This window comes from Tenacibaculum sp. SG-28 (genome assembly GCF_002954385.1).
Classification (GTDB): domain Bacteria; phylum Bacteroidota; class Bacteroidia; order Flavobacteriales; family Flavobacteriaceae; genus Polaribacter.
The window spans coordinates 340,703-571,388 of record NZ_MQVY01000002.1; the positions used below are offsets into that span (position 1 = coordinate 340,703).

The following is a 230,686-nucleotide window of genomic DNA, read 5'->3' on the forward strand; positions in this document are numbered from 1 at the left end:
TTGGAGGTTCTGCAATGCTTTCAAATATCCTAAAGCTATTCTTTTAATTTCTAAAGAATCTTTTTTGGAGGCTTTAGTAGCTAGAGTAATATTAGTATTGGTAGCTATTTCTCTTACGCGAATTCTAGTTTTATGAATATCAAATTGTTCTAAACCAATGTAGTTCCCTATACTGTCGTACTTTTTTTTACCATAAGCAAATCCCCAAGGATTGGTAACTAGATTATCCTTTGCATCGTGATAACTGTATACAATATGATTTTGATTTTCATCGTAAGTATCTTTATATGCTGCAATCCCTTTCGCATTGGGAACAACATTTAAATTCTGGTCAAGATTATAATGTGCCATTGGAGCCCCATTTTTATCCAAAAGAATACCGGTGGTTTCAAATTGGAAATAAGGAGACAAGGAAACCGCAACTCCTTTGCGATTAAACCGTTTTTCGACGATCATTTTTTTATCCTTCGTCCAACGGTATTCTGATATGCCCCAATTAGACTCCATTGGTTTATTGGCCATATCGAAAAACGTAAGCCCCGTTTTAAAACCGTTTTTTTGAAAGGTGTATACTTCTTTAAAAACTTCTCTATCATTACTTATACGTTTTCCATTTTTATCGTAAAATACTCTAGTCTCTTTGGCATCAGTATAGGTTATCACAACTTTATATACACCTAAAGAGGCCAATGGATGTCTTCTCTCAGTATGGTAATGGTTATTTATAATCTCTACAATTCGATTGGCACTATCGTAGGTAAACCGATAATGCGAGGTATGTTTTGCTGTTTCTTTGTCTATAGGATAGATTCCTGCTAAATCGATATGTGGCGAAACGTGGTTAAATCGTAAATGTCGGTAGTACGAAATGGTATTTTTGTTAGCAAATGAGGTTGTGTTACTTAAAAATAAACATAGTAGTAGTGTTACAATTTTCATAGGTGTTTTATTTATATTTTTATAATTCTTTTAAAACCTTTAGAGCGTTTGCTTTGTAAAAATCGCCGAAAGGAATTTCAATAGATCCAATTTCAACATCTTGTCTTGTATAAGCAGAAACTTTGGTAGTATTTACAATATAGGATCGGTGCACTCTCAAAAAGCGCTCATCTAACTTTTCTTCAAAAGCAGTAATACCGTGTTTTACCATAATGGAAGAGCTCGGTAAGTGTATTCTAATGTAGTCTTTAATACTTTCGATGTAAGTGACATCGTCGAAGTTTATTTTAATATTCTTCTTGTTGCTTTGAACGAAGATATACGATTCTTGTGTCGGTATATTTTCATTGAACTTAGGAGGCGATTTCTGAGAATCGACAAATTTTTCAATAGCCTGAAAAAAACGAACAAAAGTAATTGGTTTTAAAAGATAATCTACCGCATTTAATTCAAAGCCTTCAATGGCATATTCTCGGTAGGCAGTTGTAAATATTACTCTCGGTTTTTGCTTCAATGTTTTGAAAAAGTCAGTTCCTTTTAAAACAGGCATCTCAATATCTAAAAATAATAAATCTACGTTTTCTGTTTGTAATATTTTGTGGGCCTCTATAGCAGAGGAGCAAGAGGCTATTACCTTAAAATTTTCAAGTTGTGACAAATGTGTTTCTAGCAGCTCTCTTGCCAAACTTTCATCGTCAACGATTAGACATTTATACACCATTTGTTTTAACTTTTAAGTGAACCCTATACAATTCTTTGGTATTCGTAACATCCAACTGATAAGCTCCAGGATATAACAAATTTAGTTGATTAATAGTATTATTGAGCCCTATGGGCTCTCGTTCGGTGCGGTTGTCATTTTTAGTAAAAGTGGGCTTTGAATTTTCTATTTTAAATTCGATTTCTTTCGAATTTCCTGTGACGAAAATATCTATTTTTGCGATATGTAATTCTTCTACAACACCGTGCTTGTAGGCATTTTCTAAAAAAGTAAGTAATAGTAACGGAGCTATTTTAGCGTCTTCCGAAATTTTTTTGGTAAATCTAACTTTCACTCTATCTCCATAACGAACCTCCTCAAGATCTATGTAATTATGCAACAAAATTACTTCATTTTTGAGAGGCACAAAGGTATCTTTACACTGGTATAAGATATAATCTAATATTTCGGAAAGCTTTGCTATTACCTCTGAAGTTTTATCGGATTTTTTTAGAGAAAGTGCGTAGAGGTTATTCAGTGTATTGAATAGAAAATGCGGATTTAACTGGTTTTTCAAGGCGTTTAATTCTGTAGTCTTTTTTTGCTCTAGCAAAACAGCAGTTTCTTGCTGTTTTTTATAGTAGTCAAAAATCACTAAAATAACCGTTGGAAATAAGTAGCCTGGTATACTTCCGATATAAGCAGAAAAATTAGTAAACCTATCTCTTAAAATAAAAGGCGGCCTGTAGGAAAATTCTTCAGGATAAGAAGGAATCATCACGAAGTATTTATAGGTTGAATACACGATATATAAAACATAAATTAACCCCATAGAACTCGAGAAAAAAAGCCTCTCTTACCAGTATTAAGAAAACGTGGTATGAAAACTTTTAAAATGGTGTACGCCAAAATAATTTGCAAGACCAGCTTCAAAAAAACACTTTCAAATAAAAGTATTTTATTTTTTCATAAGGCCACGGAACACTCATGAAATAAATAAGCATAATTATCCAAAATAAAACATGTCTTAGCTCTTTTGTGCGTAAAAATGATGGCATAGGATAACTTGCAATTAAATATATTTTGGTTAAAACTACATAATTACTACTAAAATTAGTTTTAAAATAGATAGAAACTGTTTAAAAGCCATCAAAAAGACGGTATCTACAAACAAAACGGTTTTTCAATGTTGTATTTCTCTCTGTTTGCTTTTGCCGCGATTTTGTCTCTTGTAAAATTTTGTGGGTAGAATCTTTATATTTTTCCCCCTACAAAAACAAATGTATTCGCAATGAAGATTATCGTATTTCTTTTAACAATTAAACTTTTACTCATAACAGATGCTAATTATGCACAACAACAAAACTATACCGATTTAATAAGAAATGGATGGGGATTTTGTTTGAAAAAAGAATATACCAAGGCAATAAAGTTGTATGAGGCGGCATTTAAACTAGAAAAACCTATCCCGATAGCAGACCGTTATAACCTATCTTGTATCTATGCCTTATCGGGAAATTCAGACAAAGCCTTTTACCAATTATTCAATATCTCTTCCGACTCGCATTGGGATGACTATACCCATCTCATTAACGATACAGACTTGCATAGTTTGCACGGAGATTCACGCTGGGAAGACTTAAAGTTATTAGTTTTAGAAAATAAAAAAAATACAGAAAAACATTTTGACAAAGCGCTGGTAAGCATTTTAGATACCATTTATTACGATGATCAAAGTACGAGAAGTAAAATTCGGTCTATGGAAAAAAAATTCGGAAGAAATTCTAAAGAAATGGACCAGTTTTGGCAAACGATCCTTCAAAAAGACTCTATAAATCTTACAAAGGTGCGTGCTATTTTAGAGGAAAGAGGGTGGCCAAGTAAAAAAACAATAGGAAAAAGAGGAACTTCTGCCATATTTCTAGTTTTACAGCATGCCAATCTTGAAGTACAAGAAAAATATTTAGTTTTTATAAAAGAGGCTGTAGCGAATAATGATCTCCCTAAAAGACAATATGCCATGTTTTATGATAGGCTTCTTTTGAGAAGAGGGCAACGACAAATTTACGGCACGCAATTAGCAAGGAGTAGTAAAAGTAACAAACCATATGTTTTACCTTTAGAAGACCCACTAAATGTCGACAAACGAAGACTCGAAATGGGGCTTAATTCCATGCAGGAAAACCTGAACAGATGGAATCTGATATGGGAGGCAAAAACCTACCTAAAAGAGCTACCACAAATAGAGGCCAGAGAGAGAGAATTACGGAGGCAAAAATCATAAAGAAATTTTAATCAAACACCTAAAAGTTAAGATTTCAACAAAAAAGGTTCCTTTAAAAAGAAGGTTTTCAAAAGAGACGTAATTGCTTGGGTTAAAACTTTTATAATCCTGAAATAACCGTAAATTTGCATCCGTAAACAAGATAGTAAAGATGCAATACAATCATCAAGACATAGAGAAAAAATGGCAAGAGTTTTGGGCTAAAAACGAAACTTTTAAAACAGAGAACACCTCTGAAAAACCAAAATATTACGTACTAGATATGTTTCCTTATCCTTCGGGTGCAGGATTACACGTTGGTCATCCGTTAGGATATATAGCGAGTGACATATATGCTAGGTACAAGCGTCATAAAGGTTTTAATGTATTGCACCCACAAGGATATGACAGCTTTGGTTTACCTGCGGAACAATATGCTATCCAAACAGGGCAGCATCCCGCAGTAACTACAGAAACAAACATCAAAACTTACCGTAAACAACTAGATAAAATAGGGTTTTCCTTTGACTGGTCTCGAGAAGTTAGAACTTCAAATCCGGAGTACTACAAATGGACCCAATGGATATTTATCCAGTTATTTAATTCTTGGTATAACAAAGACAAAGATAGCGCGGAAGATATTTCTTCCTTAGTGGCCATATTTGAAAGTCGTGGAAATGAGGCTGTACATGCCGTATGTGACGAAGATTGTACTAGTTTCTCTGCAGAGGAATGGAAAAACTTTTCGGAGGAAAAACAACAAGGAATTCTTTTGCAATACCGTTTAACCTACCTGTCAGATACGGAAGTGAATTGGTGTCCTGAACTAGGAACAGTATTAGCAAACGATGAGATTGTTAATGGGGTATCGGAACGAGGTGGACACCCGGTAGTACGAAAAAAATGAGGCAATGGTCGATGCGAATCACCGCCTATGCGCAGCGTTTACTTGATGGTTTACAAAACATAGACTGGCCACAACCTTTAAAAGATAGCCAAACCAATTGGATTGGTCGCTCCCAAGGTGCTATGGTAAGTTTTAAGGTAGACGGACACGATGCAACTATTGACGTATTTACGACCCGACCTGATACTATTTATGGCGTTAGTTTTATGACACTAGCACCCGAACATGAATTGGTTGCAAAAATAACTTCAGAAGCACAAAAAGACGCAGTAGATGCCTATGTTACTGCCACTGCCAAGAGATCAGAAAGAGATAGAATGGCGGATGTGAAAACTATCTCTGGAGTAAATACAGGAGCCTTTGCTATCCATCCTTTTTCTGGGGCAAAAGTTCCTATTTGGATTGGTGATTATGTATTAGCAAGTTACGGAACAGGTGCGGTAATGGCAGTTCCTTGCGGAGACCAAAGGGATTATGATTTTGCAAAACATTTTGATATTGGCATCCCGAATATATTTGAGGGCGTGGATATTTCAGAAACAGCATTTGCCGATAAAGAAAAGACCGTTCTGGCCAATTCGGACTTTTTAAATGGTTTGTCTTATAAAAAAGCGATGAAAACCGTTATTTATGAAATGGAACAACGCGGTTTTGGTTACGGTAAAATAAATTATCGTTTACGAGATGCAGTATTTAGTCGCCAACGCTATTGGGGAGAACCATTTCCGGTGTATTATAAAAACGGAATGCCCCAAATGATTGCTTCCGAACATTTACCAATTGTTTTACCGGAAGTAGAAAAATATTTACCGACAGAAGACGGCAAACCTCCTTTAGGAAATGCCGATATGTGGGCATGGGATACCGCTACTAATACTGTAGTCGCAAACGAAGGTATAAACAATAATACTGTTTTCCCTCTAGAACTCAACACCATGCCAGGATGGGCAGGAAGTTCTTGGTATTTCAATCGTTATATGGATGCCACAAACAATGGAGAATTTGTGAGCAAAGAAGCAGTTGGATATTGGAAAGAAGTAGATTTATATATTGGTGGCTCAGAACATGCAACAGGACATTTACTATATGCACGTTTTGGCAAAAATTTTTATTCGATAGAGGATTGCTTCCCGTTGAGGAGTTTGCCAAAAAACTAATCAATCAAGGAATGATTCTTGGAACTTCAGCAATAGTATATCGCATAGCCGGAACCAACAAATATGTTTCTGCAGGTTTACGAGAGGCATATGAAACCGAAGAACTTCGTGTAGATGTAAAATTGATAAATGCTTCCGATGAACTAGATATCGCAGCCCTTAAACAATGGCAACCACAATTTTCTAATGCTACCTTTGTACTAGAAGATGGTAAATACATTGTGGGAAGAGAGGTAGAAAAAATGTCGAAAAGATGGTTTAATGTGGTTAATCCGGATGATATTTGTGAGACATATGGTGCGGATAGTTTGCGATTATTCGAAATGTTTTTAGGTCCATTAGAACAATTCAAACCTTGGAAAACCTCAGGTATTTCAGGAGTTTATTCATTTTTAAAGAAACTTTGGAAGTTATATGTTGGTGAGGATGGTAGTAAAGCATCGGAAGATGCACCAAGTAAAGATAGTTTAAAAACCTTACATAAAACCATCAAAAAAGTAGAAGAAGATATCGAGAATTTCTCGTTTAATACCTCGGTTTCTACCTTTATGATTGCAGTAAACGAATTAACAGCGCAGCGATGTACCAGCAAGGCTATTTTAGAACCCTTATTAATATTGATATCACCGTATGCACCCCATATAGCGGAGGAACTGTGGAGTCAACTAGGACATGGAAATTCTATTGCTACGGAAAAATTTCCGGTCTTTGAGGAAAAATACTTAGTAGAGTCTGAGAAAGAGTATCCTGTTTCCTTTAATGGAAAAATGCGATTCAAGCTTAAACTTTCGTTAGATTTGAGTAAAGATGAAATCGAAAAAACTGTAATGTCGCATGAAAAGACAGTACAACAGTTACAAGGAAGAACTCCAAAGAAAGTAATTATAGTTCCTGGAAAAATTATCAATATCGTAGGATAAAAAACTATTGTAAAAAATAGTACAAGAGTCGTCAGAAATCATACTTTTTGACGACTCTTTTATTGTATAATGTTCAATATTAAAAGAGTCGCTATATTTTTGCTATTGAATTTCCAAATGTAAACGCTTGTGAACTTACTATCTAGAAATAAAAATACCTTTACTGTTCGATTTTTCGATAGTGTAGAAGACATTTCTCCGTCTATTTTTGAGGATCTACAATGCACTGCGAATCTATATTTTAATCCGTTATACTTAAAGGCGATAGAAAAACACAATACAAAAATCCATTTTGCGTACCTGGTACTTTTTGATAGTTTGCATAAACCTATTGGTCTTTGCAGTATTCAGGTATTTGATTTCCAAACAAAACATCTTACAAACAGCATACACTCTGTGCGTTCTTGGCTAGAATATATTGGGCAGAAGTGGAATGTACTAAACAGTAAAAAAGCAGTTACAATAGCTACCTGCGGGAATTCTTTTGTTTCTGGCGAACACGGAATTTACCTGCATCCAGAGTACGACAAGAAAACGCTACTAAAACAAGTAGCTGATGGACTAGTTCACTATTCTTTAGAGAAAAAAAAGTTGCACAAGACCATAGATGCTTTCGTAGTTAAAGACTTTGTTAAAGAGTCTATCAAAGCATCGAATTCCCTTTTGAATATGGGATATACTTCTTTTCAAGCCGAACCAAATATGGTACTTCAATTACCAGATAGTTGGCAAAACTTTGACCAGTACCTCGATGCTATGAAAACGAAATTTAGAGTAAAAGCCAAACGAGCGCTACAGAAAAGTTCCGCTCTTTCAGTAATCGATTTTTCTATGGAAAAGATCGAACAGTTTTTACCCGAAATGACCACGATGTATCAAAACATATCTAAAAATGCTACTTTCAACTTGGTAAATTTCAATCTAGAAACCTATGTATCACTTAAAGAGAATTTAGGCGATAGATATTTTTTAAACGGGTATTTCTTGGAAGGGAAACTTGTTGGTTTTGCTTCTGGTTTAGTTAATGGAAAAACTTTAGATGCCCATTTTGTGGGTATTAATTATTCACTAAACAAAGAATATTCTATCTACCAACGCATGTTGTACGACTATGTTTCCATTGGTATTTCGAAAAAAGTAAAAAGTATTAATTTTGGGAGAACTGCAAGTGAAATAAAAAGCTCTGTAGGTGCTATCCCGGAGAAAATGACAATTTATCTGCGACATCGAAAGAGCATTCCGAATAAAATAGTAAGTTTGTTGGTAAAGAACATAAAACCAACTGATTTTAGCCAAAAATCACCTTTTAAAACGAATGCACTGAAAAAGTAAGAACACTATGAAAAACACGAAAGATTTATTAGACATCTTAATTTTAGAAGATACTGGAAGTAATAATTTTTTAGGTAAAAGCAACGATATCGGGAGTCCTAATGTTTTTGGAGGACAAGTATTGGCCCAATCGTTAAATGCAGCCTATAGAACTGTTGCTAAAGAGCGCGTACTCCACTCGCTGCACTCCTACTTTTTAGAAGCAGGTAATTTAGATATTCCTATTACCTACAACGTGCAAATCATAAGAGATGGCGGTAGTTTTTCTACGCGAAGAGTAACCGCTTATCAAAATGAAAAAACCATATTTATTCTAGCGTGTTCCTTTCATAAAATTGAAAAAGGTCACGAGCATCAAATACCCATAAAAAAAGACATTAAACAACCTGAAGAACTATTAAGCTGGACCGATATGTTAACACAATTTGGAGAATTTATTCCCAAAAAACTAAAAGCTTTTTTAAGTATCGATCGCCCAATTGCATTTAAACCAGTACAAGCTGTAAACCCTTTTGAAAACAAAGATTTACCACCAATAATAGATGTTTGGTTTAAACTAAAAGGAAATGGAGAAAATTTATCGCTTGCCATTAAACAGCAAATCTTAACGTATATCTCAGACTATAATATTCTAACCGCATGTTTGCATCCAAACGCCAGTAAGGCTAACTTTTCGAATACACAAATGGCAAGTTTAGACCATTCGATGTGGTTTTACAGAGATTTTGACTTTACAGATTGGATGTTGTTTTCTATCGAAAGCCCAAACTCTTTTGGCGCTAGAGGTTTTTCACGAGGAAATATTTTTACAAGAGATGGAAAACTCATTGCCTCTGTTGCCCAAGAAGGACTACTGAGACCGTTACAAAAGTAAAACATCCATAAAGTGATTCAAGGAAAACAATGAAAAGAATCGCCTACAAATGAGAGCCTAAAATACTATTGTTAGGCACTTATTTGGGTAATAAATAAATTTAATCACTACCAATGGTTATATATAACTTTCCATACTTTTTCGAACTGCTTTCTGTTTCTGCTCCAAAAAGGCTTTATCCTTTACAAGAAAGTCATAAAGTTTGGTATCTGTTGTTTTTGTAGCTGTAGCAATATTTTGCGTGCGATGCATGTTCATTTCTGTTTGCATTTGTACTTGGTATAAATTAGCTGCTACCTTAAAGTCATATTCACTTTTTGAAGCGATAAGCTTGGTAACTATTGGTGCAGTCTCCACCATGAGAAATAATAGAAAAATAAACAACGATGGAAGATACGGCAATGTACCTAAAGCCTCTATCCTAGCCATCAAACCATCGAAATTCGATACAATTGGGGCAGTTTGTATTTCTTGCTGCTCTTGTTGCTCTTGTAATTTTTTTATGGCGCTCTCTTTTTCTAGTATTTTTTGTTCATTACGGCTTTGTAATTGTTCCAGTGCGAGAAGCGCAGCATCGTGTTTCTCCCTTTTTTCTTTGTATACAGGTCCTTTGCCTAATAATTTGGTTCCTGCCTTTCCCTCTGCCTCAGCAATATAAGTTGCATAAAGAGAATTCACCTCGTTTTCTTTTTGTAAAATTTCATTTTTCAATTCGGTAATTTCCTTTTGTTTGGCATTTATTTGCGGTGTAAATTGCAGTGCAATCTGTTCTTTATTGGCAAGAAATAAAGTATTTTTCTTTTCGAGTAAAACTTGATTTATTTCTTTTTCAAAAATTTTTAACTCTAGGGGCTTTGCAATTACAACAGCAATGATAATTGCCATAAATAACCTTGGTGTTGCTTGCCAAAAAGCTTGCCAAAACGAATCTCTTTTATGCATAGTAGCAACAATAAAGCGATCTAAATTAAATACTAACAAACCCCAAAGTAAGCCAAAACATATCGCAATATAGACCGTATCAAAAACCGTAAAAAGGGCATAACTTGCCGTAAGGAAAGCCATTACTGCGGTAAAAAAAATGGTAGCTCCTATACCAACAAATTTATTTTGTTCTCCTGCAGAACATTGTTGTAAAACAGGGATATCAGCACCCGAACATAATAGAAAGAAGTTTTTCAGCATATATGTATAACGAATTACCAATAAAATTGTTACACGATTAGTACTACTAATGGCTAACGATCTTAAAAATTTCTGAGATAATTATCGCAAATAGCACAAAAAAGCTAAAAAAATGTTTAGTATTTTTGATTAAACTGTTTGTAATGAAAAATATTTGGATCTCCTTTCTACTTCTTTGTTGTGGTATACAAGCACAAACTAAGTTTGAAAAGGAAAATCGAATCAAAGAAAATCAAGTACCTCAAAAGGCAGTTCTATTCTTTAAAGATTTAGATCTTGCCTCAAAAGTTAAATGGTACCAAGAAAAAAGTCAGGACGGAATAAGCTTCGAAGCAAAAGTTATTCATAACCATCGTAAAAACAGTATTGAATTTACCAAAGCAGGAACTATTATAGATCTCGAAATTCAAGTGGATTTCAAAAAACTACCAAAACCAATTCAAAACACTATAAAAAATACGCTCCGTCAAAGATTTGAAAAATTTCGCATCGAAAAAGTACAAATGCAATATACTGGAGATGCCGAAACTTTAAAAAATATTGCATTTGAAAAAAAATCAAGCCATAAAAAAATTCCTACCTATGAAGTGATATGTAAGGGGAAACACAAAAAAGAATGGGAATATTACGAGCTTCTTATAGACAAAAACGGTACAATTTTAAAAGACTTGAAGTTTTCTTATTTCCCTCTAGATAACCTAGAATTCTAATGACAAAGAGAACATATTTATACCTCTTATTTAGTTTTTATTTTGCCGTTGGTGTAGGGCAAAACGAATGGGCCGGTGGGTGGTTGCCAAAATTTAATATTTCAAAAAAAATTGCGCCTACTTATAAATGGGTTGCTGGTATAGAGACAAGAGAGGAGATAACTACGGAACCTCTTATGGCTTCCCATCAATTGTTGGATATCTCCAATTATTTTTCGGTGCAAATCGGTGCAAACAGTCGTTTAAATATTGGTTATATTATTCGATTTAAAGGAGAAGATGTAATTCATCGCAGCACCCAACAATTTAACTGTACTTCTATATACGCAAATTACAAACTAGCCCATCGATTTGCTGTGGAACAATTCTTTCAAAAAAATAAAAATCCGCAATATCGAGGACGCTATCGATTAACTTTTGAAAAAGCTTTAAATGGTGACAAAATAGACGTTAAAGAATGGTATTTTAAAGGTGCTAACGAATATTTATACCAATTTAATGCAAGAGATTTTGAAATACGAATCGTGCCCAGTATGGGCTATTTATGGAATAAAAATAATAAAATAGAATTCGGACTAGACTACCGGCTTGCCAAAGTAGGTAAAGAAAACACATCCCAAAACATATGGTTTCGCACTACTTGGTATTTCACCATACAATAAACCATAATATCCCAATAAAAAGACTACCTAAAAGTTGTCTTTTATTGGAGTTCACCGAAGAAATTATTTCGATAGTTCTGTAAAGTATTGGTAGAAATACGGAATAGTTTCAATTCCTTTTAAATAATTCCAAACGCCAAAGTGTTCGTTGGGCGAATGAATTGCATCGGAATTAAGACCGAATCCCATTAAAATAGTTTTACTTTCTAACTCTTTCTCAAATAAAGAAACAATAGGAATACTTCCTCCACTGCGTTGCGGAATTGGACGCACACCAAAAGTTTCTTGATAGGCTTTACTCGCTGCCATATAGCCAATGTTATCGATTGGAGTTACATATCCTTGGCCACCGTGGTGCGGTGTTACTTTTACGGTAACTCCTGCGGGTGCGATACTTTCAAAATGCTTTTTAAACAAGGTTGTAATCTCCTGCCATTCTTGATTTGGCACCAATCGCATGGAAATTTTTGCGTATGCCTTGCTCGCAATTACAGTTTTAGCTCCCTCCCCGGTATACCCACCCCATATTCCGTTTACATCTAATGTAGGACGTATAGAGTTTCGTTCGTTGGTGGTATATCCTTTTTCACCGTATACCGCATCAATAGCCAACGCGTTTTTATATGCCTCTAGAGAAAAAGGGGCTTTTGCCATTTCTGCGCGCTCTTCCTTGCTTAACTCTTCTACTTTGTCATAAAATCCAGGGATAGTGATATGATTATTTTCATCGTGTAAAGAAGCAATCATCTTGGTTAAAATATTGATAGGATTTGCTACTGCTCCTCCGTATAACCCAGAATGTAAATCTCTATTAGGACCCGTAACCTCCACTTCTACATAACTCAATCCTCTTAAACCAGTAGTGATAGACGGAATGTCATTTGCAATCATGCCCGTATCCGAAATAAGAATTACATCATTGGCCAATTTCTCTTTATTTCTTGGTACAAACCATGCCAAACTCTCCGACCCAACTTCTTCTTCTCCCTCGATCATAAACTTAACATTACAAGGAAGGTTTCCCGTATTTGTCATGTACTCTAAAGCTTTCACATGCATGTACATTTGCCCCTTATCATCACAAGAACCTCTTGCAAAAATAGCACCTTCCGGATGAATTTCTGTTTTCTTAATTATTGGTTCAAAAGGTGGAGAATCCCATAAATCGATGGGATCGGCAGGCTGCACATCGTAATGCCCATACACCAATACCGTTGGTAAATTAGGGTCTATGATTTTTTCTCCGTATACAATTGGATAGCCTGGTGTTTCACAGATCTCTACCGTATCACAACCTGCTTTTAAAAGACTTTCTCGAATGCTGTCGGCTGTATTGATAACATCTTGGTTATAGGCAGGATCTGCACTAACCGAAGGCATTTTTAACAAATTAATAAGTTCCTCTAAAAATCGTTGCTTATTCTGTTGAATATATTCTTGAATGGTTTGCATTGTATAGTTATTATTTAGGCTAATTTACTCAATTTTTTAAACATAAGAGCATTGTTCCATACCACAGTTCAAAACGAAATAATAGAAAATTAAAATTCTAATTTTTATCCTACTCTAAAACAAAATTTAAAGCATCCAAGTATATTTTAAATGGTGAATACATAATATTTTCGTAAATTTGTAACTTATTAGTTTCTATTTAAAATTTTTAGAAGGGTTTTGAAATAGAGTAAACAAGAAGCTCTCCTCGGAGAGCTTTATTGTTTTAAATAAATGGCTGGATTAATTCTTAGCATTTAAAAGAAATAAATCTTTATTATAGCATTGTATTTTGAATTGTTTGTGTATATTTGCACGCACAATTTTAAAACACGCGGGTGTGGTGGAATTGGTAGACACGCTAGACTTAGGATCTAGTGCCGCAAGGCGTGGGGGTTCGACTCCCTTCACCCGTACAAAGGCTTAAAAAGCCAGCATTAACAAGGTCTTAGAGAATGTAAAATCTCTAAGATCTTTTTTTATGCACTTACGCCCTCAAAAAAAGTACATGTAAAAGTACATGTAAATAGCACTACACCGATGCCAGAAAAAAATTGTAAAACAAGCGGCAAAAGTGTAAAAAAGTCTAAAATCGCAGATTTTATGCCTAACTATTCAAAAGTAAAAATTTTAATACCGAAAAAAACTGTAAGTAGGAAGAAGGTAGCCGCGCTAGATATACATAATTAAATTTATTAAAAAATAACTCCCAGACTTAATCCTACACCATTTGACTTAATAATATCATCCGATGTACCAATTCCTTCATTAGTAAAGCTAACTGTTTTATGAGAATAAAAGATATCAAAGATAAGATGTAGGCGATTTCCAGCGTTAAATTTATAGCCAAAACCAAAGTTAAAAAGTACTCCTTTCCTTAATGTAGAATTATCTCCTCCAAGTTTTAACGTTGGCCCAATGTCAAGAAAAGAATAAAGAGAATTCTCTTCTTCAGAATGATATAAACGAGCATCTAAAAAAACAGGTAGAGTATTATAATTAGGAGTGTGATGTCCATCAAGGCCTACACCTATACCTAACGAAAAGTGGGGTGAAATAAAATAACCATTAATTGTTTGGATACTCCAAGCGTGAGCACCATTAGTATCTAAATCGGTAAATATGGTACCTTCACCTTTAATGAAGCGTTCTTGCCTCAAGCTACTCATTGAAATAAAGCTAACCTTTGTAATATTGAAGTATCCAATATTTTTACTGATATCAATTTGTTTGTTTTTTTGATTGTGGCTTTCTTGCCCCCATGAACTTATAGAAATAAAAACCAATAAGTATAAAATTTTTTTCATGTTAATTTTTATTAAATTATCTATTCAATTCATTTGCTTTGTTTTTGTCAAACTAAAACACAACGGTTTGTCTAATGTTAGTTGCGTGGTTAAGCAACTTAATTAGTAAACAAATACGAACCTGAAAAAATTCCCAAGGAATTTTCCAAATAAGCACTTACCAAAGCAATAAATTATACACGGTGTTGTGCAAGGTTTTTATAGTTCAATGAGTAACGTAATTCCGACTGAATTTAAGTTTTTCATTTTCTGTTCGTCATTTATTCCAACATTATTATTTGACTCAAATTTGCTTAAGTCAGATTGTCCGGTATAATTTATTCCAGCATAATAATTATTAAATATCTCATATAAAAAGCCAAGTCCAATTTGTGCTCCAAAATTCCAACTATCATAAACGTCTTTTTGAGTATTATTTAGAAAACGATATTCGTCTTTAATTATGTTCTGTCCGTAAAATCCTAAATTAGCAAATACCCTAAAATTTTCATACAATTTAGAACCCACAGTAAATAATAATGGGACTTTTAACAATGTTCTTTCGTGGTAAAAGTTTCCAACAGAATTGAATCCATTACCTGATAATTTGTTCATTCCAATTCCAGCTGCAATTCCGAACTTTTGATTTATGTTATAGTTCAAAAGAATTTCTCCGCTGTTGCTATTCAAATTATAATTCGGTTCGTTGTTGTTTTCCACAATTCCGTATCCGATTCCACCGTATCCAATTATATTGAATTTAGATTTTTTCACTTCGTCTTGAGCTTGAATTAGATTAAAAGTCACAAAGAAGATAAATAGTAAGATGCAATTCGATTTTTTCATTGATTTTTGTTTTTTGTTAAATGTTGCACAACGGTATCGGCTACGAGAAGTTGCGTGGTTTAGCACGTAACTTTGGAAGTAAACACTTGGCTGAAATTCTGAAAGAATTTCAGAGGTAAGCGAGAGGTAGCAATTACTTATAGCCATTTTTAGCTACAGGTTTTATTTCTAAATTTATTCTGCAAATCGTATAATTCCATCACTTTCAAACCAGAGTTGTTTATATTTTATTGGAATTATTTCCTCTCCTTTTTTGTTTATATATCCAACTTTACCATCAATTTCAACATATGCTAATTCGTTAACGAAAGGAAGTGCCTTATCATAAATTGCTGGTATTTTTATTCTTCCTTTTTTGTTTATAAATCCATATTTTCCACTCTCTTCAAATAAAGCTAAATCATTGGTAAAGAAAGGATATTTAGTTTTTTTCAAATCGAATTTGACTTTAATCTTATTCTTTGTGTTAATACATCCATAGTTTTCTCTTTTTTTACAAAAGCCAAACCATTTAAAAATGCAGTGGCATCATCATATTCAAATGGTATTTTAGTTTCGTTTTCTCTGTTAATAAAACCCCATTTCCCATCTTTTAATGCAGGTATTAAGTTATCATTTATGTTAAACCCAACTTTATCATAGATTAATGGAATAACTACCCTACCTGCCTTGTCAATAAATCCAAACTTTTTGTTATTTTCTACAGCATAAAGTTCACTGTCATTGATGAAATAAATATTTTCAAATTTAGGTTGAATAATAACTTTCTCATCAATAATTACAAGGCCATTTAGTTTTTTTCGGTCTATTATTTCACGAAAAACTATAATAGAATCCTTATCAAAATAATGGCTTTGTATGTCAAATTTTAGACTTCGATTAAAAATAACGTTACCATTTGAATCCAATATGTGCTTTTTTTATTTTCAGTTTGGCATTTAAAATGGTTGAAACCAAAGTTACTCACCATCGTATATTTGAATTCAGTTAAAGAATCACCCTTACGATTTATTAAACCGTATTTCCCATTCTTTTTTGCAATACCAGTATTACCATAATAAAAGAAAACATCTGTGTAATTTTCCAGATAAGTTTCTTTACCATCTTTATTTACATAACCGTATAAAGAGTCTTTAATTACATTAGCATAATCATCATAAAACTCTGAAGCCATATTAAATTTAGGCTCAATTATTATTTGTCCTTTATTATTTAAATACCCTATTTTCGGATATTCTTTTGGTTGGATTCTATAGTATAATATTCTTAATAAATTATCAGATAACGAATTGCTTTCTGTTTTTTGAGGAACTCTACTAAGAAAATTAATTATATCAATATCGGCTTTTATTTTTTCTTGAGAGAAAGTCCAATTTACTGAAATTAATAAAAGAATGATTGTGATTTTGTTTTTCATATGAGTTTTTTTTTCTTATGACTAATCATTGAATATGCATTATTGTATTTATTTATCTTATATTTTTTGTGTTATAACGGCAAATATATGTTAATAAAAAAAAATCCTTTAGACTATATGAATTAGTTATTATTTACTTTTAGTGGCACAAATTAAAGGATTATATTTTTCAAAAAATATCAGTACTAACCCTAGAATTTGACTAAGGGTTAACCCTTAGTTTGCTTGTTCGCATTGCATTTTAAAAGTTAATATTTTTACACCGAAAAAAACTGTAAACGGAAAGAAGGTAGCCACGCTAGATTAACAATGGTTTGTTTTTTTCTATTTTTGAAACCACTGTACCAAAATATACAAAAGTTTATTTTTACATATGGTATAAGTAAGTCATATACTTATCGAGAAAGGAAACAGGCAGCTACAAATCTTCAAAGCGCAATAAGAAGATATTTAGAAGATGGATACAATCCGTTTGAGATGATAAATTTCGATGAAAGTATAGAAAAAGATTACAATTCTGTTGATGCTCTTAACTTGGCATTTAATCACAAAAAAACTCATGGAAGGATAGAATACTGAATGTTACTAATTTTTACCTAAAAACGATTTATTATCTGGTTAATTGATAAAAAATCAATTACAAAAATTTCAAGAAAACATATATCAAATACCCAAACTTGATTTAGCTTTATCTCCTTCATTTATTTTATAATAGCATTGTAATTATAAAATCGATGGCAAGATTTTATGGTTCTTCTTCAGGTTTTCTATCTAATTGATAGTATTTGTTGCTTGCTAAGAATAGTAAATAAAGTATTCCTACTTATTTTAATATTGGCTTTGTTAAAATCTATTCCTAAAGATTTTGTAAGCTTCCGAAAACCTTCTCAGGGAAGAGGTTTGCGTCTTTTTTTATACTACCACAAAAATGCTTTAGATTCTAATTTGGCAAACCTAAAATTATTTAAATTAGTGGATATAATATATGATTGAGGTTTTTTTGATTTAATGTAGCCATTATTAGAGGTTCCTATAGTTATAGGACTATAGACAATCTTGATATGTTAATTTTAAGAGTGCCTGAACATTTGGTTGTCATTGAGCTTATCTAATAATAATAACTTGGCAATTGAGTCATGGGTAATAAATTTTTTAATAATCCAGTTAATGAATTCAATATCTTTTTTAAGTCTGTTTAATGCTAGGACTGTTGAAAGACTCTATTTTTGATTAGAGCCATTACTACATAAAAGATTCCCCTTCCTTAATTCTTTTAAAAAAATCGAATTGATTACCACATTTGAGCAGTATTAACTTAGAACACTGTCATAACATGTTTCATACGTTAATATGACATGTATTTATATAAAAAACCGGCTATATAGCCAGTTTTTAAAATACTTTGTGAATTTATCTTAATTAAAGAAGTATCCAATTGAAAATTGAAATACTGAATTTTTAACTTCAGCATCAGAATTAGAATCATCAGAAATATTAGACAAACCTAAATTGTAACGAGCTGAAAAATTTAATCCTGAATCTAATTTATATCCAAATCCAAAGTTTAATCCAAAATCAATAGTTGATAAATCTCCTAATAAGTCCTCAGCATCTACTGTTTCTCCAGCAGCTTTAACTTTAGAATCAACTAAAAATCCAATTTGTGGCCCAGCTTCTAAACTTAATGCTTCAGTTACATAGTATTTAGCCATAACTGGTAAGTTTATATATGAAAAGTTGTATTTAAGATTTTCTGTTTGGTCTCCAGCACCGTTATCGAAAGTAATATCTTCTTGAGCACCCTGTGCAGAAAATAATAATTCTGGTTGTACAGAAAATTTTTCGTTTATTGATATTTCAGCCATACCACCAATATGAAAACCAGCTTTCATATCAGCTTCAGCATCACCAGTTAACGTTGCTAAGTTTAAACCTGCTTTGGCTCCAAAGTTAATATTCCCCTGTGCATAAGAAAATGAAAATACACATATTGCAAATACGGATAGTAATGCTCTAGTCATAATTTGTTAGTTTTAAAATTAAATTTTGCCCAATATAAACATTATAATTAATATTCAAAATTTATTTCTATTCTCAATTCTTCCTTCATACCATATGGCCCAAGAAAAAATAGGGAATAAAATCTAAAATTATGGTGATCTTTACCATACAAAAGAAGGTACTATACTAATATCATTTGAAGAAGCTGAAGCCAATTCAATACGCATAACTCTTGACTGTTTTTTTGGCCTTGCTTAAGTCTTTATACTTAGCTTTTTTAGTAAATAAACTGTCTTACAACTAAGGTCTTCTGCAGCAACTTCTAGGTATGAATCTTGAATCATAGCATCCAGATCTTTTTTTAACAAGAGTTTTTTTAGTTGTTCAATCTCTTTTTGAAGTTCCTTAATTCTGGTTATTTCATCCTTAGTTTTCACGGTTATTCTTGTGTTCATAAGGTCTTTAAGGTTATACTTTTTAATCCATTCATTAATGGTAGTTGGAGTAATACCATATGCCTTACCTAATTGATACTTGTTTAATTTTCCGGTTGTAAGTTCGTCTAAAATTTTCAATTTAAAAGGTTCTGAATAACGTCTGATGACTTTGTCGTTTTTATACATAATGTTTAAAATTATGTAGCCTTTATTCAGGACGGGGCAAACTAAAACATAACGGTCTCGTATAACTGTCAGTTACGGGTTTTAAGTTACTGTTTTTGATTAAGCACTGACGGTCTTAATTCCAAGTGGATTCGGACTTAGTGAAATCGACCGTAATTTCGGTTATACATTTTAAATTAGCATTTTAATATATTGGTTAGTTAATCATAAAGAACCAAAGAGTGGAATAAGCTAAATAACGCTTAAACTCCAAATAAATAGTAAAAAAGTAATAGCCAGAACTATAAAAATTGTAAGGCGTTTAATAGTAAATTTTACAATTTGCATTGTGTCTTATAGTGTTGGTTTTAAATTTGTTGTAAAATTATTACTGTGTATCTCATAAAGAATACAATAGATTTTTCGGCCTAGAGTTTTAATTTTATGAAGAGGAATTATTGCAAAACTATAGTTTTACTAACTGGTTAATTCCTAAAATAATTGCTGAAAAAAAATTAAAATTTTAAGTGCACTAAAATTGATTAAGGATAGAAGACAAACCCTAAAGATCTATTTTAATTTAAATGAATGTAATTCTTCATTTAATTCGATATCGAATTTCCTCATTAATTGATTCGTTTTTTCGTTAATTTTTCTATTTAAAGCCAAACAATCATTTAATGATTTATCAATAACTGTTCTAGCTGCACCTTCCGTTAATGAATGAACTTTATTTTTTATTTCATAAATTTCACTTTTACTAGGGATGGCATTATTTTGAATTTTAAATAGTAATTCATCTGCCTTTACAGAAAAAGCTTGAAGTTCATTTTTAAATGTCATATCCTCATATAACGTAATACCAGCCTTGTTAATTTTCCTTAATAGATTAAATTTAATTGCTTCTTCTATAACACCATCACTTAATTTGAATAATAATTTTTTATCCAAAACTAATTGATCTACTATAGGAGGCATTCTTTTTAAATAAGTAGTTACCCTAGCTAATTTTTCCAATGTAATCGTCTCTTCTGGGCTATCCACAAAATTTTTTATCTCTTGAATACTTTCTGCTATTTTCTTTTTCGACTTATAACTCTCCTTTTCAAACTCCTCTAATCTTTTTTGAATAAAATTATAGGTGTTTTCAGACCTTAATAATTTGTTAGACTTTACCTGTTCTCTAAAAGATATATAAACTAATATTGCTGCCAATAAATTTATAAAAGGAGCTGTTATACCACCAATGGTATCTCCAATTTTAGCACTTTCATCGCTAAAATAAATATTTGTAAATGTTCCGGTACTAAAAACATACGGCATCCACATAATGATAAAAAATGCAACTGAAATAAAAATAATCCATCTATATTTGATCCATATATTTCTAAAGGACTTTGAAAATTTTAAAGGCATGAAAGTTTATGTATTAAGATTACTGTTCTATGACTTACAAAGTAAATAAGACTTAATCCAATCGTATTCCCTTGTTTTTTAAATCGAAATTGTTATTACTAACTTTTATTTTCTCCTTTTTTTGAATTTTAAATATCAATCTTATAACGCTAATTTAATTTTATAATTCTTCATTTTACTTTTTTACTGCATAAATAAAAGTAAGGCCTTTACAAAGTTGCTAGTCTATTTCTCTTTTTCAGCTTAAAAAGGACTGTAAAGAATTTATATGCAATACATTAATATCGAAGAAACCAAATATACTAATAAAATCGCACCAAATAATACGGTGAAGTAAAACCCGACCTCGAATAGAATGTCATGTGAAGAAAAAAGTAGCAACATATGCACCTATCCATGCACTAGATTTGGATTCTTTTTCCGTATCAATTGCAACAGGGTAAAAAATATTGGAAAGAAATAAATAAGATAGCGTAGAACAAATAAGTACAAAAGCCAGCATTCATAAGATCTTAGATAATGTAAAATCTCTAAGACTTTTTTATGAACTTACGCCAAAGGAAAAACCACCTGAAACAGCACCTATAACCCAGAGCAAACAAATAATAAAAAAAAGAGGTTTTTGACAAAAAAAAATCAATATCCCTATGGATGAAATCGCCTATGTTCTTTATTTTTTAAAATATCTAGAGAAGAACTACATCGATTAGACTGCATTTCAAGCACATAATAATTGCTACAATGCCACTCATCATAGACGTGACCTTCTTCTTTTTCTTGACCGTAGAAGTCACCGATATATAAAATTAAAATGGCCGTTAGTAGTATCCTTTTTAATATTCTTTTCATTTTGCTCAATTTTATACCTTAATACTACACAAATATATCATCCACATTAATAACTTACATCTAGTTTTATAAAACACCACGTATTATGTGCAGCAAATGATTGTACTTTTAAAAGTTACTTTTACCCTCATTTTTTTTAAAACTAACTAATAAACTTTTTTTAAAACGGAGGGTCTAAAAGGAAAACACCTTTAAACATGACACTACGTACATTAAATTGTTGGATCCTTTTTGTGGCAGTATGTAGTACTGCTTGTACTAACGAAGAAGCCATCTCGGTAATAGAAGAAACGCCTGTTGTTCAAAAAGAAGCGACGTATAACACCTCGAAAATTCAAGACATTACCTATGCCGAAGGACTAAGTCACAATGCATCAAGCACTACTCCTTTTTCCATACCCCTAAAACTAGATGTGTATTACCCCGATACCAACACTACAAGCAAACCGGTATTTATGTTTATTCATGGTGGTGGATTTAAGGGCGGCATAAAGCATAAACCAGAAATTGTGGAAATGGCGGAATACTATGCCTCGAGAGGATGGGTTTTTGTTTCCATAGACTACCGAACTACAGAGGAGTTGGGAAGTATACAAGGTAAAACCAAAGAGGAAGTGCTAGAATACTACCGTGGCATTGCACCCAAAGAATGGGTAACTAATGCTTTGGAGGGAGCAGAAAACCCAGAACAAGTACAACAGGCTATTGCCATGTATACCGCACAAAGAGATGCAAAAGCTGCCCTTCGCTGGATAGTAGCCAATAAAAACACCTACGGCGTAAATACCGACTACATTTCCGTAGGAGGGGCATCGGCAGGCGCAATTACCTGCATCGCTTTGGGAATTTCAAATCTAGAAGACTTTAAAGGTGAAATGGGCTGGGAAGAAGATCCTTCTTTAGCAACCACCAATGAAAACGAAACCTATGCGGTACGCAGTATGATTTATTTTTGGGGATCTACCATTAAATTAGATGTTTTTGAAAGTGTATACCAAAAAAACAGGTACGACAGTAATGACCCAGAATTATTTATGGCGCACGGAACGGCGCAAGACCTTGTAACCCCGTATTCAGAGGCATTAGAATTACAAGAAATATACAAATCTCTGGGAATTCACCACGAGTTGGCAACTATCGAAACACCTAATGGTACACCTGCCGGACATGGAGCTTGGAATGGCGTTTTTAATGGCAAAGGATTATTTGAACTAACATTTGATTTTATTAGCAAACGGCAAGCGTTACTAGTAGAATAATACACTAGTAAACAAAAAACTGTAACGATGCAAAAACCTTTTTACTAGGGCACAGCTATAAAAAAATAAAAAGTATTTTTTTTCGTATATTTAAGAAAGATCGCAAATACAGGATTTCATTGTTTAAAAAATCCTTGCTTTTTAAAATTTACTTATGAAAAATTTTGTTTTATTATTCACGCTATTTTATGGTTTTACCCTACTACAAATACAGGCCCAAGAAACTACTATTATAGAGACGGAAGGAAATTTAGAGTCGCCAAACCCTTGTAATTGCGTTCCGATATCCGAAATAAATCAGCAACACAATCCTGCAGATATATATATAGGTATGAGAAAATGTATCGAACAAAAAGACTACGCAAAAGCAGCAAGATTATTTGCTATTGCAGGCGTTTTTGGGCGATTTGACACGTTTCGAGTACAAGATAAAACAGCACACCAAGCACTTGCAGTATTGCAACAAAACACCATCAGTACCATATCGGAAGAAGATAGAAAAATAATGGTAGAGCAACTTAAAAAAGTTCTCGAAAAAAACTCTCGTGAATTGTATGCTGTATGCCAAGAAATTCAAAAAGTTGGTACCCCTACCTACCATCCAAAATATATGATTCAACACGGTATGCAAGCGTTTTTAAATCCGGAAGGAGATGGATTAGTTCCAAATTTTAATTCAAAAGAATCTTGGAAATTAGCATTAAATAGTTATTTAAATTGTGAATAACACCAATATTTTAGAGCACGCCTACTACTAATTACGCTGTAAAAAATTTAAAAAATACGACATTCTTTCGATTGCCGTACCTTATTTTTGGTAAGAGTAACATCGTTTGTAATGGATTCACTAACACAAATTGTATTAGGAGCAGCAACGGCAGAGGCTGTGGTAGGAAATAAAATAGGAAATAAAGCACTTTTACTAGGCGCAATTGTAGGGACCATTCCTGATTTAGATGTATTGGCCAGTCCTTTGTTAAGTGTTGCTGCAGCGTTAGAGTTTCATCGCAGTTTTAGTCATTCTATCCTATTCGCAATTTTTGGGGGAGGTATATTTGCCTATCTTTTCTGGAAAATTTTCAACTGGAAAACTATAGGCTATAAAGCGTTATATTGGGTTTTCTTTCTTTGTTTTCTAACACATATTCTCCTAGATACCTGTACCACGTGGGGAACACAGCTACTTTGGCCCTTTACTAGCTATGGGTATGCGCTTTACAGCGTTTTTGTAGTGGATCCTTTTTATACCATACCATTTCTGCTGTGTGTACTTAGTATACTTTTTATACAAAAGACAAATCCATGGCGAAGACGAATAAATTGGCTTGGCATAATCTGGAGTACTTCCTATTTAATCTTGGGCTTAGTATTGCAGCACCGAGCTGCCGATATTTTTACAAAAAATGCAGCCGAGCAAGGCATACAAACAGAGGATATAATTACGAAAACAACACCAGGTAACATTATTCTTTGGAGTTGTTCTATAAAAACTAAAACCGGATTTTACAACGGATTTTATTCTTTTTTCGATAAAGAAGACACCATTGCTTTCGAATTTGAACCAGCCAATACTCATTTGCTAGATCCTTTTCGTTACCATCGAGAAGTTCAAACTCTCATCAAGGTTTCAAAAGGATTTTACAGCGTTGAAAAAACAAATAGTGGTGTTCTAATGAATGATGTACGTTTTGGCAAATTTAATGGTTGGCAGGGAGAAGATAAAGGTACCTATGTTTTTAAATACAATATAGATACTTTAAAAGGTGGCTCCCTGCAAATAAAGGAAAACACCTACAGAGAAGCGCCAGATAAAGCATATACCAAAGCATTTTTTAGTCGTGTTCTAGGAAAAAAATAAGCTGTTATTTTTACAAATAGGTATAGGATTTCGAGCATCAAATAAGTATATACCATCATAAAAAATGTAGTATCACATTAAAATAGTATTTTATCTTCTTTGGATAAAAATTTCATTATTGGTAATTAAAACATATGAATGTTATTTAAAATTCAATAAATGATTTAATATAGTTGCATATTTTCAGTATCTTCAACCCCTTAAACTTTAACCCGTCTATCTTAATTTCGATTAGTTTAGATTTTCAATAACAACAAAATGAATACAATATCCAAACTACAGAAGAGCGCTATTGCATTATGCGTCTCTTTTATTTTTTTCTGTTGTATCCCATCTAGTTTTGGGCAAAACACCAAGAAAACAAATAATGTAAAAAAAGTTAATAACAGTGCCATTTTCAATGGTTTAAAATTTCGAAGTATTGGTCCTGCCTTAATGTCAGGAAGAATTGCAGATATTGTTATACACCCTAAAAACGAAAATATATGGTATGTAGCAGTGGCGTCTGGTGGTGTATGGAAAACAGAAAACTCAGGAACCACATGGAATTCTATTTTTGATGGTCAGGTTAGTTACTCGATAGGATGCATCACTCTAGATCCTCAAAACCCTGATATTGTATGGGTTGGTACTGGAGAAAATGTAGGAGGTCGTCATATAGGATATGGCGATGGTATATATAAAAGTGAAAATGGTGGAAAGTCATGGAAAAATATGGGACTTCAAAAGTCGGAACACCTGTCGAAAATTATCATACATCCAACAGACTCCAATATCATGTGGGTTGCCTCACAAGGACCATTATGGAGTAGTGGTGGAGAACGCGGTGTTTACAAATCTACAGACGGTGGAAAAACCTGGGAACGTAAAATAGGCGATGCAGAATGGGTTGGTGCTACCGACTTGTTAATAGACCCTAGAAACCCAGATCTTTTGTATGCTGCAACCTGGCAACGCCATAGAACTGTAGCGGGGTATCTTGGTGGAGGACCAGGATCGGGAATTCACAAATCTACAGACGGTGGAGAAACCTGGACAAAATTATCAAATGGATTACCAGGAGGAAATATGGGAAAAATTGGTTTGGCTATATCGCCACAAAAACCAGATGTTGTATATGCCGCAATTGAATTAGACAGAAGAAAAGGAGGCGTGTATAAAAGTGAAAATAAAGGAGGTTCTTGGAAGAAAATGAGTGATGCAGTATCTGGTGGAACAGGACCACACTACTACCAAGAATTATATGCTTCTCCGCATCGATTTGATCATTTATTTTTGGCCAACAACTACATGTTAGAATCTTTTGATGGCGGAAAAACATTTAGCAGAATGAACGAATCTGAAAAACACGTAGACAACCATGCCGTTGCTTTTAAAAACGAAGATCCTAATTATATTTTAGTGGGGTGTGACGGTGGTCTGTACGAGAGTTTTGACAATACCAAAAACTGGAAATTTATCGACAACTTACCAGTTACACAATTTTATAAAATTGCTGTAGACGACGCAGAGCCATTTTATTATGTGTACGGTGGGACACAAGATAACAACACACAGGCAGCCCCTTCGAGAACAGACAATATCCACGGCATACGAAATTCCGATTGGTTTATAGTTTTAGGTGGTGACGGACACCAACCAGCAACAGAACCAGGCAATCCTAATGTGGTATATGCGCAATGGCAACAAGGAAACCTAAATCGTCACGATCGAGCTTCGGGAGAAAATGTAAGCATTAAACCTCAACCCGAATTGGGGGAAAAAACAGAGCGTTATAATTGGGATGCCCCTATATTAGTAAGTCCACACAATCCTAAAAGAATTTACCACGCTTCACAACGGGTATGGAAATCGGAAGACAGAGGGGACTCTTGGCAAGTAATCTCTAAAGATTTAACAAAGAATATAGAGCGTATTCAAACACCATTTTATGGAAAAAAACAAAAATGGGACAATGCCTGGGATATTTATGCGATGTCTAATTACAGTACGATTACCTCTTTATCGGAATCGCCTAAACAAGAGGGCTTGTTGTATGCAGGAACCGATGACGGCATCATTCAAGTTACAGAGGATGGCGGAGCAAACTGGAGGAAAATCAATTTTTCTAAAATTAAAGGATTACCAGAGACAGCATTTGTAAACGATATCAAGGCAGATTTATACGATGCAAATGTGGTGTATGCGGTATTTGATAACCATAAATACGGAGACTACCAACCGTATTTATTTAAAAGTACCAACAAAGGAAAAACTTGGGAAAATATGGCTAACAATCTTCCCGACCGAACGCTATTATGGCGCATTGTACAAGACCATGTAAATAGTAATTTACTATTTTTAGGTACAGAATATGGCGTATATTTTAGCACAAACAAAGGAAAAACCTGGACAAAATTAAAAGGCGGACTTCCTAATATAGCAGTGCGAGATTTGGCAATTCAAAAAAGAGAAAATGATTTAATTGCCGGAACCTTTGGTAGAGGTATTTACATTCTTGATGACTATTCGGCACTCCGAAATATAGACAGCAACAAAGAAGCGCAACTATTTGCCCCTAGAGATGGAAAATGGTATAAGCAACGTCGCGTATTAGGTGGTGGTAAAAAAGCTTCCCAAGGAGATAATTTTTATGTAGCAGAAAACCCATCTTATGGTGTAGAATTCACGTATTACATAAAAGATGAATACCAATCAAAAGTAGCAAAACGTTTGGCGCAAGAAAAAGAAATTGAGAAAAACAATGGCGTAGTAGCGACGCCTGAATGGTCTGTATTAGAAGCAGAACAAAAAGAAATAAAGCCAGAATTATGGTTGTTTATCTATGATACCAGTGGCAATATTCTCCGAAGAATTCAAGCAAAAAATGCGCAAGGAATACACCGAACCAGTTGGGATCTTTCTACCGAACCAACCTATACTATTTCTGCCAATACGATAAACAATAGAGGTAGAGGTTATATGGTAGCCCCAGGAACCTATGCAGCTTCCCTTTTAAAGCAAATAGATGGAAAATATACCGCTATCACAGACAAAGTTACCTTTAGTGTTGTTCCTTTTGGAAAAAGTATCGAAAACGGCAGCGCGCCAGAGGTAGTTGTAGCACACTGGAAAACCATAGGGGATTTGTCTTCTAAAGTTAGAGATCTTCAAATGGATGTAAGTACTACAAATAATAAAATCAAAATGATGCTTAAAGCCTACGATAGAGCTCCAAGAAGTAACGAAAATCTTCATGCAGAACTCTTAAAATTACGAGGAGAAATGCAAACCATAGACCAACAGTTCAATGGAAGCAAAGCTCGTGGTGAAGTTGGGGAGAAAAATGAATATCCATCTATCAGAGACTACATGTGGGCAGCAAGTGCAAATAGTACCTATGGCCCTACTGCAGCTCACTTGAAGTATTTAGAAAATGCTAAAAGTCTCTTTAGAGAAACATCTTCCAAACTAAAACAAGTGAAAAATGGTCTAACGCCTTTAGAAAAACAACTAGAGCTAACCGGAGCTCCAAAGATTATACAAGAAAATATAGCAACTCCGACACTAGACTAAGCAGCTTCAAAAAAGGTATCTCGCCTTTAGGGTAGCTAACAACTCCTCTCTTTTTCTTTAATTCTTAGAAAAAAGAGAGGAGTTGTTGTTTTAAAATTTTTGTCGCAAAAATCTAATGTTAACTCTTGTAAAAATTACCACAACTAAATTTTAAGTAATTTTGTGTTTTATTTTTGTAGCCTTTTGATAGGCCATTTGAGGCAATGCCAAAAAAACAGAATCTTTAGAAAAACAATCTATGCAAAAACAAAAAGGAATTCCACTCGTAATACTAAACGGATTTCTAGGATCTGGGAAAACCACCTTATTTAGAAGTCTTTTAGCGCAATCTAAAAGGAAAGGTCTACACGTTTGTGCCATTGTAAACGACATGAGTGAATTAGACGTTGATGGGGAATTAATCGGAAACACCGATGCTGTGGAGGAAGATAACAGTATCCTAGAATCCATTTCTTCTTGTGTGCTTAGCAGTGCGAAAGGGCTCGAAAAACTAGATCTTGCTATCGATAAATTGTGCAAAAATCAAAAACCTGAATTGTTAATTATTGAAACATCAGGAAGTTGTCATCCAATGCCACTTATTGCATATTTCAAAGAACATACAAAAGTTACACTAACGGGAGTATTTGCCCTTGTAGACAGTTTAATGTTATCGCATGATTTTAATTACGGGGAAACTTTAATACCTCGTATGCAACAAAATATAAGCGCAGGAAAACGCGATACGGTAAATTTACTGGTAGAACAAATTATGTTTTGTAGTCATATCTTTCTCACAAAATCCGATCGTATTGCAAAGGATAAATTGCCACATATTGCTTCTTTTATTCAAGATATAAATCCATACGCATCGACACATTCAGTAGTTTTTGGAAAGCTTAATATAAATTCACTTTTTGAACTAGAGGAATACAACTACGACAACGTTACCCAACTAATAAAAGAATTACAACCTATTCTAGCTGCAGAGGCAACCGAAGAGCAACCTTATGATCTTGTGTATCGAGTTATCAAAGACGATCGTCCATTTCATCCGAAACGCCTTTGGGATATATGTCATCAGTACCTAGATCATAGAATTTACAGAAGTAAAGGGTTTTTCTGGTTAGCGAGTAGGAATAAACATTCTATGCTTTGGAACCAAGCAGCTGGCGGAATAAACCTAGAAATCATTGGATCTTGGCGTTCGGGAATTGTAGAAAGTGAAAATCATGGACTTTCTGAGATGGAAATAGTAGAGCTACAAGAAATGCTTAAAAAAGAAAAAGGCAGATTTGGTGACCGTCACTGCGACCTAACCGTTATTGGAGATGTATCGCAGATAGATCGATTTACCAAAGCACTAGAATCGTGCTTTCTTACCGAGGAAGAAATAACGCTTTGGTACGAAGGCTACAATTTCGAAGACCCATGGCCTACAAATATTGTTAGAATGACGAATTAAAAGATAGAAATTTATACTTCTCCTTTATTTTTTTAACACACTAGCCCAACCGTTACTACTAAAGTCTAAAACTATCAGAATATTAGAACTTTACCCTCACCCACCCTAAAATCATCGTAATTAGAAATGTAACAATACAACAATAATGCTATTCTTTTTTTCATTTACTTGGTAACAAATGCAGTAGTGAATCGTCTCCATAAAATAATGTAACCTAGTAGCTACTTTTTATAATTTTATGTGTCATTTATTCTAGATACATTAATATATACATAAAATTATAAGACAGAGCAAGGACAATTTAACTGGGTTGCTTCTGTAAGAGTAGCTAGAGATTAACTTTTACAGGAAATTTTAATAATCACTCAAATATCCATAAAAAATGACAAAAAAATTATTTATTACCAGTATGCTATTGTTCTTTGTAAACGTTCTTATTGGGCAAGAATTAGACAAGGAAACACTTCGAAACATTTATGAAGGGAATACAGCCGGTTTAGCAGCGTTAACCCAAAAGGAAGCAATTAATAAGTGTTATTCTGTAAAGGGTAATTCGTATTCTATTTTAGCGATAAGTATAAAAATGAAACAAATGAAATCGCTTCAGTATTTCACAGAAAAAGGTGCGGATATTAATAAGGTATGTATGGAAAAAACTCCGATAATGTATGCGGTAAAATACGGGCAACTAGAAATGGTGAAGTACCTAACAGAACAAGGTGCAACTTTAAACACGCAAACCTCTAGAGGAAGAACAGCTTTAGACTATGCAAAAAAGTATGAGCAAAGTGAAATTGAAGCGTATCTTAAAGAAAAATGGCAATAAACCTATGTAGGAACTCTTCATATGCGTTAAGGGATGCACAATTTTAAAATTTGGTAGTGGTCTCATTAAAAAGATACAGAAAACTGGTCGATTAAAACGACATTCAAAAATAAGTGCATATTTGAAAAAAAGTACACAAGGATTTTTCATTTAAAATGTATAATTTTATACAAAAGTTAAACCCTAATCAAAATGAGAACAAAAATTTTAGGAATTTTAGGAATCGCTCTGTTACTTTCCTGTAAAAAAAATAACGAAACTACGCCAAAAGAAATACAACAGTATACTATTGCGCAATTTATGAACAATGAAGCTGTTGGGGGGGGAAGTTTTTCACCAGACAATAGTAATCTTCTTGTATCGAGTAATCGCTCTGGAATTTATAATGTATATACTGTTCCTGTAAAAGGTGGGGAAATGCTTCCGATTACCAAGTCGGATTCTACATCCATATCAGCCGTATCGTATTTTCCTAATGACAATAGAATGCTGTTGAGCGCCGATGGAAATGGAGATGAAATAGATCATTTGTTTGTAAGAGAACTTGATGGAACCATCAAAGACATTACACCAGATAAAGGTGCCAAAGCAAGCTTTTATGGGTGGTCTGAAGATGATAAGTATTTGTATTTCGGATCGAACAAAAGAAATCCTAAGTATTTTGACACTTATAAAATGGCGGTAGACGACTATAGCTATGAAATGATATATCAAGACGATACCGGTATGAGTTTTTCTGGTATGTCTGACGACGAAAATTACTTTACTTTAAGTAAATCTATAAATACTAACGATGACGACTTGTACCTATTCAATGTAACTACCAAAGAGACGACAAAAATAAATGATAGGCAAAGCGGAAATTCTTCACAAGCCTTTTCAAAAGACAATAGTACATTGTATTATACAACAGACGACGGCTCGGAGTTTTCTTATTTAATGTCATATAACCTAAAGACCAAAGAAAAGAAAAAAATACTTGAAAAATCGTGGGATATTTCCGGTGCAGGATTTACACCAACCGGATCGCATATGGTTGTATATGTAAACGAAGATGGTAAAAATGCTATCGAGGTTTTAGATGCAAAAACATTACAACCAATGCCCCTTCCTGATTTTGGAGATAAAAGTATTACTAGTGTGCGATTTAATGAAGACGAATCATGGATGCGCATGTATGTTGGTGGTTCTGATGCTCCATCTGATTTGTATACCTACGAGTTAGGAACTAAAGAAAAACACAAACTTACCAATGTACTCAATAAAGAGATCAATCCAAACGATTTGGTAAAAGCAGAAGTGATTCGTTTTAAATCGTTTGACGGTACTGTTATTCCTGCGATATACTACGTTCCTAAGCAAGCTTCAAAAAGTAATAAAGTTCCTGCAATGGTATGGGTTCACGGTGGGCCAGGAGGACAAACGCGTCAGGGGTTTAGCTCTTTAATGCAATACATGGTAAACCAAGGATATGCTATTTTAGCAGTAAATAATCGCGGAAGTAGTGGTTATGGGAAAACGTTTTACCAAATGGACGATTTAAACCACGGAGAAAAAGATTTACAAGATTGTGTAGAAGGGAAAAACTGGTTGGCAAAACAAGATGTAATCGACGGTGAAAAAATAGGAATAATTGGAGGTTCTTACGGTGGTTATATGACCATGGCAGCGTTAACCTATACTCCGGAAGAATTTAAAGTTGGAGTTAACCTTTTTGGAGTTACCAATTGGTTGCGAACCTTAAAAAGTATCCCTCCATATTGGGAGTCTTTTAGAAAAGCACTTTATCTAGAGCTTGGCGATCCATTTACGGCAGATTCTGTTCGATTAAAACAAATTTCTCCCTTATTTCATACCGATAAAGTAACCAAACCATTACTAGTATTACAAGGAGCACAAGATCCAAGAGTTTTACAAATTGAGTCTGATGAAATTGTAGCTGGAGTAAAAAAGAACGGTGTTCCGGTAGAATATGTTTTATTTGAAGATGAAGGGCACGGCTTTGTGAAGAAAGAAAACCAAATAAAAGCCTACAGTGAAATTGTTTCATTTTTAGATAGGTATTTACAACAGGAAAACATAGCAAGTGCTGCCTCCGCAGAATAACTAAAACGACATATTTTACTAAGCACTATTTTTAGTATTCTTAGAAACAAATAAGTAAAAAACCCAATCTCACAGTGAGATTGGGTTTTTTATTATTGTATAATTTATTCTTAATCCTTTACGTCTAATTGTATACTTAACTCCTCCAATTGCTCGTTAGCAATGGTAGCAGGTGCATCAATCATTACATCTCTTCCCGAATTATTCTTGGGAAAAGCAATGAAATCTCTAATCGTCTCTTGTCCTCCCAAAATAGCGACTAAACGATCCAATCCGAAAGCCAAACCACCGTGTGGTGGAGCACCATACTCGAATGCATCCATCAAAAAGCCAAACTGACTTTTAGCTTCTTCTTCCGAAAATCCTAAATGTTGGAACATCACTGCCTGGGTTTCTTTATCGTGAATACGGATTGAGCCTCCTCCAATTTCATTTCCGTTTAATACTAAATCATAAGCATTGGCTTTCACTGCCCCCGGATTAGACGCTAACAAGTCGAGTTGCCCTGGTTTTGGAGAGGTAAATGGGTGGTGCATCGCATGGTAATGCCCGGTCTCTTCATCTAGCTCTAATAAAGGGAAATCTATAACCCATAACGGTGCAAACTCATTTCCTTTGCGCAACCCTAGTCTCTCAGCCATTTCCATTCGCAAAGCACTTAATTGCGCTCTCACTTTTGAGGTAGCACCCGATAATACACAGATTAAATCTCCTGCTTTTGCAGCGGTAACTTTTGCCCATTTTGCCAAATCATCTTGGTCGTAAAACTTATCTACCGAAGACTTAAACGAACCATCTTCGTTACACTTTACATATACCATACCTAAAGCGCCAACCTGTGGTCGTTTAACCCAATCGATAAGCTTATCGATTTCTTTTCGTGTATAAGAAGCACCTCCTGGCACTGCTATTCCAACCACTAATTCCGCCGTATTGAAAACTTTAAAATCTTTGTGCTGCGCAACTTCGTTTAGCTCTCCAAACTCCATTCCAAAACGAATGTCTGGTTTGTCATTACCATATTTTCGCATCGCCTCGTCAAAAGTAATCCTTGGGAAATCGGAGACTTCTACACCATTAATTTCCTTTAATAAATGACGGGTCATGCCTTCAAAAACTCCTAGAATATCTTCTTGGTCTACAAATGACATTTCACAGTCTATCTGAGTAAATTCCGGCTGACGATCGGCACGAAGGTCTTCGTCTCTAAAACACTTTACGATTTGGAAGTACTTGTCAATACCTCCAACCATTAGCAATTGTTTAAAGGTTTGCGGACTCTGTGGCAATGCATAAAACTGTCCTGCATTCATTCGAGAAGGAACTAAAAAATCACGTGCTCCTTCGGGTGTAGACTTTATCAAATATGGAGTCTCTACATCAATAAATCCTTTATCCGATAGATATTTACGAACTTCCATAGAAACCTTATGACGAAAAACTAAACTGTTTTTAACCGGGTTTCGACGAATGTCTAAATAGCGGTATTTCATTCGTAAATCTTCTCCTCCGTCTGTTTCATCTTCTATGGTAAACGGGGGTAATTTTGCCGCATTCAATATGGTTAACTCAGAAACCAACACCTCCACATCGCCTGTTGGTATGTTAGAGTTCTTTGAGGCACGCTCAATAACCAAACCTGTAACTTGTACCACGAACTCGCGACCTAATTCTTTTGCTTTTTGCATTAAATCTTGTGGCGTTCGCTCTTCGTCAAAAATTAATTGGGTAATTCCGTAACGATCTCTTAAATCTACCCAAATCATGAAGCCTTTATCGCGTGATTTTTGAACCCAGCCAGAAAGGGTAACTTCTGTATTTATATGCGATGCTCTTAGTTCACCACAAGTATGCGTTCTGTACATTTCTTGAATTTTAGATGCGCAAATTTAACCAATAATGTCAGTATGTAAAAATTAAGTGTTGGAAGTTTTACGTTATATCTTTAGTACTTCAAAAACAAAAAAGCCTCTCTTTGATAAAGAGAGGCTTTCACACTTTTTCTAATTCCTTTTATTTATAGTGTTATCCTTACATTACAACGTAATTTTCTAACGAGTATCAATAATTTAAGAAAACCAAAACTTAAAAAAAATGGATAACTATTTTTTAAAACCTTAAAAATTTTACTGTTAGAGAGTTAACAAACCCTATAAATAATATCTTTCCCTACTCAAATATCTTAAAAATTCTTTCCAGAAATAATACAAATACCCTTGTCGTATATATTTAGTGCCCAAGCGTCATGAATAAGGAATGGAATGGTGTTATTGGTCACCTCCGTTAGGTATAAACCATCCAATAACATCTATTCGAAAGCGTTGGCTTTTAATTTTTGAAAATAAATTGTGGCCGCTTTTTTTACTTTGGGCGCTAATATTAGAGTAGAAATAAGTGTTGGTATTGCCATAAGCGCATAAGCACTATCGATAAGATTAATAACAAAATCTAATTTTACAGTAGAAGCAATAACAATGGTAACTATGTAAATGTAATTATAGTATTTTCCAACTTTAGAATTGGTTAAATAACTCAAGCAACTATACCCGTAAAAAGAATAGGTAAATAGTGTAGAAAATGCAAAGATTAAAACGCAAATTGTTATAATTATACTTCCCAGATTATCGGGTAAAACCCGATCAAAAGAAACTAGAGTTAATGAAATTCCACTACCCTCAAAATCTTTCCAAACTCCCGAGGCTAAAATAGCCAACGCTGTTAAAGTACACACTAAGAGGGTATCTATGGCAGGCCCTAACATGGCAACTAAGCCTTCTCTTATCGGTTCTTTAGTCTTGGCAGTTCCATGCATAATTGGAGCGGTTCCCAAGCCCGCTTCATTTGAGAATGCAGCCCTTCTAACGCCAGTTATAATTAAGGTTCCTAAAGCCCCTCCTAAAACAGCATTGCCAGAAAAGGCATCGGAAAAAATAAGTCTAAAAATAGCAGGAACTTCCTTAATTTTTAACAAGAGTATCGCCAACACAGTTAGCAAATAAACAACTACCATTATCGGCACTAATTTCCCTGCAACTTTTCCAATCCTTTGGATACCGCCAAAAATTACTAAAGCAGTAACCACGGCAATAAATAAGCCTAGTAATAATTTTGCTGTTGCGGTGTTTGCAGCATTCACTTGAAATACATCAATAAGAGTTTGTGTTAATTGGTTTGCTTGAAAAGCTGGTAAGGTTCCGAATAAACCTGCAAATGCAAAAAACACAGCCAACGGTTTCCATTTCTTACCCAATCCTTCGGTAATTACATACATTGGTCCGCCCTTAACATTGCCTTCCTCGTCTTTTCCGCGATACATTACTGATAAACTACAAGTAAAAAACTTGGTTGCCATTCCAACAAAGGCACTAACCCACATCCAAAAAACAGCGCCAGGTCCTCCCATAGAAATAGCAATAGCAACACCACTTATATTTCCCATTCCCACTGTTGCTGCAATAGCAGAGGAAAGTGCTTCATAATGTGATAAGTCTCCGGGAGAATCTTTTTTATCGTATTTTCCCTGCAGTACGCGAATTGCATGTTGCATGTAGCGAAATGGGACAAGCCCCGAGTATACAAATAAAAATAATCCACCGCCTATCAAAAGAATTAGCAAAGGAATACCCCATATCCATTGGGAAAAGTCGGCGATATAATTTTGTATAGATAGAAACATACATGCAAGGAGATGTAAAATCGATAATTTATGAATTCATTAATGCCTCAATTTCATCCGCTTCTATAGGAATATTCTTCATTAAATTTTTTGGTGCACCGTTTTGTTGAATTACCACATCGTCTTCCAGTCGTATTCCAAATCCTTCTTTTGGGATATAAATACCTGGTTCTACGGTAAAAACCATATTTGCTTGCATTGGTTCATGCAATAAACCATAATCATGTGTATCTAAGCCCATATGGTGGGAAGTTCCATGCATGAAATACTTTTTATACGCTGGCCAATTCTTATCTTCATTTTGTACGTCTGCTTTATCCAACAATCCTAAACCTAGTAACTCTGAGGTCATAAGTTTTCCAACCTCTACGTGATAATCAGCCCAAATAGTCCCTGGAACAAGTAATTTAGTAGCTTCCTTTTTTACAGTATTTACAGCGTTGTAAACTTGTTTTTGACGCTCTGAAAATCGTCCAGATACTGGAATAGTTCTGGTCATATCTGAGGAGTAATTAGCATATTCTGCACCCACATCCATCAATAACAAATCCCCTGCTTTACATTGCTGGTTATTCTCGATATAGTGCAATACATTGGCATTATTTCCAGAGGCAATAATTGGTGTGTATGCAAATTTTTTCGAGCGATTCCTCAAAAATTCGTGTATGTACTCTGCTTCAATTTCATATTCCCAAACCCCAGGAGCTACAAACCCTAAAATACGTCTAAAACCTTTTTCTGTAATATCACATGCCTTCTGAATAAGATCCAATTCAATAGCATCTTTCACCGAGCGTAATCGTTGTAGAATTGGATTGCTTTTTGCTACAGAATGTGCAGGATATTTCGATTGCAACCACTTTGAAAATCGATCTTCTCTGGTTTCAGTTTCTACATTTGCTCGATAGTGCTCGTTGGTATTTAAATACAAAACTTCTGCATACGACATTACTTCAAATACGATTCTTTCCAAATCTTGTAACCAAAAAACAGTTGCGATACCACTAACTTCAGTCGCTCTTTCTTTGGTTAATTTTTCGCCTTCCCAAACTGCTATGTGTTCATTGGTTTCGCGTAAAAATAACAGCTCTCTATATTCTGGCTTTGGACAATCTGGAAATAGAACTAAAATACTTTCCTCTTGGTCTACCCCGCTCAGGTAGAATATGTCTCTGTGCTGTTCAAAAGGTAATGTACTATCAGCACTTACCGGATAAATATCATTAGAATTGAAAAATGCCACACTATTTGGCTTCATTTTGGAAGAAAAATTCTTTCTGTTTTTTACAAAAAGACCATTGTTTATCGCTTGATATTTCATAGGTATAGAAGTTTTTCAAATAAATTCCTTCAAAAATATGCAATTGATGGTATTTAATTGCAGTGGGTCACATTTATTTTAGAATATTTAAAATTTTAGACAAAAAATAAATAGTTGTTACAAGCAAATAATTCACATAAAAAAGGTGCCAATTGGGCACCTTTTGTATTATTTTATATGAGGTTATTATTTTACCGCACCTTTTATTAGGCCAACAAGTACCATTAACACACCACCACCAACTCCTCCTCCTAGAACACTTCCCAGAATACCGCTAAGATCTAACCCTAACATTCCGAGTAATTGCGCACCAAGTCCGCCGCCTAAAATACCTACAACCGAATTCCATAAAGTTCCTAATGAAAATTTCTTTAACAAAGCTCCTGCGAGGTTTCCTCCAGCAGCACCGGTTAACAAGCTAATAATTAATTCCATAGTTTATAGTTTAATTTAGTTAATTTTACTAAAGAACGTAAAATTATAGCAATACCACAAGAATATTTTCTTTTTACAGTTCCCCAACGTGAAAAATAGCATCCCCCATATTGATAATTGGAAAGTTATTTTTGGCCAAGATATAGCCATGGATAGGAGATTTTACTTTGATATTGGTCTCTCCGTAGGTATCCATAATATTACCGATAACTTCTCCTTTTTTGACATAAGATCCATTCGCCACTTTAGACGTTAAGAGCCCAGCCTCTTTGGCTCTTATCCATCGTCTCTTCTTTATAAAAACACACTCCTTTTGCTCGGGTATTTGTATGGTTGTATCAATCATCTGAAACGATTTCAAGATTCGCAAAGTTCCGTGTATTCCTTCCTCAATGGCATGTTCGTCTATTCGCAAGGATTCTCCTCCCTCATAAACCAATACAGGAATACCATTTTTAAAACATTCATTTCTAAATGACTTTGGTATTAATTTAGAAGCGAACATGATTGGTGCATTAAAAACCTTAGCCAATTCATACGCCACAGTATCTTGCGCTGTAAATCGTATTTGTGGAAAATTATTTCGTTGGGCTCCTCCGGTATGAAAATCGATTGCAAAATCTACATTAATTATCAATTCTCTCATTAAGAACTTAGCAATTCTACTTGCTAAAGAACCTGTTTTAGAACCGGGAAAACACCTGTTAACATCCTTTCCGTGCATGTCGCGAGATAAGTTTAGAAAGCCAAACACATTCAGCAAGGGTACAACGATAACACAGCCTTTATGAATTTTATACCGTTTATCAATTAACATTCTGCGAACTAACTCAATACTGTTAATTTCATCTCCGTGCAAACCGCCCTGAAGCAGTATGGTTGGTCCTGCTTCTTTTCCGTTAAAAACATACACTGGAATCTCTATAATAGTTCCTGTTGGTAATCGATCTACCGGTACCTTAATCAGTTTTGAAACACCAAGTCCTACCGAGTGTCCGTTTACATTTACTTCCTTATTTTGAAACCCCTTTTCGAACATTTTCTCTCTATATATTTAACCATTCCCTTCGCCACATTAATAGCTGTGTATGCTTCAATACCCTGCAAACCTGGTGTTGAGTTTACCTCTATGAGAAGTGGACCTCGCTTTGATCGAATAAGATCTACTCCAGCGATAGGTAGACCCAAATAACCTGCTGCGTCTATTGCAATTTGCTGTTCTGCTTTGGTTAGCAAAACTTTAGAACCACTGCCCCCTCTGTGGATGTTAGACCTGAAATCATCTATTGTACCTTTCCGTTTCATGGCACTAATAACCTTATCTCCAACTACTAAAACGCGAATATCTTCACTATTGCTCTCTTGAATAAATTCTTGAAGAATAAAACTACTTTGCATGGTAAATAGGGTATCCATCATTGATTTTGCAGACTTTTCCGTCTCTGCTAAAATAACACCTGAACCATGGGTGCCTTCTTGTAATTTTATAATAATAGGAACTCCTCCTAGTAGTTGTATTTGTTCCTCAATATTTTCTGTGTTTACCGAAAAAACGGTATCGGGAATAGGAATATTATTTTGGTTCATCACTTGCAATGTCCGAAGCTTGTTTTGTGCACTCAGTATTCCTTGAGAGCTTGCCGAGGTTTGTACACCATTCATTTCAAACTCCCTCACAACAGCAGCGCCATTTGCTGTTACGGAAGCACCAATACGAGGAATAATAACATCTGGTTCATTAATTATATTTCTACCTTCATAAATTACCTCTCTAACTCCGGAACGCAATTTTAGGGTACATTTTGTATGGTTAATTATGCGCACGTCATGACCACGAGCAGTAGCTTCTTGGTATATTCTATTGGTAGAATAGATACTTTCACTTACCGATAATATAAAAATTTTCATGAACCTATTAGTATGGTTTGAATTTTGGGAACTGCGCATAAAGGCAATTACAGATTCTTGGAAATAGCATTCCTTTTATTACAAATCTAATATTTTTTTAGCGTGAAAAGGCGTATTTCTTTTACATATAATCATAAAAACTGTTAATTTTTTTGATAAACTTAGTAGTTGTAGTAATTTTCAAGTCTCAAATTATTTTTTCATGAAAACCAAACTCGTAACCATTTTACTGCTGCTATCCGCAGTAGTAAAGGCGCAAAAAGCCACATCTGCAGGTAGCATACAAAAAGCACTTTCTGAAAAAGAAAAGCAACAGAGTTCTTCCATTGTACAGAATATTGCATTCGAAAATATAGGGCCAACAATCATGAGTGGTCGTGTGGTGGATATTGATGTTAATCCAGATAATACGGCTGAATTTTATGTTGGATATGCATCTGGTGGGGTATGGTATACAAAAAATAACGGTACTAGTTTTATTCCTATTTTAGACAACGCCCCTACACAAAATGTTGGGGATATTGCCGTAGACTGGAAAAACAATACCATTTGGGTTGGTACTGGTGAGAACAATTCATCGCGTTCGTCGTATGCAGGAATCGGTGTCTTAAAGTCGATGGATGGTGGAAAGACATGGAAAAACATGGGGCTTTACGATAGCCATCATATCGGAAGAATCCTTATAAACCCTAACAATCCGGAGGAGGTAATTGTTGGTGCTTTGGGCCATTTATACTCTCCCAACGAAGAAAGGGGTATTTACCGAACATCTAATGGAGGAAAAACATGGGAGAAAACCTTATTTATCGACACTAATACGGGAATAATTGACCTACAACCAAGCCCTGATAATTTTAACATCATATACGCTGCTTCTTGGGAACGTGAGCGTAAAGCATGGAATTTTGATGGAGATGGAGCCAATTCTGCCATTTATAAAAGTATGGATGCTGGAAAATCTTGGGTCAAAATTTCCAAAGATAATGGTTTTCCAGAAGGAAATGGCGTTGGAAGAATTGGGCTAGCCGTTTTTAACGATACTACCGTATATGCGTTTCATGACAATCAGTTTAGACGCGATGACAAAGACCTTCAAAAGAAAGAATCTAATGCTTTAACCAAAGAAGACTTTAAAAGCATGTCTGTTAGTAGTTTTTTAGCGTTGGATAATAAAAAACTAAACACCTACCTTAAAACCAATGGTTTTCAAGAAAAGTACAGGGCAGAAAATGTAAAACAAATGGTTCGATCTGGTGCTGTTAAGCCTATCGACTTGGCTAAATATTTAGAAAACGCAAACTCGCTATTGTTTGACACTCCGGTAATAGGTGCTGAAGTTTATAAATCGGAAAACGGTGGAAAGACTTGGAAAAAAACACACGAGGGGTATTTGGATGATTTGTACTATTCGTATGGATACTATTTTGGTGAAATTCGCGTAGATGTTCAAGATCAAAACGCAATTTATGTTTTAGGGGTTCCTATTTTGAAATCTAAAGATGGAGGAAAAACTTTCCGATCTATAAGTAAAGAAAATGTGCATGCCGATCACCAAGCATTATGGGTAAATCCAAAAAAATCAGGGCACTTAATTGATGGAAACGACGGCGGACTAAACATCTCTTATGACGATGGCGAAAACTGGATAAAATTGAACAATCCTCCCGTAGGACAATTCTATGCCATATACGCAGATAATCAAAAAAACTATAAAGTATATGGAGGGCTTCAAGATAACGGCGTTTGGGTTGCCAATCACAATGCCACAGTAGATAAAGCGTGGCAGCAAACCGGAAAAAATCCTTACGAAAACCTCATGGGAGGTGATGGAATGCAAGTCACAGTTGACGATAGAAACCCCAACATTTTGTACACTGGGTATCAGTTTGGAAATTATTATAGAATACACCGAGATACAGGAAAGAGAACCTATATACAGCCAAAACACAGCTTGGGCGAAACCCCTTATCGATTTAATTGGCAAACCCCAATTCTATTATCCAAACACAACCAAGATATTTTATATTTAGGAGGAAATAAATTACATCGCTCCATGAATCAGGGAAACGACTGGCAAACCATATCTGAAGACCTAACCCAAGGTGGTAAGAAAGGAAATGTAGCCTATGGTACTATTACTACCATTTCTGAAAGTCCTTTTCAGTTCGGACTGCTTTATGTTGGTACGGATGATGGTGTAATTCAGGTTTCAAAAAATGGTGGAGGAAACTGGGAAAATATTACAAATTCCCTACCTAAAAATTTATGGGTAAGTAGAGTTATTGCTTCCCAACACAAAAAAGAAAGAGTATACGTTACTTTGAACGGGTATCGCTATGATGATTTCAAAACCTACATATTTCAATCCGACAATTATGGCGAAACCTGGACAGATATTAGCACGAATATTCCTATTTCTCCGGTAAACGTAATAAAAGAGGATCCTAAAAAAGAGAATATCTTGTACGTTGGAACCGATAATGGTGCCTATGTAACCATAGACCATGGAAAAAAATGGTCTCCTTTTGTAAGAGTTCCTAATGTTGCTGTACACGATTTGGTTATTCAACCTAAAGCAAATGCTTTAATTTTAGGGACGCACGGAAGAAGTTTGTACGTTGCAAATATTTCGCCACTACAAGAATTAAACGATGCAAGTAAAGATGCTCTTTTTAGCATTAATGACGTGAGAAAAAGAAACTCTTGGGGTAATTCGTGGAGTAAATGGTTAACACCAGATACGCCAAACCAAAACATAGGGTTTTATGTAAACTCCGCTAAAAATGTTACGATTAATATTTTTGAAGAAGATGTTTTGGTAAATAGCATAAATAAAAAGGCATCCAAAGGATTTAATGAAATCGACTTTGATGTCTCTTTTTCTACAAGTGGGAAAAAGTCTTATCTTAAAAAACATAAAGACGCAGTTCTTAAGAAAGCAAAAAATGGGACCTATTATTTGCCAAAAGGAAAATATACGGCAGAAATGAATGGAATAACACAAAATTTTGAAATACTATAGTTTTTAAATCATCACAAAACTAATAAACATTGGTATCTTTGTACTATGGGAATAATACGAGTAAACAACATTCGAATATACACTAACCACGGATGTTTGGAAGAAGAAGCCAAAATTGGTTCGGAATACAGAGTAGATATCGAAGTACAAGCAGATTTACAAAAATCAGCAGAAAGTGACGCATTAGCCGATACTGTAGATTACGTACATTTAAATAAAATCGCAAAAGAAGAAATGGCAATTCGTTCAAAGCTTTTAGAACACGTTGCCAAAAGAATTTTAGACAGAATATTTAACGAAATTCCATTAGTAGAGGAAGGAACTATTAGTGTTTCTAAAATAAATCCGCCAATAGGAGGTAATGTGGAAGAAGTTGTCATCGTTTTAAAAGATGTTCGTAAAAGCTAAAAAACATTTGGTATAAAAAATAAAAGATGTAAATTTGCTCTCCCATAACGACAGGGTGTCGTGGCCGAGTGGCTAGGCAGTGGTCTGCAACACCATCTACAGCGGTTCGAATCCGCTCGACACCTCAAAAAAAGCGCAATAAACAAGTTGTTTATTGCGCTTTTTAATTGCAATTGTCTTTTTACCCCATATTTATTTTTTAAGGTAGCTTTGTAAATAACTCTTTAGACGTTCATTTGAAGGACGAATTTCATCTGCACTAATAACCTTTCCCTCCTTGTCTAAAAACAGAAAACGCGGTAACGCACCAATATCGTAAAATGTAACGAAAGGATTTTCAAGACCACAATGCAATTGTGTTCCCTCGAGCAGTGCACTTGTTAAATAATTATACCAAGTAGAAAAATCTTTATCAATACTTACAGACAAGATTGCAATAGCCTCAGTATCGGAAAAATACGCTTCTAAATCTTTCAAATGCACATACTCCTCTTTACAAGGCTTACACCAGGTGGCCCAAACGTCAATATACACGTATTTACCCTTGTAATCTTGTAAGGATACTGGTTTTTTATTGGCGTCTTGAAAAACAAAATTATTTCCAACAGTTCCTATTAAAGATCGTTTGTATAGGTATTTTGAATTTTTCTTAACTAAAATAGAAGAAAACTTTTCAAATTTATTTTTGGTGTAATCAACCAATGAATCTGAAATTTGTTCGCTTTTCCCCTTTTGCAAAACCATCTCCTTTTTTTCTGCTAATTCTACTTGTAAATCTTCTTGAGAAATTCCATTTTTCACTTGTTCCGACAATATATTCTCTATATTCCTGGCATAGGCAAAATAATTATTAATAGCAGCATACGTGCCTTGAAAATTGATAGAGGCATACGGATCATTTTTATCCATTTGAAAAGCATTCCTTGAATTCGGACCAAGATAAATCTCTCCTAGTTCTTGTTGCATGCCATCAGTAAAGAAATACATTTTATAAATTTTATTTTGCGTCACCTGTAGTGTGTCTGAAATCATGTTTGCATCCGCAAAACGATAACAACCCATGATATCCCATGAATTCTCTTTATCGTACACAATTAAACTGTCTATAACATTCTCATTATTAATAGTGATGTCTAACTTGGCACCCTTAATTGGCTTTTCATTAGTAGTACAGTGCACAAAAACTAATAAGCACACCAAAGAACTTAAAATAATATTTTTCATAAAATTCATATTTCCATTCGTATTCGCCATTTACATTATGCAATGGCAAAGCACTTATACAAGTGCTACAGCCATAAAGATAAGATGTTTTTTATAATATATTCTACTAGAAATTAAAAGAATACTCGCAACTTAGTAGCTTTTCGTGAAATTTTCATGTGTCAATCTACTCGATAAAAGGCAAGAACAAATGCATAGCAAAATAAAAAGGTATGGTTATATTTGTTAGACAAATCACAAATCTAAACTAACGTTATTATGCAAATATATCCAATAGAAACCGGTAATTTTAAACTAGATGGGGGTGCTATGTTTGGCGTAGTTCCAAAATCTATTTGGAATAAAACGAATCCGGCTGATAGTAATAATATGATAGAGATGAGTATGCGATGCCTTCTAATAGAAGATGAAAACCGACTAATCCTAATTGATACAGGACTTGGCAACAAACAATCGGATAAATTTTTTGGATATTACTATTTGTTTGGAAACTATTCCTTAGATGCATCCTTATCGCAATATGGTTTCCACAGAGATGACATTACAGACATTTTCCTGACGCATTTACACTTTGATCATTGCGGTGGGGTAATTCAGTGGAATAGTGATAGAACCGGATACGTCCCTGCTTTTAAAAACGCTAAGGTTTGGAGTAACGATAAACATTGGAAATGGGCAATAGAGCCAAATGCCCGAGAAAAAGCCTCATTTTTAAAAGAAAATATCGTACCCATTAAAGAAAATGGGCAATTAAATTTTATCCACAGAAACGCAAAAGACCAAATTGGTTTTGATGTTATTTTTGTAGATGGTCATACCGAAAAACAAATGTTACCAAAAATATCCTACAAAGGAAAAACTATTGTTTTTATGGCCGATCTTTTACCAACTACCGGGCATATTCCATTGCCTTATGTTATGGGCTATGACACAAGACCATTACTTACCATAAAAGAAAAACAAGTCTTTTTAAACGAGGCAGCAGATAGAAATTATTACCTATTCCTAGAACACGATGCACATACAGAATTATGTACTGTACAACATACGGAAAGAGGCGTTAGACTTAAAGAGACTTTTAAATTCCAAGATATCTTTTAAAGTCTGGTTCAAGCTAGAATTAAAATAGTTAAAAAAATGAAAAATCCTCAGTTTTGGTTATATTTTTCGGTTAAATAATAATAAATTTACAGTTATTATAATTAATAAAGATATTATGAGAATTTTGAAACCTGTTTTTTACTCTGCATTAGCAGCTACAACTTTAGTTGGTTGTTCTTCAGTAAGTAAAATACCTGTACCTAACGGAAGCAACTCTGTCGTAAATATTACTGCAAAGAAAGCAGCACTAACTGATTACGAAAAAAATAACTGGCAACACCTAGATTTAGCTACCGATTCTATTCCTGGAATGAGTGTTCTAAAAGCACACGAGTTTTTAAAAGGAAAAAAAGCAACAGAAGTAATTGTAGGTGTGGTAGATAGTGGTACCGACTTAAATCATGAAGATTTAAAAGAAGTTGCTTGGGTAAACACAAAAGAAATTGCCGGAAACGGAATAGACGATGACAAAAACGGATATGTTGATGACATCCATGGATGGAACTTCTTAGGAGATTCTTATAAAGAACACCTCGAATACGAGCGTATTCTAATGAATCCAGAAATTGCCGATGCAGAAACTGTAGCAGAGGTTAAATCATATCAAGAGAAAAAGGTAAAAGAAGCACAAGATAACAAAGCACGTTACGGTCAAATGTTAGACGGTTCTAAAAAATCGCACGAAGCCTTAAGCAAGCATTTTGGTAAAGAGGATTACACTGTTGCGGAAGTAGAAGCTATTCAAACAGAAGACGAAGATTTAAAGAAAAGCATATCTCGTGCAAAATACATGTACCAATTTGTTCCATCGCTTCCTGAGGTAATAAAGGAGCTTTCCTCTCTAGTAGATAAAGCAGATAAAACCATCAATGGAGACAATTTAAAAACAGATTACAGAACTGTAGTAGGAGACAATGCCTATGACATAAATGACAAACCAGGATACGGGAATGGAAATACTGGGCATTCAGTAAAAGACGAATTACACGGATCACATGTAGCTGGAATTATCGGGGCAACAAGAAACAACAATACCGGAATGGATGGTGTAGCAGATGTAAAATTAATGGCAGTGCGTTCTGTTTCTGATGGTGATGAATACGATAAAGATGTTGCTCTAGGGATTCGCTATGCTGTAGACAACGGTGCCAAAGTTATCAATACAAGTTTTGGTAAAGGCTTCTCTCCAAATAAAGAATGGGTTTACGATGCCATTAAATACGCTGCTAAAAAGGATGTTTTAATCGTTAATGCTGCAGGTAATGATGGAAAAAATATTGATGTTGAAAAAACATTTCCAAACGATGCTCCAGATTTAGTAAATGAAATTGCAGACAACGTATTAACACTTGGTGCAATGAGTTCTAATTATAACGAAAAAATGCCTGCATCTTTCTCAAATTATGGGAAACTAAACGTAGATGTCTTTGCACCTGGGGTAAATGTGTATTCTACTACTCCGGAGAACGAATACAGACCGTTAAGTGGTACCTCAATGGCTGCTCCTTCTGCTGCCGGTGTTGCTGCTTTGGTGCGTTCTTACTACCCAGAATTGAGTGCAAGTCAAGTGAAACACATTTTGATGAATTCAGGTACTAAAATAGACTTACAAGTTATGAAACCAGGTTCTAGATCTGCTGCAAATCCAAATGGTGAAATGGTTCCATTTTCAGATTTATCTGTTTCAGGACGTGTGGTAAATGCATACAATGCTGTTAGAATGGCAGATAGAATGGTAAATGGAAGAAAATAGTTATTAAAATAAATTAGTACATTTGAAAAGAGCATTTTAAAAATGCTCTTTTTTTATAAAACCAAATAAGATGAAAAAAATACTTTTAGGTGCTTCTTTTCTTTTTTTAGTGGGTTGTGCTTCCGCAAAACAACAAGAAAAAGCGATACCAATCGACACCGAAAAAAAATCCAATTCAGGGTATTGGCAGCAACACGCAGATTATACTATGGATATCGATATGGATGTAAAATCACACCAATACAAAGGTGTTCAAAAGCTTGTATATACCAATAATTCACCAGATGTTTTAGAAAATGTCTATTACCACTTATACTTTAATGCCTTTCAACCAAATTCGCAAATGGATGTTAGGTCGAGAAATATTAAAGATCCGGATGGAAGAGTAAGGGATAGAATTAGTAAATTAAAACCAAATGAAATTGGCTTTATTAAGGTTAATTCTTTACAGCAAAATGGCCAAGCTGTACGATATGAAACCGTTGGAACTATTTTAGAGGTACAATTAAATTCTCCAATACAACCTGGAGAGCGAGTTACCTTTACGATGAACTTTGACGCACAAGTTCCGAAACAAATAAGACGTTCTGGAAGAGATAACAAAGAGGGTGTGGCACTTTCTATGACCCAGTGGTATCCGAAAATGGCAGAATACGATTTTGAAGGATGGCATACACCACCTTATTTAGGAAGAGAATTCCATGGTGTATGGGGAAATTTTGACGTAACCTTACACATTGATAAAACTATACAGTTGGTGGAACTGGTACTTTGCAAAATCCACAAGAAATAGGGCATGGATATGAAAACAGCAGTGAAAAACTAACACTTCCTTCGGGAGAAAAATTACATTGGCATTTTAAAGCAGACAACGTTCACGACTTCACCTGGGCCGCAGACCCAGAGTATAAACACGATATTTTAAATATGGAAAATGGTATTGCATTACATTTTCTTTACAAAAAAAATCTAGATCCACAATATCTAGAAAATTGGCAAAAATTACAAGGTAAAACAGCCGAACTTATACAGTATTTCAGCAAGCATATTGGGCCATACCCATACCCACAATACTCAGTTATTCAGGGAGGTGATGGTGGAATGGAATACGCTATGTGTACGCTTATTACAGGAAAACGTAAATGGGGTAGTCTTTTCGGTGTAACTGCACATGAGTTAGCCCACACTTGGTTCCAATTTTTATTGGCTACCAATGAAACAAAACACCCTTGGATGGATGAAGGATTTACTACCTATATCTCCAATAAAGCAGAAAATGAGATTTTAAAAGAAAACAAAGTAAATCCTCAGGATGGATCCTACAGGCACTATTATTATGTGGTGGGAAGTGGTGTAGAAGAGCCCTTAACTACCCATGCCGATAGGTACCATACAAATATGGCGTATTCGATGGCTAGTTACTCAAAGGGAAATCTTTTTCTAAGCCAATTGGAATACATCATTGGAAAAGAAAACGTCGCAAAAACACTATTAAAATATTACGAAGATTTTGCATTTAAACATCCAACACCAAATGATATCAAAAGAACTGCAGAAAAAGTTTCAGGAGTTCATTTAGACTGGTATTTAAACGAATGGACACAAACAACGCATACCATTGACTATGGAATCAAATCGGTGGATGGCACTAAAATTACTTTAGAACGAATTGGAAAAATGCCAATGCCGATAGATCTAAGCGTTACCTATGAAGATGGTACCGAAGAAATGTTTGTTATTCCTTTACGAATGATGCGAGGAAACAAACCAACAAATGCAACACTTCTAGAAGATTGGACGTTTGCCCACCCGACTTATACGTTTAATACCGACAAAAAAGTTTCATCTGTTACGATAGACCCATCTAAACTTATGGCTGATATCGAACTTAAAAACAACACCTATACAACTTTGAAATAAAAGTAAAAGTTGGCATACCAAAAAATGGATAGAGAACAATTATTCTCTATCCATTTTTTTACCTACTAATTATTAAAATCACAGAAATAAAATTTCTATTAGAAGTGATTCTAATAAAGCTTTAATTATTTTCTTATTCGGTTGGTATTCTTTCGTCAATCATCTTTAACGGCATTCCTTCCATTAAATCAATTAAGTCTAGTATATCTCTTACTTTTTCCTCTTCTTCTGCCTGTTCGGTTACAAACCATTGTAAAAACATTTCCGACGTAAAATCACCAACTTGACGAGATTTTTTGAATGCGTGATGAATCGCATTAGTAACCTCAATTTCACCATCTAAAGAGGCCTCGAATAAACCTCGCATACTTTCAAATTCGTGAGACACTGCAGGAACTTCAGGAGACATAGCACTTCCACCATTATCATTGATGAATTTAAAAATTTTCATCATGTGTGTACGCTCTTCCTCCGCCTGATCGTAAAAGTACTTTTTACAGTTTACAAGCTCTCTTTGGTCGCACCAAGATGCCATCGCCAAGTACTTAGAGGAAGCTTTTTGTTCTAACATGATTTGTTTGTTTAATAAATCTACAACCTCCACGTGTAGAATCATATCTCTTCTAATTGCTGTTTTCATTTTACGTTGTTTTTTACTATAAGTAAAGATACCTAAAATTCAGCGCTTTCATAAGGGATATTACAGTTTAAAGACAATCTAAGTAAGCACTAGACAACTGTAGTATGCTCAAAAACAGATAGTAAAACTTTTCTTAATCGAAGTAATTGTGGCACGTCTAAATACAGCAAATGTTTATTATCAGCAGCAAAAACTAGGACAAAATTATCATGGTGAAGAAGATATTCAATATTGCTATTCGAAGAATGTGTTAAAATTTTTTTTCTAAAAGAAAGTAATTGACCAAAATTTAACTCAATTATCTTGTAGCCAAGGTTTAGTTCATAATAACTTCTCCTTGTATTCGTAATGGTTATTTCGTTTTTATCTATACTTACCTCCATGTGGCAAAAATAGCTATTTTTAATTAATCTAAACAAAAAACAAGTGTTAAAATTGAGATTTATCAAAAAAAAAGACTTGCTAAGGCAAGTCTTTTCTCATATATGTTTTAGATATTTAGATATCTAAGGAAGATAATAATTCTACTAATTTAGGATCGGATGGTCTTGGAGCATTAGAATCTACTATATTGCCTGCAGCATCTAATAAGATAAAGCGAGGGATCCCTGAAACTCTATAAGATGCAGTAAAGCTCTGGTCTTCTTTAGCATACAATTGGATTCCTGTAAGCTCCTTTTCCACAACCATTTCTCTCCATGTCTTGTAGTCTTTATTCCTATCAATTGAAATACTTACAAATTCGATATTTTTGTCGTGAAATTGCTTTTCTACTTTTTTCAAATACGGTATTTCATTTTTACAAGGTTGGCACCATGTAGCCCACATGTCTATGTAAACATACTTCCCTTTTAAATCGTCTAAAGAGGTAGAACCTCCTTTGTGATTTTCATAACCAACAAACTTCGGAGAGGCCATGCCTTTTGCTAAATTCTTAGCAATATAAGCTTGCTCTTCATAATTTCTATTGAGATACTGTTTCATCCCCTCTAGAGTTTCTCGCTCTGTTACGACAAAAGCAGAATCTAATTCTTGTGCAGTAATTCTTGTCTCAAAATCATTGGTATAGCTTGTGACTTTGGCATCAAACTCTTCCTTAGAAAGTTGGAACAAATCTTTATCCATAAGAAATTCCTCTTGTAGCAACGCTGTTTTCGCTAAAAAATTACTTTCATCCACTCCTTTTCCAGTGTATACTATAGATTCGTCAAATTCCTTGGCGTCTAACGTTAAATTCACCTCATCACCATTTCTAAAAAATGCTCTAGTACTCTCTTTTCCATCATAAATACTATACAAACCGTCTACTATTTTCATGGTATCTTTGAAAGCTCCATTCTCATCTACTTGCAGCACTCTCTTAAACCCAATCATAGGATTCCAAACCAGTAACGAGTCTGAATTCTTATTGGTAATCTTACCGGAAAAAGTTAGATAATCTTTTGATTCTTGCTTACAAGAAAGTATGGCAAGCGACGCTATCGCTAAAAGAAATATTTTTTTCATTATTATTCATTAAATGATTAGTACCTGACGAAGGTAGTAAATTTCCAATAAAAATGTATTTAATCAAGAAACACAAAGAGAAAAATAAGTGTAAATTATAATAACTTTATGATTTAATTGAAAACACGTAGTTTATAATACGCATATTTGCAATGCTAGAATATCACCCTAACCAACCTTCTCTATCCAAACTTCTATATTGAATGGCTTCTGCTAAATGATGGGGTGCAATATTCGTGTCTTTAGACAAATCTGCAATAGTTCGCGATACTTTTAAGATACGATCGTAAGCTCTTGCAGATAAATTTAATTTTTCCATAGCTTTTTTAAGTAATGCTTTACTTTCGGCTGATAATTGGCAAAATTCCTTGATCCTTTTCACATTCATCTGGGCGTTATAGTGTATATGTTTAATGTTTTTAAAGCGTTCCAACTGAACTTCTCTAGCCATAGAAACACGCTTTCTAATTGCTGTGCTAGATTCGGACGGTCTTGAATCGGACAATTTATCAAAAGGAACAGGAGTCACCTCAATATGAAGGTCTATTCTATCTAATAAAGGCCCGGATATTTTACTTAAATACCGTTGCATTTCGGTTGATGAAACAGCAATAGGAGCGTTTGGATCATTAAAATATCCTGAAGGACTCGGATTCATACTTGCTACTAGCATAAAACTACTAGGGTAATTTACCGTAAACTTGGCTCTAGATATGGTTACCTCTCTATCTTCCAATGGCTGCCGCATAACCTCTAAGACACTTCTCTTGAACTCAGGAAGTTCGTCTAGAAATAAAACTCCGTTATGTGCCATTGAAATCTCCCCCGGTTGCGGGTATTGTCCACCTCCAACTAATGCTACATCTGAAATGGTATGGTGCGGGGAACGAAAAGGACGTCGGTACAACAAACCACCATTTTTGATATTACCAACAACAGAATGAATTTTAGTAGTTTCAAGTGCTTCTTGCAGTGTCATAGGAGGAAGTATAGACGGTAACCGTTTTGCAATCATGGTTTTTCCAGAACCTGGTGGACCAATTAAAATAATATTATGCCCGCCTGCTGCTGCGATTTCCATACCTCTTTTTATACTTTCTTGTCCTTTAACATCGGCAAAATCAAATTCGGGAGTGTCGTAATGTTTATCAAATTCTGTCTTGGCATCAACCTCGGTAGAGACTAATAATTCTTCGTGTGTAAGATGCTTAATAACCTCTGTAATGGTGGATACTCCAAAAACTGTAATTCCGTTCACTATTGCAGCCTCTTTTGCGTTATCTACAGGGACAATTAAAGAACTAAAGCCTTCCTCTTTAGCTTTTATAGCAATTGGTAATGCTCCTTTTATGGGTTGCAAGCTTCCATCAAGAGATAGCTCTCCCATCATTAAGACCTTCTGTAAACTTCTACAGTGTATTTGTTTAGAGGCAGCCAATATTCCTACAGCTAAGGGCAGGTCAAAAGCAGCACCTTCCTTACGGATGTCGCAGGAGCCATATTAATAATAATTTTTTTCCCGGGTAATTTATAGCCAATATTGGCTAATGCAGCTGAAATACGGTAGGAACTTTCACTAACTGCTTTGTCTGGTAAACCAACCAAATGGTAGCCAATTCCCTTATCAATATTAACTTCAATAATGATTGTAGTAGCCTCTATTCCGAATACGGAAGAGCCATAAACTTTTTTTAGCATAGCGAATTTTTGTTTTAAAAATAACGCTTCTTTGAATAAGAAAAAAATAATGTTAAAATAAGTCAATGGAAGAAAAATTGACTCTGGTACTATTCCTACCGTTTAATTAGTGACCGTAATAGAAAAAGCTCTGGTTCTGCTATCAAGAAAATCAGCAGCAGTATATCGATAGGTAAGAAAACGAAAAAAGCCTCTTTGTATTTAAAGAGGCTTTTGTATTTGTATAGCATAGAAGACTATTCTTTTGTCTGATTAAAACGCTCTAAACTTTTGTTTAACCACTTGTAATACGTATCCTTATCGGTATACTGCTCTGGAGTATTTAAAACTTCTAATTCAGGACTCATAGTGACATAATATGGTTGTGATGCAGTTTTAAAATTTGCTATCTGTAAGGTAGCCCATTTATCACCATAGGTACGAATTCGTTTAATTTTACCGTTAGGCTTTATGAAATCGAATTGCTCTTCCTCTGGAAGCTTTTTTTGGTGGTCATCTACGTATAAAGAAATTAAAACGTACTCTTCATTAAGAACTTTGTATACATCTGGCTGGCTCCAAATATTCTCTTCCATCTTTCTACAGTTCACACAGGCCCAACCAGTAAAATCTAGTAATACGGGTTTATTAACCTCTTTTGCATAAGCCATTCCTTCGTCAAAGTCTTTAAAACAATTTAAACCAAGAGGACATTCGTTATCGGTTGTATAAATACTGTGAAATTGTGGTGGTGCAAAACCACTTAATAATTTCCCTTGGTCCCAAGCTGGTTTTTGCATTACTCCTGGTGCTAAATAAACAACAGCTGCTAAGGAGGCTATTCCTAATAAAATTCTCACAAAAGATACCTTACCGTACTTTTTCCCGATAAAACCAAATAAATACAAGGCCATTAAGAAAGACAACAATGCCCATATTCCAATAAATATTTCGCGTTTAAGGATATTCCAATGTCCAACTAAATCGGCGTTAGATAAGAATTTAAAAGCGAATGCTAATTCTAGAAAACCTAAGATTACCTTGATGGTATTCAACCAACTCCCTGATTTTGGTAGCGAATTTAACCACCCTGGGAACAATGCAAATAATGCGAAAGGTAGTGCCAAAGCTGCACCAAAACCAGTCATTCCAGCAGATAATTGCATTGCACCACCACTAGAGGTTAACGAACCTGCTAATAGAGATCCTAGTATCGGACCAGTACATGAAAAAGAAACAATAGCTAAGGTTAATGCCATAAAAAATATTCCAATAACACCACCTATACCTGAGGCTTTATCTGCCTTGTTACTCCATGAACTTGGTAAAGACAATTCGTAAAGACCAAAGAAAGATCCGGCAAAAAATACCAAAACCACAAAAAAGAAAACATTTAACCAAACATTGGTGGAAATGTTATTTAAAATCTCTGGATCTAAGGTATCTAAATAATGAAAAGGAACACTCAAAAGTGCATAAATAAGTATGATAAAGAATCCGTATAACAGGGCACTTCCTAATCCTTTACTTTTTTGTTTTTTCTCCGATCTTTTGGTAAAGTACGAAACAGTTAACGGAACCATTGGAAACACACACGGTGTTAAAAATGCCAATAATCCACCGACAAAACCTAGAATGAAGATATTGAATAAACTATTATTTTCTTCAGAGGTTTCCTCGATGGTTGTACCCTCTAAAGCAGTGGTATTTTTTAAATCTAACTTGATAGCTTCTGACATCATTTTATCCTTTTCACTTAATTCCGTAACTACCTCTTCCGCAGGACCACCGTTTAATGAAAAAGAAAAAGAAAAATCTTCGTCAAATGGCATACAATATTCCTTACAAACTTGCGCATCTAGGTTTAGTACCACTCGAGTAATGGAAGGATCTGTAATAGTTATGCGTTGTAATATTAGGGCCTCATCTACAAAGAAGATCTCGTCTTTCCCCCAGATTTCACTAAATTCAGTCTCTGTTTCACTTTCTGTTGCTTTTCCATTTAATGTATAACCACTCTGTCCTTCTGCAGGTGAAATAGTCATAGGAAGAGAAGCTCCTTCTGGATTGTACTGAGAATATAAATGCCAATCCTCAGCAATTTGTATCTCAAAAATTAAATCATATTCCGTATCCGAAACTTTTTCAACAGAAGGGGTAACCAATAGGGGGTTATCATCCGTTTGGGAAAAAGAAACAATACCTACAAAAAACAAAATTAGGGTAAAGAGTTTTTTCATTATATACTTATTTACAGGGGTTGATATTTACTAATTTGTACTATTTCGGTTGTGTTATCCTTTGGCAAAAATCTTCTATCTTGTCGCTTTCCAACGACCCATATAATCTCATTTTTTGCAGAACAAAGCAACCATGTATTTTGCTTTTCTAAAAACGATAATTTTTCATCTTTTAAATACTTATTGATCTTTTTTTTCCTAACATACCCTTTGGGAAAAAGTAATCTCCATCACTCCATTTTCGAATTGAAAGGGGGTAATTTAATAAATTTTTATCAACATAAATAGTATTTTTGCTTAAAGATGCCAATTTTTGAACGTTTTTTACCATTAATCTTATAGGCTCCTCAACAACTACATCAGACTCTGTAATTTTAAACACCTGACTATCATTACTATATAATTTATGGGTGGGTAAAAGTAACAAAAAATCTCTGTCTTTCAGTAAAGTATGTGATTTTGTTTTTAAAAATTTACCAGTCGTAGCGTTCATCAAATTATAGACATCGTTCCACTCTTTAAATCCGTAACCTTTTAGGAATTGGTATAAGTAAGCACTTGGATCAGAGAGTTTTTTCAATGCAGAAATCTTGAAGCTAATACTATCGGCATTCCGAGAAATTATACTGGGTTCCACTTCCTCAATTCGGTCTTTAATAATTTGTTTACTTTGTTCTATAAAATATAAAGATTTAGTGAAAGATTGCAGCATGCTTGGATTCATCTCTTGCAAAATAGGAATTATGGTATGACGTATTTTATTTCTGAGATATTTCGTGTCGGTATTACTTGCATCCTCTCGCCAAGATAAGTCATATGACAGAGCATAGTTTTTAATTTGCTCCCTTGAAAAAAACAATAATGGCCGAACAATATTACCATTTAAAGCAGGAATTCCGGAAAGCCCGTCCAAACCAGTACCACGAGTCAGATTTATTAAAAAGGTCTCCAAATTATCATTGGCGTGATGTGCTGTGACCACATAATCTAAACCATGTAAAGCGAGCAACTCGCTAAACCAAGTATACCGAAGTTCTCTGGCGCCAATTTGCGTGGATACTTTATTCTTTTTACAGTATTTAACCGTATCAAATTGTATCGTGTATTTAGGAATTTGCAACTTCTCTCCAAGAGACACCACAAATTTTTCATCCAAATCACTAGCTTGATCCCGCAATTGAAAGTTACAATGGGCTAAAGAAATTGCATAACCCAATCCGTGTAATAGATGTGTCAAAACAACACTATCCATCCCTCCTGAAATTGCGACAAGCAATTTTTTGTCTTTCAAAAAGGGAAAATTTGATACTAAATGGCTTGCAAATTGTTCTTTCATAGGGTATTAATTCTCTATTTGATTTTCTAGCCAATCGGTAATGTCTTGCAGTACTTCTTCTTTACATAGGTCGTTATGTAGTTCATGATACCCCCCTTGATAGAGCTTTAACGTTACCAAATCGGTATTTTTTGCAAAAGCCTCTGAGCAAGTAGGGTCAGTTATTTGATCTGCTGTTCCGTGCAATAGTAGCATCGGGCAAGAAAGTAACGATGCATTTTCAATAGCCCAATGACCTGCATCTATAAAGGAAATAGAGTAATTAGGGCTTACTTTATCATGTACATTGGATCTTGGCAATATTTCTCCACCTCTTTTTTATCACGAGAAATTAAAGCAGTATCTAATTCATTTCCCATCGTAATGGAAGGAGCTAGCTTTTGCAAAAACCTTCCCATAGTAAGTTTCCATTTTGGTGGTTCGAATGCCAATCCTAAAAACGGACTGGTAACAATGGCTCCTTTAATAGGGTATTTCTTTTTCCTAAGTAAGTAATTAACCACTGCATTACCGCCCATAGAATGTCCGTAAAGAAAAATTGGGAGCTCACCAAAAACAGTTACAGCCTCCTCTATTAGCTTGGAAATACTTTCCAATACCAAATCATAACCGGGGTTATGCCCTTTTTTACCTTCTGTTTTTCCGTGTCCAAAATGATCAAAAGCAATTACTGCAAAATCGTGTGCCACCATTTTTTTAGCGACGTGTACATATCTTCCAGAATGCTCTCCCATTCCATGAACTAGAACAACCATTCCCTTAATTTTATCGGGTGCCCAATATTGTCCAAAAAACTTAGTTTGGTGAAAATTAAAATGGAATTCTTTGTGTTGCATGCTAAAGGTATTTAGATAATTTTATGCTTTCGTAAGGTTTAGAATAATGTTTTGCAAACACAAAAAACCTTTTGAAGCATATCAAATAGCTAATATAAAAAAATCTACTAGGAATTGGATAAAACAATCCGCATCGCTTTTGCTTTTAGCAAACACTCTTCATATTCTTTCTCGGGGATGGATTTGGAAGTAATGGCACTTCCTACAGAAAAAGAAACATACTCTGTTTCTTCATTGTATAGTATACTTCGAATTACTACATTGAAATCAAAATCTCCATCTGGTGTAAAATAACCAACTGTCCCCGAATATAGCCCGCGTTTTGAGTTTTCTAATTCTTCTATAATTTGCATAGCAGATATCTTTGGAGCTCCTGTCATACTTCCCATTGGAAAAGTGTTTCTTATAACATCTACTGGATGCGTTTCCGCACTAATTTCAGCGGTAATTGTAGAAATTAATTGGTGTACTTGTTCGAATGAATAGACTTTACAAAGCTCTTCTACTCGCACACTTCCCTTAGTCGCTGTACGAGAAAGATCGTTTCTTACCAAGTCTACAATCATTATATTCTCTGCTCGTTCTTTTTCATCTCTTGACAAATCAAAAGCAATTTTAGCGTCATCCGTTGCGTTTACCAAACGCTTGGCAGTTCCCTTTATAGGCTGGGATATGATTTTAGTTCCGTCTTTCTTTATGTATCGCTCGGGAGTAGCAGAGAGTAAATACAAATTCTCATGCCTAAAAAACGTAGCAAAAGGAGGACGTGATACAGCATTTAGCTCCGTATAAATGGTATATGGATCAATCGTGGTATTTTCTGCATAAAACTCTTGGCAGAAATTAGCTTCATATATATCACCAAGTCGAATATGTTCTATTACCTGGGATACTTTTTGATGATATTCATCCTTAGACATTCTGAGCTTAATTTTTACCGCTGAGGAAACTTCATTATCCTTTAAAATGCTTTGGGCTTCGCTTTGATTAGCCTGGTTTTCTTGAATAGCTATAAAATCCTTATCCATCTCATCACCTATCATGTGCAAATAGTGAAATTCAACTATATTCCCTTTTAAAAAAATTAGTTTTTGCGGTTGAAAGAAATAAATATCCGGAAAATATAACCCGTCAAAATTTTTAGAAGTTAAATCTTCCACATCATTTTTTACATCGTAAGAGATGTAGCCAAAAATATAATCTTTAGTATGAGATTGGTATTCTTTTAAAGTATCAAAGGCCCCGTTAAAATCAGTCTTGATAGCGGTGAATTCATCTACGGCAAGAGCACAATCAAAATTGCCATAATTCTGGGCATATTCATTGGTATCGAACCAAACAGCTGTTTCGTATTGGGCAGCCCAGGAAAATAGATTTTTCTTGAACGACTCAGAATCGGTAATTGTAACTATTCGCGTTGCTCTTAACATCCGGCAAAAATAAGAAATGGATCACAAAATAATAGCAATTGAACGCTATAATTCATAACGCATAGAGACAAGAAAAAAAGCCCTGTACGACCGCAGGGCTTTATTTAATTTTATAGACAAGGGATTACTTCTTTTTAATTTCCTTTAAAACATCTGCTTCTCCTTCTTTGGCTTTTCCTTTTGCTTCTTTGACCAATTCTTTTACCTCTTCTTCCGACACAACTTTTTCTCTAATAACTTCTGGGTCAATAACCGTATCTGTAGCCTCTTTATTTACACCAACAGGTTGGGTTTTTACTTCCGGAGTCTCTTCGATTACCTCGATAACTACTACCTCTTCTTCAATAAAATATTTATCCGAATGTCCTCCTAGTATAGGAGCTATAACTAAACCAACAAGACAAGTAAGTTTAATTAAAATATTCATGGATGGACCGGAAGTATCTTTAAATGGATCTCCTACAGTATCTCCAGTTACCGCAGCTTTATGTGCATCAGAACCTTTATAGGTCATTTCTCCGTCAATTTCAACACCTGCCTCAAAAGATTTTTTAGCATTATCCCATGCGCCACCTGCATTGTTTTGGAAAATAGCCCACATTACACCAGAAACACAAACTCCTGCCATATATCCACCTAATGGTTCTGCTCCAAAAATCAAACCGATTAGAATTGGTGTAATAATAGTAATTAAACCGGGCAGAATCATTTCTTTCAACGCTGCTTTAGTACTAATAGCAACACATTTTGCATATTCAGGGGTACCAGTACTCCATGATTCCGGGAATTTCTCTAAATTGTCTGCGAACCTCCTGTACCATTTCCATTGCTGCTTTACCGACAGACTGCATCGCAAGAGCAGAAAAAACTACAGGAATCATTCCACCAACAAAAAGCGCTGCCAATACATCTGCCTTAAATATATTAATTCCATCAATGCCTGTAAAAGTTACATATGCTGCAAACAAAGCCAAAGCGGTTAATGCTGCGGATGCTATGGCAAAACCTTTACCAACAGCTGCAGTAGTATTTCCTACAGAATCTAATATATCGGTACGTTCGCGAACGTGTTCTTCTAGCTCACTCATTTCTGCTACACCTCCTGCGTTATCTGCTATAGGGCCAAAAGCATCAATTGCCAATTGCATAGCAGTAGTTGCCATCATAGCAGAAGCTGCTAGTGCAACGCCATAGAAGCCTGCAAAGAAATAAGAACCGTATATCGCTGCTGCAAACAATAACACCGACAAGAAAGTAGACTTCATACCTACCGCCAAACCGGCAATGATATTTGTTCCTGCACCCGTTGCACTATTCTGTACGATTTCTAAAACTGGTTTTTTACCCAAACTAGTGTAATATGCCGTTACTACAGATATTAAAGCGCCTACGGCAAGACCAATACAAGAAGCCCAAAATACATTCATAGAAGACACCTCTTTTAAGCCTTCTCCAAAGAAACTCATGGTTAACGTTTCCGGCAGCATGGCGTCGATTAAGAAAAAACTGGCAATCAACGTTAAAATTATAGCCACCCAGTTTCCAGTATCTAAGGCTTTTTGCACCTGACTCTCTTTAGCGGTATTGTCTTTTATATTTACTAAAAAGGTTCCAATTATAGAGGCTACAATACCCACACCTGCAATTACAAGTGGTAAAAGTATCGGTCCCATTCCGTTAAATTGGTCGGTAAACTGTGTGGTCACCGACATATCTCTAATTACATAATTTCCAAGGACCATTGCTGCTAAAACTGTTGCTACATACGATCCAAATAAATCGGCGCCCATTCCGGCAACATCCCCTACATTATCTCCTACATTATCTGCAATAGTTGCAGGGTTTCTCGGATCATCTTCCGGAATTCCTGCTTCTACCTTACCAACTAAATCTGCTCCTACATCGGCCGCTTTGGTGTAGATTCCTCCACCTACACGAGCAAATAAAGCTATAGACTCAGCACCTAAAGAAAATCCTGCAAGTGCCTCTAAAACCATGGTCATTTCGTTGTAAAAGTTACCTCCTTCTGAAATAAATTGGTTCACAAATAGAAGAAAGAAAGAGGTTAAACCAAGAACTGCTAAACCTGCTACTCCAAGCCCCATTACAGTACCACCTCCAAAAGATACTTTTAGTGCCTGCGGTAAACTAGTTTTTGCTGCTTGTGCTGTTCTGGCATTTGCATCGGTAGCAATACGCATTCCGATATTACCTGCAAGTGCAGAAAAAATTGCTCCTATGACAAAAGCAGGAACTATCATGAAACTGGTGGTTTCAACAATCTGCGAAATCCCAAATAAAGCTATCGAAGCGATAACAACAAATACTAATAATAAACGATATTCTGCAGCCAAAAAAGCCAAAGCACCCTCTTTGATACTTTTGGAGATAGATTGCATTTTATCATTTCCTGGATCTTGCTTTTTAACCCAAACCATTTTTACATACATAAAAATAAGCCCTAATAATGCCAATACAATTGGCACATACATCATATTTTGTTTCATGTTTTTTCTAATTGATTAGTTATATAGATTTCGTAAATATAACCAAATCAAGCAATAAAAAAAACAATACACCTTCATTACCAAGCTTACGTGAACGAATAAAAAAATATTTTAAGTAATCTTTTCTTTGGTTCGTTTACATGACCAAGAAATTCTAAAAGACTATTTTTTTGGATCAAAACGGATAGTGAAAGCAAAAAATGAGTTCGTGGAGGGTGGATTTGTTGGGTGTCATTTTTTGTGTAATGTTGTTGCTTTATTACCCTGTATTCTATTCGTACAAAACTAAAATAAGCTCAACTTTTTTATGTAATTTTGCTATTCAATTTAAGAGAAAAATGTCAGAAGAAAAGAGATCGTTAAACTTTATTGAACAAATAATTGAAGAGGATTTAACCAATGGAATGCCAAGAGAAAATTTGCGTTTTCGATTTCCACCAGAACCAAATGGTTACCTACATATAGGACATACCAAAGCTATAGGGATTAGTTTTGGTTTAGGAGAACATTATCAGGCTCCTGTTAACCTAAGGTTCGATGATACCAATCCCGCAAAAGAAGAACAAGAATATGTAGATGCTATTAAAAGAGATATCGATTGGTTGGGATATCGTTGGGAAAACGAATGCTATTCTTCCGATTATTTTCAACAACTCTACGATTGGGCCGTACTATTGATAAAAAATGGTAAGGCATACGTAGATTCACAGACCTCTGAAGCCATGGCAGAACAAAAAGGTACTCCAACAAAACCTGGTTTTCCTGGACCATATCGAGATCGATCGGTAGAAGAAAATCTCGACCTGTTTAACCGAATGAAAGCGGGTGAATTTGAGGAAGGTTCGCATGTACTTCGGGCTAAAATAGATATGACCTCTCCTAACATGCTACTCAGAGATCCTATCATGTATCGCATACTAAAAAAGGAACACCATAGAACAGGGAATGATTGGGTTATTTATCCCATGTACGATTGGACCCATGGAGAGAGTGATTACATAGAACAAGTATCGCATTCTTTGTGTTCTTTAGAATTCAAACCACACCGTGAATTGTACAATTGGTTCCGAGATAATGTGTACCAATACAGTAAGGAACAATTTCCATTACTTCCCAAACAAAGGGAATTCTCAAGACTAAATCTTAGCTATACAATTATGAGTAAGCGAAAGTTATTAAAATTAGTTGAGGAAGGGATTGTTTCTGGTTGGGATGATCCGAGAATGCCAACCATCTCTGGTCTTCGTAGAAGAGGATATACGCCAAATTCCATTAGAAACTTTATCGAAACAGTTGGTGTTTCCAAGCGTGAAAATATAATTGATGTGGCATTATTAGAGTTTAAAATTCGAGAGGATTTAAACAAAACTGCCAATAGAGTTATGGGAGTTTTAAACCCAGTTAAACTAGTTATAACCAACTACCCTGAAGGTAGAGAGGAAACGTTAATAGCAGAAAATAACCCAGAAGACGAAAACTCTGGAACGAGAGAAATTCCATTTTCAAAAAATCTATTTATCGAAAGAGAAGATTTTAAAGAAGAAGCGAATCGAAAATTTTTTAGGTTAACAATCGGAAAAGAAGTTCGTCTAAAAAATGCATACATCATAAAAGGTGAAAGTTGTGTTAAAGATGCCTCAGGAAATATTACAGAAATTCATTGTACTTACGATCCATTAAGTAAGTCTGGAAGTGGCACCGAAGAAAGTCAAAGAAAAGTAAAAGGAACCTTACATTGGGTATCTGCTAAACACGCAGTGCAGGCTGAAGTAAGGGTTTATGATCGTTTGTTCAATAACGAATCTCCTGATGCGCATAAGGAAAAAGATTTTATGGAGTTCTTAAATCCAGATTCTCTACAAATAATCGACGCGTATGTAGAGCCAAGTTTGAAAGATGCCAGAATTGCAGATCGTTTTCAATTCCAACGCTTAGGATATTTCAACATCGATATCGAATCCTCTAAAGATGCTTTGATATTCAATAAAATCGTTGGGCTTCGAGACAATTGGTCTAAAAAAAATAAATAAAAATCCGCTAGAAATAGCGGATTTTTTTACTCAATGGTAAACACTTCTGTTTGAATCCAATTTGCTCGTAATTTAAATTCATTTGGAAAATAGAGCACTCTTTCTGGCTGGACTTTCTCCAAAAAGTTACCAGTGTCCCATCGCTTATTGTTGTTATCATCTACAATTACGCGTATGTTGTAAGTTTGTGGTTCTAACAAATCAAAAGTTATGATTTTAGAGGTATTTGTAAATTCGCGTCGCAATACCTTATCTTTTATACCCAATAACTCCACAATAAGCGATGTATTCCTTGTATTCTTTAGATCTAAATTATACTGCCATAATCTTCTTCTTCTCTGGTGTTAAATGTATAGTAAATCGTATCATTTTTGCATTCATACACATCGGATAATGCCTCTGGAAAAAGTGTTAATTTGTATTTTTCTTTAGGCTTTTTTGCAAATAACAAGGCAACCTTTCGAAGAGATACCTTCTGAAGATCGTATGAAACCGCAACCGTATCCTTATCTACAAATCGCACCTTGGATGTATCTAGTTTTACAATCGGGTTATTGGTCTCGATAAATAGAGTATCACTCAAATGAAGTATATTACTAACAGAGGAGGTAACTGCTAGTGAATCTAATTTCTTTTTTCGAAGTCGAACGGTAATCGTATCGGAAAACTCCTGGTGGAGTATCTCAAAATTTAAGGAGTCTCTTGCGATAGGCGAATGCCATAAAAACAAGGTGTCTTTATCCTCTTCAAATTGGTAAAAGGTTTTAAAATCTTTAGGAACATTCGATAAAAGAGATACTTTTAAGTCTCTTCTATCGCCTTGAAAACCGAACTGAATTTTTCCTTTGTACAATTCTTTTGCTCGCTTAAACTTGAAAGGTTTAATTTCGCTAAAAACGCGAATGTTATCTGCTAAAACGCTATCTCTTGGTAAGCGAATAGTATCCTTTACAAATCCTATTTGATCGGTTATGGGGTTATAAATATAATCTTTGGAAGACTCTTTTAATACCACTAAACGATAATTACCTTCTTTTACATTAGTAAATTTAAAGTCGGTAGAGTCTAGCGTACTAGAAACATATTGGGGCTTACTTTTATAAATTAATGAATCGGTATAGGTACTATCTAATTTGTACAGTAAAGCACTTGCAGACTTAAGTTGTTTTTTTGATAAGCATTCGCAACATCTCCTCGTATCATAAGCGAATCTAGAATATTACCAGTAGCAAAAATATACTTAAAATTTTCTAACTTATTGCCCTCATTATTATCCTGAATAGCATTACCGAAGTTTAAAGTATAGGTTGTGTTCGGTTGTAAAGTGTCTAAAATTTTAATGGTGATATTCTTACTCGCAGTTCCTTGTGGCGATACGGATAATGGATTTTTTAATGGAGGAGACACCACTAACTGTTTGCCTAAATCTTTCAGTACTACATACTCATCAAAATAAATTCGTATTTCTTTCTCTTCAAAATTTAATGTTTCATATGGCGGATTTGCAACCATCATTATTGGTGCAGTCTCATCTTTTGGTCCTCCTACAGGACTACCCCTTCTGGCACAACCAGAGAGGATGAGAACAATAAAAAAAGAAATCCGTAAAACAGTTTTTATACTCACAAAATAAATTTTAATAGATATCAAAAGTAGTAAAATTAGCGTAACCAAACCTCATACTTTCTCTGTATATGCCATACAACAAATACTTATGGAAATATTAGAAGCTGTTCGTAATGCATTGCAACAATCTATCAAGGTTCCTCCTGTTGTGATAACATCATCTATAAGCAGAATATGTTTATTCTCATAAAATGCCGGATCTTCGAGCAAAAATTTCGTGGCTTTATTAGAAAAACGTTCAAAACGCTGTTTTACCGTTTGGGTTGTACTACTGGAAACTCGGACTAATTTTCCGCTTTCCAATGGCAATTCTAATTTTTCACTTATGCGTTTTGCAAAACTGTATACTTGATTGTACCCTCGCTGTCGCAACTTTTTTTTATGCAATGGAACTATGGTAATACAATCTACCTGCCTAAATAGAACATACTTTTGTATTTGTAAAAGCATACAATCTGCCAAAAAAACACCAATTTCTTCTTGATTTTTATATTTTAGTGCATGGATTAACTGTTTAGCAATCCCTTTGTTCCTGTAGTACAGCAAAGAATATATAGAAGTGATTGGCACAATACCATAAAAAATTTCGTGTAACATTTTCTTCGTAGCCTCGTTATATGTAATAACTGGTAAATGATGGGTACATCGAACACATAAAGTCACCTCTTGTTTTAGTAAAGGAGTGTAGCAATTGACACATAACCTAGGAAAAAAGAGGTCTAATAGGTCACGAAATAATGCCATATCAAAACAATTTTTTTCGTAATATACTAAAAAACAGCTATATACACTTTGAGTAACAATTTTAATTTTTTCAAGGCCGCCTTAAAAAACTACAAAACTTCAGGTACTCTAGTGCCGAGTTCGAAGTTTCTTGCCAATAGAATGCTAGCACAAGTAGATTTATCAAAAGCTAAAGTAATTGTTGAGCTAGGTCCTGGAAATGGTGCTATAACTAAAAAAATACTGGAAAAAATCACACCGTCAACTACGCTTATTTGTTTTGAAATCAATACCGTATTTTTGAAAGAACTTGAAAAAAATACAGCACAATCAGCTAATTCTGAAAAATGCTTCAGCTGAGGATATAGATGCAGAACTAAGTGATTTGGGTATACACGATGTTTGTTATATTATTTCAAGCCTACCTTTAACCATACTTCCAAAAAAAACAACACACACTATTTTACAAAAATGTTATTCTTTATTGCAGTCTAGAGGTAAATTTATTCAATACCAATATAATTTAACCCATTATAAACTTCTAAAACGCGTTTTCGGGAATAATATCGCAGTAAGTTTTGAAACCTTAAACTTCCCACCTGCCTTCGTTTATCAATGTGAAAAATGATTGCTCTATTTTATCTTCTTAGTCCCGAGGCAAATTGTGATTGAAAAGATACTACAAGACCACTAAGCAAAACATAGAAGTATTTATGTTTTTAAAAAATTATCTTATCGTTAGTATTTATAGCTTATATTTATTGCGAATTATCACGCTATGGAATTTTTAGAAAATAAGATTATACATTCGCACAAATGAGTTTACTATTTTAACACTAATAAATAATTTATAACAAACCCCCTAAATTATGAATCCAAAATCTATCAAAACACTAGCAATTGTAGTTCTTCTTGCAGTAGTTATTTTCTTACTATTTTTCGGCTACAAAAAATCTAATGAAGTACTCTTACTAGAAAATAGTTTTCAACAAGAAAAAATTGATCTTCAAAATTCTTTAGATGAAATGATTAAGGATTACACTGATGTCGTTATTAGAAAGCAAAGTTTATCGAAAAGGCTGCGTAAAGAAATTCAAAAGATGAAAGATTTGAGAGATTCAGTGGCGGTACTTGAAGGTAAAAACTACAGCCTGATTCGAAAATATAGAAGTAAAATTTCAAGTCTAGAAAGAGAAAACAGAAGGTTGTTTATTAAAATTGACTCCCTAAGCACAGCGAACCAAGCACTTGCTGAAAAAAATACTATTACCAACGAAATTTTAAATGAAAAGGTGATCATCAATGATGAGTTAAATCAAAAATACAAAGCACTGGAGGAGAAAGTGGAGATTGCCTCTAAAATAGAAATTAGCCCTGTACGAGCCATAGCCATGAAGGAGAGAAGTAGCGGTAAGCTAACCTCAACTTCTCGCTCTAGTAGAACAGATGCTTTTAAAGTAAATTTTGATCTTCTCAAAAATGAAGTGAGTACTCCAGGTAAAAAAATGGTGTATATTCAAATTATAGATCAAAAGAAAAATGTAATTACCCCCAAAGGAAAAACAGCCTTAAAAAATGGTGCTCAAATTCTATATAGTGATTCTATCGCAGTTAATTATTTAAACGATAAACTAGCACTAACATCTCTCATATTGGTAAATCGAGATGATATTAACAAAGGACAATATACCGTAAGTGCCTTTGTGGATGGAACTTATTCAGGCAACTCTGTGGTAAGCCTCAAATAAGGGTATCTAAACACTTAAAATCGAAGACCGTATTATTATACGGTCTTCGATTTTTTGTACAAAACGTAAATTTAAACAGCATACACAGCGTATAATACTCTAGCTTTTATAATACACTTGTAATGTTAAAATATTTAGACGTTACACGCGACCGTAATTATTTTAATATCGGTAAGTCAATTAAGAAACAATATTATATTTTTGCACTATGGCAAAACAAGAAGATCAATTTAAAAAGGTAATATCTCACGCAAAAGAATATGGATACATATTCCAATCCTCTGAAATTTACGACGGACTTAGTGCGGTATATGATTACGCCAAAACGGGGTAGAATTAAAGAAAAATATTCGAGAATATTGGTGGAAGGCCATGGTACAGATGCATGAAAACATAGTAGGTATTGATGCTTCTATACTAATGCACCCAACCACCTGGAAAGCCTCCGGACATGTAGATGCCTTTAATGATCCTTTAATTGATAATAAAGACAGCAAAAAAAGATATAGAGCAGATGTTTTAATTGAAGACTATTGTGCCAAAATTGAAACTAAAATTGAGAAGGAAGTAAAAAAGGCTGCTAAACGTTTTGGCGAAGCTTTTAATAAAGAGGAGTTTTTAACGACAAATGCACGAGTTTTAGGTTACCAAGAAAAAATCAACACTATTCTAAATAGACTCGGAAAATCTTTGGAAAATGAAGATTTAGCAGATGTTAAAAAACTTATCGAAGAGCTTGAAATTGCTGACCCATTAACAGGAAGCAAAAACTGGACAGACGTTAAACAATTTAATTTAATGTTTGGAACGCAACTTGGGGCATCTGCAGATAGTGCAATGAAAGTATACCTAAGACCAGAAACAGCGCAAGGTATCTTTGTGAACTTTCTAAACGTTCAAAAAACAGGACGAATGAAAATTCCTTTTGGAATTGCACAAACTGGTAAGGCATTTCGAAACGAAATCGTTGCGAGACAGTTTATATTTAGAATGCGTGAATTTGAGCAAATGGAAATGCAATTTTTTGTGAAGCCTGGTACACAACAAGAATGGTATCAAAAATGGAAAGAAACAAGGCTAAAATGGCATTTGTCTTTAGGAATGGGGGCAGATAATTACCGCTTTCACGACCATGAAAAATTAGCCCACTATGCAGACGCTGCTGCAGATATTGAATTTAAATTTCCTTTCGGATTTAAGGAGTTAGAAGGAATTCACTCAAGAACTGATTTTGACCTCAAAGCCCACGAAGAGTTCTCTGGTAAAAAACTCCAATATTTCGACCACGAAGAAAATAAAAACTACGTGCCCTATGTAGTAGAGACTTCGATAGGATTGGACCGAATGTTTTTGGCTGTATTTTCGAACTCCTTGCAAGAAGAAGAATTAGAAAACGGCACTACGAGAACCGTCCTTAAAATTCCTTCTGTTCTAGCACCAACTAAGGCAGCAATATTACCACTTGTTAAAAAAGATGGCCTTCCGGATGTCGCACGTAAAATTGTGGAAGATTTAAAATGGGATTTTAATGTTTCTTACGATGAAAAGGATGCTGTTGGTAGGCGATATCGAAGGCAAGATGCTGCTGGTACGCCGTTCTGTATTACTGTAGATCACGATACGTTACAAGACAATACGGTAACCATAAGACATCGCGACACCATGGAACAAAAACGAGTAAACGTACAAGATTTAAAAAAAATCATCTTTGAGGAAGTAGCGGTAAAGTCTTGGCTTATGAAAATGTAAATTTTAAACACCCTACATACGGGTGTTTTTTTTTAGATATAATTAGTAATGTAAATGTGTAGTAAAATGAGAATACCCCAACTTCTATTAGTGTTTTTCATTGTAACATCTTGTAGAACCGAAAAACAAGTTCATAAAATAACAGCCAAGACTATTAACATAGATAGTACGATTGTACCAGCTACTGATATCGATAGTATTATTGCTCCCTACAAACGTAAATTGAGTCTTGCAATGGGAGAAATATTAAGTTATACCCCAAAAGATCTAATCAAAAAAGATGGTACTATGCAGAGTTCTTTAGGGAATTTAATGGCGGATATGTGCTACACCATGGCAAATCCGAACTTTAAAAACAAATACCACAAAGAAATTGATTTTGTATTGTTAAATTATGGAGGCATTAGAGCTACACTTCCCAAGGGAAATATTACTACAGAAAATGCCTTTAAACTTATGCCTTTTGAAAACGAGCTTATTGTAGTAGAACTAGCAGGTAATAAAGTAGAGGAATTAGTAGCCTATATCATTGCGAACAAAACGGCACACCCTGTGTGTAAAAATGTAGAGCTCAAAATTTCCGAAAATAAATATGATCTAAAAATTAAAGGAAAAAAGTTCGATACGTTAACAACGTATAAGGTATTAACCAATGACTACTTACTAGGAGGCGGTGATCGAATGGATTTCTTTAAAAAACCATTGCATAGTTACCCTTTAGACTACAAAATGAGAGATGCAATTATCGATTATTTCAAAAATACCGACACCATTAACGCAAGTATTGACCATAGAATTACTGTTATACGATGAAAAGAAGAAGTTTTGTTAAACAACTAGGCAGCGCCTCTGCCTTAACTGTCGTTGGAGGATTAACAACATCCTTTACCACCAAAAAGCAACGTCATATTACCATTTTACATACCAACGATACGCATAGCCACATAGAACCTTTCCAACCGACTCACAATAAGTATGCAAACCAAGGAGGGGTTTCTAAAAGAGCTACTCTTATAGCACAAATACGAAAAGAAAATAGCAATACATTGTTACTCGATGCTGGAGACATATTTCAAGGCACTCCCTATTTTAATTATTATAAAGGTGCTCTAGAATTCAGGTTAATGAGTATGCTACAATACGATGTTGCCACCATTGGTAACCATGATTTTGACAATTCTATTGAAGGTCTTTACGAACAATTACCAAATGCAAAATTTGATTTTGTTTCTGCTAATTATGATTTTTCAAACACCATTTTAGATAGCCATGTAAAACCGTATAGAATTATTAAAAAAGATGGCGTAAAAATTGGCATTTTTGGCTTGGGTGTTGGTTTAGATGGGCTCGTAGATAAGAAGCTTTACAAAGAAACAAAATATTTAGACCCAATAGAGATAACCCAAGATATAACCAGAGAATTAAAAGAAATTCATTGTTGTGACCTTATAATATGTCTATCGCACTTAGGGTACTACTATAAAAATAATCCTAAAAAAATATCCGATTTAAACCTGGCCAAAGCAACTACAAACATTGATTTAATTATAGGAGGACACACCCACACATTTTACCAAAACCAACCATTGTAAAAAATGCAGATGGTAAAAACATGCTGGTAAACCAAGTAGGTGCTTACGGTATAAATTTGGGGAGAATTGACTTCTACATTGACGAATTAAATCAAAAATCGGCAAAAGGGACCACCATAATAGTATAGCTATAAAAATCCACTACCTAAAATCCTACTTTTGTAAATCGAAGTTATAATAGCGTTACAATTGCAGATATTTCAAACTAAAATAATAATACTGTATTTTTGTACGGAAATCCTGTAGAAGAATTTACTATAATGCTCATAAACAAAAAATAGTATGAAAACTCTCGTTAAAATTCTGTTCGTTATTTTTTTATTCTGGATGGCCCTAGGCGTGTACTTACGAAACACACAACATCCGAAAGCAGAAGTCGTGATGGGACTCGGTGTATTTTTTATGGCATTTGTTCTAATGCCCGTTTTTATTTACTATCGTTACCGAGACGGAAAATATAAAAAGTATATTATGAATTCAAAGGATACTAAAAAAAAGACTAAGTTAGAAACTTAGTCTTTTATTGTGAAGTATATTTCTATCTCAAAGAAGGAGAATAGTTTGTAGGATAGTCATCCGCTTTCGCTAAACCATCGGTTGCTGTTGCAAAATTAGATCCGTATTTTAGATCAATAGCCTCTAATAGTTTATTTGCCATTAATGCGTACCCTCTTGAAGTAAGGTGAATTCCATCCAAACTTACAAGGCCACCAAAAACCAAATCAGTACTCATAATATAATCATCAAAAACTAATGCAGAATTTGCTGCCTGCTCTAAAACAACATTCAAATCCACAAAAGCCAAACCTTTTTCGTCTGCTACTGCTTTTATGGTTGTATTGTAAGCATCTGTTGCTTCTCTAACTTCCTGAACCTCATCTGCAGTTAAAACCCAATTATCTGCTAATGGCACAGAGACACCATTAACTAACGCTGGGTTACCTCCAACTGTAGTTCCAATGAAAGAAGAACTAGTTAACACTAATAAATCATCAGAGGTTGCTTGTCGCATAGAAACCAATTGCGCATTAATACCGGTCAAATCGGTTAAAGCTTCGTCTAAGATTACCACTGCATTCTGTCCTGGAGCAAATGATATCGTACGTTTTGCGATCTCCGCATCTGCGGCATCTTGTGATATTGCACCTGCAGCTACTAGAGCAGCAAAGGCTTGTTGAATACCTCCATTATAGGCTGCAAAACCTTGATTTGATACTGCTGCCGTAGCAGCATCCATTGGAACAGCATTATAAGGAACCGTTGTGAAATATGGCAAATAGGTAATATAAGGTACATTAGCTAAAACTCCCTTTGCTCCTTGTGCTGTTAAGGCATCAGCAATCTGTCGGAATACTGCATTGAAAGTTCCAATAGGTGTAATTGCATCTCTACTTTGATCTCCCCCACTGGTTGCATAGCCTAAAACGTCGTTTCCTCCAATTTCTGATAAAGAAAAGAAAGTCGGTTGCTTGGATACAATCTCCTCAAGTAATGTAGCTTGTGTCGGAGTCATTCTTCCGTAGTAAGCATTTGCTTGCTCATACCCTGGTGCTACAAGATGAAAACTTCTTGCTCCTGGAATACCATAATTGTTAAAAGAAGTAGCATTGTCTGCTGGTGCTCCTAAAATAGTGGTAGGAATCGCAGGCAATACAGCAGGACCGGCACCATTAAAATAAAGTCTCGGCGGGCTCAAAACTGTATCTTGACGCGAGTTGGTAAATCCACCGATATTATCTTTCATCATAGGTTGGTTAAATTCCCCTCCATTACCCATTGCAAATTTAGAGGCCATGATATTTGGAAAAGAATTGTTTTGTGCTTCAATAAACAAGGCATTGTCCGTATAACCAGAAGAAAAAGAGGCTCCTACAGCTATATAATTGGAAAAATCAACAGTTCCAACATTTAACTCAACAACTGGTAATTCCTCAGGTAAAATTTCATCCAACTCATTATTTACATCACACGATGTTAACGCCACTGTTAAGCCTAACATCCATATAAATTTATTTTTCATCATTTCAGTTACGTTTTTAGTTATTAATTGTCCAAGCAAAGAAATACTGTGAACCAATAGCACCTACTCCTGGAGCACTTAAATATTCTTGACCGGTTAAGTTAGCACCTCCCAGTTTGAAGTTTGATTTCCATTTCGGCACGCTGTAGTTAATTTGTGCATCTAACACAGTTCTAGCGTCAATCTGTGCATCCATAAAGGTAGATTCCCAATAGAACTCATCTTGCCATCTCAAGTTAACATTAAAACCAAGGTTTTTATATACATTTTGTTTTCCGAACTGGAACTTCACTTTGTGTTCTGGTGTATTAAATCCGGCTTCAAAATCAGGGTCAGAAGCTTGATCAAAATCAAATTTTGCATAGGTATAATTAACACCTACATTGAATCCATTAAAAATCTTGGTGTTTAACCCTATGGAAGCACCATAAGAACTAATGTCTGCAGCAGAATTTGTATACGTTGAAAATGTAACTCTATCTCCTCTATCAAGTGCAACTAAGGCTTTAGGAACCTCACCTTGCCCTGGTACAGGAACTGTGTCAGATAAATCAACATTTCCATAAAGAGGAACAATTACGTTTTCGTTAGCGATAAAATCTTTGTAACGATTATAGTAGGTACTAAAATCAACAGTTATCTTATTACTTTCACCAGTTGGGATTACTCCACGATATCCAGCTTCAAAAGCAGTTACTTTCTCTGGTTTCACCAAACCAACATTAGCAGCTTGAGGATTTCCATTTAAAACTGATGATAAAGAAAAAGCATTTTCATATGCTTGCCTACCAGAGGCTGCGATAGCGGATTTTCCAGTTATAATTTGCCCAAATTCACTTAAATTAATTTCTGGTGTAGTATATCGATCTAAATTATCTGGAGCAGAACCCATTAGGTATGCTCTACCAGCATTTAAACCAATGTATTGGTCTTGGGTAGTTGGGTTTCTAAAACCAGTTTGGAAAGAAAGTCTAAAGTTATGATCTTTGGTTTTTCCGGCGGCGTATGCTAACGAAATTCTTGGAGAAAAATTACCGTCAAAATTTTCGGCCTTATCGTAACGGATAGACCCTGTAATCTTTAAACGATCGTCTATCATTTTCTTTTGGATTTGAGTATAAACTCCCATTTCATTATATTCTAAAGGGCCATCATAATCGGTGTAAATACTCCCTCCCGAATTTAAAGAATATTTTCTTGCAGATCCTCCAACTTGGATTTCTGCCCAATCAATATAATCTCTTAAATTTAAGTTAGCGTCTGCATGATAGATTTTAGATTGATCGGTAAATTTAGCACCAGTAGTTAAATCTGGATTTGCAATAATTTCATTGTAAGCACGATTAAATTCAGGGCTTCCTGGAACAAATCTTCCATCATCAGCCTGACTTCTTCCTAGAGCATGTGCTTCTGTAGTAGAGGCACCAGACAAAATTGCTCCTAAATATCCACCAACATAAGTACCAAACCATGTATTGTCGTCTCTCCATGCTCTATTTATATTAATTGCTGCAAAACGGGTATCGTAAGAATCTCCTGCATCCTCTGCAGTAATATACCCTCTTACGAAAAAGTTTTTCCCTCTAAACTCCAATTTATGCTGTTGCATAAAGAAGTTCTTAATGTAATAGCGATTGGTTCCTTGATATATTGTGTTACCAACACCAATTTTTGCATTGTAGATAATTTCCAAACGGTCGTTACCCCAAGGGCGATAGTGTAAAGACCCTCCAAACTTTACGCTTCTTGCGTCATAGTCCATTAAATCTCTTTCATCATAACCAGTTCTACTTACATTTACACTAGGTATTAAATTAGATGAACCTGCTGGAATAGTACCCATTTTCTCTAATATTTTGGCAACTTCATTTATATTAGTAAAAACTTCATCTCCATAAACATTTAACCCGTCATAATTAACATCTGAATCTCTATCTCCAGGAATATATGTTCCTAAATTAGCATTTGTATTTCTGTAATCTGTAGCAAACCATTCTGTACCCTTTAAGAAAGAAAAGGTAGCTTTTGCAGCAAATTTATCATCAAAGGCATATGCCATGCGAATACTTGCATCATAGTACTCATTGTCTCCTGCTGCTTCCTGACTGGTTAAACCAGCTTTAAAACTAGTACTGATACCTTGGTAATCAAAAGGATTTTTACTCGTCATGAACATGATTCCGTTAAATGCATTTGCCCCGTATAAAGCAGAAGATGCTCCAGGAAGTAATTCTACACTTTGTACGTCTAATTCCGACAACCCTAATAAATTACCTAAAGCAAAGTTTAATGCTGGAGAAGAATTATCCATACCATCTACTAATTGCATGAATCTGGTATTAGCAAAAGTTGCAAAACCACGCGTGTTTACCGACTTGAAGGTTAACGAGTTTGTGTTAACGTCTACGCCTTTTAAATTTTCTAAACCATCATAGAAAGATGGAGAAGATGTATTTTTAATAGCTCTAGAATCCATGCGCTCTACGGTTACAGGAGACTCCATAATACGTTCTGGAGTTCGCGATGCAGATACGACAACTTCATCTAAAGAGGTTGCTAGTTCCGTTAAGCTAAGTTCAACCACTTGGTTATTTTCCGTTATTTCTACTGATTTTGTTCCATATCCTAAAAGAGATACCTCAATCGTAAAAGGAGGTTTATCAGTAACTTGTAAAGTAAATTTTCCATCAAAGTCTGTGGAAGTACCAACCGCTTTACGCGAAACTTTGATGTTAGCCCCTGGAAGAGGACCTCCATACGTTGCATCATTTACGGTTCCTGTAATGGTCGTTTGTGCCACCATTATACTACTACAGAGCGCAAATGCAACAAGTAATAATCTTTTCATCATAATGTTATAATAATTTGTTAACTAATCGCAAAATACGATTTTTTTTCATTTACAAAATAATTGTGTTGAATTTTATTCAAAAATATGTGGTACAAATTGTACATTTGTTAAAAATTAAAGGACTTGGACGTTACACACTCTATTTTTGATTTTAAGCCTTCCCAAGAGACATTTGTTACTATCGGAACCTTTGATGGCGTTCATGTAGGACATCAAAAAATCATTAAAAAGTTAGTAAAAAATGCCAAAGCTTCTGGAAAGAAATCTGTCTTGTTAACCTTTTTTCCACACCCGAGAATGGTACTCCAAAAAGACGTTCATATTCAACTTATTAACACTATAAGAGAAAAGACTGATTTACTAGAGGCCTTAGGTCTTGATTACCTAATTATTCATCCTTTCTCCAAAGAGTTTTCTAGAATGACTGCTTTGAAGTTCGTTAGAGATATTTTAGTGGAAAAATTACACACTGCAAAATTAATAATTGGTTACGATCATCATTTCGGGAAAAATAGAGAAGGAAACATTGAACAACTCACCGAATATTCGCATTTATACGACTTTGAGGTAGAAGAAATCCCTGTACAAGACATTGATGATGTGTCGGTTAGCTCTACAAAAATCCGAAAAGCCTTACTAGATGGCGCCTTAAAAACTGCCAACAAGTATTTGGGATACACATTTAGTATTACAGGTAAGGTAGTAACGGGGAAGCAACTTGGTAGCACCATTGGATTCCCTACTGCAAATATTCATATTTACGAGAACTACAAATTAATCCCGAAAACAGGGGTATACGTGGTACAATCAGAACTAAATGGCAGCACCTATTACGGTATGATGAATATCGGAAACAGACCAACGGTAAGTGGCACGTATCAAACCATTGAAGTGCACTATTTCAACTGTGATCAAAATCTTTATGATGCTGAAGTTTGCGTTTACTTATTGTATTACCTACGAGAAGAAAAAAAATTTAAATCTATAGAAAACCTTAAGGAGCAACTACGAAAAGATAAAACTGCCTCGCTAAAATTTTTAGAGGAACAAATAAATCTACAGTAAAGCCAATAATTACTTGTTTTTTCAGCCAATTAAATACTACTAAAATCTGATTGTTTTAATGTTATTGTTGCGCTATCTTTGCTTTTTTTAAAAATTAAAAAGATGTTACAGGTACAGTTTATTAGAGAAAATAAGCAACGTGTTTTAGATGGCCTTGCCAAAAGAAATTTTGCAAATGCTGAAACTATTGTAGAGGAAGTAATCCAAACAGATGAAAACAGAAGAGCTGCACAAGCAAAGCTAGACGCAGTTTTAGCAGAATCCAATAAACTGTCTAAAGAAATTGGTAATTTATTTAAATCTGGCGAAGTTCAGAAAGCAACCATATTAAAAGAGAAAACGGCTAAGCTCAAAGAAGACTCTAAAGTATTTAGCGAAACTCTTAATTCGGAAGCGAATAAGTTACAGCATTTGTTATATCAAATTCCAAATGTTCCTCATGTGTCTGTGGTGAGCGGAAAAAATGAAAAAGACAATGAAGAACTATTCAAGGAAGGAAGTATCCCAGAGTTAGGAGAATACGCCCTACCACATTGGGAATTGGCAAAAAAGTATAACCTTATTGACTTTGAATTAGGAGCTAAAGTAACTGGTGCAGGCTTTCCAATATACAAAGGAAAAGGTGCCCGATTACAACGAGCGCTAATCGCATACTTTTTAGATAAAAATACGGCAGCTGGTTATACAGAAGTTCAAGTACCGCTGCTGATTAACGAAGCCTCTGGTTTAGGAACCGGGCAGTTACCGGATAAAGAAGGGCAAATGTATCACGTCACTGAAGATGCTTTGTATTTAATTCCAACTTCAGAGGTTCCTATTACCAACATGCATCGCGGAGACTTGTTACAAGAAGCCGATTTACCAAAAGCATATACCGGATACACCCCTTGTTTTAGAAGAGAGGCGGGCAGCTACGGAGCGCATGTGAGAGGTTTAAATCGTTTGCACCAATTTGATAAAGTTGAAATTGTTCGTGTAGAGCACCCAGATAATTCTTACCGAGCTTTACAAGATATGGTAGAACATATAAAGGAAATTCTCAGAGAACTAAAATTACCATACAGAATCTTACGATTATGCGGCGGAGATACTGGTTTTACAGCGGCTCTAACTTTTGATTTTGAGGTCTACTCTACTGCCCAAAATAGATGGTTGGAAATAAGTTCTGCTTCCAATATGGAAACCTTTCAAGCCAACCGTTTAAAATTACGTTTTAAAAATAAGGAAGGTAAGAGCCAGTTAGCACATACCTTAAACGCTAGCTCCCTTGCTTTGCCGAGAGTATTGGCTGGTATATTAGAGAATTACCAAACAAAAGATGGAATTAAAATTCCAGAGGTTCTTATCCCGTACTGTGGTTTTGATACTATTGATTAAAACTGGACCAGACCAAATAATTCCAAAAGTAAGTTTTTGAAACAAAAACTTACTTTTTTAGTTTGCTACAACGGCAAGCATTAATCTTTTACATCTATTCATTTCTAACAAGGCTGTAAAATATTTAGATATTTGACCATTTTTCATATACGTATTGGCCTTGTGTTTTGCAGATTCGTATTCGGAATTTAAATTTTTCATAATAGTAGTTGATTTGATTTATTACTTTTAAGACAAACTTCGTGCCAAAATGTTACAAAATTAAAATTCTAAATTTTATTTTTAGTAAAAAATTAACAAATCCAACAGTAAAAAAACCGATAATAAGAGAGTTAAAACTTTGATTATATGGGTTTTTTTAAGAAGTTTGTATAAATAGGTACACTAAATTTAGATACTTAGATTTTTTATATTCCTTTTTCCATGAAAAAAATATTCTGCTATTTTTTACTTTATTTATTAGCTGGTTTCACTATTCGCAAGAGAATAGCTATGTCATTGCTGAAAATTATTTTAGAAATGGAGAATTTGAAAAAGCTACGCAAATATACGAGGAGTTATATCGAAAAAGCCCTTACAACACGACATATCTCAAGCAATTGGTGTTTTGCTATCAAGAAACCAATAAATTTGATACCGCAGATACACTACTGAAAACCCAATTGCAAAATTTCCCGCAACAATCATACTTGAACGTTCTAATTGGTTATAATTACGAAAGACAACAAAAATCGGAACAAGCAGAGAAATATTATCAGAAAGCAATTGATGCCATACAAGTAAAAAATAGGTATGGAAATTTAACTGCTACCTTTTTTAAAAACTACACCAAGCTCAATTATGCCGCAAAAACCTATACCACAATAATGGAAAACAATCCCAGAGCAAATTATGGGTTTCAATTGGCGCAAATTTACGGTGAGCAAGGCGACTTTAAAAAGATGTTTAGTTCCTATGTTGATTTAGTGGATAAAAATGAAGATTATCTCGGAAATGTAAAGCGATATGCATCCAAATATGTTACCGAAGAACCAGACAATGAATACAATATTTTATTCAAACAAGCACTCCTTAAAAAATCTATTAGTAATCCTAAGAACTGTTGGAATGATCTTTTAGGCTGGCTTTTTATAAATCAAAAGGAATACAGTAAAGCATTGGTGCAATACAAAGCTTTATTAGCAAGAAACATAGATAATCTTGGTAAAATAAAATCTTTAAGTTCTATAGCTTTTGAAAATAAAGATTACGAAACTGCAAGGAAGTGTTGCGATATACTCATAGAAAAATCAAACTATCCCAGAGATAAATTTCAGGCTATTGAAATGAATTTGCGAATGGATATCAACACCCAGCAACCAAATATTGAATCAAAATTTCAAAACTTATTTGCGACGTATGGAACCAACAAACAAACTTTAAATATTCAATTAGCATATGCTAACTATTTGACATTTACCAAAAATAATCCGGAAGAGGCAATAGCAGTTATTGATCGAGCTTCCACCTTTGCAGATTCTAAATTTACAAAGGCTTTTATCAAGCTTAAACTTGGAGAAGTGTTAATTTACAACCAACAGTTTAACAAAGCACTGTTAAACTTTTCACAAGTACAAACACAATTTAAAAATCATTTCCTAGGACAAGAAGCACGTTTTAAAGTTGCACAGCTTTCTTATTTTAAAAATGATTTTGATTGGGCAAAAGCACAATTGAAAATTTTAAAAAGGTTCTGCAACACAATTAATCGCAAACGATGCAGCGGAACTTTTTTTAACCATAAGTGATAATCAACCACAAGACAGCACGGGAACCGGATTAAAAGAATATGCAAAAGCAGATTTATTGAAGTATCAAAATAAAAATACAGAGGCTATTTCGATACTTTCAGACATTATCAAAAACTATAAAAACCAGCCTATAGAAGATGAAGCACTATACCAACAGGCAGAACTGTATATAAAAGAAAAGGAATATCAAAAAGCGGTTTCTAATCTCGAAAAAGTGATTGCCATAAATCCGGAAGGAATTTTAGTGGATGATAGCTTGTATCACTTAGCAGAATTATATCGCGTCGAATTAAATAATCCCAAAACAGCCGCAGAGTACTATCAAAAGATTATTTTTGCACATGCATCGAGTATTTACTTGGTTGAAGCTCGAAAAAAGTACCGTAAATTGCGTGGAGATGAAATTTGATGTCTACCAATTAATAGAAATTCCTTGTACATGTAGAAGGGTAAAATTGATATAATTATTTAGAGTACATTATGTATATATACAACGTAACTGTTAATATAGAAGAAAGTGTGCACCCGGAATGGTTGGTGTGGATTGAACAACACATACTAGATGTTTTAGCAACTGGACACTTTGTTAGCGCTAAAATGACAGAGGTTTTAGTAGAGGAAGAAATGGGTGGAAAAACATATTCCATTCAGTATACTGCAAATACAAGAGAAGATTTAGATAAGTATTACGAGCAAGACGCAACAAAGCTTCGCAATGCGGGTATGAAAAAGTTTGCGGATAAAATGCTAGCTTTTAGAACGGAGCTTAAAGTAATAAACGAATTTTATCCAACGACCAGTAATAATTAGAACATCTTGTGTAATTAAACAGCGGTAGTGTTATGAGTGTACGGGCAAAAAAACATCTTGGACAGCATTTTTTAAACGATGAAAACATTGCCAAAAAGATTGCCGATTCTTTGCAGGGTAATGGATACGATACAATACTTGAAATTGGGCCAGGTATGGGCGTACTTACCAAGTATTTACTGGAACAAGAGGCAAAGGTTACCGTTATGGAATTAGATTCTGAATCGGTGCAGTATCTAAAAGAGACCTTTCCTGTGGAACACATTACACTAAATACAAGTCCGGGGCACTTCTGTATTATAGAAGGTGACTTTTTAAAACAAGATCTTTCTAAAATTAATCATGGAAAACAGATAGCAATTATTGGGAATTTCCCGTATAACATATCTAGTCAAATCGTTTTTAAAACCATCGAAAACAGAGCATCAGTACCTGAATTTGCAGGAATGTTTCAAAAAGAAGTTGCACAGCGCATCGCAGAAAAAAAGGGTAGTAAGATTTATGGTATCCTTTCGGTTCTTACCCAAGCGTTTTACGATGTCGAATATTTGTTTACCGTACCTCCTTCGGTATTTAATCCTCCTCCTAAGGTAGATTCGGGAGTAATTCGTTTAAAAAGGAAAGAAAATTACACCCTTCCTGTTAACGAAAAACTATTTTTTCGCGTGGTAAAAACAGCTTTCAACCAACGAAGAAAAATGCTGCGTTCTAGTTTAAAATCGCTCCATCTTTCGACTAGTTTAAAAGAAGACCCTATATTTACTTTGCGCCCCGAACAATTATCCGTTCAAGACTTTATTGTTCTAACCTCTAAAATAGCAGACGATGGCACTAGAGATCACGCATAAACTTATTAAAGAACTACAAGGCTATATTACCTCGCAAAAAGATGGTAAAATCGCAGAATTTTTCTCCGACGTACATCATGCAGATATCGCAGAACTTTTGGAGGAACTATCTTTTGAAGAGGCACTTTACATAATACGTTTATTAGATTCTGAAACCACTTCCGAGGTACTTATGGACGTGGATGAAGACATTCGTGAAAAGGTATTACAGAAACTTTCTGATAAAGAAATTGCAGAAGAGATTGATGAGCTCGACACCGATGATGCTGCTGATGTAATTGCTGAACTTCCAGAAAAAAGAAAGCAAGAGGTAATTCAAAAAATCGAAGACAAAGAGCACGCCAAAGAAATTGTTGAATTACTCCGTTATGACGAAGATACTGCAGGAGGTTTGATGGCAAAAGAATTGGTAAAAGTAAACGAAAACTGGAATGTATTAACCTGTGTGAAGGAGATGCGTTTGCAGGCAGAGGAGGTTACACGAGTACATTCGATTTACGTTGTGGACAACGATGGAAAACTAAAAGGAAGATTATCTCTTAAAGATCTTCTCATGGCTTCTACACGATCAAAAATTGCCGATGTATACATTCCCAAAGTAGATTTCGTAAACGTACACGATAATAACGAGGATGTTGCGAATATCATGCGTAAATATGACCTTGAGGCGATACCAGTAGTAGATGAGCTTGGAGTTCTGGTAGGTAGAATTACCATTGACGATATTGTTGATGTGATAAAAGAGGAAGCCGATAAAGATTATCAATTGGCAGCGGGTATTACCCAAGATGTAGAAGCAGATGATTCGATTTGGCAATTGACTCGAGCGAGATTACCTTGGCTATTCTTGGGTTTGTTAGGAGGAATTGGAGCATTTCTAATTATGGGTAATTTTAAAGAAACTTTTAAAGAAAATGCGGTGTTATTTTTCTTTACGCCATTAATTGCTGCAATGGCAGGTAATGTTGGTGTACAATCTTCAGCGATTATCGTTCAGGGATTAGCAAATGACGATGTAAAAGGGAGTATAAACAGTCGTTTATTTAAAGAAATGCTCCTGGCACTTTTAAATGGTTTGGTCTTAGCCATCTTCTTGTTTGTTTTTGTTTTTGTTTACGAACAAGACTTTTTAAAGGCCTTTGCAATATCGATATCCTTGGTTGTCGTAATTATTGTCGCAGGATTAATAGGAACATTTATCCCATTATTTCTAGACAAACAAGGCATAGATCCTGCCATTGCCACGGGACCATTTATTACTACCAGCAATGATATTTTTGGAATCTTAATCTACTTTTTAATTGCCCAGCTAATTTTAGGCATATAAATGAATGCTAATTCTGTAGATTCTCTATTTCTACCTTTTTTATGATTTTATCCATCTTTTCTTTAGGAATAAATCCTTTCAGCATAAAAAACGCTCCGAAAACAATTAATAAAACACCCATAGCTCTTTTGATGCGATAAATAACCAAAGGAGTCAATTTGTTTTTGACTTTTTTGCTAGCAAAATTTTACCCAAATCAGTACACAAGTAACCAATAATAACGGTGAAAAAATACCAAAATATTGCCGAAGCATTCATGTCTAAGGTAGGCCCTACTACTACCATTATACCGAGCCATCCGGCGAGTACTCCAACATTGATGAAATTCAAGAGAAAGCCATTGAAAAATAGCCTAAAGTAGTTGTTAGCCTTAGGAACTTGTACTTCACTTTCGTCTACTTCTTTTTTATTACTTTTATCCAAGTAAGTAAGGATTCCGTATACAATTAGTATCAAGCCACCAATAAAAAATAAACGAGGGTCATCTTTTATCTTTTCTAACAGACTTCTACTTCCGTAATAGGCAATGAGTATAAAAACAACATCCCCTAAAACAACACCAAGGTCAAAGGATATAGCAGCTCGGGCTCCTTTTAATATACTCGTTTTAATAAGCATAAAAAATACCGGTCCAATCATGAAAGCCATGAATACTCCAACTAGAAAGGCATTTTTTAAGGTATAAAAATCCATTGCTATTTCTATTTTTTATACGTCGTCGAAATCTACCGCCAATACCGAAGTGGTTGGGTGAGCGATGCAGGTTAGAACAAATCCTTCTTCCAGTTCTTCCTCAGATAGAATAGATTTTTTAGTCATTATAGCTTTTCCTTCTGTGATTTTGGCTATACAACTGCTACATACTCCTCCCTGACACGAGTAAGGTGCATCTAACTTATTGCGTAAACTAGCTGCTAATATGGTATCGGTATGCTGCATAGAGAAAGAAACTTCTTCGTCATCTAACAAAACCTTTACCTGGGAAATCCCTTCTGCTATTTGCGTAGTATCATCTGCGGCAGTTACCGCCGTGAATAGTTCAAAATGAATATTTTCTTTCGCAATATAAGTACCTGCTATTACCTCCGAAGCAGTTGTAATCATCTCTTCGGGACCACACAAAAAGGCAGCATCAAAAGTTGTATTGGTATACAGTTCCTTAAAAATATAGGCAACACGTGTAGCGTCTATTCTTCCTGAAAAAGCATTCGGGTTTTCCTCTCTACTATACACGTAATGAATAGTAAGCCTATCACTGTGTGTCTTTTGCAAGGCATTTAATTCCTCGAAGAAAATAGTATCGGTAGCAGTTTTGTTTCCATAAACTAAAGTGAATTTTGCCTCGGCATTCCCTAGGACATCTTTTATCATAGCCAATATCGGAGTAATACCACTTCCGGCTGCAAAACCAATATAATGTTTGTTTGCTTTTGGTTCTAAAACAAACTTTCCTTCCGGAGGCATTACTTCGATAGTATCTCCTACTGTTAACTCTTTTGTAGCGTAGGTAGAAAATTTACCGTTTTCTACCGCTTTAATAGCTACTCGTAACTCGCCTTCTTGTGAACCCGAACAAATAGAATAAGCTCTTCTTACTTCTTCGCCTTGAATTACTTTTTTTAATGTTACATATTGCCCTGCCTTAAATAAAAACGAGTTTTTTATGGCTTGGGGAATAGAAAATAAAATAGAAACTGCATCTTTCGTCTCTATTTTAATTTCTTGTATTGTTAGTGTGTGAAATTTACTCATCGTTACATAAATATCTTGCAAAAATAACAAACTAATCACGAAAGACTAGTTAGAGTTTTTATAAATAACATGCATAATTTTGTTATGTATAAGATATTTAGATTTAAATACTTGCGATATCTATAACATCTAAAATATAAGTTAATAGCATAACTATGGGTAATAAGAAACTTTATAAAGGATCTCTGTAAACAATTATTTTAAAATTATTAGCAGATAAACATAAAATGTATGGATATGAAATTACGCAAAAAGTAAAAGAATTAACGAAAGGGGAATTACAAATAACGGAAGGAGCCTTATATCCTGCCCTGCATAAACTAGAAGCGGAAGGTTTATTAGATGTAGAAATTGCAAAAGTTAGCAATAGACTTCGCAAATACTATACGCTAACAGAAACGGGAACAAAAGAAATGGTGCAACGTTTAAATGATATGCAGGAATTTTTACAAACGATGCAACAGCTAGTACATCCTAAATTTAGCATGGATTAGATTAAATAGGAATAGATATTACCGTCTGGTTTCGTAAAGGACGTTCTGGTGATGCTATAATTTTCCTCTATCTAATACAAAACTCTAAATATTAAATCATATTAAAAATCACAGTTGAAACCTAAATTAATGGTAAAAACATGAAATTAACAAACAATCAAATAGATGCTATACTCCTTTTTACCAGAAAACATTATGTTGAACATTACGATCTGCAAATCAAACTGGTAGACCATCTAGCGAATGCTATTGAAAATATTTGGTAAACACAACCAAATTTAACATTTGAAAAAGCTAGGGATATCTCTTTTAAAAAATTCGGTGTTTTTGGTTTTATGAATGTGGTAGAGGAGAAACAAAAATTTTTAGGCAAAAAATACAAATCTATTATTTGGAAATACGCCAAAGAGTGGTTTGCATTACCAAAAATAGCATTGACTTTTACGGCTATCTTCTTCTTTTATTACGTAGCACAAATACAAAATGGAATGTATATAATTAGTGGTATTTTATTAATTTTTGCAATAGTAAACGTATACTATGCACTAAAACTAAAACGAGAGTTCAAGAAAAGAATGCAACACTATGGTAAAAAGTGGATGTTAGAGGAAATGATTTTTAATGTCGCCTCCTTTGGCGGAATTATGATTGCAAGTAATATTCCTCAAATTGTAACTAGCATAGAAAAAATACCTTCTAAAACTGCTGCCTGTTTGATTGCTGTATTGCTTACAGCGGCTATGATTTATTCCTACATCACTTTAATTATTATTCCTAAAAAAGCAGAAAAGTTCTTACGAGAACAATATCCAGAATACCAACTATGTTCTTAGAAAAATGTACACTATTTCCTACCCTCTACCACGATAACAATTTCCCCTTTTACGGGTTTTTTGGTATAGTGCACTAGTACTTCCTTTAAAGTTCCTCTCTGGGTGTCTTCAAATAGTTTTGTTAATTCTCGGGATACCGATACCTGTCTATCTTCTCCCAAATATTCTATAAAATTGGTTAATGTTTTAAGTAATTTGTGCGGGCTTTCATAAAAAATCATGGTTCGGGTCTCTTCCGAAAGAAATTTTAAACGCGTTTGTCTTCCCTTTTTAACGGGCAAGAACCCTTCGAAAATAAATTTATCATTGGGTAATCCTGAATTCACCAATGCCGGCACAAAAGCAGTAGCACCAGGAAGACATTCAACATCAATATTGTTTTGAATACATGCACGTGTAAGCAAAAAGCCTGGATCAGAAATTGCTGGCGTTCCTGCATCAGAAATTAGAGCAAAAGTCTCACCACCTTGCAAACGATTAATAATGGTATTTACTGTTTTATGTTCATTATGCATGTGGTGTGATTGCATAGAAGTAGTAATGTCAAAATGCTTGAGTAACTTGCCACTGGTGCGTGTATCTTCGGCCAAAATAACATCTACCTCTTTTAAAATTCGAATGGCACGAAAAGTTATATCCTCTAGGTTTCCAATAGGTGTTGGTACTACATATAATTTACTCATACTACAAAGCTACAAAGTTTTACCCTTACAAAAAGGGTGTGCAATCGTTTTTGTACATTTGTGTTATGTTAAAGAACCTGTTAGATACTATTGTATATCCCTCAGATTTACGTAAACTATCTCCCGAACAACTAGTACAAGTTGCGAAAGAACTGCGAGCGTTTATAATTGATATTGTAGCTACCAAAGAAGGACACCTTGGAGCTAGTTTAGGTGTCGTGGAGCTAACTATTGCGTTGCACTATGTATTCGACACCCCAAAAGACCTACTAGTATGGGATGTAGGACACCAAGCCTATGGACATAAAATTTTAACTGGTAGAAAGGCTGTGTTTCATACCAATAGACAATTGGGAGGTATATCAGGGTTTCCAAAAAGAAGTGAAAGCAGGTATGATGCTTTTGGTGTTGGCCATTCTTCTACCTCTATATCAGCAATTCTAGGTATGGCTATTGCCTCTAAGTTACAGAGCAATAACAAACAACATATTGCTGTAATTGGGGATGCATCTATTGCGAGTGGAATGGCCTTTGAAGCCCTAAACCACGCAGGAAATACCAATGCAAATATCTTGGTTATTTTAAACGATAATGCGATTGGTATTGACCCATCTGTAGGCGCATTGAAAGACTATCTAACAAGAATAAAATCTAAGCGAAGCGATATTGCACAACAAAATATATTCGAAGCACTGAATTTTGATTACTCTGGCCCTATTGATGGTCATAATATGACAGAATTGCTATTAGAATTAAAACGCTTGAAAGAAATTGATGGTCCAAAATTTTTACATGTCATAACAACGAAAGGAAAAGGGTTAAAACAAGCTGAAGAAAATCAAGTGCAATATCACGCACCAGGAAAATTTGATAAAATATCAGGGGATGTATTACCAAAATCACCAAATAATTTCACAAAGTTTCAGGATGTATTTGGAGAAACCATAGTGGAATTGGCTAAAAAGAACGATAAAATTGTTGGAATAACACCAGCCATGCTTACCGGAAGCTCGTTAAAGTTAATGCTAGAAAAATTCCCAGAAAGAACGTTTGATGTCGGAATCGCAGAACAACATGCAGTGACATTAGCTGCCGGTATGGCAACAGAAGGACTAGTTCCCTACTGCAATATTTATTCTACTTTTATGCAAAGAGCCTATGATCAAATCATTCATGATACGGCAATACAAAAGCTTCCCGTTATCTTTTGTTTGGATAGAGCAGGATTAGTTGGCGAAGATGGTGGAACCCACCACGGTATTTTTGACATTGCTTATTTGCGCTGCATTCCGAACATGATTATAGCTGCTCCAAGAAATGAAATAGAATTGCGCAATATATTATACACCGCACAATTGGGCCTACAACAACCAATAGCAATACGCTATCCAAGAGGCAGAGGACAAATAGAAAATTGGAAACAGCGCTTTAAAAAGGTTACTATAGGAAAAGGTAGTTATTTAAAGAAAGGAAGTGATGTTGCGGTACTATCAATTGGTACGATGGCTAATAATGTCTCAAAAGCTATAAAAACCATGGAAAATCCCGATGTTGTGGCGCATTATGATTTAGGTTTTATAAAACCCATCGATACTAAAATGCTCCTTCAAATCTTTGCTAAATTTAATGCGATAATTACTGTAGAAGATGGTGCTGTGCTGGGTGGAGGAGGAACTGCAGTTTTAGAGTTTGCGGCAACAGCAAACTACAATGGCGAAATTATAAACTTAGGGATTCCAGATACTTTTATAGACCACGGTACTGTAGATGAACTTCAAAAAAAATGTGGTATCGATAGTAAAAGCATACAACAAACGATACTGCGAGTACTAAACAAGTAAAAAAATATTGATAGTTATTACAAAAAAAAGCGAGGTATACACCTCGCTCTCTTTACTGTATTTTTTTACTAATTATTTAATGCTTCGGCACCACCAACAATCTCTAATATTTCATTGGTAATAGCAGCTTGTCTTGCTTTGTTATAGGTTAGCAATAACTCGTCTCTTAGTTCCTTTGCATTATCTGTAGCTTTATGCATTGCAGTCATACGAGCACCGTGTTCGGCAGCAAATGAATCACGAATAGATTTGTACAACTGAGTTTTCAACGATCTTGGAATTAAATCTAATACGATACTTCTTTCGATGGTTCGAAAATATAATCCATATTAGCATCTACATCTTTTTCAGCTGGTTGAATTGGAAGGAATTGCTCTACTTGAACAATCTGTGTAGCAGCATTTTTAAATCTATTGTAGATTATTTCAATTTTGTCATAAACACCATCTACGTATAAATCCATTAATTGCTCTGCAACAACTGCGACGTTTTCAAAAGTAAGGTCGTCAAAAAGATCGTTTCTATTTTCTAAAATAGAGTACTCTTTAGACAAAATATCATTTCCTTTTTTCCCGATCGTTAGTATGTCTACAGAAACACCATTATAGGTGTTTTTAATAGTTTTAACCGTTTCTTTAATCACAGAAGAATTAAAGCCACCACATAAACCTCTATTAGAGGTGATCGTTACTAATAATACTTTGTTTACTTCTCTTTGTGTAGAATATGCTCCACCAGCATCACTATCTAAGGTAGCACTTAAGCTCTGCAATAATTCAGTAAGCTTTGATGAATATGGACGCATTGCCGTAATTGCATCTTGTGCTTTTTTCAACTTCGCTGCAGATACCATTTTCATGGCAGAAGTTATCTGCATTGTTGAACCAATAGATGTAATTCTGTTACGTATTTCTTTTAAATTTGCCATACTACTTTAGTATTTAGTAATGAAAATTAGTTAGTAGTCGAAGTATCGACTACTAACTAAATAAATTTTTATGCTGAAAATTTCGCTGAAATTTCACTTGCAGCATTAGTTAACACGTCGATAACTTCATCGGTTAACTTTCCAGCCTTAAGAGTATCTAAAGTATCTCTGTGCTTCGCATTTAAATACTCTAAATAATCTTTTTCAAATTCTTTTACTTTATGTACTGGAACATCTTTTAACAAGTTTTTAGAACCTGCATAAATAATGGCAACCTGGTCTTCAACGGTAAATGGATCTCCTTGATTTTGTTTCAAAATCTCCACATTACGTTTACCCTTAGAAATTACATTCATAGTTGCAGCATCTAAATCAGAACCAAATTTAGCAAATGCTTCTAGTTCACGATATTGTGCTTGATCTAACTTAAGTGTACCAGATACTTTTTTCATCGATTTAATCTGTGCAGAACCTCCTACACGAGATACCGAAATACCAACGTTAATTGCCGGACGAACTCCTGAGTTAAACAAATCAGACTCTAAGAATATCTGACCGTCTGTAATCGAAATTACGTTGGTTGGAATATATGCAGAAACGTCACCTGCTTGCGTTTCGATAATTGGTAAAGCAGTAAGTGAACCTCCACCTTTAACCTTTCCTTTTAACGAATCTGGCAAGTCATTCATTTCAGCAGCTATCGCATCATCATTAATAACTTTTGCAGCACGTTCTAATAATCTTGAGTGTAAGTAGAAAACATCCCCTGGATACGCCTCGCGTCCTGGAGGACGACGTAATAATAAAGATACCTCACGGTAAGCAACAGCCTGCTTAGATAAATCATCATAGATAATTAAAGCTGGTCTACCAGTATCTCGGAAATACTCTCCAATCGCAGCACCAGCAAACGGCGCATATACCTGCATTGGTGCAGGATCAGAAGCGTTTGCAGCAACAATAGTAGTATACGCAAGTGCTCCTTTTTCTTCTAACATATTTGCTATTGCAGCTACGGTAGAACCTTTTTGTCCTATGGCTACGTAGATACAATATACTGGCTCACCTGCATCGTAAAATTCTTTTTGGTTTAAGATTGTATCGATAGCTACCGTTGATTTACCAGTTTGACGGTCACCAATAATTAACTCACGTTGTCCGCGTCCAATAGGAATCATGGCATCTACAGATTTAATACCTGTTTGCATCGGTTCTGTTACTGGCTCACGATAAATAACTCCTGGAGCTTTACGCTCTAAAGGCATCTCAAAAGTTTCGCCTTCGATAGGCCCTTTACCATCGATTGGCTGCCCTAATGTATTAACAACACGACCTACAATACCTTCACCTGCTTTTAGAGAGGCAATACGGTTGGTTCTTTTAACTGTTGATCCTTCACTTACAGAAGTAGACGGACCTAACAATACAACCCCTGCGTTATCTTCTTCTAAGTTTAATACGATACCTTCCAGGTCGTTATCGAACTCTACTAATTCTCCGTATTGTACGTTTGATAAACCGTATACACGTGCAATACCATCTCCCACCTGTAACACAGTTCCAACTTCATTTAATGAAGCCTTTGATTCGAAATTTGTTAATTGTTCCTTTAAAATTGCTGATACTTCAGCTGGTTTAATTGCTGCCATCTTATATCTTTTGATGTAAAATTAAATTTTTGGAATGAAATGACTATTGTCAAATACCTTTCTTAATTCATTAAATTGATTAGAGATACTTGCGTCGTATTGCACATCTCCAACACGTAAGATGAATCCACCTAGAATATTAGGATTCACTTCATTTTCTATACTTGCGCTATTTCCTGTAAGTTCTACAATCTTAGCTTGTATTTTGTCTTCTAGTTCTTTCGTTAAGGCTACTGCCGTAGTTACTTTCGCAACTTGCATGTTTTTGTAATGGTCGAATATAAAACCGTACTGACGTGCAATAGGCTCTAACATTACCATACGCTTATTGTCTTGTAAAAGCGTAAACAATCCTTTGACAATTGTATTTACTTTATCTCCGAATAAAGCCGTTAAAACATTGTGCTTATCAGCAGCTGGAATTATTGGACTCTTTAGCATGCTACGTAAATCGCTACTCGCTTCGATAGTATCGAGGATTAACTTCATATTATCATTAACCTCAACATCTGCATTTGAACTCTTCGCTAAGTTCAAAACCGCTTTGGCGTATCGTAATGCTGGTCTTGCTCCTTTCATTTGTAGACTAGTTTAAAGTAACTTCTTGCAACATTCCTTCGACCAACTTTAATTGCTCGTCTTGTGATGCTAATTCTTTTTTCACAATTGTCTCAGCAATATCAATAGACAAATCAGCGACTTTCTTCTTCAGCTCTGCTATAGCAGCTTGTTGCTCTTGTTTAATTGCTGCTTTGGCGTTGTCTATCATGATACCTGCCTGCTCTTGTGCTTCTTCTTTAGCTTCTGTAATGATGGTTTCTTTAATTTCACGAGCCTCTTTTAACATTGCATCTCTTTCTGCTCTCGCTTCTTTTAACAACCTATCGTTATCGGCTTGTAAGTTTTGCATCTCCTTACGCGCATTTTCAGCTTGATCTAATGCACTTTGAATACCTTCTTCTCTTTCGTCTAAAGAGTTTAAAATAGGCTTCCAAGCATATTTTGCTAGTAAAAATAATAACACTAAAAGGATTACCAATTGTAAAGCAAATAATCCTATTGAAAAATCATTAAAAATATCCATACTATTATATTCTATTTTTGTTGTTTAATTTTTTAAAACACATCTGCAACCAACCGTTGCAGAGTGTGTTTTTTCCTTAAATCTTGTCGGATTATTTTCCTAGAAGTAAAGCACCAAATGCCAAACCTTCTAATAATGCTCCAATGATGATCATCGCTGTTTGAATTTTACCAGCTGCCTCAGGTTGACGAGCAATACCTTCCATTGCTTTACCACCGATTTGACCTAAGCCGATTCCACCTCCGATTACGATTAATCCTGCTCCAATTAAATTGTACATACTAATTGATTTATATTAAATTAAACAAATTTTTATTCAAATTTTCTAATGAGCATCTGCATGCTCGTGATCGTGCTCCTCTACAGCCATTCCAATAAACAATGCTGAAAGCATCGTAAAAATAAATGCTTGTAAAAAAGCAACTAAAACTTCAATTATGGTTAAAAACAGAGTAAGTGCAAAAGAAATACCTGTTGCCCCTACCGTTCCAAATTTAGCCTTCAATAAAATCATTAATGCTGCAATCCCCATAACAACAGAGTGGCCTGCAGTAATATTTGCAAACAAACGCACCAATAACGAAAACGGTTTGATCAATAAAAAACCAGCCAATTCTAGCACTGCCAAAACTGGTCTTAATATTTTTGGTACTCCTGGCATCCATAATGTATGCATCCAGAAATCTTTTGAACCATTTGTAATATACACTATTAAAGTACACAAGGCTAAGCAAACCGTAACTGCTATTTGCCCTGTAACATTAAAACCTAGAGGAGTTAACCCCAATAAGTTTAGTATCCAAATAAAGAAAAACACGGTAAGCAAATACGGCATGAATTTCTTGTACTTCTTCTCTCCAATATTTGGTCTTGCTATTTCGTCACGTACATATAAAACCAAAGGCTCAAGTACTCGCCCTACCCCAGTTGGAATGGCACCTTTTTTATAACCTTTGGCTAGGGAACGGAACCCAAAAAACAACAAACCTCCTGCTAACAGCATACCAAATACGCTTTTTGTAATAGAAAAATCTAGAACTTTTCCTGCATTTGTAGCATGATGCGCATCGTCAAAAGTGACTGCAGAAGCACCTCCATTTAGTTCGTATATTTTACTGTGAATTTTCACCAATTGTACATCTCCCTTATCTACTATCACTGTGCCGTCGTCGTTGTGATGGAACGCAGAAGACATAAAAGTTTTTAAACCTTTGCTAGTCCAAACAATTACTGGTAAAGGGAATCCAACATGCTTTCGCTCTCCGGCATCGTTGGTATACGAATACAGAGAAAAATCATGGGAATCTGCTAAGTGGTGTTTAATGTAATCTTGAATTGCTTCAGGAGTATTTACTTGCCCTCCTTTACTTGGAGTCTCTCCTCCTAAAGCTTGCACCGAAAACGAGCTAAATACTAAAACTAATATTGTTAAAAAACAGATAGGTTTTTTTGCTATCATCATACCTTACTAAATATAGGATTATGGTCTCTAAATTTCCGTGCAAAGGTACACAATTAATTAAAACTACAAACGGTTTTTTAGTTTAGTTTTTCTCTCGGTAATTTTAAAATATTAATAAAGAAAACTATTTGTTGTTCAGTAGTTTTGAAATAAATACCGCTTCTAGTATCAAAAACAAAAATAAGGGAATAACCAAGGATAATCTCTCTACTTTAGAAAGAATGACTTCTGAAAAAACAGAAGCTCTAAAAATCAATACAAAAAATCCTAATTTTATAAAAACTGAGGCCAAATAGGCGTACCCAACTTGATTTGGTAGTTTATAAGCTACTCCCTCCACTATTGCGTAAACAATAGTTGCCGCAATGAGGTGATATAGGTAAATAGACAACAAGGAAAAATGGAGTGTTTCTCGGTTATGACTTAAAAAATATGCATGCGGAAAATAACTAACTGCAAATAAAACTAGCAATGCTATGCAAAAATATACCAATCGTTTAATCATTTTTTTTTGGACATATTGGTTACGTTATAAATTACAGAAAACATAGCGGCAAAAACAGCCACGAGGGTACAAATTTTGGTATATAATTGATTTTGGTTATCATATTTGGTATCTAACCATTCACCTAACAAACTTCCTAGATAAATGGTTAGTCCCATTTGAAGAGCGATACCTGAAAAACGAATAAATTTATTAAGCTGTTTTTTCGGCTCTTTGTTTTTCATTCTTCTGAAGTTCTTTTACAGCACCTTTCATCGCACAAGTGGCATTAAAAGAGGCTCCTGGTTCTACCGATAGTTTACTGACGATGACGTCGCCGGAAATAGTTGCTGTAGATTTTACAGTTAGGGTGTTTGAAACTTGTAGATCGCCAGAAATTTTTCCTTCAATATCTGCATTCGCACAAGATGCCTTACCTTTTATTAGCCCTGATTCTCCGATGATTATTCTTCCTTTGGTAACAATATTACCATCTAAGGTGCCATCAATTCTAAAATCACCTTCCGAGATGATTTCACCTATAATTTTTGTGTTTTTACCGATTAGGTTTCTTTCAGATACAAACTTTTCGTTTGTTCTTTTGTTTTCTTTACTAAACATGTTAAAGGGGAAGTTAAATTAAAAAATTTTGAGTTTTAGTTATGGTTTTAGTTTTAGTTTTTAATGAAAATTTACTTTTCTAACTGCTTTAAAAGCTCCTCGGCACGCGTTCCTTCTTCGGTGTTTTCATAAGTCGTGGCTACGTATTGAAGAGATTCTTTATAATTCTCTCTGTTTTCGAGTTTTCCGATACATAAAGCCTTTAGAAGTGCCAATTTAGGAATTAAATTCGAATTTTATACCTCGAGGTTAGTTTATCTATGTTTTCGATAGCGTTTTCATATTTATCGAGCTTATATAAATAATACACTGCCTTGTAGGCTTTTACTACTTCGTCTTCTTCTGAAAGTACCGTTTCTATTTCTGTATTTGGGGATAGTAATACCTTTGCAAACTGCGAATCTGGATATTGATTCACTACGATATCCTTGTGGAATTTGGCTTTTTCAGTATCTCCTAACTGATCGTACAATTGGTGTAAATGATAATTTATGGCTAATTCTAAATCTTTATCCTTTCGAAGTTCTCTTACTCTTTCAAAGTTTGCAATTGCCAACTCCGGATTTTTAAATTGCTCTTTATAAATTAGGCCTAGCTGGTATAAGGCATCATTTCGATTTTCTGTGAGCTTCGCTATGGCTTCAGGATTGGTTGGTATCGCAGTTAAATAAGTTGCTAATTCGTATCTCGGATTTTTATCGGATTCATTAGAATCAATAGTATTGTCTGTTGTTTTAACAACTCCAGTATCTGAAAATCTCCAATTATCTGCCAAGGGTCTGTTTCCCCATACACGCTCAAACTCTGCTTTTCCAAAGGAAACACTTTGGGTATTGTAAAAATACCATTTCCCTTTTTTAGAAGTGTTTCCAAAAGCCCCCATACTACTTCCGAAAGAGGACCCAAAATTTTGAGAATTGAGTAGTTGCTGTCTATTTTCTTCGTCTTGTTTTTGTATTTTTTTTATGTATTCCTGAAAGTAGGTAGTTCGCTCTGAATCCGACATGGCAACCAGCTTTAAAATACTGTCATTTGTAGCAACCAGTTCTTCGTAGGTTCTAAGCGTAGTTAGTCCTTTGTTTTTTCTTCGTATTCTTCGAATTCGCTTTTCTTGGTCAAATTCTTTAGAGGTAACCGACAGAACACTGTCGTAGTAAGATCCTGCTAGTACGTAATTTTGCTTATCAAAAGCCATGTTTCCTAACTGTTCGTAAGCATATGTTTTTTGATAATTGGTATTCACTTTAGCACGCAAGGACTTTTCAAAATATATCGCTGCATTGTCTACGTTATTTCTACCCAATTCTAAAACTCCTGCTTGGTAATACAAGGCATTTAAAAACTTTCGATTGTCGGTATTGCGTATTAACTTTTTGATGCGACTCAATACTAAGACAGATGCACTATCATTTTCGGTATTTTTAGCCAATTCAATATTGGCGCGTATGCGATATTTAAAAGGTGCCTTTTTCTGATCTGCAAGCTGCTTAAAAACCATACGAGCAGAGTCTTTTTTACCCTGTTCACTGTATATTTGTCCTAAAATAAATTGATTTCTTGCCGCTTGTTCTTTTTGCTTGAAAGTTCGCGAAGCCAAAGTTAAACTTTCAATTACTTTTTGAACTGAATCTGTTTTTTCATAGGCCATAGCTAGGGCTGTATATGCCTCTTCTCGTTGTAAATCTGTAAGTGATTTTTCGTTCTTATCCACTTCGAGAAGTAATTTTAAAGATTCGATAGCTAAATTTTCATTCTCGATTCGAATGTTCGCTTTTGCCCTCCAAATTTTAGTTTCATAGATAAGGTTTGCCTTTGGGTAATTGGCAATAATGTAATTAAAAGCCTCAATGGCCGGAATAAAACGTTGCGTGTAATATCTTGCCTTACCTAGAAGCAGATAAGCATCGTCTATCTGCTGGTTTTTTTCATACCCTTCAATATTCATGGAATGCATTTGAACTGCCTTTACAGCCTTTTCTTCTGCCCTATCAAAATTGGTAAGGTTTGCAGAAAGCTCCTCTTCCTCCTCATTTATATTCATTCCCACGCTAGGCTTCAAAACAGGGATGGCTATTTTCTTATCGTCAAAGGTTATGGGTTCGATAGGAAGTCTTTTCCAAAAGTTATCTTGGTGCTTATCTCTAATCTCTTGCAACCCCATCTCATAAGCTTCTGTACCATTAAATAAAACATTATACTTCGTTGTTAAGGAATGGTAATTACGATTAATAAAGGTGTCTTTTTTAACACTACATGATAAAATAAGTAGCGTGAAAAAACTGACTGTAAATACATTAGATACTTTTCCCATAAAAAACGCATTTAGCATACAACAATTATTCCTCTAACTTATTGTATGTAAATGCGTAAAAATACTAATAATATGGTAATAATTTTGTTAGGCTGAGAAATAGACTTCTAATTCTTCTAGTGTTTCCACAGAGGTTTGTATGTCTTTTTCAATAGTTCCTTTTTCCAGAACGACGATTCTTTGACATACATCTGTCACATGGCTCAAATCATGGCTAGAAATTAAAACAGTAATATTCTCATTTTCTGTCAATATTTTAATAATTGATTTTAACCGTATTTGGGTAGTTGGATCTAAATTTGCAAAAGGTTCGTCTAAAACAACAACCTCAGGGTTTCCCATCATCGCAGCAACTATACCTACTTTTTTCTGGTTCCCCTTACTTAAATCTCTTAGGTATTTCTTTTTTCCTAGTATTTCACCATTGAAAAATTCTTCAAATTGCGCCAAAAATCGAGAAACATCTGCCTTATTCATATTTCGCAAATCACCAATAAATTCAAAATATTCACTAGGTGTTAAATAGCCTATTAAAAAGCTTTCGTCTATAAAAGACCCTGTGAAATTTTTCCACTCTTCGCTACTATGAACTGGTATACCGTTGCTAGTAACTATGCCTGTCGTTGGCCGAATTAAATCCAAAAGGATGTTAAATAGGGTTGTTTTACCAGCTCCATTATTCCCAACTAAACCGAAAGATTGCCCTTTTGGTATTACTAATTTTTCTACTTCTAATACTTGTGTTACTCCGTATTTTTTTGTGATATTATTTATTGTAATCATAGTTTGCAAATTTAAAATGTGAAATTAAGATGTTTGATTGAAAGCGTTAATTGCTGCGTATTTATCTTTCTTGTATTTCTTTTCTATTACTCCCATAAAAAAGTTTTTAAAAACAATACAAAGTATTCCCGCCACTGCAATAGCAGTTAATCCTGCGTGGAAACCAATGAATTTATTGAATAGCCAAAATAGCAACATTGGAAGCCCCATAACAGGAATGATAATCAAAAATTGCGTAGCACTGGTTCCTTGGGTGTTTCCAAAACCACTTTTGTTTAATTCGACTCTTTTTCTGTTAAAAGAACCTGCATAAAGTAGAAAAAGAGAATTAAATCCAATATTGAAAATTGCACCAACAGTAATCAGTAAAAATTTATCTAATCCATAAAATATATAAGGGATACTCAAGAGATACAAGCAGAATGTCATCACCACCATTAAGTACAATTTACTTTCTAAATATTTTCGATATTTAATATTTTGACTCATCAACATCGCATAATATTCACTGTCCCATGCAGGTATAAATTGGCCATAATTAATGGTAAATCCACCGGTGATAAATAATGCTGCAAATACTAAAAAAGCAGGCATTTTTTCCTCATAAACAGGATTTCCAAAGAATATAATACCATAAAATAAAAACAAAAACGACATAAAAAAGACAGTCTTTGTTCGTTTATTTCTCCAAATTTGACGAATATCATTTTTGATGAAAGGCGCAACTTCACCAAAATTCTCTACCCAAGACAGGTTTAATGATTTTGCTTCCTCTGTTTTACCTGTTATAGCGTCGTCTAGGTATACTTTAGCTCGTAAGTTTTTAAAATTAAGATAGTATAAAATCAGAACTACGGGAAGCATTAAAAAACTTAATAAAGGAGTTTCATATACACCTTGAAATATACCTCCAAAGAAAGCTTCTAGTTCTAAAAATCCGTATTTGTAGGCAACAAAAAGAAATCCTATGACGGTTAAAAGTATGCCCAAAGCCACATTGGATTTATTGATCAAAAAATTTAAAAAGTTGCAAGAAAGGATACAAAGTACCATAAAAAATAACCACCCCAAAACACCCAAAACTTGGTAACCTTGGGAAATTAGAACTACAGCAAAAGGCACAAAGAAAAAAAGACTCAACACATTAAAAATCGAAAAGATGGATTTCCTTAATAAATAGTGGGTTAAGGTATTTTTCTTTATTGGAAGTAGTAACAGAGGTTTAATATTCATTACGGGAAGTTTCTGCATTAAATAACGAACAATAAGGTCTACTAAAAACGCAAAAATTAACAGCTGATTTACAAATACCAGTGGGTCTACATTGGGCATTTTATCTTTAATGATAAAAAAAGAACCTGCACCAATGGCCAAAAAAGAAAGTACAAAATATAGGGCAAAAAAGGTCATTATTATTTTAAGCGCTATACTTTTACCAAAATTTGCAGAACGAAAAAACTGTTTCCATTCTAAATTTAAAAAGTGTGATATCATAGAGTTTGCATTAGTTTGTCTTATAAGTAGCACAAAGAGGTGTGTTGTTACAACCTTACCGCAAAATTTTTAACGCCATTTGCATCTAGGTTAAATAAAAAAACACCGTGAAAGACACGGTGTATATGGTTTGCATAGAATAGGAGTAGCTATTTTATCTTCATCGATTTACCGATAGCCTCTAATTCAAATATAAAATCTCGTTTGCTAACTGAGGGCGCGTAAGTAAAACCCTCGAAAACAATTAACCGATTATTTTCTTTATCTACAATGGTATAATTTATAAAAGGACCAGCCATAAAATCATTTTTAACCTCCCATTTTCCTCTGGTTTCATAGGCTTTCTTTCCATCAATAGTAGTATTAATAGTAAAAGGGGTATAGGCTTGTTCTGTAATCATGTACATCCCTTCTTTACTGCCGGGTATGTATTTCTTTCCGATGGAATCTCTCGTGTCTGCGATACTATTTACAATATCCTCTTTTCCCTCCAAAGGAACACTGTATACCAATATATTATTAGTCCCATCTCCTTTTGCTATCCCGCTTTTTAAGTGCTGACGCAACCATAAAAAATCACCGGTATCATCTACCAAATTAAAACGTTTCGGAATATCTAAAGAAACTCCTAAGTTAGTTAGTGTCTTAAAAGAACTATCTTCTATCCTTCTTTTCGAAAAATATTCTGAATAAATTTTATGTCTTCCTCCTGAAATGTAGTAATTATCTCTTCTCCTTTATCTTGTAATAAACGTTTAACGCTCGCCTTATCTTTAGCATTGGCGTACACTATAATTTGCGGCATCGCATACTTGTTTCTCTCTACGGAAATACCTTCTTCATTACTTCCTATGTTAATCACTAGAACAGCTTTTCCATGACGCATAAAACCTTCAAATCCAACAGGATCTACTTGTGTTACGGATAAAATTGTTTCTGGTTGCGGAAGTCCTATTTGATGCTGTCCAAAGAGAGATCGCAATGCGTCTCCAATTTCTCCCTCCCAATCTGTACCTTTAGTAACTACTAAAATTCTATTCGTATTTCCTGAAGATTTTGGAACTGTATATCCACTGCCGCTTTGGTTACAAGCTGTAAACACCAAAAAAGCAAAGAAAAGTGCAACTATATTTTTCATAAACTAAATTTACTTTTTTAAATAAACATTCAAAAAAAACCGAATAAAACTTCCAATTTAACCTTTATAGATTTTAAGTTTCATTCCTGGTTTGAGACTTTTAACACTCCAAATATTGTTCCATTTTTTAATTTCATCTACAGAAACTTTTGGATATTTTTGGGCAATTGTCCAAAGCGAATCACCTTTCTTCACCAAATACATAACATATGCCCCTTTGGGAGTGGTGTTCTTACTTTTTGCAACCGGCTTCGAACTTGTAATTTTTCTCGGATAGATACTCAATCGCTGTCCTATTTTAAGATTATTAGAACGCAATCGATTCCATCGTTTAATATCACTTACTCTTACTCCAAACTTTTCTGCTATTTTCCCTAAGTAATCCCCACTTCGAACTTTATATCGAATTCTTTTGTCCATCTCAAAATACTTAGGTAAGGGCTTTTCTCTTTTCTCAGCATCACTCTTTGCCAAGGCATACAAAGTAGCTTCTTTATCTAAAAAATCAATAGCGTTAACTTTAGGAATACGTATGGCATAATTTTTATCCTTTACAAAGGGAATGATATCTAATTTATAAGCTGGATTCAAAAAAGTAAGCAACGCATTATCTAAGCCTGTTACTTCGGTGATCTGATCAAAGCTAACGGTATGCTTAACTCGTATCGTATCCGTTTCAAAATGATAAATTTTAGTTGGCTCAGGGTATAGGCCGTGTTCGTCTGCATAAGCAAACAAATACATGGTTGCATAAAATGCAGGAACATATCCCGCAGTTTCTCGTGGTAAAAAAGGGCGAATATTCCAATAATTTCTGTATCCTCCGGATCTTTTTATCGCCTTAGTTACATTTCCAGGACCAGAGTTATACGCTGCCAAAGCCAAATCCCAATCTCCAAAAATTCGATACAACTGACTCAAATATTTACAAGCTGCGATAGTAGCTTTAACCGGATCTCTTCGTTCGTCAACATAGGAACTAACCTTAAGATCAAACTGAATTCCTGTTCCATACATAAACTGCCACAAACCAGTTGCTCCGACATAAGACCTAGCATCCGGACGAAGTGCAGATTCTACAATCGCCAAATACTTCATTTCTAGCGGTATGTCATACTGGTCTAGGTATTGTTCAAACATCGGAAAATAGTACTTTGCTCTTGCCATAAGAGCAGGAAAGTATTTTCTTCGCTTTTTTAGATAACTGTGAATGACCTTTTCTAAGGCAGGATTGAATGCCAAATGAAATGGAGTGTTTTCTTCAAGAGTAGCCAAACGTTCTTTCAATAACGCTGTTGATAAAATCGTACTTTCTATAGGAAGCAAATCTTTATCATCAATTACATATTGAATGGTATCAAATAAAGAGGAATTAAATCGGTCTTCTATCAAAAGACTATCCATCAATTGCAAATCTTTAGTAGTGAATAAAGAATCCGGAACTTTTTGAAATAAAGAATCTTTAGGTACGAGCGGAACTTCTAAAGTATTAGGAAGACTGTCTTTTCCAATTTCCTGGATTTGCTTAGTTTCTTGTGCTACTACTATAGCAGGTAGTAAAATTAATAAAAGAAAATATCTCATAGTGTATATGCAAAAAGCCACAAAATTAGGAGATTTTGAAATAACCTCGGTACTAAATTTTTGTTAAACGTTTAATTCTAAGACAATTGGACAATGATCAGAATGCTTTGCCTCTGGTAAAATATATGCCCGACTTATAGCATTCGATAGCGAATCGGCAACCATACAATAATCGATTCTCCAGCCTTTGTTGTTCGCTCTTGCGTTGGCTCTGTAACTCCACCAACTATAATGCCCTGGTTCTTTGTTAAGGTGTCGAAAACTATCTACAAAACCACTAGCTATAAACCCTCCAATCCATGCGCGTTCTTCGGGTAAAAATCCCGAAACTCCTTTCATTTTAGGGTTGTGAATATCTATCTCCTGATGACAGATGTTGTAATCTCCACAGACCACCAAATTGGGAATTTCTTTTTTTAGTGCAGAAATGTAGGCTTGAAATTCATCCATATAATTGAATTTAAAGTCTAGTCTAGCACTATTCGTTCCTGATGGTAAGTACAAACTCATAATAGAAACATCTTCGTAATCGATACGAATATTTCTTCCTTCAAAATCCATACTTTCAATGCCGGTACCATAGGCTACGTGTTTCGGTTCCTTTTTGCAGAATATCGCCACTCCAGAATATCCTTTTTTTTGTGCTGAAAACCAATATTGATATGGATAACCCGCAGCAACAATATCTGTACTATCTACTTGGTCTTTTTGTGCTTTTGTCTCCTGAATACAAATGACATCCGGACTAGCATGCTGCAACCAATCTAGAAACCCTTTTTTGATTGCAGCTCGTATTCCGTTTACATTATACGATATAATTTTCATTACTATAAATTTACTGGCTTTTTAAGAAATACCCAATACAATTGTACCTTTCCCCTTCTTTTGTTTGTACAATTTTCTTTCTAGGCGCTAAAAAATAAGCGAACCCTATCGCTAAGGCAAATCGTAGCCACGTAAGCTCCAAGTGAAATCCTTTATCTAAAATTAACAAAAATAAAACGATAAGTAGCGGATATATTACCCTGTGATATTTGCGTAAATACTTCATTTATAAAATCATTTCCGGAATATCTCCTTCCACAACAAGAGTGCCTTCTGTTGCCTCCTGGATTTCAGCTACAGATACCCCAGGAGCACGTTCTAGTAGATGAAACGTATTGTCTTTAATTTCTAAAACTGCTAAATTGGTAACAATTTTAGTAACACAGCCAACTCCAGTTAAAGGTAGAGAACAGGCTTTAAGAAGTTTAGATTCTCCTTTTTTGTTCGTGTGCATCATGGCAACTATAATGTTATCTGCGCTGGCCACTAAATCCATGGCTCCACCCATTCCTTTGACCATTTTACCAGGGATTTTCCAATTGGCAATATCTCCGTTTTCGGCCACTTCCATGGCACCCAAAATCGTTAGGTGTACGTGTTTCCCTCGAATCATAGAAAAACTAGTCGCCGAGTCAAAGAAACTAGCACCCGGAAGGGTGGTAATAGTTTGTTTCCCGGCATTTATAACGTCTGCATCTTCTTCTCCTTCGAAGGGAAATGGCCCCATTCCTAGCACACCGTTTTCACTTTGAAATTCCACCTCAATATCCTCTCTAACAAAGTTTGCAACAAGAGTAGGTATTCCTATTCCTAAATTTACATAATATCCATTTTTTACTTCTTTCGCAATGCGTTTTGCGATTCCATTTTTATCTAATGCCATGCCTAATTTTTTTGTCTTACCGTACGTTGTTCAATTCTTTTCTCGTAGTTTTCACCCTGAAAAATACGTTGTACAAAAATTCCCGGAATATGAATTTGATTGGGATCTAATTCTCCAACCGGAACCAATTCTTCTACCTCCGCTACCGTTATGGTTGCAGCACCACACATATTTGGATTGAAATTTCTGGAAGTTCCTTTAAATACAAGGTTTCCAGCGGCATCCCCTTTCCATGCTTTTACAAAGGCATACGCTGCTTTAAAGGCAGGCTCTAAAACATACATCTTTCCATCAAATTCACGGGTTTCCTTTCCTTCTGCTACTTCCGTTCCGTATCCGGCTGGGGTATAAAAGGCTGGAAAACCAGCTTGTGCAGCTCTACATTTTTCAGCAAGAGTTCCCTGTGGTGTTAGTTCCACTTCCAACTCACCAGATAACATTTGTCTTTCAAACTCATCATTTTCTCCCACGTAAGAGGAAATCATTTTTTTTACTTGACGGTTTTGTAGTAATAGGCCTAAACCAAAATCGTCTACCCCTGCATTATTAGAAATACAAGTAACCTCTTTTACACCAATTCGAACAAGTTCTGTGATTGCATTTTCAGGAATTCCACATAATCCAAATCCACCAAGCATAAGTGTCATTCCGTCTTTAACACCAGCAACAGCTTCTTGTACGTTGTTTACTTTTTTGTTAATCATATTGTTGTTTGTTACTGTTAAAAGTCTGTTTCTTCTTCGTTTTCTTTTTCTTGTAGCTTATCGTTTGTTTCCGATTCGGTATCTTCAGTTGTTTCGGCACAGTTAATTCTAATGGTAAGTTCTTCCTCTGGCTTTTCGAAGTCTTCTTTACTAATAGAAAGCGTCTCATCTTCGTAGCACTTTCGCATATACATTGCCCATGTGGGCAAAGACATTGTGGCACCTTGCCCTAATGAAATTCCATAAAAATGAGTTGCCCTGTCTTCACCACCAGTCCAAACTCCTGTAGCCAAATTGGGTACAATGCCCATAAACCATCCATCCGATTGGTTTTGGGTAGTCCCTGTTTTACCAGCAATTGGGTTGGTGAATTGATACGGAAATCCTGTATTTGCATCTTTTCTGCTGGTATAGGTAGATCGTAATCTCGCCCCAGATCCCGATCGTGTGACTCCTTTTAAAAGATCCAATATCACATAGGAAGACTCTTCACTAAGTACTTCCTTACTCTCTGGAATAAACTCTCCTAAAACAGTACCGTTTTTATCCTCTATTCGGGTTATCATCATCGGTTTGATTCGCAAACCTTTGTTAGCAAATGTAGAGTAAGCACTTACCATTTCCATTAAACTTAAATCCACAGTTCCTAAAGCTATGGATGGATTGGGTTCTATTTTTGTGGTAATCCCTGCAGAATTTGCTAAACGCGCCACATTGATTGGAGAAACCATATCAATTAACTGAGCAGAAATCACATTAGTGGAGGTAGCTAGGGCATCTCTAAGCGTTAATTTACCTTCGTATTTTTTATTGGAATTTTCGGGAGTCCAATCTTTAGGCATGCCATATTTTTCCTTTGGGATAGTATATGGGGTATTCGGTAAGGAGTCACAAGGAGACATCTTTAACTGATTAATCGCTGTGGCATATACAAAAGGTTTAAACGTAGAACCCACTTGTCTTTTTTGTTGTTCTACCGCATCGTACTTAAAATACTTATGGTTAATACCTCCTACCCAAGCTTTAACGTGGCCAGTTTGTGGCTCTATTGAAACCAATCCGGAACGCAAAAAATGCTTGTAGTACAAAATGGAATCGTACGGGGTCATAACCGTATCTCGTTCGCCTTTCCAAGTGAAAACCTTCATCTCTGTTGCTGTCTTGAAAATTGCATCAATTTCCTTTTCAGATTTCCCCACTGCTTTTAACCTCTTATAGCGCTCTGACTGTTTCTTTGCTCTTTTTATATTACTTTTTATTTGCTCTTCATCCAAATCGTAAAAGGGAGCGGTTTTATTTTTAGCTTGTTCTTTATCGAATAACGATTGTAAATTTGCCATATGCGTTTTCAGCGCTTCCTCTGCATATTGCTGCATTCGAGAATCAATGGTTACATAAATTTTCAAACCATCTTTATAGATGTTGTATTTTTCGCCATCCGGTTTAGGATTGTTTTCTGCCCACTTTTTCAGAAATTGTTTTAAATTTTCTCTAAAATAGGTAGCTAAACCATCACTATGCGACTCTGGAGTAAAGTTCGTTTTTAAAGGAAGTTGTTGTAAGGAATCTTTTTCTTCCTCAGTTAAAAAACCATTTTTTACCATTTGAGCAAAAACCACATTTCGTCTTTGTAAAGACTTCTTTTTAGAAATTTCTCGCACTGGGTTATACTGTCGAGGGTTTTTAAGCATTGCCACCAAAATAGCAGACTCCTGTAGATCTAACTCATTAGGCTCTTTACCAAAGTATATTCTTGCAGCAGATCGGATTCCTGTAGCACGAAATAAAAAACCCTGTGTATTTAAATACATGGTAATTATTTCTTCTTTGGTGTATTGTCGCTCTAATTTTGTAGCCACTACCCATTCCTTCATTTTTTGTACAACCCTTTTAATTGGATTTGAAGAAGCCCTTTTTGTAAATAAGTTTTTAGCCAATTGCTGCGTTATGGTACTAGCTCCTCCTCCAGTTCCAAACTTTGAAATCGCTCTCGCAGTTCCCCTGAAATCAATTCCAGAGTGCTCGTAAAAACGCTCGTCTTCTGTGGCAACCAAAGCTTGTACTAAATTTTCTGGAAGCTCTTTATAGTGTATGGGCTTTCTATTGGCTTTATCGTAATAACTACCAATCACTTTACCGTCCGAAGAAATAACCTGTGTTGCTAAATCACTTTTGGGATTTTCTAACTCCTCAAAACTTGGCAGTGCACCAAAAACTCCCCAAGATGCTAATAAAAACAATAAACAAACGAATAAAAATCCTCCAATCAAGATTCTCCAAAACCATTTACTGTATGTTGTAAAATTTGCTGCTTTTTTTTCTGTCATTACTTAATTTTTTCAATTCTAAAACCAACATGTGTTACGCCCTCTAAGGCTTCAATTCCATTTGCTTCTCCATTCTTTCGCATGGCTTGACGTACTTCAAAAGTATACCTTCCCTTTGTTGGAAATACGATGTTTTCTTTGTAAAAAAGTTTGTTGTCTTTAACATCGGTAAATCCTCTTCCTAAAAATTTACCTGCGCTATCTGCCATTGCATACTCTAAAGTATCCACAACTACATTGCCATCAGGAAATCGCAGTGTTGCTATCAAAAACAAATTACTATAGGCATATTCTTTATTGTTGCGTAGCGAAATAAATAAATTGTGCTGCTGTACAGAGTCTTTAACTTCAAATGGAAAACGCAAGGTGTTGTGTTTATTCCACTGTTGTTCTTCGATTGGTTGATACTCGTCAAAAACTCTATTCGCATCACAAGATACAAACAACAATACTACTGCCACTACAAGGCTGAATATGTTTCGTCTATTTCGTCTCTCCAGCATTTTTATTACTGTTATTGTTTCTTCTCTTTGAATTGTTTCTTCTTTTTTGCGTGCTTGTACTTTTGGCTTTTGGCTGTTGTTTTGTATTTGTTTTACTTTCGGGATTAGCTTTTCTATTGGTAGGTCTATTTTTAGATTTCGCTACCTTTTTATTTGCACTGTTGGTAGTTTGATTATTTTTGGTAGAATTGCTTTTTTGTACCTGCCTATTTTTAGAATTTTGCTCTCTTTTTTTCTGATTTCTATTTTCTCCGCCGGCTTTAGAACTTTTACTAGTGGTAGAAGTTCTGTTATCTGCTGCTGCTTTAGATCTTGTATTCTTGTTGTTATTTCTTTTGTTTTTTCTTCTAGCTCTTTTAGGTTTTTTAGGAGTGTCAAAACGTGTTAAACTATCTTGTCCTACTACATTTTCAAAATCTGCCTTTGGTGCTTCTATGATTTCAGATTCGTATTCTTCTAAAGGAGAAGCTACTTCACCAGTAACGTTTAAATCAATAATTTCTTGTACCTGATCTAAGGATAATTTAAACCACTTGAAACTTTGATCTTTATAGGTATACCAGAGTAAATTTTTAAAAATATCCATTTTTACAAAAACCGCATCCCCGCTTTCTGTTTTGAGAACAGTGTCTTGCTTTGGAAAGCTCTTCAAAGCATCCAGATAGGTGTCTAACTCGTAATTTAAGCAGCATTTCAATTTCCCACATTGTCCTGCAAGTTTTAGCGGATTTAGGGAAAGTTGTTGGTAACGTGCCGAGGCAGTATTGACTTTTCTGAAATCGGTTAGCCAAGTAGAACAACAAAGTTCTCTTCCGCAAGAACCAATACCTCCTAATCTTGCTGCTTCTTGTCGCATACCAACCTGTTTCATCTCCACACGAATAGAAAATGCACCAGCTAAATCTCTTATTAACTGTCTAAAATCAACTCTATCATCAGCGGTGTAATAAAAAGTGGCCTTGGTTCCGTCTCCTTGGTATTCTACATCTGACAGTTTCATTTTTAAGCCAAGCTTACTAATAATTTCGCGACCTCTTCGCTGCGTCTCTTGCTCTTTTTCTCGAGCTTTTTGCCAAATGTCAATATCTTTTTGGGAAGCTTTGCGATAAATTTTCTTTACGTATTCTGGAGAATTTTCAACTTTCTTTTTTCGCATCTGTACTTTCACCAATTCTCCTGCCAAAGAAACAACACCAATATCGTGTCCAGAGGATCCCTCAACTGCAACGATATCTCCCATAGAGATAGAGAAGTTTTCTGTATTTTTATAAAAGTGCTTTCTTCCGTTTTTAAAACGTACTTCGAATATATTAAATGGAGCTTCACCAGCGGGTAAAGTCATGTTTGATAACCAATCAAAAACAGCTAATTTATTTCCACTTCCACAACTTCCTGTTGCACAATTCCCGTTGCTTTTACAACCCTTTGGAATGCCGTTTTTATTAGTTGAGCAACTGCTACAACTCATAATCTATATGTATGTTAGTTTAATTTTTTTTTAAACCTGACTCAACTCAGTATCAAAAAAAACTAATTAATCACTTGATTTATAAATATTTATCTTTGATTTTTACACAAAGACACCTAATCGGTAAAGATACATATTAAAACCGAATGTGAAAATTCAATTTTTAAAGGATTCACAAACTCTTATCACAATAGGGTATCACAAGTTTATTAGACATAAAAAACCTCATAATAGGCATATCATGAGGTTTTTTATTTCCATTTGTGCTATCTACACTACTCCTTGGTCTAGCATGGCGTCAGCAACCTTTACAAACCCAGCAATGTTAGCGCCTTTAACATAATCGACATAACCATCCTCTTGGGTTCCATAAGCAACACATGCCTCGTGAATACTATTCATGATACCGTGTAATTTTCCGTCTACCTCTTCTCTAGTCCAAGACAATCGAAGTGAGTTTTGAGACATTTCCAAGCCGGAAGTAGCTACACCACCTGCGTTAGATGCTTTTCCTGGGGCAAATAAAATTTTTGCTTTTTGAAATACTTCAATCGCTTCTGGTGTAGATGGCATATTAGCACCTTCTCCAACGCAGATACAGCCGTTGGTAATAAGCTTTTTGGCATCTTCGCCTTGCAACTCATTTTGTGTCGCACAAGGTAAGGCAACATCACATGGCACATTCCAAGGTGTTTCCCCTTTAAAAAACTTGGCAGAAGGATATTTCTCTACATATTCGTGAATTCTTCCTCTTCGTACATTTTTTAATTCCATTACAAAGGCTAATTTCTCAGCATCTATCCCTTGTTCGTCCAAAATATAACCCGAAGAGTCGGATAAAGTAACTACTGTAGCCCCTAATTGAATTGATTTTTCTGTTGCGTACTGTGCTACGTTACCAGATCCTGATATAACTACTCTTTTCCCTTTGAAAGAATCTCCTTTTGTTTGTAGCATATTTTGTGCAAAGTATACGTTTCCGTAGCCTGTTGCTTCTGGGCGTATCAACGATCCTCCCCAAGAAGCACCCTTACCGGTTAGTACCCCAGTAAATTCATTTCTTAAACGCTTATATTGTCCGAACATATATCCTATTTCACGTCCACCAACACCGATATCTCCTGCAGGGACATCTGTATTTGGCCCAATATGACGAGCTAACTCTGTCATGAAAGACTGGCAAAAAGCCATAACTTCACGATCCGATTTTCCTTTAGGATTAAAATCAGCACCACCTTTTCCACCTCCCATTGGAAGTGTTGTTAACGAGTTTTTAAATACCTGTTCAAAACCTAAAAACTTTAGAATAGATAAGTTTACAGAGGGATGAAATCGCAATCCTCCTTTGTAAGGACCAATCGCAGAATTAAACTCCACTCTATATCCTCTATTTACCTGTGTCTCTCCTTTATCATCTACCCATGGCACTCGAAACATTAATACACGCTCTGGCTCTACCATTCGCTCCAATAATTTTTTTCCTTGGTATTTTGAATTTTTTTCAATGAAAGGAATAACAGTTTCTGCAACCTCGTGCACTGCTTGTAAAAACTCTGTTTCATATGGATTAGATTGCTTGACATAATCCATAAAAGCATTTATTTTAGATTCCATAAATCTTTAGTTGTTCTGTTATTAAAAATATTAACAATTTTATTCGGCAAATATAATTAATTTACAATTTGTTAAATTTTATTTTTTTAATTATTTTATAATTTCTCAATCGATTTCGTAAATAATGGTAATTGTCTAAAAACAACCTTATTTTTAAGGAAAAATCTGTAAATTTGCCACTTAATTTTTTGTGTTCGATACCATGTTAGATAAAGTAAAAGAATTAATTGGCGATGTTACTGCTTTTCAGGCCTCTTCCAAAGAGGAAATAGAGGCTTTTAGAATTAAATACCTAGGAAGTAAGGGTTTGTTAAAAGACCTTTTTTCGGAATTTAAAAATGTAGATGTTGCCTTACGGAAAGACTTTGGACAAGCACTTAACACATTAAAAAAATCTGCTGAAGGTAAAGTAGCCGCATTAAATGAGGCCCTAGAAAATACTATTGCACATGAAAATAGATATGGGGATCTTACACGACCAGCGGAACCGATAGAACTCGGTTCAAGACACCCGATATCGTTAGTGAAAAATCAGATTATTGAAGTTTTTAACAGAATCGGTTTTACCGTTTCTGAAGGACCTGAAATTGAAGACGATTGGCATAATTTCACGGCGTTAAATTTACCAGAATACCACCCTGCCAGAGATATGCAGGATACTTTTTTTATAGAAAAAAACCCAGACACATTACTGCGAACACACACTTCATCTGTACAAGTTCGTTATATGGAGAATAATGAACCTCCTATCCGAACAATTTCTCCGGGTAGAGTTTTTAGAAATGAAGATATCTCGGCTCGTGCGCATTGTATTTTTCATCAAGTAGAAGGCTTGTACATCGATACAGACGTTTCTTTTGCTGACCTCAAACAAACCTTATTATACTTCACCAAAGAAATGTTTGGAAAGTCTAAAATTAGACTTCGCCCCTCGTATTTCCCCTTCACTGAGCCAAGTGCAGAGGTGGATATTTATTGGGGTTTAGAAACGGAAACCGATTACAGAATAACCAAGGGAACCGGATGGCTAGAAATAATGGGCTGTGGTATGGTAGACCCTAACGTTTTAAAGAATTGCAATATCGATCCTACGGTATACTCGGGATATGCTTTTGGAATGGGTATTGAACGCATTGCTATGCTGTTGTATCAAATTCCTGATATCCGAATGTTTTATGAAAATGACAAGCGTTTCTTGGAACAATTTAAAGCTGTCCTATAAAGAAAAACACCTTGAGAAAAGATATTAATATTCCGGAAGTTACTGGTATTGAAATAGCTGTGGTTCGAGAAAATAACGAACAACATAACACCACAGATTGGTATGTGTATTTGTGGAATAAAAAAGCGGTAGCCATAGAAATGGTGGTAATTGTATCGCAGGGTTTTTCAAAAACAAAAACTACTTCTGTTTTTCGAAAAAAATAGATCATTTGCCAGCTAATTCCTTTGCTAGAATTGAATTAATACAGCCAGAATTATTTGCACTAGACAACCGTTTTCAAGTCTCCTTTTTCGAAGGAAATACACTCTTTGATAAAACCTTTATCTTTAAAGCAAATTCTATTAAAGAAGGTGCACTACGAATGATAAAGCAGCTACAGAAAAAAGGGGTTATTTGCAAATAGAAAAAGGTTTTTAAGAATCAAAAGTCTATTTTTTTATCCCTGGTAGAAATTTAGTTGATAAAATCAAAATTGTGAAAGCGATAATCTTTAAAAGAAATATACTTCTTGTGCTACTTCTGTTCTTTTCAGGGGTATCTTTATTAAAAGCACAGAACAATTGGGAGCGATTTAAAAAAACTTCCGCTCCGATGCGAAAATGGGTACTATTGCATCCTTTCAAAGCACAAGCTGCACTAGATGTTTCCATGGAAACCCAAAGAGTTGCTGATTCTATTAAAAGTAGCCCTCTTTTGGATAAAGATCCCTCTGGTGGGCAAGTAGATGCTTTTCGACATGCCTATTGGATGGCTCGATTACGTCAAGAAATCGGTAAAAGTGCTGCTGAATCTTTGGGTAAAGTGCACGAAAAAGAGAATTACAAGACCTATGAAGAGAAAAAGCTAGAAGACGGAATTGTTCCCGACGAAGCTTCTACTATCATGGATCTTTTTAATAATAAAATTGGCTTAACCTTTACGGAAAAAGGGAGTGATATTTCTTCTAAAAGTTTAATTTATAAAATAATAAATGCTATTCATCACGGTAAGATGAAAGTAATTAAAAAATCAGAAGCAGGATTATTTCTTACTTGTTCTGGTGCGGTAATAAAAAACAAAGACCTCATTGGAAAATGGAAGAACGACAAATGTTTAGTAGACTCTAATTACAAGGATTGATGAAAAACGTGTATTTTCTTCCAGGAACATGTGTACCGAGGCACTATGGAAATTTATATTTCCAAAATTAGAGAATATAAATCCAATTCCAATCGCAATCACCCATTGTAAGTCTTTTGAGGAAATAAACAACGAAATAGCTGCGTGTATCGAATCACCAGCAGTTTTGGTTGGCTTTTCTCTTGGTGGTTTTATAGCCATGAATTTTGCTTGTAATTATCCCGAAAAAATAACAAAACTTATCGTTATCGCTGCAAATAGCTCTGAGCTGAAGAAAAAAGAGCTGCAACTTCGAAACCAAACGATTACTTTTTTAGAGAAAAATAAATACGCTGGAATCACCACTACAAGGATGTATCAATTTTTGCACGAGCAACAACACAAGAACCAATTGCTTTTAGATCTCATAAGAAATATGGATAAAGCATTAGGAAAGGAAATTTTAATTCGCCAATTAAAAGCAACCTCGTTCCGTTCGGATATTTCAGAAAAACTTAAAAACATCAAAATTCCAGTGATTTTAATTGCCGCTGAAGATGACAGAATTGTTTCTTTTGAAAGTGTAAAAACCACCGCTAAAAACATAAGAAAAAGCATCGTTTATAAAATTAAAAATTGTGGTCATATGATTCCTCTAGAAAGACCAAAGGAGTTAGCCTACATCCTAAATAATCTTTGAGAAAACAAATGACTTTTATCGAAAGAATACAACAATAAAAGTAGTATAGGTTCTATAAAATTTAACGCTTATTGCTATCTTTAAAGTACAAATTACTTCCGAGAGAAAATGACTATTTAAACCGATTCTAAATTTGAAATAAAACAATTCCCAAAGTTTGTGCAAGAATGGTATAGCCCTTAAATTTGTGGCTACTATTTTAACAAATAAACAGAATAATGAGCGGATTATTAAAATCTTCTATTGGAAGAAAGTTTGCCATGGCGCTTTCGGCATTTTTTTAATGTTTTTTTTACTTCAACATTTTGCAATAAATATCACATCTCTTCTCCCAGATAATGGCGAAACATTTAATACGTTATCGCACTTTATGGGAACCAATCCAGTGGTACAATACGGATTACAACCAGTTTTAATATTTGGTGTAGTTTTTCATTTCGTAATGGGATTCATTCTAGAAATCAAAAATAAAAATTCTAGAGTAGTTAAATATGCCAAAAATAACGGTGCAGCTAACTCCTCATGGATGAGTAGAAACATGATATACAGTGGTTTAGCAATTTTAGGATTTATTGTGCTTCACTTTATTGATTTTTGGATTCCGGAATTAAACACCAAATTCATTCAAGGAGATTGGTCTGGAATGCACAACGGAGAATACCGATATTTTACCGAATTACAACACAAATTTGTTAATCCTATCCGGGTTGCTGCATACGTAGTTGCATTTGTGTTTTTAGCGCTACACCTATTACACGGTTTTGACTCTGCATTTCAATCTGCAGGAGCAAATAATAAATATACCAAAGGGCTGAAAAAATTTAGTAAAATATATGCAATTGGAATACCTGTAGGTTTTATCATTATTGCATTATTTCATCACTTCAACCATTAATAAAAACCACTTAAATTATGGCAATTTTAGATTCAAAAGTACCAAAAGGTCCATTAAAGGATAAGTGGACATCTTATAAAGACAAGATAAACCTTGTTAATCCAGCGAATAAACGTCTTATCGATGTAATCGTAGTTGGAACAGGTTTAGCAGGTGGATCTGCATCTGCTACCTTAGCAGAATTAGGATATAATGTAAAAGCATTTGCTTATCAAGATTCTCCGCGTCGTGCACACTCTATTGCGGCACAAGGGGGGATAAACGCAGCAAAAAATTACCAAGGAGATGGCGATTCGAAATACCGTCTTTTCTATGATACTATCAAAGGTGGAGATTACAGATCGCGTGAAGCTAATGTGTATCGTTTAGCAGAAGTTTCTGCAAATATCATAGACCAATGTGTTGCACAAGGAGTTCCTTTTGCAAGAGATTATGGAGGCCTTCTAGACAACCGTTCTTTTGGTGGTGTATTAGTTTCTCGAACTTTTTACGCTAAAGGACAAACAGGACAACAATTACTGTTGGGCGCTTACTCGGCGATGAACAGACAAATAGCACGTGGTAAGATTGAAATGTTCAATCGCCATGAAATGTTAGATCTTGTTATTGTAGATGGCAAAGCACGTGGTATAATCGCCAGAAATATGGTAACTGGCGAAATAGAACGTCATGCAGCACATGCTGTAGTTGTTGCTTCGGGGGGATACGGAAATGTATATTTCTTGTCTACCAATGCCATGGGTTCTAATACTACAGCTGCCTGGAAAATTCATAAGAAAGGGGCTTATTTTGCAAATCCTTGTTTTACACAAATTCACCCTACTTGTATTCCTCGTTCTGGTGATTACCAATCGAAACTAACCTTAATGTCGGAATCTTTGCGTAATGATGGACGAATTTGGGTACCTAAACACATTGATGATGTTACAGCAATTCGAGAAGGTAAATTGAAACCTACGGAAATTGCAGAAGAAAATAGAGATTATTACCTAGAACGTCGTTATCCTGCTTTTGGAAACTTAGTTCCTCGTGATGTTGCATCGCGTGCCGCAAAAGAACGATGCGATGCTGGTTATGGTGTTAACGCTACAGGAGAGGCGGTATACTTAGATTTTAAAACCTCTATTGAACGTTACGGTAAAGAACAATGTAAACTGAAAGGAAATGATAATCCAACGCATGCAGAGATTTTAGCGGAAGGTGAAAAGGTGGTAGAGAATAAATATGGAAATTTATTCCAGATGTACGAAAAAATCGTGGATGAGAACCCATACAAAACACCGATGATGATTTATCCAGCTGTGCACTACACCATGGGTGGAATTTGGGTAGATTACAACCTAATGACCACTATTCCTGGATGTTATGCCATTGGAGAGGCTAACTTCTCTGACCACGGTGCCAATCGTCTTGGAGCATCTGCACTAATGCAAGGTTTATCGGATGGATATTTTGTATTACCATATACTATTGGAGATTATCTAGCAGATGATATTAGAACAGGTCCTATATCGACAGATTCTAAAGAATTTGAAGAAGCTGAAAACGCCGTTACTTCGAGAATTGAATTTTTCGTAAACAATAAAGGAAAACACTCTGTTGATTATTACCACAAGAAACTAGGAAACATTATGTGGAATAAATGTGGGATGTCTCGTAACGAAACAGGATTAAAAGAAGCTATCGCTGAAATTAAAGAATTGCGTGATGACTTTTGGAAAAATGTTACCGTTCCTGGTGGGGCTAACGAAATGAACCCTGAATTAGAAAAAGCAGGACGCGTAGCAGACTTTTTAGAATTAGGAGAGTTATTCGCAAGAGATGCCTTAGACAGAACAGAATCTTGTGGAGGACATTTTAGAGAAGAATCTGTAGAACTCGATGGCCCTCAAAAAGGAGAAGCTAAACGTGATGACGAAAACTTTACTTATGTATCCGCATGGGAATTTAAAGGAGAACCGTCAGATGCAGTTTTACACAAAGAAGAATTAGAGTTTAACGATATTGAACTAAAACAACGTTCGTATAAATAAGAATAGATTATGAATTTAACACTTAAAATCTGGAGACAAAGAAACGCAAGTGATAAAGGAAAAATGGTTGCGTATAAAGTATCCAAAATTTCTGAACACATGTCTTTCTTAGAAATGATGGACGTATTGAACGAACAATTAATAGCCAAAGGGGAAGAACCTGTTGCCTTTGACCATGATTGTCGTGAAGGGATATGTGGTATGTGTTCGATGTATATCAACGGAGAAGCACACGGACCAGATAGGGGGGTAACTACGTGTCAATTACACATGCGAATGTTTAACGATGGGGATACAATACACATTGAGCCCTTTAGAGCAAAAGCATTCCCGGTAGTAAAAGATCTTGTTGTAGATAGAAGCGCCTTTGATAGAATTCAACACGCTGGTGGGTATGTTTCTGTTAATACATCAGGAAATACCCAAGATGCAAATGCCATTCCTATCAATAAAGAAAATGCTGATAAAGCATTTGATGCTGCAACTTGTATTGGTTGTGGTGCTTGCGTCGCAACTTGTAAGAACTCCTCTGCAATGCTATTTGTAGGCGCTAAAGTTTCACAATATGCATTACTTCCACAAGGACAAGTAGAAGCTGTAGATCGTGTTAAAAACATGGTAGCACAGATGGATTTGGAAGGGTTTGGAAACTGTACGAATACTGGTGCATGTGAAGTAGAATGTCCTAAGGGAATTTCTCTTGAAAATATTGCACGAATGAATTCTGAATTTATTAGTGCAAGTCTTAAGGGATAGTAATAATATTCCCATAAACGAATTAAAAAGAAGTCTTTTCAGACTTCTTTTTTATATCTCTATTCCTTATTTGAATTCGCCCATCCTCAAATATAGAGCACTTAAGACATCTTTTTTATACCATTCGAACATACCTTGTATATTTGGAACAGCAATTAGATCTAAAGTATAAGGGGAATTAAAAATGACTAATTGTTTGCATCTAATTAGATGACAACACAAAGCCTGGAAGTGATTCTTCTAGGCTTCTTCTTTTAGCATTACATAAAGGTATATTATTGCTTATAAACAACACCGTCTTTCATAACAAAAACAACATTTTCCATAGTTGCAATTTGTTTGGTTGGGTCTTGGTTTACGGCAATAATATCGGCGTAAAAACCTTTATTAATTTGGCCAATTTCATTTTCCATTTTTAAAATTTTTGCATTGGTGATGGTAGCAGATTGAATGGTTTCCATAGCGGGCATTCCCGCGTCAACCATAAAGCGAAACTCTTTATTATTGTCACCGTGTCTAAAAACACCTGCATCGGTTCCGAATGCTATCCCAACACCCTTTTTGTAGGCTTTTGCAAAAGTACCCTGGATTTGTGGACCTACCTTTAATGCTTTTGGTACGACTATATCTGGGTAATAGCCTGCAACTTTTGCCTTTTCCTCCACTTCCTTACCAGCGGTTATGGTAGGCACTAAATACACATCATGTTCCATCATCAGATTCATGGTTTCTTCACTCATATACGTACCATGTTCAATGGTTTTGACCCCTCCTAATATTGCTCGTTGCATACCTTCATCGCCATGTGCATGCGCAGCGACGTGCATTCCGTAATCCTTTGCAGTAGCACATATGGCTTTTATTTCTTCTATGGTGAACTGCGGATTATCACCACTTTTGGCGACACTTAGAACACCACCTGTGGCTGTAATTTTAATACAATCTGCCCCATTTTTATACCGCTGTCTGACCGCTTTTTTAGCGTCATCCACACTGTTTACAACTCCCTCCTTAGGTCCTGGATTACCAATTAGTATTCTACTGCTACCATTGGTTGGATCTGCATGACCGCCGGTGGTAGCTAAAGATTTTCCTGCTGTATATACTCTAGGTCCAGGAATTTTACCGGCATTAATAGCATTTCTTACAGCAATATTTACACCAGTTCCCCCTAAATCTCTAACAGTGGTAAAACCGTGTAATAAGGTTGTCTTGGCAAATCCTACAGAGTTAAAAGCGACATCTGCCTCATTTAAAATGTATTTCTGTAAACGAGTACTCGGACCGAATTCCTGTTCAATATGAACGTGCATGTCAATAAGACCAGGCATAACCACCTTATCTTTTAAATCAATTATAACATCAGTTGATGCTTTGGTTGGTACATAACCATCTAAAACTGCTTCAATCTTATTGTTGGTAACAATAATTGTTTTTTGAGCATAGGAGGCACCTTTTTTAGTATCGATGATTGCGCCGCAATACAAGTATGTTTTTTGGGCGAAAGTAATGCCTATACCACAGCATATGAGAAGGGCAAGAAGAACTTTTTTCATGAGAGAGGTTTTAAAAATTTGGAGCATTAAAGATAAGGCTTCCCAGAAAAATTAAACAGTGAAAATTTAATAATTACTAACAGCATCTAAAATTTGAAAACGCATATAAAAAAAGTGATACCGTAAAACGAAGTGCGATTTACGGTAAGATAATTAGAAACCTCATAAAAACAATAGAGTTTACAAAAATTATGGCTTTTTAATCTTGTCGTGTACTTTAGTTGGAATATTATCATTCCAGAGCGTCAGAATATCCGTAGCGACGCTAGCTCCGCTTCCCGCAGCTATGGCATATTGACTTCGCCAGCCAGCGATAGTACCACAAACGTATAACCCATCCTTTATGAGATGATTAAAATTACGCAACTGAATTCTATCTTTCATCGCATTTGCTCTAGAGTGCCTTTCTAAGTATTGCTCCAGACCTGCTATGGTAAATGGTTTGGAATAATTAAGAGCTATGACTACAATTTTACTTTGGTACTCCATTTTATTGGTAACCACAGTAAAGCCAACGGTACCGTCTAAAACAGCTTCTACTTTTTCTCCTTCTATTTGGGTAACATCCGGATAAAATTTAGCCAATTGTCGTTTGCCTTCTTTTAAAATATTTTTACCCAAGGAACCCTCCGGTAACCCGAGCACATTATTGAAAAGAGCATCTTGTAGATGCGAACTTCTTTGGTGCATAATAATTCCTATGGATTTATTTTTTGCAAATTCTTTTTCTTTAGCAGAACCTAAAACTAAAGCACATTGCATCCCAGCAACACCACCTCCTATTACTAACACATCAAATTCCATAGCTACGCCATTAACATTTTAATATTATCGGCAAACAATTTCACCGCAATGGCTAATAAAATCACACCAAATATCTTGCGGATAATCTTAATTCCGTTTTGACCAATAAGTTTCTCAATCCTCGATGAGGTTTTCAATACAATATATATTAATAAAACATTTAAAAGTATCGCAATTACAATATTCTCCCATGCATATTCAGATCGAAGGGATAAAAGCGTTGTTAAACTTCCAGGACCAGCAATTAAAGGAAAAGCAATGGGAAATACAGAAGCATTTAAAGCAGAATCGTCTTCATCTTCTTTATACAATGTTATCCCGAGAATCATTTCAAGCGCTATAAAAAAAAGTATAAATGCACCAGCCACCGCAAAAGAATTGACATCAATTCCTATAAAACCAAGCAATCGTTGTCCTACAAATAAAAAAATAATCATAATTATACCAGCGATAACAGAGGCTTTTTCGGATTGTATATGACCGGCTTTTTTTCGCAAATCAATAATGATAGGAATGTTGCCTATAATATCAATAACTGCAAACAAAACCATAAATGCAGTGAAAATTTCTTTTAAACTAAAATTCATAATGTTACGTTTTTCGGGCACAAAATTATACAACTAAAGTTACAATCTACTATTTTTGTAAAAATTTTACGCAATCGTAACCTACTGTAAAATAGTATATTTCTAGATTACTTTAGGTTTTAAGGATATAAAATGTATGTTTCAATTAGGAAAGACCCTAGTATCAGAGGATATTCTAGAAAAAGAATTTGTTTGTAATTTAAGTGCATGTAAAGGATCGTGTTGTATTGAAGGAGAGGCTGGTGCTCCTCTTTTACTTGAAGAGGCATCTGTTTTGGAGGATATCTATCCCAAGGTAAAGCCTTTTTTGAGGAAAGAAGGTATCCAGGCTATTGAATCCCAAGGAACTTGGATTAAAAACGACTTTGGAGATATAGAAACTCCACTGGTAAACAATGCAGAGTGTGCCTACGTTACCTTCAATGATAAAGGATATGCCTCGTGTGGGATTGAAGATGCATACAACCAAGGCGTAATTTCGTGGAAAAAACCAATATCTTGTCATTTATATCCTATCAGGACAAGAGATTACAGTGAATTCTCTGCTGTAAATTATCACAAATGGGAGATATGCGATGACGCTTGCAGTTTGGGTAAAGAATTACAAGTACCTGTATATAAATTCCTTAAAGATGCATTAGTTAGAAGGTTTGGCGAGAATTGGTATGACGCACTAGAAAAAGTAGCGCAAGAAAAGCAAAATGACGCATCTCTTTAAAACGAGTTACAAAAGGATAACCTCACACAAAAAACTATACAATATTTCCTTTAATTTTTTTGTGTAGCCTTATGGCATAACTATCGGATAATCCTGCAACATAACTACAAATTTGCATGATTCTATCGTATAAATTTACTTTATTTTGTCGGAACTCTTTCGGCAACAAATTTAAAACCAACGTGTCGTAGTTAGATTGCTTATTTTCAAAGGTATTGTTTAATGCAGTAATAAATACATCTAAAAGATCTCCAATTATTTTATACCCGGCTACTTCTTTTTCAATTACTTCATTACTCTTGTAAATTTTATCGATACTGATTTTAATAATATCGTTAATTTGTGCTTCGTATTTGCATTTATCTAACAAGCCACGATTAAATTCACCGTGTAAAATAGCTTTTTCGTTTGCCAAGAATATTGCAACAGCCTCGTTGATTAAAACACCAATAGCCAGTGCACGTAAATAACTCACCCGATCTTTTTTATGTTTTAAAGCATAATATTTTTGCTATCTATGGTATCTTTTACCAACTTAATCATATACTCTAGGGCATAATCTTCATCGATAAGTCCTAAATTAATACCATCTTCAAAATCGATTATGGTATAACAAATATCATCAGCAGCTTCTACTAAATAAGCCAAAGGGTGGCGGTAATATGAAGTATGGGTGTTCGATTTTTGTCGAAGCCCTAATTCTTTTACCAAATCCTGAAAGGCTGGCTTTTCAGACTGAAAAAAGCCGTATTTTTTATCTACTATATGTGCAGAAGGTTTTTTAGGCAAACTCTCTTTAGGATACTTTAAAAAAGCTCCTAAGGTTGCATAAGACAGTCGAAGCCCACCAGACATACCTACTTTGCTCTCTGTTAAAATCTTAAAGCCATTGGCATTCCCTTCAAAATCGATCAAGTCTTGGTATTCTAACCCAGATAAATACGCTTTATATTGTGAGCCATTTCCTGTTTTAAAATACTCTCCAATAGCTTTTTCACCAGAATGACCGAATGGTGGGTTTCCAATATCATGCATTAAAGATGCTGCTGCAACTATAGCGCCAAAATCATTGAAAGTGTATCCTAATTTTTTTAAGTTCGGATGCCGATCTAACAACTCTTTGCCTACTCTTCTGCCTAATGTTCTGCCAACTACAGAAACTTCTAAACTGTGGGTTAACCTAGTATGAACAAAATCGGTTTTTGATAACGGAATTACCTGTGTCTTATCTTGAAGACTTCTAAAAGCGGAAGAAAATATAATACGATCAAAATCTACTTCAAATCCCAATCGTGTTTCATCTTGTTGCAAACGTTCTCGTTTTTGAACATCTCCAAAGCGCTTTAAAGAAAGTAATTGTTCCCAGTGCATAGTATATGTGTATTGGAACAAAGTTATTTAAAGTTTTTATTTTAATAGAGTAAGTTTATATAAATTATCAACACAACAAGTAATAATGTCTTGCAGTTGAAAGTGAGCGGTAAAAAACAAAGGCATTACTGGAGGGAAAGCCTGAAGGTTTAAAAGAAATGCTTCTATTAAATATGGTAAAATAGTAATATTTTATAGCTTTGTATTGTATATGTTTAAACCTAATAGTAAAGTTAAGACAACGATATATGGGAACAACTAGTGCTGTTGCAAATGAGTTTTTAAAACTTTCCGAAAATACAGAAATCGAATTAACAACAATGAAGCTACTAAAACTTATGTATATAGCTCAGGGGCTTTCCCTATCTCTTTTAGATCGCCCAATTTTTTCAAATGACCATATTGAAGCATGGAAATTTGGCCCAGTAATTCCAAGCATTTACCACGAATTTAAACACTTTAAATCAGAACCGATTACATGTAAATCTATTGCATTAGATACTACATACCAGCAGTTTTCAGAACCTATTCTATCTAATACGGAAGAGCAAAAAATTGTATTATTAACCTGGCAATTGTATAAGAACATCTCTGCAAAAGATTTAGTAGATTTAACCCATATGGCAGGAACTCCATGGAGTTTATCCTACAGAAATAATCAAAATAGCGTCATAGAAAACACACTCATTAAAAAATACTATGACAAGTTCGTAACAAACCTAGATAAACAATTAAAAAGTGCATAATACTAAGTTAGATGAACTTCTGAAGGATTCGAAAAACTTATCTTTCGACGCCAAAATAATTGACAAGGAAACTGTTTTAACAGAGCAAGAAATTTACGATAGAGTTCAGGATAGATACGAACGAAAGAAGTATGCGTTTAGAACCTTTATTTACTTGTGTGCATTTACCAGTATCATCTTGCTCATTATTGTTGGAAATGGTTTTTCTGGGGTTCTAAATTTTAAGTTAAGTGATTCGGTATTGATAGCCTTAATAACAACCTCATTAGCGACAGTTGTAGGGATTTTTATTCTAGTGATGCGCTATTTGTTTAAATAAAAAAAGAGGCGTTTTTAACGCCTCTTGTGAACTTTAAATTAAATTTGCTCTAAGAGCCACACATCAAACAATCATCTGGACCCGAATTTTTTGATTCTTCAATCAATGCTTTCAATTCCTCTGCAGACATTGGTGCGTCTTCTTTTTTCTTTTCAATATCTAATGTAAATTGTTTCGCATTTACAGCAGACTTTGTTCTTAAATAATACATTCCTGTTTTTAGACCCGATTTCCAAGCATAAAAATGCATAGACGTAAGCTTTCCAAAATCAGGATCTTTTAAAAATAGATTTAAAGACTGCGACTGGTCTATAAAATAGCCTCTTTGACGAGACATGTCAATGATATCCTTCATACTCATCTCCCAAACCGTCTTGTATAATTCTTTTAAATCTTGTGGAATACTTTCGATGTGTTGGATAGATCCATTAGCTCTCATGATATCTTCCTTCATGGTATTATCCCATAAATTTAACTCTACCAAATCTTCCAGTAAGTGCTTGTTTACCACAATAAACTCACCAGAAAGTACCCGTCTTGTATATATATTAGATGTATATGGTTCAAAAGCTTCGTTATTACCCAAGATTTGAGAAGTAGAGGCCGTTGGCATCGGAGCAACTAATAACGAATTACGCACTCCGTGTTCTTGAACCTTTTTTCGAAGCTCTGTCCAATCCCATCGTCCGCTTAACTCTTCATCTTTTACTCCCCACATATTATGTTGGAACTCTCCTTGCGACATCGGCGAACCTTCATAAGTAGAATAAGCACCTTTATCTTTTGCCACTTCATTAGAAGATGTCACGGCGGCAAAATACAAGGTCTCAAAAATTTCTTGATTTAGCTTTTTCGCCTCATCGCTGGTAAATGGAAGGCGTAACATAATGAATGCGTCGGCTAATCCTTGAATACCGAGACCTACAGGACGGTGACGAAAATTAGAATTTTCAGCTTCTTTTACCGGATAGTAATTTTGATCAATTACCGTATCTAAATTTCTAATTACCTTTTTGGTAACCTCAAACAATTTTTGATGATCAAAGAATTTATTTCCGTTCTCGTCTTGCGCTACGAACATAGGAATCGCTATGGAAGCAAGATTACAAACTGCAACCTCATCTTTAGCAGTGTATTCTAAAATTTCAGTACACAAGTTAGAAGAACGAATTGTTCCTAAATTTTTCTGATTTGATTTACGGTTTGCTGCATCTTTATACAACATATATGGAGTACCTGTTTCAATTTGAGACTCTAGAATTTTCTCCCAAAGCTCTCTTGCTCGAATAGTTTTTCTTCCCTTACCTGCCGCTTCGTAACCTGTATATAGTTTTTCAAATTCGTCGCCATAGGTGTCGTATAAATTAGGACATTCGTGAGGACACATCAGTGTCCATTGTCCGTCTTCTTGAACGCGTTTCATAAAGAGGTCTGAAATCCACATCGCATAAAATAAATCACGTGCTCTCATCTCCTCTTTACCGTGGTTCTTTTTTAAATCTAAAAAGTCAAAAATATCTGCATGCCAAGGTTCTAAATACATGGCAAAAGAACCTTTTCTCTTTCCTCCTCCTTGATCTACGTATCTTGCTGTATCGTTAAAAACTCGTAACATAGGAACAATTCCGTTAGAAGTACCATTTGTTCCACTAATGTAAGAGCCGGTAGCTCTAATATTATGTAACGACAACCCTATACCTCCTGCAGATTGTGAGATTTTAGCAGTTTGCTTTAACGTATCGTATATGCCTTCAATACTGTCATCTTGCATCTGTAATAGGAAACAAGAAGACATCTGTGGTTTTGGTGTTCCAGAATTAAATAATGTAGGAGTAGCGTGTGTAAAATATTTTTTACTCATTAGTTCATAAGTAGCAATAGCTTCATCGATGTCTTCTTTATGAATACCTATCGAAACACGCATTAACATATGCTGCGGACGCTCTACGATAACTCCGTTTAACTTTAGTAAATAAGAACGTTCTAAGGTTTTAAAGCCAAAATAATCATAATTAAAATCACGACTGTAGATAATAGTAGAATCTAACTTATCTGCATTATCCATTATAATTTGATACACATCATCTGCTAATAATGATGCATCTTTATTCGTACGAGGATTTACGTATTTGTATAAATCCGTCATGGTTTCTGAGAACGACTTTTTGGTGTTTTTATGTAAATTAGAAACTGCGATTCTAGCCGCTAACTTGGCATAATCAGGGTGTGCCGTTGTCATTGTTGCAGCAGTTTCAGCAGCGAGATTATCCAATTCTGAAGTGGTTACCCCGTCGTATAAACCTTCAATAACTCGCATAGCAACTTTTACTGGATCAACAATCTTGTTTAATCCATAACACATTTTTCTAACTCTTTCTGTTATCTTGTCAAACATCACTGGCTCCCTTCTGCCATCTCTCTTTGCTACATACATATAATTTTATTTTGGTATAAGGTTAATAATAGTTATCGAGCTCGTTAAAAGTTCGTAACCGTTTAATAATTTAAAATGGTTCTTAATTAGAAACAAGATTTGAAGTTAAAGTGCACCGCTTTAACACAATCATTACTGTATAGATAGGGGATTACAGTATAAAACTCCTCCTTAAAAATCAGCATCGAAGCTGATATCACCGGTTCCACCCGATTTTACACCTGCTTTTTGATATTCAGAAACTCTTTTCTCGAAAAAATTAGTTTTTCCTTCGAGAGAAATCATCTCCATGAAATCAAATGGGTTTGTAGATTCATAAACTTTGTCACAACCAAACTCTAATAAAAGTCTGTCGGTAACATACTCTAGGTACTGCGTCATTAATTTTGAATTCATTCCAATTAAACTAACAGGCAGCGATTCTGTAATGAACTCTCTTTCAATGTCTAGTGCAGATATAATAATTTCTTTGATTCGATCTTTAGGAACCTTGTTAACGAGATGATTGTTATGTAAATGAACTGCAAAATCACAATGCATTCCTTCATCTCTAGAAATTAACTCATTCGAAAAAGTTAAACCAGGTAATAGTCCTCTTTTCTTTAACCAAAAGATAGAACAAAAAGAACCAGAAAAGAAAATCCCTTCTACAGCAGCAAAAGCGATTAGACGTTCTGCAAAAGAGTCAGATTCTATCCATTTTAAAGCCCATTCAGCCTTCTTTTTAATGGCAGGAAAAACGTCAATAGCTTGAAAAAGCTTTGTTTTTTCTTCATCGTCTTTAATATACGTATCAATTAAAAGAGAATAGGTTTCCGAATGAATATTTTCCATCATAATCTGGAAACCATAAAAGAATTTGGCTTCTGAATATTGAACTTCATTAACAAAATTTTCTGCTAAATTTTCATTAACTATTCCATCAGAAGCGGCGAAAAAAGCTAAAATATGCTTGATAAAATAACGCTCATCATCGGTAAGTTTTGAATTCCAATCGTTGAGATCGGAATGCAAGTCAATTTCTTCGGCAGTCCAAAAACATGCTTGCTGTTTTTTATACCATTCCCAAAGGTCATTGTGTTGAATTGGAAAGATTACAAATCTGTTTTTATTCTCCTGTAAAATTGGTTCAATCGTCGTCATCTAGTAGTGTTGTTTTATCTTTAATTCTTCTCTAAAAAGGGGTTTAACAAAGATGGTACTTTTTATTAAAATTTACAATCCATACTTATTCACAAAACCCTTGAAGTTTTTAACAAAACATTAAAAACTCAAGAAAAACAAGAGAAAACAAACAAATGTTAAAACCTGTAAATGAGACACTTAAGCTAATCGAGAGTTGTTGTATCCGTGATACTCATTAGGTTTACTAAATACTTCTACACAAGCCTTAAGCTGCTAAAAAACTAACACTTTTCAAACATCAAAATTTCAACTGTAATACCGTTTCCATAATTTCCATAATTTGCTTTTTCGGAAGGGCACCATGTGCCATTTGTGGCGGTTCATTTACGGGGCAAAAAAGCATGGATGGAATACTGCGAATACCAAAGGCAGCAGCTAATTCTTGTTCGGCCTCTGTGTCTATTTTATATATCTTCACTTTTCCATCATATTCTTCACTCAATTCCTCTAATATCGGTGCTAAAGCCTTACACGGCCCACACCAATCGGCATAGAAATCTATTATAGCTGGTATGTCTCCCTTAAAATTCCAATCGCTATTCTCTTCGTAGTTAAAAACTTTTTGAAAAAAAGTCTCTTTTGTTAAATTTTCAGTCATTGCTACACATATTGTTTAAAAAAATAAAATTAAATGTAATTCGGCTGTTTTATGTGTGTAATTTATGTTAAAGTCCTCTTAAAAAGAGAAAGAAAAATTAAATTTCATCTAACTTTGGAATACATTTCTACAACTATTATAAAAATGAAGCGACGCATCCTACCATTAATTCTTGCGAGTATTACAATATTCTCATGCACGAATTCAGAGAAAAGTAAAAATACCATAACTGTGAAGTATCCTGAAACGAAAAAACAACCCGTTATAGAGGATTATTTTGGCACCAAAATAACCGACAATTACCGATGGCTAGAAGACGATAGAAGTGAAGAAACGGAAGCCTGGGTTTCGGCAGAAAACAAAGTAACATTTGATTACCTAAACAAAATACCGTACAAAAGCGCTTTAAAAGATCGTTTAACGGAGCTCTGGAATTACGAAAAGGTCGGCACTCCTTTTAAAGAAGGTGACTTTACCTATTATTACAAAAACAATGGATTGCAAAATCAGTACGTTTTGTACAGAAAAAATAAAGATGGAAAAGAGGAGGTTTTTTTAGATCCAAACTCTTTTGCAAAAGATGGAACAACATCTCTTGGTGGAATTAGTTTTACTAAAGACGGAAAAACAGTGGCATATTCGATTTCTGAAGGTGGAAGTGATTGGCGAAAAGTGATCATCATGGATGCCCTAACCAAAGAAATTAAAGAGGATACTATCGTAGATGTTAAGTTTTCTGGAATTACTTGGAGAGGAAATGAAGGTTTTTACTACTCTAGCTACGACAAGCCAGCTGGTAGTGAACTATCTGCGAAAACAGACCAACACAAGCTTTATTTTCACAAATTAGGAACTCCGCAAAGTTCCGATGAAGTAATTTTTGGAGCTGTACCGGAGGAAAAGCATCGATATGTTGGTGGAAGCTTAACCGAAGATGATAAATATCTTATCATTTCTGCTTCTACTTCAACTTCAGGGAATAAATTATACATTCAAGATTTAACGAAAGATAACAGTAAACTATCTCCAATCATTGCAAATTTTGATAGTGATTCTTATGTAATTGACAGCAGAGGAAGCACCTTGTTCATCGTAACCAACTTGAATGCACCTAACAAAAAAATTGTTACTGTAGACGCAGCAAATCCAACACCAGAAAATTGGAAAGATTTCATTCCTGAGACAGAAAATGTACTTTCTCCTTCTACAGGTGGTGGATACTTCTTTGCAGAATACATGGTAGATGCAGTTTCTAAAGTTCTACAATATGATTTTGACGGAAAATTGATTCGTGAAGTTAAATTACCGGGTGTAGGATCTGCTGGTGGATTTGGAGGGAAAACCGATGCAAAAGAATTGTATTTTTCGTTTACCAATTATAACACACCCTCGTCTTCATACTTATTTAACCCTACTGATGGTACCTATTCGTTATATTGGAAACCTACAATTTCTTATGACGCGGACAACTATGAAAGCAAGCAAGTTTTTTATACTTCAAAAGACGGCACAAAGATTCCAATGATCATCACCCACAAAAAAGGCATCGAACTAAATGGAAAAAACCCTACTATTTTATACGGATACGGTGGTTTTAACATCAGTTTAACTCCGAGTTTTAGCATTGCGAATGCCGTTTGGATGGAACAAGGTGGAATCTATGCGGTTCCCAATTTAAGAGGTGGTGGAGAATACGGAAAAAAATGGCACGACGCGGGTACCAAAATGCAAAAGCAAAATGTATTCGACGATTTTATAGCCGCCGGAGAGTATTTAATAGCGAACAACTATACCTCTTCAGATTATTTAGCAATACGAGGTGGCTCTAATGGTGGATTATTAGTAGGAGCAACTATGACCCAACGACCAGATTTAATGAAAGTAGCTCTCCCGGCAGTTGGTGTTTTAGACATGTTGCGATACCATACCTTTACTGCAGGAGCAGGATGGGCATATGACTATGGAACTGCAGAACAAAGTGAAGAAATGTTTTCTTATTTAAAGGGGTATTCTCCCGTACACAATGTTAAATCTAGCATAGAATACCCTGCTACCATGATCACCACAGGAGATCACGATGATAGAGTAGTTCCTGCGCATAGCTTCAAATTTGCTGCTGAACTTCAAGAGAAACAGACCGGAAACAATCCTGTCTTGATTAGAATTGAAACAAATGCAGGCCATGGAGCTGGTACTCCAATTGCAAAGACAATAGAGCAATACGCAGATATTTACGGATTCACCTTATTTAATATGGGCTTTACGAAACTACCAAACGAGTTATAAACAACGAAAACATAACCAATTTAAATACAATGAAAACAAAGCATAAAATTCTTTTTACAACAGCGATTACTGCATTAGGTCTTGTTGCCTGTAAAAATGAAACTAAAACCGCAGAAAGTATTCCAGGAATTGCCCTTGAGAACATGGATGTTAATACAAAACCTTCCGATGATTTCTTTAGATACGTCAACGGAGCGTGGATCGACAGAACAGAGATTCCAGACGATCAAACCTCGTGGGGTGGATTTAACCAACTTCGAAAAAAAACAGATGCAGATGTACTAGCTATCCTCAATGAAGCTATCCAAGAGGAAATTTCCCTAAAATTAAAGATAGTAATGGAAACGAAATAGATTCTGACCAAGAAAAGGCAGTGAATTTTTTCGAAACTATCATGGATACTGTTGCCAGAAATAAAGCTGGTATGGAACCAGTAAAGCCCTTACTTCAAAAAATTGAGGCGATTAATACCTTTAAAGAGGTTCAAACTTATATCACAAATATGGCGCCATATGGAGGCGGTGCATTTTATGGTTTTGGGGTTTACAACGACCTTAAAAACAGTAACATGAATGCAGGTTACATGAGTGGCGGTGGTTTAGGATTGTCTAGAGATTATTATGTAGACCCGAATGTTGAAGACAAACTGAATAAATATCAAGAGTTTGTTGCTAAAATGCTGCAAAAGTTTGGAGAGGATGAGGTTACTGCTACTAAAAATGCTGCAACAATTGTTGCTTTTGAAAAAAGTTTGGCTGCACCGATGATGACCAAAGAAGAACGCAGAGATACACGAAGAATGTACAACCCAATGTCGATAGAGGAATTAGAAAATTTAGCACCTGTAATTGATTGGAACGCATATCTTACTGGAATCGGGGTAACCAATATCGACCGTATTATTGTAACCGATCCTGGATACTTTAAAGCGATGAATGAAGTATTGAAAACGCGTTCTGTTGCCGATATGAAATTACTATTGCGTTGGAACACGATTAATAATGCTCTAGGTTCGCTTTCTACAGACTTAGAAAAAGCAAACTGGGAATTTTACAGTAAAGAAATGCGTGGCGCTAAAAAACAAAGAGCTAGAGATGAACGAGCCTTAGGTGGTGTTAACAGAGCAGTTGGTGAGGCTTTAGGTAAGTTGTATGTGGAAAAGAAATTTCCACCGGAAGCAAAACAAAAAGCGCAAGAAATGATTGACAACGTTTTACTTGGTTTTGAAAAGAGAATAGCACAACTTCCTTGGATGAGTGAAGAAACAAAGAAAAAAGCCCTTGAAAAACTAAGTAAACTAACGGTTAAAATTGCCTACCCTGACAAATGGAAAGACTACAGTGCTTTAGAGGTAAAAGGAACTGCAGATGGTGGTACTTATTTTACGAATGCAAACAATGTTAGAAAATGGAACTTTGACAAGAGTATTGCCAAGTTAGGAAAAGAAGTAGACCGAACAGAATGGGGAATGTCACCACAGACGGTTAATGCTTACTTTAACCCTGTAAACAATGAAATCGTTTTTCCAGCTGCCATATTACAACCTCCTTTTTATAATTACAAAGCAGATGAAGCCGTAAATTATGGTGGTATTGGTGCCGTTATTGGACATGAAATTTCACACAGTTTTGATGACTCTGGTGCGCGTTTTGACGGAGATGGTAATTTAAGAAATTGGTGGACTAACGAAGATTCTGAAAAATTTGCTGCCGCTGGTAAAAAGTTAGTTGCACAGTTCAGTAATATCGTAGCTATTGATAGTACACATTTAAACGGAGAATTTACCTTAGGAGAAAACATTGGTGATTTGGGTGGCGTTCAGGCTGCCTATGAAGGATTACAAATCTTTTTAGATAAAAACGGACGCCCGGCAGAAATAGATGGTTTTACTCCAGAGCAACGTTTCTTCATGTCTTGGGGAACTATTTGGAGAACTAAGATGCGTGACGAGGCTTTAAAAAATCTAATCATGACTGATACCCATGCTCCTGGTATGTATAGAGCATATATGCCGCTTAAAAATGTAGATGCTTTTTATGAGGCTTTTGATGTACAGGAAGGGGATAACATGTATTTAAATCCAGAGGATAGAGTGCGAATCTGGTAAGAAATAAAAAATAATACTAATATAAGTCGATACCCTAAAGTATCGGCTTTTTTTATCTTTCTAACCTTTCCTTAAAATTTATCGCAATTCTGAAGGTAAAAATTTATTTTTGTTGCATGCTTAACGTTGCTAACATATCCTTTCAATATTCAGATTCTAAAGAAACACTGGCTAATATTAGTTTTACCGTAAACAAAGGTGAAAACTTATGTATCATGGGAGAAAGTGGCTGTGGTAAGTCTACTTTACTGAAGGTTGTATATGGTTTATTAGAGGTTTCAAAAGGGTCACTACACTGGAAAGATAATGTTATTTTGGGTCCAGAGCACCATCTTATTCCTGGTATGGATTTTATCAAATTTGTAGCACAAGACTTTGATTTAATGCCATATATTTCTGTTAGTGAAAATATTGCCAAGTTTCTGTCTCGATTTTATATGGACGAAGCAAAAAGACGTACCGAGGAATTACTAGAGGTAATCGAAATGAAAGCCTTTGCCAATGAAAAGGTAAAAAACTTAAGTGGAGGACAGCAACAAAGAGTTGCTATTGCAAGGGCTCTTGCAAAAGAACCAGAACTCTTACTTTTAGACGAGCCTTTTAGTCAAATAGATAATTTTAAAAAAAATTCACTGCGAAGGAAATTATTTGCATATCTAAAACGCAAACAAATTGCTTGTATTGTAGCGACGCATGACGGTAGTGATGCACTCTCTTTTTCAGATACAATGATGGTTATTCGAAATCACAAAATACTTGCTTTAGACACCCCCAGAAACCTATACAGCAACCCAAAAAATAAATATATTGCCTCTTTGTTTGACGATTGCAATGAAATTATAATAAATGGGAAAAAGCAGTTACTTTATCCGTATCAAATAAAAGTTGTTCCTAATTCTTGCCACAGCGCAATAATTACTAATTGTTACTTTAAAGGCACATTTTGGTTACTAGAAGCAGTCCTTGAGCAGCAAAAAGTATTTATTAGACACGACTGCTTTTTGGAAGAAAATACACGTATTTATTTAGAGTATTCAAGTACAAAATAACCTTACTGTACCTCTAAAACCTCCCACCTATTTCCATTAAAAACAAACGAAGTTCCTGCGCGAGCTCCAAGGAGTAGTTTTCCTATGGGAGATACCGAGGAAACTGCAAAATACGTTTGATTTTCTACCAGTAATTTGCCTGCAGAAATACTGATAAAGTAGCTTCCTCTATTCGTAGTTGCTATACTTCCTAGGCAAATTTGCTTGGTTATTTTTGTAGCGTCAATTCTTGCTAGTGTATTTCGCATTGCAGTGACGTTATTTAATTGCTGACCGGCTTTTTCCATCTCCAACTGTAACATTGCTCTTCCGGTTTCATGCTTATCACCAGCAGAAGATTTCGTCTCGGATTGTAAAGCAGCGGTATTGGAAGATATGGTCGCAGAAATGGTTTGCAAACGCTTTTCTACAAACTGAGAGCACCTATTTACCAGTTTTTCCTTCCGTGTCATAATTGTGCCGCTAATTCTTTACCAATGGAACTTCCAATGGCTACACCCATTCCTCCTAAACGTACCCCACAATACACGTTATTAGACAGTTGTTTAACAATTGCTTTTTTTGTTGTCCAACTCCCATAATACCACTCCATCTGTGGGCAATCTCTACATTTCTATCGGGAAGAATAATATCGCGCAAAATTGTTTCTAAGGCATCCTGAATTATAGGAGTTTGTGAGAAACTCGTAGTTTCTTCTCCTTGGAAATCTAAATTTCTTCCTCCCCCAAATAATATTCGATCGTCTATATTTCTAAAATAATAATACCCTTTATCCAAGTGAAAAGTTCCTTTAATATCTAAACCTTTAATTGGTTTTGTAATTAAAACTTGCGCTCTAGCTGGCTTAACAGGAACATTAATGAGCTGTTTGGCAAAACCATTCGTAGCGATACAAACTTTACTGCTGGTAAACTCGAGTCTGTTGGTTTTTAGGTGAACCGATTCGTTATTTTCCTCTATGGATTCTACCGTAATATTATTAACTATCTTTATACCTAATGCGCTTACTTTTGCTAGTAATGCAGTAATCATTTTACCTGTATCAATCTGACCCTCAAAAACATTTGTGATGTATTGTTGGTGAACATTTTTAAATCCATAACGATTTTCATCCACTTTAAATACAGAACGATTGAATAATGGCTCTAATAATTTATTTACCTTATTTAACATCCCGATACATTCTTCGAACAAAGAAGTTTGCAAAAACAATTCGTAACCATTGTATTGTTTAAAGTCTAATTGCTTATCTCCTAAATTACTACGCAATAATTGCAATCCATGCCAACGTTTTTTAACTAACTCAAGTACTTCTTCTTCAGAATGACTTTTCAGATCATCGATTAATTCTGACATACTACCAAAACAGGCAAAACCTGCATTTTTACTACTGGCTCCTTGTGGAAGCATTCCCTTTTCTAAAATGACAATTTTTGCTTTTGGGAATTTTTGCTTCAAATACAGTGCTGTATTTAGTCCTACAATACCGCTACCTATAATTGTGAAGTCAATATTGTAAAACCATTCTTTTAATTCCCAATAACTATAATTCAGCATAGTAAAGTCTTTTATAACGCAGTACTTTGGTATCTTTGTTGCAGTGGTTAAAATTAAAGAAAATAAAATGAAAATAATGAAACTTTTAAGCATTATACTTCTAGCTATCGGATTTTCAAAATGTAAAAGTTTGCCTTTTGAAAATAATCCTCCTTTTACAATTCACAATGCTACCCAAATTGATATTACTGGAGGTATGCCAGGCTCTAATATGATACAATTACTAGTAGAATACTCTAGTTCAGAAACTATAAAAGTAGATTCTTTATATTTTCTGAACCATAAAGCAAAAGCTAGTGTGGAATCACGAGGGGATAAAACCTATTTTATCGGTCGATTTTATCCAAACAATATACAGAGTAAAGCAGATTTACAATTACATAAAGATGGGATAAATGAATACGGAAACAAACCTCCCCAAACAGAGAAAAACATTCCATTTGAACTTGAGAATAATGAGGCGATTATTAGCTATAGAGATGGTTCTAAAATAAAATACGTAAAAATAGAAAATATTAAGAAAGGCAAACCAATTATACGCCAATAGAAGAATTTATCCCTAACCTAAAAAGCCGCTTGAAAAATCAAGCGGCTTTCGTATATGCTATACTAAACGATTCTTATAGATCGAACTTGATACCTTGTGCTAAAGGTAAATCAGTAGTGTAATTAATGGTATTAGTTTGGCGACGCATGTATACTTTCCAAGCATCAGAACCAGATTCGCGTCCTCCTCCAGTTTCTTTCTCTCCACCAAAAGCACCTCCAATTTCTGCACCTGAAGTTCCAATATTTACATTGGCAATTCCACAATCCGATCCGGCATTAGAAAGGAATCTTTCTGCCTCTCGTAAATTGTTGGTCATTATCGCAGAAGACAACCCTTGTGCAACTCCATTTTGAAGTGCAATTGCATTTTCTACATCTCCAGAGTATTTTAGTAAATACAATACTGGTGCAAATGTTTCATGTTGAACAATTTCAAAGTCATTCGAAGCTTCTGCGATTGCTGGTTTCACATAACAACCACTTTCATATCCCTCTCCTTGCAATACGCCTCCCGCAACAACAACATTTCCTCCTTCAGCAACTACTTTATCAAGTGCTGCTTGGTACATTTTCACAGCGTCCTTATCGATTAAAGGACCCACGTGATTGTTCTCGTCGAGAGGATTTCCGATACGAAGTTGTTTGTAGGCATCTGCTACAGCTTCTTTCACAGTATCGTATATAGATTCGTGAATAATTAAACGACGTGTAGAGGTACAACGTTGCCCTGCAGTTCCAACAGCACCAAAAACGGCACCTATTACCGTCATTTTAATATCTGCATCTGGGGTAACAATTATAGCATTATTTCCTCCTAATTCTAACAACGATTTTCCTAAACGACCAGCTACTTCTTTCGCTACTAATTTACCCATACGTGTAGATCCTGTAGCCGACACTAATGGAATACGAGTGTCTTTAGATAGGTACTCCCCTACTTTGTAATCACCATTTACCAAACAAGAAATTCCTTCAGGTAAATTATTCTCTTGTAATACCTCAGCAATAATGTTTTGACATGCAACACCACATAATGGTGTTTTTTCAGAAGGTTTCCAAACACAAACATCGCCACAAATCCAAGCTAGTGCTGTATTCCACGCCCATACTGCTACCGGAAAGTTAAACGCAGAAATTATCCCAACAATCCCTAATGGATGGTATTGCTCATACATGCGGTGCCCAGGACGCTCTGAATGCATCGTTAAACCGTGTAACTGACGCGATAATCCTACTGCAAAATCACAGATATCAATCATCTCCTGCACCTCACCAAGACCCTCTTGATACGATTTACCCATTTCATAGGAAACAAGCTTGCCTAAAGCTTCTTTTTTCTCGCGGAGTTTCTCTCCAAATTGACGTACAATTTCTCCTCGTAATGGAGCAGGCATCGCTTTGAAATCCTTAAACGCTGCCGCGGCAGTTTCCATTACCTTTTCATAGTCTTCTCTAGTTGTTGTCTTTACTTTACCAATTAATTTTCCATCTACCGGAGAGTATGATGCTATAAGCTCACCATTAGAAAAATTAACAGAACCTGTAGATGTCCCCTCGTTTATTTCTTGTAAACCTAAGGTTTCAAGAGCTTTATCAATACCAAAATCAGTCATGTATTTTTAATTTAATTATAATTCCACTTTACTGAAGACAAAACTACGAATAAAAACAAAACTATAAAATTAAACATTAGGTGGTTTTTTGTGTAATATTAGACAAAATCAGTTAATATATCACAAAACAAGTTCTAGACTACCTGTTCCATCTTGAGGCCAAGTATATCCTTTGTGAAATTATACCTAACACGTGGTAAATCATTCTATTTCTAATACAATAATTGTTATTTTAGTAGTAAACATTCAAAACTATACCATGAGAAAAATAACCCTTCTACTTTTTATTATTTGTACTACTATTGGCTGTAAAAAAAATACTACCGACCAAGACCCAACTGCGATAAAACAAGCGCCATTTGCCATAATTATACACGGTGGTGCAGGTACCATACTTAAGAAAAACATGACTCCAGCACTGGAAAAAGCCTATGAGGAAAAACTAACAGAAGCGGTAACAGCCGGACACAAAGTTCTTAAAAATGGTGGAAGTAGTACCTTGGCAGTTGCTACTGCAATTAAAATTATGGAAAACTCTCCACTTTTTAATGCTGGAAAAGGATCTGTCTTTACCCATGGCGGAGAAAATGAAATGGATGCTTCCATTATGGAGGGTAAAACGCTTCAAGCAGGAGCAATTACAGGGGTAAAAACCGTAAAAAATCCTATATTGGGAGCTATCGAGGTAATGCAAAATTCTGCACATGTATTACTATCCGGTAAGGGAGCAGATGAATTTTCGGCAGAAAGAGGACTTGAGATAATGGATCCAAGTTACTTCTACACTAAAAAACGTTTTGATGCACTGCAACGCGTTCAGAATTCTGAGAAAGAAGACGATAATCAGAGCGGTAAAGTTAGTTTCTACGATACGGATATTAAAAACAGTAAATACGGAACTGTTGGTTGTGTTGCATTAGATCAAAATGGAAATATAACCGCAGGTACCTCTACGGGAGGTATGACTAATAAGCGCTGGAATCGTATCGGTGATGCTCCTATTATTGGTGCAGGTACTTATGCAAATAATGAAACTTGTGGTGTTTCTTCAACCGGCTGGGGAGAATACTTTATTAGAGGTGTAGTAGCGCACGATATCGCTGCTCAAATGGAATATAAAAAAGTACCATTAAAAGAGGCAACACGTGACGTAATTCAAAATAAACTAACAAAAGCTGGTGGTACAGGAGGAATTATTGCCCTAGATAAAGATGGCAATATGTCTTTTGAATTTAATACAACAGGAATGTATCGAGCCTCTATAGATACCTCTGGTGCTCTTACTGTAAAAATATATAAATAGTAAGGCGACAAGCAGTTCTGTTAAAAGCCAAAACACCAATAGTACAGAATTTAAAAAGCACTTTCTTTTCACAGGAAAGTGTTTTTTAATTCAGAAAAATTAAATGGTCTTACCGTGCTTTACTCATCCCTCCATTTTTATAGAAAGTGCAAACCATCGTTCTTCTTTTTCCTCTAGGCTGCTAATAATCTCTTGCAATTCTAAAGATTTGGTATTGATATCGTCTGGCGTAATTTCATTATTGGCGAATTGGCTTTCTATGGTGTCTTTTTTCTTCTGCAGTTTTTCTATATCTGTCTCTAACAATCCGTATTCGCGTTTTTCTTGGTACGTTAACTTGCCTTTTAAAGGAGCTTTTATTGGCTTATCCGAAACCTTTTTATCTTCTTTAGGTACCAAGGGAGTTGAGTTTTCATAAGCTCTAAAATCAGAGTAATTCCCTGGAAAGTTTTCCACTATTCCAGCACCCCGAAAAACAAACAAAGAATCTACAATTTTATCCATGAAGTAACGATCGTGCGAAACCACTATTAGATTTCCTGGATAGTCTAACAAAAAGTTTTCGAATACATTTAAAGTTACCACATCTAAATCATTGGTTGGCTCATCCAGTATCAAAAAATTGGGGTTTTGTATTAAAACAGCACACAAGTACAAGCGTTTTTGTTCTCCCCCAGATAATTTTTCTACAAAATCATATTGCTTTTTACGATCAAATAAAAACCGCTCTAACAATTGCGCGGCTGAGATTTTTCGCCCTTTGGTTAAAGGGATATATTCACCGAATTCCTTGATAACCTCTATTACCTTTTGTCCTTCTTTAATGTGAATTCCTTTTTGTGTATAATAGCCAAACTTCACCGTCTCTCCTACTACTACTTTTCCTCCATCTAACGATTCTTTTTGCGTCAAAACATTCAAAAACGACGACTTTCCAGAACCATTTTTACCGATGATACCAATGCGTTCACCCCTTTTAAATACATATTCAAAACCATTGAGGATTATCTTTTCACCAAATGATTTTTTTAAATTATGAAGCTCTACAATTTTACTACCCAAGCGCTCCATATTAATTTCCAATTGTACTTGATGCTCTTGTCTTCGCTGGTGTGCTTTACTTTTTATTGCAAAAAAGTCATCAATTCTAGACTTCGATTTAGTAGTACGAGCTTTGGGTTGTCGTCGCATCCAATCCAACTCCTTTTTAAATAACTCTTTGCTTTACTCAAATTCGTTGCCTCTAGTGCTAAACGTTCTTCTTTGTTTTGTAGATAATACGAATAATTACCTTTGTATTTATATAACCTACCGTTATCTAACTCTATAATTTCATTGCAAACTCGCTCCAAAAAATAACGATCGTGTGTAACCATAAATAACGTAATCTTTTCTTTGGCAAAAAAAGATTCTAACCATTCAATCATTTCCAAATCTAAATGGTTGGTGGGTTCATCAAGAATTAATAAATCTGGCTTATTTATTAAGATAATTGCCAAACCTAAACGCTTTTTTTGGCCCCCAGATAAGGTTGCTACTCTTTGCTCTAAATTTGAAAGCTTTAACTTGGATAAAATTTGTTTGTATTGGGTTTCAAAATCCCATGCATTGTGCTGCTCCATCAATTCAAATGCTTCCTGATAGGCTTCTTGATCCTCCGGATTTAATAGTGCTTTCTCGTACTGTTTAATTACAGGTAAAATCTTATTTTCTGTAGAAAATATAGTTTCCTCAATGGTTAAATCTTGATTAAAGTTTGCATCTTGTGCCAAATAAGCAATGTGTATTCCTTTTCGACTGATGATTTGTCCTGTATCTGGAACATCTTGTCCAGCAATAATATTTAGAATAGAGGTTTTACCACTCCCGTTTTTTGCAACAAAAGCAATTTTTTGATCTTTATTAATTCCAAAGGAAATGTCTTGAAATAATACTTTCTCTCCGTAAGATTTGGATATATTTTCTACCGATAAGTAATTCATAGGGCAAAAATAATTAAAAATCCCCGAGCAAAAGCTCGGGGATGAAATTAGTTAATGTATAAGAAGGGTTTTGAACCGTGTTAACTAATTTATGGTATTCTTATGTTCTTTGAAATAATAGAAAATAGATATCAGACAATTGAAAAACATTTCTAGAGTAAGTACATTACCCAATACTAGTTATCAAAGTTGGGGCTAAAAAGCCCCAACTACAATTACCTTTTCCTTATTCAAAACTTATTATCTTTTAATAATCTTAGTGGTTAAACGTTTCTGACCGTCGTTCACTTCTAACATATAAACACCTGTTTTTAGCGAAGAAACATCGAGATTTGTATCGTCTAAACTACCTGATTTCACAACACTACCTAGAGTATTAATAACTCTATAGCTAGCATTTTCTCCTCTTACATTCAACTTAACTTGTACAAAATTTGTCGCTGGGTTAGGGTACGTCATAATGTCTACGCCTCCTTCGTTAGTAAGTACCTGTCCGTCTATTATATCAGCAAAAGTAGTATTGAAATTGGAACTATTTGCAGTGATATTTACAATATAATCCTCCACTTCACCATAAGAAAAAGACTCACAAGCAGTTTGTGCAGCGTTCCATTTCATAGAAACGCGCATTCTGGTTTGTCCTAATGTAGCATTGGCAGGAATAGCAACATCAGAAGTTAAATTAGCAGCACTCGAAGAAGATCCATTAGTCACTTTTTCACTTTCACTAAAAGTACCATCTCTATTAAAATCAATCCATACAGCCCAATATTCTACATATGAAGAAGTTCTAAAACCTGCACTTACCACTAATTGATTGGTTGTTCCACGGGATACCGTTGCTACTTTATCGGTGTAATCTTCATACCCACCATCATTACCAGATGCGTTGGTCATTCCACCAAAAGCAACATAGTCGATCCACTCATAGCTAGAGTCGTTTCCGTTAGAGGCACAGTACGTAAGTACAACATTTTCCGTCGTCACATTTACTACATTACTAGCAGAAGAAACATTACCAGCCTCATCTTTGGCTTTTACCGAAAAAGTATAAGATGTATTGGCTGTTAAACCTGTAATATTTGTAGAAGTTCCTGCTACAGAACCAATAACAGATGCTCCTTGATACACATCGTAAGCGGTAACTCCAACATTATCAGAAGAAGCAGACCAATTTAAGGTTAGCGTAGTTTGGGTAACATTTGTAGCTGTTAAACTAGAAGGTGCCGTTGGTGCTTGTGTATCCACTTGTGGCGAAGTGATTACCACTGTATAATCCTCCGTTTCTCCATATGAATATGTTCCACAAGAACTTGGTATTTCGTTGTATCTCAAAATTACACGCATTGTGGTAGCTCCATCTAATGCCGACTCCGGTACAGTAAACGATCCGTTTACTGGTGTAGTTTGTGAGGGTGCTTTTGTCCAAACAGTTTCTCCAGCATCTTCAAAATCACCGTCTTTATTGTAATCAATAAACACAGCATAGGCTTCGTTATACACAGTACCTGTCCATTCTGGTGTTATGGTAATCGTGTTAGATACTCCTTTTTCTAAGTCGGTCGTCAAAGAAGTATGATCAGTATACCCATTACTTGCACCTGAAGGATTGTCAATACTTCCGAGTTGTACTCTTTTAATATATTCATCTGCGACACTATTACCTCTTGAATCACAATAGGTAATTACAAACTCGCTAGTAGTGAAAGATACTGACGAACTATAACTTGAGTTACCAGAATCACACTTACTTCGAACTTGTACTTGGTATGCTGTTGAAGCATCCAAACCAGTTAAAGCTGTTGTGTTCGTAGCAACGGTGTTAGTAGTCCAAGAAGAAGTACCTACTGGACGGTATCTAACATCATAAGTTGCTGCTGGAACTGCAGACCATGCAATGGTTGCTTCTGAAGCAGTAACTCCAGATACACCAACTCCAGTAGGGACTGTTGCATTACATGCAACTGGAGTTCCTGTTAGACCAGTAACGATAAGAGAGAAATTCTGACTTCCTCCTGTTAAAGAACCTTTGTGGGTAACAGTTATTGTATACGTCCCTGAGGCACCTACAACATCTACCCTTTCGTACGGATCAACATTGTTGTCTTGTTGTGCACTAGTTGTTGGACTTGTTAATTTATACGGTAAAAAATTAGTTCCATTTTTAGACACTCTTATGTCTAAATCATTTACTAGAACAGGTGTAGTTGAGTTAACGGTTTCCGTAGCCACACCCGGACGATCTGTCCAAGAAATTGAGGCAAATAAAGGACTCGTACCATCTGAATCTACAGTTATGGTGTACGATTGTCCTGAAGAAAGCGTTAATTCTTCTATTTTAGTTTGGTCTCCATTCGCTGAAATTACCTCTGCAGCTCTTTTCGTATTCATAAGACCCCATCCAAAAACAGCATCCGGTCCGTTAGCACCTGCGTCATCTGCTGTATGCAGTGCTAGGCCCTTAAGAGTTGCGGCTTTCATGAAATCACCATTGTTTAAATTTTTATAATGCTGTTGCAATAGTAATAAAGACCCAGTTACGTTTGGAGAAGCCATAGAAGTTCCTGTAATACTGTTGTATGCAGTATCACTACTAGCATAGGTTGAATAAACTCCTGTTCCATTTCCTGTAATATCAGGTTTAATTCTGAAATCATCGGTAGGACCTTCACTACTAGAGCTATTAATAACAACAGAAATTAAGTTTCCATTAGCATCAATATTAGCATCTTGTGCATTAGCTACCACTAAATTATTTTTTGAAGTAGAGTGTCCTGTGAGTTTATCCCAACCAGAACCACCTGTAGGGTTGCTATTTGCAGAATTATCGTTTCCATCATTTCCTGCGGCAACGACCATTAGATAATTTGGTGCATTGAATAAAATTTCGTCCCAATCTCTTGATTCTGAAATATAACCTCCAAAGAAGTATTGGGGTAATTGTACTTGACCAAATTGATTTCTAAAAGCATAACCATAAGAGTGGTTAGAAAGAAGCATACCTCCAACAACTTCACTTGTTGCTTCTGCTTTGTCGTTATTCCAGTCTGCTGTTCTTGCTTTCGCATACGGAGCCATCCCTTTTGCGTCTGGGTCAACACCAGAAGCCATTATTGTTCCTGTAACATGCTGGGCGTGAAAACTACTTCCATTTAAAGTTGATCCATCGATTATGGTAACACGATTATTACCGCCAGGACCATCAAACTCTTGGTGTGTAATTCGGGTACCACCACCATCCCAAACGTGGGCTGTCATATCTTGACCCATTAGATTTAAACCTAAAGAGCCTCCTGAATGTAAAAAATTTGTTCTTGTTGATTTGGCAGCATCAACATTATAGGTAGTGTAGTAAATTGGTTTTCCATTTACCACTCGTTGTAGTTCCATGAAACTACCATCAGACTTTTGTATTTGTGTTTGCCAGCCGTTTTGCTTTGCTAGTTTTATAGCTTGCAGCTTATCGTTTGAAGCATTTTTTTTGAAGTTTTGCTTCATAACTTGAAGTTTGGTTAAATCGTAATTTTTACGAATTTTTTCCACTTCCTGTTTGGTCTGTGCTTGTATGCTGGTTTGGAAACCTAATCCCAATAACGCACTACAAAACACAAGACTCTTAAAGTACTTGTTTTTCATTTTTAGAAGGGTTATTTAATTATTTTTAGTAATTCGGTGATAAAAATTTTGAATTCCTAATTTTTTTACCAAATCAGTGCCAAATATACATTATTTTTTTAACAAAAAAATAACATCTAAAGAATTAGGGTATAATTGTACTACTTAAAACGCTGGAAGGGATTATACTATACTTTTCGTTTGGAATATTCTTAAAATTATTGGTAATCAATAGCATATTTGAATTTAAAGACGAAACACGATACCAAATAAGCTCTAATTATGGAAATTTTTTAAGAACTATTAAAAATATGATGATATTTAACTAATAAGGAACAATGAGAAATCACTACCTTTTTGTTTATAATTTTTTATGAGAAACCAGAGCCAATACTCTAGGTTTGTTAGAATAGCTTAGCTATCAGCTTATCTTTTCATTATTTTAGAAGTTAAAATCTTTTGACCATCATTAACTTCTAAAATATATACTCCCGAATTCAAATTAGCTAAGTTAATGTAAGTATCTAAATCTCCTTCTTTTACAGACATTCCTAGGGTATTGATAATTCTGTAGGTGGCAGCTTTTGCTTTAGATATCAAATTAACATTTACATAAGAAGTTGCAGGATTAGGATAAACCGTCAAATCTACAATTTCTTCGTGCCCTAATGCAATGGCATTCGCCGTAAATTCGCTGGTTCTTGAATCGTTGGAAATAGTAACCGTATAATCTTCTACTTCCCCATAGGAAAACGTTTCACAAGAGGTTTGCACTGCATTCCACTTCATAGAAACACGCATTCTTGTATTTCCTAATAAAGCATTGGCTGGAATAGTAATATCAGAACTCAAATTAGCGGCACTTGGGGTGGCACCACTTGCAAGTTTTTCAGTATCTGAAAAATTCCATCTTTATTAAAATCAATCCAAACAGACCAAAATTCAACATACGATGAACTTCTAAAACCAGCACTAATTATTAATTGTGCGGTACTACCCCTGGTAACATTGGCTACTTTATCTGTAAAATCTGCATAGCCCGCATTATTCCCGGAACTATTCGTCATCCCTCCAAAAGACACAAAATCTATCCATTCATAACTTGAATCATTTCCTTGTGAATCGCAATACTCTAGAATTATATCCTTTGTAGTTATGGTAATAGTTTCAGGATTGGAAACATTACCAGCAGCGTCTTTTGCAAAAACAGTGAAATCATATTCGGTATTTGCTACTAATCCTGTGATATTAATAGATGTATCCGAAACACTTCCAATTAAGATAGTTCCTTGCAATATATCATAGCCTATTACCCCTACGTTATCTGAAGCGGCAGTCCAGCTAAGGTCTATGGTTGTTTCTGTTATGTTATTGGCGGTTAGGTCTGCTGGTGAAGTTGGGGCTTCTATATCAGAAGCGACAGCTCCTATTATTACGGTATAGTCTTCTGTCTCTCCATACTCATAGGTACCGCAAGCTTCTGGAGTTTCTTCATAGCTTAAAATTACACGCATTCGGGTAGGACCTTCTTTGGCTGAGTCTGGAATTGTAAATGACCCGATTACTGGAGTAATCTGTGAGGGAGATTTTGTAAATACAATTTCTCCGCTATCCTCAAAATCACCATCCTGATTATAATCAATAAATACTCCATACCCCTCATTGTAAACGTTTCCAGTCCAAAAAGGTGTAATGGTAATTGTATTAGTATCCCCTTTAGCAAGATTGGTAAAAATATCGGTATGATCTGTGTAGCCATTACCCGATCCAGATTGGTTGTTGATACCTCCTAACTGCACCGTTTGTATGTATTCATCGGTAACACTATTTCCCTTGGAGGTGCAATAGGAAAGAATAGTTTCTGATGTGCGAAAATTAACAGAGGCACTGTACGCTGAAATTTCACTGGTACATTTACTTCTTACTTGCACCTCATATTGGGTGTTTTCGGATAATTCTGTTAAAGTAATAGAAGTGGCAGAAACTGCGGTAGAGTTCCAAGAGGAAGTGCCTATCTCTCGATAACGGACATCGTAGGTTGCTGCTGCAACAGAATCCCAGGTGATAACTACTCTAGAAGACGAAATACTTGAGGTATTCAAACCATTTGGTACTGCAGCGGAACATGCACCTCCACCTCTTTTTTTATCGGATAAAGCAAGACTTCTTCTAAAACCTCCTTCAGCCAAAACGGCTCGCATTCTAGATTTTTGACCAAGAGTATATAAGTTCATACAACTATCGTCTGAATAATCCATATAATTTTGTACCATATCTTCGGAACCACAAGAGCTGCTCTCAGCAGCACATCCGTAATTAGCTCCATCGGATATAGGTGTATCTGCAACGGCATCATCTATCCCACAACCACCGTCACCCCATATGTGCCGTAAATTTAAAAAGTGTCCAACTTCATGCGTAGTAGTTCTTCCTTTATCGAATGGGGCCATTAGGTAGAAATTAGATCCTTTATCCGAACTACCAAAATATTGTGGGCTTATCACAACTCCATCTGTCGCTGCACTTCCTCCTGGAAACTGGGCATAACCTAAAATACCTCCCCCGATATTACAAACCCAAATATTAAGATACTCTTCAGTATTCCACGGATTAACCCCCCCTTGAGATGCGAGTTTCATCGCATCAGTGGTTCCCCATTCCGTTGTTGTGGATGCCTTTCTTGTAATGCCATTTGTAGTATTTCCTTCTGCATCAACCTCTGCAAGGTAAAACTCTATTTCCGAATCTGCGGCCTGTGACCATTTATCGGTCTGGTCTGCGTTTGTTCTTCTAAAATCCTCATTTAAAACAGCAATCTGCGATTGAATTTGGGCCTCACTAATGTTTTCTTGGGAATTGCTGTAAATGACATGAACCACCACAGGGATTTGAATGACATTCCCTACAATTTTACCCTGGGAAGTATTCATTTGCTTGACTTTTCGAAGTGTGAAATCTTCAATTTCCTGCATGCGTTGGTGTAACATAGGATCTTTGGATTGTCGATATTCCAGGTTATGCATGGTGTGGCAATTCCTTTTGTGCTGGGCAGTAATTGTGCAAATAGATATCAATAAGCACAATAATGCAAGGGGGATTTTTGCATTCATTTTTTTGGGGGGGGCATTTAATCAGTTCGTAAAATAATATTCGGTTATTTCTAATTTAAAAAAAAATCACTAAACCTCTGTAATAAAACGAATTGAAAGTTTCATTTTTAGCAGCTAATAATGCCATTTATTATAGTATGTTAATAAAAAACCATAAGAATTTGCAAGAACCGCAATTATCTTCTTGGGTATAATTTTACCGAGAAAACTCAAAAAAAGTTATTTTTACCAAAATTATAACATGCTACACGTCAAGAATCTTTCGATATCTTTTAATACTAATCAAGTTTTACACAACATTTCCTTTTCATTAAAAGAAAACGAAATTTTAGGAATAGTCGGGGAAAGTGGAAGTGGAAAATCCATAAGTGCATTAGCCATAATGGGGTTGCTTGCAGAAACTGCAAAAATTAATGGAGAAATTTTATATCGAGACAAAGATCTCTTGATTGATACCGATTCGGAAATTCAAAAATTAAGAGGTAACGAAATTGCCATGATTTTTCAAGAACCAATGCGTTCTTTAAACCCAACACTTACTTGTGGTTTTCAGGTAGCAGAGGTTTTTCAGAGGCATACCTCGTTATCGCATAAACAAATAAAAAAAGAAGTTCTCAACTTATTTGATAAAGTAAAACTTCCAAGACCGGAGCAACTTTACAGCGCTTATCCACATGAAATAAGTGGCGGCCAAAAACAGCGTGTAATGATTGCAATGGCGATCGCTTGTAAACCAAAAATTTTGATTGCTGATGAACCAACTACTGCACTAGATGTAACTGTCCAAAAGGAAATTATTATTCTTCTAAAAGAACTGCAGAAAGCGTACAAAATGAGTGTGTTATTTATTACGCATGATTTGTCCTTAATATCGGAAATTGCAGACCATATTATGGTTATGTACAAAGGAAATATCATAGAAAAAGGAACTGCTCAATCTTTATTTACAAAACCAAAAGAAAACTACACCAAGGCATTAATAAATGCAAAACCAAATGGTAAAAAAAGACTCAAGACACTTCCAACGGTAAGCAGTTTTATAAACGGAACTACCAACTTTACAGAGTATACGGAGGAGGAAAGAAAGCAATTTCATACCACAATTTATCAAAAGAAACCCCTATTAGAAGTTATGCAATTATCAAAAGAATTTACATCGGGAACTTCTTGGTTTAAAAAAAAGAAAAAAATAAAAGCAGTTACTAATGTTTCTTTCAAAATATATGAGGGAGAAACTGTCGGTTTAGTCGGTGAGAGTGGTTGTGGAAAAACTACCTTAAGTAGAACTATATTACGGTTAGAAAAACCAACATCTGGGAAAATTATATACCGTGGGGAAGACATCGTCAAATACTCAAAAAAACAACTTAAAAATCTTCGAAAAGAAATACAGATAATTTTTCAAGATCCTTTCTCTTCCTTAAATCCAAAAATCTCTGTAGGTAATGCAATTACAGAGCCAATGGTGGTTCATGGTATATTAAAAACCGCAAAAGAGCGAAAGGAATATGTATGTGATTTATTAGAAAAAGTTGGTCTCAAAGCAGAACATTTTGATAGATTTCCTCATGAATTCTCTGGCGGTCAGCGACAAAGAATTGGAATTGCAAGAACCATAGCACTGCAACCAAAACTTATCATATGTGATGAATCGGTTTCTGCATTAGATGTTTCTGTACAAGCACAAGTTCTTAATCTGTTGAACAAATTGAAAAGAGAATTTAATTTTACCTATATTTTTATCTCTCATGATTTATCTGTTGTGAAGTATATGGCAGACCAATTAATTGTTATGAATAAAGGGAAAATTGAAGAAATTGAAGATGCAGATACGGTTTATAGTTCGCCTAAAACTGCCTATACAAAATCTTTAATAGACGCCATTCCTAAAGGAATCTAATGTTTTTTAAAATGTAATTTAGTAGTATATTGCAACGATAAAAAAGAATCTTATGAAGATAATTGTTCCAATGGCTGGAATAGGGTCTAGATTACGCCCACATACCCTAACAATACCAAAACCTTTAACCTTAATAGCAGGAAAATCTATAGTACAACGTTTGGTAGAAAACATCACCTCTGTGGTGGAAGAGCCCATCGATGAAATTGCATTTATCATAGGGCCAGCTTCCAAAGGTTTTCCCGCCGATACCGAGACTACCCTTCTACAAATAGCTTCTGAATTAGGAGCAAAAGGTAGAGTATATGTACAGCACACCGCAGAGGGAACGGCTCATGCCATTTATTGTGCAAAAGAATCTTTGAGTGGGCCGTGCATTGTGGCATATGCAGACACCCTATTCAAAGCAGATTTTACATTAGATGCCAATGCAGACGGAGCTATCTGGGTGAAAAAAGTGGAAGATCCAAGTGCTTTTGGAGTTGTTAAACTAGAAGATGGTTTTATCTCTGATTTTATTGAAAAGCCAAAAGATTTCATATCAGACCTCGCTATAATTGGCGTGTATTATTTTAAAGACGGTGCCAAACTAAGTGCTGAAATTCAATATCTTATCGATAATGATTTAAGAGAAAATGGAGAGTACCAAATAACCAATGTATTAGAGTCTCTAAAACAACAAGGTGCCAAATTTATACCCGGACAAGTTAACGCATGGATGGACTGTGGTAAAAAAGACCCAACAGTAGATACTAATAAGCAGATTCTAACGTTCGAACAAGAAGCTGGTAATAATCTTGTAGCTACAGATGTAATTCTTGAAAATGCCAAGATTATTGAGCCGTGCTACATCGGCAAGAACGTAACCCTAAAAAATACAACAATTGGGCCTCATGTTTCGATTGGGGAAAATAGTATTGTGGAAGACTCTACAATAGTTAATTCTCTTATTCAAAATAATGTGCAAATAAAAAATGCAACTTTAGATAAGGCAATGATTGGAAATTATGCAAAATATAACGGAAATTATACTTCAGTAAGTATTGGTGATTATACAGAACTCATATAAGGGCATAAAGAGCCGATCTAAAGAACGTAAAAAAACATTGCAGATAGTGCTTTGTTTTTTTCTTTTTTCTTGTTGAGTATAACCTCTACCTTGTTTTCGCAAGAAAACAGTATGGTGTCAGAAGAATTAAAGGAAGAAGAAAAAATAGAGTTTGAAACTTATTTTTTGATGCTATCACCAATAAGGCGATAAACAATTACGAAAAAGCAATTGAAAGTTTAGAAAAGTGCAACAGAATTCAAAAAAATAATATAGCGGTTTTATTTGAGTTATCTAAAAATTACGCAAAACTAGGCAGGAGGGAGGAAGCTGTAATTTTTGCTAAAAAAGCATTGCAAATTGCACCTAAAAATATATGGATATTAGAACATCAAGTATCCGTTTTGCGAAAAAATGATGCAATTGATGAGGCTATAGAGGTGCAGCGAGAAATCATACAATACTACCCGAATAAAAAACCGCAATTGGTATATCTATATCTTCAGAAAAACGATATTGCTACTGCCAAAAAACTTATGCAAGAATTAGAGAACACAAAATCTCTTACGCCCAGACTTCGAAATATTAAAAAGCAATTAAGCCAGCGGGAAGCGGCCTTTGAAATTAAAGAGTCAAAGAAAAAAACAACACCGAATACCTCTATTGAAAACCTTTTTAACACGTATAAATCTTTTGAATATTTAGAAGAATTACTGTTAAAATTAGATACCGATAACGATCCGAAACTCGGTACCTATAGCGAACAAGGATTAGCATTATTTCCAGCGCAACCACTAGTGTATTTGATGCAAGGAAGAGCTCTAAATAAATCTAGTAACTATGCAAAGGCTATAGAGATATTGCTTGGTGGTATCGATTTTATAATCGATAATAACGCTTTAGAAAGATCATTCTATGAAGAATTACTAAAGAGTTATCAAGGAATAGGAAATGAAGACAAAGCAAAAATATACAAAGCAAAATTAAAGCGATAATTCCAAAGAGGATCATATAGTACAAATGAGAGCACTTACATACATAGCTGTTTTTTTGATTGGGTTATCTTCTTGCAAATCTGCGAAGAACGCAGCTGAAAACTCGAGTAAATTAAAATCCGTGACTGCTAGAAAGGTTGTTAAAAAACACGTTTCTCAGAACTTCAATAAAGAAACAATCGACGCAAAAATGAAGGTTGTTTACAAGGATGCCAAAGATAATTTAAGCTTTTCGGTTCGAATGAAAATTAAAAAAGATGAAGTTATTTGGCTTAAAGCAACGAAGCTAATAACCCTTTTTAAAGCCGAAATAACACCAACAACAGTACGTTTTTACTCTCCGTATAAAAAGAATTATTTTGAGGGAGATTTTTCTATGTTAAAAGAACTATTAGGCACCGAAATTAATTTTAAACAGTTGCAAAATATCTTACTAGGCCAAGCAATACTCGATGTAAAAACTAACCGACAAGAGTTGGTAATTAGTGAAGAATCTTATGTATTATCGCCTAAAAAACAAATAGAACTATTTGATGTTTTTTTCTATGTGAATCCTAATAATTTTAAATTAAACCAACAATCTTTAATCAGGGCAAACAACCAACAAAGTTTGGATATAATGTACCCATCTTATCTCAAAAAAGACGGAGTAATACTACCAAATAAAATAAAGATTCTCGCAAGAGAAGATGTAAAATTTACGACAATTGATATTGGGCTTCGTTCTGTTAATTTTGACAGTAAATTAAATCTGTATTTTTCCATTCCTTCAGGGTATAAAAAAATTGAATTATAAATGAATAAATTTCTTTGTTATATCGCTCTTATATGTCTCTTGCCATGGAGTTTTTCTTCTTATGGACAAACGAGAAAAGAATTAGAAAAAAGAAGACAGAGTATAAAAAAAGAAATTAAACAGGTAAACAGTTTGATTTTTAAAACCAAAAAGAAAAAGAGTGATGCTCTTGAGGATTTAAATGATTTAAATCAAAAAATTAGTATTCGGGAACGACTTATAGAAACCATTGAACTTGAAGCAGATGTGTTGGAGAAGGAAATAAACTCTAACGAAAAAGAAATAAATAGGTATTCGGAGGAATTAGCTGGTTTAAAATCGGATTATGCCGCTATGGTTGTTAAAACAAACAAAAGTAAATCCCTGCAGAGTAGAACGATGTTTATCCTGTCTTCAAACAGTTTCTACCAGGCGTATAAGCGGTTAAAATACATGCAACAATATAACGAATTCCGAAAAAAACAAGGGGAAGAAATTATTGAAAAAACAGAGTACGTTACAAAACTTAACGATTCCTTAGCCACGAAATTATATACCAAAGAACGTTTGGTGGCAGAGGAAAAAACACAACAAGAGGCATTTGAAAACGACAAAAAGAACCAAGAAAATCTCCTAAAAAAAATAAAAAAACAAGAAAGTAGTTATCGTAAGTCTCTTTTGAAAAAGCAGAAAGAAGAGAAAAAAGTTACTGCCCAAATTGACAAGCTAATTAGGGAAGCAATTGCTAAGGCAAACAAAGCTAAAGGAGCAAAAAAATCTAGTGAATTTAGCTTAAATGCAGAAGAAAAAGTGCTACTTGCAAACTTCGAACAAAACAAAGGAAATTTACCTTGGCCGGTACAAGGAGTTATCACAAGAAAATATGGAATACAACCACATCCGTCATTTCCTGGTATCCAAATAAATAGTCCGGGATTACACATAGTAAGTAAGAAAGATTCGGATGCAAAAAGTATTTTTAACGGGAAAGTATTAGTTGTTCAAAAACATTCTGACGGAAGAAAATCGGTCTATGTGCAACACGGTAGTTACATTTCGACTTATAACAACTTGGAAAAAGTATACGTCAAAAAAGGAGACAACATAAAAACAAGTACAAAATTAGGAAAGATATTTACGGATAAAATAACTGGAAAGACAAAACTCATCTTTGTACTATATAAAAACACCAAACGCCTAAATCCATCTGTTTGGATTCAATAAAAACCTAGAAAAGTGAAAAACGCAGCAAATGTAGTCATCGTAACCACAGCTATTTTAGCTGTTTTAGTCATTGGAAAAGGGATAATAATCCCTTTTATTTTCGCAGTAATCTTTTGGTTTTTAACTCGTGAAATTCGAAAGACAATTTACAGAATTCCGTTTGCGAAAAAATACATACCAAAATGGCTCAGTAATATTATCGTTTTTAGTCTTATTGTAATGAGTTTTAGTTTTATGTCTGGAATTGTTACAAAAAGCATCTCTGATTTAACAGCCTCCTACCCAAAATACGAGGCCAATGTAGATAGAATCATAAAGAATATCAACTCTTATTTTAACGTAGACGTTATGAATTCTGTTAAAGTTCTTATTGGAAAATTCAATTACGGGGCATTTTTAGGCGATATAGCCAATGCAATAAGTGGTGTGCTTGGAGATACTTTTATGATCATAATTTATGCCTTATTTATTTTTCTAGAGGAATCTAGCTTTAAAAAAAAGTTAGTGAAATTATTCCAAAAAGATGACACGTCTTATTCGAATGTACTACATCTAATTACCAAAATTGAATATTCAGTATCCAACTACCTACGATTGAAAACCTATGTAAGTTTACTAACAGGTATACTGAGTTATATTGTTTTATTAATTGTCGGTGTTGATAGTGCACCTTTCTGGGCTTTTTTAATTTTTTTATTGAATTATATTCCAACGATTGGTTCACTAATAGCAACGGTTTTTCCTGCAGTTTTTAGCCTTTTTCAGTTTGGAGAGCTAACACCATTTATAATTGTTTTGGTTGCTGTAGGAAGTATTCAAGTAATTGTAGGGAATATCATAGAACCTAAAGTATTTGGAAAATCTCTAAATCTCAGTCCTTTGGTAACTATTTTATCATTGGCGATTTGGGGAAATATATGGGGCATAACGGGAATGGTTTTGAGTGTGCCAATAACTGTCATTATGATTATCGTTTTTTCACAATTTGAGTCTACTAAATCGGTGGCCATACTCTTATCCGAAAACGGAGAAATTGAAGAAATATAACCAGTAGCTATATTTATATAAAAAATATCTCTTACTGCTACCGTTTAGTATCCTTTAATATCGAGAATCTCTTTAGCAAGAACAATAGGATTGAATATATCTTCGTGTGGATACTTATTTCCTAAAAAATTTTTCAATACAACTTTGTTGGTATATTTTTTAAAAACTGTCATTCGTATTAAATTATTGTCAAGTAATAATTAAATTTTTACCATTTATATATTTTCTTGTAATACTACCTAAAAATGGTTGGTTATAAGAGGTTTAGAACATAATTTTGCGCCCGGAAAACAACAAATAGTATTATGAAAAGAAAATTACTTAAGGGGTCTAAAAGAATAATTAAAAACATGTCTGTAATTTTGACAGAAATCGGAAAAGGGGCCGGTTATGCCATTAAAAATTAAGACAATACTGTTTTTCTAAAAAAAATTATTCCAAGATCATCAAGGCCATAAATTAGATTTATGGCCCTTTTGTATGAATTATTCTTTACATTCAATTAAGATAATAGAAGCGTTAGCTTGTTTTTAACAAACAATTAGGTTTTGTAACACAAAATATACTTCTAGTTTAAAAATAGTGCTTTTAACTCTGTTGCCTCTTTGGGCTTCATTTTACCAGCGAGCACAAGACTAAGTTGTTTTCTTCGTAATGCACCGTCATAGCGCTCAATTTCTAGAGGTGTTTCCGGTTTCAACGATGGAATAGGCACCGGTTTACCTGTTTCGTCTACGGCTACAAAAGTGTAAATTCCCTCATTCACCTTTGTTTTCTCCCCAGACTGTCTATCTTCTATCCACACGTCTACATATACCTCCATAGAGGATGTAAAAGCTCTAGACACCTTAGCTTCAATGGTAACCACACTTCCAACTGGAACCGACTTTGTAAATGCAACGTGATTTACACTTGCAGTAACCACAATACGTCTCGAATGTCGCCTAGCAGCGATACTACATGCTCGGTCCATTCGTGCTAATAATTCTCCTCCAAATAGATTATCCAAATAATTAGTTTCTCCTGGTAAAACTAAATCCGTTAGGGTGGTTAAAGATTGTTTTGGTGTTTTTGTTTCCATGCCTTCAAATTTTTTGCAAAGATACAAAAGACCAAAAAGAGAGAGGTTTGATAACTGCTTTTATTTTTCTAAAAGCCAAACATCTACAGTATAATTTTGTCTAATGTCTTTTAGAGCAGTTCTAGCCGTTTCCAACTCTGTATAACTTCCAAATGCAACTTGAATCAATCCTAATGAATTCTCTCCCACTATGCGTGCGTCATAACCTAAGTTTTGTAAGCTCTCTAATTTTCGGGCAGCATTTTCTGAAGACTTAAAAGCTCCTGCAATTAAATGAAAAGAATAAGAATTTTCTTTGGTTACAGGAAGTTCTATTACCGGAAGGGGATTGCTAATTACAAAGGTAGCCGATTGAATTTGTTGCTCTTGATCGGAAGATAAATCAGTGCCAAGTTTGCTGTTTCCGTCGATATCTTGCATACCATTCCAGGTGATATAAGAAACACCGATAAAAACAGCAGCGACGGCAGCTTTTTTAACTAATGAAATTACAGGAATGGATTCTTTTTTATGTTCTGGTCGATTCGCAATGAGAACTGGCGCTTCCGATCTTTGAATTTCGGTAACCCCTGCCTCGGATAAACCAAATGCCTCTTTTAGAAAATTAGAAGTTTGATCTGGTTCAAATATTAATTTTTGATCCTTACTTAAACCTATCGAACCAATAGAAGCTAAAACCAGAGTTTTTATTTTTACTTCCTCATTCCAAATCGCAACTTCTTTCGAGATTTTAACAACTGCCGCTTCGAAAGAAATCTTATCTACAGCCGCGATATAATTTGCTAACAAGCCGTCATTATGTTGTAAATATGCATTAAAACTGACCTGCTTTCTAGGCGGATAAAAAGCAGTATTTTCATCATTCAAATTGGCGCTTATCCTATTGGTTACAAAACCACCAAAATTCGGTACGATAACACAATCGTATCGGTATAATAAATCTTTTATGTAGTTGGCTAATGTCATAGTAACAAATCTAATAATTTTATAGACTTGTGTTTGGTTTTTCTTCAATACTTATTAACAGTTTTTTGTATCTTGGAAATCAAATAATTGCACTATGAAAAAAGAAAAATTGTTAGCTATACTTAGGCTGCAAGTAGCTAAACACGTTGGAGATATTACTGCTAAAAAGCTTATCCATGCTACTGGAAGTCCTGAACAAATATTTCTAGAGAACCAACAAACTTTAGCAAAAATACCCGGAATTGGTAAACATACCATTGCATCACTATTAGATCCAAAGGCATACGAAAAAGCGATGCTTGAACTGGAATTCTTAGAGAACTCTGATTACACTTTTGTATATTATGAAGATGTGGATTACCCCACAAATTTAAAGCAATGTATCGATGCTCCTATACTAATTTTTAAAGATGGAAATATAGATTTTACATCCGACCGAATAATAGCAGTGGTTGGGACTAGAAATATGACCAATTACGGGAGAAATTTTTGTAAGAATCTCATAGAAAATCTCGCAGAATATAATCCAATAATTGTAAGTGGTTTCGCCTACGGAATAGATATATGTGCACACGATGCCGCGATAAAAAATAAACTTCAAAATATAGCAGTTTTAGCCCATGGCTTGGAGGAAATATATCCGAAAGCACATAAAAAATACATGCATGCAGTGCAACAAAATGGTGGTTTTATAACCGATTTCTGGCACGATGAAAAACCGATACGAGAACACTTTTTAAAACGAAATAGAATCGTAGCAGGGTTGGCTGATGCTACGGTGGTAATTGAATCTGCAGAAAAAGGTGGGTCTTTGGTAACTGCAGATATTGCAAACTCCTATAATCGCGAAGTTTTTGCGCTCGCCGGAAGACATAATGACGCATTTAGTAAAGGGTGTAACAATCTCATCAAAACAAACCAAGCACAACTTATCACTTCAGTGAATGATATAGTAGAGGCGTTAAATTGGGATATCCCAAAAAAGAACCTTCCGGTTCAACCCCTGTTATTCGATAATTTAACGGAAGAAGAACAAAAAATAGTTGACTTTTTAGTTGAAAATGACAAGCAAGACCTAGATACTATAGCTTTTTCCTGTAATATTCCTGTGTATAGAATGTCTCCGCTATTGCTAGGATTAGAGATGAAAGAGATAATAAAGCCCTTTCCAGGTAGATTATTTTCCGTGTAAACAAACAACTCTGCAAAAAATGAGCTAAGGCTTTTCGCAAAAGGATACTTAGTTTTGCTTACAAAAATAAGAATAGTTTAAAATAGATTATTTTTACAAAAAAGATATACATGTCATCCAATGAAAAATTAATGTCGCAGAAAAAGCCTGCGTTTCCTGTAATAAATCCTTTAAATGAGTATTTAGTGGAGCATAGCAGAAACATTAAAATACCCATTTTTTACGATGACTTACTTCGTTTCCAAGGATCAATCGTAGTTTACGATAAAAATGAAGAAGACACTTTGTGGGTAAGAACCTATTATTCAGAATTCGAAAGAGAAGAAATCGATCTAAGCTTAAAAAAAGTGTATACTCTACTGCATTCCAATGGTAATGAGGAAACTATTCCTTACTTAAATATTGATGCTATAGACTACTGTACTTTTGGAAATTCCAAACCTTTCCGCGTAAAAGTTAGAAATGTATTAAATGATAATTATACTCATTTTTACATCAAAAAAACAGATGCATCAAGAATTTATGGCTTGGAGTTAGAGCACATTTTATCGCCGTATAACCTCAACTTTTTGGTTTATAAAGACACCTTAATTGAAGAACATATTGCAGGAATTCCAGGGGACGATTTTATTCGTGATTTTCTACCAAAATGTACCGAGTCTGAAAAAGCCCAAATTGCAAAAGAGTTTGTAAAATTTAACGAAAGATGTATGATACGATTATTAGGAGATATGCGTTCCTATAATTATGTAATTGTACCTACGCATGATTTTGACCATGTGGTTTATAAAATAAGAGCTATCGACTTTGACCAACAGTGCTTTGAAGGGAAATTTAAAGTATACAATCCACAATTTTTTAAAGAAAATATTCGAATGGTTGCTTTAGTAGGTCAAAAACTACAAGAAGCCTCGATAAACCAATATAAAATCGAAGAGAGGTCTATTGTAGCGAAACGTATTCTAAGTTCTGAAACTCGTGTAAACGAACTAATAAATTGCATGAAAAAAGACGTAATTTCTTCAGAAAAAAATATTGATTTATTAAAAAATCAAATCTATAATTTTACAAAGGATGTACAATTTAAAAGAAGTAGCAATATGGGAGAAATCTTAGAGACTGCTTTAGAATTTGTAAAAAGAAATTACGAAAACATGCGTGTTTCTTAAAAAAATGCAATACTCACTTTTTGTGACATAAGTTTATATTCATGTCTTTATTTCTTACTTCGAATACTTTCTATACAAACCGCTGCTAAAATTAAACTACCTCCAATATAAGTATTTGTGGTAGGCATCTCTCCGAGAAATAAAGCAGCAAGAATAATACCAAAAACAGGTTGTATGCTTCCGATAATACCCGTTGTGGTTGCAGAAAAGAATTTTAAAGAATGTACCATTAAACTATGTCCTATTGCTGTAGTTATCAAACCTAACATTATCAAATAAGGAAGTTGGGATTGGATATCGGAAACATCTTTAATAAATAAAAAAGGAAAAAGACAAACTGCAACAATAACTGTTTGGTAAAACATTAGTAAAACCCCATTATACTCTAGTACATATTTTTTTAAAATAAGTATCCGAATAGCATAGGATACTGCAGAAAACAACCCAAAAACTACGCCTTGAAAACTTGAATTATCTAGGCTAAATTCGGGAGAAAGAATGAATAACCCTACAAAGACTAAAAGACCAAAAAAAGGTGTATTGGATTAAATTTTACCTTTAAAAAAAGTGGTTCTAAAAATGCAATTAGTACAGGAAACGTAAAAAGAGAAAGCATTCCTATTGCTACATTCGATAATTTTAGTGCATAAAAATAAGTAACCCAATGAATCGCCATTAGTATTCCACCAAGTAAAAAAGGAAGTTTATGCTTTGGAGACTTCACAGCAAGACTAACTTTATTTATCGTTAAATAAATACCCAAAAATATCATTGCTAAAAACGCTCTACACCAAATAATTACCTCCGTAGGCATCGCTATATATTTGCCCAATACTCCTGAAGTACTAATTAAGAAGGTTGCTAATAAAAGCCCTCCAATATTTTTAGTGTGATCTTTATTCATAGGTATTATCCAATAGATTTTAACACTGTTAGTGCTTTTGCAATTGAGTCAATTTTTATAAAAGTTACCAGTAAACGCAAACCTGTTTTGGTTTGTTTTTCTTTCATAACGCAACTCTTTGGATGCGTTTGAACGTATTGCAACATTTTTGAAAAAGCTTCCGTTTGGTAAAAATCACTTTGTTGATCGGCAACAAAATACCCCAATAATCTCTTTTGTTTTAAAATAACTTTCTCCAAGCCCATTTTCTTAGCAAGCCATTTAATTCGAACGCTATCTAATAAATCTGCTACCTGGGTAGGATATGGGCCAAATCTGTCGGTAATTTCTTGTTCAAAAACTTGTAATTCCTCCTCTGTTTCTAGTGTAGAAAGTTTGTTATATAAAATTAGTCTTTCACTTACAGAATTAACATAATCGTCTGGAAATAAAATTTCAAAATCGGTGTCAATTTGCACCTCTTTAACATACTCTTTAACGGTATCATGATCGATTGGATACAGATCTTTAAATTCATTCTCTTTTAGCTCCTCAATCGCCTCTTGTAAAATCTTTTGGTATGCATCAAAACCAATATCATTTATAAAGCCACTTTGTTCTCCACCTAGTAAATCTCCTGCACCACGTATTTCTAGATCCTTCATCGCAATGTGTAAACCACTTCCCAGATCAGAAAAAAGCTCTAATGCCTGAATCTTTTTTCTCGCGTCTTCCGTCATATGGTGATATGGAGGAGTTATAAAATAACAAAAAGCTTTTTATTAGATCGTCCTACGCGACCTCTCATCTGATGCAGATCGGATAGCCCAAAATTATTGGCATTATTTATAAATATAGTATTGGCATTCGGAACATCCAAGCCACTTTCAACAATAGTAGTAGCTACTAAAACGTCAAACTCATTATTCATAAAAGCAAGCATTAATTCCTCTAGCTTTTTACCTTCCATTTGTCCGTGACCAACAGCGATTTTCGCATCTGGTACAAGGCGTTGTAGTAAACCTGCTACCTCTTTTATATTTTCAATTCTATTGTGAATAAAATAAACTTGTCCTCCTCGTGAAATTTCATAAGAAACGGCATCGCGTATGGTGTCTTCCGTAAAACGTATCACATTAGTTTCGATGGGATGTCGATTCGGTGGAGGGGTTTTAATAACCGACAAATCCCTTGCTGCCATTAAACTAAACTGCAAGGTTCTTGGTATCGGTGTCGCTGTTAAGGTAAGCGTATCAACGTTTTCTTTAATTGTTTTAAGTTTGTCTTTTGCGGCAACTCCAAATTTCTGTTCTTCATCAATAATTAACAAGCCTAAATCTTTAAATTGAACATTTTTGTTGGTAAGTTGATGCGTTCCGATAACAATATCAACACTTCCGTTTGAAATCCCTTCTAAGACTCCTTTACGTTGTTTTGCTGTTCTAAATCTATTTAAATAATCTACAGTAACCGGAAACTCTTTTAAGCGTTTAGAAAAGGTTTTAAAATGTTGGAAAGCCAAAATAGTGGTTGGAACAAGTACCGCAACTTGTTTGCCGTTATCTACCGCTTTAAAAGCAGCTCTTATGGCAACTTCTGTTTTTCCAAAGCCAACATCTCCACAGACCAATCTATCCATAGGTTGTTCTCTTTCCATATCCCTTTTAACATCTTGGGTAGAAGAAAACTGATCTGGAGTATCTTCGTATAGAAAACTAGCTTCTAGTTCATGTTGCATGTGCGTATCCGGTCCAAAAGCAAAACCTTTCTCTAACCTTCTTTTTGCGTATAATTTTATGAGATTAAAAGCAATTTCTTTTACGCGTTTTTTTGTTTTCTGCTTTACTTTTTTCCAAGCGCCAGAGCCAAGTTTATATATTTTTGGTGGTTTTCCGTCTCTTCCATTAAATTTGGAAATTTTATGTAAAGAATGAATACTTACATACAAAATATCACGATCTCCATACACTAATTTTATCGCTTCCTGTTTTTTACCCTCAACATCAATTTTTTGTAAGCCTCCAAACTTTCCAACACCGTGATCTATATGTGTAACATAATCTCCAACTTCCAGTTTGGTAAGCTCCTGTAAGGTAATTGATTGTTTTTTTGCATAGCCATTTTTTAGGCGGAATTTATAATACCGTTCGAATATTTCGTGATCGGTATAACAAGCGATTTTAGCCTCTTCATCTACAAAACCTTGGTATAGAGGAAACACCAATGCTTGGTATGGAACAGTTTGATCAGCATCGTTAAAAATATCTTGAAATCGCTGTACTTGTTTGTCATTTGCACACAAAATAAAATTGGAAAACCCTTTAGCATCATTTTCTTTTAAATTATCAATCAGTAAGTTGAACTGTTTATTAAAAGAAGGTTGCGGTTTCATGTGAAAGCGAACATCTTTTTCCGGGTTTTCAGATTTTAATTCCGATCGAAAAGAAATTTCGGCTATGGTAAACGTTTGAAGCTGGGTCGTAATTTCTGTTCCGTTGCAAAACAATGTTTTCGGTTGCGCATGCTTAAGCTCTTTAGATAATGCAGCAAAAGCAGTTGTGGCTTTATCAAAAAATGCATCTAAACGATTGTTTAATTGTGTGCTATTTCTCACCAACACTACCGAGTCGTTAGGAATGTATTTTAAAAAACTTTCTCTGTGCTCTTGTAAAGTTTTGTTTTCTATATTTGGTATAATACTAACTTTCTTTAATTTTTCTTTAGAAAGTTGTGTTTCAACATCAAAACTTCGAATACTATCGATTTCATCACCAAAAAATTCAATTCGATACGGAATATCATTAGAAAAAGAAAATACATCAATAATACCTCCGCGTACCGAAAATTCACCTGGTTCGGTAACAAAATCTACGCGATTAAAATTATACTCAAAAAGAACCTCGTTAATAAAGTCGAGGGAAACTTGATCTCCAACAGAAACTTTAAGTGTGCTTTTTTCTAGTTCCTTTTTGGTTACTACCTTTTCGAATAAAGCAGCAGGATAGGTAACAATTACAGCAGGTTTTCTTCTAGAATTAATACGATTTAAAACCTCAGATCGAAGTAATACATTCGCATTATCCGTTTCCTCAATTTGATAGGGTCTTCGGTAAGAGCCAGGATAAAACAAAACATTCTTTTCACCTAATAATTGTTCTAAATCATTCAAGTAATATGCTGCTTCTTCTTTATCATTACAAATAAAAAGATAAGGTTTAACAACTTGCTTAAAAGACTCAGAAATTACAAAAGATAACGAAGATCCCACCAAATTCGTAATTTGAAATTGGTTTGCATCTTGTTTAAATTGCGCAACAATCTTTTTAACTTTAGAAGATTGTTGGTAATGATTAACAATGGTTTGCTTGCTCAACAGAAAAAAATTTGCACAAAAATAAGGCTATTATTAATGGAAATAAAATAGAAGGTTTGTAAATAGCAGACTTGTAGGTTGTTTTTAGCAATTAACCATGAAGTACTACGTTCAAAAGTTTACTTCCCAACAAAACGAGCATTTTTTCTATTTGATGGCATTTCCTAGTTTGGAATATCGTCTAATATTTTTAAATAAAGTTATAGTATTACTTTGTCTAATCTTTCATACGTATACTAGTAATAGGTTACCAATGAAAAAATAAATAAAGGGGATTATTTCTGGTTAAGTATAGAAATTATTTTTTGCAATGCTACTCTAGCTTCTTTCATAACAGGTAAAAATGGCCATATATGGGGCATGTTATAACCGAATATTGGAAAAACAGCTACCTTAGCTTTTTGTAGTTTCTGAAGTGCGATTAATTGATCAGGATACGTAATATCATTCTCTGCTAAGAATAAAAAAGTAGGAGGGAAGTTATGATAATCTCCATTGTTTGGTGAAATTATTGGGTCTTTTAAACGATCATTAGCGCATAATTTCTTTGCACTGAAGACTCCTTTTTTAGATAAAATTGGATCGGTTTTGTCAACAGCATTAATAGCAGGATTGGTAAAAGTCGCATCCATTACAGGAGAAACTAAAATAATTCGTTTTGGAAGTTTACAATTCTGTGCTAGTAACCGTTGAACTAATGTCGTAATTAAAGTACCACCAGCAGAATCCCCTAAAAGGGTAATAGCTGTAGTAGGATATTTTTTTACAGCAGTAGCGTAAATTGCATCTATATTTCTTGAAATATCCTCTATATTGCTCTCTGGAGCCTTTGGGTAGTCACACATCCAAACTGCATGATTTGTGTTTTTAGCTATGTTCTTCACAGCATTCCAGTGATGTGCTTTTGGACCTGAAATGAATGCCCCACCATGTATAAAAAGGACTAGTTTTTCTGAATTCTTAGATGTAGCAACCTCGGTAATAGAGGAATCTGATATTGTAAAGCGACGCAGACTGTTTTTCTGGTAAAAAAATGTTTTCGGATGATGAATATCTCCTTTTCTAACTTTTTTTAAATTTATTGGGTCTTTAGAAAAGTTGCTTTTTATCCCTTTCAACCGAATAATAAACAAACAGATATAATAACTTAAACTTTGTTTCATCTAGTTTTATTTTTACTATTGACAAAATGATTTTACACGTAAAATTTCTTTAAGGTATAATAATTTTATTATTTAATGGTCTTCTACGTTTTTTTGAACACAAATCCTTAAATTTTATTTTTAGGGTTTAAATACGCTATTTACTACGATTTTAAGGGTTTTTTCTCTAGATAGACCAATATACCTAAGAGGTAAAAAAAACGCTTTAAAAAACTATTCTAAACACGTGTTTAGAATTGGTATTTCTTATAAAGAATTAACTTTTGTATCAGAAAAAATAATTGTAAATTGTACTATTACTTTTTTACACCAAAGTAATTATTACGTCATGTATTATTCTAGATGCTTAGTGATTACTTTTAAATTTTTAAAGACCGAGAAGCTATGGCTATTTCAGATTTATATGCAAGCGGACAACACAAACAAGAAATTGGACACTTTGCAAGTATCGTAAAAATTGCTAAGACCGATAATATTATTTCAGAAGGAGAAAAAATTTTGCTAGATCGTGCTGCTAAAAAATTACATATAAGCGCAGTGGAATATGAAAAAATATTGGAAAATCCCGAAAAATTCCCGGTAAACCCTCCAGTAAGTTATGAAGAACGCATCGAAAGACTACATCGTTTAACACGTATGGTTTTTGCTAATGATCACGTGGAAAAGGAACAAGTACATCTATTGCGAAAAATAGCGGTCGCACTTCATTTTTCCACCGATAATATTGATAAGATTTGTTCTAAAGCAATACAACTAGTAGCTAGAAATTCTGATTTAGAAACATTTAGCACTTCTATTAAAGAAATTAACCACTAAAAAAGAAAATTTTAATTTCTTTATTCTTGAGATAATTCCTTTATTGCTACTTCAATTCTATGGATAGTTTCCTCTTTTCCAATCATTTCCATAATATCAAAAAGATGTGGCCCCTTCAAAGCGCCAACTAAGCTCAATCGAAGTGGTTGCATTACTTTACCAAAACCTATTTCTTTCTTAGTGATCCATTCTTTAATCAAATTCTCGGTATTTTCAGAAGTAAAGTCGTCTATATTTTGAATCACTTCACCTACCTCAGTCATTAAACTAGGAGTGTTCTCTTTCCATTGTTTTTTAACTGCTTTTGGGTCGTATGCTTTTGGAGTCTCAAAAAAGAAATCGGATAGTTGCCAAAAATCAGAAACAAATACAGCTCTCTCTTTTACTAAAGCAACAACTTTTTTAACGTACGACATTTCTCTAGAAATTCCTCTATTTTCAAGAATTACGGAATAAAGGTTGGCCAATTCTGTGGCAGATTTTTGCTGTAAATATTGCTGGTTAAACCATTTTGTTTTATCCGGACTAAACTTTGCTCCTGATTTACTTACGCGACCCAACTCAAATGCCGCAATTAATTGCTCCATAGAAAATATTTCTTGCTCTGTACCTGGGTTCCAACCTAATAGAGCGAGCATATTAACAAAAGCCTCTGGAAAGTAACCTTCTTCTTTGTACCCTGAAGAAACTTCTCCTGATTTCGGGTTAGTATACGCCAATGGAAAAACAGGAAAACCTAATTTATCACCGTCCCTTTTACTTAATTTTCCTTTACCTACAGGCTTTAGAATAAGTGGTAAATGAGCAAATTTTGGAGGATTCCAACCAAAAGCTTTGTACAAAAGTATGTGAAGTGGGAGCGAAGGCAACCACTCCTCTCCGCGAATTACATGAGATATTTGCATCAAATGATCGTCTACTATATTAGCGAGGTGATAGGTAGGCATTCCATCCGATTTAAATAATACTTTATCATCTAAGGTATTTGTATCGATGGTAATCGTACCGCGAATTTCATCTACCAATTGAATTGTTTCGTTTTCAGGACTCTTGAAACGGATTACGTATTTTTCTCCATTTTTAATTTTTGCACTAACGACATCCTCTGCTAGTGCTAAAGAATTTTGAAGTTTGTTTCTATTGTGCCAGTTGTAAATAAAAGTTTTACCCTTTTCTTCATGGTCTTTTCGGTGTTTATCCAGGTCATCTGAAGAATCAAAAGCATAGTAAGCGCATCCTTTTGCTACTAACTCATCTACGTATTTTTTATAAATTTCTTTACGCTCTGACTGACGATAAGGACCGTATTTTTCATGGATGTTTGGGCCTTCATCAATAGTGATATTACACCATTTTAAAGCATCAATTATATATTGTTCAGCATTAGCAACATAACGAGTTTGATCGGTGTCTTCAATTCGAAGAATAAAGGTTCCATCATACTTTTTTGCAAATAAGTAGTTGAATAAAGCAGTTCTAACCCCGCCCATGTGTAAAGGTCCTGTTGGACTTGGTGCAAATCGTACTCTTACTAAATCTGACATTTCTTATAGTTTATATTCTAATTAAATCCTATCTGCAAAGATACTTATACGGTGTAAAGTGTGAAATTATCTAGAGAATTAAATATGTATTTATCGATAAAATTAACATAACGCATTTTTTAGGGTAGTACTTCTTTACTTTAAATGTTGTATTTTTATAAGTGATATGAGCGCTTACGATACGATTATAAAAAACTAAAACAGTTTAGTAAAAAATATTACACCAATGAACTTATAAAAGGAACTATACTTTTCCTTACACTAGGACTGGTATATCTATTTATTACAATGTTTATTGAGTACTTTTTATGGCTGCAACCATCGTTTAGAACTTTACTATTTGGAATCTTTGTGCTTGTAGAATTTATTCTATTACTGCGTTTTATTGCATTTCCAATTTTCAAACTAATAGGGCTAAAAAAGGGAATTTCTATAGAAGAATCCTCTAAAATAATCGGTAATCATTTTCCTGAAATTAAAGATAAATTACTGAATATCATACAGTTAAGCAACAAAAAGGACTCCTCAGATCTGCTACTGGCTAGTATAGAACAAAAATCAAACGCTATCCAACCAATATCATTTGGAAAGGCTATTAATTTTTCTTCAGGTTTGAAATATGGTATATATTTATTGATTCCTATTTGTATATGGGGAGTAACGCGACTTTCGGGAATTGAAAAAAATTTAAACCAAAGTTTGGATAGAGTTTTAGACTATAAAACAGCTTATACTCCACCTGCACCATTCGAATTTTTAGTAACCAATAGAAACCTAAAGGTATTGCAGGGAAATAGCCTAAAAGTTGGTATAAAAACCATTGGTACTATTGTCCCTGAAGAGGCTAAAATATACTACAATAATCAGGAATATTACCTTCAAAAATCATCTGCAGGTAACTTTTATTATCTTTTTGAAAATATTTCTGAAAATACATCCTTTCGTGTCTCAGCAAATGGTGTTGGGTCTAATGTTTATCAAATCCAAACGATAAAAACTCCTTCTATCCAAAACATTACTCTTAATATTAGATATCCTAAGTATACCAAAAGAAAGAATAAAACAATTTCAAATTCAGGTACCATGGATGTTCCACAAGGAACAACGATAACTTGGAATGTAAAAACGACTGATACCGATAGCGTTACATTTAGTTCTAATAAACTTAAAAAGTATTTTCAACAAGACAACAATGGCGATTATAGTTTTACAAAAAAAATAATGAACGATTTGCCGTATAAGATTTCTACATCGAATAGTAACTTAACAAACTACGAAAATTTACAATTTTACATTACCACGGTAAAAGATCTAGTACCACAAATATCAGTGACCTCAAATATTGACAGTATATCTAGGGGAAATGCTCAGTTTTTAGGCACAATTTCTGATGATTATGGCCTACAAAAGTTAGAACTTATCTATAGAGAAGTAAATACTGATAAAAGCACTGTTGTTCCAATAGGTATCGAAAATAATTCGATTCAAAACTTTTATTTTGAATTTCCAAATAACATAAAACTGAAGGAAAATAGTAACTATGAGATATATTTTAAAGTTTATGATAACGATAGAGTAAACGGTAGTAAGGCATCCAAAAGTAGAATATTTTATTACAAGCAAAAATCGGAAGCAATAATAGAAGAGGAGTTATTAGAGGAACAGAGGGAATATTTAAATAAATTAGAAAAATCTATCACCTCGCAAAAAAAGACAGTACAAGACTTAACTAAAATCCAAGAAGATCTTCAAAATAAAACAAACTTAAGCTGGAATGACCAAAAAAATATAAAAAAATTACTCGAACGCCAAAAACAATACCAACAAATAATGAAACGGCAAACGAACCTACTTAAGGAAAATCTAGATGAAAAAGAACCTCAGAAAGAAACACTTCAAGAAAAAAAAGAAAATTTAAAAAAGAGAATCGAAGAACTTGAAAAAATCAATAAAGAAAAGGAACTTCTAAAAGAACTTGAAAAATTAGCAGAAAAATTAAATAAAGAGGATCTTGTCAAAAAGACCAAGGAATTAGCCGCGCAAAACAAGCAAAAAGAGCGAAGTTTAGAAAGAATACTAGAAATGACAAAGCGCTATTATGTCGAACAAAAAATGAATCAAATAGCAAATAAATTAGAAAAGTTAAGTGAATCACAAGAAAAGCTTGAAAACAATGATACTTCGATTGAAAAACAAAAAGATATAAATAAAGCATTCAAAGACATACAAGAAGAACTTGAAAAGCTCAAAAAAGACAATGAAAGTTTAAAAGACCCCATGGCACTTCCAGAAATGGAAAACTTAGAAAAAGAGATATCCAAAGAATTAGAAGAGTCTTTGTCTAACTTAGAGCAAAATAACAATGAAAAAGCGAAAAAGAATCAAAGGAGCTCTTCAAAAAAAATGAAAGAAATGAGTGCTAAGATGAAACAATCCATGGAGGCAATGAGTGCGGAGATGCAAGAAGAAGATATGGAAAGTCTACGCCAAATTTTAGAAAATTTGCTTTTATTCTCTTTTGACCAAGAAACTTTAATGGAAACCTTCCGAAACACAAATTCTTCGAATCCTGACTTTGGAAAAAATATTAAAAAACAATACCAGTTAAAACGTTATTTTGAACACATAGACGATAGTTTATTTACCTTATCTATGCGCGTTCCTGAAATTAGCAGTACCATACAAAATGAGCTTGCAAATACACATTATAATCTTGATCAATCCCTAGAAAATTTTGTTGAAAATAGAATGACCGCAGGCGGTTCAAATCAACAATATGTTATGACTTCTGCAAATACATTAGCAGATATACTTAGTAATACATTAGATGCGATGCAAAACCCAAAAGAAGGAATGGGTAAAGGCAAAGGTAAGGGCAATTCGTTTAGTTTACCAGACATCATACAGAAACAAGAATCGTTAATTCAAAAAATGGAGGATGGAATAAAGAAAGGAGAAAAAGGAAAAAAAGAAAACACAGGGAAAGATGGAGAAAAGGGAAATAGTAATAAAGGAGAAGATGACATGGACGGAGAATTATTTGAAATTTACAAAGAACAAAGTAAACTAAGACAAAGTTTAGAAGAGTTGCTACAAAAAGGAAGTAATGGTAGTGGAGATGCAAAGGCAAAAAAAGCAATTCAGGAATTAGAAAACCTAGAAAATAAAATTTTAGAAAAAGGATTTACCAAAGAAAATTTAGAAGTGATGAAAAAATTAAATTATGAGCTTCTAAAATTAGATACTGCCAATTTAGAACAAGGAAAAGAAAAACAAAGAAAAACCAATTCTAATAAAAAAGAGTTTAATGAAAATCCCAATAAAAAACTCAAATATAAAAGCTTGTTTTACAATCAGAATGAAATATTAAATAGACAATCCTTACCTTTGCAGCAGAAATACAAAAAAAAGGTTCAATTATATTTCAATTCATCCGATAAAATCTAAATATTATACTTCTATAACGAATACATTTCAAAGTATAGTACCGTAATTTTTTAAGAAGGAGTGAAAATAACACAACCTTATTTACCTTAAGAAATGATAAACTTTAATTTTGAAACGCAATTTCAATTAAAAGATTCGCAAAAAACCTCAGATTGGATAGCATCGTGTATTCATAAAAACGACTTTACCTACAGTGAAATTAACTACATTTTTTGTGACGACAAGTATCTACACAAAATAAACATGGAGTATTTACAACATGATACACTTACGGATATTATTAGTTTTGATTATACGATGGGAAAAGAAATAAGTGGGGATATATTTATTTCTATCGAAAGGGTAGAAGAGAATGCGAAAATCTATCAGGTTTCTTTTCAGGAAGAATTTCATCGTGTACTTATCCATGGTATTTTACATTACATGGGGTATAAAGACAAAAGCGAAGAAGAAAAAGAAAAAATGCGTGAAAAAGAAAACGATTGTTTACAATTATTACATAAAATATAAGCAGTTCCACGTGGAACGAAATTAATACTATGAGTTTATTTAATACGAAATATGACGTAATTGTAGTTGGTGGTGGACATGCAGGAAGTGAAGCAGCTGCAGCTAGTGCAAATTTAGGTGCGCACACACTTCTTATTACCATGAACCTACAAAATATTGCACAAATGAGCTGCAATCCAGCTATGGGTGGTATTGCAAAGGGTCAAATAGTAAGAGAGATTGATGCATTGGGTGGGTATAGCGCTATCGTTACGGATAAAACAGCTATCCAATTCAAGATGCTAAATAAATCAAAAGGACCAGCAATGTGGAGCCCAAGAGCTCAATCTGATAGGATGGAGTTTGCTGCTTGCTGGAGAACAATGCTCGAACAAACAGAAAACTTAGATTTTTATCAAGACTCTGTAAATGGATTGGTATTTGAAGGAAATAAAATAACAGGAGTAAAAACAGCGCTTGGTTTGACCATTTCAGCAAAAACAGTAATTGTAACGGCAGGAACATTTTTAAATGGTCAAATACACATCGGTGAAAAGACATTTGGTGGAGGTAGGGCAGGAGAAGGTTCATCGACAGGAATAACAGAAGATCTTGTACAAATGGGATTCGAATCTGGAAGAATGAAGACGGGCACACCACCCAGAGTAGATAGCAGATCTCTTGATTACAGTAAAATGACAGAGCAACCAGGCGATCAAAACCCGGAGAAATTCTCGTATCTCCATACAACCACAGCGCTAAAAAAACAAAGATCATGTTATCTAACTTATACTAATCCAAAGGTACACGAATTACTTCGTGAAGGATTTGAAAGATCACCGATGTTTAATGGTAGAATACAATCCACTGGGCCTAGATACTGCCCATCCGTAGAGGATAAAATCAATCGCTTTTCTGAAAAGGAGAGACACCAAATATTTGTTGAACCAGAAGGATGGGAAACCGTAGAAATATATGTTAACGGTTTTTCGACATCTTTACCAGAGGATATCCAAGACAAAGCAATACGGGCGATTGACGGATTTGAAAACGTGAAATTTTTGCGATATGGGTATGCTATAGAATATGACTATTTTCCACCAACACAATTAAAACATAATTTAGAAACAAAATTAGTATCCAATTTATTTTTTGCAGGACAAATAAACGGAACAACTGGTTACGAAGAAGCTGCTGCACAAGGTTTAATGGCAGGAATAAACGCTGCCTTGAAAACACAAAATAAAGAAGCATTCATACTTAAAAGGAACGAAGTTTATATTGGAGTTCTCATTGATGATTTGATAACAAAAGGAACAGAAGAACCTTACAGAATGTTTACATCACGTGCGGAATATAGAACGCTATTACGCCAGGATAATGCAGATATTAGATTAACTAAAAAATCATTTGATATTGGATTAGCTAGGCAAGAGAGGTTAGATCGTGTATCTACAAAAATTAAAAAAACAGAATCTTTTATAGATTTTCTAAAAAATTTAAGTGTCACAAAGGAAGAAATAAACCCAATTCTTGAAGAAAAAAATCTTGCTGTAATTACACAAAGCATGAAAGTATACAAAATTGCTTCCCGCCCACAGCTAAAATTCAAAGACCTAGAGGACATAGATAGTATACAACAATACATTCAAAATAATAATATTGATTCTGAAATAATTGAACAAGTAGAAATTCATTTAAAATATTCTGGGTATATTAAAAAAGAAAAAAGTAATGCCGATAAATTAAATAGGTTAGAGAATGTACCGATACCTGCAACATTTAATTATGAAAAAGTTAAATCTTTATCATATGAAGCACGAGAAAAATTAAGTAAAATTCAACCAACATCCATTTCACAAGCAAGTAGAATAAGCGGAGTATCTCCCTCGGATATATCAGTACTACTTGTTTATATGGGTAGATAAATTAAAAGCTTTACAAAAAGAATTCCGTTCGGAATTCTTTTTTATTCGTAGAATACAAATGTTCCCCGTGGAACAATTATATAATTTAATAATAAATAATGTTCCCCGTGGAACATCAAAATTAAATACATTGATTTTAAACGAAGCATCCGGAAAACACTATTTAGATTGTAAAGATTATTCTATAAGTAACGAAGAATTTAGTCTCATTTACTACAAGGAATACGACGTACTAAAAACCACGCCAAACCCTAAAAATATAGACAAGTATTATGCGAGTGAGAAGTACATTTCCCATACGGATGATACAAAAAATCTTGTAGAGTATCTTTACCAAAAAGTAAAAAAAATTACGCTAAAAAGAAAACTAAAATTAATAAACTCTTTAAAAACAAAAGAAAAAAATATTTTGGATATTGGTGCAGGAACTGGTCAATTTATAAAAATATGTAAAAGTAATGGTTGGATGACGGAAGGTATTGAACCAAATAAAAAAGCAAGAGAAATTGCAGCAGAGAAAGAAATTATATTGCAAAATGATATTCATCAGCTAAAAGGTAAAAAATACGACATCATTACCTTATGGCACGTATTAGAGCACATAGAAAATATAAATGAATATTTAGATAAGATTAAAAGATTATTGAAACCAAATGGATACTTAATCGTTGCTGTACCAAATTACAAGAGTTATGATGCAACATACTACGGTTCGTTTTGGGCAGCATATGATGTACCAAGACACATATGGCATTTTTCTAAAAAATCGTTAAAACGTATATTTAAGGAAATAAATATGGAAATTATTAAAATTAAAGGAATGCAATTTGATTCTTATTATGTATCCATATTAAGTGAACAATACAAACAAATCAAATTACCTCTGTGTAGGGGTGTATATCGTGGTTTCATATCAAATTTAAAGGCAAGAAGAAGCAAAGAGTATTCTTCCAATATATTCGTCGTACAAAAAAAAGATTAAGAAATATAAGAGGTATTTAAGCCTTAATCAATAAAATGGAAGGTACTCTATTATTTTTTTTTAAAAACGTCTTAAAACACTTTAAAATAGATATTATTAATAAGTATAATTGATATTAAATTAAAAATAAATAGATTTTAATTATTTATAAAATATAAACCTAAAATCACAATAATAAAGTAAACAGCAAGCGTCATGGCACCTGCATAATCTTTAGCTAAACGTTGGCCAATTAATAAACAGATTAACGATACAGCAGACAATTGCATACCAGATATAGCCAAACCTGTATCCCCAGTAGTTAAAAGTGTAAATATCCCCACGAACATAAATGCTCCTGAAAGAAGTTCCAAAACTAAAATTACAGCAACTAATAATGGCACCATATTTCTTAAAGGAGAGGCACTAAAATGGGATTTTATGAAACTTACATTACCACTCCAATCGGTTACTTTATCTATACCAGACTGTAAAAATGTAACAATTAAAAATACAAGAATTAAAATTACGGTAGCGTGTTGTTGAAGTAAATCCATTTGATTATTGTTTTCACAAATATAAAACAATAAAAATGTAACATTTAAAAAAAATAACGTCATATAGGCATATTATGTTGTATTTTTAACATAGTAGTTAATTCTTAAAAAATAAAATATGATCTTTTATGCACCTCTATTATTCTTTGCAATACTATTCGTATTAGCAGCGTTCTTTATTGTTAAACAACAAACGGCAGCCATTGTTGAACGATTCGGTAAATTTCAAAGCATTAGACAATCTGGTTTACATCTAAAAATACCCGTGGTGGACAGAATAGCTGGAAAATTAAGTTTAAAAATACAACAATTAGATGTCATTATAGAAACAAAAACCCTAGATGATGTTTTCGTAAAACTCAAGGTCTCTGTTCAATATAAAGTTATTAAGACAAAGGTATATGATGCTTTCTATAAGTTAGACTATCCGCAAGATCAAATAACATCCTACGTATTTGATGTGGTACGTGCAGAGGTCCCAAAAATGCGATTAGATGACGTTTTTGTTAAAAAAGACGATATTGCTATAGCAGTTAAAAGTGAACTAAATGATGCAATGATGGAATATGGCTATGACATTATAAAAACGTTAGTTACAGATATAGACCCCGACGCACAAGTAAAAGAGGCTATGAACAGAATTAATGCTTCCGAAAGGGAAAAAGTAGCAGCACAGTATGAAGGAGACGCACAAAGAATTTTGATTGTGGAAAAAGCAAAAGCGGAGGCAGAAAGTAAACGATTACAAGGACAAGGGATTGCAGATCAACGAAGAGAAATAGCAAGGGGACTGGAAGAATCAGTAGAGGTATTGAATAAAGTAGGTATAAACAGCCAAGAGGCATCTGCTTTGATAGTTGTAACACAACATTACGACACACTTCAGTCTATAGGAGCAGATACCAATAGTAACTTAATTCTACTACCAAACTCACCACAAGCAGGAAGTGACATGCTTAATAATATGATTGCAAGTTTTACAGCTAGTAATCAAATTGGTGAAGCAATGAAAAAGGCAAATGAGAATAAGGAAAGTGAAGAATAACAAGACGTAAAAAAAGCGATTCTGAGAGAATCGCTTTTTTTCTTATTTTTTGTCCAAACTACCATTATCGTCATCATCATTTTTGGTAGCGTCTTTAAATTCTTTTATTCCTGTTCCTAAACCTTTCATAAGCTCGGGTATTTTTCTGCCTCCAAACATTAATACTACCAGCACAACTATAATAGCTATTTGCCATGGTCCGATAATTCCTAAAAAAATTGTAGTTGAATACATTTTATCTTATTAAATTTATGCAAATATACAAAAATTAACTTCGTTGCTTTATTACCCCACCGATAACTTTTTTATCAACTAAAACATCAGGATTACCTTTGTAAAAGATGGTTCCTCCAAAAGAAACTTTTGCATCTAAAGTTTCTCCTGCATCCACCTCAGCTTTAGCTCCAGAACCAGCTCTTACAACATTCATAGCGCTTACCGAAAGATTATATCCGTGATAGTTAGCACCTAAATCAACATCGACGTATTGATTTTTTGCAGTACCACTTAGCTTTATCACAGAGCCAGAGGTACTTTTAACTTTTAAATGTTTAACGGCTACAACTATATTAATAAAAGCCCCTTCTTGTCCTTTAATCTCTATTTTCTCTTGCTCTATCATGCTACTAGTAATTATAGCACCTTCATTGCCATCTATAATGGCAATGTCTTGGTTGTAATATAAAGTAATTTTTGCTTTACCATCTGCAGTGGTTTCCGGAAAATTAAGCATAATTTTTAAGCGATTATTGTCTGCTTTAAATTTAACTTTTGATGCCTTTTCTCCTGAGATTACTGCCTCTACTTTATTACTTTTCACCAACGCAACATCAATACCATTGTACACCTTCAGTTCTTTAAAAGGACCTAACTTCTGGGTTATTGAAGACTGTGCTGTTGCGCTACCAATAGTAAATATTAACAATAGTATAAGAACTCGTTTCATTTTATCTATTTTAAACATAAATTTAATATGGTAATATTACGTAAATTATCAATTAATACACTACTAATAAAATGCAAATAAATTAAAAATATTGTCTACACCAAATATTAATGGTTCACAAGAGAAAAATCCAAATGCTTTCGTTCCAAATCTGTATTTTTAACTTTTACAGTTACCTCATCCCCCAATTGAATTATAGCTTTTGTAGATTGACCAACCACAGCATACTGCTTTTCATCAAAAATATAATAGTCGTCTGAAATATCTCTAATACGAACCATACCTTCACATTTATTAGATGTAATTTCCACGTATATACCCCATTCTGTAACGCCAGATACAACCCCTTCGAACTCTTGATCTTTATGATCTTGCATGTACTTAACTTGCATGTATTTGATAGACTCACGCTCAGCCTTGGAAGCCAATTCTTCCATTTGAGAAGAATGCTTGCATCGCTGTTCGTACAATTCATCTTTTGGGGAAATTCCTCCATCTAAGTAGTGTTGCAATAAACGATGTGTCATTACATCGGGATATCGACGTATTGGCGAGGTAAAATGTGAATAATAATCAAAAGCTAAACCATAATGTCCAATATTATGCGTTGTATATTCTGCTTTACTCATCGATCTAATTGCCAAGGTTTCCACTAGATTAGCTTCTCCTTTACCATGTACTTCTTTTAGTAATTTGTTGAGACTTTGTGAAGTAGACTCTTTAGTATCTGTATTAATTTTATATCCGAATTTACTAACAATATTTTGCAGTGCTGCCAGTTTCTCCACATCAGGCTCGTCATGCACACGATAAATGAAAGTATTTTTAGAAGGTTTACCCTTTTGAAGACCTATAAACTCTGCTACTCTACGATTAGCTAAAAGCATGAATTCTTCAATTAGTTTATTGGCATCTTTAGCTTCTTTGAAAAATACTCCGGTAGGATTTGCATTGGCATCAAGGGTAAATTTAACCTCTACCTTATCAAAAGATATTGCACCTTCTTTCATCCGTTTTTTACGCATAATTTTAGCCAAATTGTTCATAGTCAGAATGGCATTTGTAATTGGTGACTCTATTTCATATGCCTCTCCTGTTAAAGAAACAGTGGCTGGTATTGTTGCAGATTGAGTCTCAATAACACTCTGCGCTTCTTCATAGGCAAATCTTCGATCTGAAAAAGTAACTGTCCTACCAAACCATTGGTTAACGATTTGTGCTTTTTCCGTAATTTCGAAAACAGCAGAAAATGTTAATTTTTCTTCTTGTGGTCTAAGGGAACAAACACCATTAGACAACATCTCTGGTAACATTGGTACAACGCGATCTACCAAATAAACAGAGGTAGCACGATCGTAAGCTTCCATATCTAATTTTGTATTAGGCTGCAAATAATGAGATACATCTGCAATATGAATACCAATTTCATAATTTCCATTTTCTAATGGTGTAAAAGAAAGTGCATCATCAAAATCTTTTGCATCTCTGGGATCAATGGTAAATGTTACATCTTCGCGCATATCCCTTCGTTTGTTTATTTCAGAAGCTGTAATTTCTATGGGCAGACTTTGCGCTTCCTTCTCAATTTCCGGAGGAAATTCATAGGGTAAACCATATTCCAACAAAATAGAATGAATTTCAGTATTGTGCTCTCCTGGTTTGCCGAGAAGTTGTGTAATTTTACCAAAAGGATTTTTAGAATTCTCTGGCCAATCTGTAATACAAGCAACAACTTTATCGCCATCACTAGCACCATTTAATTTGCCTTGTGATATAAAAATATCAGCGTACATTTTAGAATTATCCGGGATGACAAATCCAAAGTTTTTATGCATCTGAAGAACTCCAACATACTCCAACTTATAACGTTCAATAATTTCAACAACATCGGCTTCGAGTTTGTTACTGCGTTTCTTTTTGTAGATGTAGGCTTTAACTGTATCCTTGTGAAGACCTTTTCCAAGGTTTACGGCTGGAACAAAAATATCATTTTGAAAATCATCACAAATAAAATATGCATTTCCATTAGAAGTCACATCTAAGGTACCTATGTGATACTTTCTGTCTTCATTAATTTTATATTTACCGCGTTCTACCTCGATTATTTTATTAGCTGCGGCTAATTCAACTAACTTTTTTAAAATCTGCGTCTTACCATCGGAATCACTGATATTTAGTTTTGCAGCAATTTGCTTGTAATTAAAAAGCTTATTACTATCTGTATTAAATATTTTGAATATATTCCTGGTGAGATCTTTTATTACTTTACCTTTTTTCTTGTAGATTTTTTTCTTCCTACTCATTAATCTTTCATCTTATAATTAAGTACCAAAATACAAATAAAAGTTTGTTAAAATTAATATAACACACTTTAAATGCCACAATATAATCTAAGCGATTGTTGTTGATATTTGGTACTAAAAATTAAGACCCACTTAATTACAAGCATAAAAAAAAGAACAAAAGAATAGGTTGTTAAAAAAATCATAAAAAAAATGTAACAATTTGTGAATTATTACGTCTATATAATTGCAGTGTTATTCGAATGAAAGATTTAAAAAAAATAATAGCTTTATTTATAGCCATTTTTATAATGGGTATAGTAATAATTGTAATTAATATTAATACTAGTTTAAAAACACCAGTAAACACAGTAGATATTAATAAAAACGACACTTTATATCTTATCAAAAAAGAAAGTCAACTTTCATAAATCCTTGTTAATAACATTACGCTCCACTGTCACAGAAGTATCTTTTTAATATTACTATTCATTCTATAAAATAAAACTAGTACTACGATTTACTAGGCAATATTTTGGAATTCGTAAACTTTCAAATAGGTTATTAACAATATATATAATTATAAATTTAAATTTTAAAAAAATAAAAAAAGAATAATGGTTATAATAGTTTGTTAATAGATACAAAAAAAATGCTCTATAAATTTTGTATTAATGACTTATTAAAAATAATCAACAATTTTTAAAATCTTAAAACTATAAAAATCAAGAGATAATTCTATTTATTAACATTTATTAAAATTAGCAATCAACGCAAAATTGGTTATTATTTTTTAAAAATTTAATGTAAATAAAATGTAAATTATATGTTGATAAAACTTTATTAAAAATTAAGAAAAAAAGTTGCATTAATCATCTTTGATTTGGTATTGTAAAAAAAATGATGATAATCAAATATATTTTTTAATAACTATTATTAGTTTTTAACAATTTATAAAATTTACATACTAATATAATTATCAATGTTTTAACGTAAAATATTAAAAAACCATTGTTAATAGGTGTTGATAACCATCAATAATAGTACTTTTGTAATTTCAACTAAATTAAAATCAATAAATTATGACTATTGCCATCGGTAACGATCATGCAGGTACAGATTATAAAATAGAAATTATTAAACTTCTAGAAAAACTAGGCCATAAAGTTATTAATTTTGGCACTAATACAGAGGACAGTATGGATTATCCTGACACTATACATCCAACAGCTGAGGCTGTAGAGTCAGGTCAAGCGGAGATGGGTATTATTTTATGTGGAAGTGGAAATGGTGCGCAAATGACAGCTAACAAACATCAGGGAGTTAGGGCTGCATTGTGCTGGAACAACGAATTGGTAGAATTAACTAGGCAGCACAACAATGCCAATATATTAACCATACCTGCGCGTTTTGTTTCTCTTCAACAAGCTCTTGGATTTGTATCTATATTTTTAAACACTGAATTTGAAGGTGGTAGGCATGCAAATAGAGTTCGTAAAATATCGTGTTCTTAATTTATGATTACAAAAATTAAAACGTTTGATACTCTAAGCATCACTGAACTTTATGCTATTTTACAATTGCGTTCTGAAGTATTTGTAGTAGAACAAGATTGTGTATACCAAGACATAGATGGTAAAGATCAAAAAGCACTTCATATTTTAGGTATCCACAATTCTAGAATAGTTGCGTATACTCGAATATTTAATTCTGGTGATTATTTTGATACACCTAGTATTGGGAGAGTTGTTGTAGCTAAAGAAATGCGTAAACACGGTTTTGGAAAAGATATAATGAATGCCTCTATTCATGCAATATCATCGCATTACAACACTACACGTATTACACTTTCTGCACAGACTTATTTGAATAAATTTTATAAAGATTTAGGTTTTAATCCAGTTGGTCATGAATATTTAGAGGATAACATACCACACATAAAAATGGTTAAATTTTAAAATAAAAGAGCTTCTTTAAAGAAGCTCTTTTATTTTACGTATACAAAGCATCGCTATTAACGGTTTGTATTTAGTTTTTTATGATATTCTATTAAATTATCAATTGGTTTTCTTACTATAGCTGTAATTTCTAAACCATTTCCCGTGGCTACCTCTTCTAAAATATTTTTAAAATAATACGCTATAGATCCAATAAAATATATTGGGGTATCCTTCGGTTTTTTATAGTTAGTAATATGAAATTTAAAGAACTTTTTAAATCCATTTTTTACTAATTTTTTGATGTATTCGTCTTCCTGATGATCAAACATAAATTTAGCATAAGATGCTAAATATTTATTTGGGTTATCCGCTTTATAAAGATTATACTTAATGGTATCTGGTACTAAACGGAATTCATTTTCAAAGAAAGTAGATATTGTAGCAGGCATTTTTTTGTAATAGTAATCTCTTAACAATCGCTTTCCGTAGTAGTTGCCACTTGCCTCATCCATAATAGTGTATCCTAATGACGGTGAAATACATTCTATATTTTCTCCATCGTAATAACAGCTATTAGATCCTGTTCCTAAAATACAGACGATAGCTTTTTTATTTTCTGCAGATGCATAAACTGCACCGAGAATATCCTCTTCTACAAATATTGTCTTGGCATTATTAAAAAATTTTTCAAAAATTTCTTTTAATAATTTTTTTGGCGTTTCTGTTCCCAAACCCGCTCCGTAGAAGTATAGTTGTTTAATACTTTCTTTATATTGCTTTAATTCTTCAATACTTTCAATTCTGCACAGGAGCTCTGACGTGGAAACCACATTTGGATTTAATCCTGATGTTCGAACTCTAAAAATTTCTTTGTTATTATTATCTATGGCAATCCAATCAACTTTTGTTGAACCACCATCTGCAACTAGTACCATCTTATTTTTTTTTCAAATATAAAAATATGTTTAGTAAAATTATCCAATATGTATGGCTTGTTTCTTTTATTTACTAAAACGTAATAGTTTTATATTTGGTTGATAAAAAACTACTACATGTTTAAAAATACAAACTATAATTTTATAAATTAGCAACTCTTATTTTTAAATTATTTTAGAAGATTTTATGGCAGCAGATAAAGAAAAAGAAGCGAAATTAAAAGCGCTTCAACTTACACTAGATAAGTTAGACAAAACCTACGGTAAAGGTACGGTAATGAAGATGGGGGATAGTCAAATTGAAGATGTAGAAGCAATATCTTCTGGATCTTTGGGTTTAGATTTAGCATTGGGTGTAGGTGGTTATCCTAGAGGTAGAATTATTGAAATTTACGGACCGGAATCTTCTGGAAAAACAACCTTAACTATTCATGCAATTGCAGAAGCACAAAAAGCTGGAGGAATTGCAGCATTTATTGATGCAGAACACGCTTTTGATCGTTTTTATGCTGAAAATTTAGGTGTAGATGTTGATAATCTTATTATTTCACAACCAGATCATGGTGAGCAAGCATTAGAAATTGCAGACAATTTAATCCGATCAGGTGCTATTGACATAGTTGTTATTGATTCTGTAGCAGCATTAACTCCTAAATCTGAGATTGAGGGAGAAATGGGGGATTCAAAAATGGGATTACATGCCCGTTTAATGTCACAAGCACTGCGTAAATTAACCTCTACAATTAGCAAGACAAATTGTACGGTATTTTTTATCAATCAGTTACGTGAGAAAATTGGTGTTATGTTTGGAAATCCCGAGACCACTACTGGTGGTAATGCCTTGAAATTTTATGCCTCTGTTCGTTTAGATATTCGCAGAAGAACACAGATTAAAGATGGGGATAGAGTAATAGGAAACAGCACGAAAGTAAAAGTTGTGAAAAACAAAGTAGCACCACCATTCCAACAAGCAGAGTTTGATATCATGTATGGGGCAGGAATATCTAAAGTAGGAGAAATTTTAGATATAGGTGTGGAGTACGGTATTATTAAAAAAAGCGGCTCTTGGTTTAGTTATGGTGATACAAAACTTGGGCAAGGTAGAGATTCTGTAAAAGGAGTTATCAAGGACAATCCGGAACTTATGGAAGAACTCGAAAATAAAATTAAAGAAGCTATCGAAAATCAAGAGTAGTTTATATATACATTAGAGATTCTTTCAAAATTAAAGCTGCTGTATTTACTATAGCAGCTTTTGGTTTATTACGCGATTAATTACTGCAGTATATGAGTATTATTTATATTTCAAAAAACCTTCAACTACAGCCCATTGAAAAATCTGATACAGCAGCACTTTACAAGCTAATGCAAAAGGTTTATATTCCTGCATATGCCAATTTTTGGAGGGATAAAGGGGAGTGGTATCTCCAAGAGCAATATTCTGAAAGTAACATTCAGCGAGAAATAAACGAAGAATATTGTTCTTACTATTTTATTCTCTACCAAGGAAAAAAAATAGGTAATTTTCGAATTAAATGGAATGCATCACTACCTCAATATTCTCATTTAAAATCTGTAAAATTACATCGAATTTATCTGCATCCAAAAGAACAAGGAAAGGGAATCGGCTCCCAGTTATTAGGTTGGTTGGAACAAGAGGCCATTGTAAAGAAATATAAAATTATATGGTTGGATGCGATGGATAAAAAATTAAATGCTTTAGAATTTTACAAAAAATTAGGGTACCAATACCATTCCCATTGTTTTTTAGATTTTCCTTTGATGTACGATAAATACCGTAAAATGGTACAGTTAATAAAAGTATTGGTCTAGACTCCTGTACTTCCAAAGCCACCAGTACCTCTTTCAGTATCCTCTAAAGTCAAGACTTCTATCCATTCTATTCGTTCGTGTTTTGCAATAACCAATTGTGCAATTCGTTCACCGTTATTAACCGTAAATTCTTCGGTAGATATGTTTATTAAAATTACACCAATTTCACCTCTGTAATCTGCATCTATAGTTCCCGGAGAATTTAATACTGTAATTCCTTTTTTAGCAGCCAATCCACTTCTTGGTCTCACTTGTGCCTCAAATCCACTGGTAGAGCGATGAATAATCCTGTTTTTACTATGGCTCGTTCCAATGGTTTTAATACAATTGGTGCCTCAATATTAGCTCTTATATCCATACCTGCAGCACCTATTGTTTCGTAGTTAGGAATTTGGTGCTGTGATTTGTTAATTATTTGTACTCTCATAGGTTTGTGTTTATGTCGTCAAATATAATAAGCTTATGTTTTAGATTGTCATTTCTATATTTATTAATTTAGCCACAAAAATATATTACCAAATGATAAGTAAACCAAAAATAGCTGTACTAGGAGGCGGAAGTTGGGCAACTGCTATTGTTAAAATGCTTTCTGAAAATTTGGAAATCATTGGATGGTATATGAGAAGTACATATGCTATTGAACACATAAAAAGAAACAAACACAATCCTAACTATCTTAGTTCTGCAGAATTGCATCCCGAACAATTAGATTTATCCGAAGATATTAACACTATTGTAAAAACATATGATATTTTGATTTTTGCAATTCCATCTGCTTTTTTAAAATCTGAATTAGATAAATTAACTATTTCTTTAGAGGATAAAATTATTTTTTCTGCTATAAAGGGTATTGTTCCAGAATCAGGACTAATAGTTGGAGAACACTTCCATGATCATTACAACATTCCTTTTGAAAATATTGGTGTATTGACAGGGCCATGTCATGCCGAGGAAGTTGCTATGGAAAGATTATCCTATTTAACTTTAGCATGCCAAGACGAAGACAAAGCAAAACAATTGAGTAATTTTATTGCAGGTAGGTACATTAAAACGAAGATATCAGATGATATCATTGGAACTGAATATGCTGCTATGTTAAAAAATATTTATGCCATTGCTGCAGGGATTGCCCACGGTTTGGGCTATGGTGATAATTTCCAGTCTGTACTAATGAGTAATGCTATTAGAGAAATGAAACGTTTTATTAAAAAGGTACACAAGATGAAGCGTAATATTAATAACTCTGCTTACCTAGGGGATTTATTGGTTACTGGATATTCAGTATTCAGTAGGAATAGAATGTTTGGTAACATGATAGGAAAGGGGTACACAGTAAAATCAGCAATGCTTGAAATGAGTATGGTAGCAGAGGGGTATTATGCTTCTAAAAGTGCTTATAACATAAAAAAAGAAAACGGTGCTAAAACTCCTATAATAGATACTGTTTTTAACATTCTTTACGACAAAAAAGAAGCGAAAGATGAGTTTAAAAAGTTAACAAATAGATTAGATTAGTTGTTTGTATTTGCACGTATTATACTTTTTACAAAGCAAGAATCCCTCACCAATCGCTCCTTATAATTAGCTGTGTGTTGCCGTTTTAACATAAACGATTTCAACAAATTTAATCTAAAATTTTGAATAACAAGTTTTTTTATAAATTAACTTGCAACTAATTTTTTTGTATAATTTTACAAAATAGTATTTTTTTAATACTATTGGTTTAAAATTTAACAAAATTATGAAAACAATACAAGAAGCTGTTGAGATAACGATAAGAAAAACACCATTTATAGAGGAAGCTTTAAATGAAAAGCTAATTAATGTTTCTTCCTTGGCTAGAGAGATTCTTCCTGAAGTTTCTAAATTGTTAAAGAAAGAGATAAAAGTTGGTGCTGTAATGATGGCAATCAATAGATTATCACCGATAAACGAATTGCGTATTCGAAAAAATATTAAAAAACTAGCACTTGACTTAGGAGATGTTATTGTTCGATCTGATTTATGCGATTTTACTTTTAAAAATACACCGTCTTTATTGCGAGAAATTGCTAAAATTTTAAGTAAATCTGCAGATAGTAATGACTATTTTTTAACGGTCTCTCAAGGAATTTTTGAAACAAATATTGTAACTAGTAAAAATTTACAACCCTTTGTGGAAGATATTTTTAAGAGCGAAATATTGATTAATAATGTAAATGATTTAGCTTCGATAACGATTAAACTTCCAAAAGATAATCTAGAACAATCGGGGGTATATTACTTTATTTTAAAACAGTTTGCTTGGGCAAATATTGCTGTTCAAGAAGTAATTTCGACAACCCATGAAATGACTATTGTAGTTAAAGAAAAAGATGTAAACGAAACTTTTGCTATTTTGATGGATTTAAAACTCAATTAGAGTCCCGATAATGATGAAAAAAAAAGATCCGTATGCTTCCTTGCGTTTCAAGGAATTTAATATTTTTTTGTTGGTTCGATTTGCATTGGTTTTTGCATGGTCTATGCAATTTATTATCATCGAATGGCAGGTCTATTCTATTACCCAAGACCCATGGAGTCTTGGTTTAATAGGTGCTTTTGAATTTATTCCTGCTTTTTCTATGGCCTTATTTGCCGGTCATGTCGTAGATCAGAAAGAAAAAAGAAATTTATTAGCACTTTGTATAGCTTTATTTTCTTTAATTAGTTTGGGTTTATACGGACTAACAAACCCTGCAATCGTTGATGGCTGGAATACCAATTATGTATTGTATTCCATTTATGCATTGGTTTTTTTGGTGGTTTTTTACGATCGTTTTTTGGACCAACCATTTTTTCATTGATAGCCTTGATTGTTCCTAAAAAATTATACCCAAATGCTGCTACATGGAGCAGCACTACTTGGCAAATAGCTAGTGTTTTAGGACCTGCATTTGCTGGGTATACCATATATTTGCTTGGGGTACACAATTCTCTTCGTATAGTTTTTGCTCTCGTCATGGTCGCGTTGTTTTTGGTGTTTTTTATAAAACGAAAACCAATTATGAACCCTAAGAAAGGAGAGCCAATTGTAAAAAGTTTAAAAGAGGGTATTTCATTTGTATTTAAAACCAAAGCCATACTAGGGGCTATTACTTTAGACATGATATCCGTTTTATTTGGTGGAGCGATTGCACTGCTACCAGTTTTTGCACAAGACATTTTAGAGGTGGGTGCCAAAGGATTTGGGGTATTGAGAGCCGCACCAGCTGCCGGAGCAATTTTAACGATGTTAATAACAGCTTATATTCCTATAAGCAAGAATGCTGGGATGAAATTACTAGCGGCTATTTTTGGTTTTGGTATTTGTATTATTGTCTTTGGTCTTTCTTCTATTTTTTGGATTTCTCTTGCAGCTTTATTCTTTAGTGGAGTTACCGATGGAATTTCCATGGTTATTCGACAGACTATATTACAATTGAAAACTCCAGATCACATGCGAGGAAGGGTTTCTTCAGTGAATTCTATGTTTGTCGGTTCCTCTAATGAATTAGGAGCGTTTGAAAGTGGTTTAACAGCCAAACTAATGGGTACAGTTACCGCAGTTGTTTTTGGTGGAACAATGACTTTAATAACTGTAATTTCTACTGGGATATTAAATCCAACATTGCGAAACTTAGATTTGACAAAAGATCTGGAGGAGCACGAAAAAATGGAAGGTTAATTACTCTTTTGCATTTTGGTAAAAAGATCCCATAAAACAACGCCACAACTAACGGCAATATTTAAAGAATGCTTGGTGCCAAGTTGTGGGATTTCAATACACAGGTCCGATGCTGTAACTACTTCTTGTTGAACTCCTTTTACTTCGTTACCAAAAACTACTGCATATTTTTGTTTTTTTTCGGGATAAAAAGTGTCTAACATTGTACTTTGTTCTGCCTGTTCTATACTCAATACTTTTATGCCGTCTTTTTTAAGTTTGGTTAGAAGAGAAAGTGTGTCTGTTATATATTCCCAGGCTACCGATTCTGTTGCTCCAAGAGCAGTTTTATGAATTTCTTTGTTTGGTGGAGTAGCAGTGATGCCACATAAATATATTTTTTCGATTAAAAAAGCATCTGAAGTTCTAAAAACAGCGCCAACATTATTTAAACTTCTAATATTGTCTAAAATTACAATAATTGGTGTTTTACTAGATTGTTTAAATTCCTCTACGCTTTTGCGTCCTAGTTCGTTATTTCTAAGTTTTCTCATTCTGTTAGGCCAATGGAAACAGCAAAAATTTATATTGCTGAAAAAGTAAGTATCTGGATAGCTTTGTTCCTTTTAACCAAATAATTAATTGAATTATTTAACAAGACTATCTCTTTTTTCTATCTTCGCAAAACTAACAGAAAAATTCCAAAAACTTGGCAAAAACAAAGGCAAAAAAGATAACTCCATTAATGCAACAATACAACGGAATTAAGGTTAAATATCCGGATGCAATGCTTTTGTTTCGAGTAGGAGATTTTTATGAAACCTTTGGAGAAGATGCAATAAAAGCCTCTGAAATTTTAGGAATTATTTTAACCAAACGCGGTGCAGGAAGTGAAAGCGAAACTGCATTGGCTGGTTTTCCACATCATTCTCTTAATACGTATTTGCCCAAGCTTGTAAAAGCTGGATTACGCGTGGCTATTTGCGATCAGTTAGAAGATCCGAAAATGACGAAAAAGATTGTTAAAAGAGGCGTCACAGAATTGGTGACACCCGGCGTTGCATTAAATGATGATATTTTACAATCTAAAGCCAATAACTTTTTGGCAGCCATTCATTTTGGTAAAAAAAAGTTAGGCATATCTTTTCTCGATGTATCTACGGGAGAATTTTTAGTGGCAGAGGGAGATTCTGAATACCTCGATAAACTATTACAAAACTTTTCACCAAGTGAGATTTTAGTACAGAAACAACACAAACAGCAATTTTTTGAATTGTTTCCAAATACCTATCACGCTTTCTATCTGGAAGACTGGATCTTTCAAGAAGATTATGGCTATGAATCTCTTTCTAACCATTTCAGGGTTAAAAATTTAAAAGGTTTTGGTGTGGAAGATTTAGTGCATGGAGTAATTGCGGGAGGTGCAATAATGTATTACTTATCCCAAACACAGCACAAACAATTAGAACATATTCAATCTATCAGTAGAATTGCCGAAGACCGCTATGTGTGGATGGATCGCTTTACGATTAAAAATCTAGAGTTGTACGGCGGTAATTCTGAAAATTCCGTTTCTTTATTAGCTGTTATAGATAAAACTATTTCTCCGATGGGAAGTAGATTGCTTAAACGTTGGTTAGCATTGCCTTTAAAAGATCTTAAGGCTATTCAACAAAGGCAAGAAATGGTTAAGTTTTTTATAGACCAAGATTCCTTTTTAGAAAGTGTCACATATCAATTAAGGCAGATTTCTGATATTGAAAGACTTATTTCGAAAGTTGCCACAGGTAAAGTTTCTCCCAGAGAAACGGTGCTTCTAAAAAATTCTCTTCAAGCCATTTTACCTATTAAAGATATAGCGGAAAAAAGCAAAAATATTGCGGTAAAAGGAATAGGAGAGCGAATAAACGATTGCAAGAATGTAATCGATCGTATTGCAAAGACTCTTTACGAGGATGCTCCTGTACATATTTCAAAAGGTAATGCAATTGCAGATGGTGTGTCTGAAGAACTAGATGCACTTAGAGCAATTTCAAATTCTGGAAAAGAGTATTTGGATGCTATGTTGAGTAGAGAGACCGAGCGAACAGGGATCTCCAGTTTAAAAATTGCTTTTAACAACGTATTTGGGTATTATATTGAAGTGAGAAATACCCATAAAGATAAAGTTCCTGAAGAATGGATTCGCAAGCAAACGCTTGTGAATGCCGAACGGTATATTACTGAAGAATTAAAAGAGTACGAGACTAAAATTTTAGGAGCTGAAGATAAAATACAACAGTTAGAAGCTGAAATTTTTTCCGAGCTGATACATTACATTATAAATTTTGTAGCGCCTATTCAGGAAAATGCTCAGCTAGTTGCCCAGATTGATTGTTTGTTATCGTTTGCAACCCTAGCAATTGCAAATAATTACGTACGACCTGTGGTCGATATGACAACGGATATTGAAATAAAAAATGGAAGGCACCCTGTTATTGAGAAGCAGCTTCCTATCGGCGAAGATTACATTGCAAACGATGTTGTTTTGAACCGAACACAACAGCAAGTAATCATGATAACCGGACCCAATATGTCTGGTAAATCTGCTATTTTAAGGCAAACTGCTTTGATTGTTTTATTAGCGCAGATGGGCTGTTATGTTCCCGCTCAAAATGCACGTATCGGGCTGGTAGATAAAATATTTACTCGCGTAGGGGCTAGTGATAATATTTCTATGGGAGAATCTACTTTCATGGTTGAAATGAATGAAACAGCCTCTATATTGAACAATATTTCAGATCGTAGTTTGGTTCTCTTGGATGAAATAGGAAGAGGAACCTCAACTTATGACGGTATATCCATTGCCTGGGCGATAGCAGAGTATTTACACGAACACCCAACTAATGCTAAAACATTGTTTGCTACCCATTATCATGAATTGAATGAAATGACCACTACTTTCGAACGAATCAAAAACTTTAATGTTTCTGTTAAGGAATTAGACGACAGTATCATTTTTTTAAGAAAGCTCGTCTCGGGAGGGAGTAATCACAGTTTTGGAATTCACGTTGCAAAATTAGCAGGAATGCCAAGTATGGTTATACGTAAAGCAAATAAAATTTTAAAGCAGCTAGAAGAAAATCATACGCAAAAAGAAGTTAAGGATACCCTAAAAAATGTACAATCGGAAGATATGCAGCTTAGTTTTTTCCAATTAGACGACCCTTTACTAGAAGATTTACGAGAGGAAATAGTAGCGACCAATATAGACACGCTCACTCCAATTGAGGCCCTTATGAAACTGAATGAAATTAAACGGATGTTGGTAAAGAAATAACTTATTTTTATTTATATGTCGGCATCAAATTATTGGGATACCAAAGAGGATATAAGTTTTAAACGGATTAATAAGCTCGCAATACCGGCATTAATTGCTGGAGTGGCAGAACCACTTTTGTCTACTACCGATTTAGCAATTATTGGAAATATAAAAGTTATGCCAACAGAAAGTATTGCAGCTGTTGGAATAGTAGGTGCTTTTTTATCTATGTTGATATGGGTTTTTGGACAAACTCGTTCTGCGATTTCTTCCATAATATCGCAATATTTAGGAGCAGATAAATTAGAGGAAATAAGAGAACTACCTATTCAAGCAACAGTAATTGTTATCGCTACAAGTATTTTAATTTTAGCAATATCGTATCCTTTTGCTAGAGAAATTTTTCAATTTTACAATGCCAGTGATAGTATATTAGAATTTGCCATATCTTACTTTCGTATCAGAGCTTTTGGGTTTCCGATAACTTTATATCATTGCTGTTTTTGGTATTTTTAGAGGTTTGCAAAACACCTACTACCCAATGTTAATAGCCATTGTTGGGACTCTTGTTAACATAATTTTAGACCTACTCTTGGTGTATGGAATAGAAGGGTATATCCCTGCAATGAATATTCAAGGTGCTGCTTATGCAAGTGTGTCTGCACAAGTAGTTATGGCACTTATGGCCACCTATCTACTACTTACAAAAACCAATATTAGCTTGCGTTTCACGTTACCATTTCATCGAGAGGTTCGACATTTTATCATTTTGATTTCTAATTTATTTGTGCGTACAATCGCCTTAAATGTAGCTTTGTATTTTGCTACTTCTTATGCGACATCCTACGGCAAAGAATACATAGCAGCCTATACCATTGGCTTAAACCTATGGTTAATGGGGGCTTTTATGATTGATGGATATTCTAGTGCTGGAAATATTTTATCTGGCAAGTTACTAGGAGCAAAGGACTATACAACCCTATTGAAATTGGAAGAAGGTTAATTGTATATGGCTTCAGTTTTGGTACTGTACTTGCTATTTTAGGATTTGTTTTCTATGATTTTATCGGAAGTGTATTTTCTAAAGAGCCTGTAGTTTTAAAAGAATTTTATACTAGTTTCTGGGTAGTATTAGTGATGCAACCAATTTGTGCGATAGCTTTTATATACGATGGAATCTTTAAAGGTCTTGGAGAGGTAATATATCTGCGTAACGTATTATTAGTTGCTACAGCCATAGTTTTCATTCCTGTTTTACTATTTTTAGACCACCAGGATTTAAAATTATATGCGATATGGGGAGCATTTTTTGCATGGATTGTAGCTAGGAGTATTCCATTAATTTTAATCTTCCGTAATAAATTCTCTTCCGTGGCAGAAGTAAAATAGTTGTTACCACTATAAATTACTCTTTAAATTGCCTATTTTTGCGGAAAATTTGTAACCATGCGTACCAATAGAACTAACGGAAGCTTGTATACCCATATTGATCGTAATATTGCTGTAATTGAATTTGGTCATACGGCTAGTAATTCTTTTCCCAGTGAACTTTTAGAAAGATTAGCTAACGAATTTGAGACCTTGTCTAGAAATGATCAAGTGGCAATCATTGTGTTAAAATCTGAAGGAGACAGAGCTTTTTGTGCTGGTGCATCTTTTGATGAATTAGTAGCTATTGACAGTTTAGAACAGGGAAAGATATTCTTTTCTGGTTTTGCCAATGTAATTAATGCAATGCGCAAGTGTTCGAAATTAATTATTGGAAGAGTTCAAGGAAAAACCGTTGGAGGAGGCGTCGGTTTAGCGGCAGCTTGTGATTATGTTTTAGCTACCGAACACGCAGCAATTAAATTATCTGAGTTTACTATAGGTATAGGTCCATTTGTGATAGCACCAGTTGTAAAACGAAAAGTAGGTGTGAGCGGATTAGCAGATTTAACCCTAGACGCAACTACTTGGAAAAATGCCTATTGGGCCAAAGAAAAAGGGCTATATGCAAGGGTTTTTGAGAATATTGCAGATATGGATAAGGAATTAGCGATATTTACAGAAAAACTAGCTTCCTACAATCCTGATGCTTTACAGGAAATGAAAAAAGCCTTGTGGTTAGGAACAGAGGATTGGGATGCTTTATTAATGGAACGAGCCGAAACTTCTGGTAAATTAGTACTATCCGATTTTACTAAAAAAGCTTTGGCAAAGTTTAAAAAGTAAATTCTCCTATTTTCCTAGTTTTTATGTGTCAATTACTTCGTTTTTTGCAGCTTATAGATTGTAGTTGTCAAACAAATTCGTAATTTTGCCGAATTAATAAAAACAACTACGATGGATAATTATTTATTTCTTTTTTAGCAGTAGCTTTAGTAGTAGTATATTTTTATAATAAATATAGAAATAGAAGATAAACTATTTCACAAATGATTAATGATGAGTGCTATAAGAATTACAAAACAATTCTCTTTTGAAACCGGTCATGCTTTGCATGGATATGATGGAAAGTGTAAAAACATTCACGGACATAGCTATAAATTGGCCGTAACTGTTATTGGAAATCCAATCGAAGATACAACGCATCCTAAATACGGTATGGTTATCGATTTTGGCGATTTGAAAAAATTGTAAAAGAGGAAATTGTAGACCTTTTTGATCACGCGACAATTTTTAATAAAAACACACCACATTTCGAATTAGCAAACAACTTGCAAAACATGGGATTGGATGTTGTTTTGGTAGATTATCAGCCAACGAGTGAGATGATGGTGATTGATTTTGCAGCAAAAATAACTGCACGTCTTCCAGAACATATTGCATTACATTCTTTAAAACTGCAAGAAACAGAGACCTGTTATGCAGAATGGTACGCTTCCGATAATTAAGGTCACATTTGTAGTGTCTTGCTTTTTTATCTACAAATAGTCTGTTCCGGATAAACAGTTTCTTACTGTTGGTTAATTCCCTAATTGAATAATTGTAAACACAAACTCTGGCTAGAACCCGATAATAACAGTATCTTATTTGTTGCTATCTATTTTGCCATTATAAGCATTCATGGTATTTGCTAAACCTCCATTTATAAAAGATGCAATTGCACTTACTGAGGTCGGAATACGCTCTATTAGGGCACTTTCTTCTTCTTTACTCCATTTTCCTAAGACAAAGTCGACCTGACGTCCTTTAGAATAAGTTGCGCCTACACCAAACCTAAATCTTGGATAGTTACTCGAGTTTAATTTTTCTTGTATATCTTTCAATCCATTGTGCCCTCCTGCACTTCCTTTGGCTTTTATGCGTATGCTACCAAAGTCAATATGAATATCGTCTGTAATAATCAGTATATTTTCTGTTTTAATCTTTTCCTTTTGCATCCAATATGCAACAGCTTTTCCACTTAAATTCATGTAGGTACTTGGTTTGAGAACTACAACAGTTTTCCCCTTTATTTTCAAGGATGCAACAGCACCTAACTTTTCGGTCTCAAAAGTACTTTCGTATTCTTTTACAAAAGCATCTGCAACTTTAAAACCTATATTATGACGGGTATTGTCGTATTTTTCACCAACATTACCTAAACCTACGATTAAAAATTTTTTCATATTATTTTCTTCTTTTGCGATCGTTTTACTTTTAGTACCAAAAAAGGAATATAAAAAAGATTTTATATGTATACTTATAAAATAAAAAAGCGCTACACAAGGTAACGCTTTTGATTAGAAGTCTTAAATTCTTAAGATTCTGTTTCTTCTGTTGCCGCTTTTGCAGCGTTACGAGACATACGAACTTGCGCTACTACTGTATTGTCTGGGTGTAAAATATTATAGTTGTCATTTTTTAGAGCGGTAACATATAACTTATTACCAATTTCTAATTCTGTAATATCAGCCTCGATAAAATCAGGTAAGTTAGCTGGTAAAGCTTTCACTTTTAGTTTTCTTACGTTATGACGTAAAGCACCACCAACCATAACTCCTTTAGATGTTCCCACTAAACGTACAGGGATTTCCATAGTAACTTCTTTGTCTTCGAATAATTGATAAAAATCAACATGCAAAATTTTGTCTGTTACTGGGTGGAATTGAATATCTTGCAAAACCGCATTATATTTAGTTCCTCCTAAAACAATCGTAGCAGTATAAACGTTTGGAGTATACACTAGGTTTTTGAATGCTAATTCTTCTGCTGAAAAGTGTACAGGTTTGTCTCCTCCGTATAATACGCAAGGAACCTTTCCAGCATTACGTAAGGCTTTAGTAGCTACTTTACCTACGCTTTCTCTTTGAGATCCATTGATTGTAATTGATTTCATTACTTTGTTTATTAATTAAATTTACATTAAAAATTCATCGCTTATCGATGTATTGTCTTGCACTTTGTGCATCACATCTGCGAATAAAGTGGCGCAAGATACAACTTTTATTTTAGATACGCTCTTTTTTAGAGGGATAGTATCGGAAACAATTAGCTCTGTTAATTTTGAATTTTGTATGCGTTCGTATGCTTCCCCAGAAAGAATTGGATGGGTACATATCGCACGAACACTTAAAGCTCCTCTTTCCATCATTAAATCTGCAGCTCTAGCTAGTGTTCCTCCTGTGTCAATCATATCATCTACCAAAATGACATTCTTTCCTTTTACCTCTCCGATTAACTCCATATGCGATATAACGTTTGCTTTTTTACGTTGTTTGTAGCAAATTACAACATCACTTTGTAAGTATTTAGAATAGGCATATGCTCTTTTAGACCCTCCCATATCTGGTGATGCAACAGTAAGATTTTCAAGGTTGAGGTTGTTTACATAAGGAAGAAATATAGAAGATCCAAACAAATGATCGACAGGTTTTTCGAAGAAACCTTGTATTTGATCTGCATGTAAGTCCATAGTCATTATTCTTGTTGCTCCGGCTTCCTCCAATAATTTTGCAACTAGTTTTGCGCCTATAGCAACTCTTGGTTTATCTTTTCTATCCTGACGAGCCCAACCAAAATATGGTAACACAGCTGTAATATGTCTTGCAGAAGCACGTTTAGCAGCATCTAAAATTAATAGCATTTCCATTAAATTATCAGCCGTAGGAAAGGTGGAACCGATAATAAATACACGTCTACCTCTTACCGACTCTTCTAATGCTGGTTGAAATTCACCATCACTGAAACGAGAAATTTTAACATTCCCTAACTCCGTACCAAATTTTTTTGCAATTTCTGTTGCCAATTCGGTACTCTGAGTACAAGCGAAAATTTTTGGGGATAATTGATTTGTAAGCATTTAACAAAGAATATTTTTAGATTATGTTGTTGTTATCGGCAAAAATAGAATTATTTTGAGAGATTAGCCTAATTTTATCAAATTAACTAAAATAATTTTATAGCTTTGCAAACACATCAATGCCAAAGTGGTGGAATTGGTAGACACGTCGGATTCAAAATCCGATGCTCGCAAGAGCGTGTGGGTTCGAGTCCCACCTTTGGTACTTGGCCTTAAAATTATGTATTTTAAGGCCTTGTCGTTTGGGGATGTAGCTCAGTTGGCTAGAGTGTTTGACTGGCAGTCAAAAGGTCGCGGGTTCGAGCCCCGCCTTCTCCACGCAATAGCCCTGTATATTTTGTATATACAGGGTTTATTTTTTGGTATTCATACAGGCCTCCGCTTTTATTTAAGACTTTATCGTAATCATATCATAAGTAGGACATGGTTATCAAGCATTAACATACTCTGTGTTAAGTGAATTAAGATATTTTATAAATTTAAAGTCGTTCCTACAATACATTTAAGTTTTAATGTGTTTTTTAGCCTCTTTAAACTTTTATAGTCTTTCCTGTGTGCAAAGTCAAATTGCTTTAGTTTCTATCTATGAATGAAGTTCGCATAAAGATTGTAGTAAGCATATATTTTCATTTAATTAATAGATGATTATTTAGGAGTACAGATAATATTTATAAACGTAAAAAAGCTATTGTAAGGGGTACAATAGCTTTTACATTTGAAAAGGAAAAAATAAAGGGAATTATGTATTAATTAAATTTAAAAATCACTACTACTACCTCAAATATATTAGTAGAATTGTTTTTAGAGGGTGTATATTATAATGGTAGACAAGATTTATTTTATGGCTTGGTGTGGTTTTATAAAACCACATTTAATATTCATACGATTTATCGTTTAAGCGGCTATTAAAACTTGTAATACAATAGCTTTTAGGTAAGAACAAATTTCAATTCTAATTTGTAGCAGTTCAAGCAGAACGGGTTTATTTCAAGTACGTATTAAAAGTCTTATTTTATTCTTCGTTCCTACTCCTAAAAGCAATCCTTAAGTACTATTGAATATACGGCATAAAAAAAGCTACTGCAGGGGATACAATAGCTTTTACATTTGAAAAGGAAAAAATAAAGGGAATTATATACTTTATTTTAATAAATCACTACTACTAATGTAAAAGTACACGGAATCGTTGTGATATTCGCTTCGTTTTATAAAGTTGGATAAAATTTACTTTGTAAAGATATTTTGTTTCATAATTCGATACTTATTACTTTTTTTCATCTAAGCCATTTACAGCGAAATAATTGGTATCCAATGCTATAATCCAAAGCATATAATATTGTAGACCAAAGGAACAATGTAAAAAGTCAAGTAGTATGAGAAAGCAGCTAATGGGATCTTGTTAAAGCTCATGACAATTTTTACTATTTCTTCTGAAGAAATTTTGTTATGTACTATTTATATTTAAACGTGAAAAAATTGCATAAAAAAAGCTATTGTAGGGGATACAATAGCTTTTACATTTGAAAAGGAAAAAATAAAGGGAATTATATACTTTATTTTAATAAATCACTACTACTACTACAAAGGTATAGGTAAACTATTCATTATTAGCGTTATATTATAAAATTGGATGTAATTTATTTTTGAAAGATGTATTGTTTTATAAAACTTTACTCTATTTTTTAATTGATTTTCTTGTATAGCTTGTAGGAGACTTACTGTAAATGGCTATTTTGTATGCTAGAAGATATTTTTACTACGCAGAGATACCAATCGGAAAAAAGTATATTGCAACCCCGATAGTTCTTCTCATCTTTTAATTAGGTCTTTTATTATTGTTGGAGCTACTGTATAATATTAGTTATATGGCATGAAAAAGTAATTAGAAAAAGATTCTATAAAAGTATCCTAATTGTACTTTTAGTTGTTGGTTGCTAAGAGTGGTACAAGGGGATTTGTAAGTATTTAAGACTCCGGGTTGCACCTGAAAAAGTAAAACTTTACATATTTATCATAAAAAAAGCTACCGCTTTTACACGGTAGCTTTAAAATTAAAAAAGGAAAATAAGGGGAATCCTTTTTGTAAATATGATATCTGTTAGTATGTTACATTTCAAAAATACGAGTCAAAAACAAAGTTTCTGCTTTGTTTTATAATTAAACACTAAATTTATTTGAATAAATTGTCTAATTTTACAAAACTAGACAATGTGTTAATTCACTGCTTAATAGTGTTTTAACCATTTTTTGATTGAAAAATAAAAAGAGCTGCTACTATGAGTGTGTTTCCAATCCTTAGTTTTATCTTAGGAATTTTCCTAACATTTTTTATTTTTTTTACCAAAAACAACTTAGGTAAGAAAAATTACGTTCGTTATTTCTTAGGTGCCGTTACCTTTATTTATTCGTTATTATCTTTAGATACTTTTACCACAGCGAACAAATTTAAGTTACCTGTTTACGTTTGGTTTTTTTCATTTTTGTTATTTTCACTTGTAGGTTTCTTGTTTTATGCGTTTACTAAAAATCTAGCACAGAAGCATAGCGATGATAAAAAGTGGATTCTTTTTTTTAGTCTTTTTAGTGTTCTTAAAATAGTATTTTTTATTTATGCCTCCAGCTATATTGATAAAACGGCTCCTTTATCGGATTCTAAGTATCTTAAATTTTTTGAAATTGAATTTATACTATCATCGATGATTAACCTTTATTTCTTTTACAAATCTGCACAATTTTTCAAACGAAAAAATGCAGTAATAGATTTAGAAGATAAAAATCACGTTTATTTTCATTGGATTAATCTATTGTTAAAAGCTAACGTATTATTAGTTTTCGCTATTTTATTAGAAGCTATATTCGCTTTTTTTGATGCTAGTTTATTCCCTATTTTATTTAAAATCGAACCTATATTTTATACTATTTTCTTCTTTGTATTAGTGTATTCACTAATGTATTTTCCTGTTTTTGCACTTACCGGTGATCACGAAGATGTAGATACTATACCAAAATATAAAAATTCTAAACTACATAATTCATCCGAGTTGTTTGATCGAATAGATAGCTTGGTAACTTCTGAAAAATTGTACCTTTCCTATAAATTAAAACTTAATGTTATTGCAGAAAGGTTAAAGTGTCCTGTTCCATATGTTTCTCAGGCCATAAATGAAAATAAAAAAATGAGTTTTTCCGATTACATCAACTCCTTTCGCATAGAAGAAGCTAAAAAGAAGCTATTACAGGAAAACCCAGACACCATATTTGCTATAGCAATTGACGTTGGTTTTAATAGCAAAGCAGCTTTCTATAACGCTTTTAAAAAATTAACAAATACTACACCAACACAGTACAGAAAAGAGAATCTTGCGAAAGCAGAAGTGTTTTAGATGTCCGTCTATTCTATACAATTATACGTTTTTTGAAATTTCCTTAAAGGCTTCTAGATACTCTTCTTCGGTATTGATATTGCGAATTAATCCATCATCTACTTCTATAATCTTAACATCTGCGTTAATTAGCATTTTTCTCGGACAAGAGTATCCTTGCGCTAAATACTGAAGGAGTTTACCGTATGCTTTTGGTTCATAAATAGTGATTAAAGGCTCTGGAAATTTTTTATTTTTTCCTTTTATCGCTGTGGCTACTTTACTTGAATCTCTTTCTTCTAATAATAGTTGTACCAAATTTTCATCTACGAAAGGTATATCAGTTGCGAGAACTAACCAAGCACTATTCGGATCTTTTTGAAAGGCAGAACAAATGCCACCAAATGGTCCTAAATTGTAAAAACTATCTACAATTTCGTCTTCTTTACCCGATGCATTTGCTACCGAAAAAAAAGTGGTTAGATTACATTTTTCTAACATGTTTTTTACATGCTCTTTCTGCGGTAATCCGTGGTAATTTAAGGAGGCTTTATCTTTTCCCATTCGGCTACTTTTACCTCCTATTAACACCAATCCTTTCACCGATGAAATAGCTTCTTTTATATATTCCTCGATATGGACTGTAATTCCTTTAACATCATTTATAGCAAAGGTTGGAATGGTTTCTATTGCAGGAAATTTTGACGTAAGCAGTCAAAATAAAAAGAATCCTCTGTCAAAGTTATAAAACAAGAAACATCTGTTATTTGTTCGATTCGCTTTAGAATGGAAGCCTCTTTTTGCGGATCCAAAATAACAATTTGTTTAATTCCCGGATAATGATTTCCATTTATAAATACTAAATCATGTTGGTAAAATTGTAGTCTTTGTTCGTAGCTATTGATGCTGCCTCTGGTGGTTATTTCTAAATTTCCTTCGTGATGATAGGTGTACTCAGAAAATCGATTTCTGGAACGTCTGTAGCGTGAGAGGCATCAAAATAACCCAAGTTAAAATGGTGTAACGCATCCGATACTTCAGCCACAAGCTTGGCTATAGTACTGCATTTTGTTCCTAGTATAGCGATTTCATTTGGCGCGTAAAGACCGTTGTTTTTTCGCGTTAGGTTGGTGTGTTTAGAGTGTTTATTCATCGTATTTTTTAATGTCAGATTTTCCACCTGTTTTTTCCAATAATCTAAGTTCTTCAATAACCATATCTTGATGTATGGCTTTACACATATCATAAATAGTTAAACAAGCAGCGGATGCGCCGGTAAGCGCTTCCATTTCAACTCCTGTTTTACCCTCTATAGTTACTTTACAATATATTTCTAAATGTGTTTTTGAAAGGATATCAATAGTAATATCCACTCCATTAATAAGTAATGGATGACACATAGGTATAATGTCTGAAGTTTTTTTAACCGCCTGAATTCCTGCAACAATTGCTGTTTGAAAAACAGGTCCCTTTTTAGTACTAATATCTGTACCACTAAAATTTTTAATAATATCTTCCCCCACAAACATTTTAGCTTTTGCAACTGCAATGCGCTTGGTTACTTTTTTATCCGAAACATCTACCATTTTTGGTTGATTCTTATCGTTTATATGAGAAAAATTATTCACGTTTTCTGTTAATTAAGTTAGTACTATAAATTTTTGCTGTTTTGCAATCAGTTTAGTAGCAATCCCGATAGGTGATTACTGGAAATACACTTCCTTCCTTAAATTCGGATGCTTCGGATTTTGGAATTTCTAAAAAACCATCTGCTTTCGTGAGATTTGCAAGATCTCCAGAACCGTTTCCTTTTACTGGCGTTGCTATCCAGTGTCCGTAACGATAGGCCAATTTTACTTGTAAAAAGTAGGTTAAATTTGGTTTAAACTGCACAGTTTCTTTGAGTATCGCAGTCTTTGTTTCGATAGTAACCCCATTCGAGGCAAAAAACCAGCTGTAAAAATAAACCATACAATTTACATAGGTTGAAATTGGATTTCCAGGAAAAGCAAAAACAACAGTATTTTTAGTCTGTTCCTTTTTTTGGTAGTTGTTAAAGTACTACCAAACCAGAAAGGTTTTCCCGGTCGTTGCGAAACTCTGTGAAATTCTTTTCGAACGCCAAGTTCCTCTAAAACTTCGGGTAAAAAGTCATATTTTCCTTTACTAACAGCACCGCTAAAAAGAAGGGCATCAAAGTCTACTAAGTATTGCCTAATTTTTTCTTTTAAGGTTTTTTTATCATCTGTAAGATGTGCAGTTTCTGCAGGTATATTTATTTTTTCTAGCAAAGAAACTAAGGTGTACACATTGCTTCTTCTGATTTGATGGTCAAGTGGCTTTTCGCTGACCTCCACCAACTCATTTCCAGTAGAAATCACAATTACTTTTGGAGTTTTGGCAACTTTTACAGTAGACTTTCCAACCGTAGCTATAATTCCTATTTCAGCTGGGGAAATAATTGTATTTTGTTGGATAAGAATACTTCCTTCTTCTTGGTCTGTGCCTTTTTTATGGATGTTTTGACCTTTATTAATAGTAGATACCCGTATTTTTGCCATCCCATTTTTTATTTCAACGTCCTCATAGCGAACAACAGTATCTGTATTTTTAGGCAAGCTCGCACCTGTCATTACTTCATAACAATGTGCTGCATTATGCATGGTTTCCTGTTCGCTTCCTGCTGCCTGAATTCCTGCAATTGGAAATTCACGAGTACCATTATTAAATTCGTGATAAACAATGGCAACACCATCCATAGCGACTCTATTAAAGGGAGGAAATGGTCTGTCTGCATAGATATTCTCTTTTAAAACTCTACCTACCGATTTTAAAAATGGAACCTCCTCAGAACCAAAATTTTCCGTATTCTTCAAAATTATGTCTTTCGCTGCTGCAACATCGATCATTGGCTAAAAGTTTACCTTATACGTTAAATAAAAAATAGTTTTACCCTCCAATGGTAGACATGCTCTCCGAAATTGCTCCGTTTTTTCTGTTAGCTTCTGCAATAAATCCATTTTTTGGTTTTTCCTTTACAAGAGATAAAAATAACGATTTCAAATCTTCGTTACTAGCGCCATTTCTTAAAAAATCTCTAAGATTGAAAACTCCATCATCAAACAAACAGTTTTTAAACAAACCTGTGGCAGTAATTCGTATTCGATTACAGTCGTTACAAATGGTTCTTGTGAATGCTGGAATAATTCCAAGGTCGCCTTTAAAACCGGGAACTTTATAATTTTTAGAGGTAGACGATTTTGGTGTTTCAAGTTTTTTAATCTCAAATTCGGAGGCTATTTCTTTTAAAATTTTATCAAAGTTCCATACTTCCTCCATAGTGCGTTGCCCGTTTCCATTAAATGGCATTTCCTCAATGAACCTTACGGTCAGGTTTTTCTCTGCAGTTAGTCTCACAAAATCAGTAATTTCATTCGTATTAAAACCAGATTGCACCACGACGTTCAGTTTTAGGTGTAAATTGCTTTTCTCAAGTACCTCTAATACTTCGTAGACTTCTGAAAACACATCCCTACGTGTAATTTTTTTAAATTTTTCTGCATGTAAGCTATCAATACTTAAATTGATTGTCTTAATTTTAGGGAGGGCTTGAATTTTTTCGAGGTGTTTTTTAATTAAGGCGCCATTGGTGGTAATGTTTATGGCCTCTAATAAATCGTTATAAGAAAGCATCTCTAAAAAGGAAATAAAGTCTTTTCTGACAAAGGGTTCCCCGCCTGTTAAACGCACTTTGTGTATCCCCAATTCTGTTAGTACTCTAACGATTCGATACATTTCTTTGAACGTCAGGAGTTCCTCTCTTGCAACAATAGGAATTCCGTGTGCAGGCATGCAATATTGGCATCGAAGATTACACCGATCTGTAACTGCTAAGCGAACATAATTAATTTCACGTCCAAAACGATCTACGAGTTTCTGCATCTAACAAAGGTACACATTTACAGAAATAGATGTATGTAGCTGTTGTTAAATAAACCCAAAAGCTTGGGTATCCTTAAATAATTTCCATCTTTTTCATTAAAAACGAAGCATTCATATTTTTGCAAACTCCTCGCTTCATAATATAATCAAAGTGAAGTTCATCAGCGATAATTTCTGCATCAAAATAATAGTTTTCAATAGCCTCATAAGAGGCTGCTAAAGTACATAAGCTTACGTCGTGTGTGGCAATAATACCAGTAGCAGTTGTCTTATTTAATTTTTCTATAAATTTTTTAGAGCCTGTGGCTTTGTCTTTGCTATTTGTTCCTTTTAAAATTTCATCTAAAACAACAAAATATCGTGCTGAGCCAATCTGGTCTACTATCATTTTTAGACGTTTTAGTTCCGAATAAAAATAGGATGTCTCCTCAGACAAAGAATCAGATGTTCGCATACTTGTTATTAATTGTATTGGCGAATAAGAAAAATGACTGGCACAAACTGGCAAGCCGCAATTTGCCATCATTATGGAAAGTGAAATGGTTCTCAAAAACGTACTTTTTCCTGCCATATTTGCTCCCGTTACAATAAAAAATTGTTCTTGTTGTATACAGAAATCATTCGTTACTCTTTTATTTGGAGCTAGTAATGGGTGACCTAGTTCCTTGGCATTTAGCAACATATTGGAAGCAAAAGTTTTAGGATAACTATAGTCGGGGTGGTTGAATGCAAAATTAGCAAGTGAATTTTGTGCATCGAAAAAACTAACCACGGCAAACCATTGAGAGACTGTTTTTTATGAGTATTTATCCATTTTTCCGTGCGAAGGGCATTAGTAATATCCCATAAAAATAATCCATTACCGAGAATAGCGATTACGATGTTATTTCGTTGGTCAAAGGCATCTAATATTTTGGAGAACCTTTTGAATATATCCGATGCTTTTTCTTCTTTTGTTTCGATTTCTCTTTGTTTTTCTTGAAGTAAATCACTAGTAAAATTTTCGTTTTCAATCTGTTCTAATAGTGTATAATATTGTTTGAAAAGCGCTTTTGCTGAACTTGAATTTGTGTATATTTCCTGTGTTTTTTTAAGATTAAACCCAGTCACAAACAACCCAAAGAAAAACCAATATAAAACCAATTGCAATGGAATTATATGCAAAAAAAGTAGTCCAATTAAGACGATAGATAACAAAGAAAACACAATGGTAATTGGAAGCAAATAAGTTGGAAGTTTGCTTTGGTAATTTTGCATCCATACAACTGTAGAAGCGCTTCCTTTTTTATTCGTTAGCAAACTTTCTAATGCAGAAAAATGCTGTCTCCAATCTATTTTATCTTTTAGTTCTTTTATGGAGTCCTGTTTTTTTTCAATAGCATCAATATCATTACTTGTTAAAAGGTTTGCCAACACCTTTTTCCCATCGGTAGTGACGGTTCTGTTGAGGTATTGAAAAAGAACCTTTTCCAAATAAGTCAATATCGTTACTAAAAGCGTGTTTCGAATTTTTAAACGCTATTCCAGAATCAAGTTGCGTAAAATTTCCATGCAACACTTCAATTTCAACTTTATTGATTGCTATTTTTGTTTGAATCAGATGTAATTGCCTTTTTAAACGTTGGTGAAAAATCACCAATCCTATAAAAAAAACAAAACCAAAAAAGCCGAGTGTAATGGGTAAATTTTCATACTGAAATGTGAAATATATACCCAGAGAAACAAGAATAAAAACGAAAAAACGCATGGTTCGAATACCAGTGATTTTTTTACGAAGCCTTCTTTTTTCGTTTTCTAGTTCATCAAGATTAAATTTGTATTGGTCTATAGGTTTCTGCATTTCATATCTATAAATAAGTATAAAAATAAGCTATTTCACTTTATTTTTTTGATAAAATTGTATTTTCGTAATATGCCAACAACTCTAGATCTTCAAGTTAAAACACTACCAAATTCTCCTGGTGTCTATCAATATTTTGACAAGAATGATATCGTAATTTATGTAGGTAAAGCAAAAGATTTAAAAAAGAGAGTTTCTTCCTATTTTACTAAAAATCACGAGCAAGGCAAAACAAGAATTTTAGTAAAAAAAATAGTTCGTATTGAGCATGTGGTTGTCGATACGGAAACGGATGCTTTATTACTCGAAAATAACTTGATAAAAAAATACCAGCCGAGGTATAACGTTTTACTGAAAGATGATAAATCTTACCCATGGATTTGTATAAAAAAAGAACGTTTTCCAAGAATATTTTCTACTAGGAGAGTAATTAAAGATGGTTCGGAATATTTCGGACCCTTCACCAATGTAAAAACAGTAAGTTCACTTTTAGGCTTGATCAAGGAATTATATCCTTTGCGAACATGTAACTATGATTTACAGGAGGTCAAAATTAACGCCGACAAGTATAAAGTATGTTTAGAATATCATTTGGGAAACTGTAAAGGCGCATGTGAAGGTTTACAATCGGAGGAAAATTACACTAAAGATATCAAAGCTATTCGAAATATACTGAAAGGGAATTTTAAAGAGAGTTTGGCTATTTTTAGCCAGATGATGCATGATTTCGCTGTAGAGATGAAGTTTGAAGAGGCCCAAAAAATCAAAGATAAGTTGGATTCCTTAAAGCACTACCAAGCAAAATCTACTATTGTTAATCCAGCCATAAATAACGTAGACGTTTTTTCTATTACTTCAGACGAATCGCACGGTTATGCTAATTTTTTCAAAATAATGAATGGCGCAATTGTGCAGTCTTACACCACAGAGATTAAAAAGAAATTAGAAGAATCTGATAAAGAACTGCTAGAGCTTTTTATTGTGGAAACAAGAAGAAGGTTTACTTCTTTATCCAGGGAAATTTATGTTCCTTTTGCAGTCGATTTAGGAAACGACGTAAAGGTAATTGTACCGAAGCTAGGAGATAAAAAGCGAATTGTCGATTTATCCTTAAGAAATGCTAAATACTACCGTCAAGAACAATTCAAACAAATAAAAATAGTAGACCCTGAACGGCATGTGTCGAGAATTATGGCTCAGATGCAGAAAGATTTGCGCCTGCACAAAGAGCCCAGACACATAGAGTGTTTCGATAACTCAAACATACAAGGAAGTAACCCAGTAGCAGCATGTGTGGTCTTTAGAGATGGAAAACCAAGTAAAAAAGAATACCGTCATTTCAACATTAAAACAGTAGAGGGTCCGGATGATTTTGCTTCTATGGAAGAAGTTGTTTACAGGAGGTACAAAAGACTCCTAGAAGAAGAAAAACCACTTCCGCAACTCATTGTTATCGACGGAGGAAAAGGGCAATTGTCTTCTTCTTTAAAAAGTTTAGATGCATTGGGTTTACGAGGTAAAATTGCTATCATTGGTATTGCAAAGCGTTTGGAAGAAATTTATTATCCAGAAGATAGTGTTCCTTTGTATTTAGATAAAAAGTCAGAGACTTTAAAAATAATTCAGTATTTACGAAATGAAGCCCATCGCTTTGGTATTACTTTTCATAGAAACAAAAGAAGTAAGGCTGCTATACAATCCGAATTAGAACAGATACCTTCCATAGGAAAACAGACCATTACAAACTTGCTGCGGACCTTTAAATCTGTAAAACGAGTTAAAGCAGCGAGTTTAGAAGAATTAAAAGCAGTAGTAAATCACGCAAGAGCCCAAAAAATATACCAATATTACCACAAAGAATAACCATGAAAAATACCTTCTTATTTTTTTTATTTCTTCCGTTTTTTATGGTTTCCCAAGAGCAACCCAAAGTAGGACTTGTGCTAAGTGGTGGCGGAGCCAAAGGATTTGCCCATATTGGGGTGTTAAAAGAGATAGAAAAAGCCGGTATACAAGTTGATTATATTGGCGGTACTAGTATGGGAGCTATCATAGGGGGCTTATATGCTTCTGGCTATTCTCCTAATCAAATTGAAAAAATCATGGAAGAGGTGGATTTTATGTCCTTGATTCAAGATAAAGTAGATCGAAATTTAAAACCTTTTTTCATGAAACAAGTCGGAGAGAAGTATGCTGTTACTCTTCCTATAAGAAAAGGTAAGATTAGTCTTCCTCTAGGACTGTCGAAAGGTCAGAACATTCTAAATTTTTTAACTGTTCTTTTAGCAGAGGTCGATGCAGTAGATGATTTTACCAAACTCCCTATTCCCTTTTTCTGTATTACCACCGATATAGAAACAGGTAAAGAAGTTGTAGTTGAAAGCGGTTCACTTCCATTGGCTATGCGAGCTAGTGGTGCTTTTCCCTCACTACTAAACCCTGTAGAGATTGATGGAAAATTAATGGTAGATGGCGGGGTGGTTAATAATTTTCCAGTGGATATAATGCTACAGAAAGATGTAGATATTATAATCGGAGTAAATGTGCAGGGAAAGCTTCTAAAGCGTGATAAATTAACCTCTGTGGCCTCTTTATTGCTGCAGATTATTAATTTTCAGATGTATGAGAAAGAAGACAAACACGTAGAATTATTAGATGTTTCTTTACGTCCAAATATTAAAAATTATGGTGTATTGTCTTTTAACAAAGGGAAAAAGATTTTAGAAGAGGGCCAAATAGTAGCCCAGCCTTATGAAAAAACATTTGATAGTATCGCTAGGTTGCAAACCATAAAGAAAAGGAGAAAACTAATCTCTGGAAAAGAAACGTTTTTCAAATTAAATGGTATTGTTATTGAAGGAAACCAACAATACACGGAAAACTATATTTTAGGAAAAATGCATTTGGAGCAAAATGATAATGTTTCCTATAAAATGATAGCAGACAAAATTAGTGCCTTAACAGCTACCAATAATTTTAATAGAATTGACTATTACGTCACCAATTATGACAATAGGCATGTACTGCATTTAAAAGTTAAAGAAGAAAAAATAAACACCTTCCTTCAATTAGGGGTACATTATGATTTATTGTACGAAACTGCAGCTCTAGTTAATTACGAACATAAGAATTTACTATTTAAAAACGATGAACTCTCTATCGATTTGGCAATTGGAGATAGAGTTCGCTATGATGTAAATTATTTTATAGACAACGGTTTGGCACCTAGTTATGGTTTCGAGGCAAGATATAATTACTTTAGGGAGGCCTTTAGATTTATAGACAATGAAAATTTTGACGATATCAATATAAAACACAGGGACTTTACCAATGCAGTATACCTACAAACTACACTTAATGAAATTTCTGCTTTTGGATTTGATTTCCAACACAAGCACCTTAAAATCGTGTCCGATACTTTTTTAACCAACAACCTGGAGACCACATTTGACGATAGTAATTATTTAAGTGTAGGTGCTTTTTTAAAAATAGACACCTATGATAAAAGCGTTTATCCTACTAGTGGTTTTTTTGCAGATTTTGGTTTCCAATGGTATTTTTGGTCGGATAGAGATAAAGATTTGAATTCGTTTTCAAGTTTCGCCAAAGAGTTTCGACAATTCTCACAATTAACAGGAACATTTGGCGCAGCAAAAACGTTTTATGATAAACTAACTCTACATTCCATTTCCGACATTGGATATACTTTGGGTACTGTAGAGTCTGAGATATTTGATTTTAGACTTGGAGGCTACAATAAAAACTACATTAACAATTTTATTCGATTTTATGGTTATGAAATAGGAGCTTTGCGAGAGCAATCTTTTATAAAAACCGAATTTGATGTTAGGTATAACGTATACCGAAACCATCATGCCATATTTATAGCCAATTATGCTAGAGTAGATAGCGATATTTTGAAGAACGGAAAATTATTCACAAACATAAAATCTGGATATGCATTGGGCTATGGTTTAGATACATTTATAGGGCCTATAGAGTTAAAATATTCTTGGTCTCCAGATACAAACGATGGGATTTGGTTGTTTAATTTAGGTTTTTGGTTTTAAACTCTATTACATTGCCTTTTCTAACGTAAAAGAAAATTCAGTACCTTCTCCAAACTTACTTTTTAGTAAAATAGTTTCATTATGAGCTTCTATAATGTGTTTTACAATTGATAATCCAAGCCCTGAACCCCCTTGTTCTCTTGAACGACTTTGATCCACGCGATAAAATCGTTCAAACAAACGAGATAGATGTTCTTGTTTGATACCCTCCCCATTGTCACTTACTCTGATGATAAATTTCGAGGAATTATAGTTTTCGACCCGAACCGTTGTAATTCCTCCAACCTTTCCGTACTTTATTGAGTTTACTATTAAATTAATAAGAACTTGTTCAATGCGCTCAATATCTCCTTTTACAAAAAGTGGAAATTCGTATATTTTATCAAATTTCAATATGATATTTCGCTTTTTTGCTTTCATTTCGAAAAGGTCAAAAACATTCTGGATTACCTCCAAAATATTGAAAGTTTCTATATTCATTTTCATTCCATCGGTCTCTAGTTTAGCAATCATGTCTAAATCTTTAATGATGGAAGTCAATCGTTCTACCCCTTTACTTGCACGTTCGAGATATTTCGTGCGAATTTTTTTGTCTTCTGCAGCACCTTCTATCAAGGTTAAAATATAACCTTGAACCGTAAATAAAGGTGTTTTTAATTCGTGTGCAACGTTACCCAAAAAATCCCTTCTAAAGGAATCTCTTTGCATTAGATTTGTAATTTCTTCACTTTTTCCTTCAACGTATTCTTTTACTGTCTTAGTTAGTGCCTCCACATCAGTGGTTACTTTTTTCTTTTTAATATCGTTAATGTCTAAAATAGAAATGTCTTCATATAGTTTCTTTATTCTTTGGTATATAAAGCGCTCTGCTCTAAACTGTATCACAAAAAATGAAATTATAAATATAGAAATAGCAAAAATTACTACAGTAAATACACCCAAAGAATCAAATAAAAATACATAATAAAATACTGCAAAAATCGCTGAAACTAGGGTCACGTATAATGCTGACCATAAAGCATAGGTGTATGTTTTTTTTATTTTCATTGTGATTATTTAAGTCTTTGGCAATGTAATTATTCTAGCCCAATAATTTTGTTTCTTGTTTAAATGAAAGAAGATTGCACTTTGCAATCTACTTTACTGTATTTCATATACATTATTAAAATTATATATCCGATCCTTCTAAAACGAACTTATAACCAACGCCTTTTACTGTTTTAAAATAGCTATCCCCAATTTTTTCTCTTAACTTTCTTATGTGAACATCAATAGTTCTTCCACCAACAACTACCTCGTTACCCCAAACACTATCCAAAATAATCTCTCTTTTAAATACTTTTCCGGGCTTAGATGTTAACAAGGAAAGTAGTTCGAACTCTTTTCTTGGAAGTGATATTTTTTTATCCCCTTTAAAAACTACGTACTCATCTCTGTTAATTATAATATCGCCAATTTTTGTTGTCGTGTCTAATTTTTCTTCTGACTTCATTCTCCTGAGTAAAGACTTCACTTTACTAATTAGCACTTTAGGTTTTACTGGTTTGGTGATATAATCATCCGCACCTGCATCAAATCCAGCTACCTGTGAATAATCTTCTCCTCTTGCCGTTAAGAAGGCTATAATTACATTTTCTAGAGATTTGATATTTCTAATTTTTTCACAGGCTTCGATGCCATCCATTTTGGGCATCATAATGTCTAAAAGTATTAGATGTGGATTTATTTTCTGTGCCGTTTTTACACCTTCGTTGCCGTTTTCTGCTGTAAAAACTTGATATCCTTCAGATCTTAGGTTATATCCAACAATTTCCAAAATATCTGGTTCATCGTCAACTAATAAAATTTTAATATCACTTGTATTCATACAATTGTGTTTGGTATAGGTATCTCAAAAGTAAGGATTAATTAGTAAATCTAGGTTTAGCTCCTTTAACTTAACATTCTTTTAATGATTTGTAAACCTAAGAACAATGTTAGTTTTTTCATGATTTATGTAGTCTCTAATTAAATCTTTAACAAGTACTTTTTAAAAATTGAAGCTTATTTTTTGGATATCTTTTGCCTAAAATATTGGCCATTAAAGTTGTAGCTCTTACAAATCTGTATAGCTCTTACTTCTAATGAATTTCCTTGACTTGTTAGCAACTATAGTCATTTTCGATAGAAGATTTTCCAAAACTAGTACTATTTCTGACGTACAAGCAGGAATTTATTTAGTTAAAGTAACGGAAAACGACAAGGTTTCAATTAATATCTTGGTGATTCGATAGTATTAGAACAGATAATTTTTCATAAAACACCTTTTATTTTAAGAGGTCCTATTTTTATATATTAAACGTTAAACTACTTGATTATGAATTTATTATTTGCTATTTTTAAACAAAAAAATGCTTTCAAAAATTACTATGAACAATATATTATTTATAGATATTGAGACCGTTCCTTTGCACGAATCTTGGGCCCTCTTAAGTGAAAAAGAAAAACAGCTTTATGCAAAAAAAACAAAATACCTAAGGAAAGATTCTGAACCTCCAGAAGCTTTTTACGAAAGAGCTGGGATTTGGGCAGAATTTGGTAAAATTATATGTATTTCCGTAGCGCGATTTGTTTGGAATAAAGGCCAACGACAGTTAAAAGTAATTTCTTTTTATGGAGATGATGAGGAAAAAATATTGCAAGATTTTAGGCGATTGTTAGACAATAGACACATCAATTCCAAGTACTTATTATGCGCTCATAATGGGAAAGAGTTTGATTTTCCTTTTATCGCAAGAAGGATGATTATTCATCAAATACAATTGCCTAAGAAGTTAGACTTGTTTGGAAAAAAACCTTGGGAAGTTCCGCATTTAGATACCTTAGAATTATGGAAGTTTGGCGATTACAAGCACTTTACCTCCTTACAGTTACTAACTCATATTTTAAATATTCCCAGTCCCAAGCAAGACATAGACGGAAGTGAGGTAGCTATGGTATATTATCAAGAGCAAAATTTACAACGAATTGTGACTTATTGCGAGAATGATACCATGCTGTTGCGCAGGTTATCCTCAAATTTTCTAATGTCTCTCTATTAGAAACGAAAAATATAATTAGAGCGCAGATTAATCCGTTTGATAATAAATAAACAATACCGATTTATTAGTAGAACGATAGCCTTCCCTTTTATAGCTCGTTCCTTAAATCGGTATTGGAAGTTCTGAAACCAGACCTGAACCATCCAACAAGACACCTCTTGTTCTTATGAATAGGTTTACTCGATAACAGGAACTTCTATTTCCTCGAAAATATTATTTCCAATGGAGTCTTTACCTTTGTAAAATTTAAACAAATAGTTTTCTCTTTGCGTAACTCTAATAGGTATGGTTATTCGCTCTACAATAGTATCATTTTGTGAGTTTTGCTCTATATCTTCAATAAGCTCCACTGCGACAACCCTAGCAGTATCTTGATAGGTGTATACTACGTCGTAAAGTGCGTAGCTGGTGTTAGGGAGTTTATAAGAAATAGATATGGTATCTAATGATCTATAAGTAAAGCTTTCCGGAACTTCTGCTTCTTCAATTGGTGCTAGGTGAAGGGCAAAATTAGTATCATCACTGGAACAAGAAATAATACATACCATAGTGATGAGTATAAGTAATTTTTTCATGGTAGGGAGATTTTAAAATTTATAAATAATGCCAGTATATACTCCAATGGTATACGGTTCAAATTCAACGGACTCCTTGGAGAAAGTATTTAACTGGGCTTTAAACATTGGGTTTATACTAAGTTCAAATTGTGAATTAATAGAATATTGAAAATCTAATCCAATATTTCCACTGAAATTAATTGAATTTATACTTTTATTTTCTGTCGAAAAACTTATATTTTCTGCATTTATATTTGTGTTATTTTGTTGTAAGATCAAGGAGCTAAAACCAGTCACGATTTTAGACCTAAACTTACTGCTCTCTAAAAAGGTATAGGCAACTTCCACAGGTATTTCAAGAAAACTAATACTTTCATTTATTTGTGCAGGAACTGCAGCAGACTGACTATCTAAAGCAAAGGGTGTTTCTGCAGTAGCAGAAGGAATATTAACAAAGCCTCTAGGAATTTCAGTTTTCCCTAAATATTTATTTTTAAAGATTTCCGTACCTATAGCACCTGGGTTTACGGTAATATTAGTAGTTTGAAAGTTCATATTTTGTACCAACACACCCGATTGAAGCTCCCATTTCGTATCGAGTTGGTAGGCTAATTTTACACCATAGGAATAATTGTTTCTTCCGGAAGTATTCGCCTCATTTAAGGTATTGTCTAGAGGAGAGGCATTCGAAAAGCTATTACTATTCGTAATGGCGAAGACAGGGATATAGACCACTTATTTTTACCGTTTTCGGTTTCCATACCAACATTTGTTTTGGTATTCTCTGCAATTAAATTTTTCTTTGGCAACCCTTTTTTACTACGGTTTTCGCTTGGCTTTAATTTCTTTTGGACATCTTCCGATGTAGTTCCGGTTTTTATTTTACTAATGGTATTCGTACTATGTTTATCTGTAGCGGCTAATTCTATCTTCGTATTTTTTTTAGATTTTACAACAGTAGTTTTTACTTGGCTTTTATTTTTATAGGGAGCCGCTTTTGCAATAATTGAATTTTCTTTAGGCACATTTTCTATCGGTAAAGAAGGAACTAATTTTTTATTTTTAGGTACAACCAATTCCAATTGTTTTTTACTCGGAGTAGTAACCATTTCCATTTCATTTTCTAAGAATACTTCCCTTTCTTTAGATGGTGTAATTGTCATGAGAAGTCCTATAATTAGGGAAGCAGCTGCTCCACCATACAACCACCACAAAGGAACTATCTTTCTTTTTTTTCTCGGTAGTTTAGCTTCAATTGAATTCCAAATCATTTCAGGCGGATGCGCCTCAAAATCTTTGAGTTTTTCTTGAAACAGTCTGTCTATGTTTTTTTTATCCTTCATAAGAACATGACTTTTGCATTTCTAAATGAGTTTCTATTTTTTCTTTTAAAATTAATTTCGCACGTGATAAATTTGATTTGGAGGTCCCAGGCGATATTTCCAGCATCGTGGCTATTTCATTGTGGGAATATTTGTCCAAAACGTATAAATTAAACACCAGTCGGTATCGATCCGGTAGCTCTTGAATGCATTGCAATAAAAAATCTATGCTAACCGAGCTATCGTCATATTCTACCTCCTCTGTTTCCTCTACGGTTTCCTCTTTTACAAGTTGTAAGGGGGATTTTTTTCGATATTTTTCTAATGCTGTATTTATGGTAACTCTCTTTATCCAACCTTCAAAAGAACCTATATTTTTGTATTGGTTTATCTTTTTGAAAATAGCGATAAAACTATCTTGTAAGGTGTCTTGAGCATCTTCATAATTGGGTGAATATTTTAAACATAAAGCAAACAGTTTCGATGCAAAAAGGCGATAGACTTTTTCCTGTGCAGCGCGATTATTGAGACTGCATTGCTGTATGAGTTTTTCTAAGTTAATATTGTTATTCTTTTGGTGATATTATAATTTGTTGCTTAAAGTATAGCGTTTTTATTTACAAGCAATATCCTACCTGGCTGAGGTTTTTAACGACAGCTTCATAAACACTTCTCTAAATATTATATAATTTAACTAGAAGTTTATGTAGTGAACTCTTAAATTTTTTAGTAGCCTAAAACAAATTCAGTTTAGGAGTTAAAATCAGAGTTTTTTCTGGTTTGTGTTAAAACTCTTTCTAAAGAAAACTGGTTTGCACTTTTGTGCTTAGAAACCATAATTTCGTATTCGAAACCTTCTACGTAATCGAAACCAGCAATATCTCCTGTGAATTCTTCCCAAGTTGCAGCTCGATTCATCTTGATTTGTAGAGCATTATTTTTTGCTTGTCTTGAAGCTACAGTAATAACTAATTGTCTTGTAGCATTTTTTTCACTAAATATACTTTTTACTTTGTTTAATAAAATTGTCATTATGAGTTGTTTAGGGGATTTAAAATATAACTCCAACACTTGCATTTTTATTGCTTATTACCCAATAATTTGCTTGTGTTCTCTTACAAGATGCATAAATAATAAAAAGGTTGCGTAAAATACTCTTATTTTTGTAAAAAATTATGCAAGACACTATTTTTAACATACATTCGGAGGAAGAGTTTACCAATGCGGCATTAGAAGTATTTAGACATCAATTCACCAACAATAAGGTATATAGGTCATTTTGTGACTTACTATTTAAGCATCCCTCAGAGGTTACGACAATTGCTGAAATCCCTTTTTTGCCAATTCAATTTTTTAAACAAAGAGAAGTCATAGCATCGAAAATGCTTTCCGAAATTATATTTACAAGTTCTGGCACTACAGGAAACACAACGAGTAAACATTTTGTTACCGACATTTCATGGTATACCCAAAGTTATCGAAAAGCTTTTGCAAAATTTTATGGCCCGATAGAAGAGTATGTTGTTTTAGCCCTTTTACCAAACTACCTAGAACGAGAGGGCTCATCTCTGGTGCACATGGTTGCTGACTTCATCGAACAATCCTCCCATCCCGAAAGTGGCTTTTACCTGAATAACCTAAACGAACTTGCCACAACGCTATCTGAAGTAGACCAAGCTGGTAAAAAAGTCCTTTTAATTGGAGTCTCTTTTGCGTTACTAGACTTAATCGAACAACACGAATTTTCCTTACAAAATACTGTTGTTATGGAAACCGGTGGAATGAAGGGAAGGAGAAAAGAACTTATTCGACAAGAGTTACACCAAATTTTACAAAAAGGTTTTGGGGTAACAACCATTCATTCCGAATATGGAATGACCGAGCTTTTAAGCCAAGCATATTCAAATGGGAAAGGAATTTTTAAATGTCCTGCTTGGATGCGAGTTTTTGTAAGAGATACCGAAGATCCATTAACATTGTTGCAAACAGGAAAATCTGGTGGTATAAATATAATAGATCTTGCTAACTACAATTCGTGTTCGTTTATTGCTACCCAAGATTTAGGTAAAGTATATTCGGATGCAAGTTTTGAAATTATCGGTAGGTTCGACAATTCTGATATTCGAGGATGTAATCTGATGGTTTTGTAACAATAGAATTACTGCTTTTACTTTCTTTAAAATTCCGTAATTTTAAACATTGAAAAACATCTAAATCTTGTAAGCAAGCCTTCCATTAAAAGCAATGCAGTTTATATGAAATACTACAGTATCTTTTTCTTGTTTTTTCTAACGTCACTTCAAGCCCAGACCTTAGACTATAATATAAAAAACGGGTTTTTGGCAAATGGCTACGACTTAGTTTCTTATTTTACAGCGCAAAAGCCAGTAAAAGGAAGTAGCCAATATACCTACAACTACAACGGTATCCCATTGCAATTTTCTTCGCAAGAGAATTTACGATTATTTCTGAAAAACCCTACAGCATACTTACCACAATACGGCGGGTATTGTGCCTATGCAATTGCCGTTAAAAAAATTAAGATGAAAATTGATCCGGAAACCTACGAAATTAGAGCTGGTAAATTATATCTATTTTACAACGCTTGGTTTTCGAACACTTTAAACGATTGGCTTGCTGGAGATGTGCTTCAATACCAAAGGCAAGCAGATGCAAACTGGAAGCAGTTAAAATTTATCCAATAGAGTTTTTATAAGATATTTCTTCTTCTACGCTTTAATAGAGCGATTTATCCTCGCTAACCGAGAGGTTTTATTTCTTATTTTTGTTAGGAAAAAAGAATTCTATGCAAAGCTTTTCCTATTTTGACCGCGCTACCATTCAAAAAGAACTAGAGCATACCGAATTTGACCTACTCATTATTGGGGGTGGAATTACCGGAGCTGGTATTGCTTTGGATGCTGCCTCTAGAGGAATGAAAGTTGCACTCGTAGAAAAAGATGATTTTGCTTCGGGTACTAGCAGTAAATCTACAAAATTAGTACATGGAGGTTTGCGCTATTTAAAACAGTTTGATTTTTGGCTGGTAAAAGAAGTAGGAACAGAACGCGCCATTGTGCACCAGCTAGCGCCTCATTTGGTAGTACCAGAAAAAATGCTGCTTCCCTTAATTGAAAACGGCACCTATGGCACTTGGTTGACCTCCATTGGTTTAAAAATTTACGATATTCTGGCAGCTGTAGAAGGTGATGATAAACGCGTCATGCTTAACAAACAGGAAGCATTACAGAAAGAGCCGTTGCTTCCGGAGCAAATATTGCACGGAGCTGGTTATTATGCAGAATACAGAACAGACGATGCTCGATTAACCCTTGAAATTATAAAAACCGCAAGAATGTATGCTGCTTCTATTTTGAATTATACAGAAGCTATCGGCTTTACATACGAAAATATCCGTGTTTCAGGGGTAACCGTAAAGGATAATTTTGACCAAAAAGAGTATACCATAAAAAGTAAATATGTAGTGAATGCTGCAGGGCCTTGGGTAGATGATTTACGACAACTAAACCACCCTACAATCGGCAAACGCTTGCACTTAACCAAAGGGGTGCATTTGGTGGTTCCCCATGAAAAATTTCCGGTACAACAATCTGTTTATTTTGATGTTCCAGACGGTCGTATGATGTTTGCAATTCCTAGAGGAAACGTAACGTATTTTGGCACAACTGATACCAATTACCAAAAAGATAAAAATTCTATAACTGTAGCAATGGTAGATGCCTTGTATCTCTTAGAATCGGTGAATGCAATGTTTCCAAAGGTGTCTTTAACAATAGAAGATGTTACTTCTTCTTGGGCAGGGCTTAGGCCTTTAATTCATGCAGAAGGGAAGTCTCCTTCCGAACTATCTAGAAAAGATGAAATTTTTGTTTCCGATACAGAACTTATTTCCATTGCCGGAGGAAAGTTAACTGGCTACAGGAAAATGTCCGAACGCGTGGTAGATTTGGTAGCAAAAAAAATGTACAAACGCTTTGACCAGCAATTTGATAGTATTCAAACAGCGAATATTTCGTTAACAGGAGGCGCTTTTTCTAATTATTACGAGGTTACCACTTTTGCTAAAGAGGTATATACCAAAATACGAGAATTCGGCTTTTCCGAGCAAGATTCGGAGTATTTAGTACATAATTACGGTAAACAGTGCTCTGTAATATTAGATAAATATGCACTTCTTACTAACTCCAACCAAGAGCAACGTTTATTGCATGCAGAGCTATGGTACAGCACAGAATATGAAATGGCATGCACACCAGTAGATTTTTTGCAACGAAGAACTGGTAAGCTGTTTTTTAACATGCCTCAGGTAATCACCCATAAAGAATTTGTATTGGACGTGTTTACAAAGATTTTTGATTGGAACAGTAGCACGAGATTAAAACATAAAAGCATACTAGACAAACAAATCTGCAATGCAATTACCTTTAATTAAGGTCTTTTCTATAACACTTTAAAAAAGCTTTAAAATATTTTGTTTTTTTGGAGGAAAGCGTATTTTTATAAAAACTAAAATTTTAATTATGAAAAGTACTAACTTAGAACAAAAGTATGCCTACCAACTAGGAGGTGGCAGTGACATTGAAAATGAATCGGATGGTGACACAGGGCAAAATGACGGAGATAACTAAAGATTAAAGTTATTTTCAAAGACAATTTTAAAAAGACAACTAATTTTAATTAGTTGTCTTTTATAGATATACTAGTTACATCCTTAAAAATCCTTTTTTTAGTATATTCGTATCTTTTAATTTTGTATTTATCTGTTCCGCTACCCAATGAATCCCTTGTTTTTTATTTTACTACTAGCTATTACGGGTTTTAATCAAAAGTTACATAAAAACACCTTCAATATTGGTGCCGAATATATAATACAACAAAAACAGCACCCTTCCCACCTAGATAGCTTAACCTTTGCACAATTAAAAAAGCGCGGAGGTCTTGCATCGCGAAAAAAGGATACCATTACCCTTAAATTGGTAGTAGATGAATTAAAGCAAAGGTTTGAACAAACAAACGACTCTTTGATTTTAGCCAATTATTATTTTCAAAAAGCAAAGTATTACAGGATTTTATACCAAAAAGATAGTGCATTTTTTTACTATCGCCAATCAAAAAATATTTCCAGTATTCTCGGTGATTCTCTGGCAGCTGGGAGGCGGTTGCTAACCATTGGTATTCTAGAAAAACAAGCTCTAGATTTGATAGGTAGTGAGATTAGCTATACCGAGGCCTTAAGATACCTTGAGCCTATAAAGGCTTACAGGTATATAGAAAGTGCTTACACGGGTTTAGGTGCTGTTTGTAATCAGCTCGGTCAATTTAAAGATGCGAAATCTAATTTTGATAAAGCTTTATCTGTAAACCAACACATAACAAATACTCACTATAGAGAAAGGGCATACCTATTTTTACAAAATAATATTGGAATAATGTACCGAAGAAACAAAAACCATGAAAAAGCACTTCGGTTTTTCCAACAGGGCTTGGCTATGGATAGTATAGCTCAAAAGCATTCTTCGATATATCCCATGCTACTAGAGAATGTGACCATATGTAAATATTACCTCGACTATCCGGCAAAGGAAGTGCTTGAGGGGTATAATTCGGTAGTGAACATTTACAAAAAACAAAATAACCTAAGAAGCTTAAGCACTACCTATTTGAATATTGCTAGGTGTAAAATAGTGCTTCAAAAGGAAACAAAAGAAGGGATACAATACATCTATAAAGCACTAGAACTTGCCCAAAAAACCAATTTTAATAAAAGAACCTTACAAGCTCTCGCCTATCTCTCTCAGTATACAACTGGAGAAACGGCTAAAGAATATATGGGTAAATATTTAAAGCTAAACGATAGCATTTTAAAAAAAGAGCGATTAACCAAAAACCAGTTTGCCAGAGTAAAATACAACACCGAGAAACAAGAAAAAGAAAATCAAGCATTAAAAGCAGAGAACACTTTCAAACAACAAGAAATCCTGCGCCACAAACAACAAAAATTGATAGGTTGGCTGGCAGCGGTAATTGGTTTTTTAGGGATAGGAGTAAGTATTTTAGTATTCCTCAATCGCAAGAGAAAATTGGTTTTTCAGGCCCAATTGCAAAAAGCACAGGCAAGAGAACAAGAAAGACAACAAATTGCCAAATCGTTACACGATGAAGTGGCAGGAGACCTTCGGGTATTGCATCGCAAGCTAGAGAAATCTGCATTGGTGCAAGAAGCACAACGATTGGATACGGTTAAGGAAAACGTTCGTAACCTTTCGCATCAATTAAGTAGTGTTAGTTTTACAAAAGTAACCTTTAAAGAACAGGTGGTTAATTTGGTTACCGATTATTTTGAGCCCAACTTTAAAATTATCATTCGCGGTATTCACGAGTGTGATTGGTCTACTATAGATGCAGCCATTAAAAGACTATTATACCTCTGTATGCGCGAGAGTATTCAAAATAGTAAAAAACATGCACAAGCATCGCAAATTACGATAACTTTAGCAATTGTTAAAAAAGATGTACATTTGACTATTACAGATAATGGCGTTGGTTTTGATACCGATACACAGAAAAAAGGAATTGGTTTGCAAAATCTACAAGAACGTGTAGAGGAGTTAAATGGAAACTTTGTTATTCAGAGTAGGGTAAACCAAGGAACGCAAACCAATGTTGAAATACCTATAAATGTCTAAAAAGATAAAAATATTATTGGTAGACGATCACCAACTTATTATAGAAGGTATCTGTTCTTACTTAAAAGATTTTGATAATTTGCATATAGAGAGTACCAACTCTTGCGATAGTGCTTTTAGTTCGATAAAATCTTCTTTACCGACGATTCCTTTTGATATTGTATTCACAGACTTAAGTTTTGATGGTTCTACAAACGAAACCATAGATGGAGGAGAAAGCTTAATTAAAGCCTTACAAAAGGAAGAAATTCCAATTAAAATAGGTGTTATCACCGGTCACTCGGAAACCAATAGAGTGTTCAATGTCATTCGAAATCTAAACCCTTTATCCTATTTACTCAAAGGATCGATCAACACTACCGAATTGACTTTTGCTATAGAACGAATGCTGGCAGACAAACCATATTATTCGCATGAAATTCACAACAAACTCCTGAAAAGAACCTTGGTGGAAATTCAAATGGATGAGGTAGCGATTCAAATTTTAAAAGAACTGCCAAAGCATACAAAAATTGCTAATTTGGAGGGTGTAATCAAAAAGCCCGATGGTAACTTACTAAAAATACGAGCTATTGAAAGTAAACTAGCAAAGTTAAGAACCGATTTGAATGCCAACAACAACACAGATTTAGTTTTAAAAGCCAAAGAGTTAGGAATTCTAGATTAAACTAGTCACGGATTTTTGCAGTTCTAACTTCGGTTTTCCCCTTTTTTAGAAGTAAAGTTGCACTTAGATTTGTTCCCATGTAATACATATGATGAATTTCTATTGAAAAGAAGAAAAAGAGAATTAAAAAAGCTTTCAAAATAATTATTTTGAAAGCTTTTTTGTCAGAAGCATATTTATTTTCGAATACAACGCTGATTCTGTGCAATTCGGAACTTGCAATCTGTATGTAGTGGTTATTATTCTGTACTATTTTTTAAATAATGCTTTTTGGCACGATGTTTGTCATTAAGTATTTAACTCATGATAATGAGAGTATATATAATTTTAAGGGGAAAAGACCTTCTAGTGAAGCACTAGAAGGTCTTATCATTTTTATAATATTGTATTTATAATGGCGCTAGAAAACGCTCATTACATGAGGTATTTTAAAAAAATGAAGCTTTCTGTTTTAAAGGGGAAAAACCCTTTTTTATAATTCCTATTTTAAGGGTACATTAGAGTGAATTTAGTAAGGGACAAATTCAAGTGAAAAAAGAGTAGCGATACTTATTACCTTTATAATGTTTAATTATAAAGGTTTTTTTATGCTTAAACCTAAGGGGCTTTTTATTTTATACGCATAACTTACCTATCTACGGAAATCTACACTTATTTGTGCAGACATCCTCTATTACATACCAAAAGGCGATGGTATATTTGCACTGTATCTTATTCATAATGAGTACGAAATTTAAGGGGAAAGAAAACCTTCTGGATTAATTTCTAGGAGGTTTTTGTTTTGTACTTATTTCTCGGTAAATCCTTTTTAATGGAAATTTAAAAATTGCACTTTAATTATGTAAATTGCTTTTTGTAAATTCATAGGTAATGGCAGAAAAATATATTGTAGCATTAGATCAGGGTACAACGAGTTCAAGAGCTGTCGTTATTGATGATTCCGGAGCGTTTGTAGGAATGCAGCAAAAGGAGTTCAAGCAAATTTTTCCGCAGTCAGGGTGGGTGGAACACAATCCTATGGAAATCCTAGAAACGCAACTCGAAACATTTAAAAGTGTGGTCTATAAACACAACATAGATCCATCGGCTATAGTTGGTGTAGGGATTTCTAACCAAAGAGAAACAACCGTAGTTTGGGATAAAAATACGGGGAAACCTATTTACAATGCTATTGTTTGGCAAGATATTCGAACAGTTGCTGTCTGTGAAAAACTAAAACAACAAGGGTTACAAGATTACGTGAAGCAACGCACTGGTTTGGTAATTGACAGCTATTTTTCTGCTACTAAAATCCATTGGATCTTGAATAATGTAACTGGTGCACATGAAAAGGCAACAAAAGGAGATCTTTTGTTTGGTACTATCGATACTTGGTTGTTGTGGAATTTAACCGATGGAAAAGTTCATGCTACCGATTACAGTAATGCTTCTAGAACCATGTTATTTGATATAAAAAACTTATGTTGGGACAAAACGTTGCTCAATGCGTTAAATATTCCAGAAAGCATGCTTCCAAAGGTATATCCGTCTTCGTATAATTTCGGCACATACAATTTTGACGGAATTTCTATTCCTATTGCCGGTATGGCAGGTGACCAACAAGCCGCATTATTCGGACAAGCGTGTTTTTACAAAGGAGAGGCTAAAAATACCTATGGCACAGGATGCTTTATGTTACTTAATACCGGAGAAAACATGCAGTATTCTAAAAATGGTCTTTTAACGACGATTGCGTGGGGAATAGATTCTAAAGTTTTTTATGCTTTAGAGGGAAGTGTTTTTGTAGCGGGAGCTGCTATACAGTGGCTACGGGATGGTTTACAAATTATTGACACTGCAGAGGAAAGTGAACTTTTTGCTAATAAAGTAGCTGGAGAGAATCCTGTTTATGTGGTTCCTGCTTTTGCAGGTCTCGGTGCGCCATATTGGGATATGTATGCAAGAGGAGCGGTGTTTGGGCTTACCAGAGATACAGGGAAAAATCACTTAATTAAAGCCACCTTAGAATCTTTAGCCTATCAAACTAAAGATGTATTAAAGGTAATGGAGAGAGATAGTAATCTATCCTTAAAAGTTCTAAAAGTAGACGGAGGAGCTTCTGCTAACGACACTTTAATGCAGTTTCAAGCAGATCTTTTAAACGTGCAAGTAGAACGTCCTGAACTAACAGAAACTACAGCAATGGGTGCTGCTTATTTGGCCGGAATAGCTGTTGGTATTTGGAGCCAAGAAACCATTTATAAAAAAGTTCAGGGACATCGCGATTTCATTCCTAATTGTTCAGAAGAGAAAAGAGATCGATTGTATGCCAAATGGAAAAAGGCAGTAGAGCGAACCAAAGACTGGATGTAGAAACAGTAGGAAACAATTTGACCGAGAAAATAGTTGATGTTATCGAAAAAAATTGTTTTTTTTTAGCCCCTTTAATTCTTTTGTTTTCATAATATAAATATACTTAATATGAAAAGTAAACACATTTTTACAGTAATAGTAATCTCTGTTTTTTTAAATTCTTGTATTGTTCGTTCTTTACTTCCATTTTATACCAAGGATAGCATACGATACACAGAGGATTTTTTAGGAACCTGGAACGACGAAGAAGGTCATTCGTGGATTATAACTTCCGCAAAAGATGTATTGGTAAAAAAACCTGATAGTACTACAATAGATTCGATGGATGAATTGGCATTGCAAAAGTATTCTGATTCCTATTTGATTACTCATAAAAAACAAAATACCGATCTGGAATCTTATTTCATAGCTACTCCTTTTTGGATAGATGGTCAGTATTTTTTAGATTTTTTTCCTATTGAAACAATAAACGATAATCTTCTTAAGTTGGTGTCATACCATATAGTATTTGCACATTCTTTAGTGAAGTTAGATTTTAATGATAAAGCAGAGGTTTCTATACAATGGTTTGACGAAGATGTAATGAGAACCCTCTTTCAGGAAAATAAAATTAATATCAAACATCAAAAAACCGGATTGTTAGAGGAAGATTTCTTGCTAACAGCAAGCTCTAAAGACCTCCAAAAATTTATAAAGAAGTACATGGCATCAGAAGGCACAGATAAATGGAAAACTTCGGTTAAATTTACGTTATCTAAAGAGAAATAATGTTAGCTACCCCATATACATTCAAACGAAAGAAAAATACATGGGTATTTAATGTTATACTATGGATATTTTTATGTTTGGGAAACTTTGTATTATTCATCAATTTCCCTCTGCGGAAAATTGATATTATTTATAGTTTAAGCTATTTGGTTTCCTTAGGAATACCTGTTGCAATCAGTGTATATTTTTTAGTTCCGAAATTTTTTAAAAAGCAATATTATTTTCGTTTTGGTTTATATCATTTTTTAGTATTTGGTTTTTTTATGTTTCTGAATACTCAGTATCTAGAAAATAGTATTGATTTCTTATTTCCTGATTATTACTTTATTTCTAATTACTCTCTCCAACAGAATTTTTTAATTTTTTTTTCCATATCATTTTTTGCTTTATCCATTAAACTAGTACAAGATTGGGTGCTGCACAATCACTATGAAAAAGAACACATAGAACAGCGATTGCAGGCATTAAAATCTCAAATAAATCCTCATTTTTTATTTAATTCTCTAAATGTAATTTATTCTTTATCCATTGGTAAAAATCAACAAGTAAGTGATGCTGTTTTGCAGTTATCTGATATTTTAAGATATGTTATTTATGACACAGATCGATTAACTTTAATCTCAAAAGAGATAGAATTAATTAAAAATTATATTGCCTTTGAAAAAAATAGACACAGCAAGAAAGAAAATATTTTATTTGAAACATTTTTAGACGAGGACTCCTCCATACACCCTATGCTTTTTCTTCCCCTAGTAGAAAATAGCTTTAAACACGGATTAATGTCGTCTATAGAGAACCCTTTCATTAAAATTGTGCTAACAAAGAAAAAAAGGCTTGTTCATTTTTACATTGAAAATAAGTTTGATAAAAACAATACCTTTACAAAAAAAGTATATGGTGGGGTGGGTATTGCCAACGTCAAAAAGAATTTAGAAATTATATATCCTGATCAGTATGAATTTCAAAAGCAAATAAACAAAGAAATTTATAGTGTGTCCTTAAAAATTAACTTAAACTAATGCGTATCCAATGTGTTATAATTGATGATGAACCATCTTCTCAAAACGTTCTATTACATTTTATTGATAAAGTGGAATTTTTACAACTTAAGGGCATTTGTAATGATGGCGTTGAGGCATTGAAGCTTTTAAATAATACGGCGGTTGATCTTTTATTTTTAGATATTAACATGCCTAATGTATCTGGAATGGAGTTTTATAAAATGTTGGTGAACCCACCTCCAGTAATTTTTACAACTGCTTATGCTGAACATGCAATGGAGGGTTTTGATTTAGCCGCTATAGATTATCTTTTAAAACCGTTTTCGTTTGCACGTTTTTTACAAGCTGTTTTAAAGGCAAAAGAACAAATTAAAATTAGCCCAGATCAAACATTCATTTCCCTAAAATCGGATAAAAAAATATACCAAGTTAAAATAGATAGTATTTTATTTATCGAAGCACAGGGCGATTATATAAAAGTTCACACAGAGGAAAAATCGTTATTGTGTTACAAAACACTAACTAAAGTATTCGAATTACTTCCCAAAGATATGTTTATTCAAGTGCATAAATCGTATATAATTCAGAGGGAAAAAATGGATTATATTGAAGGTAATCAAATCCGAATCGCTTCGACTGTAATTCCCATAGGTCTAAAATATAAAACAGACTTCATTAACCTATTAAACATATAACAATGGCAAAGTTTTATAAAGAATTATCTACTAGAATTAAAAGGTTTATCACCGAACAAAAAATGTTTTTCGTTGCAACCGCTCCAACAAAAGGTCGTATCAACCTATCGCCTAAAGGAATGGATACTTTTCGAATACTTTCAGACACCAAGGTAGCTTGGTTGAGCGTTACAGGTAGTGGTAACGAAACTTCTGCTCATATTTTAGAAAACAATAGAATAACTATCATGTTTTGTGCTTTTCAAGGAGCGCCAAATATTTTGCGATTATACGGAACAGCCATGGAAATTCAAGAAGAAGATACCGATTGGGAATCCTACATTGAATTATTCCCCAAATTACCCGGAACCAGGCAAATTTTTATAGTTGATTTGGATACCATTCAAACTTCTTGTGGTATGTCACTTCCATTTTACGAGTACCAAGGAGAGCGAACCGAATTAAATGAATGGGCTGAAGGTATTGGTAAAGATGGTATTGCTGCGTATTGGGAAGAAAAGAACCAAGTTAGTATTGATGGTTTGAAAACGAAACAGAACCAACAATAATTCTCACACTACGCTTTTAAATGGAAAAATTATACAGTAGTTTTCACTACTGCATATGGTATAGATTTTATTTAAAAGCATTTAAACCGGTTATGTCTAATCCGGTAATTAGTAGGTGAACATCGTGTGTTCCTTCATAGGTAATAACACTTTCTAGGTTCATAGAATGACGCATGATTGAATAGTCACCAGTTATGCCCATTCCCCCTAAAATTTGTCTTGCTTCTCTAGCAATGTTTATGGCCATTTCTACATTGTTTCGCTTTGCCATAGATATTTGAGCGGAACTTGCGCGCCCTTCGTTTTTTAAAACACCCAAACGCCATGTGAATATTTGTGCTTTTGTAATTTCAGTTATCATCTCTGCTAATTTCTTTTGCTGTAACTGAAATTGCGCAATTGGTTTTCCAAATTGAGTGCGCTCTTTCGCATAACGCAAAGCAGTATCGTAACAGTCCATTGCTGCACCGATAGCGCCCCAAGAAATCCCATAACGAGCGGAATCTAGGCAGCCCAAAGGAGCACCCAATCCAGATTTGTTTGGCAGTAGATTTTCTTTTGGAACTTTTACATTGTCAAATATTAATTCTCCAGTGATGGAAGCTCGTAAAGACCATTTGTTATGTGTTTCTGGAGTACTGAACCCCTCCATTCCCCTTTCTACCAATAATCCGTGAATTCTACCTTCTTCATTTTTTGCCCATACTACAGCAACGTCTGCTATGGGTGAATTAGAAATCCACATTTTAGCTCCGTTTAAAAGATAGTGGTCGCCCATATCTTTAAATTTTGTTTCCATTCCTCCTGGGTTCGACCCGTGATTAGGTTCTGTTAAACCAAAACAACCAATCCATTCACCACTTGCCAATTTTGGGAGGTATTTTTTTCTTTGTGTTTCGTTTCCGTAGGTAAAAATAGGGTACATTACTAAAGAAGATTGCACTGAGGCTGCAGATCGAATACCACTATCTCCACGCTCTAATTCTTGCATGATTAAACCATATGAAATTTGATCCATACCTGCTCCGCCGTATTCTTCTGGAATGTAGGCACCAAAAGCTCCAATTTCTGCTAATCCTTTTACTAAAAATTTTGGAAATTCAGATTTTTGCGCATATTCTTCAATAACAGGAGAAAGATTCTTTTTCACCCATTCTCTTGCACTATCACGAACTAACTTGTGTTCTTCTGTTAATAGGTCATCAACTTGGAAATAATCAGGCGCTTGAAATAAATCGGGTTTCATACGTTTAAAATTTAAAGTTACTAGGAAACGAATACTACTGCTATACTACTGGTTAACAAAGTATGCGAAATGAGCCTAATTTCTTATCAAGAAATAGGCCTTGCCTCAAAAATAAGTAAAAAAATGATTATTCGTAAAGGTTTGTGTATGTTTGTATATGATGAAACTAAGTTTAGGTAAAGAAGAGCGATTAAAGAGTAAAAAACTAATTGGAAACTTATATGCAGAAGGAAAATCCATTAAAGTATTTCCTTTGCGTATGGTTTACCTGCAAACAGAACATACCTCAACATATCCGGCCCAAGTTGGTGTTTCCGTCCCAAAAAGAAACTTCAAAAGAGCAGTAGACCGAAATAGAATAAAAAGACTGCTACGGGAATGCTATCGCAAAGAAAAATCTTTGGTCTACAATGAAATCAGCAAGCCATATGTGTTTATGATTTCTTATCTTGCAAAAGAAGAGTGGTCGTATGGTGATTTAGAGGCAAAGATGATTAAATTACTTAACACCTTCGTTAAAGAGGTACATATCGATGAAAAATAGAAAAATACTCATATTAGCTTTTGCTGTCTGCATTGGTGTCTTTTTTTCTTTTCAATCTCGTTTTTTTGAGATTGCAAAACAAATTGAGATTTACAATACCCTTTTTAAGGAATTAAATATTAATTATATAAATGAGATAAATCCTGGAGAAATTACCAATACAGCAATAAAAAACACATTAAAAACCTTAGACCCCTACACTAATTTTTACAACGAGCAAGACGTTGAAGACGTAAGAATTCGCAGAGAAGGAGAGTACGGAGGTATTGGAGTGCTTAGTTATTATACCAAAAAGGGTATTGTTTTAACAGAAATTTACAAGGGATTTCCAGCCGATAAAGCTGGGTTAAAAGCCGGAGATATTATTACCAAAGTTGACGACCAGGAATTGAATGGGCTAGACCGTAACCAACTATCTCAAGTATTGAAGGGCACCCCGTCAAAGCAACTCCGTTTGGAAGTAAAAAGAAAAAATCAAGCGTTACAAATTCCTATTACACTGGATAAGATTGTTCTAAATCCGGTGCCCTATTACACTATGCTAGACGAAGAGACAGGATATATCGTATTAACACGATTTACCAGTCAAAAAGCTACACAAGAGGTTATCAAAGCTTTTAAAGAACTCAAGGAAAAAGGAATGCAAAAATTAGTTTTTGATTTGCGAAACAATCCTGGAGGATCACTTTTTGATGCCGTTAATATTACCAATATTTTTATTCCAAGGGATAAAAAAGTTGTAGATACACGCGGTAAAATTTCAAAAAATACAAGAACCTACAAAACAAAAAATGACCCAATAGATGCCCAAATTCCGTTAGTTGTCTTAATTAATGACCGGTCTGCCTCGGCCTCAGAAATAGTATCTGGAGCATTGCAAGATTATGACAGAGCTGTAGTTTTAGGGAAACGTTCTTTTGGAAAAGGATTGGTACAACGTTACTTTAACCTGAACTACGGAACACAAATGAAGGCAACGATATCGAAATATTACACCCCTAGCGGAAGGTGTATTCAAGAACTAGATTACGCAAACAGAGATCCTAAAACCGGTGTTGTACCCAAGTTTTCAGACGGAAATGTCTCGAAATTTTACACAGAAGGAGGAAGAACAGTTTTTGACGGGGGTGGAGTTACTCCTGACGTATCTTCGGAACTTTCGGATAAAAACACAGAAACAAAAAATTTATTGAAATCTCGTGTTATTTTTAATTTTGTATCAGATTATATTTCTAAAAATCCCAATATCGATTCTTTAAATTACACGTTCGATACTAAAAAGTACGGTGTTTTTAAAAACTACTTATTTAGTACGGATACTAGTTATGTAACAAAAGAGGAACGACTTTTTAAGGAGGCATATTCTTCCGTTTCTAACAAACGAATAATAGAGAATCCATACCGAGATTTGGAACTGAAATTAAAAAGAGATAAAATCGAAAAAATCTCTAAAAATCAAGATGTTATTGTTGAGAAAATAGAAAAGGAAATTTTAAAACAATTGTATTATAAAGAAGGCATGTATAGACATTTCTTACAAAAAGACCCTACAGTAGAACAAGCGATTTCTGTGTTAAAAAACGAAAAAAAATATAGGTCCATACTAACGAATTAATATTATTTATTTTTTGCGATAAAAGAGAAATATGTCAAAATCAAATTTAAAAGAAAGAACTAGGGCACAAGAGTCTACAAATGCCATTGAACGTTTGTATATTTCAATGCGACATTTGTTCAGTAGAGGTTTTTACAAGCCTATGGGAGTGTCTGGAGAAACGCTACGAAACTCTTTGTTGGAACTTCGTCCTGAAATCTATGGTTCTATAGCAGAAGAAAGAACAGAATTGAATGGGCTTAAATACGTTATTGAACGCTTGCCGGAAGGAATAGAAGAGTGCAGATTCATTAACCTTACTACCGATGAAGGGTATAAAAATTCGCACTTTAAAGTTATAGTTCCCCCAAAGCGAAGAAGAAATTGTTATCGTATTGATACAGATCAAATGAATATTGAAATTACAAGAGGAAGATCTGAAATATACGATATACTTACCCATTTAACTTTTTTATTTATAGAGTCCCACAAAATCAAAGACAAAGTTACTATTGGAAGTGCTGGAGGTAAGTACACTAGAGAGTGGTTGAATCTCGAGGATGTGGTGGTGTATAATAAAACATTATCCGACAAGGAAAAGGATGTAATGATGGTACACCTAGGGAATATTTTAGGACGAACTTACGAGGAGATTTATGAAGTTTATCATTCTTTTGCAACCGAGGAGATTCCAAATCGTTTCTTACATTTAATTTATTGGTTAGGTAAATTAGCAATTAATGAAGTAGAGTTGGATGCAAAGAGATCCATAACTTTTACAACAAACTTAACCGAAGAGATAGGCCATCATTTTTATGGTGAAATATGGGCAGATACGATAAAGAAAAAACTACTAGAAAATAATTTATTAGAAAGGCCAATACACATTATTAGTGCTAACATGCACAGTGTAATGAATAGTATTTATGCCAAGATGGCATTGCCAAAAGAAGATGCTAAGAGCAAAGGTTTTGAAATTTACGAACTATTAAGTAATGCCAATAGTCAGGCCATCCAGTCTAAAGTAAAGCAATGTGCCTCTGAAAATGGGTTGTTTTATATTAAAGATACTTCCGGTACCAATATCAACGTACAAATTATTGATACCCAAAAACTCGATTTTGCTAAAATACCATTTCAAAAGAAACATTCTGCAGAAAAGGCACCTGTTATCATTGTAATGGATTATGCTTTTGGAGAGCAAGCTTATGAAACAATGGATGAGTTGTTAAAGCCCTTTAAAACGATGAATAAAACTATTCATCTAGACGTAGAATCTGTTTCTATTATGGGAAAAGCAGGGATTTTAGAAGGAGGTAAAGGAGATATTATGATTCCTTCTGCACACATTTTTGAGGGAACAGCCGATAACTATCCTTTCGCAAATGAATTGTCTAAAGAAGATTTAGAGGGTTTTGGAGTACAAGTTTTTGATGGCGCCATGGTATCTGTGCTTGGAACTTCTCTGCAAAATAAAGATTTACTTAAGTTTTTCCACGACTCTACATGGAATGTAATTGGTTTGGAAATGGAAGGCGCGCATTATCAGAAGGCTATCCAATCGAATTCTAAAATTAGAGGAAATATTTCTTCGGATGTCAGTGTACGGTATGCGTATTACGCTTCTGATAATCCATTAGAAACCGGAGCTACGCTTGCCTCAGGAGGCTTAGGAATGAGTGGAGTTACACCAACATATGCAATTACGCAAAAAATATTAGAACAAATTTTTTAAAACATGACGCAACACAAGAACGAGGAGGAGGTAGACTTAGGCTCGGTATTTTTAATTATTGGTAGAGGTATTTCTAATTTTTTCAAATTTATTGGAAGCATATTTTCATCCATCTTCCATGCGA

At 34.4% G+C, this 230,686-nt stretch carries 195 protein-coding genes, 4 tRNA genes and 17 pseudogenes (2 of these 216 cut by a window edge); 104 read left to right on the forward strand and 112 right to left on the reverse strand.

What is annotated here, in order from left to right; translation table 11 throughout:
* The 3 genes in view from BSU00_RS06505 to BSU00_RS06515 are tightly spaced (at most 19 nt apart) and all read right to left on the reverse strand, a layout consistent with a single transcriptional unit that may run on beyond the window.
* Window positions 1–939, reverse strand: partial view of a nuclear transport factor 2 family protein gene (locus BSU00_RS06505; protein ID WP_105003654.1) — the 5' portion only. 327 nt of this gene lie to the left of the window's left edge; only the first 939 of its 1,266 coding nucleotides appear in the window; it begins with the start codon at window positions 937–939; the stop codon falls past the left edge of the window.
* A 19-nt stretch (window positions 940–958) separates the two neighbouring features.
* A complete protein-coding gene (locus BSU00_RS06510) occupies window positions 959–1,660 on the reverse strand; it encodes a LytTR family DNA-binding domain-containing protein (protein ID WP_105003655.1) in 702 nt (233 codons plus the stop codon).
* Window positions 1,650–2,417 carry a sensor histidine kinase gene (locus BSU00_RS06515; protein ID WP_158254401.1) on the reverse strand — a complete coding sequence of 256 codons (768 nt, stop codon included), beginning with the start codon at window positions 2,415–2,417 and terminating at the stop codon, window positions 1,650–1,652. Before BSU00_RS06515 ends, BSU00_RS06510 begins: the two co-directional genes overlap by 11 nt.
* Before the next feature lie 513 nt (window positions 2,418–2,930).
* Between BSU00_RS06515 and BSU00_RS06520 the strand changes: the two genes are divergently transcribed.
* The 4 genes and pseudogenes from BSU00_RS06520 (at window position 2,931) to BSU00_RS06535 (ending at window position 9,092) form a co-directional block, all read left to right on the forward strand.
* The gene (locus BSU00_RS06520; RefSeq protein WP_105003657.1) at window positions 2,931–3,923 is read left to right on the forward strand and encodes a DUF6624 domain-containing protein; all 993 of its coding nucleotides are present in this window, start codon (window positions 2,931–2,933) and stop codon (window positions 3,921–3,923) included.
* A 151-nt stretch (window positions 3,924–4,074) separates the two neighbouring features.
* Window positions 4,075–6,886 (forward strand): annotated as a pseudogene (gene leuS / locus BSU00_RS06525) (leucine--tRNA ligase).
* A gap of 129 nt (window positions 6,887–7,015) precedes the next feature.
* Window positions 7,016–8,218: a GNAT family N-acetyltransferase gene (locus tag BSU00_RS06530; RefSeq protein WP_105003658.1), complete on the forward strand. Its 1,203-nt coding sequence runs from the start codon at window positions 7,016–7,018 to the stop codon at window positions 8,216–8,218.
* A gap of 7 nt (window positions 8,219–8,225) precedes the next feature.
* Window positions 8,226–9,092: an acyl-CoA thioesterase II gene (locus BSU00_RS06535; protein ID WP_105003659.1), complete on the forward strand. Its 867-nt coding sequence runs from the start codon at window positions 8,226–8,228 to the stop codon at window positions 9,090–9,092.
* Between the two features lie 117 nt (window positions 9,093–9,209).
* Here the strand turns inward: BSU00_RS06535 and BSU00_RS06540 are convergent, their stop codons facing one another.
* Window positions 9,210–10,277, reverse strand: coding sequence for a DUF4407 domain-containing protein (locus BSU00_RS06540; RefSeq protein ID WP_105003660.1), 1,068 nt, complete (start codon window positions 10,275–10,277; stop codon window positions 9,210–9,212).
* Window positions 10,278–10,420: 143 nt separating this feature from the next.
* Between BSU00_RS06540 and BSU00_RS06545 the strand changes: the two genes are divergently transcribed.
* Both BSU00_RS06545 and BSU00_RS06550 read left to right on the forward strand, forming a co-directional pair.
* Window positions 10,421–10,987, forward strand: a complete 567-nt coding sequence (locus BSU00_RS06545) for a hypothetical protein (RefSeq protein ID WP_105003661.1) — start codon at window positions 10,421–10,423, stop codon at window positions 10,985–10,987.
* Entirely contained in the window at window positions 10,987–11,649 is a 663-nt protein-coding gene (locus tag BSU00_RS06550) for a DUF2490 domain-containing protein (protein ID WP_105003662.1), read from the forward strand. Before BSU00_RS06545 ends, BSU00_RS06550 begins: the two co-directional genes overlap by 1 nt.
* A 63-nt stretch (window positions 11,650–11,712) precedes the next feature.
* Here BSU00_RS06550 and BSU00_RS06555 read toward each other — a convergent pair whose 3' ends face one another.
* Window positions 11,713–13,101, reverse strand: a complete 1,389-nt coding sequence (locus tag BSU00_RS06555) for a dipeptidase (RefSeq protein WP_105003663.1) — start codon at window positions 13,099–13,101, stop codon at window positions 11,713–11,715.
* Between the two features lie 373 nt (window positions 13,102–13,474).
* On the opposite strand from BSU00_RS06555, the gene BSU00_RS06560 reads away from it, so the two are divergent.
* Window positions 13,475–13,556, forward strand: a tRNA-Leu gene (locus tag BSU00_RS06560).
* Between the two features lie 279 nt (window positions 13,557–13,835).
* On the opposite strand, the gene BSU00_RS06565 is transcribed toward BSU00_RS06560, so the two are convergent.
* From BSU00_RS06565 to BSU00_RS06615, 9 genes are all read right to left on the reverse strand, one after another.
* On the reverse strand, window positions 13,836–14,447 hold the full coding sequence (locus tag BSU00_RS06565; RefSeq protein ID WP_105003664.1) for a hypothetical protein: 612 nt from the start codon (window positions 14,445–14,447) through the stop codon (window positions 13,836–13,838).
* A 198-nt stretch (window positions 14,448–14,645) separates the two neighbouring features.
* Window positions 14,646–15,419 (reverse strand): outer membrane beta-barrel protein, encoded by a 774-nt coding sequence (locus BSU00_RS06570; protein WP_233188619.1) that lies wholly within the window; start codon window positions 15,417–15,419, stop codon window positions 14,646–14,648.
* A 27-nt stretch (window positions 15,420–15,446) separates the two neighbouring features.
* Window positions 15,447–15,707 carry a WG repeat-containing protein gene (locus BSU00_RS06575; RefSeq protein ID WP_105003665.1) on the reverse strand — a complete coding sequence of 87 codons (261 nt, stop codon included), beginning with the start codon at window positions 15,705–15,707 and terminating at the stop codon, window positions 15,447–15,449.
* Window positions 15,704–16,180: a WG repeat-containing protein gene (locus tag BSU00_RS06580; protein ID WP_146104812.1), complete on the reverse strand. Its 477-nt coding sequence runs from the start codon at window positions 16,178–16,180 to the stop codon at window positions 15,704–15,706. Before BSU00_RS06580 ends, BSU00_RS06575 begins: the two co-directional genes overlap by 4 nt.
* A complete protein-coding gene (locus BSU00_RS06585) occupies window positions 16,141–16,689 on the reverse strand; it encodes a WG repeat-containing protein (protein ID WP_105003667.1) in 549 nt (182 codons plus the stop codon). The genes BSU00_RS06580 and BSU00_RS06585 overlap by 40 nt, the downstream gene beginning before the upstream one ends.
* A gap of 1,415 nt (window positions 16,690–18,104) precedes the next feature.
* Entirely contained in the window at window positions 18,105–18,710 is a 606-nt protein-coding gene (locus tag BSU00_RS06600; protein ID WP_105003670.1) for a porin family protein, read from the reverse strand.
* Between the two features lie 234 nt (window positions 18,711–18,944).
* Window positions 18,945–19,313, reverse strand: coding sequence for a transposase (locus BSU00_RS06605; RefSeq protein ID WP_105003671.1), 369 nt, complete (start codon window positions 19,311–19,313; stop codon window positions 18,945–18,947).
* Between the two features lie 549 nt (window positions 19,314–19,862).
* Window positions 19,863–20,708: a hypothetical protein gene (locus BSU00_RS06610; protein ID WP_146104813.1), complete on the reverse strand. Its 846-nt coding sequence runs from the start codon at window positions 20,706–20,708 to the stop codon at window positions 19,863–19,865.
* 645 nt (window positions 20,709–21,353) lie between these two features.
* Window positions 21,354–21,566 carry a hypothetical protein gene (locus tag BSU00_RS06615; protein WP_146104814.1) on the reverse strand — a complete coding sequence of 71 codons (213 nt, stop codon included), beginning with the start codon at window positions 21,564–21,566 and terminating at the stop codon, window positions 21,354–21,356.
* A 188-nt stretch (window positions 21,567–21,754) separates the two neighbouring features.
* Here BSU00_RS06615 and BSU00_RS06620 point away from each other — a divergent pair, with 188 nt between their 5' ends.
* The 7 genes from BSU00_RS06620 to BSU00_RS06650 all read left to right on the forward strand — a co-directional run bounded on the left by BSU00_RS06620 (window position 21,755) and on the right by BSU00_RS06650 (window position 32,605).
* Window positions 21,755–22,816 (forward strand): alpha/beta hydrolase, encoded by a 1,062-nt coding sequence (locus BSU00_RS06620; RefSeq protein WP_146104815.1) that lies wholly within the window; start codon window positions 21,755–21,757, stop codon window positions 22,814–22,816.
* Window positions 22,817–22,970: 154 nt separating this feature from the next.
* Window positions 22,971–23,543, forward strand: a complete 573-nt coding sequence (locus tag BSU00_RS06625) for a hypothetical protein (protein ID WP_105003674.1) — start codon at window positions 22,971–22,973, stop codon at window positions 23,541–23,543.
* Between the two features lie 111 nt (window positions 23,544–23,654).
* A complete protein-coding gene (locus BSU00_RS06630; RefSeq protein WP_105003675.1) occupies window positions 23,655–24,674 on the forward strand; it encodes a metal-dependent hydrolase in 1,020 nt (339 codons plus the stop codon).
* 258 nt (window positions 24,675–24,932) lie between these two features.
* Window positions 24,933–28,229: a glycosyl hydrolase gene (locus BSU00_RS06635; RefSeq protein WP_105003676.1), complete on the forward strand. Its 3,297-nt coding sequence runs from the start codon at window positions 24,933–24,935 to the stop codon at window positions 28,227–28,229.
* Window positions 28,230–28,467: 238 nt separating this feature from the next.
* Entirely contained in the window at window positions 28,468–29,673 is a 1,206-nt protein-coding gene (locus tag BSU00_RS06640) for a GTP-binding protein (protein ID WP_105003677.1), read from the forward strand.
* Between the two features lie 382 nt (window positions 29,674–30,055).
* A complete protein-coding gene (locus BSU00_RS06645; protein ID WP_105003678.1) occupies window positions 30,056–30,499 on the forward strand; it encodes an ankyrin repeat domain-containing protein in 444 nt (147 codons plus the stop codon).
* 192 nt (window positions 30,500–30,691) lie between these two features.
* Entirely contained in the window at window positions 30,692–32,605 is a 1,914-nt protein-coding gene (locus tag BSU00_RS06650) for a prolyl oligopeptidase family serine peptidase (protein WP_105003679.1), read from the forward strand.
* 110 nt (window positions 32,606–32,715) lie between these two features.
* Here the strand turns inward: BSU00_RS06650 and aspS are convergent, their stop codons facing one another.
* The 6 genes from aspS to BSU00_RS06680 all read right to left on the reverse strand — a co-directional run bounded on the left by aspS (window position 32,716) and on the right by BSU00_RS06680 (window position 39,945).
* Window positions 32,716–34,470, reverse strand: coding sequence for an aspartate--tRNA ligase (gene aspS, locus BSU00_RS06655; protein WP_105003680.1), 1,755 nt, complete (start codon window positions 34,468–34,470; stop codon window positions 32,716–32,718).
* 443 nt (window positions 34,471–34,913) lie between these two features.
* Window positions 34,914–36,281, reverse strand: coding sequence for a sodium:alanine symporter family protein (locus tag BSU00_RS06660; protein ID WP_199176768.1), 1,368 nt, complete (start codon window positions 36,279–36,281; stop codon window positions 34,914–34,916).
* Between the two features lie 28 nt (window positions 36,282–36,309).
* A complete protein-coding gene (locus tag BSU00_RS06665) occupies window positions 36,310–37,602 on the reverse strand; it encodes an aminopeptidase P family protein (RefSeq protein WP_105003681.1) in 1,293 nt (430 codons plus the stop codon).
* A 186-nt stretch (window positions 37,603–37,788) separates the two neighbouring features.
* A complete protein-coding gene (locus tag BSU00_RS06670) occupies window positions 37,789–38,037 on the reverse strand; it encodes a hypothetical protein (protein WP_105003682.1) in 249 nt (82 codons plus the stop codon).
* Between the two features lie 73 nt (window positions 38,038–38,110).
* Complete coding sequence (locus BSU00_RS06675) at window positions 38,111–39,076, reverse strand: succinylglutamate desuccinylase/aspartoacylase family protein (protein WP_105003683.1); 966 nt, start codon at window positions 39,074–39,076, stop codon at window positions 38,111–38,113.
* On the reverse strand, window positions 39,043–39,945 hold the full coding sequence (locus tag BSU00_RS06680; RefSeq protein WP_105003931.1) for a RimK family alpha-L-glutamate ligase: 903 nt from the start codon (window positions 39,943–39,945) through the stop codon (window positions 39,043–39,045). Before BSU00_RS06680 ends, BSU00_RS06675 begins: the two co-directional genes overlap by 34 nt.
* 202 nt (window positions 39,946–40,147) lie before the next feature.
* On the opposite strand from BSU00_RS06680, the gene BSU00_RS06685 reads away from it, so the two are divergent.
* The 3 genes from BSU00_RS06685 to BSU00_RS06695 all read left to right on the forward strand — a co-directional run bounded on the left by BSU00_RS06685 (window position 40,148) and on the right by BSU00_RS06695 (window position 43,500).
* Window positions 40,148–42,967: a glycosyl hydrolase gene (locus BSU00_RS06685; RefSeq protein ID WP_199176769.1), complete on the forward strand. Its 2,820-nt coding sequence runs from the start codon at window positions 40,148–40,150 to the stop codon at window positions 42,965–42,967.
* A gap of 45 nt (window positions 42,968–43,012) precedes the next feature.
* Window positions 43,013–43,375, forward strand: a complete 363-nt coding sequence (folB, locus tag BSU00_RS06690; RefSeq protein ID WP_105003684.1) for a dihydroneopterin aldolase — start codon at window positions 43,013–43,015, stop codon at window positions 43,373–43,375.
* A gap of 54 nt (window positions 43,376–43,429) precedes the next feature.
* Window positions 43,430–43,500 (forward strand) — tRNA-Cys (locus tag BSU00_RS06695).
* Between the two features lie 67 nt (window positions 43,501–43,567).
* On the opposite strand, the gene BSU00_RS06700 is transcribed toward BSU00_RS06695, so the two are convergent.
* Window positions 43,568–44,599: a TlpA disulfide reductase family protein gene (locus tag BSU00_RS06700; RefSeq protein ID WP_158254402.1), complete on the reverse strand. Its 1,032-nt coding sequence runs from the start codon at window positions 44,597–44,599 to the stop codon at window positions 43,568–43,570.
* 258 nt (window positions 44,600–44,857) lie between these two features.
* Here BSU00_RS06700 and BSU00_RS06705 point away from each other — a divergent pair, with 258 nt between their 5' ends.
* From BSU00_RS06705 to BSU00_RS06715, 3 genes and pseudogenes are all read left to right on the forward strand, one after another.
* Window positions 44,858–45,700: an MBL fold metallo-hydrolase gene (locus tag BSU00_RS06705; protein ID WP_105003686.1), complete on the forward strand. Its 843-nt coding sequence runs from the start codon at window positions 44,858–44,860 to the stop codon at window positions 45,698–45,700.
* Between the two features lie 115 nt (window positions 45,701–45,815).
* Complete coding sequence (locus BSU00_RS06710; RefSeq protein WP_105003687.1) at window positions 45,816–47,453, forward strand: S8 family peptidase; 1,638 nt, start codon at window positions 45,816–45,818, stop codon at window positions 47,451–47,453.
* A gap of 70 nt (window positions 47,454–47,523) precedes the next feature.
* A pseudogene (locus BSU00_RS06715) lies at window positions 47,524–49,373 on the forward strand (M1 family metallopeptidase).
* Window positions 49,374–49,506: 133 nt separating this feature from the next.
* On the opposite strand, the gene BSU00_RS06720 reads toward BSU00_RS06715, so the two are convergent.
* From BSU00_RS06720 to BSU00_RS06760, 9 genes and pseudogenes are all read right to left on the reverse strand, one after another.
* Window positions 49,507–50,013, reverse strand: coding sequence for a ferritin (locus BSU00_RS06720; RefSeq protein ID WP_105003688.1), 507 nt, complete (start codon window positions 50,011–50,013; stop codon window positions 49,507–49,509).
* Between the two features lie 89 nt (window positions 50,014–50,102).
* Window positions 50,103–50,396 (reverse strand): hypothetical protein, encoded by a 294-nt coding sequence (locus BSU00_RS06725; protein WP_105003689.1) that lies wholly within the window; start codon window positions 50,394–50,396, stop codon window positions 50,103–50,105.
* A 115-nt stretch (window positions 50,397–50,511) separates the two neighbouring features.
* Entirely contained in the window at window positions 50,512–51,519 is a 1,008-nt protein-coding gene (locus BSU00_RS06730; RefSeq protein WP_105003690.1) for a TlpA disulfide reductase family protein, read from the reverse strand.
* 163 nt (window positions 51,520–51,682) lie between these two features.
* Window positions 51,683–53,217 (reverse strand): annotated as a pseudogene (locus BSU00_RS06735) (YifB family Mg chelatase-like AAA ATPase).
* Between the two features lie 236 nt (window positions 53,218–53,453).
* The gene (locus BSU00_RS06740) at window positions 53,454–55,436 is read right to left on the reverse strand and encodes a thioredoxin family protein (RefSeq protein WP_105003691.1); all 1,983 of its coding nucleotides are present in this window, start codon (window positions 55,434–55,436) and stop codon (window positions 53,454–53,456) included.
* Window positions 55,437–55,608: 172 nt separating this feature from the next.
* Window positions 55,609–56,727, reverse strand: coding sequence for a tRNA lysidine(34) synthetase TilS (gene tilS / locus BSU00_RS06745; protein ID WP_233188620.1), 1,119 nt, complete (start codon window positions 56,725–56,727; stop codon window positions 55,609–55,611).
* A gap of 51 nt (window positions 56,728–56,778) precedes the next feature.
* A pseudogene (locus BSU00_RS06750) lies at window positions 56,779–57,608 on the reverse strand (lysophospholipase).
* 107 nt (window positions 57,609–57,715) lie between these two features.
* The gene (gene pabB, locus BSU00_RS06755; protein WP_105003692.1) at window positions 57,716–59,038 is read right to left on the reverse strand and encodes an aminodeoxychorismate synthase component I; all 1,323 of its coding nucleotides are present in this window, start codon (window positions 59,036–59,038) and stop codon (window positions 57,716–57,718) included.
* Window positions 59,039–59,162: 124 nt separating this feature from the next.
* A pseudogene (locus BSU00_RS06760) lies at window positions 59,163–61,545 on the reverse strand (sodium-translocating pyrophosphatase).
* A 338-nt stretch (window positions 61,546–61,883) separates the two neighbouring features.
* On the opposite strand from BSU00_RS06760, the gene BSU00_RS06765 reads away from it, so the two are divergent.
* Window positions 61,884–63,575, forward strand: coding sequence for a glutamine--tRNA ligase/YqeY domain fusion protein (locus tag BSU00_RS06765; RefSeq protein ID WP_105003693.1), 1,692 nt, complete (start codon window positions 61,884–61,886; stop codon window positions 63,573–63,575).
* A gap of 26 nt (window positions 63,576–63,601) precedes the next feature.
* Here the strand turns inward: BSU00_RS06765 and BSU00_RS13260 are convergent, their stop codons facing one another.
* The 4 genes from BSU00_RS13260 to BSU00_RS06775 form a co-directional block, all read right to left on the reverse strand.
* Entirely contained in the window at window positions 63,602–63,850 is a 249-nt protein-coding gene (locus BSU00_RS13260) for a hypothetical protein (protein WP_233188623.1), read from the reverse strand.
* A 32-nt stretch (window positions 63,851–63,882) separates the two neighbouring features.
* A complete protein-coding gene (locus BSU00_RS13265) occupies window positions 63,883–64,590 on the reverse strand; it encodes a hypothetical protein (protein ID WP_233188624.1) in 708 nt (235 codons plus the stop codon).
* Between the two features lie 113 nt (window positions 64,591–64,703).
* Window positions 64,704–65,201 carry an Ig-like domain-containing protein gene (locus BSU00_RS13270; protein WP_233188625.1) on the reverse strand — a complete coding sequence of 166 codons (498 nt, stop codon included), beginning with the start codon at window positions 65,199–65,201 and terminating at the stop codon, window positions 64,704–64,706.
* A 51-nt stretch (window positions 65,202–65,252) separates the two neighbouring features.
* A complete protein-coding gene (locus BSU00_RS06775; RefSeq protein ID WP_105003694.1) occupies window positions 65,253–65,945 on the reverse strand; it encodes a ComF family protein in 693 nt (230 codons plus the stop codon).
* A 48-nt stretch (window positions 65,946–65,993) separates the two neighbouring features.
* Between BSU00_RS06775 and BSU00_RS13275 the strand changes: the two genes are divergently transcribed.
* The 7 genes and pseudogenes from BSU00_RS13275 to BSU00_RS06805 all read left to right on the forward strand — a co-directional run bounded on the left by BSU00_RS13275 (window position 65,994) and on the right by BSU00_RS06805 (window position 71,529).
* Window positions 65,994–66,284, forward strand: a complete 291-nt coding sequence (locus BSU00_RS13275; protein WP_233188626.1) for an rRNA adenine N-6-methyltransferase family protein — start codon at window positions 65,994–65,996, stop codon at window positions 66,282–66,284.
* Window positions 66,235–66,552 carry a hypothetical protein gene (locus BSU00_RS13280; RefSeq protein ID WP_233188627.1) on the forward strand — a complete coding sequence of 106 codons (318 nt, stop codon included), beginning with the start codon at window positions 66,235–66,237 and terminating at the stop codon, window positions 66,550–66,552. Before BSU00_RS13275 ends, BSU00_RS13280 begins: the two co-directional genes overlap by 50 nt.
* Window positions 66,553–66,793: 241 nt before the next feature.
* Complete coding sequence (locus BSU00_RS06785; protein WP_105003695.1) at window positions 66,794–67,672, forward strand: hypothetical protein; 879 nt, start codon at window positions 66,794–66,796, stop codon at window positions 67,670–67,672.
* A 208-nt stretch (window positions 67,673–67,880) separates the two neighbouring features.
* A pseudogene (locus tag BSU00_RS06790) lies at window positions 67,881–69,421 on the forward strand (glycine--tRNA ligase).
* A gap of 66 nt (window positions 69,422–69,487) precedes the next feature.
* Window positions 69,488–70,234 carry a 5'-nucleotidase C-terminal domain-containing protein gene (locus BSU00_RS06795; RefSeq protein WP_105003696.1) on the forward strand — a complete coding sequence of 249 codons (747 nt, stop codon included), beginning with the start codon at window positions 69,488–69,490 and terminating at the stop codon, window positions 70,232–70,234.
* Window positions 70,231–71,141, forward strand: a pseudogene (locus BSU00_RS06800) (bifunctional UDP-sugar hydrolase/5'-nucleotidase). Before BSU00_RS06795 ends, BSU00_RS06800 begins: the two are co-directional and overlap by 4 nt.
* Window positions 71,142–71,295: 154 nt before the next feature.
* Window positions 71,296–71,529: a hypothetical protein gene (locus BSU00_RS06805; protein ID WP_105003697.1), complete on the forward strand. Its 234-nt coding sequence runs from the start codon at window positions 71,296–71,298 to the stop codon at window positions 71,527–71,529.
* Between the two features lie 22 nt (window positions 71,530–71,551).
* On the opposite strand, the gene BSU00_RS06810 is transcribed toward BSU00_RS06805, so the two are convergent.
* On the reverse strand, window positions 71,552–73,036 hold the full coding sequence (locus BSU00_RS06810) for an SGNH/GDSL hydrolase family protein (protein WP_369820280.1): 1,485 nt from the start codon (window positions 73,034–73,036) through the stop codon (window positions 71,552–71,554).
* A 13-nt stretch (window positions 73,037–73,049) separates the two neighbouring features.
* Complete coding sequence (locus BSU00_RS06815; RefSeq protein WP_105003698.1) at window positions 73,050–75,884, reverse strand: carboxypeptidase-like regulatory domain-containing protein; 2,835 nt, start codon at window positions 75,882–75,884, stop codon at window positions 73,050–73,052.
* Between the two features lie 123 nt (window positions 75,885–76,007).
* On the opposite strand from BSU00_RS06815, the gene BSU00_RS06820 reads away from it, so the two are divergent.
* Both BSU00_RS06820 and serS read left to right on the forward strand, forming a co-directional pair.
* Window positions 76,008–76,949, forward strand: a complete 942-nt coding sequence (locus BSU00_RS06820) for a bifunctional riboflavin kinase/FAD synthetase (protein ID WP_105003699.1) — start codon at window positions 76,008–76,010, stop codon at window positions 76,947–76,949.
* A 102-nt stretch (window positions 76,950–77,051) separates the two neighbouring features.
* Window positions 77,052–78,326 carry a serine--tRNA ligase gene (serS, locus tag BSU00_RS06825; RefSeq protein ID WP_105003700.1) on the forward strand — a complete coding sequence of 425 codons (1,275 nt, stop codon included), beginning with the start codon at window positions 77,052–77,054 and terminating at the stop codon, window positions 78,324–78,326.
* Window positions 78,327–78,383: 57 nt separating this feature from the next.
* On the opposite strand, the gene BSU00_RS13000 is transcribed toward serS, so the two are convergent.
* Window positions 78,384–78,527: a hypothetical protein gene (locus tag BSU00_RS13000; RefSeq protein WP_199176770.1), complete on the reverse strand. Its 144-nt coding sequence runs from the start codon at window positions 78,525–78,527 to the stop codon at window positions 78,384–78,386.
* A 344-nt stretch (window positions 78,528–78,871) separates the two neighbouring features.
* Here BSU00_RS13000 and BSU00_RS13945 point away from each other — a divergent pair.
* The 6 genes and pseudogenes from BSU00_RS13945 to mgtE all read left to right on the forward strand — a co-directional run.
* A pseudogene (locus tag BSU00_RS13945) lies at window positions 78,872–78,955 on the forward strand (hypothetical protein); the annotation flags it as partial.
* 60 nt (window positions 78,956–79,015) lie between these two features.
* Window positions 79,016–80,113, forward strand: coding sequence for a hypothetical protein (locus tag BSU00_RS13285; RefSeq protein WP_233188628.1), 1,098 nt, complete (start codon window positions 79,016–79,018; stop codon window positions 80,111–80,113).
* Between the two features lie 58 nt (window positions 80,114–80,171).
* Window positions 80,172–80,525: a tol-pal system YbgF family protein gene (locus tag BSU00_RS13290; protein WP_233188629.1), complete on the forward strand. Its 354-nt coding sequence runs from the start codon at window positions 80,172–80,174 to the stop codon at window positions 80,523–80,525.
* 71 nt (window positions 80,526–80,596) lie between these two features.
* Window positions 80,597–80,926, forward strand: coding sequence for a DUF4286 family protein (locus BSU00_RS06835; protein WP_105003701.1), 330 nt, complete (start codon window positions 80,597–80,599; stop codon window positions 80,924–80,926).
* Between the two features lie 32 nt (window positions 80,927–80,958).
* Entirely contained in the window at window positions 80,959–81,774 is an 816-nt protein-coding gene (rsmA, locus tag BSU00_RS06840) for a 16S rRNA (adenine(1518)-N(6)/adenine(1519)-N(6))-dimethyltransferase RsmA (protein ID WP_105003702.1), read from the forward strand.
* On the forward strand, window positions 81,752–83,101 hold the full coding sequence (gene mgtE / locus BSU00_RS06845; protein WP_105003703.1) for a magnesium transporter: 1,350 nt from the start codon (window positions 81,752–81,754) through the stop codon (window positions 83,099–83,101). The genes rsmA and mgtE overlap by 23 nt, the downstream gene beginning before the upstream one ends.
* Before the next feature lie 7 nt (window positions 83,102–83,108).
* On the opposite strand, the pseudogene BSU00_RS06850 reads toward mgtE, so the two are convergent.
* Window positions 83,109–83,794 (reverse strand): annotated as a pseudogene (locus tag BSU00_RS06850) (LysE family translocator).
* Window positions 83,795–83,809: 15 nt separating this feature from the next.
* Complete coding sequence (locus BSU00_RS06855; protein WP_105003704.1) at window positions 83,810–84,853, reverse strand: ferredoxin--NADP reductase; 1,044 nt, start codon at window positions 84,851–84,853, stop codon at window positions 83,810–83,812.
* A gap of 194 nt (window positions 84,854–85,047) precedes the next feature.
* Here BSU00_RS06855 and BSU00_RS06860 point away from each other — a divergent pair, with 194 nt between their 5' ends.
* From BSU00_RS06860 to BSU00_RS06865, 3 genes are all read left to right on the forward strand, one after another.
* Window positions 85,048–85,347 (forward strand): PadR family transcriptional regulator, encoded by a 300-nt coding sequence (locus tag BSU00_RS06860; protein ID WP_233188664.1) that lies wholly within the window; start codon window positions 85,048–85,050, stop codon window positions 85,345–85,347.
* 140 nt (window positions 85,348–85,487) lie between these two features.
* Window positions 85,488–85,613, forward strand: coding sequence for a hypothetical protein (locus BSU00_RS13680; RefSeq protein ID WP_255402304.1), 126 nt, complete (start codon window positions 85,488–85,490; stop codon window positions 85,611–85,613).
* Between the two features lie 69 nt (window positions 85,614–85,682).
* A complete protein-coding gene (locus BSU00_RS06865; protein WP_105003705.1) occupies window positions 85,683–86,180 on the forward strand; it encodes a hypothetical protein in 498 nt (165 codons plus the stop codon).
* 11 nt (window positions 86,181–86,191) lie between these two features.
* On the opposite strand, the gene rsmI is transcribed toward BSU00_RS06865, so the two are convergent.
* On the reverse strand, window positions 86,192–86,863 hold the full coding sequence (rsmI, locus tag BSU00_RS06870; RefSeq protein ID WP_105003706.1) for a 16S rRNA (cytidine(1402)-2'-O)-methyltransferase: 672 nt from the start codon (window positions 86,861–86,863) through the stop codon (window positions 86,192–86,194).
* Between the two features lie 65 nt (window positions 86,864–86,928).
* On the opposite strand from rsmI, the gene BSU00_RS06875 reads away from it, so the two are divergent.
* A complete protein-coding gene (locus BSU00_RS06875) occupies window positions 86,929–88,704 on the forward strand; it encodes a 1-deoxy-D-xylulose-5-phosphate synthase (protein ID WP_105003707.1) in 1,776 nt (591 codons plus the stop codon).
* A 68-nt stretch (window positions 88,705–88,772) separates the two neighbouring features.
* On the opposite strand, the pseudogene atpG reads toward BSU00_RS06875, so the two are convergent.
* The 23 genes and pseudogenes from atpG to gdhA form a co-directional block, all read right to left on the reverse strand.
* Window positions 88,773–89,632 (reverse strand): annotated as a pseudogene (gene atpG / locus BSU00_RS06880) (ATP synthase F1 subunit gamma).
* A 68-nt stretch (window positions 89,633–89,700) separates the two neighbouring features.
* Window positions 89,701–91,281: a F0F1 ATP synthase subunit alpha gene (atpA, locus tag BSU00_RS06885; RefSeq protein WP_105003708.1), complete on the reverse strand. Its 1,581-nt coding sequence runs from the start codon at window positions 91,279–91,281 to the stop codon at window positions 89,701–89,703.
* Between the two features lie 21 nt (window positions 91,282–91,302).
* A complete protein-coding gene (gene atpH / locus BSU00_RS06890) occupies window positions 91,303–91,860 on the reverse strand; it encodes an ATP synthase F1 subunit delta (protein ID WP_105003709.1) in 558 nt (185 codons plus the stop codon).
* A gap of 7 nt (window positions 91,861–91,867) precedes the next feature.
* Window positions 91,868–92,365, reverse strand: coding sequence for a F0F1 ATP synthase subunit B (locus tag BSU00_RS06895; RefSeq protein ID WP_105003710.1), 498 nt, complete (start codon window positions 92,363–92,365; stop codon window positions 91,868–91,870).
* Between the two features lie 91 nt (window positions 92,366–92,456).
* The gene (gene atpE / locus BSU00_RS06900; RefSeq protein ID WP_053973883.1) at window positions 92,457–92,645 is read right to left on the reverse strand and encodes an ATP synthase F0 subunit C; all 189 of its coding nucleotides are present in this window, start codon (window positions 92,643–92,645) and stop codon (window positions 92,457–92,459) included.
* 45 nt (window positions 92,646–92,690) lie between these two features.
* Window positions 92,691–93,827, reverse strand: a complete 1,137-nt coding sequence (gene atpB / locus BSU00_RS06905; protein WP_105003711.1) for a F0F1 ATP synthase subunit A — start codon at window positions 93,825–93,827, stop codon at window positions 92,691–92,693.
* 124 nt (window positions 93,828–93,951) lie between these two features.
* A complete protein-coding gene (locus tag BSU00_RS06910; protein WP_199176771.1) occupies window positions 93,952–94,332 on the reverse strand; it encodes a DUF6168 family protein in 381 nt (126 codons plus the stop codon).
* Window positions 94,329–94,556, reverse strand: coding sequence for an AtpZ/AtpI family protein (locus tag BSU00_RS06915; protein WP_105003712.1), 228 nt, complete (start codon window positions 94,554–94,556; stop codon window positions 94,329–94,331). The genes BSU00_RS06910 and BSU00_RS06915 overlap by 4 nt, the downstream gene beginning before the upstream one ends.
* Window positions 94,525–94,932, reverse strand: coding sequence for a polymer-forming cytoskeletal protein (locus tag BSU00_RS06920; RefSeq protein WP_105003713.1), 408 nt, complete (start codon window positions 94,930–94,932; stop codon window positions 94,525–94,527). The genes BSU00_RS06915 and BSU00_RS06920 overlap by 32 nt, the downstream gene beginning before the upstream one ends.
* Window positions 94,933–95,003: 71 nt before the next feature.
* Window positions 95,004–95,147: a hypothetical protein gene (locus tag BSU00_RS13295; RefSeq protein ID WP_233188630.1), complete on the reverse strand. Its 144-nt coding sequence runs from the start codon at window positions 95,145–95,147 to the stop codon at window positions 95,004–95,006.
* An 8-nt stretch (window positions 95,148–95,155) separates the two neighbouring features.
* A complete protein-coding gene (locus tag BSU00_RS06925) occupies window positions 95,156–97,243 on the reverse strand; it encodes a tetratricopeptide repeat protein (RefSeq protein WP_233188631.1) in 2,088 nt (695 codons plus the stop codon).
* Window positions 97,244–97,330: 87 nt separating this feature from the next.
* On the reverse strand, window positions 97,331–98,026 hold the full coding sequence (locus tag BSU00_RS06930) for an ABC transporter ATP-binding protein (RefSeq protein ID WP_105003714.1): 696 nt from the start codon (window positions 98,024–98,026) through the stop codon (window positions 97,331–97,333).
* Window positions 98,027–98,050: 24 nt separating this feature from the next.
* Window positions 98,051–99,520, reverse strand: a complete 1,470-nt coding sequence (locus BSU00_RS06935) for a DUF5687 family protein (RefSeq protein WP_105003715.1) — start codon at window positions 99,518–99,520, stop codon at window positions 98,051–98,053.
* A 149-nt stretch (window positions 99,521–99,669) separates the two neighbouring features.
* On the reverse strand, window positions 99,670–100,236 hold the full coding sequence (locus BSU00_RS13685; RefSeq protein ID WP_369820301.1) for a DUF4837 family protein: 567 nt from the start codon (window positions 100,234–100,236) through the stop codon (window positions 99,670–99,672).
* The gene (locus tag BSU00_RS13690) at window positions 100,182–100,658 is read right to left on the reverse strand and encodes a DUF4837 family protein (RefSeq protein ID WP_255402308.1); all 477 of its coding nucleotides are present in this window, start codon (window positions 100,656–100,658) and stop codon (window positions 100,182–100,184) included. The genes BSU00_RS13685 and BSU00_RS13690 overlap by 55 nt, the downstream gene beginning before the upstream one ends.
* 57 nt (window positions 100,659–100,715) lie before the next feature.
* On the reverse strand, window positions 100,716–102,242 hold the full coding sequence (locus BSU00_RS06945) for a lytic transglycosylase domain-containing protein (protein WP_105003716.1): 1,527 nt from the start codon (window positions 102,240–102,242) through the stop codon (window positions 100,716–100,718).
* Window positions 102,243–102,305: 63 nt separating this feature from the next.
* Entirely contained in the window at window positions 102,306–103,067 is a 762-nt protein-coding gene (locus BSU00_RS06950; RefSeq protein WP_105003717.1) for an exodeoxyribonuclease III, read from the reverse strand.
* 226 nt (window positions 103,068–103,293) lie between these two features.
* On the reverse strand, window positions 103,294–103,950 hold the full coding sequence (locus tag BSU00_RS06960; RefSeq protein WP_105003719.1) for a 3-oxoacid CoA-transferase subunit B: 657 nt from the start codon (window positions 103,948–103,950) through the stop codon (window positions 103,294–103,296).
* 2 nt (window positions 103,951–103,952) lie between these two features.
* On the reverse strand, window positions 103,953–104,654 hold the full coding sequence (locus BSU00_RS06965; protein WP_105003720.1) for a CoA transferase subunit A: 702 nt from the start codon (window positions 104,652–104,654) through the stop codon (window positions 103,953–103,955).
* Window positions 104,655–104,671: 17 nt separating this feature from the next.
* On the reverse strand, window positions 104,672–106,981 hold the full coding sequence (locus BSU00_RS06970) for a transglycosylase domain-containing protein (protein WP_105003721.1): 2,310 nt from the start codon (window positions 106,979–106,981) through the stop codon (window positions 104,672–104,674).
* A complete protein-coding gene (locus BSU00_RS06975) occupies window positions 106,981–107,442 on the reverse strand; it encodes a gliding motility lipoprotein GldH (protein WP_233188632.1) in 462 nt (153 codons plus the stop codon). The genes BSU00_RS06970 and BSU00_RS06975 overlap by 1 nt, the downstream gene beginning before the upstream one ends.
* A gap of 22 nt (window positions 107,443–107,464) precedes the next feature.
* Window positions 107,465–108,952, reverse strand: coding sequence for a regulatory iron-sulfur-containing complex subunit RicT (locus BSU00_RS06980; RefSeq protein ID WP_105003723.1), 1,488 nt, complete (start codon window positions 108,950–108,952; stop codon window positions 107,465–107,467).
* Between the two features lie 270 nt (window positions 108,953–109,222).
* The gene (gene gdhA / locus BSU00_RS06985; protein ID WP_105003724.1) at window positions 109,223–110,566 is read right to left on the reverse strand and encodes an NADP-specific glutamate dehydrogenase; all 1,344 of its coding nucleotides are present in this window, start codon (window positions 110,564–110,566) and stop codon (window positions 109,223–109,225) included.
* A gap of 202 nt (window positions 110,567–110,768) precedes the next feature.
* Here gdhA and pheS point away from each other — a divergent pair, with 202 nt between their 5' ends.
* The 7 genes and pseudogenes from pheS to BSU00_RS07020 all read left to right on the forward strand — a co-directional run bounded on the left by pheS (window position 110,769) and on the right by BSU00_RS07020 (window position 117,273).
* Window positions 110,769–111,788: a phenylalanine--tRNA ligase subunit alpha gene (gene pheS / locus BSU00_RS06990; RefSeq protein WP_105003725.1), complete on the forward strand. Its 1,020-nt coding sequence runs from the start codon at window positions 110,769–110,771 to the stop codon at window positions 111,786–111,788.
* Window positions 111,789–111,799: 11 nt separating this feature from the next.
* Complete coding sequence (locus BSU00_RS13950) at window positions 111,800–111,994, forward strand: hypothetical protein (protein WP_369820281.1); 195 nt, start codon at window positions 111,800–111,802, stop codon at window positions 111,992–111,994.
* A gap of 271 nt (window positions 111,995–112,265) precedes the next feature.
* Entirely contained in the window at window positions 112,266–112,910 is a 645-nt protein-coding gene (locus tag BSU00_RS07000) for a hypothetical protein (RefSeq protein WP_233188633.1), read from the forward strand.
* Between the two features lie 28 nt (window positions 112,911–112,938).
* Entirely contained in the window at window positions 112,939–113,589 is a 651-nt protein-coding gene (locus tag BSU00_RS07005; protein WP_105003726.1) for an alpha/beta fold hydrolase, read from the forward strand.
* 218 nt (window positions 113,590–113,807) lie between these two features.
* Window positions 113,808–114,484: pseudogene (locus BSU00_RS07010) on the forward strand (succinate dehydrogenase cytochrome b subunit).
* 17 nt (window positions 114,485–114,501) lie between these two features.
* A complete protein-coding gene (locus tag BSU00_RS07015; RefSeq protein ID WP_105003728.1) occupies window positions 114,502–116,517 on the forward strand; it encodes a fumarate reductase/succinate dehydrogenase flavoprotein subunit in 2,016 nt (671 codons plus the stop codon).
* A gap of 9 nt (window positions 116,518–116,526) precedes the next feature.
* Complete coding sequence (locus BSU00_RS07020) at window positions 116,527–117,273, forward strand: succinate dehydrogenase/fumarate reductase iron-sulfur subunit (RefSeq protein WP_105003729.1); 747 nt, start codon at window positions 116,527–116,529, stop codon at window positions 117,271–117,273.
* A 275-nt stretch (window positions 117,274–117,548) separates the two neighbouring features.
* Here the strand turns inward: BSU00_RS07020 and BSU00_RS07025 are convergent, their stop codons facing one another.
* The 3 genes from BSU00_RS07025 to BSU00_RS07035 all read right to left on the reverse strand — a co-directional run bounded on the left by BSU00_RS07025 (window position 117,549) and on the right by BSU00_RS07035 (window position 120,220).
* Window positions 117,549–118,829 carry an amidohydrolase family protein gene (locus tag BSU00_RS07025; RefSeq protein WP_105003936.1) on the reverse strand — a complete coding sequence of 427 codons (1,281 nt, stop codon included), beginning with the start codon at window positions 118,827–118,829 and terminating at the stop codon, window positions 117,549–117,551.
* Window positions 118,830–119,018: 189 nt separating this feature from the next.
* Window positions 119,019–119,633, reverse strand: coding sequence for an FAD-dependent oxidoreductase (locus tag BSU00_RS07030; protein WP_105003730.1), 615 nt, complete (start codon window positions 119,631–119,633; stop codon window positions 119,019–119,021).
* Between the two features lie 2 nt (window positions 119,634–119,635).
* Window positions 119,636–120,220, reverse strand: a complete 585-nt coding sequence (locus tag BSU00_RS07035; RefSeq protein ID WP_105003731.1) for a MarC family protein — start codon at window positions 120,218–120,220, stop codon at window positions 119,636–119,638.
* A 136-nt stretch (window positions 120,221–120,356) separates the two neighbouring features.
* Here BSU00_RS07035 and BSU00_RS07040 point away from each other — a divergent pair, with 136 nt between their 5' ends.
* Window positions 120,357–120,938 carry a DUF3109 family protein gene (locus tag BSU00_RS07040; RefSeq protein ID WP_105003732.1) on the forward strand — a complete coding sequence of 194 codons (582 nt, stop codon included), beginning with the start codon at window positions 120,357–120,359 and terminating at the stop codon, window positions 120,936–120,938.
* Window positions 120,939–120,972: 34 nt separating this feature from the next.
* Here BSU00_RS07040 and BSU00_RS07045 read toward each other — a convergent pair.
* Window positions 120,973–122,309 (reverse strand): annotated as a pseudogene (locus BSU00_RS07045) (deoxyguanosinetriphosphate triphosphohydrolase).
* 248 nt (window positions 122,310–122,557) lie between these two features.
* Between BSU00_RS07045 and BSU00_RS07050 the strand changes: the two are divergent.
* Together BSU00_RS07050 and BSU00_RS07055 are read left to right on the forward strand one after the other, a co-directional pair.
* The gene (locus BSU00_RS07050) at window positions 122,558–123,055 is read left to right on the forward strand and encodes a Panacea domain-containing protein (RefSeq protein ID WP_105003733.1); all 498 of its coding nucleotides are present in this window, start codon (window positions 122,558–122,560) and stop codon (window positions 123,053–123,055) included.
* Window positions 123,048–123,374, forward strand: coding sequence for a hypothetical protein (locus tag BSU00_RS07055; RefSeq protein ID WP_105003734.1), 327 nt, complete (start codon window positions 123,048–123,050; stop codon window positions 123,372–123,374). The genes BSU00_RS07050 and BSU00_RS07055 overlap by 8 nt, the downstream gene beginning before the upstream one ends.
* Window positions 123,375–123,423: 49 nt before the next feature.
* On the opposite strand, the gene BSU00_RS07060 is transcribed toward BSU00_RS07055, so the two are convergent.
* The 3 genes from BSU00_RS07060 to trxA form a co-directional block, all read right to left on the reverse strand.
* Window positions 123,424–125,808 carry a ribonucleoside-diphosphate reductase subunit alpha gene (locus BSU00_RS07060; protein WP_105003735.1) on the reverse strand — a complete coding sequence of 795 codons (2,385 nt, stop codon included), beginning with the start codon at window positions 125,806–125,808 and terminating at the stop codon, window positions 123,424–123,426.
* Between the two features lie 171 nt (window positions 125,809–125,979).
* Window positions 125,980–126,951: a ribonucleotide-diphosphate reductase subunit beta gene (locus tag BSU00_RS07065; RefSeq protein WP_105003736.1), complete on the reverse strand. Its 972-nt coding sequence runs from the start codon at window positions 126,949–126,951 to the stop codon at window positions 125,980–125,982.
* Between the two features lie 280 nt (window positions 126,952–127,231).
* Window positions 127,232–127,591 carry a thioredoxin gene (trxA, locus tag BSU00_RS07070; RefSeq protein WP_105003737.1) on the reverse strand — a complete coding sequence of 120 codons (360 nt, stop codon included), beginning with the start codon at window positions 127,589–127,591 and terminating at the stop codon, window positions 127,232–127,234.
* 144 nt (window positions 127,592–127,735) lie between these two features.
* On the opposite strand from trxA, the gene BSU00_RS07075 reads away from it, so the two are divergent.
* The 4 genes from BSU00_RS07075 to BSU00_RS07085 all read left to right on the forward strand — a co-directional run bounded on the left by BSU00_RS07075 (window position 127,736) and on the right by BSU00_RS07085 (window position 133,033).
* Window positions 127,736–129,877, forward strand: coding sequence for a prolyl oligopeptidase family protein (locus BSU00_RS07075; protein ID WP_105003738.1), 2,142 nt, complete (start codon window positions 127,736–127,738; stop codon window positions 129,875–129,877).
* A 29-nt stretch (window positions 129,878–129,906) separates the two neighbouring features.
* Complete coding sequence (locus BSU00_RS13955; protein WP_369820282.1) at window positions 129,907–130,230, forward strand: hypothetical protein; 324 nt, start codon at window positions 129,907–129,909, stop codon at window positions 130,228–130,230.
* A gap of 20 nt (window positions 130,231–130,250) precedes the next feature.
* The gene (locus tag BSU00_RS07080) at window positions 130,251–131,984 is read left to right on the forward strand and encodes a M13 family metallopeptidase (RefSeq protein ID WP_369820283.1); all 1,734 of its coding nucleotides are present in this window, start codon (window positions 130,251–130,253) and stop codon (window positions 131,982–131,984) included.
* Between the two features lie 116 nt (window positions 131,985–132,100).
* Window positions 132,101–133,033, forward strand: coding sequence for an ABC transporter ATP-binding protein (locus BSU00_RS07085; RefSeq protein ID WP_105003739.1), 933 nt, complete (start codon window positions 132,101–132,103; stop codon window positions 133,031–133,033).
* Between the two features lie 2 nt (window positions 133,034–133,035).
* On the opposite strand, the gene BSU00_RS07090 is transcribed toward BSU00_RS07085, so the two are convergent.
* Together BSU00_RS07090 and BSU00_RS07095 are read right to left on the reverse strand one after the other, a co-directional pair.
* On the reverse strand, window positions 133,036–133,485 hold the full coding sequence (locus BSU00_RS07090) for a 3-oxoacyl-ACP synthase (protein WP_105003740.1): 450 nt from the start codon (window positions 133,483–133,485) through the stop codon (window positions 133,036–133,038).
* Window positions 133,482–134,587 (reverse strand): annotated as a pseudogene (locus BSU00_RS07095) (NAD(P)/FAD-dependent oxidoreductase). Before BSU00_RS07095 ends, BSU00_RS07090 begins: the two are co-directional and overlap by 4 nt.
* Before the next feature lie 79 nt (window positions 134,588–134,666).
* Here BSU00_RS07095 and BSU00_RS07100 point away from each other — a divergent pair.
* Window positions 134,667–135,137 (forward strand): hypothetical protein, encoded by a 471-nt coding sequence (locus BSU00_RS07100; protein ID WP_146104816.1) that lies wholly within the window; start codon window positions 134,667–134,669, stop codon window positions 135,135–135,137.
* A gap of 73 nt (window positions 135,138–135,210) precedes the next feature.
* On the opposite strand, the gene BSU00_RS07105 is transcribed toward BSU00_RS07100, so the two are convergent.
* Window positions 135,211–136,752, reverse strand: coding sequence for an aldehyde dehydrogenase family protein (locus BSU00_RS07105; protein ID WP_105003742.1), 1,542 nt, complete (start codon window positions 136,750–136,752; stop codon window positions 135,211–135,213).
* Between the two features lie 259 nt (window positions 136,753–137,011).
* Here BSU00_RS07105 and BSU00_RS07110 point away from each other — a divergent pair, with 259 nt between their 5' ends.
* Entirely contained in the window at window positions 137,012–138,055 is a 1,044-nt protein-coding gene (locus BSU00_RS07110) for an isoaspartyl peptidase/L-asparaginase family protein (RefSeq protein WP_105003937.1), read from the forward strand.
* A 123-nt stretch (window positions 138,056–138,178) separates the two neighbouring features.
* Here the strand turns inward: BSU00_RS07110 and BSU00_RS07115 are convergent.
* The 4 genes and pseudogenes from BSU00_RS07115 to BSU00_RS07130 form a co-directional block, all read right to left on the reverse strand.
* Window positions 138,179–140,037: pseudogene (locus tag BSU00_RS07115) on the reverse strand (ABC-F family ATP-binding cassette domain-containing protein).
* A 240-nt stretch (window positions 140,038–140,277) separates the two neighbouring features.
* Window positions 140,278–143,673, reverse strand: a complete 3,396-nt coding sequence (locus tag BSU00_RS07120; RefSeq protein ID WP_105003743.1) for a GEVED domain-containing protein — start codon at window positions 143,671–143,673, stop codon at window positions 140,278–140,280.
* Between the two features lie 405 nt (window positions 143,674–144,078).
* A complete protein-coding gene (locus tag BSU00_RS07125; protein WP_105003744.1) occupies window positions 144,079–144,504 on the reverse strand; it encodes a GEVED domain-containing protein in 426 nt (141 codons plus the stop codon).
* Complete coding sequence (locus BSU00_RS07130; protein WP_233188634.1) at window positions 144,501–146,675, reverse strand: GEVED domain-containing protein; 2,175 nt, start codon at window positions 146,673–146,675, stop codon at window positions 144,501–144,503. Before BSU00_RS07130 ends, BSU00_RS07125 begins: the two co-directional genes overlap by 4 nt.
* Before the next feature lie 328 nt (window positions 146,676–147,003).
* Here BSU00_RS07130 and BSU00_RS07135 point away from each other — a divergent pair, with 328 nt between their 5' ends.
* From BSU00_RS07135 to BSU00_RS07160, 6 genes are all read left to right on the forward strand, one after another.
* On the forward strand, window positions 147,004–148,662 hold the full coding sequence (locus tag BSU00_RS07135) for an ABC transporter ATP-binding protein (protein ID WP_105003938.1): 1,659 nt from the start codon (window positions 147,004–147,006) through the stop codon (window positions 148,660–148,662).
* A 52-nt stretch (window positions 148,663–148,714) separates the two neighbouring features.
* The gene (locus BSU00_RS07140; RefSeq protein ID WP_105003746.1) at window positions 148,715–149,731 is read left to right on the forward strand and encodes a sugar phosphate nucleotidyltransferase; all 1,017 of its coding nucleotides are present in this window, start codon (window positions 148,715–148,717) and stop codon (window positions 149,729–149,731) included.
* A 251-nt stretch (window positions 149,732–149,982) separates the two neighbouring features.
* The gene (locus tag BSU00_RS07145; protein WP_255402317.1) at window positions 149,983–150,705 is read left to right on the forward strand and encodes a lipopolysaccharide assembly protein LapB; all 723 of its coding nucleotides are present in this window, start codon (window positions 149,983–149,985) and stop codon (window positions 150,703–150,705) included.
* 25 nt (window positions 150,706–150,730) lie between these two features.
* Window positions 150,731–151,501 (forward strand): DUF4292 domain-containing protein, encoded by a 771-nt coding sequence (locus tag BSU00_RS07150; RefSeq protein ID WP_105003748.1) that lies wholly within the window; start codon window positions 150,731–150,733, stop codon window positions 151,499–151,501.
* On the forward strand, window positions 151,502–152,704 hold the full coding sequence (locus BSU00_RS07155; protein ID WP_105003749.1) for a murein hydrolase activator EnvC: 1,203 nt from the start codon (window positions 151,502–151,504) through the stop codon (window positions 152,702–152,704).
* Window positions 152,705–152,716: 12 nt separating this feature from the next.
* Window positions 152,717–153,751, forward strand: a complete 1,035-nt coding sequence (locus BSU00_RS07160) for an AI-2E family transporter (RefSeq protein ID WP_105003750.1) — start codon at window positions 152,717–152,719, stop codon at window positions 153,749–153,751.
* A gap of 568 nt (window positions 153,752–154,319) precedes the next feature.
* Here BSU00_RS07160 and BSU00_RS07165 read toward each other — a convergent pair.
* Together BSU00_RS07165 and BSU00_RS07170 are read right to left on the reverse strand one after the other, a co-directional pair.
* Window positions 154,320–154,832: an acyl-CoA thioesterase gene (locus BSU00_RS07165; RefSeq protein ID WP_105003751.1), complete on the reverse strand. Its 513-nt coding sequence runs from the start codon at window positions 154,830–154,832 to the stop codon at window positions 154,320–154,322.
* Window positions 154,833–154,892: 60 nt separating this feature from the next.
* On the reverse strand, window positions 154,893–155,798 hold the full coding sequence (locus BSU00_RS07170) for an SPOR domain-containing protein (RefSeq protein WP_105003752.1): 906 nt from the start codon (window positions 155,796–155,798) through the stop codon (window positions 154,893–154,895).
* Window positions 155,799–155,892: 94 nt separating this feature from the next.
* Here BSU00_RS07170 and dprA point away from each other — a divergent pair, with 94 nt between their 5' ends.
* Together dprA and BSU00_RS07180 are read left to right on the forward strand one after the other, a co-directional pair.
* Window positions 155,893–156,990: a DNA-processing protein DprA gene (gene dprA / locus BSU00_RS07175; RefSeq protein WP_105003753.1), complete on the forward strand. Its 1,098-nt coding sequence runs from the start codon at window positions 155,893–155,895 to the stop codon at window positions 156,988–156,990.
* A gap of 110 nt (window positions 156,991–157,100) precedes the next feature.
* Window positions 157,101–158,159: a hypothetical protein gene (locus BSU00_RS07180; RefSeq protein WP_105003754.1), complete on the forward strand. Its 1,059-nt coding sequence runs from the start codon at window positions 157,101–157,103 to the stop codon at window positions 158,157–158,159.
* Between the two features lie 47 nt (window positions 158,160–158,206).
* Here BSU00_RS07180 and BSU00_RS13960 read toward each other — a convergent pair whose 3' ends face one another.
* The 5 genes from BSU00_RS13960 to BSU00_RS07195 form a co-directional block, all read right to left on the reverse strand.
* Window positions 158,207–158,602 carry a DMT family transporter gene (locus BSU00_RS13960; RefSeq protein WP_369820284.1) on the reverse strand — a complete coding sequence of 132 codons (396 nt, stop codon included), beginning with the start codon at window positions 158,600–158,602 and terminating at the stop codon, window positions 158,207–158,209.
* A 74-nt stretch (window positions 158,603–158,676) separates the two neighbouring features.
* Window positions 158,677–159,063, reverse strand: a complete 387-nt coding sequence (locus BSU00_RS13965; protein ID WP_369820285.1) for an EamA family transporter — start codon at window positions 159,061–159,063, stop codon at window positions 158,677–158,679.
* Window positions 159,064–159,068: 5 nt separating this feature from the next.
* Entirely contained in the window at window positions 159,069–159,782 is a 714-nt protein-coding gene (locus tag BSU00_RS13970; protein ID WP_369820286.1) for a TRCF domain-containing protein, read from the reverse strand.
* A 17-nt stretch (window positions 159,783–159,799) separates the two neighbouring features.
* Window positions 159,800–162,415, reverse strand: a complete 2,616-nt coding sequence (locus BSU00_RS07190; protein ID WP_369820287.1) for a DEAD/DEAH box helicase — start codon at window positions 162,413–162,415, stop codon at window positions 159,800–159,802.
* A 275-nt stretch (window positions 162,416–162,690) separates the two neighbouring features.
* Window positions 162,691–163,578, reverse strand: coding sequence for an alpha/beta hydrolase (locus tag BSU00_RS07195; RefSeq protein WP_105003755.1), 888 nt, complete (start codon window positions 163,576–163,578; stop codon window positions 162,691–162,693).
* Between the two features lie 384 nt (window positions 163,579–163,962).
* Here BSU00_RS07195 and BSU00_RS07200 point away from each other — a divergent pair, with 384 nt between their 5' ends.
* Window positions 163,963–164,394 (forward strand): fructose 1,6-bisphosphatase, encoded by a 432-nt coding sequence (locus tag BSU00_RS07200; RefSeq protein WP_105003756.1) that lies wholly within the window; start codon window positions 163,963–163,965, stop codon window positions 164,392–164,394.
* A 20-nt stretch (window positions 164,395–164,414) separates the two neighbouring features.
* Here BSU00_RS07200 and gltX read toward each other — a convergent pair whose 3' ends face one another.
* On the reverse strand, window positions 164,415–165,938 hold the full coding sequence (gltX, locus tag BSU00_RS07205) for a glutamate--tRNA ligase (RefSeq protein ID WP_105003757.1): 1,524 nt from the start codon (window positions 165,936–165,938) through the stop codon (window positions 164,415–164,417).
* Between the two features lie 288 nt (window positions 165,939–166,226).
* Between gltX and BSU00_RS07210 the strand changes: the two genes are divergently transcribed.
* The 4 genes from BSU00_RS07210 to BSU00_RS07225 all read left to right on the forward strand — a co-directional run bounded on the left by BSU00_RS07210 (window position 166,227) and on the right by BSU00_RS07225 (window position 172,784).
* On the forward strand, window positions 166,227–169,385 hold the full coding sequence (locus BSU00_RS07210; RefSeq protein WP_233188635.1) for a DUF4175 family protein: 3,159 nt from the start codon (window positions 166,227–166,229) through the stop codon (window positions 169,383–169,385).
* 93 nt (window positions 169,386–169,478) lie between these two features.
* Window positions 169,479–169,895, forward strand: coding sequence for an rRNA maturation RNase YbeY (ybeY, locus tag BSU00_RS07215; RefSeq protein WP_105003758.1), 417 nt, complete (start codon window positions 169,479–169,481; stop codon window positions 169,893–169,895).
* Window positions 169,896–169,924: 29 nt separating this feature from the next.
* On the forward strand, window positions 169,925–171,802 hold the full coding sequence (gene mnmG / locus BSU00_RS07220; RefSeq protein ID WP_105003759.1) for a tRNA uridine-5-carboxymethylaminomethyl(34) synthesis enzyme MnmG: 1,878 nt from the start codon (window positions 169,925–169,927) through the stop codon (window positions 171,800–171,802).
* A 130-nt stretch (window positions 171,803–171,932) separates the two neighbouring features.
* Window positions 171,933–172,784, forward strand: a complete 852-nt coding sequence (locus BSU00_RS07225) for a class I SAM-dependent methyltransferase (protein ID WP_233188636.1) — start codon at window positions 171,933–171,935, stop codon at window positions 172,782–172,784.
* A 137-nt stretch (window positions 172,785–172,921) separates the two neighbouring features.
* Here the strand turns inward: BSU00_RS07225 and BSU00_RS07230 are convergent, their stop codons facing one another.
* A complete protein-coding gene (locus BSU00_RS07230) occupies window positions 172,922–173,320 on the reverse strand; it encodes a DoxX family membrane protein (RefSeq protein ID WP_105003760.1) in 399 nt (132 codons plus the stop codon).
* A gap of 118 nt (window positions 173,321–173,438) precedes the next feature.
* Here BSU00_RS07230 and BSU00_RS07235 point away from each other — a divergent pair, with 118 nt between their 5' ends.
* Window positions 173,439–174,365, forward strand: coding sequence for an SPFH domain-containing protein (locus BSU00_RS07235; protein ID WP_105003761.1), 927 nt, complete (start codon window positions 173,439–173,441; stop codon window positions 174,363–174,365).
* Window positions 174,366–174,407: 42 nt separating this feature from the next.
* Here BSU00_RS07235 and BSU00_RS07240 read toward each other — a convergent pair whose 3' ends face one another.
* The 3 genes from BSU00_RS07240 to rnr form a co-directional block, all read right to left on the reverse strand.
* Window positions 174,408–174,599, reverse strand: a complete 192-nt coding sequence (locus tag BSU00_RS07240; RefSeq protein WP_105003762.1) for a twin-arginine translocase TatA/TatE family subunit — start codon at window positions 174,597–174,599, stop codon at window positions 174,408–174,410.
* 34 nt (window positions 174,600–174,633) lie between these two features.
* Window positions 174,634–175,311, reverse strand: coding sequence for a head GIN domain-containing protein (locus tag BSU00_RS07245; protein ID WP_105003940.1), 678 nt, complete (start codon window positions 175,309–175,311; stop codon window positions 174,634–174,636).
* Between the two features lie 107 nt (window positions 175,312–175,418).
* Complete coding sequence (rnr, locus tag BSU00_RS07250) at window positions 175,419–177,614, reverse strand: ribonuclease R (protein WP_105003763.1); 2,196 nt, start codon at window positions 177,612–177,614, stop codon at window positions 175,419–175,421.
* A 1,061-nt stretch (window positions 177,615–178,675) separates the two neighbouring features.
* Between rnr and rpiB the strand changes: the two genes are divergently transcribed.
* Together rpiB and BSU00_RS07260 are read left to right on the forward strand one after the other, a co-directional pair.
* Window positions 178,676–179,107, forward strand: a complete 432-nt coding sequence (gene rpiB / locus BSU00_RS07255; RefSeq protein ID WP_105003764.1) for a ribose 5-phosphate isomerase B — start codon at window positions 178,676–178,678, stop codon at window positions 179,105–179,107.
* 3 nt (window positions 179,108–179,110) lie between these two features.
* Window positions 179,111–179,551 (forward strand): GNAT family N-acetyltransferase, encoded by a 441-nt coding sequence (locus BSU00_RS07260; RefSeq protein WP_105003765.1) that lies wholly within the window; start codon window positions 179,111–179,113, stop codon window positions 179,549–179,551.
* A 56-nt stretch (window positions 179,552–179,607) separates the two neighbouring features.
* Here BSU00_RS07260 and BSU00_RS07265 read toward each other — a convergent pair whose 3' ends face one another.
* A complete protein-coding gene (locus tag BSU00_RS07265) occupies window positions 179,608–180,468 on the reverse strand; it encodes an N-acetylglucosamine kinase (protein WP_105003766.1) in 861 nt (286 codons plus the stop codon).
* 187 nt (window positions 180,469–180,655) lie between these two features.
* On the opposite strand from BSU00_RS07265, the gene recA reads away from it, so the two are divergent.
* Together recA and BSU00_RS07275 are read left to right on the forward strand one after the other, a co-directional pair.
* Entirely contained in the window at window positions 180,656–181,663 is a 1,008-nt protein-coding gene (recA, locus tag BSU00_RS07270; RefSeq protein WP_105003767.1) for a recombinase RecA, read from the forward strand.
* Window positions 181,664–181,755: 92 nt separating this feature from the next.
* Entirely contained in the window at window positions 181,756–182,301 is a 546-nt protein-coding gene (locus BSU00_RS07275; protein WP_233188637.1) for a GNAT family N-acetyltransferase, read from the forward strand.
* Here the strand turns inward: BSU00_RS07275 and dut are convergent.
* Window positions 182,298–182,728, reverse strand: a pseudogene (gene dut, locus BSU00_RS07280) (dUTP diphosphatase). The gene BSU00_RS07275 and the pseudogene dut sit on opposite strands and share 4 nt — an antisense overlap.
* 92 nt (window positions 182,729–182,820) lie before the next feature.
* Between dut and BSU00_RS07285 the strand changes: the two are divergent.
* The 3 genes and pseudogenes from BSU00_RS07285 to BSU00_RS07295 all read left to right on the forward strand — a co-directional run bounded on the left by BSU00_RS07285 (window position 182,821) and on the right by BSU00_RS07295 (window position 185,986).
* On the forward strand, window positions 182,821–183,816 hold the full coding sequence (locus tag BSU00_RS07285; RefSeq protein WP_105003768.1) for an NAD(P)H-dependent glycerol-3-phosphate dehydrogenase: 996 nt from the start codon (window positions 182,821–182,823) through the stop codon (window positions 183,814–183,816).
* A gap of 226 nt (window positions 183,817–184,042) precedes the next feature.
* Window positions 184,043–184,702, forward strand: a complete 660-nt coding sequence (locus tag BSU00_RS07290; RefSeq protein WP_105003769.1) for a hypothetical protein — start codon at window positions 184,043–184,045, stop codon at window positions 184,700–184,702.
* A gap of 13 nt (window positions 184,703–184,715) precedes the next feature.
* Window positions 184,716–185,986 (forward strand): annotated as a pseudogene (locus BSU00_RS07295) (MFS transporter).
* Here BSU00_RS07295 and BSU00_RS07300 read toward each other — a convergent pair.
* Window positions 185,983–186,519: an RNA methyltransferase gene (locus tag BSU00_RS07300; protein WP_105003770.1), complete on the reverse strand. Its 537-nt coding sequence runs from the start codon at window positions 186,517–186,519 to the stop codon at window positions 185,983–185,985. The pseudogene BSU00_RS07295 and the gene BSU00_RS07300 overlap by 4 nt on opposite strands.
* A gap of 155 nt (window positions 186,520–186,674) precedes the next feature.
* Here BSU00_RS07300 and mutS point away from each other — a divergent pair, with 155 nt between their 5' ends.
* The 6 genes and pseudogenes from mutS (at window position 186,675) to BSU00_RS07320 (ending at window position 192,142) form a co-directional block, all read left to right on the forward strand.
* Window positions 186,675–189,284: a DNA mismatch repair protein MutS gene (mutS, locus tag BSU00_RS07305; protein ID WP_105003771.1), complete on the forward strand. Its 2,610-nt coding sequence runs from the start codon at window positions 186,675–186,677 to the stop codon at window positions 189,282–189,284.
* Window positions 189,285–189,299: 15 nt separating this feature from the next.
* Window positions 189,300–189,782 carry an MATE family efflux transporter gene (locus BSU00_RS13975; protein WP_369820288.1) on the forward strand — a complete coding sequence of 161 codons (483 nt, stop codon included), beginning with the start codon at window positions 189,300–189,302 and terminating at the stop codon, window positions 189,780–189,782.
* Window positions 189,783–189,807: 25 nt separating this feature from the next.
* On the forward strand, window positions 189,808–190,269 hold the full coding sequence (locus tag BSU00_RS13980; RefSeq protein WP_369820289.1) for a hypothetical protein: 462 nt from the start codon (window positions 189,808–189,810) through the stop codon (window positions 190,267–190,269).
* Window positions 190,270–190,304: 35 nt separating this feature from the next.
* Window positions 190,305–190,655, forward strand: coding sequence for a hypothetical protein (locus BSU00_RS13985; protein WP_369820302.1), 351 nt, complete (start codon window positions 190,305–190,307; stop codon window positions 190,653–190,655).
* 57 nt (window positions 190,656–190,712) lie between these two features.
* Window positions 190,713–191,480: an enoyl-CoA hydratase/isomerase family protein gene (locus tag BSU00_RS07315; RefSeq protein ID WP_105003772.1), complete on the forward strand. Its 768-nt coding sequence runs from the start codon at window positions 190,713–190,715 to the stop codon at window positions 191,478–191,480.
* Window positions 191,481–191,693: 213 nt separating this feature from the next.
* A pseudogene (locus BSU00_RS07320) lies at window positions 191,694–192,142 on the forward strand (6-pyruvoyl tetrahydropterin synthase family protein).
* A gap of 135 nt (window positions 192,143–192,277) precedes the next feature.
* On the opposite strand, the gene pth reads toward BSU00_RS07320, so the two are convergent.
* From pth to BSU00_RS07335, 3 genes are all read right to left on the reverse strand, one after another.
* Window positions 192,278–192,859, reverse strand: a complete 582-nt coding sequence (gene pth / locus BSU00_RS07325) for an aminoacyl-tRNA hydrolase (RefSeq protein ID WP_199176772.1) — start codon at window positions 192,857–192,859, stop codon at window positions 192,278–192,280.
* A gap of 131 nt (window positions 192,860–192,990) precedes the next feature.
* Complete coding sequence (locus BSU00_RS07330; RefSeq protein WP_105003774.1) at window positions 192,991–193,569, reverse strand: 50S ribosomal protein L25/general stress protein Ctc; 579 nt, start codon at window positions 193,567–193,569, stop codon at window positions 192,991–192,993.
* Window positions 193,570–193,590: 21 nt separating this feature from the next.
* Window positions 193,591–194,532 carry a ribose-phosphate pyrophosphokinase gene (locus BSU00_RS07335; RefSeq protein ID WP_105003775.1) on the reverse strand — a complete coding sequence of 314 codons (942 nt, stop codon included), beginning with the start codon at window positions 194,530–194,532 and terminating at the stop codon, window positions 193,591–193,593.
* Between the two features lie 121 nt (window positions 194,533–194,653).
* Here BSU00_RS07335 and BSU00_RS07340 point away from each other — a divergent pair.
* The 3 genes from BSU00_RS07340 to BSU00_RS07350 all read left to right on the forward strand — a co-directional run bounded on the left by BSU00_RS07340 (window position 194,654) and on the right by BSU00_RS07350 (window position 197,915).
* Window positions 194,654–194,737, forward strand: a tRNA-Leu gene (locus BSU00_RS07340).
* A gap of 39 nt (window positions 194,738–194,776) precedes the next feature.
* Window positions 194,777–194,850 (forward strand) — tRNA-Ala (locus tag BSU00_RS07345).
* Between the two features lie 1,958 nt (window positions 194,851–196,808).
* Entirely contained in the window at window positions 196,809–197,915 is a 1,107-nt protein-coding gene (locus BSU00_RS07350; protein ID WP_105003776.1) for an AraC family transcriptional regulator, read from the forward strand.
* Window positions 197,916–197,936: 21 nt separating this feature from the next.
* Here BSU00_RS07350 and BSU00_RS13300 read toward each other — a convergent pair whose 3' ends face one another.
* The 9 genes from BSU00_RS13300 to BSU00_RS13325 form a co-directional block, all read right to left on the reverse strand.
* Window positions 197,937–198,458, reverse strand: coding sequence for an NTP transferase domain-containing protein (locus tag BSU00_RS13300; RefSeq protein WP_233188638.1), 522 nt, complete (start codon window positions 198,456–198,458; stop codon window positions 197,937–197,939).
* A 361-nt stretch (window positions 198,459–198,819) separates the two neighbouring features.
* A complete protein-coding gene (locus BSU00_RS13305) occupies window positions 198,820–199,047 on the reverse strand; it encodes a hypothetical protein (RefSeq protein WP_233188639.1) in 228 nt (75 codons plus the stop codon).
* A complete protein-coding gene (moaC, locus tag BSU00_RS07360) occupies window positions 199,040–199,522 on the reverse strand; it encodes a cyclic pyranopterin monophosphate synthase MoaC (protein WP_105003777.1) in 483 nt (160 codons plus the stop codon). Before moaC ends, BSU00_RS13305 begins: the two co-directional genes overlap by 8 nt.
* A gap of 52 nt (window positions 199,523–199,574) precedes the next feature.
* Window positions 199,575–199,865 (reverse strand): hypothetical protein, encoded by a 291-nt coding sequence (locus tag BSU00_RS13310; RefSeq protein WP_233188640.1) that lies wholly within the window; start codon window positions 199,863–199,865, stop codon window positions 199,575–199,577.
* Window positions 199,866–199,870: 5 nt separating this feature from the next.
* Entirely contained in the window at window positions 199,871–200,803 is a 933-nt protein-coding gene (locus BSU00_RS07365; RefSeq protein WP_233188641.1) for a molybdopterin molybdotransferase MoeA, read from the reverse strand.
* A gap of 40 nt (window positions 200,804–200,843) precedes the next feature.
* The gene (gene moaA / locus BSU00_RS07370) at window positions 200,844–201,836 is read right to left on the reverse strand and encodes a GTP 3',8-cyclase MoaA (protein ID WP_105003778.1); all 993 of its coding nucleotides are present in this window, start codon (window positions 201,834–201,836) and stop codon (window positions 200,844–200,846) included.
* Between the two features lie 73 nt (window positions 201,837–201,909).
* The gene (locus BSU00_RS13315; protein ID WP_233188642.1) at window positions 201,910–202,518 is read right to left on the reverse strand and encodes a hypothetical protein; all 609 of its coding nucleotides are present in this window, start codon (window positions 202,516–202,518) and stop codon (window positions 201,910–201,912) included.
* Entirely contained in the window at window positions 202,509–203,249 is a 741-nt protein-coding gene (locus BSU00_RS13320) for a hypothetical protein (protein ID WP_233188643.1), read from the reverse strand. The genes BSU00_RS13315 and BSU00_RS13320 overlap by 10 nt, the downstream gene beginning before the upstream one ends.
* Window positions 203,227–203,676, reverse strand: a complete 450-nt coding sequence (locus tag BSU00_RS13325) for a hypothetical protein (protein ID WP_233188644.1) — start codon at window positions 203,674–203,676, stop codon at window positions 203,227–203,229. Before BSU00_RS13325 ends, BSU00_RS13320 begins: the two co-directional genes overlap by 23 nt.
* Before the next feature lie 72 nt (window positions 203,677–203,748).
* On the opposite strand from BSU00_RS13325, the gene uvrC reads away from it, so the two are divergent.
* The gene (gene uvrC / locus BSU00_RS07380; RefSeq protein ID WP_105003779.1) at window positions 203,749–205,539 is read left to right on the forward strand and encodes an excinuclease ABC subunit UvrC; all 1,791 of its coding nucleotides are present in this window, start codon (window positions 203,749–203,751) and stop codon (window positions 205,537–205,539) included.
* 2 nt (window positions 205,540–205,541) lie between these two features.
* Window positions 205,542–207,746 carry a patatin-like phospholipase family protein gene (locus BSU00_RS07385; RefSeq protein WP_105003780.1) on the forward strand — a complete coding sequence of 735 codons (2,205 nt, stop codon included), beginning with the start codon at window positions 205,542–205,544 and terminating at the stop codon, window positions 207,744–207,746.
* 6 nt (window positions 207,747–207,752) lie between these two features.
* On the opposite strand, the gene BSU00_RS07390 is transcribed toward BSU00_RS07385, so the two are convergent.
* Together BSU00_RS07390 and BSU00_RS07395 are read right to left on the reverse strand one after the other, a co-directional pair.
* Window positions 207,753–208,799 (reverse strand): sensor histidine kinase, encoded by a 1,047-nt coding sequence (locus tag BSU00_RS07390; protein ID WP_369820303.1) that lies wholly within the window; start codon window positions 208,797–208,799, stop codon window positions 207,753–207,755.
* A gap of 115 nt (window positions 208,800–208,914) precedes the next feature.
* Window positions 208,915–209,613, reverse strand: coding sequence for a response regulator transcription factor (locus tag BSU00_RS07395; protein ID WP_105003782.1), 699 nt, complete (start codon window positions 209,611–209,613; stop codon window positions 208,915–208,917).
* A gap of 256 nt (window positions 209,614–209,869) precedes the next feature.
* Between BSU00_RS07395 and BSU00_RS12910 the strand changes: the two genes are divergently transcribed.
* Together BSU00_RS12910 and BSU00_RS07400 are read left to right on the forward strand one after the other, a co-directional pair.
* A complete protein-coding gene (locus BSU00_RS12910) occupies window positions 209,870–210,019 on the forward strand; it encodes a hypothetical protein (protein ID WP_158254404.1) in 150 nt (49 codons plus the stop codon).
* A gap of 135 nt (window positions 210,020–210,154) precedes the next feature.
* A complete protein-coding gene (locus BSU00_RS07400; protein WP_369820290.1) occupies window positions 210,155–210,826 on the forward strand; it encodes a 3'-5' exonuclease in 672 nt (223 codons plus the stop codon).
* A gap of 176 nt (window positions 210,827–211,002) precedes the next feature.
* On the opposite strand, the gene BSU00_RS07405 is transcribed toward BSU00_RS07400, so the two are convergent.
* The 5 genes from BSU00_RS07405 to BSU00_RS07425 form a co-directional block, all read right to left on the reverse strand.
* A complete protein-coding gene (locus BSU00_RS07405; RefSeq protein ID WP_105003783.1) occupies window positions 211,003–211,401 on the reverse strand; it encodes a hypothetical protein in 399 nt (132 codons plus the stop codon).
* 12 nt (window positions 211,402–211,413) lie between these two features.
* Entirely contained in the window at window positions 211,414–212,118 is a 705-nt protein-coding gene (locus BSU00_RS07410; RefSeq protein WP_146104820.1) for a hypothetical protein, read from the reverse strand.
* The gene (locus BSU00_RS07415) at window positions 212,055–212,726 is read right to left on the reverse strand and encodes a hypothetical protein (protein WP_105003785.1); all 672 of its coding nucleotides are present in this window, start codon (window positions 212,724–212,726) and stop codon (window positions 212,055–212,057) included. The genes BSU00_RS07410 and BSU00_RS07415 overlap by 64 nt, the downstream gene beginning before the upstream one ends.
* On the reverse strand, window positions 212,716–213,267 hold the full coding sequence (locus tag BSU00_RS07420) for an RNA polymerase sigma factor (protein ID WP_105003786.1): 552 nt from the start codon (window positions 213,265–213,267) through the stop codon (window positions 212,716–212,718). The genes BSU00_RS07415 and BSU00_RS07420 overlap by 11 nt, the downstream gene beginning before the upstream one ends.
* A gap of 188 nt (window positions 213,268–213,455) precedes the next feature.
* Window positions 213,456–213,737 carry a DUF4377 domain-containing protein gene (locus tag BSU00_RS07425; RefSeq protein WP_158254405.1) on the reverse strand — a complete coding sequence of 94 codons (282 nt, stop codon included), beginning with the start codon at window positions 213,735–213,737 and terminating at the stop codon, window positions 213,456–213,458.
* 143 nt (window positions 213,738–213,880) lie between these two features.
* On the opposite strand from BSU00_RS07425, the gene BSU00_RS07430 reads away from it, so the two are divergent.
* The 10 genes from BSU00_RS07430 (at window position 213,881) to BSU00_RS07480 (ending at window position 225,443) form a co-directional block, all read left to right on the forward strand.
* Window positions 213,881–214,855 carry an acyl transferase gene (locus BSU00_RS07430; protein WP_105003788.1) on the forward strand — a complete coding sequence of 325 codons (975 nt, stop codon included), beginning with the start codon at window positions 213,881–213,883 and terminating at the stop codon, window positions 214,853–214,855.
* A 105-nt stretch (window positions 214,856–214,960) separates the two neighbouring features.
* The gene (locus tag BSU00_RS07435; RefSeq protein ID WP_105003789.1) at window positions 214,961–215,410 is read left to right on the forward strand and encodes a YHS domain-containing (seleno)protein; all 450 of its coding nucleotides are present in this window, start codon (window positions 214,961–214,963) and stop codon (window positions 215,408–215,410) included.
* A gap of 101 nt (window positions 215,411–215,511) precedes the next feature.
* Window positions 215,512–217,158 (forward strand): glycerol-3-phosphate dehydrogenase/oxidase, encoded by a 1,647-nt coding sequence (locus BSU00_RS07440; RefSeq protein WP_105003790.1) that lies wholly within the window; start codon window positions 215,512–215,514, stop codon window positions 217,156–217,158.
* A 343-nt stretch (window positions 217,159–217,501) separates the two neighbouring features.
* Complete coding sequence (locus BSU00_RS07445) at window positions 217,502–219,412, forward strand: tetratricopeptide repeat-containing sensor histidine kinase (protein WP_105003791.1); 1,911 nt, start codon at window positions 217,502–217,504, stop codon at window positions 219,410–219,412.
* Window positions 219,405–220,079 (forward strand): response regulator, encoded by a 675-nt coding sequence (locus BSU00_RS07450; protein WP_105003792.1) that lies wholly within the window; start codon window positions 219,405–219,407, stop codon window positions 220,077–220,079. Before BSU00_RS07445 ends, BSU00_RS07450 begins: the two co-directional genes overlap by 8 nt.
* Before the next feature lie 870 nt (window positions 220,080–220,949).
* The gene (glpK, locus tag BSU00_RS07460; protein WP_105003794.1) at window positions 220,950–222,431 is read left to right on the forward strand and encodes a glycerol kinase GlpK; all 1,482 of its coding nucleotides are present in this window, start codon (window positions 220,950–220,952) and stop codon (window positions 222,429–222,431) included.
* Window positions 222,432–222,539: 108 nt separating this feature from the next.
* Window positions 222,540–223,199: a hypothetical protein gene (locus tag BSU00_RS07465; protein ID WP_105003795.1), complete on the forward strand. Its 660-nt coding sequence runs from the start codon at window positions 222,540–222,542 to the stop codon at window positions 223,197–223,199.
* Window positions 223,200–223,462: 263 nt separating this feature from the next.
* Complete coding sequence (locus tag BSU00_RS07470; protein WP_158254406.1) at window positions 223,463–224,218, forward strand: sensor histidine kinase; 756 nt, start codon at window positions 223,463–223,465, stop codon at window positions 224,216–224,218.
* Window positions 224,218–224,895 carry a LytTR family DNA-binding domain-containing protein gene (locus BSU00_RS07475; RefSeq protein ID WP_105003797.1) on the forward strand — a complete coding sequence of 226 codons (678 nt, stop codon included), beginning with the start codon at window positions 224,218–224,220 and terminating at the stop codon, window positions 224,893–224,895. Before BSU00_RS07470 ends, BSU00_RS07475 begins: the two co-directional genes overlap by 1 nt.
* Window positions 224,896–224,897: 2 nt before the next feature.
* Complete coding sequence (locus BSU00_RS07480) at window positions 224,898–225,443, forward strand: pyridoxamine 5'-phosphate oxidase family protein (protein WP_105003798.1); 546 nt, start codon at window positions 224,898–224,900, stop codon at window positions 225,441–225,443.
* Between the two features lie 67 nt (window positions 225,444–225,510).
* Here the strand turns inward: BSU00_RS07480 and BSU00_RS07485 are convergent, their stop codons facing one another.
* The gene (locus tag BSU00_RS07485; RefSeq protein WP_105003799.1) at window positions 225,511–226,689 is read right to left on the reverse strand and encodes an acyl-CoA dehydrogenase family protein; all 1,179 of its coding nucleotides are present in this window, start codon (window positions 226,687–226,689) and stop codon (window positions 225,511–225,513) included.
* A gap of 157 nt (window positions 226,690–226,846) precedes the next feature.
* Between BSU00_RS07485 and rnpA the strand changes: the two genes are divergently transcribed.
* The 4 genes in view from rnpA to BSU00_RS07505 are tightly spaced (at most 31 nt apart) and all read left to right on the forward strand, a layout consistent with a single transcriptional unit that may run on beyond the window.
* A complete protein-coding gene (gene rnpA / locus BSU00_RS07490) occupies window positions 226,847–227,233 on the forward strand; it encodes a ribonuclease P protein component (protein ID WP_233188645.1) in 387 nt (128 codons plus the stop codon).
* Entirely contained in the window at window positions 227,223–228,848 is a 1,626-nt protein-coding gene (locus BSU00_RS07495) for a S41 family peptidase (protein ID WP_105003801.1), read from the forward strand. Before rnpA ends, BSU00_RS07495 begins: the two co-directional genes overlap by 11 nt.
* A 31-nt stretch (window positions 228,849–228,879) precedes the next feature.
* Complete coding sequence (locus tag BSU00_RS07500; protein WP_105003802.1) at window positions 228,880–230,562, forward strand: hypothetical protein; 1,683 nt, start codon at window positions 228,880–228,882, stop codon at window positions 230,560–230,562.
* Window positions 230,563–230,565: 3 nt separating this feature from the next.
* On the forward strand, window positions 230,566–230,686 hold the start of the coding sequence (locus tag BSU00_RS07505; RefSeq protein WP_105003803.1) for a hypothetical protein. Its footprint extends 917 nt past the window's final position; only the first 121 of its 1,038 coding nucleotides appear in the window; its start codon is at window positions 230,566–230,568; its stop codon lies off the right edge, out of view.

What these genes read in the sequence shown, in the direction of transcription:
- BSU00_RS06510 (WP_105003655.1), bottom strand. Translation starts at nt 1,660, where the DNA reads ATGGTGTATAAATGTCTAATCGTTGACGATGAAAGTTTGGCAAGAGAG.
- BSU00_RS06515 (WP_158254401.1), bottom strand. Translation starts at nt 2,417, where the DNA reads ATGATTCCTTCTTATCCTGAAGAATTTTCCTACAGGCCGCCTTTTATT.
- BSU00_RS06520 (WP_105003657.1), top strand. Translation starts at nt 2,931, where the DNA reads ATGAAGATTATCGTATTTCTTTTAACAATTAAACTTTTACTCATAACA.
- BSU00_RS06535 (WP_105003659.1), top strand. Translation starts at nt 8,226, where the DNA reads ATGAAAAACACGAAAGATTTATTAGACATCTTAATTTTAGAAGATACT.
- BSU00_RS06540 (WP_105003660.1), bottom strand. Translation starts at nt 10,277, where the DNA reads ATGCTGAAAAACTTCTTTCTATTATGTTCGGGTGCTGATATCCCTGTT.
- BSU00_RS06545 (WP_105003661.1), top strand. Translation starts at nt 10,421, where the DNA reads ATGAAAAATATTTGGATCTCCTTTCTACTTCTTTGTTGTGGTATACAA.
- BSU00_RS06550 (WP_105003662.1), top strand. Translation starts at nt 10,987, where the DNA reads ATGACAAAGAGAACATATTTATACCTCTTATTTAGTTTTTATTTTGCC.
- BSU00_RS06555 (WP_105003663.1), bottom strand. Translation starts at nt 13,101, where the DNA reads ATGCAAACCATTCAAGAATATATTCAACAGAATAAGCAACGATTTTTA.
- BSU00_RS06565 (WP_105003664.1), bottom strand. Translation starts at nt 14,447, where the DNA reads ATGAAAAAAATTTTATACTTATTGGTTTTTATTTCTATAAGTTCATGG.
- BSU00_RS06570 (WP_233188619.1), bottom strand. Translation starts at nt 15,419, where the DNA reads ATGGCTATAAGTAATTGCTACCTCTCGCTTACCTCTGAAATTCTTTCA.
- BSU00_RS06585 (WP_105003667.1), bottom strand. Translation starts at nt 16,689, where the DNA reads ATGAAAAACAAAATCACAATCATTCTTTTATTAATTTCAGTAAATTGG.
- BSU00_RS06600 (WP_105003670.1), bottom strand. Translation starts at nt 18,710, where the DNA reads ATGACTAGAGCATTACTATCCGTATTTGCAATATGTGTATTTTCATTT.
- BSU00_RS06605 (WP_105003671.1), bottom strand. Translation starts at nt 19,313, where the DNA reads ATGTATAAAAACGACAAAGTCATCAGACGTTATTCAGAACCTTTTAAA.
- BSU00_RS06610 (WP_146104813.1), bottom strand. Translation starts at nt 20,708, where the DNA reads ATGCCTTTAAAATTTTCAAAGTCCTTTAGAAATATATGGATCAAATAT.
- BSU00_RS06620 (WP_146104815.1), top strand. Translation starts at nt 21,755, where the DNA reads ATGACACTACGTACATTAAATTGTTGGATCCTTTTTGTGGCAGTATGT.
- BSU00_RS06625 (WP_105003674.1), top strand. Translation starts at nt 22,971, where the DNA reads ATGAAAAATTTTGTTTTATTATTCACGCTATTTTATGGTTTTACCCTA.
- BSU00_RS06630 (WP_105003675.1), top strand. Translation starts at nt 23,655, where the DNA reads ATGGATTCACTAACACAAATTGTATTAGGAGCAGCAACGGCAGAGGCT.
- BSU00_RS06635 (WP_105003676.1), top strand. Translation starts at nt 24,933, where the DNA reads ATGAATACAATATCCAAACTACAGAAGAGCGCTATTGCATTATGCGTC.
- BSU00_RS06640 (WP_105003677.1), top strand. Translation starts at nt 28,468, where the DNA reads ATGCAAAAACAAAAAGGAATTCCACTCGTAATACTAAACGGATTTCTA.
- BSU00_RS06645 (WP_105003678.1), top strand. Translation starts at nt 30,056, where the DNA reads ATGACAAAAAAATTATTTATTACCAGTATGCTATTGTTCTTTGTAAAC.
- BSU00_RS06650 (WP_105003679.1), top strand. Translation starts at nt 30,692, where the DNA reads ATGAGAACAAAAATTTTAGGAATTTTAGGAATCGCTCTGTTACTTTCC.
- aspS (WP_105003680.1), bottom strand. Translation starts at nt 34,470, where the DNA reads ATGTACAGAACGCATACTTGTGGTGAACTAAGAGCATCGCATATAAAT.
- BSU00_RS06660 (WP_199176768.1), bottom strand. Translation starts at nt 36,281, where the DNA reads ATGTTTCTATCTATACAAAATTATATCGCCGACTTTTCCCAATGGATA.
- BSU00_RS06665 (WP_105003681.1), bottom strand. Translation starts at nt 37,602, where the DNA reads ATGAAATATCAAGCGATAAACAATGGTCTTTTTGTAAAAAACAGAAAG.
- BSU00_RS06670 (WP_105003682.1), bottom strand. Translation starts at nt 38,037, where the DNA reads ATGGAATTAATTATTAGCTTGTTAACCGGTGCTGCTGGAGGAAACCTC.
- BSU00_RS06675 (WP_105003683.1), bottom strand. Translation starts at nt 39,076, where the DNA reads ATGTTCGAAAAGGGGTTTCAAAATAAGGAAGTAAATGTAAACGGACAC.
- BSU00_RS06680 (WP_105003931.1), bottom strand. Translation starts at nt 39,945, where the DNA reads ATGAAAATTTTTATATTATCGGTAAGTGAAAGTATCTATTCTACCAAT.
- BSU00_RS06685 (WP_199176769.1), top strand. Translation starts at nt 40,148, where the DNA reads ATGAAAACCAAACTCGTAACCATTTTACTGCTGCTATCCGCAGTAGTA.
- folB (WP_105003684.1), top strand. Translation starts at nt 43,013, where the DNA reads ATGGGAATAATACGAGTAAACAACATTCGAATATACACTAACCACGGA.
- BSU00_RS06700 (WP_158254402.1), bottom strand. Translation starts at nt 44,599, where the DNA reads ATGAAAAATATTATTTTAAGTTCTTTGGTGTGCTTATTAGTTTTTGTG.
- BSU00_RS06705 (WP_105003686.1), top strand. Translation starts at nt 44,858, where the DNA reads ATGCAAATATATCCAATAGAAACCGGTAATTTTAAACTAGATGGGGGT.
- BSU00_RS06710 (WP_105003687.1), top strand. Translation starts at nt 45,816, where the DNA reads ATGAGAATTTTGAAACCTGTTTTTTACTCTGCATTAGCAGCTACAACT.
- BSU00_RS06720 (WP_105003688.1), bottom strand. Translation starts at nt 50,013, where the DNA reads ATGAAAACAGCAATTAGAAGAGATATGATTCTACACGTGGAGGTTGTA.
- BSU00_RS06725 (WP_105003689.1), bottom strand. Translation starts at nt 50,396, where the DNA reads ATGGAGGTAAGTATAGATAAAAACGAAATAACCATTACGAATACAAGG.
- BSU00_RS06730 (WP_105003690.1), bottom strand. Translation starts at nt 51,519, where the DNA reads ATGAAAAAAATATTTCTTTTAGCGATAGCGTCGCTTGCCATACTTTCT.
- BSU00_RS06740 (WP_105003691.1), bottom strand. Translation starts at nt 55,436, where the DNA reads ATGAAAAAACTCTTTACCCTAATTTTGTTTTTTGTAGGTATTGTTTCT.
- pabB (WP_105003692.1), bottom strand. Translation starts at nt 59,038, where the DNA reads ATGTTAAGAGCAACGCGAATAGTTACAATTACCGATTCTGAGTCGTTC.
- BSU00_RS06765 (WP_105003693.1), top strand. Translation starts at nt 61,884, where the DNA reads ATGTCAGAAGAAAAGAGATCGTTAAACTTTATTGAACAAATAATTGAA.
- BSU00_RS06775 (WP_105003694.1), bottom strand. Translation starts at nt 65,945, where the DNA reads ATGGCATTATTTCGTGACCTATTAGACCTCTTTTTTCCTAGGTTATGT.
- BSU00_RS06785 (WP_105003695.1), top strand. Translation starts at nt 66,794, where the DNA reads ATGAATCCAAAATCTATCAAAACACTAGCAATTGTAGTTCTTCTTGCA.
- BSU00_RS06795 (WP_105003696.1), top strand. Translation starts at nt 69,488, where the DNA reads ATGAGAATACCCCAACTTCTATTAGTGTTTTTCATTGTAACATCTTGT.
- BSU00_RS06805 (WP_105003697.1), top strand. Translation starts at nt 71,296, where the DNA reads ATGAAAACTCTCGTTAAAATTCTGTTCGTTATTTTTTTATTCTGGATG.
- BSU00_RS06810 (WP_369820280.1), bottom strand. Translation starts at nt 73,036, where the DNA reads ATGATGAAAAATAAATTTATATGGATGTTAGGCTTAACAGTGGCGTTA.
- BSU00_RS06815 (WP_105003698.1), bottom strand. Translation starts at nt 75,884, where the DNA reads ATGATGAAAAGATTATTACTTGTTGCATTTGCGCTCTGTAGTAGTATA.
- serS (WP_105003700.1), top strand. Translation starts at nt 77,052, where the DNA reads ATGTTACAGGTACAGTTTATTAGAGAAAATAAGCAACGTGTTTTAGAT.
- BSU00_RS13000 (WP_199176770.1), bottom strand. Translation starts at nt 78,527, where the DNA reads ATGAAAAATTTAAATTCCGAATACGAATCTGCAAAACACAAGGCCAAT.
- BSU00_RS06835 (WP_105003701.1), top strand. Translation starts at nt 80,597, where the DNA reads ATGTATATATACAACGTAACTGTTAATATAGAAGAAAGTGTGCACCCG.
- rsmA (WP_105003702.1), top strand. Translation starts at nt 80,959, where the DNA reads ATGAGTGTACGGGCAAAAAAACATCTTGGACAGCATTTTTTAAACGAT.
- mgtE (WP_105003703.1), top strand. Translation starts at nt 81,752, where the DNA reads ATGGCACTAGAGATCACGCATAAACTTATTAAAGAACTACAAGGCTAT.
- BSU00_RS06855 (WP_105003704.1), bottom strand. Translation starts at nt 84,853, where the DNA reads ATGAGTAAATTTCACACACTAACAATACAAGAAATTAAAATAGAGACG.
- BSU00_RS13680 (WP_255402304.1), top strand. Translation starts at nt 85,488, where the DNA reads ATGAAATTAACAAACAATCAAATAGATGCTATACTCCTTTTTACCAGA.
- BSU00_RS06865 (WP_105003705.1), top strand. Translation starts at nt 85,683, where the DNA reads ATGAATGTGGTAGAGGAGAAACAAAAATTTTTAGGCAAAAAATACAAA.
- rsmI (WP_105003706.1), bottom strand. Translation starts at nt 86,863, where the DNA reads ATGAGTAAATTATATGTAGTACCAACACCTATTGGAAACCTAGAGGAT.
- BSU00_RS06875 (WP_105003707.1), top strand. Translation starts at nt 86,929, where the DNA reads ATGTTAAAGAACCTGTTAGATACTATTGTATATCCCTCAGATTTACGT.
- atpA (WP_105003708.1), bottom strand. Translation starts at nt 91,281, where the DNA reads ATGGCAGCAATTAAACCAGCTGAAGTATCAGCAATTTTAAAGGAACAA.
- atpH (WP_105003709.1), bottom strand. Translation starts at nt 91,860, where the DNA reads ATGAAAGGAGCAAGACCAGCATTACGATACGCCAAAGCGGTTTTGAAC.
- BSU00_RS06895 (WP_105003710.1), bottom strand. Translation starts at nt 92,365, where the DNA reads ATGGATATTTTTAATGATTTTTCAATAGGATTATTTGCTTTACAATTG.
- atpE (WP_053973883.1), bottom strand. Translation starts at nt 92,645, where the DNA reads ATGTACAATTTAATTGGAGCAGGATTAATCGTAATCGGAGGTGGAATC.
- atpB (WP_105003711.1), bottom strand. Translation starts at nt 93,827, where the DNA reads ATGATGATAGCAAAAAAACCTATCTGTTTTTTAACAATATTAGTTTTA.
- BSU00_RS06910 (WP_199176771.1), bottom strand. Translation starts at nt 94,332, where the DNA reads ATGATTAAACGATTGGTATATTTTTGCATAGCATTGCTAGTTTTATTT.
- BSU00_RS06915 (WP_105003712.1), bottom strand. Translation starts at nt 94,556, where the DNA reads ATGAAAAACAAAGAGCCGAAAAAACAGCTTAATAAATTTATTCGTTTT.
- BSU00_RS06920 (WP_105003713.1), bottom strand. Translation starts at nt 94,932, where the DNA reads ATGTTTAGTAAAGAAAACAAAAGAACAAACGAAAAGTTTGTATCTGAA.
- BSU00_RS06925 (WP_233188631.1), bottom strand. Translation starts at nt 97,243, where the DNA reads ATGGGAAAAGTATCTAATGTATTTACAGTCAGTTTTTTCACGCTACTT.
- BSU00_RS06930 (WP_105003714.1), bottom strand. Translation starts at nt 98,026, where the DNA reads ATGATTACAATAAATAATATCACAAAAAAATACGGAGTAACACAAGTA.
- BSU00_RS06935 (WP_105003715.1), bottom strand. Translation starts at nt 99,520, where the DNA reads ATGATATCACACTTTTTAAATTTAGAATGGAAACAGTTTTTTCGTTCT.
- BSU00_RS13690 (WP_255402308.1), bottom strand. Translation starts at nt 100,658, where the DNA reads ATGAAAAATATAGTTGCACTTTTCTTTGCTTTTTTGGTGTTTACAGCT.
- BSU00_RS06945 (WP_105003716.1), bottom strand. Translation starts at nt 102,242, where the DNA reads ATGAGATATTTTCTTTTATTAATTTTACTACCTGCTATAGTAGTAGCA.
- BSU00_RS06950 (WP_105003717.1), bottom strand. Translation starts at nt 103,067, where the DNA reads ATGAAAATTATATCGTATAATGTAAACGGAATACGAGCTGCAATCAAA.
- BSU00_RS06960 (WP_105003719.1), bottom strand. Translation starts at nt 103,950, where the DNA reads ATGGCATTAGATAAAAATGGAATCGCAAAACGCATTGCGAAAGAAGTA.
- BSU00_RS06965 (WP_105003720.1), bottom strand. Translation starts at nt 104,654, where the DNA reads ATGATTAACAAAAAAGTAAACAACGTACAAGAAGCTGTTGCTGGTGTT.
- BSU00_RS06970 (WP_105003721.1), bottom strand. Translation starts at nt 106,981, where the DNA reads ATGACAGAAAAAAAAGCAGCAAATTTTACAACATACAGTAAATGGTTT.
- BSU00_RS06980 (WP_105003723.1), bottom strand. Translation starts at nt 108,952, where the DNA reads ATGAGTTGTAGCAGTTGCTCAACTAATAAAAACGGCATTCCAAAGGGT.
- gdhA (WP_105003724.1), bottom strand. Translation starts at nt 110,566, where the DNA reads ATGGAATCTAAAATAAATGCTTTTATGGATTATGTCAAGCAATCTAAT.
- pheS (WP_105003725.1), top strand. Translation starts at nt 110,769, where the DNA reads ATGTTAGATAAAGTAAAAGAATTAATTGGCGATGTTACTGCTTTTCAG.
- BSU00_RS07005 (WP_105003726.1), top strand. Translation starts at nt 112,939, where the DNA reads ATGTGTACCGAGGCACTATGGAAATTTATATTTCCAAAATTAGAGAAT.
- BSU00_RS07015 (WP_105003728.1), top strand. Translation starts at nt 114,502, where the DNA reads ATGGCAATTTTAGATTCAAAAGTACCAAAAGGTCCATTAAAGGATAAG.
- BSU00_RS07020 (WP_105003729.1), top strand. Translation starts at nt 116,527, where the DNA reads ATGAATTTAACACTTAAAATCTGGAGACAAAGAAACGCAAGTGATAAA.
- BSU00_RS07025 (WP_105003936.1), bottom strand. Translation starts at nt 118,829, where the DNA reads ATGAAAAAAGTTCTTCTTGCCCTTCTCATATGCTGTGGTATAGGCATT.
- BSU00_RS07030 (WP_105003730.1), bottom strand. Translation starts at nt 119,633, where the DNA reads ATGGAATTTGATGTGTTAGTAATAGGAGGTGGTGTTGCTGGGATGCAA.
- BSU00_RS07035 (WP_105003731.1), bottom strand. Translation starts at nt 120,220, where the DNA reads ATGAATTTTAGTTTAAAAGAAATTTTCACTGCATTTATGGTTTTGTTT.
- BSU00_RS07040 (WP_105003732.1), top strand. Translation starts at nt 120,357, where the DNA reads ATGTTTCAATTAGGAAAGACCCTAGTATCAGAGGATATTCTAGAAAAA.
- BSU00_RS07050 (WP_105003733.1), top strand. Translation starts at nt 122,558, where the DNA reads ATGGGAACAACTAGTGCTGTTGCAAATGAGTTTTTAAAACTTTCCGAA.
- BSU00_RS07060 (WP_105003735.1), bottom strand. Translation starts at nt 125,808, where the DNA reads ATGTATGTAGCAAAGAGAGATGGCAGAAGGGAGCCAGTGATGTTTGAC.
- BSU00_RS07065 (WP_105003736.1), bottom strand. Translation starts at nt 126,951, where the DNA reads ATGACGACGATTGAACCAATTTTACAGGAGAATAAAAACAGATTTGTA.
- trxA (WP_105003737.1), bottom strand. Translation starts at nt 127,591, where the DNA reads ATGACTGAAAATTTAACAAAAGAGACTTTTTTTCAAAAAGTTTTTAAC.
- BSU00_RS07075 (WP_105003738.1), top strand. Translation starts at nt 127,736, where the DNA reads ATGAAGCGACGCATCCTACCATTAATTCTTGCGAGTATTACAATATTC.
- BSU00_RS13955 (WP_369820282.1), top strand. Translation starts at nt 129,907, where the DNA reads ATGAAAACAAAGCATAAAATTCTTTTTACAACAGCGATTACTGCATTA.
- BSU00_RS07085 (WP_105003739.1), top strand. Translation starts at nt 132,101, where the DNA reads ATGCTTAACGTTGCTAACATATCCTTTCAATATTCAGATTCTAAAGAA.
- BSU00_RS07090 (WP_105003740.1), bottom strand. Translation starts at nt 133,485, where the DNA reads ATGACACGGAAGGAAAAACTGGTAAATAGGTGCTCTCAGTTTGTAGAA.
- BSU00_RS07100 (WP_146104816.1), top strand. Translation starts at nt 134,667, where the DNA reads ATGAAACTTTTAAGCATTATACTTCTAGCTATCGGATTTTCAAAATGT.
- BSU00_RS07105 (WP_105003742.1), bottom strand. Translation starts at nt 136,752, where the DNA reads ATGACTGATTTTGGTATTGATAAAGCTCTTGAAACCTTAGGTTTACAA.
- BSU00_RS07110 (WP_105003937.1), top strand. Translation starts at nt 137,012, where the DNA reads ATGAGAAAAATAACCCTTCTACTTTTTATTATTTGTACTACTATTGGC.
- BSU00_RS07120 (WP_105003743.1), bottom strand. Translation starts at nt 143,673, where the DNA reads ATGAAAAACAAGTACTTTAAGAGTCTTGTGTTTTGTAGTGCGTTATTG.
- BSU00_RS07130 (WP_233188634.1), bottom strand. Translation starts at nt 146,675, where the DNA reads ATGCATAACCTGGAATATCGACAATCCAAAGATCCTATGTTACACCAA.
- BSU00_RS07135 (WP_105003938.1), top strand. Translation starts at nt 147,004, where the DNA reads ATGCTACACGTCAAGAATCTTTCGATATCTTTTAATACTAATCAAGTT.
- BSU00_RS07140 (WP_105003746.1), top strand. Translation starts at nt 148,715, where the DNA reads ATGAAGATAATTGTTCCAATGGCTGGAATAGGGTCTAGATTACGCCCA.
- BSU00_RS07150 (WP_105003748.1), top strand. Translation starts at nt 150,731, where the DNA reads ATGAGAGCACTTACATACATAGCTGTTTTTTTGATTGGGTTATCTTCT.
- BSU00_RS07155 (WP_105003749.1), top strand. Translation starts at nt 151,502, where the DNA reads ATGAATAAATTTCTTTGTTATATCGCTCTTATATGTCTCTTGCCATGG.
- BSU00_RS07165 (WP_105003751.1), bottom strand. Translation starts at nt 154,832, where the DNA reads ATGGAAACAAAAACACCAAAACAATCTTTAACCACCCTAACGGATTTA.
- BSU00_RS07170 (WP_105003752.1), bottom strand. Translation starts at nt 155,798, where the DNA reads ATGACATTAGCCAACTACATAAAAGATTTATTATACCGATACGATTGT.
- dprA (WP_105003753.1), top strand. Translation starts at nt 155,893, where the DNA reads ATGAAAAAAGAAAAATTGTTAGCTATACTTAGGCTGCAAGTAGCTAAA.
- BSU00_RS07180 (WP_105003754.1), top strand. Translation starts at nt 157,101, where the DNA reads ATGTCATCCAATGAAAAATTAATGTCGCAGAAAAAGCCTGCGTTTCCT.
- BSU00_RS13965 (WP_369820285.1), bottom strand. Translation starts at nt 159,063, where the DNA reads ATGAATAAAGATCACACTAAAAATATTGGAGGGCTTTTATTAGCAACC.
- BSU00_RS13970 (WP_369820286.1), bottom strand. Translation starts at nt 159,782, where the DNA reads ATGACGGAAGACGCGAGAAAAAAGATTCAGGCATTAGAGCTTTTTTCT.
- BSU00_RS07195 (WP_105003755.1), bottom strand. Translation starts at nt 163,578, where the DNA reads ATGAAACAAAGTTTAAGTTATTATATCTGTTTGTTTATTATTCGGTTG.
- BSU00_RS07200 (WP_105003756.1), top strand. Translation starts at nt 163,963, where the DNA reads ATGGCTATTTCAGATTTATATGCAAGCGGACAACACAAACAAGAAATT.
- gltX (WP_105003757.1), bottom strand. Translation starts at nt 165,938, where the DNA reads ATGTCAGATTTAGTAAGAGTACGATTTGCACCAAGTCCAACAGGACCT.
- BSU00_RS07210 (WP_233188635.1), top strand. Translation starts at nt 166,227, where the DNA reads ATGTTTATTGAGTACTTTTTATGGCTGCAACCATCGTTTAGAACTTTA.
- ybeY (WP_105003758.1), top strand. Translation starts at nt 169,479, where the DNA reads ATGATAAACTTTAATTTTGAAACGCAATTTCAATTAAAAGATTCGCAA.
- mnmG (WP_105003759.1), top strand. Translation starts at nt 169,925, where the DNA reads ATGAGTTTATTTAATACGAAATATGACGTAATTGTAGTTGGTGGTGGA.
- BSU00_RS07230 (WP_105003760.1), bottom strand. Translation starts at nt 173,320, where the DNA reads ATGGATTTACTTCAACAACACGCTACCGTAATTTTAATTCTTGTATTT.
- BSU00_RS07235 (WP_105003761.1), top strand. Translation starts at nt 173,439, where the DNA reads ATGATCTTTTATGCACCTCTATTATTCTTTGCAATACTATTCGTATTA.
- BSU00_RS07240 (WP_105003762.1), bottom strand. Translation starts at nt 174,599, where the DNA reads ATGTATTCAACTACAATTTTTTTAGGAATTATCGGACCATGGCAAATA.
- BSU00_RS07245 (WP_105003940.1), bottom strand. Translation starts at nt 175,311, where the DNA reads ATGAAACGAGTTCTTATACTATTGTTAATATTTACTATTGGTAGCGCA.
- rnr (WP_105003763.1), bottom strand. Translation starts at nt 177,614, where the DNA reads ATGAGTAGGAAGAAAAAAATCTACAAGAAAAAAGGTAAAGTAATAAAA.
- rpiB (WP_105003764.1), top strand. Translation starts at nt 178,676, where the DNA reads ATGACTATTGCCATCGGTAACGATCATGCAGGTACAGATTATAAAATA.
- BSU00_RS07260 (WP_105003765.1), top strand. Translation starts at nt 179,111, where the DNA reads ATGATTACAAAAATTAAAACGTTTGATACTCTAAGCATCACTGAACTT.
- BSU00_RS07265 (WP_105003766.1), bottom strand. Translation starts at nt 180,468, where the DNA reads ATGGTACTAGTTGCAGATGGTGGTTCAACAAAAGTTGATTGGATTGCC.
- recA (WP_105003767.1), top strand. Translation starts at nt 180,656, where the DNA reads ATGGCAGCAGATAAAGAAAAAGAAGCGAAATTAAAAGCGCTTCAACTT.
- BSU00_RS07275 (WP_233188637.1), top strand. Translation starts at nt 181,756, where the DNA reads ATGAGTATTATTTATATTTCAAAAAACCTTCAACTACAGCCCATTGAA.
- BSU00_RS07285 (WP_105003768.1), top strand. Translation starts at nt 182,821, where the DNA reads ATGATAAGTAAACCAAAAATAGCTGTACTAGGAGGCGGAAGTTGGGCA.
- BSU00_RS07290 (WP_105003769.1), top strand. Translation starts at nt 184,043, where the DNA reads ATGAAAACAATACAAGAAGCTGTTGAGATAACGATAAGAAAAACACCA.
- BSU00_RS07300 (WP_105003770.1), bottom strand. Translation starts at nt 186,519, where the DNA reads ATGAGAAAACTTAGAAATAACGAACTAGGACGCAAAAGCGTAGAGGAA.
- BSU00_RS13975 (WP_369820288.1), top strand. Translation starts at nt 189,300, where the DNA reads ATGTCGGCATCAAATTATTGGGATACCAAAGAGGATATAAGTTTTAAA.
- BSU00_RS13980 (WP_369820289.1), top strand. Translation starts at nt 189,808, where the DNA reads ATGTTAATAGCCATTGTTGGGACTCTTGTTAACATAATTTTAGACCTA.
- BSU00_RS07315 (WP_105003772.1), top strand. Translation starts at nt 190,713, where the DNA reads ATGCGTACCAATAGAACTAACGGAAGCTTGTATACCCATATTGATCGT.
- pth (WP_199176772.1), bottom strand. Translation starts at nt 192,859, where the DNA reads ATGAAAAAATTTTTAATCGTAGGTTTAGGTAATGTTGGTGAAAAATAC.
- BSU00_RS07330 (WP_105003774.1), bottom strand. Translation starts at nt 193,569, where the DNA reads ATGAAATCAATTACAATCAATGGATCTCAAAGAGAAAGCGTAGGTAAA.
- BSU00_RS07335 (WP_105003775.1), bottom strand. Translation starts at nt 194,532, where the DNA reads ATGCTTACAAATCAATTATCCCCAAAAATTTTCGCTTGTACTCAGAGT.
- BSU00_RS07350 (WP_105003776.1), top strand. Translation starts at nt 196,809, where the DNA reads ATGAGTGTGTTTCCAATCCTTAGTTTTATCTTAGGAATTTTCCTAACA.
- BSU00_RS13300 (WP_233188638.1), bottom strand. Translation starts at nt 198,458, where the DNA reads ATGGGAAAAGATAAAGCCTCCTTAAATTACCACGGATTACCGCAGAAA.
- BSU00_RS13305 (WP_233188639.1), bottom strand. Translation starts at nt 199,047, where the DNA reads ATGAATAAACACTCTAAACACACCAACCTAACGCGAAAAAACAACGGT.
- BSU00_RS13310 (WP_233188640.1), bottom strand. Translation starts at nt 199,865, where the DNA reads ATGGTTTATTTTTACAGCTGGTTTTTTGCCTCGAATGGGGTTACTATC.
- BSU00_RS07365 (WP_233188641.1), bottom strand. Translation starts at nt 200,803, where the DNA reads ATGATCGATGTTGCAGCAGCGAAAGACATAATTTTGAAGAATACGGAA.
- moaA (WP_105003778.1), bottom strand. Translation starts at nt 201,836, where the DNA reads ATGCAGAAACTCGTAGATCGTTTTGGACGTGAAATTAATTATGTTCGC.
- BSU00_RS13315 (WP_233188642.1), bottom strand. Translation starts at nt 202,518, where the DNA reads ATGTTGCTAAATGCCAAGGAACTAGGTCACCCATTACTAGCTCCAAAT.
- BSU00_RS13325 (WP_233188644.1), bottom strand. Translation starts at nt 203,676, where the DNA reads ATGCAGAAACCTATAGACCAATACAAATTTAATCTTGATGAACTAGAA.
- uvrC (WP_105003779.1), top strand. Translation starts at nt 203,749, where the DNA reads ATGCCAACAACTCTAGATCTTCAAGTTAAAACACTACCAAATTCTCCT.
- BSU00_RS07385 (WP_105003780.1), top strand. Translation starts at nt 205,542, where the DNA reads ATGAAAAATACCTTCTTATTTTTTTTATTTCTTCCGTTTTTTATGGTT.
- BSU00_RS07395 (WP_105003782.1), bottom strand. Translation starts at nt 209,613, where the DNA reads ATGAATACAAGTGATATTAAAATTTTATTAGTTGACGATGAACCAGAT.
- BSU00_RS12910 (WP_158254404.1), top strand. Translation starts at nt 209,870, where the DNA reads ATGAATTTCCTTGACTTGTTAGCAACTATAGTCATTTTCGATAGAAGA.
- BSU00_RS07400 (WP_369820290.1), top strand. Translation starts at nt 210,155, where the DNA reads ATGAACAATATATTATTTATAGATATTGAGACCGTTCCTTTGCACGAA.
- BSU00_RS07405 (WP_105003783.1), bottom strand. Translation starts at nt 211,401, where the DNA reads ATGAAAAAATTACTTATACTCATCACTATGGTATGTATTATTTCTTGT.
- BSU00_RS07415 (WP_105003785.1), bottom strand. Translation starts at nt 212,726, where the DNA reads ATGAAGGATAAAAAAAACATAGACAGACTGTTTCAAGAAAAACTCAAA.
- BSU00_RS07425 (WP_158254405.1), bottom strand. Translation starts at nt 213,737, where the DNA reads ATGACAATTTTATTAAACAAAGTAAAAAGTATATTTAGTGAAAAAAAT.
- BSU00_RS07430 (WP_105003788.1), top strand. Translation starts at nt 213,881, where the DNA reads ATGCAAGACACTATTTTTAACATACATTCGGAGGAAGAGTTTACCAAT.
- BSU00_RS07435 (WP_105003789.1), top strand. Translation starts at nt 214,961, where the DNA reads ATGAAATACTACAGTATCTTTTTCTTGTTTTTTCTAACGTCACTTCAA.
- BSU00_RS07440 (WP_105003790.1), top strand. Translation starts at nt 215,512, where the DNA reads ATGCAAAGCTTTTCCTATTTTGACCGCGCTACCATTCAAAAAGAACTA.
- BSU00_RS07445 (WP_105003791.1), top strand. Translation starts at nt 217,502, where the DNA reads ATGAATCCCTTGTTTTTTATTTTACTACTAGCTATTACGGGTTTTAAT.
- BSU00_RS07450 (WP_105003792.1), top strand. Translation starts at nt 219,405, where the DNA reads ATGTCTAAAAAGATAAAAATATTATTGGTAGACGATCACCAACTTATT.
- glpK (WP_105003794.1), top strand. Translation starts at nt 220,950, where the DNA reads ATGGCAGAAAAATATATTGTAGCATTAGATCAGGGTACAACGAGTTCA.
- BSU00_RS07465 (WP_105003795.1), top strand. Translation starts at nt 222,540, where the DNA reads ATGAAAAGTAAACACATTTTTACAGTAATAGTAATCTCTGTTTTTTTA.
- BSU00_RS07470 (WP_158254406.1), top strand. Translation starts at nt 223,463, where the DNA reads ATGTTTCTGAATACTCAGTATCTAGAAAATAGTATTGATTTCTTATTT.
- BSU00_RS07475 (WP_105003797.1), top strand. Translation starts at nt 224,218, where the DNA reads ATGCGTATCCAATGTGTTATAATTGATGATGAACCATCTTCTCAAAAC.
- BSU00_RS07480 (WP_105003798.1), top strand. Translation starts at nt 224,898, where the DNA reads ATGGCAAAGTTTTATAAAGAATTATCTACTAGAATTAAAAGGTTTATC.
- BSU00_RS07485 (WP_105003799.1), bottom strand. Translation starts at nt 226,689, where the DNA reads ATGAAACCCGATTTATTTCAAGCGCCTGATTATTTCCAAGTTGATGAC.
- rnpA (WP_233188645.1), top strand. Translation starts at nt 226,847, where the DNA reads ATGATGAAACTAAGTTTAGGTAAAGAAGAGCGATTAAAGAGTAAAAAA.
- BSU00_RS07495 (WP_105003801.1), top strand. Translation starts at nt 227,223, where the DNA reads ATGAAAAATAGAAAAATACTCATATTAGCTTTTGCTGTCTGCATTGGT.
- BSU00_RS07500 (WP_105003802.1), top strand. Translation starts at nt 228,880, where the DNA reads ATGTCAAAATCAAATTTAAAAGAAAGAACTAGGGCACAAGAGTCTACA.